230 protein-coding genes, 8 tRNA genes and 1 pseudogene (2 of these 239 running past the window's edge) are annotated in these 219,887 nt (G+C 72.5%); 160 read left to right on the forward strand and 79 right to left on the reverse strand.

The genetic code is table 11. The annotated features are described in order from the left end of the window. Both ABD976_RS03245 and ABD976_RS03250 read right to left on the reverse strand, forming a co-directional pair. A protein-coding gene (locus ABD976_RS03245) for an LmeA family phospholipid-binding protein (RefSeq protein ID WP_345356850.1) crosses the window boundary here: on the reverse strand, positions 1 to 291 show its 5' end (the start). Its footprint begins 498 nt before the window's first position; the window shows 291 of its 789 coding nt (coding positions 1–291); the start codon lies at positions 289 to 291; its stop codon lies off the left edge, out of view. Beyond that, entirely contained in the window at positions 288 to 1,091 is an 804-nt protein-coding gene (locus tag ABD976_RS03250) for an alpha/beta hydrolase (RefSeq protein ID WP_345356853.1), read from the reverse strand. The genes ABD976_RS03245 and ABD976_RS03250 overlap by 4 nt, the downstream gene beginning before the upstream one ends. A gap of 183 nt (positions 1,092 to 1,274) precedes the next feature. Here ABD976_RS03250 and ABD976_RS03255 point away from each other — a divergent pair, with 183 nt between their 5' ends. The 6 genes from ABD976_RS03255 (at position 1,275) to pstB (ending at position 7,673) form a co-directional block, all read left to right on the forward strand. Continuing rightward, a complete protein-coding gene (locus ABD976_RS03255) occupies positions 1,275 to 2,009 on the forward strand; it encodes a winged helix-turn-helix transcriptional regulator (RefSeq protein ID WP_345356856.1) in 735 nt (244 codons plus the stop codon). A 505-nt stretch (positions 2,010 to 2,514) separates the two neighbouring features. Then, a complete protein-coding gene (mshD, locus tag ABD976_RS03260) occupies positions 2,515 to 3,471 on the forward strand; it encodes a mycothiol synthase (RefSeq protein WP_345356859.1) in 957 nt (318 codons plus the stop codon). A gap of 216 nt (positions 3,472 to 3,687) precedes the next feature. Next, the gene (gene pstS, locus ABD976_RS03265; protein ID WP_345356862.1) at positions 3,688 to 4,803 is read left to right on the forward strand and encodes a phosphate ABC transporter substrate-binding protein PstS; all 1,116 of its coding nucleotides are present in this window, start codon (positions 3,688 to 3,690) and stop codon (positions 4,801 to 4,803) included. A gap of 131 nt (positions 4,804 to 4,934) precedes the next feature. Further along, a complete protein-coding gene (gene pstC, locus ABD976_RS03270; protein WP_369775420.1) occupies positions 4,935 to 5,975 on the forward strand; it encodes a phosphate ABC transporter permease subunit PstC in 1,041 nt (346 codons plus the stop codon). Next, entirely contained in the window at positions 5,972 to 6,886 is a 915-nt protein-coding gene (pstA, locus tag ABD976_RS03275) for a phosphate ABC transporter permease PstA (protein WP_345356865.1), read from the forward strand. Before pstC ends, pstA begins: the two co-directional genes overlap by 4 nt. Positions 6,887 to 6,896: 10 nt before the next feature. Continuing rightward, positions 6,897 to 7,673, forward strand: coding sequence for a phosphate ABC transporter ATP-binding protein PstB (gene pstB, locus ABD976_RS03280; RefSeq protein ID WP_345356868.1), 777 nt, complete (start codon positions 6,897 to 6,899; stop codon positions 7,671 to 7,673). A gap of 306 nt (positions 7,674 to 7,979) precedes the next feature. Here the strand turns inward: pstB and ABD976_RS03285 are convergent, their stop codons facing one another. From ABD976_RS03285 to ABD976_RS03315, 7 genes are all read right to left on the reverse strand, one after another. Further along, positions 7,980 to 8,837, reverse strand: coding sequence for a helix-turn-helix domain-containing protein (locus tag ABD976_RS03285; RefSeq protein WP_345356871.1), 858 nt, complete (start codon positions 8,835 to 8,837; stop codon positions 7,980 to 7,982). Between the two features lie 185 nt (positions 8,838 to 9,022). Further along, the gene (gene phoU, locus ABD976_RS03290; protein WP_345356874.1) at positions 9,023 to 9,670 is read right to left on the reverse strand and encodes a phosphate signaling complex protein PhoU; all 648 of its coding nucleotides are present in this window, start codon (positions 9,668 to 9,670) and stop codon (positions 9,023 to 9,025) included. A gap of 92 nt (positions 9,671 to 9,762) precedes the next feature. Further along, positions 9,763 to 12,498 carry an LCP family protein gene (locus ABD976_RS03295; RefSeq protein WP_345356877.1) on the reverse strand — a complete coding sequence of 912 codons (2,736 nt, stop codon included), beginning with the start codon at positions 12,496 to 12,498 and terminating at the stop codon, positions 9,763 to 9,765. A gap of 250 nt (positions 12,499 to 12,748) precedes the next feature. Continuing rightward, positions 12,749 to 13,609: a GGDEF domain-containing protein gene (locus ABD976_RS03300; RefSeq protein ID WP_345356880.1), complete on the reverse strand. Its 861-nt coding sequence runs from the start codon at positions 13,607 to 13,609 to the stop codon at positions 12,749 to 12,751. A 314-nt stretch (positions 13,610 to 13,923) separates the two neighbouring features. After that, the gene (locus ABD976_RS03305; protein ID WP_345356883.1) at positions 13,924 to 14,346 is read right to left on the reverse strand and encodes a hypothetical protein; all 423 of its coding nucleotides are present in this window, start codon (positions 14,344 to 14,346) and stop codon (positions 13,924 to 13,926) included. Then, positions 14,343 to 15,491, reverse strand: coding sequence for a tRNA dihydrouridine synthase DusB (dusB, locus tag ABD976_RS03310; protein ID WP_345356886.1), 1,149 nt, complete (start codon positions 15,489 to 15,491; stop codon positions 14,343 to 14,345). Before dusB ends, ABD976_RS03305 begins: the two co-directional genes overlap by 4 nt. Further along, positions 15,479 to 16,291 (reverse strand): helix-turn-helix transcriptional regulator, encoded by an 813-nt coding sequence (locus tag ABD976_RS03315; RefSeq protein WP_345356889.1) that lies wholly within the window; start codon positions 16,289 to 16,291, stop codon positions 15,479 to 15,481. Before ABD976_RS03315 ends, dusB begins: the two co-directional genes overlap by 13 nt. A gap of 103 nt (positions 16,292 to 16,394) precedes the next feature. Here ABD976_RS03315 and ABD976_RS03320 point away from each other — a divergent pair, with 103 nt between their 5' ends. Beyond that, positions 16,395 to 16,841, forward strand: coding sequence for a nuclear transport factor 2 family protein (locus ABD976_RS03320; protein WP_345356892.1), 447 nt, complete (start codon positions 16,395 to 16,397; stop codon positions 16,839 to 16,841). Continuing rightward, positions 16,838 to 17,668 (forward strand): NAD(P)H-binding protein, encoded by an 831-nt coding sequence (locus tag ABD976_RS03325; protein ID WP_345356895.1) that lies wholly within the window; start codon positions 16,838 to 16,840, stop codon positions 17,666 to 17,668. Before ABD976_RS03320 ends, ABD976_RS03325 begins: the two co-directional genes overlap by 4 nt. Before the next feature lie 11 nt (positions 17,669 to 17,679). On the opposite strand, the gene ABD976_RS03330 is transcribed toward ABD976_RS03325, so the two are convergent. Next, a complete protein-coding gene (locus ABD976_RS03330; protein ID WP_345356898.1) occupies positions 17,680 to 18,360 on the reverse strand; it encodes a superoxide dismutase family protein in 681 nt (226 codons plus the stop codon). Between the two features lie 174 nt (positions 18,361 to 18,534). Here ABD976_RS03330 and ABD976_RS03335 point away from each other — a divergent pair, with 174 nt between their 5' ends. Beyond that, positions 18,535 to 19,461: a DMT family transporter gene (locus ABD976_RS03335; protein ID WP_345356901.1), complete on the forward strand. Its 927-nt coding sequence runs from the start codon at positions 18,535 to 18,537 to the stop codon at positions 19,459 to 19,461. Between the two features lie 89 nt (positions 19,462 to 19,550). Then, positions 19,551 to 19,623 (forward strand) — tRNA-Lys (locus ABD976_RS03340). 71 nt (positions 19,624 to 19,694) lie between these two features. On the opposite strand, the gene ABD976_RS03345 is transcribed toward ABD976_RS03340, so the two are convergent. The 4 genes and pseudogenes from ABD976_RS03345 to ABD976_RS03360 all read right to left on the reverse strand — a co-directional run bounded on the left by ABD976_RS03345 (position 19,695) and on the right by ABD976_RS03360 (position 21,817). Beyond that, positions 19,695 to 20,699, reverse strand: coding sequence for a site-specific integrase (locus ABD976_RS03345; protein ID WP_345356904.1), 1,005 nt, complete (start codon positions 20,697 to 20,699; stop codon positions 19,695 to 19,697). Beyond that, positions 20,680 to 20,820, reverse strand: coding sequence for a hypothetical protein (locus ABD976_RS03350; protein WP_345356907.1), 141 nt, complete (start codon positions 20,818 to 20,820; stop codon positions 20,680 to 20,682). The genes ABD976_RS03345 and ABD976_RS03350 overlap by 20 nt, the downstream gene beginning before the upstream one ends. 9 nt (positions 20,821 to 20,829) lie before the next feature. Then, a pseudogene (locus tag ABD976_RS03355) lies at positions 20,830 to 21,575 on the reverse strand (XRE family transcriptional regulator). Between the two features lie 53 nt (positions 21,576 to 21,628). Beyond that, positions 21,629 to 21,817, reverse strand: a complete 189-nt coding sequence (locus ABD976_RS03360) for a MerR family transcriptional regulator (RefSeq protein ID WP_345356910.1) — start codon at positions 21,815 to 21,817, stop codon at positions 21,629 to 21,631. Positions 21,818 to 22,376: 559 nt separating this feature from the next. Here ABD976_RS03360 and ABD976_RS03365 point away from each other — a divergent pair. The 3 genes from ABD976_RS03365 (at position 22,377) to ABD976_RS03375 (ending at position 23,716) form a co-directional block, all read left to right on the forward strand. Then, the gene (locus tag ABD976_RS03365; RefSeq protein WP_345356913.1) at positions 22,377 to 22,484 is read left to right on the forward strand and encodes a lasso RiPP family leader peptide-containing protein; all 108 of its coding nucleotides are present in this window, start codon (positions 22,377 to 22,379) and stop codon (positions 22,482 to 22,484) included. Between the two features lie 490 nt (positions 22,485 to 22,974). Next, positions 22,975 to 23,397, forward strand: a complete 423-nt coding sequence (locus ABD976_RS03370; RefSeq protein ID WP_345356916.1) for a heavy metal-responsive transcriptional regulator — start codon at positions 22,975 to 22,977, stop codon at positions 23,395 to 23,397. Between the two features lie 49 nt (positions 23,398 to 23,446). Continuing rightward, positions 23,447 to 23,716 carry a thioredoxin family protein gene (locus ABD976_RS03375; protein WP_345356919.1) on the forward strand — a complete coding sequence of 90 codons (270 nt, stop codon included), beginning with the start codon at positions 23,447 to 23,449 and terminating at the stop codon, positions 23,714 to 23,716. Positions 23,717 to 24,420: 704 nt separating this feature from the next. On the opposite strand, the gene ABD976_RS03380 is transcribed toward ABD976_RS03375, so the two are convergent. Then, on the reverse strand, positions 24,421 to 24,969 hold the full coding sequence (locus ABD976_RS03380) for an RICIN domain-containing protein (protein ID WP_345356922.1): 549 nt from the start codon (positions 24,967 to 24,969) through the stop codon (positions 24,421 to 24,423). 805 nt (positions 24,970 to 25,774) lie between these two features. Between ABD976_RS03380 and ABD976_RS03385 the strand changes: the two genes are divergently transcribed. Next, entirely contained in the window at positions 25,775 to 26,539 is a 765-nt protein-coding gene (locus tag ABD976_RS03385; protein ID WP_345356925.1) for a class I SAM-dependent DNA methyltransferase, read from the forward strand. Between the two features lie 14 nt (positions 26,540 to 26,553). Here the strand turns inward: ABD976_RS03385 and ABD976_RS29580 are convergent, their stop codons facing one another. Next, positions 26,554 to 26,775, reverse strand: a complete 222-nt coding sequence (locus ABD976_RS29580; RefSeq protein WP_369775679.1) for a maleylpyruvate isomerase N-terminal domain-containing protein — start codon at positions 26,773 to 26,775, stop codon at positions 26,554 to 26,556. Between the two features lie 103 nt (positions 26,776 to 26,878). Between ABD976_RS29580 and ABD976_RS03390 the strand changes: the two genes are divergently transcribed. Then, positions 26,879 to 27,352: a VOC family protein gene (locus ABD976_RS03390; protein ID WP_345356928.1), complete on the forward strand. Its 474-nt coding sequence runs from the start codon at positions 26,879 to 26,881 to the stop codon at positions 27,350 to 27,352. Positions 27,353 to 27,397: 45 nt separating this feature from the next. Here ABD976_RS03390 and ABD976_RS03395 read toward each other — a convergent pair whose 3' ends face one another. After that, positions 27,398 to 27,835 (reverse strand): pyridoxamine 5'-phosphate oxidase family protein, encoded by a 438-nt coding sequence (locus ABD976_RS03395; protein WP_345356931.1) that lies wholly within the window; start codon positions 27,833 to 27,835, stop codon positions 27,398 to 27,400. Between the two features lie 261 nt (positions 27,836 to 28,096). Between ABD976_RS03395 and ABD976_RS03400 the strand changes: the two genes are divergently transcribed. Further along, on the forward strand, positions 28,097 to 28,408 hold the full coding sequence (locus ABD976_RS03400; protein WP_345356934.1) for a hypothetical protein: 312 nt from the start codon (positions 28,097 to 28,099) through the stop codon (positions 28,406 to 28,408). Between the two features lie 18 nt (positions 28,409 to 28,426). On the opposite strand, the gene ABD976_RS03405 is transcribed toward ABD976_RS03400, so the two are convergent. Continuing rightward, on the reverse strand, positions 28,427 to 28,915 hold the full coding sequence (locus ABD976_RS03405) for an SRPBCC family protein (RefSeq protein ID WP_345356937.1): 489 nt from the start codon (positions 28,913 to 28,915) through the stop codon (positions 28,427 to 28,429). A 154-nt stretch (positions 28,916 to 29,069) separates the two neighbouring features. Here ABD976_RS03405 and ABD976_RS03410 point away from each other — a divergent pair, with 154 nt between their 5' ends. Continuing rightward, a complete protein-coding gene (locus ABD976_RS03410; RefSeq protein WP_345356940.1) occupies positions 29,070 to 29,381 on the forward strand; it encodes a DUF6506 family protein in 312 nt (103 codons plus the stop codon). Positions 29,382 to 29,423: 42 nt separating this feature from the next. Here the strand turns inward: ABD976_RS03410 and ABD976_RS03415 are convergent, their stop codons facing one another. Next, positions 29,424 to 30,584 (reverse strand): esterase-like activity of phytase family protein, encoded by a 1,161-nt coding sequence (locus ABD976_RS03415; RefSeq protein WP_345356943.1) that lies wholly within the window; start codon positions 30,582 to 30,584, stop codon positions 29,424 to 29,426. A gap of 117 nt (positions 30,585 to 30,701) precedes the next feature. Further along, entirely contained in the window at positions 30,702 to 31,373 is a 672-nt protein-coding gene (locus ABD976_RS03420) for a helix-turn-helix domain-containing protein (protein ID WP_345356946.1), read from the reverse strand. Positions 31,374 to 31,393: 20 nt separating this feature from the next. Here ABD976_RS03420 and ABD976_RS03425 point away from each other — a divergent pair, with 20 nt between their 5' ends. The 3 genes from ABD976_RS03425 to ABD976_RS03435 are packed head-to-tail and all read left to right on the forward strand — an operon-like array spanning position 31,394 to position 32,701. Further along, positions 31,394 to 31,825, forward strand: a complete 432-nt coding sequence (locus ABD976_RS03425; RefSeq protein WP_345356949.1) for a VOC family protein — start codon at positions 31,394 to 31,396, stop codon at positions 31,823 to 31,825. A gap of 20 nt (positions 31,826 to 31,845) precedes the next feature. Beyond that, a complete protein-coding gene (locus tag ABD976_RS03430; RefSeq protein WP_369775428.1) occupies positions 31,846 to 32,280 on the forward strand; it encodes a helix-turn-helix transcriptional regulator in 435 nt (144 codons plus the stop codon). A gap of 10 nt (positions 32,281 to 32,290) precedes the next feature. Then, positions 32,291 to 32,701, forward strand: a complete 411-nt coding sequence (locus tag ABD976_RS03435) for a VOC family protein (RefSeq protein WP_345356952.1) — start codon at positions 32,291 to 32,293, stop codon at positions 32,699 to 32,701. 4 nt (positions 32,702 to 32,705) lie between these two features. On the opposite strand, the gene ABD976_RS03440 is transcribed toward ABD976_RS03435, so the two are convergent. From ABD976_RS03440 to ABD976_RS03455, 4 genes are all read right to left on the reverse strand, one after another. Next, positions 32,706 to 33,239: a GAF domain-containing protein gene (locus ABD976_RS03440; RefSeq protein WP_345356955.1), complete on the reverse strand. Its 534-nt coding sequence runs from the start codon at positions 33,237 to 33,239 to the stop codon at positions 32,706 to 32,708. 109 nt (positions 33,240 to 33,348) lie between these two features. Then, positions 33,349 to 34,152, reverse strand: a complete 804-nt coding sequence (locus tag ABD976_RS03445) for an ABC transporter permease subunit (protein WP_345356958.1) — start codon at positions 34,150 to 34,152, stop codon at positions 33,349 to 33,351. Next, complete coding sequence (locus ABD976_RS03450) at positions 34,145 to 35,056, reverse strand: ABC transporter ATP-binding protein (RefSeq protein WP_345356961.1); 912 nt, start codon at positions 35,054 to 35,056, stop codon at positions 34,145 to 34,147. Before ABD976_RS03450 ends, ABD976_RS03445 begins: the two co-directional genes overlap by 8 nt. 221 nt (positions 35,057 to 35,277) lie before the next feature. After that, positions 35,278 to 36,123 carry a methylenetetrahydrofolate reductase gene (locus tag ABD976_RS03455; RefSeq protein WP_345356964.1) on the reverse strand — a complete coding sequence of 282 codons (846 nt, stop codon included), beginning with the start codon at positions 36,121 to 36,123 and terminating at the stop codon, positions 35,278 to 35,280. A 137-nt stretch (positions 36,124 to 36,260) separates the two neighbouring features. On the opposite strand from ABD976_RS03455, the gene ABD976_RS03460 reads away from it, so the two are divergent. Next, positions 36,261 to 37,010 (forward strand): maleylpyruvate isomerase family mycothiol-dependent enzyme, encoded by a 750-nt coding sequence (locus ABD976_RS03460; RefSeq protein WP_345356966.1) that lies wholly within the window; start codon positions 36,261 to 36,263, stop codon positions 37,008 to 37,010. Here the strand turns inward: ABD976_RS03460 and ABD976_RS03465 are convergent, their stop codons facing one another. Together ABD976_RS03465 and ABD976_RS03470 are read right to left on the reverse strand one after the other, a co-directional pair. After that, entirely contained in the window at positions 37,011 to 37,655 is a 645-nt protein-coding gene (locus ABD976_RS03465) for a DUF6518 family protein (RefSeq protein ID WP_345356969.1), read from the reverse strand. 28 nt (positions 37,656 to 37,683) lie between these two features. After that, positions 37,684 to 38,151: a nitroreductase family deazaflavin-dependent oxidoreductase gene (locus ABD976_RS03470; protein WP_345356972.1), complete on the reverse strand. Its 468-nt coding sequence runs from the start codon at positions 38,149 to 38,151 to the stop codon at positions 37,684 to 37,686. A 161-nt stretch (positions 38,152 to 38,312) separates the two neighbouring features. Here ABD976_RS03470 and ABD976_RS03475 point away from each other — a divergent pair, with 161 nt between their 5' ends. Continuing rightward, positions 38,313 to 39,539, forward strand: coding sequence for an NRAMP family divalent metal transporter (locus tag ABD976_RS03475; protein WP_345356975.1), 1,227 nt, complete (start codon positions 38,313 to 38,315; stop codon positions 39,537 to 39,539). A 165-nt stretch (positions 39,540 to 39,704) separates the two neighbouring features. Here the strand turns inward: ABD976_RS03475 and aroQ are convergent, their stop codons facing one another. Beyond that, positions 39,705 to 40,244 (reverse strand): gamma subclass chorismate mutase AroQ, encoded by a 540-nt coding sequence (gene aroQ, locus ABD976_RS03480; protein WP_345356978.1) that lies wholly within the window; start codon positions 40,242 to 40,244, stop codon positions 39,705 to 39,707. Positions 40,245 to 40,371: 127 nt separating this feature from the next. On the opposite strand from aroQ, the gene ABD976_RS03485 reads away from it, so the two are divergent. Then, entirely contained in the window at positions 40,372 to 40,986 is a 615-nt protein-coding gene (locus ABD976_RS03485; RefSeq protein ID WP_345356981.1) for a phosphatase PAP2 family protein, read from the forward strand. Here ABD976_RS03485 and ABD976_RS03490 read toward each other — a convergent pair. Then, a complete protein-coding gene (locus tag ABD976_RS03490; protein WP_345358679.1) occupies positions 40,950 to 41,606 on the reverse strand; it encodes a response regulator in 657 nt (218 codons plus the stop codon). The genes ABD976_RS03485 and ABD976_RS03490 overlap by 37 nt on opposite strands. An 11-nt stretch (positions 41,607 to 41,617) precedes the next feature. Beyond that, on the reverse strand, positions 41,618 to 43,129 hold the full coding sequence (locus tag ABD976_RS03495; RefSeq protein WP_345356984.1) for a sensor histidine kinase: 1,512 nt from the start codon (positions 43,127 to 43,129) through the stop codon (positions 41,618 to 41,620). Between the two features lie 340 nt (positions 43,130 to 43,469). Between ABD976_RS03495 and ABD976_RS03500 the strand changes: the two genes are divergently transcribed. Beyond that, positions 43,470 to 44,048 carry a phosphatase PAP2 family protein gene (locus tag ABD976_RS03500; RefSeq protein WP_345356987.1) on the forward strand — a complete coding sequence of 193 codons (579 nt, stop codon included), beginning with the start codon at positions 43,470 to 43,472 and terminating at the stop codon, positions 44,046 to 44,048. Here the strand turns inward: ABD976_RS03500 and ABD976_RS03505 are convergent. Next, the gene (locus ABD976_RS03505; RefSeq protein WP_345356990.1) at positions 44,018 to 45,160 is read right to left on the reverse strand and encodes a DUF418 domain-containing protein; all 1,143 of its coding nucleotides are present in this window, start codon (positions 45,158 to 45,160) and stop codon (positions 44,018 to 44,020) included. The two genes, ABD976_RS03500 and ABD976_RS03505, sit on opposite strands and share 31 nt — an antisense overlap. Before the next feature lie 96 nt (positions 45,161 to 45,256). Between ABD976_RS03505 and ABD976_RS03510 the strand changes: the two genes are divergently transcribed. Further along, on the forward strand, positions 45,257 to 45,853 hold the full coding sequence (locus ABD976_RS03510; RefSeq protein ID WP_345356993.1) for a TetR/AcrR family transcriptional regulator: 597 nt from the start codon (positions 45,257 to 45,259) through the stop codon (positions 45,851 to 45,853). Positions 45,854 to 45,955: 102 nt separating this feature from the next. On the opposite strand, the gene ABD976_RS03515 is transcribed toward ABD976_RS03510, so the two are convergent. Next, positions 45,956 to 46,570: a YigZ family protein gene (locus ABD976_RS03515; protein ID WP_345356996.1), complete on the reverse strand. Its 615-nt coding sequence runs from the start codon at positions 46,568 to 46,570 to the stop codon at positions 45,956 to 45,958. Between the two features lie 162 nt (positions 46,571 to 46,732). On the opposite strand from ABD976_RS03515, the gene ABD976_RS03520 reads away from it, so the two are divergent. Then, positions 46,733 to 46,933 (forward strand): hypothetical protein, encoded by a 201-nt coding sequence (locus tag ABD976_RS03520; protein WP_345356999.1) that lies wholly within the window; start codon positions 46,733 to 46,735, stop codon positions 46,931 to 46,933. 56 nt (positions 46,934 to 46,989) lie between these two features. On the opposite strand, the gene ABD976_RS03525 is transcribed toward ABD976_RS03520, so the two are convergent. Beyond that, positions 46,990 to 48,108 (reverse strand): 5-methyltetrahydropteroyltriglutamate--homocysteine S-methyltransferase, encoded by a 1,119-nt coding sequence (locus ABD976_RS03525; protein ID WP_345357002.1) that lies wholly within the window; start codon positions 48,106 to 48,108, stop codon positions 46,990 to 46,992. Positions 48,109 to 48,296: 188 nt separating this feature from the next. On the opposite strand from ABD976_RS03525, the gene ABD976_RS03530 reads away from it, so the two are divergent. Then, the gene (locus tag ABD976_RS03530) at positions 48,297 to 49,451 is read left to right on the forward strand and encodes an FAD-dependent monooxygenase (protein ID WP_345357005.1); all 1,155 of its coding nucleotides are present in this window, start codon (positions 48,297 to 48,299) and stop codon (positions 49,449 to 49,451) included. A gap of 217 nt (positions 49,452 to 49,668) precedes the next feature. Here ABD976_RS03530 and ABD976_RS03535 read toward each other — a convergent pair whose 3' ends face one another. Both ABD976_RS03535 and ABD976_RS03540 read right to left on the reverse strand, forming a co-directional pair. Then, on the reverse strand, positions 49,669 to 49,863 hold the full coding sequence (locus ABD976_RS03535; protein ID WP_345357008.1) for a DUF397 domain-containing protein: 195 nt from the start codon (positions 49,861 to 49,863) through the stop codon (positions 49,669 to 49,671). Then, complete coding sequence (locus ABD976_RS03540; protein ID WP_345357011.1) at positions 49,860 to 50,711, reverse strand: helix-turn-helix domain-containing protein; 852 nt, start codon at positions 50,709 to 50,711, stop codon at positions 49,860 to 49,862. Before ABD976_RS03540 ends, ABD976_RS03535 begins: the two co-directional genes overlap by 4 nt. A 167-nt stretch (positions 50,712 to 50,878) precedes the next feature. Between ABD976_RS03540 and ABD976_RS03545 the strand changes: the two genes are divergently transcribed. Both ABD976_RS03545 and ABD976_RS03550 read left to right on the forward strand, forming a co-directional pair. After that, on the forward strand, positions 50,879 to 51,112 hold the full coding sequence (locus ABD976_RS03545) for an HC3 family zinc finger protein (RefSeq protein ID WP_345357014.1): 234 nt from the start codon (positions 50,879 to 50,881) through the stop codon (positions 51,110 to 51,112). Continuing rightward, a complete protein-coding gene (locus tag ABD976_RS03550; RefSeq protein WP_345357017.1) occupies positions 51,109 to 51,618 on the forward strand; it encodes a hypothetical protein in 510 nt (169 codons plus the stop codon). Before ABD976_RS03545 ends, ABD976_RS03550 begins: the two co-directional genes overlap by 4 nt. A 1-nt stretch (position 51,619) precedes the next feature. Here the strand turns inward: ABD976_RS03550 and ABD976_RS03555 are convergent, their stop codons facing one another. The 4 genes from ABD976_RS03555 to ABD976_RS03570 all read right to left on the reverse strand — a co-directional run bounded on the left by ABD976_RS03555 (position 51,620) and on the right by ABD976_RS03570 (position 56,585). Then, entirely contained in the window at positions 51,620 to 52,450 is an 831-nt protein-coding gene (locus ABD976_RS03555) for an aldo/keto reductase (RefSeq protein ID WP_345357020.1), read from the reverse strand. A 129-nt stretch (positions 52,451 to 52,579) separates the two neighbouring features. Beyond that, a complete protein-coding gene (locus ABD976_RS03560; RefSeq protein ID WP_345357023.1) occupies positions 52,580 to 53,788 on the reverse strand; it encodes an MFS transporter in 1,209 nt (402 codons plus the stop codon). Between the two features lie 199 nt (positions 53,789 to 53,987). Beyond that, entirely contained in the window at positions 53,988 to 55,730 is a 1,743-nt protein-coding gene (gene ctaD, locus ABD976_RS03565; RefSeq protein ID WP_345357026.1) for an aa3-type cytochrome oxidase subunit I, read from the reverse strand. 282 nt (positions 55,731 to 56,012) lie between these two features. Continuing rightward, positions 56,013 to 56,585: an SACE_7040 family transcriptional regulator gene (locus tag ABD976_RS03570; RefSeq protein WP_345357029.1), complete on the reverse strand. Its 573-nt coding sequence runs from the start codon at positions 56,583 to 56,585 to the stop codon at positions 56,013 to 56,015. Positions 56,586 to 56,665: 80 nt separating this feature from the next. On the opposite strand from ABD976_RS03570, the gene ABD976_RS03575 reads away from it, so the two are divergent. From ABD976_RS03575 to ABD976_RS03585, 3 genes are all read left to right on the forward strand, one after another. Continuing rightward, positions 56,666 to 58,279 carry a carboxyl transferase domain-containing protein gene (locus ABD976_RS03575; protein ID WP_345357032.1) on the forward strand — a complete coding sequence of 538 codons (1,614 nt, stop codon included), beginning with the start codon at positions 56,666 to 56,668 and terminating at the stop codon, positions 58,277 to 58,279. 11 nt (positions 58,280 to 58,290) lie between these two features. Then, positions 58,291 to 60,273: an acetyl/propionyl/methylcrotonyl-CoA carboxylase subunit alpha gene (locus tag ABD976_RS03580; RefSeq protein ID WP_345357035.1), complete on the forward strand. Its 1,983-nt coding sequence runs from the start codon at positions 58,291 to 58,293 to the stop codon at positions 60,271 to 60,273. 88 nt (positions 60,274 to 60,361) lie between these two features. Further along, positions 60,362 to 61,513: an acyl-CoA dehydrogenase family protein gene (locus ABD976_RS03585; RefSeq protein WP_345357038.1), complete on the forward strand. Its 1,152-nt coding sequence runs from the start codon at positions 60,362 to 60,364 to the stop codon at positions 61,511 to 61,513. A 42-nt stretch (positions 61,514 to 61,555) separates the two neighbouring features. Here the strand turns inward: ABD976_RS03585 and ABD976_RS03590 are convergent, their stop codons facing one another. After that, positions 61,556 to 62,158 carry a hypothetical protein gene (locus ABD976_RS03590; RefSeq protein ID WP_345357041.1) on the reverse strand — a complete coding sequence of 201 codons (603 nt, stop codon included), beginning with the start codon at positions 62,156 to 62,158 and terminating at the stop codon, positions 61,556 to 61,558. A 253-nt stretch (positions 62,159 to 62,411) separates the two neighbouring features. Further along, a complete protein-coding gene (locus ABD976_RS03595; RefSeq protein WP_345357044.1) occupies positions 62,412 to 62,633 on the reverse strand; it encodes a heavy-metal-associated domain-containing protein in 222 nt (73 codons plus the stop codon). A gap of 202 nt (positions 62,634 to 62,835) precedes the next feature. Here ABD976_RS03595 and ABD976_RS03600 point away from each other — a divergent pair, with 202 nt between their 5' ends. The 6 genes from ABD976_RS03600 to ABD976_RS03625 all read left to right on the forward strand — a co-directional run bounded on the left by ABD976_RS03600 (position 62,836) and on the right by ABD976_RS03625 (position 66,072). Continuing rightward, complete coding sequence (locus ABD976_RS03600) at positions 62,836 to 63,078, forward strand: hypothetical protein (protein WP_345357047.1); 243 nt, start codon at positions 62,836 to 62,838, stop codon at positions 63,076 to 63,078. A 501-nt stretch (positions 63,079 to 63,579) separates the two neighbouring features. Then, positions 63,580 to 63,652, forward strand: a tRNA-Glu gene (locus ABD976_RS03605). Between the two features lie 25 nt (positions 63,653 to 63,677). Next, positions 63,678 to 63,754: transfer RNA gene (locus ABD976_RS03610), tRNA-Asp, on the forward strand. A 27-nt stretch (positions 63,755 to 63,781) separates the two neighbouring features. Beyond that, positions 63,782 to 63,855, forward strand: a tRNA-Phe gene (locus tag ABD976_RS03615). Between the two features lie 164 nt (positions 63,856 to 64,019). Further along, positions 64,020 to 64,685: a class I SAM-dependent methyltransferase gene (locus ABD976_RS03620; RefSeq protein WP_345357050.1), complete on the forward strand. Its 666-nt coding sequence runs from the start codon at positions 64,020 to 64,022 to the stop codon at positions 64,683 to 64,685. A 514-nt stretch (positions 64,686 to 65,199) separates the two neighbouring features. Next, entirely contained in the window at positions 65,200 to 66,072 is an 873-nt protein-coding gene (locus ABD976_RS03625) for a hypothetical protein (protein WP_345357053.1), read from the forward strand. Here the strand turns inward: ABD976_RS03625 and ABD976_RS03630 are convergent. From ABD976_RS03630 to yczE, 5 genes are all read right to left on the reverse strand, one after another. Beyond that, positions 66,069 to 66,203 (reverse strand): hypothetical protein, encoded by a 135-nt coding sequence (locus tag ABD976_RS03630; RefSeq protein ID WP_345357056.1) that lies wholly within the window; start codon positions 66,201 to 66,203, stop codon positions 66,069 to 66,071. The two genes, ABD976_RS03625 and ABD976_RS03630, sit on opposite strands and share 4 nt — an antisense overlap. Continuing rightward, positions 66,200 to 67,096, reverse strand: coding sequence for a phage minor capsid protein (locus tag ABD976_RS03635; protein ID WP_345357058.1), 897 nt, complete (start codon positions 67,094 to 67,096; stop codon positions 66,200 to 66,202). The genes ABD976_RS03630 and ABD976_RS03635 overlap by 4 nt, the downstream gene beginning before the upstream one ends. Beyond that, a complete protein-coding gene (locus tag ABD976_RS03640; protein ID WP_345357061.1) occupies positions 67,068 to 68,129 on the reverse strand; it encodes a phage portal protein in 1,062 nt (353 codons plus the stop codon). The genes ABD976_RS03635 and ABD976_RS03640 overlap by 29 nt, the downstream gene beginning before the upstream one ends. A gap of 220 nt (positions 68,130 to 68,349) precedes the next feature. Continuing rightward, positions 68,350 to 69,081: a hypothetical protein gene (locus ABD976_RS03645; RefSeq protein WP_345357064.1), complete on the reverse strand. Its 732-nt coding sequence runs from the start codon at positions 69,079 to 69,081 to the stop codon at positions 68,350 to 68,352. A gap of 447 nt (positions 69,082 to 69,528) precedes the next feature. Continuing rightward, complete coding sequence (yczE, locus tag ABD976_RS03650; protein WP_345357067.1) at positions 69,529 to 70,185, reverse strand: membrane protein YczE; 657 nt, start codon at positions 70,183 to 70,185, stop codon at positions 69,529 to 69,531. Positions 70,186 to 70,237: 52 nt separating this feature from the next. Here yczE and yczR point away from each other — a divergent pair, with 52 nt between their 5' ends. Then, complete coding sequence (gene yczR / locus ABD976_RS03655; RefSeq protein WP_345357070.1) at positions 70,238 to 71,665, forward strand: MocR-like transcription factor YczR; 1,428 nt, start codon at positions 70,238 to 70,240, stop codon at positions 71,663 to 71,665. A gap of 257 nt (positions 71,666 to 71,922) precedes the next feature. On the opposite strand, the gene ABD976_RS03660 is transcribed toward yczR, so the two are convergent. Then, positions 71,923 to 72,600: a hypothetical protein gene (locus ABD976_RS03660; protein WP_345357073.1), complete on the reverse strand. Its 678-nt coding sequence runs from the start codon at positions 72,598 to 72,600 to the stop codon at positions 71,923 to 71,925. A 191-nt stretch (positions 72,601 to 72,791) separates the two neighbouring features. Between ABD976_RS03660 and ABD976_RS03665 the strand changes: the two genes are divergently transcribed. From ABD976_RS03665 to hypE, 18 genes are all read left to right on the forward strand, one after another. Next, positions 72,792 to 73,934, forward strand: a complete 1,143-nt coding sequence (locus ABD976_RS03665; RefSeq protein ID WP_345357078.1) for a S8 family peptidase — start codon at positions 72,792 to 72,794, stop codon at positions 73,932 to 73,934. 111 nt (positions 73,935 to 74,045) lie between these two features. Then, entirely contained in the window at positions 74,046 to 74,630 is a 585-nt protein-coding gene (locus ABD976_RS03670; protein WP_345357081.1) for an RNA polymerase sigma factor, read from the forward strand. Next, complete coding sequence (locus ABD976_RS03675) at positions 74,627 to 75,094, forward strand: hypothetical protein (RefSeq protein WP_345357084.1); 468 nt, start codon at positions 74,627 to 74,629, stop codon at positions 75,092 to 75,094. The genes ABD976_RS03670 and ABD976_RS03675 overlap by 4 nt, the downstream gene beginning before the upstream one ends. Continuing rightward, positions 75,091 to 77,718, forward strand: coding sequence for a CHAT domain-containing protein (locus ABD976_RS03680; protein ID WP_345357087.1), 2,628 nt, complete (start codon positions 75,091 to 75,093; stop codon positions 77,716 to 77,718). Before ABD976_RS03675 ends, ABD976_RS03680 begins: the two co-directional genes overlap by 4 nt. 376 nt (positions 77,719 to 78,094) lie before the next feature. Then, positions 78,095 to 78,427 (forward strand): hydrogenase maturation nickel metallochaperone HypA/HybF, encoded by a 333-nt coding sequence (locus tag ABD976_RS03685; RefSeq protein ID WP_345357090.1) that lies wholly within the window; start codon positions 78,095 to 78,097, stop codon positions 78,425 to 78,427. Further along, positions 78,428 to 79,645, forward strand: coding sequence for a hydrogenase nickel incorporation protein HypB (gene hypB, locus ABD976_RS29585; protein ID WP_369775097.1), 1,218 nt, complete (start codon positions 78,428 to 78,430; stop codon positions 79,643 to 79,645). A gap of 46 nt (positions 79,646 to 79,691) precedes the next feature. Next, positions 79,692 to 81,083, forward strand: coding sequence for a hypothetical protein (locus tag ABD976_RS03695; protein WP_345357093.1), 1,392 nt, complete (start codon positions 79,692 to 79,694; stop codon positions 81,081 to 81,083). Continuing rightward, positions 81,080 to 81,586: a hydrogenase maturation protease gene (locus ABD976_RS03700; protein ID WP_345357095.1), complete on the forward strand. Its 507-nt coding sequence runs from the start codon at positions 81,080 to 81,082 to the stop codon at positions 81,584 to 81,586. Before ABD976_RS03695 ends, ABD976_RS03700 begins: the two co-directional genes overlap by 4 nt. Further along, entirely contained in the window at positions 81,583 to 82,623 is a 1,041-nt protein-coding gene (locus ABD976_RS03705) for an NADH-quinone oxidoreductase subunit B family protein (RefSeq protein WP_345357098.1), read from the forward strand. Before ABD976_RS03700 ends, ABD976_RS03705 begins: the two co-directional genes overlap by 4 nt. 19 nt (positions 82,624 to 82,642) lie before the next feature. Next, positions 82,643 to 84,421: a nickel-dependent hydrogenase large subunit gene (locus ABD976_RS03710; RefSeq protein ID WP_345357101.1), complete on the forward strand. Its 1,779-nt coding sequence runs from the start codon at positions 82,643 to 82,645 to the stop codon at positions 84,419 to 84,421. Next, complete coding sequence (locus ABD976_RS03715; protein ID WP_345357104.1) at positions 84,414 to 84,932, forward strand: NifU family protein; 519 nt, start codon at positions 84,414 to 84,416, stop codon at positions 84,930 to 84,932. The genes ABD976_RS03710 and ABD976_RS03715 overlap by 8 nt, the downstream gene beginning before the upstream one ends. Continuing rightward, positions 84,929 to 85,540 (forward strand): DUF5947 family protein, encoded by a 612-nt coding sequence (locus ABD976_RS03720; RefSeq protein ID WP_345357107.1) that lies wholly within the window; start codon positions 84,929 to 84,931, stop codon positions 85,538 to 85,540. Before ABD976_RS03715 ends, ABD976_RS03720 begins: the two co-directional genes overlap by 4 nt. Positions 85,541 to 85,553: 13 nt before the next feature. Beyond that, on the forward strand, positions 85,554 to 85,763 hold the full coding sequence (locus tag ABD976_RS03725) for a hypothetical protein (protein ID WP_345357110.1): 210 nt from the start codon (positions 85,554 to 85,556) through the stop codon (positions 85,761 to 85,763). Between the two features lie 341 nt (positions 85,764 to 86,104). Further along, positions 86,105 to 86,215: a DUF6893 family small protein gene (locus tag ABD976_RS29590; RefSeq protein ID WP_425570069.1), complete on the forward strand. Its 111-nt coding sequence runs from the start codon at positions 86,105 to 86,107 to the stop codon at positions 86,213 to 86,215. Continuing rightward, positions 86,215 to 88,563, forward strand: coding sequence for a carbamoyltransferase HypF (gene hypF, locus ABD976_RS03730; RefSeq protein WP_345357113.1), 2,349 nt, complete (start codon positions 86,215 to 86,217; stop codon positions 88,561 to 88,563). Before ABD976_RS29590 ends, hypF begins: the two co-directional genes overlap by 1 nt. Continuing rightward, the gene (locus ABD976_RS03735; protein WP_345357116.1) at positions 88,560 to 88,883 is read left to right on the forward strand and encodes a HypC/HybG/HupF family hydrogenase formation chaperone; all 324 of its coding nucleotides are present in this window, start codon (positions 88,560 to 88,562) and stop codon (positions 88,881 to 88,883) included. Before hypF ends, ABD976_RS03735 begins: the two co-directional genes overlap by 4 nt. After that, on the forward strand, positions 88,880 to 89,989 hold the full coding sequence (gene hypD / locus ABD976_RS03740; protein WP_345357119.1) for a hydrogenase formation protein HypD: 1,110 nt from the start codon (positions 88,880 to 88,882) through the stop codon (positions 89,987 to 89,989). Before ABD976_RS03735 ends, hypD begins: the two co-directional genes overlap by 4 nt. Next, complete coding sequence (hypE, locus tag ABD976_RS03745; protein WP_345357122.1) at positions 89,982 to 91,040, forward strand: hydrogenase expression/formation protein HypE; 1,059 nt, start codon at positions 89,982 to 89,984, stop codon at positions 91,038 to 91,040. The genes hypD and hypE overlap by 8 nt, the downstream gene beginning before the upstream one ends. 403 nt (positions 91,041 to 91,443) lie before the next feature. On the opposite strand, the gene ABD976_RS03750 is transcribed toward hypE, so the two are convergent. Beyond that, the gene (locus tag ABD976_RS03750; RefSeq protein WP_345357125.1) at positions 91,444 to 91,818 is read right to left on the reverse strand and encodes a VOC family protein; all 375 of its coding nucleotides are present in this window, start codon (positions 91,816 to 91,818) and stop codon (positions 91,444 to 91,446) included. A gap of 140 nt (positions 91,819 to 91,958) precedes the next feature. Between ABD976_RS03750 and ABD976_RS03755 the strand changes: the two genes are divergently transcribed. Next, positions 91,959 to 92,516, forward strand: a complete 558-nt coding sequence (locus ABD976_RS03755; protein ID WP_369775099.1) for a CGNR zinc finger domain-containing protein — start codon at positions 91,959 to 91,961, stop codon at positions 92,514 to 92,516. A gap of 199 nt (positions 92,517 to 92,715) precedes the next feature. On the opposite strand, the gene ABD976_RS03760 is transcribed toward ABD976_RS03755, so the two are convergent. Next, positions 92,716 to 93,924, reverse strand: coding sequence for a DUF445 domain-containing protein (locus ABD976_RS03760; RefSeq protein WP_345358685.1), 1,209 nt, complete (start codon positions 93,922 to 93,924; stop codon positions 92,716 to 92,718). Positions 93,925 to 94,054: 130 nt separating this feature from the next. Between ABD976_RS03760 and ABD976_RS03765 the strand changes: the two genes are divergently transcribed. The 7 genes from ABD976_RS03765 (at position 94,055) to ABD976_RS03795 (ending at position 99,625) form a co-directional block, all read left to right on the forward strand. Continuing rightward, positions 94,055 to 95,224 (forward strand): pyridoxal phosphate-dependent aminotransferase, encoded by a 1,170-nt coding sequence (locus ABD976_RS03765; RefSeq protein ID WP_345357131.1) that lies wholly within the window; start codon positions 94,055 to 94,057, stop codon positions 95,222 to 95,224. A 441-nt stretch (positions 95,225 to 95,665) separates the two neighbouring features. Further along, the gene (locus ABD976_RS03770; protein ID WP_345357134.1) at positions 95,666 to 96,055 is read left to right on the forward strand and encodes a helix-turn-helix domain-containing protein; all 390 of its coding nucleotides are present in this window, start codon (positions 95,666 to 95,668) and stop codon (positions 96,053 to 96,055) included. A 5-nt stretch (positions 96,056 to 96,060) separates the two neighbouring features. Next, entirely contained in the window at positions 96,061 to 96,666 is a 606-nt protein-coding gene (locus ABD976_RS03775) for a hypothetical protein (protein WP_345357137.1), read from the forward strand. 61 nt (positions 96,667 to 96,727) lie between these two features. After that, complete coding sequence (locus tag ABD976_RS03780) at positions 96,728 to 96,991, forward strand: DUF2516 family protein (RefSeq protein WP_345357140.1); 264 nt, start codon at positions 96,728 to 96,730, stop codon at positions 96,989 to 96,991. 38 nt (positions 96,992 to 97,029) lie between these two features. Then, positions 97,030 to 97,737 (forward strand): alpha/beta fold hydrolase, encoded by a 708-nt coding sequence (locus ABD976_RS03785; RefSeq protein ID WP_345357143.1) that lies wholly within the window; start codon positions 97,030 to 97,032, stop codon positions 97,735 to 97,737. Between the two features lie 10 nt (positions 97,738 to 97,747). After that, positions 97,748 to 98,296 carry a YbaK/EbsC family protein gene (locus tag ABD976_RS03790; RefSeq protein WP_345357146.1) on the forward strand — a complete coding sequence of 183 codons (549 nt, stop codon included), beginning with the start codon at positions 97,748 to 97,750 and terminating at the stop codon, positions 98,294 to 98,296. 153 nt (positions 98,297 to 98,449) lie between these two features. After that, positions 98,450 to 99,625 (forward strand): TerC/Alx family metal homeostasis membrane protein, encoded by a 1,176-nt coding sequence (locus ABD976_RS03795; RefSeq protein WP_345357149.1) that lies wholly within the window; start codon positions 98,450 to 98,452, stop codon positions 99,623 to 99,625. 240 nt (positions 99,626 to 99,865) lie between these two features. On the opposite strand, the gene purU is transcribed toward ABD976_RS03795, so the two are convergent. From purU to ABD976_RS03815, 4 genes are all read right to left on the reverse strand, one after another. Then, the gene (purU, locus tag ABD976_RS03800; RefSeq protein WP_345357152.1) at positions 99,866 to 100,732 is read right to left on the reverse strand and encodes a formyltetrahydrofolate deformylase; all 867 of its coding nucleotides are present in this window, start codon (positions 100,730 to 100,732) and stop codon (positions 99,866 to 99,868) included. 64 nt (positions 100,733 to 100,796) lie between these two features. Then, on the reverse strand, positions 100,797 to 101,519 hold the full coding sequence (locus tag ABD976_RS03805; protein WP_345357155.1) for a maleylpyruvate isomerase family mycothiol-dependent enzyme: 723 nt from the start codon (positions 101,517 to 101,519) through the stop codon (positions 100,797 to 100,799). Positions 101,520 to 101,578: 59 nt separating this feature from the next. Further along, complete coding sequence (locus ABD976_RS03810; RefSeq protein WP_345357158.1) at positions 101,579 to 102,430, reverse strand: class I SAM-dependent methyltransferase; 852 nt, start codon at positions 102,428 to 102,430, stop codon at positions 101,579 to 101,581. Next, entirely contained in the window at positions 102,427 to 102,948 is a 522-nt protein-coding gene (locus ABD976_RS03815; protein WP_345357161.1) for a DUF2505 domain-containing protein, read from the reverse strand. Before ABD976_RS03815 ends, ABD976_RS03810 begins: the two co-directional genes overlap by 4 nt. Here ABD976_RS03815 and ABD976_RS03820 point away from each other — a divergent pair. Then, positions 102,935 to 104,101: a UDP-N-acetylmuramate dehydrogenase gene (locus ABD976_RS03820; RefSeq protein ID WP_369775101.1), complete on the forward strand. Its 1,167-nt coding sequence runs from the start codon at positions 102,935 to 102,937 to the stop codon at positions 104,099 to 104,101. The two genes, ABD976_RS03815 and ABD976_RS03820, sit on opposite strands and share 14 nt — an antisense overlap. A 91-nt stretch (positions 104,102 to 104,192) precedes the next feature. After that, the gene (locus tag ABD976_RS03825; RefSeq protein ID WP_345357167.1) at positions 104,193 to 105,197 is read left to right on the forward strand and encodes a chymotrypsin family serine protease; all 1,005 of its coding nucleotides are present in this window, start codon (positions 104,193 to 104,195) and stop codon (positions 105,195 to 105,197) included. Positions 105,198 to 105,522: 325 nt separating this feature from the next. Here the strand turns inward: ABD976_RS03825 and ABD976_RS03830 are convergent, their stop codons facing one another. Beyond that, a complete protein-coding gene (locus tag ABD976_RS03830) occupies positions 105,523 to 106,263 on the reverse strand; it encodes an SDR family NAD(P)-dependent oxidoreductase (protein WP_345357170.1) in 741 nt (246 codons plus the stop codon). Positions 106,264 to 106,438: 175 nt separating this feature from the next. Between ABD976_RS03830 and ABD976_RS03835 the strand changes: the two genes are divergently transcribed. Continuing rightward, a complete protein-coding gene (locus ABD976_RS03835) occupies positions 106,439 to 107,575 on the forward strand; it encodes a L,D-transpeptidase (RefSeq protein ID WP_345357174.1) in 1,137 nt (378 codons plus the stop codon). A gap of 256 nt (positions 107,576 to 107,831) precedes the next feature. Here ABD976_RS03835 and ABD976_RS03840 read toward each other — a convergent pair whose 3' ends face one another. After that, positions 107,832 to 108,155, reverse strand: coding sequence for an ArsR/SmtB family transcription factor (locus ABD976_RS03840; protein WP_345357177.1), 324 nt, complete (start codon positions 108,153 to 108,155; stop codon positions 107,832 to 107,834). Further along, positions 108,152 to 108,679: an SRPBCC family protein gene (locus tag ABD976_RS03845; RefSeq protein WP_345357180.1), complete on the reverse strand. Its 528-nt coding sequence runs from the start codon at positions 108,677 to 108,679 to the stop codon at positions 108,152 to 108,154. Before ABD976_RS03845 ends, ABD976_RS03840 begins: the two co-directional genes overlap by 4 nt. 214 nt (positions 108,680 to 108,893) lie before the next feature. Here ABD976_RS03845 and mshA point away from each other — a divergent pair, with 214 nt between their 5' ends. The 10 genes from mshA (at position 108,894) to ABD976_RS03895 (ending at position 119,656) form a co-directional block, all read left to right on the forward strand. Further along, positions 108,894 to 110,183 carry a D-inositol-3-phosphate glycosyltransferase gene (gene mshA, locus ABD976_RS03850; RefSeq protein ID WP_345357183.1) on the forward strand — a complete coding sequence of 430 codons (1,290 nt, stop codon included), beginning with the start codon at positions 108,894 to 108,896 and terminating at the stop codon, positions 110,181 to 110,183. Next, entirely contained in the window at positions 110,180 to 110,686 is a 507-nt protein-coding gene (locus ABD976_RS03855; RefSeq protein WP_345357186.1) for a type III secretion system chaperone family protein, read from the forward strand. The genes mshA and ABD976_RS03855 overlap by 4 nt, the downstream gene beginning before the upstream one ends. A 210-nt stretch (positions 110,687 to 110,896) precedes the next feature. Continuing rightward, complete coding sequence (locus tag ABD976_RS03860) at positions 110,897 to 111,682, forward strand: DUF4349 domain-containing protein (RefSeq protein ID WP_345357189.1); 786 nt, start codon at positions 110,897 to 110,899, stop codon at positions 111,680 to 111,682. A gap of 790 nt (positions 111,683 to 112,472) precedes the next feature. Further along, positions 112,473 to 113,216 (forward strand): phosphoglyceromutase, encoded by a 744-nt coding sequence (locus ABD976_RS03865; protein ID WP_345357192.1) that lies wholly within the window; start codon positions 112,473 to 112,475, stop codon positions 113,214 to 113,216. A 159-nt stretch (positions 113,217 to 113,375) separates the two neighbouring features. Further along, positions 113,376 to 114,608 carry a sensor histidine kinase gene (locus ABD976_RS03870; protein ID WP_369775104.1) on the forward strand — a complete coding sequence of 411 codons (1,233 nt, stop codon included), beginning with the start codon at positions 113,376 to 113,378 and terminating at the stop codon, positions 114,606 to 114,608. Next, positions 114,605 to 115,288: a response regulator gene (locus tag ABD976_RS03875; protein ID WP_345357195.1), complete on the forward strand. Its 684-nt coding sequence runs from the start codon at positions 114,605 to 114,607 to the stop codon at positions 115,286 to 115,288. Before ABD976_RS03870 ends, ABD976_RS03875 begins: the two co-directional genes overlap by 4 nt. 229 nt (positions 115,289 to 115,517) lie before the next feature. Continuing rightward, positions 115,518 to 116,561 (forward strand): Ppx/GppA family phosphatase, encoded by a 1,044-nt coding sequence (locus tag ABD976_RS03880; RefSeq protein WP_345357198.1) that lies wholly within the window; start codon positions 115,518 to 115,520, stop codon positions 116,559 to 116,561. Next, on the forward strand, positions 116,558 to 117,838 hold the full coding sequence (locus tag ABD976_RS03885) for a hypothetical protein (protein WP_345357201.1): 1,281 nt from the start codon (positions 116,558 to 116,560) through the stop codon (positions 117,836 to 117,838). Before ABD976_RS03880 ends, ABD976_RS03885 begins: the two co-directional genes overlap by 4 nt. 75 nt (positions 117,839 to 117,913) lie before the next feature. Further along, the gene (locus ABD976_RS03890) at positions 117,914 to 118,795 is read left to right on the forward strand and encodes a sugar phosphate isomerase/epimerase family protein (RefSeq protein ID WP_345357204.1); all 882 of its coding nucleotides are present in this window, start codon (positions 117,914 to 117,916) and stop codon (positions 118,793 to 118,795) included. Between the two features lie 69 nt (positions 118,796 to 118,864). After that, on the forward strand, positions 118,865 to 119,656 hold the full coding sequence (locus ABD976_RS03895) for a thioesterase family protein (protein WP_345357207.1): 792 nt from the start codon (positions 118,865 to 118,867) through the stop codon (positions 119,654 to 119,656). 193 nt (positions 119,657 to 119,849) lie between these two features. On the opposite strand, the gene ABD976_RS03900 is transcribed toward ABD976_RS03895, so the two are convergent. Further along, positions 119,850 to 121,475, reverse strand: a complete 1,626-nt coding sequence (locus tag ABD976_RS03900) for a long-chain fatty acid--CoA ligase (protein ID WP_345357210.1) — start codon at positions 121,473 to 121,475, stop codon at positions 119,850 to 119,852. Positions 121,476 to 121,625: 150 nt separating this feature from the next. Between ABD976_RS03900 and proC the strand changes: the two genes are divergently transcribed. From proC to ABD976_RS03930, 6 genes are all read left to right on the forward strand, one after another. Beyond that, on the forward strand, positions 121,626 to 122,438 hold the full coding sequence (proC, locus tag ABD976_RS03905) for a pyrroline-5-carboxylate reductase (RefSeq protein WP_345357213.1): 813 nt from the start codon (positions 121,626 to 121,628) through the stop codon (positions 122,436 to 122,438). A 242-nt stretch (positions 122,439 to 122,680) separates the two neighbouring features. Next, positions 122,681 to 122,899 (forward strand): helix-turn-helix domain-containing protein, encoded by a 219-nt coding sequence (locus tag ABD976_RS03910; protein WP_345357216.1) that lies wholly within the window; start codon positions 122,681 to 122,683, stop codon positions 122,897 to 122,899. 135 nt (positions 122,900 to 123,034) lie between these two features. Next, a complete protein-coding gene (locus ABD976_RS03915; RefSeq protein WP_003402602.1) occupies positions 123,035 to 123,136 on the forward strand; it encodes a 30S ribosomal protein bS22 in 102 nt (33 codons plus the stop codon). Between the two features lie 152 nt (positions 123,137 to 123,288). Next, complete coding sequence (locus ABD976_RS03920; RefSeq protein ID WP_345357219.1) at positions 123,289 to 124,323, forward strand: NAD-dependent epimerase/dehydratase family protein; 1,035 nt, start codon at positions 123,289 to 123,291, stop codon at positions 124,321 to 124,323. A 58-nt stretch (positions 124,324 to 124,381) separates the two neighbouring features. Continuing rightward, complete coding sequence (locus tag ABD976_RS03925) at positions 124,382 to 125,281, forward strand: lysophospholipid acyltransferase family protein (RefSeq protein WP_345357222.1); 900 nt, start codon at positions 124,382 to 124,384, stop codon at positions 125,279 to 125,281. A 189-nt stretch (positions 125,282 to 125,470) separates the two neighbouring features. Beyond that, positions 125,471 to 125,977: a hypothetical protein gene (locus tag ABD976_RS03930; protein WP_345357225.1), complete on the forward strand. Its 507-nt coding sequence runs from the start codon at positions 125,471 to 125,473 to the stop codon at positions 125,975 to 125,977. Between the two features lie 162 nt (positions 125,978 to 126,139). On the opposite strand, the gene ABD976_RS03935 is transcribed toward ABD976_RS03930, so the two are convergent. Continuing rightward, positions 126,140 to 127,078, reverse strand: a complete 939-nt coding sequence (locus ABD976_RS03935) for an HAD family hydrolase (protein ID WP_345357228.1) — start codon at positions 127,076 to 127,078, stop codon at positions 126,140 to 126,142. A 165-nt stretch (positions 127,079 to 127,243) separates the two neighbouring features. Next, positions 127,244 to 127,867: an RNA polymerase sigma factor gene (locus ABD976_RS03940; RefSeq protein ID WP_345357231.1), complete on the reverse strand. Its 624-nt coding sequence runs from the start codon at positions 127,865 to 127,867 to the stop codon at positions 127,244 to 127,246. Positions 127,868 to 128,183: 316 nt separating this feature from the next. Here ABD976_RS03940 and ABD976_RS03945 point away from each other — a divergent pair, with 316 nt between their 5' ends. From ABD976_RS03945 to ABD976_RS04035, 19 genes are all read left to right on the forward strand, one after another. Next, entirely contained in the window at positions 128,184 to 128,426 is a 243-nt protein-coding gene (locus ABD976_RS03945; protein ID WP_345357234.1) for a glutaredoxin family protein, read from the forward strand. A gap of 404 nt (positions 128,427 to 128,830) precedes the next feature. Next, positions 128,831 to 129,667 (forward strand): redox-sensing transcriptional repressor Rex, encoded by an 837-nt coding sequence (locus ABD976_RS03950; RefSeq protein WP_345357237.1) that lies wholly within the window; start codon positions 128,831 to 128,833, stop codon positions 129,665 to 129,667. Beyond that, entirely contained in the window at positions 129,664 to 131,076 is a 1,413-nt protein-coding gene (locus ABD976_RS03955; protein ID WP_345357240.1) for a glutamyl-tRNA reductase, read from the forward strand. Before ABD976_RS03950 ends, ABD976_RS03955 begins: the two co-directional genes overlap by 4 nt. Continuing rightward, entirely contained in the window at positions 131,073 to 132,008 is a 936-nt protein-coding gene (gene hemC / locus ABD976_RS03960) for a hydroxymethylbilane synthase (protein ID WP_345357243.1), read from the forward strand. The genes ABD976_RS03955 and hemC overlap by 4 nt, the downstream gene beginning before the upstream one ends. An 18-nt stretch (positions 132,009 to 132,026) precedes the next feature. After that, positions 132,027 to 133,559, forward strand: a complete 1,533-nt coding sequence (locus tag ABD976_RS03965) for a bifunctional uroporphyrinogen-III C-methyltransferase/uroporphyrinogen-III synthase (protein WP_345357246.1) — start codon at positions 132,027 to 132,029, stop codon at positions 133,557 to 133,559. A gap of 290 nt (positions 133,560 to 133,849) precedes the next feature. Further along, positions 133,850 to 134,824 carry a porphobilinogen synthase gene (gene hemB, locus ABD976_RS03970; protein ID WP_345357249.1) on the forward strand — a complete coding sequence of 325 codons (975 nt, stop codon included), beginning with the start codon at positions 133,850 to 133,852 and terminating at the stop codon, positions 134,822 to 134,824. Beyond that, positions 134,821 to 135,351, forward strand: coding sequence for a hypothetical protein (locus ABD976_RS03975; RefSeq protein ID WP_345357252.1), 531 nt, complete (start codon positions 134,821 to 134,823; stop codon positions 135,349 to 135,351). The genes hemB and ABD976_RS03975 overlap by 4 nt, the downstream gene beginning before the upstream one ends. Before the next feature lie 61 nt (positions 135,352 to 135,412). Then, positions 135,413 to 136,309, forward strand: coding sequence for a hypothetical protein (locus ABD976_RS03980; protein WP_345357255.1), 897 nt, complete (start codon positions 135,413 to 135,415; stop codon positions 136,307 to 136,309). Between the two features lie 62 nt (positions 136,310 to 136,371). Beyond that, entirely contained in the window at positions 136,372 to 137,049 is a 678-nt protein-coding gene (locus tag ABD976_RS03985; protein ID WP_345358691.1) for a hypothetical protein, read from the forward strand. A 5-nt stretch (positions 137,050 to 137,054) separates the two neighbouring features. Then, the gene (locus ABD976_RS03990) at positions 137,055 to 137,480 is read left to right on the forward strand and encodes a hypothetical protein (protein ID WP_345357258.1); all 426 of its coding nucleotides are present in this window, start codon (positions 137,055 to 137,057) and stop codon (positions 137,478 to 137,480) included. Continuing rightward, entirely contained in the window at positions 137,473 to 137,913 is a 441-nt protein-coding gene (locus ABD976_RS03995; RefSeq protein ID WP_345357261.1) for a hypothetical protein, read from the forward strand. Before ABD976_RS03990 ends, ABD976_RS03995 begins: the two co-directional genes overlap by 8 nt. 221 nt (positions 137,914 to 138,134) lie before the next feature. Then, complete coding sequence (locus tag ABD976_RS04000) at positions 138,135 to 138,452, forward strand: hypothetical protein (RefSeq protein WP_345357264.1); 318 nt, start codon at positions 138,135 to 138,137, stop codon at positions 138,450 to 138,452. Positions 138,453 to 138,504: 52 nt separating this feature from the next. Then, on the forward strand, positions 138,505 to 139,830 hold the full coding sequence (gene hemL / locus ABD976_RS04005; RefSeq protein ID WP_345357267.1) for a glutamate-1-semialdehyde 2,1-aminomutase: 1,326 nt from the start codon (positions 138,505 to 138,507) through the stop codon (positions 139,828 to 139,830). Beyond that, entirely contained in the window at positions 139,827 to 140,456 is a 630-nt protein-coding gene (locus ABD976_RS04010; RefSeq protein ID WP_345357270.1) for a histidine phosphatase family protein, read from the forward strand. Before hemL ends, ABD976_RS04010 begins: the two co-directional genes overlap by 4 nt. A gap of 11 nt (positions 140,457 to 140,467) precedes the next feature. Then, positions 140,468 to 141,064 (forward strand): TlpA disulfide reductase family protein, encoded by a 597-nt coding sequence (locus ABD976_RS04015; RefSeq protein WP_345357273.1) that lies wholly within the window; start codon positions 140,468 to 140,470, stop codon positions 141,062 to 141,064. A gap of 897 nt (positions 141,065 to 141,961) precedes the next feature. Next, a complete protein-coding gene (locus tag ABD976_RS04020; protein ID WP_345357276.1) occupies positions 141,962 to 142,744 on the forward strand; it encodes a cytochrome c biogenesis CcdA family protein in 783 nt (260 codons plus the stop codon). Next, a complete protein-coding gene (gene resB / locus ABD976_RS04025) occupies positions 142,744 to 144,366 on the forward strand; it encodes a cytochrome c biogenesis protein ResB (protein WP_345357279.1) in 1,623 nt (540 codons plus the stop codon). Before ABD976_RS04020 ends, resB begins: the two co-directional genes overlap by 1 nt. Next, the gene (gene ccsB, locus ABD976_RS04030; protein WP_345357282.1) at positions 144,366 to 145,367 is read left to right on the forward strand and encodes a c-type cytochrome biogenesis protein CcsB; all 1,002 of its coding nucleotides are present in this window, start codon (positions 144,366 to 144,368) and stop codon (positions 145,365 to 145,367) included. The genes resB and ccsB overlap by 1 nt, the downstream gene beginning before the upstream one ends. 224 nt (positions 145,368 to 145,591) lie before the next feature. Next, entirely contained in the window at positions 145,592 to 147,127 is a 1,536-nt protein-coding gene (locus ABD976_RS04035) for an AAA family ATPase (protein ID WP_345357285.1), read from the forward strand. A gap of 33 nt (positions 147,128 to 147,160) precedes the next feature. Here ABD976_RS04035 and ABD976_RS04040 read toward each other — a convergent pair whose 3' ends face one another. After that, entirely contained in the window at positions 147,161 to 147,340 is a 180-nt protein-coding gene (locus tag ABD976_RS04040; RefSeq protein ID WP_345358694.1) for a hypothetical protein, read from the reverse strand. A 266-nt stretch (positions 147,341 to 147,606) separates the two neighbouring features. After that, on the reverse strand, positions 147,607 to 147,831 hold the full coding sequence (locus tag ABD976_RS04045) for a BldC family transcriptional regulator (protein ID WP_345357288.1): 225 nt from the start codon (positions 147,829 to 147,831) through the stop codon (positions 147,607 to 147,609). A 184-nt stretch (positions 147,832 to 148,015) separates the two neighbouring features. Here ABD976_RS04045 and ABD976_RS04050 point away from each other — a divergent pair, with 184 nt between their 5' ends. The 3 genes from ABD976_RS04050 to ABD976_RS04060 are packed head-to-tail and all read left to right on the forward strand — an operon-like array spanning position 148,016 to position 150,005. Then, complete coding sequence (locus tag ABD976_RS04050) at positions 148,016 to 148,330, forward strand: DUF4229 domain-containing protein (RefSeq protein WP_345357291.1); 315 nt, start codon at positions 148,016 to 148,018, stop codon at positions 148,328 to 148,330. Then, positions 148,327 to 149,424, forward strand: a complete 1,098-nt coding sequence (gene cds1, locus ABD976_RS04055; RefSeq protein WP_345357294.1) for an L-cysteine desulfhydrase Cds1 — start codon at positions 148,327 to 148,329, stop codon at positions 149,422 to 149,424. The genes ABD976_RS04050 and cds1 overlap by 4 nt, the downstream gene beginning before the upstream one ends. 26 nt (positions 149,425 to 149,450) lie before the next feature. Continuing rightward, positions 149,451 to 150,005, forward strand: a complete 555-nt coding sequence (locus ABD976_RS04060; protein ID WP_345357297.1) for a DUF3558 family protein — start codon at positions 149,451 to 149,453, stop codon at positions 150,003 to 150,005. Positions 150,006 to 150,087: 82 nt separating this feature from the next. Here ABD976_RS04060 and ABD976_RS04065 read toward each other — a convergent pair whose 3' ends face one another. Together ABD976_RS04065 and ABD976_RS04070 are read right to left on the reverse strand one after the other, a co-directional pair. Beyond that, positions 150,088 to 151,434: a zinc-binding dehydrogenase gene (locus ABD976_RS04065; protein ID WP_345357300.1), complete on the reverse strand. Its 1,347-nt coding sequence runs from the start codon at positions 151,432 to 151,434 to the stop codon at positions 150,088 to 150,090. Between the two features lie 124 nt (positions 151,435 to 151,558). After that, a complete protein-coding gene (locus ABD976_RS04070) occupies positions 151,559 to 151,996 on the reverse strand; it encodes a DUF3224 domain-containing protein (protein WP_345357303.1) in 438 nt (145 codons plus the stop codon). An 84-nt stretch (positions 151,997 to 152,080) separates the two neighbouring features. On the opposite strand from ABD976_RS04070, the gene ABD976_RS04075 reads away from it, so the two are divergent. After that, complete coding sequence (locus ABD976_RS04075; RefSeq protein ID WP_345357306.1) at positions 152,081 to 152,917, forward strand: DUF6597 domain-containing transcriptional factor; 837 nt, start codon at positions 152,081 to 152,083, stop codon at positions 152,915 to 152,917. Positions 152,918 to 152,942: 25 nt separating this feature from the next. On the opposite strand, the gene ABD976_RS04080 is transcribed toward ABD976_RS04075, so the two are convergent. From ABD976_RS04080 to ABD976_RS04090, 3 genes are all read right to left on the reverse strand, one after another. After that, positions 152,943 to 153,815, reverse strand: coding sequence for a 1,4-dihydroxy-2-naphthoate polyprenyltransferase (locus tag ABD976_RS04080; protein ID WP_345357309.1), 873 nt, complete (start codon positions 153,813 to 153,815; stop codon positions 152,943 to 152,945). A 51-nt stretch (positions 153,816 to 153,866) separates the two neighbouring features. Continuing rightward, complete coding sequence (menE, locus tag ABD976_RS04085) at positions 153,867 to 155,045, reverse strand: o-succinylbenzoate--CoA ligase (protein WP_345357312.1); 1,179 nt, start codon at positions 155,043 to 155,045, stop codon at positions 153,867 to 153,869. Positions 155,046 to 155,380: 335 nt separating this feature from the next. Further along, complete coding sequence (locus ABD976_RS04090) at positions 155,381 to 156,304, reverse strand: 1,4-dihydroxy-2-naphthoyl-CoA synthase (protein WP_345357315.1); 924 nt, start codon at positions 156,302 to 156,304, stop codon at positions 155,381 to 155,383. A gap of 139 nt (positions 156,305 to 156,443) precedes the next feature. Here ABD976_RS04090 and menD point away from each other — a divergent pair, with 139 nt between their 5' ends. Together menD and ABD976_RS04100 are read left to right on the forward strand one after the other, a co-directional pair. After that, the gene (gene menD, locus ABD976_RS04095; RefSeq protein WP_345357318.1) at positions 156,444 to 158,114 is read left to right on the forward strand and encodes a 2-succinyl-5-enolpyruvyl-6-hydroxy-3-cyclohexene-1-carboxylic-acid synthase; all 1,671 of its coding nucleotides are present in this window, start codon (positions 156,444 to 156,446) and stop codon (positions 158,112 to 158,114) included. Positions 158,115 to 158,412: 298 nt separating this feature from the next. Beyond that, positions 158,413 to 159,912, forward strand: coding sequence for a M1 family metallopeptidase (locus ABD976_RS04100; RefSeq protein WP_345357321.1), 1,500 nt, complete (start codon positions 158,413 to 158,415; stop codon positions 159,910 to 159,912). A 79-nt stretch (positions 159,913 to 159,991) separates the two neighbouring features. Here ABD976_RS04100 and ABD976_RS04105 read toward each other — a convergent pair whose 3' ends face one another. Next, positions 159,992 to 161,239, reverse strand: coding sequence for an isochorismate synthase (locus tag ABD976_RS04105; RefSeq protein ID WP_345357324.1), 1,248 nt, complete (start codon positions 161,237 to 161,239; stop codon positions 159,992 to 159,994). A 154-nt stretch (positions 161,240 to 161,393) separates the two neighbouring features. Between ABD976_RS04105 and ABD976_RS04110 the strand changes: the two genes are divergently transcribed. From ABD976_RS04110 to ABD976_RS04125, 4 genes are all read left to right on the forward strand, one after another. Further along, positions 161,394 to 161,816, forward strand: coding sequence for a DUF3592 domain-containing protein (locus ABD976_RS04110; protein ID WP_345357327.1), 423 nt, complete (start codon positions 161,394 to 161,396; stop codon positions 161,814 to 161,816). A 174-nt stretch (positions 161,817 to 161,990) separates the two neighbouring features. Then, a complete protein-coding gene (locus tag ABD976_RS04115; RefSeq protein WP_345357330.1) occupies positions 161,991 to 162,578 on the forward strand; it encodes a hypothetical protein in 588 nt (195 codons plus the stop codon). Positions 162,579 to 162,598: 20 nt separating this feature from the next. Next, positions 162,599 to 162,757: a hypothetical protein gene (locus ABD976_RS04120; protein ID WP_345357333.1), complete on the forward strand. Its 159-nt coding sequence runs from the start codon at positions 162,599 to 162,601 to the stop codon at positions 162,755 to 162,757. Continuing rightward, positions 162,754 to 162,915 (forward strand): hypothetical protein, encoded by a 162-nt coding sequence (locus ABD976_RS04125; protein WP_345357336.1) that lies wholly within the window; start codon positions 162,754 to 162,756, stop codon positions 162,913 to 162,915. Before ABD976_RS04120 ends, ABD976_RS04125 begins: the two co-directional genes overlap by 4 nt. 78 nt (positions 162,916 to 162,993) lie before the next feature. Here the strand turns inward: ABD976_RS04125 and ABD976_RS04130 are convergent, their stop codons facing one another. Continuing rightward, positions 162,994 to 163,827 (reverse strand): inositol monophosphatase family protein, encoded by an 834-nt coding sequence (locus ABD976_RS04130; RefSeq protein WP_345357339.1) that lies wholly within the window; start codon positions 163,825 to 163,827, stop codon positions 162,994 to 162,996. A 234-nt stretch (positions 163,828 to 164,061) separates the two neighbouring features. Here ABD976_RS04130 and ABD976_RS04135 point away from each other — a divergent pair, with 234 nt between their 5' ends. Then, positions 164,062 to 165,180 (forward strand): glycosyltransferase family 4 protein, encoded by a 1,119-nt coding sequence (locus tag ABD976_RS04135; RefSeq protein ID WP_345357342.1) that lies wholly within the window; start codon positions 164,062 to 164,064, stop codon positions 165,178 to 165,180. 26 nt (positions 165,181 to 165,206) lie between these two features. Further along, positions 165,207 to 165,893 carry a demethylmenaquinone methyltransferase gene (locus ABD976_RS04140; RefSeq protein ID WP_345357345.1) on the forward strand — a complete coding sequence of 229 codons (687 nt, stop codon included), beginning with the start codon at positions 165,207 to 165,209 and terminating at the stop codon, positions 165,891 to 165,893. Between the two features lie 312 nt (positions 165,894 to 166,205). On the opposite strand, the gene ABD976_RS04145 is transcribed toward ABD976_RS04140, so the two are convergent. Beyond that, complete coding sequence (locus ABD976_RS04145) at positions 166,206 to 167,135, reverse strand: LysR family transcriptional regulator (RefSeq protein WP_425570070.1); 930 nt, start codon at positions 167,133 to 167,135, stop codon at positions 166,206 to 166,208. 83 nt (positions 167,136 to 167,218) lie between these two features. Here ABD976_RS04145 and ABD976_RS04150 point away from each other — a divergent pair, with 83 nt between their 5' ends. From ABD976_RS04150 to ABD976_RS04245, 20 genes are all read left to right on the forward strand, one after another. Beyond that, entirely contained in the window at positions 167,219 to 168,490 is a 1,272-nt protein-coding gene (locus tag ABD976_RS04150) for a CitMHS family transporter (RefSeq protein ID WP_345357348.1), read from the forward strand. Beyond that, complete coding sequence (locus tag ABD976_RS04155) at positions 168,490 to 169,776, forward strand: acyclic terpene utilization AtuA family protein (protein ID WP_345357351.1); 1,287 nt, start codon at positions 168,490 to 168,492, stop codon at positions 169,774 to 169,776. Before ABD976_RS04150 ends, ABD976_RS04155 begins: the two co-directional genes overlap by 1 nt. Continuing rightward, the gene (locus tag ABD976_RS04160) at positions 169,763 to 170,065 is read left to right on the forward strand and encodes an AtuA-related protein (protein WP_345357354.1); all 303 of its coding nucleotides are present in this window, start codon (positions 169,763 to 169,765) and stop codon (positions 170,063 to 170,065) included. Before ABD976_RS04155 ends, ABD976_RS04160 begins: the two co-directional genes overlap by 14 nt. A 511-nt stretch (positions 170,066 to 170,576) precedes the next feature. Then, on the forward strand, positions 170,577 to 171,875 hold the full coding sequence (locus tag ABD976_RS04165; RefSeq protein ID WP_345357357.1) for a geranylgeranyl reductase family protein: 1,299 nt from the start codon (positions 170,577 to 170,579) through the stop codon (positions 171,873 to 171,875). Between the two features lie 161 nt (positions 171,876 to 172,036). Next, on the forward strand, positions 172,037 to 172,402 hold the full coding sequence (locus tag ABD976_RS04170) for an NADH-quinone oxidoreductase subunit A (protein WP_345357360.1): 366 nt from the start codon (positions 172,037 to 172,039) through the stop codon (positions 172,400 to 172,402). 107 nt (positions 172,403 to 172,509) lie between these two features. After that, a complete protein-coding gene (locus ABD976_RS04175; RefSeq protein ID WP_345357363.1) occupies positions 172,510 to 173,199 on the forward strand; it encodes a NuoB/complex I 20 kDa subunit family protein in 690 nt (229 codons plus the stop codon). Between the two features lie 6 nt (positions 173,200 to 173,205). Continuing rightward, positions 173,206 to 173,982, forward strand: a complete 777-nt coding sequence (locus tag ABD976_RS04180) for an NADH-quinone oxidoreductase subunit C (RefSeq protein WP_369775603.1) — start codon at positions 173,206 to 173,208, stop codon at positions 173,980 to 173,982. 22 nt (positions 173,983 to 174,004) lie between these two features. Then, positions 174,005 to 175,345, forward strand: coding sequence for an NADH-quinone oxidoreductase subunit D (locus ABD976_RS04185; protein ID WP_345357366.1), 1,341 nt, complete (start codon positions 174,005 to 174,007; stop codon positions 175,343 to 175,345). Continuing rightward, the gene (nuoE, locus tag ABD976_RS04190) at positions 175,342 to 176,091 is read left to right on the forward strand and encodes an NADH-quinone oxidoreductase subunit NuoE (protein ID WP_345357369.1); all 750 of its coding nucleotides are present in this window, start codon (positions 175,342 to 175,344) and stop codon (positions 176,089 to 176,091) included. The genes ABD976_RS04185 and nuoE overlap by 4 nt, the downstream gene beginning before the upstream one ends. Before the next feature lie 8 nt (positions 176,092 to 176,099). Next, on the forward strand, positions 176,100 to 177,407 hold the full coding sequence (gene nuoF / locus ABD976_RS04195; protein WP_345357372.1) for an NADH-quinone oxidoreductase subunit NuoF: 1,308 nt from the start codon (positions 176,100 to 176,102) through the stop codon (positions 177,405 to 177,407). After that, positions 177,404 to 179,959: an NADH-quinone oxidoreductase subunit G gene (locus ABD976_RS04200; protein ID WP_345357375.1), complete on the forward strand. Its 2,556-nt coding sequence runs from the start codon at positions 177,404 to 177,406 to the stop codon at positions 179,957 to 179,959. The genes nuoF and ABD976_RS04200 overlap by 4 nt, the downstream gene beginning before the upstream one ends. After that, a complete protein-coding gene (gene nuoH / locus ABD976_RS04205; RefSeq protein WP_345357378.1) occupies positions 179,956 to 181,266 on the forward strand; it encodes an NADH-quinone oxidoreductase subunit NuoH in 1,311 nt (436 codons plus the stop codon). The genes ABD976_RS04200 and nuoH overlap by 4 nt, the downstream gene beginning before the upstream one ends. Beyond that, positions 181,253 to 181,819 carry an NADH-quinone oxidoreductase subunit NuoI gene (gene nuoI, locus ABD976_RS04210; RefSeq protein WP_345357381.1) on the forward strand — a complete coding sequence of 189 codons (567 nt, stop codon included), beginning with the start codon at positions 181,253 to 181,255 and terminating at the stop codon, positions 181,817 to 181,819. The genes nuoH and nuoI overlap by 14 nt, the downstream gene beginning before the upstream one ends. Continuing rightward, positions 181,819 to 182,721: an NADH-quinone oxidoreductase subunit J gene (locus tag ABD976_RS04215; protein WP_345358703.1), complete on the forward strand. Its 903-nt coding sequence runs from the start codon at positions 181,819 to 181,821 to the stop codon at positions 182,719 to 182,721. The genes nuoI and ABD976_RS04215 overlap by 1 nt, the downstream gene beginning before the upstream one ends. Beyond that, complete coding sequence (gene nuoK / locus ABD976_RS04220; protein ID WP_093155324.1) at positions 182,718 to 183,017, forward strand: NADH-quinone oxidoreductase subunit NuoK; 300 nt, start codon at positions 182,718 to 182,720, stop codon at positions 183,015 to 183,017. The genes ABD976_RS04215 and nuoK overlap by 4 nt, the downstream gene beginning before the upstream one ends. 19 nt (positions 183,018 to 183,036) lie before the next feature. Next, positions 183,037 to 185,040, forward strand: a complete 2,004-nt coding sequence (gene nuoL, locus ABD976_RS04225; protein WP_369775606.1) for an NADH-quinone oxidoreductase subunit L — start codon at positions 183,037 to 183,039, stop codon at positions 185,038 to 185,040. Positions 185,041 to 185,086: 46 nt separating this feature from the next. Further along, entirely contained in the window at positions 185,087 to 186,664 is a 1,578-nt protein-coding gene (locus tag ABD976_RS04230) for a complex I subunit 4 family protein (protein ID WP_345357394.1), read from the forward strand. A gap of 17 nt (positions 186,665 to 186,681) precedes the next feature. Then, entirely contained in the window at positions 186,682 to 188,238 is a 1,557-nt protein-coding gene (gene nuoN, locus ABD976_RS04235; RefSeq protein WP_345358709.1) for an NADH-quinone oxidoreductase subunit NuoN, read from the forward strand. Positions 188,239 to 188,287: 49 nt separating this feature from the next. After that, positions 188,288 to 189,313, forward strand: coding sequence for a polyprenyl synthetase family protein (locus ABD976_RS04240; RefSeq protein ID WP_369775608.1), 1,026 nt, complete (start codon positions 188,288 to 188,290; stop codon positions 189,311 to 189,313). Between the two features lie 136 nt (positions 189,314 to 189,449). Then, positions 189,450 to 190,991, forward strand: coding sequence for a sunset domain-containing protein (locus tag ABD976_RS04245; protein WP_345357397.1), 1,542 nt, complete (start codon positions 189,450 to 189,452; stop codon positions 190,989 to 190,991). 201 nt (positions 190,992 to 191,192) lie between these two features. Here the strand turns inward: ABD976_RS04245 and ABD976_RS04250 are convergent, their stop codons facing one another. After that, complete coding sequence (locus ABD976_RS04250) at positions 191,193 to 191,645, reverse strand: Lrp/AsnC family transcriptional regulator (protein ID WP_345357400.1); 453 nt, start codon at positions 191,643 to 191,645, stop codon at positions 191,193 to 191,195. A gap of 74 nt (positions 191,646 to 191,719) precedes the next feature. Between ABD976_RS04250 and ddaH the strand changes: the two genes are divergently transcribed. Next, positions 191,720 to 192,574, forward strand: coding sequence for a dimethylargininase (ddaH, locus tag ABD976_RS04255; protein WP_345357403.1), 855 nt, complete (start codon positions 191,720 to 191,722; stop codon positions 192,572 to 192,574). Between the two features lie 61 nt (positions 192,575 to 192,635). On the opposite strand, the gene ABD976_RS04260 is transcribed toward ddaH, so the two are convergent. After that, complete coding sequence (locus ABD976_RS04260; RefSeq protein WP_345357406.1) at positions 192,636 to 193,550, reverse strand: YceI family protein; 915 nt, start codon at positions 193,548 to 193,550, stop codon at positions 192,636 to 192,638. 238 nt (positions 193,551 to 193,788) lie between these two features. Between ABD976_RS04260 and htpX the strand changes: the two genes are divergently transcribed. Continuing rightward, a complete protein-coding gene (htpX, locus tag ABD976_RS04265) occupies positions 193,789 to 194,661 on the forward strand; it encodes a zinc metalloprotease HtpX (protein ID WP_345357409.1) in 873 nt (290 codons plus the stop codon). Positions 194,662 to 194,951: 290 nt separating this feature from the next. On the opposite strand, the gene rfbA is transcribed toward htpX, so the two are convergent. Together rfbA and ABD976_RS04275 are read right to left on the reverse strand one after the other, a co-directional pair. Further along, complete coding sequence (gene rfbA / locus ABD976_RS04270; protein ID WP_345357412.1) at positions 194,952 to 195,833, reverse strand: glucose-1-phosphate thymidylyltransferase RfbA; 882 nt, start codon at positions 195,831 to 195,833, stop codon at positions 194,952 to 194,954. 8 nt (positions 195,834 to 195,841) lie between these two features. Then, the gene (locus tag ABD976_RS04275) at positions 195,842 to 196,333 is read right to left on the reverse strand and encodes a YajQ family cyclic di-GMP-binding protein (protein ID WP_345357415.1); all 492 of its coding nucleotides are present in this window, start codon (positions 196,331 to 196,333) and stop codon (positions 195,842 to 195,844) included. A gap of 129 nt (positions 196,334 to 196,462) precedes the next feature. On the opposite strand from ABD976_RS04275, the gene ABD976_RS04280 reads away from it, so the two are divergent. Both ABD976_RS04280 and ABD976_RS04285 read left to right on the forward strand, forming a co-directional pair. Next, positions 196,463 to 196,544 (forward strand) — tRNA-Tyr (locus tag ABD976_RS04280). A gap of 250 nt (positions 196,545 to 196,794) precedes the next feature. Beyond that, positions 196,795 to 196,938 carry a hypothetical protein gene (locus ABD976_RS04285; RefSeq protein WP_345357418.1) on the forward strand — a complete coding sequence of 48 codons (144 nt, stop codon included), beginning with the start codon at positions 196,795 to 196,797 and terminating at the stop codon, positions 196,936 to 196,938. Positions 196,939 to 197,058: 120 nt separating this feature from the next. On the opposite strand, the gene ABD976_RS04290 is transcribed toward ABD976_RS04285, so the two are convergent. Further along, complete coding sequence (locus ABD976_RS04290; RefSeq protein WP_345357421.1) at positions 197,059 to 197,169, reverse strand: lasso RiPP family leader peptide-containing protein; 111 nt, start codon at positions 197,167 to 197,169, stop codon at positions 197,059 to 197,061. A gap of 329 nt (positions 197,170 to 197,498) precedes the next feature. Between ABD976_RS04290 and ABD976_RS04295 the strand changes: the two genes are divergently transcribed. Then, a complete protein-coding gene (locus tag ABD976_RS04295) occupies positions 197,499 to 199,703 on the forward strand; it encodes a putative bifunctional diguanylate cyclase/phosphodiesterase (RefSeq protein WP_345357424.1) in 2,205 nt (734 codons plus the stop codon). Between the two features lie 99 nt (positions 199,704 to 199,802). On the opposite strand, the gene ABD976_RS04300 is transcribed toward ABD976_RS04295, so the two are convergent. The 3 genes from ABD976_RS04300 to ABD976_RS04310 form a co-directional block, all read right to left on the reverse strand. Beyond that, positions 199,803 to 200,183 carry a beta/gamma crystallin domain-containing protein gene (locus ABD976_RS04300; protein WP_345357427.1) on the reverse strand — a complete coding sequence of 127 codons (381 nt, stop codon included), beginning with the start codon at positions 200,181 to 200,183 and terminating at the stop codon, positions 199,803 to 199,805. A gap of 335 nt (positions 200,184 to 200,518) precedes the next feature. Further along, positions 200,519 to 200,893 carry a GNAT family N-acetyltransferase gene (locus tag ABD976_RS04305; protein ID WP_345357430.1) on the reverse strand — a complete coding sequence of 125 codons (375 nt, stop codon included), beginning with the start codon at positions 200,891 to 200,893 and terminating at the stop codon, positions 200,519 to 200,521. Positions 200,894 to 200,953: 60 nt separating this feature from the next. Beyond that, the gene (locus tag ABD976_RS04310) at positions 200,954 to 201,262 is read right to left on the reverse strand and encodes a hypothetical protein (RefSeq protein WP_345357433.1); all 309 of its coding nucleotides are present in this window, start codon (positions 201,260 to 201,262) and stop codon (positions 200,954 to 200,956) included. Between the two features lie 287 nt (positions 201,263 to 201,549). Here ABD976_RS04310 and ABD976_RS04315 point away from each other — a divergent pair, with 287 nt between their 5' ends. Next, positions 201,550 to 201,801 carry a hypothetical protein gene (locus ABD976_RS04315; protein WP_345357436.1) on the forward strand — a complete coding sequence of 84 codons (252 nt, stop codon included), beginning with the start codon at positions 201,550 to 201,552 and terminating at the stop codon, positions 201,799 to 201,801. A 3-nt stretch (positions 201,802 to 201,804) separates the two neighbouring features. Here the strand turns inward: ABD976_RS04315 and ABD976_RS04320 are convergent, their stop codons facing one another. Next, positions 201,805 to 202,218 carry a TIGR03668 family PPOX class F420-dependent oxidoreductase gene (locus tag ABD976_RS04320; RefSeq protein WP_345357439.1) on the reverse strand — a complete coding sequence of 138 codons (414 nt, stop codon included), beginning with the start codon at positions 202,216 to 202,218 and terminating at the stop codon, positions 201,805 to 201,807. A gap of 28 nt (positions 202,219 to 202,246) precedes the next feature. On the opposite strand from ABD976_RS04320, the gene ABD976_RS04325 reads away from it, so the two are divergent. The 7 genes from ABD976_RS04325 (at position 202,247) to ABD976_RS04355 (ending at position 207,731) form a co-directional block, all read left to right on the forward strand. Continuing rightward, entirely contained in the window at positions 202,247 to 203,224 is a 978-nt protein-coding gene (locus tag ABD976_RS04325) for an alpha/beta hydrolase (RefSeq protein ID WP_345357442.1), read from the forward strand. 285 nt (positions 203,225 to 203,509) lie between these two features. Next, complete coding sequence (locus tag ABD976_RS04330) at positions 203,510 to 206,125, forward strand: putative bifunctional diguanylate cyclase/phosphodiesterase (RefSeq protein ID WP_345357445.1); 2,616 nt, start codon at positions 203,510 to 203,512, stop codon at positions 206,123 to 206,125. Between the two features lie 121 nt (positions 206,126 to 206,246). Further along, positions 206,247 to 206,319: transfer RNA gene (locus ABD976_RS04335), tRNA-Thr, on the forward strand. Positions 206,320 to 206,419: 100 nt separating this feature from the next. Further along, positions 206,420 to 206,492, forward strand: a tRNA-Met gene (locus ABD976_RS04340). Between the two features lie 62 nt (positions 206,493 to 206,554). Next, entirely contained in the window at positions 206,555 to 206,719 is a 165-nt protein-coding gene (rpmG, locus tag ABD976_RS04345; RefSeq protein ID WP_345357448.1) for a 50S ribosomal protein L33, read from the forward strand. 101 nt (positions 206,720 to 206,820) lie between these two features. Next, on the forward strand, positions 206,821 to 207,279 hold the full coding sequence (locus ABD976_RS04350; protein ID WP_345357451.1) for a MaoC family dehydratase N-terminal domain-containing protein: 459 nt from the start codon (positions 206,821 to 206,823) through the stop codon (positions 207,277 to 207,279). After that, the gene (locus ABD976_RS04355) at positions 207,276 to 207,731 is read left to right on the forward strand and encodes a MaoC family dehydratase (protein ID WP_345357454.1); all 456 of its coding nucleotides are present in this window, start codon (positions 207,276 to 207,278) and stop codon (positions 207,729 to 207,731) included. The genes ABD976_RS04350 and ABD976_RS04355 overlap by 4 nt, the downstream gene beginning before the upstream one ends. Positions 207,732 to 207,869: 138 nt before the next feature. Here the strand turns inward: ABD976_RS04355 and ABD976_RS04360 are convergent, their stop codons facing one another. Continuing rightward, positions 207,870 to 209,096, reverse strand: a complete 1,227-nt coding sequence (locus tag ABD976_RS04360) for a pyridoxal phosphate-dependent aminotransferase (RefSeq protein ID WP_345357458.1) — start codon at positions 209,094 to 209,096, stop codon at positions 207,870 to 207,872. Positions 209,097 to 209,436: 340 nt separating this feature from the next. Between ABD976_RS04360 and ABD976_RS04365 the strand changes: the two genes are divergently transcribed. The 5 genes from ABD976_RS04365 (at position 209,437) to rplA (ending at position 212,328) form a co-directional block, all read left to right on the forward strand. Then, positions 209,437 to 209,509: transfer RNA gene (locus ABD976_RS04365), tRNA-Trp, on the forward strand. 30 nt (positions 209,510 to 209,539) lie between these two features. Further along, positions 209,540 to 209,929: a preprotein translocase subunit SecE gene (gene secE, locus ABD976_RS04370; RefSeq protein WP_345357461.1), complete on the forward strand. Its 390-nt coding sequence runs from the start codon at positions 209,540 to 209,542 to the stop codon at positions 209,927 to 209,929. Positions 209,930 to 210,008: 79 nt separating this feature from the next. After that, positions 210,009 to 210,986: a transcription termination/antitermination protein NusG gene (nusG, locus tag ABD976_RS04375; protein ID WP_345357464.1), complete on the forward strand. Its 978-nt coding sequence runs from the start codon at positions 210,009 to 210,011 to the stop codon at positions 210,984 to 210,986. Positions 210,987 to 211,127: 141 nt separating this feature from the next. Then, positions 211,128 to 211,562 (forward strand): 50S ribosomal protein L11, encoded by a 435-nt coding sequence (gene rplK / locus ABD976_RS04380; RefSeq protein ID WP_345357467.1) that lies wholly within the window; start codon positions 211,128 to 211,130, stop codon positions 211,560 to 211,562. 73 nt (positions 211,563 to 211,635) lie between these two features. Continuing rightward, positions 211,636 to 212,328, forward strand: coding sequence for a 50S ribosomal protein L1 (gene rplA, locus ABD976_RS04385; protein WP_345357470.1), 693 nt, complete (start codon positions 211,636 to 211,638; stop codon positions 212,326 to 212,328). Between the two features lie 105 nt (positions 212,329 to 212,433). Here rplA and ABD976_RS04390 read toward each other — a convergent pair whose 3' ends face one another. Beyond that, positions 212,434 to 213,165, reverse strand: a complete 732-nt coding sequence (locus tag ABD976_RS04390) for a hypothetical protein (protein WP_345357473.1) — start codon at positions 213,163 to 213,165, stop codon at positions 212,434 to 212,436. 295 nt (positions 213,166 to 213,460) lie between these two features. On the opposite strand from ABD976_RS04390, the gene rplJ reads away from it, so the two are divergent. The 7 genes from rplJ to ABD976_RS04425 all read left to right on the forward strand — a co-directional run. Next, positions 213,461 to 213,988: a 50S ribosomal protein L10 gene (rplJ, locus tag ABD976_RS04395; RefSeq protein WP_345357476.1), complete on the forward strand. Its 528-nt coding sequence runs from the start codon at positions 213,461 to 213,463 to the stop codon at positions 213,986 to 213,988. A 66-nt stretch (positions 213,989 to 214,054) separates the two neighbouring features. Then, positions 214,055 to 214,438, forward strand: a complete 384-nt coding sequence (gene rplL / locus ABD976_RS04400) for a 50S ribosomal protein L7/L12 (RefSeq protein WP_345357479.1) — start codon at positions 214,055 to 214,057, stop codon at positions 214,436 to 214,438. Between the two features lie 504 nt (positions 214,439 to 214,942). Further along, positions 214,943 to 216,106, forward strand: a complete 1,164-nt coding sequence (locus ABD976_RS04405) for an ABC transporter ATP-binding protein (protein WP_345358715.1) — start codon at positions 214,943 to 214,945, stop codon at positions 216,104 to 216,106. After that, positions 216,103 to 216,885, forward strand: coding sequence for an MlaE family ABC transporter permease (locus ABD976_RS04410; protein ID WP_345357482.1), 783 nt, complete (start codon positions 216,103 to 216,105; stop codon positions 216,883 to 216,885). The genes ABD976_RS04405 and ABD976_RS04410 overlap by 4 nt, the downstream gene beginning before the upstream one ends. Continuing rightward, entirely contained in the window at positions 216,885 to 217,724 is an 840-nt protein-coding gene (locus tag ABD976_RS04415; RefSeq protein ID WP_345357485.1) for an MlaE family ABC transporter permease, read from the forward strand. Before ABD976_RS04410 ends, ABD976_RS04415 begins: the two co-directional genes overlap by 1 nt. Beyond that, on the forward strand, positions 217,721 to 219,082 hold the full coding sequence (locus ABD976_RS04420) for an MCE family protein (RefSeq protein ID WP_345357488.1): 1,362 nt from the start codon (positions 217,721 to 217,723) through the stop codon (positions 219,080 to 219,082). Before ABD976_RS04415 ends, ABD976_RS04420 begins: the two co-directional genes overlap by 4 nt. Then, positions 219,079 to 219,887, forward strand: partial view of an MCE family protein gene (locus ABD976_RS04425; RefSeq protein ID WP_345357491.1) — the 5' portion only. 217 nt of this gene lie beyond the right edge of the window; only the first 809 of its 1,026 coding nucleotides appear in the window; the start codon lies at positions 219,079 to 219,081; its stop codon lies off the right edge, out of view. Before ABD976_RS04420 ends, ABD976_RS04425 begins: the two co-directional genes overlap by 4 nt.

Genomic DNA, 219,887 nt, shown 5'->3' on the forward strand with positions numbered 1-219,887 from the left:
GAACAGGTCCGAGGGCGCCAGCCGGGCGTGGTGCAGGTTCGCCTCGATGCCCAGCTCGCGGAACTCGCCCACCGGCACCGCCTCGGCGGAGAGCTCCACGTCCCGGTAGTCGCCCGCGGCGACCTGCGTCAGGAACGGGAACCCGTTGATCCGCACGTCGGGATCGCGGGGGAGCGCGAGCTGGGAGCGGACCTGCTTGGCCACCTGGTGCTCGGCCACCGCGGCGGCGCCGAAGTCGGCGGCGACCAGCAGGCCGAAGAGGATGACGACAGTGATGGCGAGCTTCTTCACCGCGTGCGGTCCGTTCTGTCGGGGCCGGGCCGGGGCCCGTCAGCGGGCCCACGATCGGGTGGGGCCACTGTATCGGCCGCCCAACGAGCGATGCGGTCCACCAATTCGGGGGTGGTCGCGCTCTCCGCGTGCCGCATGGTCGGCTCCACCCACAGCTCGCCGTCCCCGGCCTCGGCCAGCGCCACCGCGTCGGACAGCGGGAAGTAGTGGTCCTGGTCGCCGTGCACCAGCAGCAGCGGGACGGTGACCCGCGACACCAGCTCGATCGGCGAGACCGGCACCTCCGGCCACGGCGGGGCCAGCCGGACGCCGAGCAGCCGCGCGCTGAACCGGCCGTGCGGCTGCTCCAGCAGCCAGTGCACCCGGCGCATCGCGGAGGTCTCGCGCACCCACCAGCGGGCCGGGCTGCTCACCGCGACCACCGCGTCCGGCGGCCGCTCGGCCAGCGCCGCATCGCGCAGCACCACCGAGCCGCCCAGCGAGAAGCCGATCGTGACCACCCGGCGGCAACCGCGTTCCCGCAGGTGAGCCACCCCGGCGGCGATGTCCAGCGCCTCGTCGGGGCCCACCGAGGTGCGCCCGCCGGACCGGCCGTGCCCCCGGAAGTCCAGGGCCAGCACCGGGGCGCGCCCGGCCAGCCGGCGCAGCACCCGGGCCACGTGCGGCTTGCGGGTGTGGTTGGTGAACCCGTGCCCGACCACGAACCCCAGGTCGGCGGGCAGGCCCGGACCGGGCAGCAGCTCGCCGCGCAGGCGGGTCCCGTCGGCCGCCCGCAGCACCACCCGGTGCGCCGGACACACGCCCGCAACATCCGCGCCACCGCTGTTCACAAATGTGACGCCGGTGGCCGGACCTGGGTTTTTCCGCCGCATCTCGGTTATTCTCCTTGCCATCCGCAGGCAACGACGCCGGGTCGGGCGGTTGCGGCTGGTCGCGCGCCGCCGGCTGTCGATTCTTGCCGCCTTGGGACGGAGGTCCTGCCCATGAGCTCAGAGCTGCTGCTGCTCACCAGCGAATCCGATGCCGAAACCGTGCTGCCCTCGCTCCCCCTGCTGCCGCACCGCGTGCGGACGCTACCCGCCGACCCCGGCGCGCTGCTGTCCGGCGGCCCGCACGACGCGGTGCTGGTCGACGCCCGCACCGACCTCGCCGGGGCCCGCGACCTGTGCCGCCTGCTCGCCGCCGGGGACGCCCCGGTCGTCGCGGTGGTCAACGAGGGCGGACTGGTGACGATCAACGCCGAGTGGGGTGTCGACGACATCCTGCTGCCGACCACCGGTCCGGCCGAGATCGACGCCCGCCTGCGCTTGTTGCTCTCCCGGCGCAGCTCCGGCCCGACCGACGACGGCTCGCTCACCGTGGGCGAGCTGGTCATCGAGGAAGCCACCTACACCGCGCGGGTCAAGGGCCGGGCGCTGGAGCTGACCTACAAGGAGTTCGAGCTGCTGAAGTACCTGGCCCAGCACGCGGGCCGGGTGTTCACCCGCGCGCAGCTCCTCCAGGAGGTGTGGGGCTACGACTTCTTCGGCGGCACCCGCACCGTCGACGTGCACGTCCGGCGGCTGCGCGCCAAGCTCGGCCCCGAGCACGACTCGATGATCGGCACCGTGCGCAACGTCGGGTACAAGTTCGTCCGCCCCCGGCAGCGGGACGTGCCCCCGGAGCCCACCGCCGCCCCGGCACCCGCCCCCCAGCAGCGGCGCCCGTCGCTGCGCTGACGGCGTGCGGAACCCCGTTCCGCGTGGTCCACTGGTGCTCGGGTGATGCGGAGCCCCGGCTCCGCGCTGCTTGAGTTCTCCCAGGTGAAGGGCATCCCGGCCACGGGATGCCCTTCTTCATGGCTGTTCCGTGGTCACTTTGCTTGGGGGTGCCGGTGGCGGAACCTCAGCGGCCTGCTCGCTCCGGGCGCCCTTCTTGATGTATGCCCATACACGGCATCAGGGCGTCCTCGCGAGAAGGCCGCTGAGAACCCGCGGCGGTGCAAGCTGCGAGGGTGGGGTACTGCGGAAGCGGCTTTCGCCGCTTGCCTGACGGTGGTTGCTGGTGGCGCGTGCGTGGGCGCTTCGGCTTCGCCGCTTGCCTGAGGTGCTTCGGGTGTGGTTCCGGGCACTTCGGGCAGGGGTGGTGGAACGGGGCGAAAACGGGCGCTGACCTGCTGATCCGAAGGATTTTCGGGGTTGATCCGCTACGTTGTGGGCCGTGATCGCGGGTAGCGTTTCGGGTGTGCAGCTCACTTGGCGCAACGGTGTGGACGGCGACGAGACGGCCGAGGTGATGGGCCTGCTCGCCGAGGCGGAACGGGCCGACGGCGTGGCGCCGGTCGGCGAGCACGTGGTGCTGCGGTTGCGGGCGCGGCGCGACGTGGTGGAGCAGATCGAGCCGGTGCAGGCCGACGTGCGCTCGGAGCACTTCCTGGTGCGCGACCCCGACGGCGCGCTGGTCGGGTACGCGCACCTCGACGTCGAGCAGGACGGGGCGGACGGTCCGCTGGTCGCGGAGCTGGCGGTGCGCCCGGAGCAGCGCGGCCGGGGCGCCGGGGCCCGGCTGGTGACCGCCCTGCTGGAGCGCGCCGAGCTGCCGCTGGCGGGCGGCGCGGGCGATGCGGGCGCGCTGCGCGTCTGGTCGCACGGCGAGCACCCGGCGGCGCTGCGGCTCGCCGAGCGGTTCGGCCTGGTCCGGGCCCGGGAGCTGTGGCGGATGGGGCGCGAGCTGGCCGGGGCGGAACTGCCGGAACCGGAGCTGCCGGAGGGCGTCCGGCTGCGCACCTTCCAGCCCGGGGTGGACGAGGCCGAGGTGGTGCGGGTGAACCGCAAGGCCTTCGCCTGGCACCCGGAGCAGGGCGGGATGACCGAGTCCGACCTGCGGACGAAGGAGGGTGAGGACTGGTTCGACCCGGCCGGGTTCCTCCTCGCGGTGGACGCGGAGGACCGGCTGCTCGGCTTCCACTGGACCAAGGTGCACCCGGGCGAGCTCGGCGAGGTCTACGTCGTGGGCGTGGACCCGGACGCCCAGGGCGGCGGGCTGGGCCGCTCGCTGACGGTCGCCGGACTTCGCCACCTGCGTGACACTGGGTGCGGCCGGGCGATGCTGTACGTCGAGGCCGACAACGCCCCGGCCATCGCGGTGTACCGGCGGTTGGGGTTCGAGAGGTGGGACGTGGACGTGCAGTTCGGTCGCTGACCCCAGGCGGTGCTCTGAGTCACCGGACTGGCATAGTTGATCTTGAACATCCCCCGTTGGAAGGTGGGGATGCTTACTGAGCGTGCCTTGTTCACCGAGCGTTCATCTGAACGGCGGTACCTGTCCACCCCTACTGCTTACCGTTTCGAGGTAGAGCGCGCGAAGCATCTCGCTCGCCCGCCGGTTGGGCAGATCCCCTTGAGTGGAGGAACCTTCGTGAAGATCAAGCGGCACAGCGCTGCGGCCGGCTTCCTGGCGGCGGGCACCCTCGTGCTCTCCGCCTGCGGGACCGACCAGAACGTGTCCTCGGGTGGGAACAACCCGGCCCTGGAGGGTCTCCAGGTCGAGTGCGGCACCGTCCCGATCTCCGGTGAGGGGTCGTCCGCGCAGAAGAACGCCATGGACGTGTTCATGCGCGACTACCAGCAGGTCTGCCCCGGGCAGAACGTCAACTACACCCGCTCCGGCTCCGGCAAGGGCGTCGCGAACTTCACCGCGGGCCAGGTCGACTTCGGCGGCTCGGACTCGCCGCTGGACGCCGAGGCCGGTGAGGTCGCCGCCGCCGCGGAGCGCTGCCAGGGCAACCCCGCCTGGCACCTGCCGATGGTGTTCGGCCCGATCGCCATGGCCTACAACGTCCCGGGCGTCACCGACCTCACCCTGACCCCCGAGCTGATCGCCAAGATCTACCAGGGCCAGATCACCAAGTGGAACGACCCGGCGATCCAGGCGGCGAACCCGAACGCGCAGCTCCCGGACCTCGACATCGTGCCGTTCTTCCGCTCCGACGAGTCCGGCACCTCGGACAACTTCCAGAAGTACCTGAGCACCGCCACCAACGGCATGTGGACCGGTGAGGGCAAGCAGTTCCGCCCCGGCCCGGGCGTCGGCCAGGGCCGCGACGGCAGCGACCAGGTCGCCCAGTCCGTCCAGTCCACCGAGGGCGGCATCACCTACGCCGAGTGGTCCTTCCCGAAGAACCTCGGCCTGAGCATCGCCAAGATCGACAGCGGGGCCGGCCCGGTCGAGCTGAACAGCCAGACCGTCGGTGCGGCCATCGAGGGCGCCGAGATCCAGGGCCAGGGCAACGACCTCGTGGTCAACCTCGACTCGATCTACGGCAACGCGGCCCCCGGCGTCTACCCGGTGGTCCTCAACACCTACGAGATCGTCTGCTCCAAGGGCTACAACCCGGAGCAGGCCAAGGCCGTCAAGGCGTTCATGACGGTCGCGGCCAACGCCGACCCGGCCCAGCTGGAGAAGGCGGGCTACGTCCCGCTGCCGCAGGGCTTCAAGACCCGGGTGCTGGACGCGGTCAACGCCATCCAGTGACGCCGACCGGGGCCGGGAGGTGGCACGCGCCACCTCCCGGCCCCCGCGCTGGGCCATGAGTGTTGTTCACGTCGCAGATGGCCAGCAGGCGCAACATGATGAACGGACGAAGTGAGAGGCTGCACCCAGCAGTGACCGACTCGACGCACGCCGAGCCGCGCCGCGCGGGACCGCGTGGTGGCTCGGCGCCCAGCCCCGGACCGGAGGCTCCCATTTCCGCTCCAGACGGTGAGAAGAAGAAGGTCGTCCGCGTCGGCGACCAGGTCTTCCGCGCCCTAGCTTCCGGATCGGGCGCCTTCGTGGTCGCGCTGATCGCCGCGATCGGCATCTTCCTGCTGATCCGAGCAGTGCCCTCGTTGCAGGTCAACCAGGTCAGCTTCCTGTTCAGCCGGGTGTGGGACACCTCCGACCCGAGCGCCCTGGCCTTCGGCATCTTCGACCTGGCCTGGATCACGGTGGCCAGCTCGGTCTTCGCCCTGGTGCTGGCGATGCCGGTCGCCTGCGGCATCGCGCTGTTCCTCACCCAGTACGCGCCGCGCAGCCTGGCCCGGCCGTTCGCCTACCTGGTCGACCTGCTGGCCGCCGTGCCGTCGGTGATCTACGGCCTGTGGGGCGCGCTGGTGCTGGCGCCGGTGATCAACCCGGTCGCCTCGTGGCTGAACACCAACCTCGGCTGGATCCCGATCTTCGCCGACGGCAACATCCGCGCCGACAGCGGCGCGAACGTGTTCACCGCGGGCATCGTGCTGGCCGTGATGATCCTGCCGACCATCACCGGGGTGACCCGCGAGGTCTTCGCCCGCACGCCCACCGCGCACATCGAGGGCGCCCTGGCGCTGGGCGCGACCCGGTGGGAGGTCGTGCGCACGACGGTGTGGCCGTTCGGCCGCAACGGCTTCATCGGCGGGTCGATGCTCGGGCTCGGCCGGGCGCTGGGCGAGACGGTGGCGCTGACCATCATCCTCAGCTTCACCTTCCAGGCGCCGAACTACAGCATCTTCGACGCGGGGGCCACGTTCGCCTCCAAGATCGCGCTCGGCTCCGCGGAGTTCAACCACAACCTCCAGGTCGGTGCCTACATCTCCGCCGGGCTGGTGCTGTTCATCATCACCTTCGCCGTCAACGCGATCGCCCGCTGGATCGAAAGCGCCAGCGGTAAGGGGAAAGCATGAGGACCGACGCCGCGAACGTTGACCAGCCGGCCACGACACCGGCGTTCCAGCGGATCAGCTTCGGTCGCAAGGCCAAGAACCACCTGGCCACGACGCTGTTCGCGCTCGCCTTCCTGATCGCGGTCGTCCCGCTGCTGTGGGTGATCTACACCCTGCTGTCCCGCGGGCTCAAGCCGCTGCTGAGCACGAACTGGTGGAGCCACTCGTTCAGCGGGCTGCTGCCCACCGACTTCGGCGGTGGCATCAACCACGCGCTCGCCGGTACCTTGTTGCAAGGGCTGGTCACCGCGGTGATCTCGGTCCCGCTGGGCGTCATGGTCGCGATCTACCTGGTGGAATACGGCCAGGGCTCCCGGTTCGCCCGCGCGGCGACCTTCATGGTGGACATCCTCAGCGGCTTGCCGTCGATCGTGGCGGGCCTGTTCATCTACGCGCTGTGGATCACCACCTTCGGCCTCAACCGGAGCGCCTTCGCGGTCTCGTTGTCGCTGGTGCTGCTGATGCTGCCGATGGTGGTGCGCACCACCGAGACGATGTTGCGGATCGTCCCCGACGAGCTCCGGGAAGCCTCCTACGCGCTCGGCGTCCCCAAGTGGAAGACGATCGTGCGCGTGGTGCTGCCGACCGCGCTGTCCGGCATCCTCACCGGGGTGATGCTCGGACTGGCCAGGGTGCTGGGCGAAACGGCGCCGCTGCTGATCCTGGTGGGCTACACGAACTCGATCAGCTACAACATGTTCGGCGGCGAGATGGCCTCCCTCCCGCTGACCATCTACATGGAGCGCGGCACCGCGACCGAGGCCGGTGATTACCGGATGTGGGGCGCGGCGCTGACCCTGGTCCTCGTCATCATGCTGATCAACCTGGTGGCGACGGCGTTGTCCAAGCTGTTCGCCGTCAAGACCAAGTAGGGCAGGAATCATGGCCAAGCGACTCGACATCAAGGATCTGAACCTGCACTACGGCAAGTTCCACGCCGTGCAGGACGTGACGCTCCAGGTCCAGGCCCGCAGCGTGACCGCGTTCATCGGTCCGTCGGGCTGCGGCAAGTCCACCGTGCTGCGCGCGCTGAACCGGATGCACGAGGTGATCCCGGGCGCCCGCGTGGACGGCAAGGTGCTGCTCGACGGCGAGGACGTCTACGGCTCCGACGTCGACCCGGTGCAGGTCCGCAAGACCATCGGCATGGTGTTCCAGCGGGCGAACCCGTTCCCGACCATGTCGATCCGGGACAACGTGGTGGCCGGGCTGAAGCTGGCCGGCGCCCGGAACAAGAAGGAGCTCGACGAGATCGCCGAGCACGCGCTGCGCGGCGCGAACCTCTGGGAGGAGGTCAAGGACCGGCTGAACAAGCCGGGCGGCGGCCTCTCCGGTGGTCAGCAGCAGCGGCTGTGCATCGCCCGCGCCATCGCGGTGCGGCCGGACGTGCTGCTGATGGACGAGCCCTGCTCGGCGCTGGACCCGATCTCCACGCTGGCGATCGAGGACCTCATCGCGCAGCTCAAGCAGGACTACACGATCGTCATCGTGACCCACAACATGCAGCAGGCGGCGCGGGTCAGCGACCAGACGGCGTTCTTCAACCTGCGCGCGGTGGGCGAGCCGGGCCAGCTCGTCGAGATCGACGAGACCGGCAAGATCTTCTCCAACCCGGACCAGAAGGCCACCGAGGACTACATCTCCGGCCGCTTCGGCTGATCTTGCCGGTCGTGTGGTCCCGTTGCGGAGCGGTGCCGGTGGCGGAACCTCAGCGGCCTCCTCGCTGCGGGAGCCGCTCCTCATGTACCAGGCACGTACACAGCGTCGCGGCTGTCCTCGCGAGGAGGCCGCTGAGAACCCGCGGCGGTGCGAGCTGCGTGCGTGGTGGGGAAGCGGCTCCGCCGCTTGCCTGACGGTGGTCGCGGCGGTGCGTCCGGTCGACGCCGTCCGAGGAATTCGCGGGTGAGGGGCACCCTGTACCAAGTCATGGGGTACAGGGTGCCCCTCACCCGTTTCCCGAGCGGGTCAGGTCGCCCAGTCGTCGGCGACGGTGGAGATGAACGCGCTGGTGTCCTTCGGGCTCATCGCCCGGCGGCAGAGCTCGCCGAACGCGGTGAGGTAGGCGCCGGTGTCGGACGGCTTGTCCAGGAACCGGGCGTTCGCCGAGTCGCCGAGGTGCACCACCTGCGGGTCGCCGTCGTCGGGGAACGAGAACACCGAGATCCGGTCGCCCATCAGCGGATGCCCGCCCGCCCGGAACGGCAGCACCTGGATCGTCACGTTGCGGCGGTAGCCCAGCAGCACCAGGTGTTCGAGCTGCCTGCGCATCACCGCCGGGCCGCCGACGGCGCGGCGCAGCGCGGACTCGTCGAGCACCGCCCACAGCTCCAGCGGGTCGTCGCCGAAGAGCCGGTGCTGCCGGTTGGCCAGCACCTCGGTGCGCTCCTCGGCCTCCCCGCCGCCGTGCTGGCCCGCGTCGGCGGCCAGCAGCGCGCGCCCGTACTCGGCGGTCTGCAGCAGCTCCGGCAGCGGGTCGGCGCCGTAGCTGCTGACCGCGGCGGCGGCGGTCTCCAACCCGAGGTAGGTCTGCAGGCCCGGGCGCAGCGCGGTGCTCGGGTAGTCCTGCCACCAGCCGCGCTGCTTGGAGTCCTGGGCCAGGTCGATCAGCGCGTCGAGCTGCGCGGTGCCCGCGCCGAAGAACTCGGCCATCAGCCGGATGTCGGAGGTGCGGACCGGCACCCGGCCCAGCTCGATCTGGCTGATCTTGCCCTGGGAGCAGTCCAGGTGGGCGGCGACCTCGCGGTGGGTGCGCCCGGCGGATTCGCGGAGCCTGCGCAGTTCGCTGCCCAGTCGCCGCCGGTGCACTGTCGGGGACTTACGCACCGCTCGCACCTCGGGGGAAGGGGATCGGGACGTCACAGGGGGCAGCTTCGCACATCCTGATCGCACCAGCGAGAGATGAGAATCGCTAGTAATACTCCGGCGCCAGCGCGGCCGGAACGCCAGCGGGGCCGGAACGACAGCGCGGCCGGGCGGTGCTGGACCGCCCGGCCGCGCCGCGGGAATCGTCAGGCGCTGGGCATCTTGCCGGTGACGACGAAGACCACCCGGCGGGCCACCGCGACCGCGTGGTCGGCGAAGCGCTCGTAGAACCGGCCGAGCAGGGTCACGTCGACCGCCGCCGCCACGCCGTGCGTCCACTCCGGGCTCATCGTCACGGTGAACAGGTGCCGGTGCAGGTCGTCCATCTCGTCGTCGTCGCCTTCCAGCCCGCGCGCCGAGTCGACGTCCTGGGTCTGGATGACCGACCGGACCCGCCCGGCCAGCTTGACCGCGATCCGGCCCATCTCGGCGAAGTACTCCTGCACGTCCTCCGGGAGCACCTCGTTGGGGTGCCTGCGCCGCGCGGTCTTGGCCACGTGCAGCGCCAGGTCGCCCATCCGCTCGAGGTCCTCGGCGGCGTGGATGGTGGAGATCACCGTGCGCAGGTCACCCGCGACCGGGGCCTGCAACGCCAGCAGCCCGAAGGCGTGCTCCTCGGCGCGGGCCCGGGCCTCGTCGACCTGCGAGTCCTCCTCGATGACCTGCTCGGCCAGCGAGAGGTCGGCTTCCAGCAGCGCCTTGGTGGCGCGCTCCATCGCGGTGCCGACCATCGCCGACATCGACGCCAGTTCGTCGGCGAGCTTGCCGAGCTGTTCCTGGTAGACCTCACGCATGCCGACCACCCTACTGCCGTTGGGAAGACCGGGAGATTCGCCCGGGTGAACCAGCGGTGAACGGGCCATGAGGAGCACCCGGACGTGGCTGGTCAGCCGCAGAGGTCGGTCCCGGCGTTGACGGTGGACAGGTTCTCCGGGGCCTCGGGCGGCGGGGGTGGTGCGGTCGGCGGCTGGGCCGGTCGCCGGGCCGATCCGCCGCTGGGCTGGTTCTCCGGCGGCAGGTCGGTGGAACCGGCGACCTGCCGGGGGGTGGCGGTGGTCGGCTCGGCCGCGACCGGGGCGCCCTCGATGATCGCCCGGAACAGCGCCTCGGTGTCGCCCTCCCGCAGCACCTCCATGCCGTTGTCGTCGGCGTAGCCGGTGGTCGGCACGGTGATGAAGGTGACCTTGGAGGCGTCCAGGCCGCGCAGCGACTGGCCCAGCGACATCAGGTTGTCGGTGCGCACGTTCTCGCCGAAGGTGTTGGCCGCGACCGCGTTGACGAAGTCGGTGAGCTTGCCCGGGTCGAGCAGCACCTGGCCGGACATCGCCTTGCGCAGCAGCGCGGACAGGAACATCTGCTGGCGCTGCATCCGGCCGTAGTCCGAGGTCGGGTCGCCCTGGACGTGCCGCGCCCGCACGTAGTTCAGCGCCTGGTCGCCCTTGAGCACGTGGGTTCCCGCGGTGGGGATCACGGTGCCGAGGGTGTCGTCGATGATCGGCTTCTCGGTGCAGATCTCGACCCCGCCGACGGCCTCGACCATCGACTCGAAGCCCTGGAAGTCGATGCCGAGGAAGCTGTCCATCCGCAGCCCGGAGATCTGCTGGATCACCTTCGTCGTGCACAGCGGGCCCCCGGCCGCGTAGGCCTCGTTGAGCCGGACGTCCTCGCGGGGCGGCAACTCCGCGCCGTACTGCCCGGTCGCCGGGTCCCACGCCTGGCAGGCCGGCATGTCGACCTTGAGGTCGCGCGGGAACGACACCACCACGACGCGGCTCCGGTCGGCCGGGATGTGCGCGATCATCGTGGTGTCCGACCGCGCGCCGGGCGCCTCCTCGGCGGTGCCGACGCCGTCGGCGGCGGTGGCCCCCGCGCGGGTGTCCGAGCCGACCAGCAGGAAGTTCTGGTCGCCGGTCTGCTTCGGCGCGTCCTTGATCGACGCCGAGTTCGGGTCCAGCGCCAGGACTTCCTTGAACTTGCCGTCCACCCAGGACTTCGCGCTCCAGGCCATCCCGATGGTGACGAACACGGTCAGCGAGCACGCCACCGCGACCGCCATCACGATCAGGTTGGTGCGGCGCTTGCGCTGCTGCTTCTTCCACTCCATCCGGGACCGGCCGTCGCGCCCCTCGACGAAGTCGAAGGCCAGGTCGGTGCCGAGCTCGGGTTCCTTGCGCTTGCCGAGCAGCCACGAGTACTTCTTGCGGCGCTCCGCCTCCTCCTCGGCGATCTCGTCGTGCACCGCCGAGAAGCGGGCCAGCGTGGCGTCGATCTCGTCGACGTCGTTGTGCCGCTCCTCCCTCGGCTGGTCCTCGTCGTCGAGGTCGTCGAAGTCGTCGGCGTACTCGTCGAGCTCGGCGTACTCGTCGTCGGCGGGCACCGCCTCGACGATCGCGGTCTCCTCGGCGTCGGCGGGCGCCGGGCGCACCGGTCGGGCGACCTTGGTGCGCTCGGCCCCCGGCGCCGGGGCGGCGGCCTCGGGCGGGCGGACCGGGGAGTGCTGGGTGGTGGCCTCGGGATCACCGGTCCCCGCACCGGCGGCGGCTCCGGCCGCGGCGGCCCCCGCCGCAGCGGCACCGGCGGCGCCCGCCGCGGGACGGCCGGGCCGGGCCGGACGACGCGGGGCGTCCCCGTTGAGCGCCTGGGTGATCCGGGTCGGCTCGGCGGTCGGTTCGGCCGCCCCGCGCGCGGGCGCCGCAGCGCGACGGGCGCGGCGCCGGGTGGGTCCCTCGGCGGGCGGGTTCGGTGCGTCGGCAGGCCGGGCGGCGGCCTGGTCGCCCGTCGAGGGGCCGCCGGGTCGGGCGCGGCGCCGGGTTTCCTCGGCGGGTGGGGTGGGTGCGTCGGCGGGTCGGGCGGCGGCCTGGTCGCCCGTCGAGGGTCCGCCGGGACGACGTACGGGCGGGGCGGCCCAGGCCTGCGGCGGCCGGGGCGGCTGCTGGGCCTGCGGCGGCTGCGCGTTCGGGGCCTGCGGCGGCTGCGCCTGCGGGGGCTGCGCGTTCGGGGCTTGCTGGGCTTGCGGGGGCTGCGCCGACTGCGGCGGTCGGGGTGGCTGCTGCGCGGCGGGCTGCGGGCCGGTGCCGCGCGGCGGCTGGGCGCGGCGGGAGCGCCGACCGCCGCCCTCGGGACCCGGGGCCTCGGGCCGCGCGGGCGGCTCCGGGCGCGCGGCGTCCGGGCGCTGCGGTGCCTGGTCCGGCGTGCGCCAACCGCGCGGTTCGGCGGGGCGCTGCGGCGGCTGGGCCTGCGGGGGGTGCGCGTTCGGGGCTTGCTGGGCTTGCGGGGGCTGCGCCGACTGCGGCGGTTGGGGCGAGTGCGGGGGCGGTGCTACCGGTGGTTCGGCGGGCGGCTGCGGTGCGGCGCGGCGGCGCGGCGGGTTCGCCGGGGGCTGGTGGTTCGCGGGCGGGGCGGCCGGTGGCTGCTGCTCCTGCTCCTGCTCGGCGCGGCGGCGGTGCCCACCGTTGGCACCCGAGGATTTGCCGTGCTTGGACAGCAGGTCCATGACCCGCGTGCCGCCGGTGCCGTCATCGCCGAGCGCGCGCCGCCTGCGGTTGGAAGGGCTGGCCGCGCCGTCCTGCTCCGGGCGGGACCGACGGGGTCCGCCTTCGCCTTGCCGGGGGTCTTGCGGCACCCGTGTTCCCTCCCACCTGGACATGCCAACGCAACATCGGCCACGCCGACGTCCCTACCCCCCGACACGTAATCGTCGACGCCATTCGAAATAGTACGGCTGATCGCCCGAACTGACGACACTGCCGACAACTTCTTCACAATCAGTGCACGATCCTCTAGCGTAGCTCGCCCCGATCAGCGGCCTGTGCTAGGCCGGATGACCGGTAGCTGACCTAGCACCCGCACTCGCGGCGCGGGTGGGATCGCGGTCAGTAACCGACGGCGCGGCTCCCCATGACCAGCCGCCGCCCGGCGGCCATCCCGGCCAACCGGACCTCGTCGCCGACCCGGTAGGCCACGGCGTTGCGCCCGGCCTGCTTGCCCGCGTAGAGCAGCGCGTCGGCGCTGATGAGCTGCTGTTCCGCCGACGCGGGCGACTGCTCGGGCCCCCGCTCGTGCGCGAGCCCGATGGTCACCGTCACGCGCAGGCCCGGCGCCATCTGCTCCCACGAGTGGAGTTCGACGCGCGAGCGGGCCGCCTCGCACACGGTGACCGCCTCGCCCGGGTCGGCCCCGGGCAGCACCAGCACGAACTCCTCGCCGCCGTAGCGCGCGCAGAACGCCCCGGCGGGCAGGGCTTCCTGGAGCAGTTCCACGACGCGTTGCAGCACCCGGTCCCCGAGCAGGTGGCCGAAGTTGTCGTTGACCTGCTTGAACCAGTCCAGGTCGACCAGCGCGACCGCCAGCCCGGCGTCGGAGCCGGCGTGCTCGGCGAGCAGCGCGGCGAGCCGTTCGTCGAGGTAGCGGCGGTTGTAGCTGGCCGTGAGGCTGTCGCGCAGGCTCTGCTCGCGGGCCTCCGCGTGCTCCTTGCGCAACCGGTTGACCTCGTGCCGCAGCTGTTCCGGGACGCGGGGCGCCTCGGCCACCGACATCAGGTCCACCGCCGAGCGCAGGTGGTGGTAGGCCTGCCGCCACTGGCCGCGCGAGGCCAGCAGCCCGGCGATCGACTCGTGCAGCTCCGCCATGCCCGTGCCGGTCGGTCGATTGCGGCTGCCGACGGGAGGCAGCGCCGGGGCGTCGTCGTCGCGCAGGGGTTCCGGTCCGGCGAAGCCGTTGCGCAGTCCGGGCATCGCACTCACCTCCCGTCCGTGGTGTCGTCGGGTAGGACTCCCCGCTTGAGCAGGTAGGACACGAGAAGTGCTCAAATTCGCTCGACCGGTTGATCCTGTCGTGGTCCGAATAGGCGAACGATTCTCGAATCTCGCCTGCCTAGGATGTGTACCGCCCGGGCCCGGGATGGGGAAGTGAATCAGCTCGTCCCCACCCGCACGGACGATCCTTGCGCCCTGTGTTCTCCGCCACTTCATCGCAACGTCATCGGTCCGCGAGCGCGCGGTGTTAACAGGCCGTTGTGCGCGCAACCACCACCGACCGGACGGCCACCTCAGCCAGATGGGCAGGGCGCGAACCCGACGAGCCGGTCGCCGAGCACGACGACGTGCTGCGAGCCGATCTGGCGGCCGGTGATCCCGCCGGCGTCCCGGACGGTGACCTCGACGCCGACCGCCCAGACCTCCCCGCGCGGCGGCGAGCCGCCCGGGGCGAAGTGCGGGTCGGGGCGCAGCGTGGACATCGCCGGGTCGAACTCCACGGTCCGCGCGCCCAGCGAGCAGGCCCGGGAGGCGAAGTCCGGGTGCTGGGTGCGGTCCAGGAAGTCCTGCTGCTCCGCCGGTCCCCGGCGCGCGGCGGCGTTGTTGGCCGCGAAGTGCTCCTCGACCAACCGCCGCGGCGGTTCCTCGGCCGGTGCCGAGCAGCCCGCGACCAGCGCGGCCAGCGCCAGCCCGGCTCCCCGGAGGCCCGGGCTCATCCGCCGTTGTGGTCCAGCTCGGCCCCGCACGGCACGGTGGCGTCGTCCGGGTCGTCCAGCCAGCCCTCCGGCAGCACCACCTTGCCCGCCGAGCCCTGGCGCCCGCGCGGCCCCTCGGCGTCGGTCGGGAACGGCACGGTGGGGTCCAGCCCGGCCAGCAGCTCGTCGAGCTCGGCCAGCGTGGAGATCAGGCCGAAGCGGTGCCGCAGGTCCGAGCCGACCGGGAAGCCGCGCAGGTACTGCGTCATGTGCTTGCGCAGGTCGCGGACGCCCTTGGCCTCGCCCATGTGGTCGGCGAGCAGCTCGGCGTGCCTGCGCAGCACCCGGCACACCTCGCCGAGGTCCGGTCCGGCGGGCACCGGTTCCCCGGCGAACGCCGCTTGCAGGTCGCGGAACAGCCACGGCCTGCCGAGGCAGCCGCGACCCACCACGACCCCGTCGCAGCCGGTCTCGGCGCGCATCCGCAGCGCGTCCTCGGCGCTGAAGATGTCGCCGTTGCCCAGCACCGGGATGCCGGTCACGTGCTCCTTGAGCCGGGCGATCGCCGACCAGTCCGCCGTGCCGGAGTAGCGCTGGGCGGCGGTGCGGCCGTGCAGCGCGACGGCGGCGGCGCCGCTGTCCTCGGCGATCCGCCCGGCGTCGAGGTAGGTGGTGTGGTCGTCGTCGATGCCGATCCGGAACTTCACCGTCACCGGGATGCCCGCGGGCTCGGCCGCCTCGACCGCCGCGCGCACGATCTCGCCGAACAGCCGCCGCTTGTAGGGCAGCGCCGAGCCGCCGCCCTTGCGGGTCACCTTGGGCACCGGGCAGCCGAAGTTCATGTCCACGTGGTCGGCGAGGCCCTCGTCGGCGATCATCCGCACGGCCTGCCGCATGGTCTCCGGGTCGACGCCGTAGAGCTGGAGCGAGCGCGGGTGCTCGTCGGCGTCGAAGGTGACCATCTCCATGGTCTTGGGATGCCGTTCGACCAGCGCGCGGCTGGTGATCATCTCGCACACGTAGAACCCGGCGCCGTACTCGCGGCACAACCGCCGGAACGCGACGTTGGTGATCCCGGCCATCGGCGCGAGCACCACCGGCGTCGCGGACTCGTACGGGCCGATCCGCAGGGCCGAGCTGGTCAGGGTGGCAGTCACGGCCGCCATTCTCCCCGGTCGGGCGATCCCGTCCCAGCCAGGGCGTCCAGCGAGGAGCCGGGTGCGGCGCTGTGCAGCACCAGCTTCAGGCCGCCGGGCGCGTCGAGGATCTCGCAGTCCACCTCCACCGGACCGAGGTCCGGGTGCTCGACGCGTTTGCGCAGGCCGGTGCGGTAGCGCACGTCGTGGCGCGACCAGGCCGCCGCGAACGCGGGGTCGCGCCGGGCGGCCAGCTCGACGCGGCGGCGCAGCACCGGGTCGTCCGGGTACCGGGCGGTCGCCTCGCGGAGCTGGGCGGCGAGCTGTTCGGCGAACCCCCGGGACGCGCCGCAGCGGTCCGACCGCATCGCGATGCCCAGCACGTCGCGCTCGGCGGTCGGCACCGCGGCGAAGTCGCCGAGCAGCGCCGCGGCCAGCGGATTCCACGCCAGCACGTCACCGCGCGCGTTGATCGCGTACCCGGCGACCGGGCCGAGCCGGTCGAGGAGCCGCCGCACGCCGTCGGGCACCGCTTCGGGCGGGGCGGTCGGCGCCGGGGCGTGCCCGGCCAGCCGGTGCGCGTGCTCCCGCTCCTCGACGGCGAGCCGCAGCACGTCCCCGAGCGCGTCCAGCACCCGGGGCGACGGGCGCGGCGCCCTGGCCTGCTCCAGCCGCTCGTAGTAGTTCACCGACACCCCCGCCAGCCAGGCGACCTCCTCGCGGCGCAGGCCGGGCGTGCGGCGCCGCCCGGACGCGGGCAGCCCCACTTCGCCGGGGAGCACCGCCGCCCGGCGGTGCCGGAGGAACTCGGCCAGTTCACGTCTGCGCACCGCACCAGCATCCCGCAACCCCGGAGCGCCGAGCCACGGATCACCGGTCCGGGGCTGCGCCGGACCTGCCGCCGCACCCCGGCCGGGGCGCACGGTGGGAACCATGACGCAGAACAACGAGCCGGTCGACCTGCTGCACCGGTTGCTGGACGCGCTGCGGCGCTACGACTGGACCGAGGTCGAGGCGCTGTGGGGCGAGGACGGCGTGATCGAGTACCCGTTCGCCGGGCCGGGGATGCCGGAGCGGCTGGTCGGCGGCCGACGCATCGCCGAGCACATCGCGGCGATCTACCCGGTCCGCGCCGAGGTCACCGACGTCGGCCCGGTGGTCGTGCACCGCACCGAGGACCCGGCCACGATCGTCGCCGAGTTCACCGCGCGCGGCCGGGTGGTGCGCACCGGAGCGCCCTACGAGCTGAGCTACCTCGCCGTGCTCACCGCCTCCGGCGGCCGGATCGCCCGCTACCGCGACCACTTCAGCCCGGTGGCGGCGGCGGTGGCCACCGGATCGGTCGCCGAGCTGGCCGCGGCCCTGGCGGAGGCGGCATGACCGTCCTCGTCACCGGCGGGACCGGCAACACCGGGGCGGCGCTGGCCGCGCTGCTGACCGACCGGGGCGTGCCGGTGCGGATCGCGAGCAGGCGACCCGGTCCGGCCGGGGGCCGGTTCGCCGGGGCCCGATTCGACTGGGCCGATCCCGCCACCCACGGCCCCGCGCTGGACGGGGTCGACGCGGTCTACCTGCTGCCGCCCCCGGCCACCGTGGAACCGCTGGAGCAGGTGGGGCCGTTCCTCGACGTGGCGCGGGCCGCCGGGGTGCGGCGGGTGGTGCTGCTGGGCGCGCTCGCGGTGCTGCCCGGCGCACCGGGGATGGCGGAGCTGGTCGGCGCGGTCCGCGCGATGCCGGAGTGGGCGGTGCTGCGGCCCAGCGGGTTCATGCAGAACTTCACCGGCCAGTTCGCCGCCGACATCGCCCGCGGCGAGATCCGCAGCGCGGCCGGTCCCGGCCGGGTGGGCTGGATCGACACCGCCGACATCGCGGCGGTGGCCGCCCGGACCCTGCTGGACCCGGACCTGCCCTCCGCCGAGCACGTGCTCACCGGCCCGGAAGCCCTCGACCACGACGAGGTGGCGCGGACCATCGCCGAGGTCACCGGACGGCCGGTGCGCCACGTCCCCACCACCACCGGTGACGTCGCCGACCGCTACCGCGCCGCGGGCCTGCCCGACCCCTACGCCACCGCGCTGGCCGGGATGGACGACACCCGCCGCGCGGGCTCCGAGGACGTGGTCAGCCCCGCGGTCCGGGACCTGGCGGGCCGCCCGCCCCGCTCGTTCCGCGATTTCGTCCGCGCCCACCGCCGCGCCTGGGGGTGAGCCGCCGGTGCTCAGAAGTCGGCGTTGAAGCAGGCCAGCCGCGCCCCGGCTTCCCCGGCCTGGCCGGGCTGGGTGTGGGTGTGCTCCTCGTGGATGACGAAGGACTGCGCGTCGTCGCGCTCGCCGAAGGCCCAGTTGCCGGTGGTGCTCGAGGTGGCGTTGCCCTGGGCGTCGGTGCGGAAGTCCAGCCAGACCTCGTTCTGCGGGTTGGCGTAGGCCGGGTCGACGGAGGGCTGCACCGGGTCCGGGTTCTGCTGGAAGTGCGGTCCGGCGTCCTGGCCGGTCGGCCCGCACTCCCGGACGTGCACGTGCGCGCCGTAGTCGCGATCGGGCTGCAAGCCGGTGACCTCGGCGGTGACCGTGGTGCGGCCGTCCGGCGCGGGGGCGCTGGTGATCTTCGCGGTGGAGCCGGGCGGCACCGCCTGCGGGTCGTAGGTGATGGCGTCGCGGTCGGGTGCGAACTCCTCGAAGGTGCCCGTGCTGACCTCCTGACCACCGGGTTCCTGGCCTTCGGGTTGCTGCTGCTGGCCGGCGGGCGGGTTCTGGTCGGCGGGCGCGGGTTCGGTGCGCTCGTCGTCGCCACCGGCGCAACCGGAGAGCAGGAGCCCGGCGGTGCAGGCACCGGCGAGGGCGGTCACCAAGCGGGTCCGCTGGAAGTGCATGAGCTGTCCGTCCTTTCCGTCCCCGTTCACCTGATTCACTGACGACCGTAAGGGCCTGCCCGTGCGGCGTCATCTCGGGGAAATCCTGAGCTTAAAGCCGAAGTCGGTGACCAGTGCATCGCTGGAACGAGTGATCTTGTCCTACACGGTGGCCTGATCCACTGTCGGGGTGGCTCCGGAGGGTGTTCGGGTTAGCTTGCTCGCATGGGTGACGCGCGAGGCCGGGACCGGACGTGGCTGGTGGCGCTGGCGACGGCGATGTGGGGCACCGACGCGCTGTGGCGGATGCCGCTGGCCACCACGCTGCCCTCGGCCAGCGTGGTGTTCTGGGAGCACCTGATCATCGTGGCGCTGCTGTCGCCGCTGCTGCCGCGGGCGTGGCGGGCGCTGCGGGCCTGCGGGGTGCGGGAGCGGATCGCGCTGGTGGTGATCGGCGGCGGCTCCTCGGCGCTGGCGACCTCGCTGTTCACCGCCGCCTTCCAGGCCGGTGATCCGGTGACGCCGCTGGTGCTGCAGAAGTTGCAGCCGATCTTCGCGGCGCTGGCCGCCTTCGCGCTGCTGCGCGAGCGACCGCGCGGCCGCTACTTCGCCTTCGCGGTGCCCGCGCTGGTCGGGGCCTGGCTGCTGGCGTTCCCCGACCCGCTGGACGTCCGGGTCGCCCAGCTCGCGCCGGCCCTGCTCGCGCTCGGTGCCGCGGTGCTGTGGGCGGCGGGCACCGTGCTGGGGCGGATGGTCAGCCGCACCGTGCCGTCGCAGGACGTCACCACGCTGCGGTTCGCCATCGGACTGCCGACCGCGGCGGTGATCCTGCTGCTGCGCGGCGACCCGGTGGCCGTGGGCTGGGACAACGCCTTCGGGCTGGTGCTGCTGGCGCTCATCCCGGGCCTGATCGCGCTGCGCCTCTACTACCTCGGCCTGCGCACCACGCCCGCCGCCCGCGCCACCCTCGCCGAGCTGTCCTTCCCGGCGACGGCGGCGATCATCGGGGTGTTCGTGCTCGGCGCGGAGCTGACCGCGACCCAGTGGATCGGCTTCGCCGCCGTGATCACCATGGTCGCCGCCCTCGGCTGGCACGAACGCACGAGCCGCACCGCCCTCGTCGACGACCCCACCCCCGCAACCCGGACGTGAACGCGCGGCGGGTCGGCTGTGACCAGTGCGCCACTTGCCAGCACCAGCCCCCGCACGATCGCCATGACCTTGTAGCCTGAGGCACGGCAGGGGCGTTAGCTCAACTGGCAGAGCAGCGGACTTTTAATCCGCGGGTTCAGGGTTCGATCCCCTGGCGCCCCACTCTTCCCCCAGGTCAACCGGGGTGCGATGGGGTCCACGCGATCGACCGCCCATGGTTTACCCATGGAGAACTACGACGAGCCGTCGGTGAAGGCGCCTTCCAGGGCGGTCGCTGCGGCGCGGCTCATCGTCGTGCGTGCCATGTAGACGTCCTGGGTCATCGATGGCCGCGAGTGCCCGAGCTGATCGGCGATCAACCGAGCTGTCAGCCCCGCCTCATCGAGGATCGTCGCGGCGGTCTTGCGGAACACGTGCGAGGTCACCCAGGCGAAGCCCTCGCTGCCGCGCGTCTCCCGCAACACTCGACGCACGTTCGACGGGTCGCGGAGGCCGCCGAGGCTGTCCGGGAAGAGGGGGCCGTCCGGGTCGTCGGCGTCCTCCCGGCGCTGCCGCAGCATTTCGACGGCCCAGGACGGCAGGGGCAATGTGCGATCCCCGTGCTCGGACTTCGTCGACTTGCGGATCAGTCCCTTGCCCTTCACCCGCACCACGGTGTGATCCACCTCCACCGCGGAGTCGTCGAGATCGAGTTCAGGCCAGTACACCGCGAGGGCTTCACCGATGCGGACTCCGGTCGCCAGCATGAACCGCGACAGGTCCGGCAGGTCCCACCGCCGAGCCTTCTCGTCCGCCTCCAACTGCGCGAGCCACTGATCCCGTTCTTCCAAGGTCAACGCCCGTGGCTTCTTCCTGCGCCGCCGCTCCAGGCGCGCGGTGTCCCGGGTGGGGTTCTGAGCGAGCGCACCGTGTCGCACGGCCAACCCCATCACCCCGGAGACCACCGAGCGCGAGGTCTTCGCGACGGACACGCTCTTGGCCGTTCGAAGCGCCTGCAAGAACGCATCAACAGCGGGGACGGTCACCTCGTGACCGACGCGGAGTTCACCCAGCGCGGGCAGCACGTGACAGTCAAGGTTGCTCCGGTACTGTTCCAGCGTCGTCGGCGACCGGGTACCGGCGTCCACCGCGTTCTCCAGGGACGCGAGCCAACGGCCAGCAACTTCGCGGAACCTGGTCTCGGGTTTGATCTCCCGGCCCTGCCGAGCAGCGGTGCGCTCAGCGAGCGCCTTCTTCAACGTCGGTGCGCTCGATCATGAGCACGCGCCCGGAGTCGTCCCGCACGACGGTGGCCCCGGCGACCACGAGGCTGTTCGCCGGGGGCGCGGCCGGGTCGTCGTAGTAGTCCTTCTTGGGCATGACTCCTGCCTACCACTCGTGGAGCTGCGCGCCCGACCACACGGCCTCGAAGCTCTCGGCGTAGGTGGTGAACAGGTCGCCCGCGCCCAGGCGGCGCAGGTGCAGCGCCGGAGCGTGCGCGGCCAGCTTGCCGTACACGTGCGGGTTCACGATCATCTCGTCATCGAACCGGTAGACCGAGTTGTAGAGCACCGTGGCGTGGGTGCGGATCTCGACGCCGGGCGTGTCGGCCAGCGGCTTGAAGAACGCCAAGGCGTGATCGATCTTCGCCGAGATCGTGTGCTCGCCGATGCCTTCGTCCAGGCTCCGCTGGATCACCGCCGGGCAGTCCCGGTCACCGAAGGCCAGCCGCACCCGCGCACCGTTGGCGGCCTTCTCCCGCAACGCGCTGAGGAGGTTCGGCTTCTCGGTCATGAACATGCCGACGTAGACGAGCATGTCGACGTGTTCGGCCGCCTGGTCGAGGAGCCGGTCCCACAGGTCGTTGGGGACCGCGCTGCGGTGCGGGTACACGTGGACCACTTCGGACTCGCTGACCTGCTCGCGGCGCTCCTTCGGCACCGCCTCCGGCCACAAGTACCGCTCGCTCTCGCCGAGTTGGCCGCGATCGCGTGCCGGGTCTTCGCGTGCGGTGGGCGCCCGGTGGTAATCCACCGCTCGGCGGTCTTGGGGTCCACCTTCAGGTGCGCGGCCAGCGCGGCGGGCGTCACGCCCTGGCGGTGCAGCGCGTCGCGCAACCGTTCGTTGGGTGCCACTCAGTCGCTCCCAGGCGTACAGGAGCCCGAGCCCACCGCTTCGCGCACGGGGATCACTCGGCCTGATCGTCGCGCAGCGCGTGCAGGTCGGCCCGGAGCTTGTCCACGTCCCATCGGGCATGCCCGCCAGCGGTCACCACCGGCGGCGTGACCAGACCGCGCTGCCACCACCGCACGAGCGTCGCCCGGTCCACCCCGAGCTGCTTCGCGGCGACGCCAGTGGCGACGAGCTTGCTGGTCACACCGGCGACGATGCAGGACAAATGCAACGTCCACCCTTGGTGAGCGACGCTTGTGAACAACTGCAACGAATGCAACGATTGAGTTATGCAGCAACGGGCACGCGAACTCGTGGTGCTTCTGCGCAAGGCGCAGTGGCTCCTGGACGACATGGCCTACGAGCTAGGCGGAGGCAGGCTCACACCCGAACAGCAGGACAACACCACCGAAGCGCTGGGCGAGCTGGTCGAGGCACTGAAAGCCGAGACTTCTCAGCAATCGTCAGCGCGGAGCCGTATCCCTAGATCGCCGTCCGGCCGTGTTCGCCGAGAACACCCGTCACACCGAACGCCCCAACGATGAGGCCCGTATTGAGACCCGCCTAGCGGACGGCGCCGACCGTTCTCGCGCGGCCCCGGACGTGCCAGCGAAGCAGGTACGGGCGTTGATCACGATTGAGTGGCCATCGTGCGGAACCCGGGTGAATCCTGCGGCCGGTTCTTCAAAGCGGCCCGAAGCAGTGCCGATTACGGGGAAGGCACCCGCAGTGGGCGCCACGTCCAACACATGGAGGCGATCACCATGAACGAGACCTACACCGCCCCGGAGCTGACCGAGGTCGGCGAACTCACCGCCGATACCCTGGGAGATGTCGGGACTGAATGGGACTTCACCATGCTCTACCTGTGAGTGAGTCGCGGCGGCGGTTGGCTCCGGTGACGCAGGAGGTGCGTTGGCGGGCCAGGTTGCCGTAGCAGGTGACGTGGGGCTGGCGGGGCTACTGCGGCGGCTCCGTCAGAACCACACAACCTGTCGTGGTGCGCGTGTGTCCAAAGTTTCTTCTCTTCATGAACCACACAACCTGTCGTGGTGCGCGTGTGTCCAAAGTTTCTTCTCTTCATCAAGGGCGTCCCCGCAGGAGCCGCGTAGTGGGAACGGTGACGTCGACCCATGCCGGCATCGGGCTGGTCACCTGGGGAGAGCCTTCAAGGAAAGGGGTGGTCGCGCTGCCGGGTGGTCACTGAGCAGGCTCACGCTGCATCGTCTGCTCGGCTGGCGTAGTGGCTCACCGGCTTGTGGTCACTCTGCGTCAACGTGGCTGCGCTCTTGTGGACCTTCCATCTGACTGGAAGGTGCACGGTAGGGGAGTGACGACACTTCGAGCCATGCGGGAGCTGCCATGCGCATAGGAGAACTCGCCGGGACAGCCGGAGTGAACCCCAAGACGGTTCGCTACTACGAGAGCATCGGCTTACTGCCCCCGGTGCAGCGGACCAGCGCTGGTTATCGGGTGTATCACCAGGCCGACGTTGACCGCCTCAGCTTCATCAAGGCCGCGCAGCGGCTGGGCATGCGGCTGGACCAGATCGCCGAAGTTCTCGCACTGCGTGAGGCCGATCAGCAGCCGTGCGGCTATGTTCGAAGCGTGCTGCACCAGCACGTCACCGAAATCGACGACCGCATCGCTGAACTACAGCGCCTGCGTCGCCAACTGGTGGGACTGGACGCACGTGCTGACCAGCTGGCCGCCGACCCTGACGCAACATCTGCCTCGTGCCCGCTGATCGACCACGTCCGCCAGCACAGCGGGGCCCAGGCTTGACCTTGCACCCGACTGGAAACTCTACCGTGCGGAACCGGAGGTGATGACCATGACGAAGCGTCATGTCGAAGTGTTCACAACCGGCTGCCCGAGCTGCGAGCCGACGGTGAACCTGGTCCAGGAGATGGCAGGCCCTGGCTGCGAGGTGATCGTGCACGACCTGCGTAGCGACAGCGAAGCCGCTGCCAAGGCCAGCGAGTACGGGGTCACCCGCATCCCCGCAGTCGTGGTTGACGGTCAGCTGGCCGAGTGCTGCCAAGGCTCACACAGCCCTACCCGCGAGGGGTTGTCGGCGGCTGGCGTCGGCAACTGCGGCTGAGGCCCTGACCGACTGATACGGCTGGTCCCGCCGACCCGGCCTCAATCAATCGAAGCCTGGTTGGCGGGACGTAGGACCGACGGCGGGCTGCCAACTTATCGCCAGTAATCGACCCGCGACGATGCTGAACAACGGCAAAAGACCGAACGTGCCGATCCCTCGTCGTTGCAGGTCACGTGACCTGTTGGCAGACGACGGCAAACGTCGTTGATCATCGATCCCGTATCCGCGGGTCCAGGGGTCGATCCCCTGGCGCCCCACTCTTCCCCCAGGTCAACCGGGGTGCGGCGAGCGAGCGGCGAACCGGCGGTGCACTTTTGGTGCACGAAACGACCGCCTCAGTCATCCCAAGCCCGTTCGAGTGCTTCAGCTGTCCGCTCGCTGACCGCTTTCCTGCCAAGGTAGACGTCCTGGGGCATCGACGGCTGCGAGGGCCCGAGCCGATCGGCGATCAACCGAGCCGTCAGGTCTCCGCTCACCGAGAAATCCACCGCACGGGGTTGCTGAGTACGTGCTCGGAGCGGAGTTGACCTCGCGGGTACCAACGGGGCGCTACGTCTCTGACCACCCAGGGGCAGCAACGAGCGGTTCGGCTTGGACGCGCTTTCCGAGCCGAACCGCTCAATTGTCGAACTCTCGCCGCCCGGAGGATCAATCAATGAACTCCGGCGGGAAGAACGCTGGTGTAGTTCTCGCGCTCCGTCTTATCGGATTGTGTCCTGGACCTTGATCTGTCCGTTCTGGACCACCCACTTCTGGTTGCGGTTGTTGTCGCTGCATCGCCAGAGGTGCGGATTGGTGCCCTTGGCGCGGCTGCCCGTGGTGTCCAGGCACATCTCGTTGCGCGTTCCCGCGGTGTCCTTGACGACGAGCTGGCCGTTCCGCACGACCCATTTCTGGTTCGTGTGGTTGAGGCATTGCCACAAGCGCAATGTGGCGCCGTTGCGACGGCTGTTCGTGGCGTCCAGGCACACCTCGTTGCTCGTCCCCAGGGTGTCGGCCAGCTTGATCTGGGCGCTGTCGATCACGAACATCTGGTTGGCGTGGTTGTCGAGGCATGTCCAGAGGTGCGGATTGACGCCGTTGCTCCGGCCTCCCGTGGAATCCAGGCACATAACGGCCTGGGCAGGTGCGGCAGTGCTCGGCTCCGCGGGCGTTGCAGCAACGGCAGGCAGCGCAACCGTCGCGGCCAGCGAGACAGCGGCAGTTCCGACGAGTGCGAAACGGGAAATGAAAGGACGGAACGAACTCACTTCGCTTGATCCCCTTATCGAGTGATCGGGGCGGCAACATGGCACAACCAGTCGCCGACCGTGCGTCAATTGCCACCCTGCGTGGCGTCGGCAAGGCTATTCGGTCAAAATCTGCTTTGACAATGGCGGAGCAGTACGACGAACCGAGATTCACCCGGTAGAACACGCTGGGCCGCTTGCGGGAAGGCGGCGAGGAAATCGTGAATCTGTCTCGGCAACTTCCCAAACCTCGAAGTCAAGCCGCTGCGGCGACGCCGGGGCTGGATTCGCCAACCTGGCCTTGGCGCCCAAGTGATCCACAAGCACATGCACCCCGTCGCGGTGCGCGTGCGTCCAAGTTTTCTTCTCTTCACCAAGGGCGGGGCCGCCTGCCCGCTGCATGCGAGCCCGACCAAGCCGACGCCGGATGCTCCCTCCGGTCCGCTACGGCGCCGGCGGCTGGGCGGGAGCGGCTGGGCAGCCGCCCCACAGGAGTTGCGTAGGTGGGAACAGGGCTCCGTCCCATGCCGACATCGGCCATCAGCCCAGGTGATCGCGAGCGATGTCGACCAACGTCACACACCGTCGCCCCAGGATCCACGGGCGCGTTCAGCGTTCGATCCCCTGGCGCCCACTCCCCCGGTCGAAGGCCCGAGTGATGCGAGTCGGGCGGGGAGTCGCCAACTAATCGCCAACTTTCCCCGCCTCAGGTCGTGGTTGCGAGTGCGTCCGGCGCAACACCGTGGTGTCCGGTGGGTTCCGCATCGCGAGGTGGGGCCGGAAATGGGTTGGACTGGTCAGTCGTGGCTTCGGTTGAATGCCGCTCATGGTTTTTGACGCGATGTCGTTCGACCCTCGGACGAGCTTCGGCCCCCGGGTGGCGGCGGCTTATGACGACGTGCCGCGGGGGGACGAAGCCCCGGCTGTTGAACGGCTCGCGGAGCTGGCCGGGCAGGGGCCGGCTTTGGAGTTCGCGATCGGTACGGGTCGGCTCGCTCTGCCGCTGGCCGCAACCGGCGTGCGCGTCGACGGGATCGAGCTGTCAGCTGCGATGATCGAGAAGCTTCGGGCGAAGCCGGGCGGGGAATCGCTCACGGTGGTCTGCGGCGACATGGCAGCGGTCGAGATGCCCGAGCGGTACTCCCTGGTCTACATCGCGTTCAATTCGCTCATGAACCTGCTCACCCAGGACGAGCAGGTCCAGTGCGTCGCCAACGCCGCGCGACACCTGGACTCCGGCGGAAGGTTCGTGGTCGAGAACGTGGTGCCCGACGCGATGTACGTGCTGCGGCAGGACCGCGATGGCATCGATCAGTACGTCAACGCCGAGCAGATCGGCTCCGAGGGGGTCACCGTCGAGGTCGGGCGCTTCGACCGCGTCACGCAGCGGGTCGACAAGTGCCACCTCGGAGTCACCGCCTCGGGCATCGCACTCGATCCGCTCGCGTTGCGCTACGTCTGGCCCAGCGAGCTGGACCTCATGGCCCGTCTCGCCGGCCTGCGGCTGCTCACGCGGTGGAGCGGCTGGACCGGCGAACCGTTCGACAGCCGCAGCGTGCGGCACGTCTCGGTGTACGGCCGCGCGACCTGACTCGCAGCCACGGCTCACCGGGAGCCGCGTGCGGTTCTCGTCCGCTGGTGGCCCAGCGGTGTTGGGAGGTGCCGGGCGGTGGCCGGCCCACGGTGCGCGGTGCCGATGAGATGGCCCATCAGGCTCCGGACATCGAAGTCCTCGCAGGGCGTAGGAGCGTCGAAGTGCCCTGGCCGCACCGCCGTCATCAACCGCGTTACCCAGGCCAGAGCATCGAAGTAGTCCTGCTGCGCCACGGGATCACGATAATCACCAGGCGATCCACCCCTCGGTGCAGCTCTCCCACCGTTGGCGGCAGCCTTCGCGGGCGTCTGGTCGTCAGCGTGGTTGCCTGGCGGGATGCACTTCGAACAGTTCGCGCTGATCGTCGATGACTACGACGACGCGATCCGCTTCTTCGTCGATGTCCTCGAATTCGAGCTCGTCCAGGACTCGCCGTCCTTCACCAACGACGGCCGTCCGAAGCGCTGGGTCGTCGTGCGACCGCCGGGCGCCACGACGGGGTTGCTGCTCGCGCGAGCCGACGGTGACCGCCAGGAGCGCGCCGTGGGTGAGCAGTTCGCGGGCCGCGTGGGACTGTTCCTCCGCGTTGACGACTTCCAGGCGTCGTACGACCGGATGCGCGCAGCCGGAGTCGAGTTCGTCACCGAGCCACGCCTGGAGCCGTACGGGGAGGTCGCGGTCTTCGTCGACATCGCAGGCAACCGCTGGGACCTGCTGGGGCCGGCACCGTCTCAACAACCAGCCTGCTGCGAGTCCCGCAGACCCGGAAACGTTCGGAAGGCGACCTCAGAAGCCCAGAGCGCAACGTGATCGACGCCGTGGTCGCCCCGGAGCCGGCCGTCTCGACGTGGGGCCTCAGCGGCCGGTCGAGAACGACAGGTCGCTGGCGGACAGCCGCTCGGGGGCGAGGCGGACGAGCCGCGTCTCGGCATCGGGCCTGCTCAGGGAGTTGAGGCTGAACCGCTCGTCCCAGGTCGTCTCGTCCGGTCCGAGGTAGCGGATCAGCTTGCGGCGGGCGCGCTCGGGGTCGAACGCCACCACTTCGGCGGTCCCGCGGGCGATGACCTGGTGGACCGCACCGGTGTGCAGGTCGCAGGAGTCGATCACGAGCGCCACCCGCGGATCCTCGGCCAAGATCCTCGGCAGTCGCGCGTAGGCGCCGGTGATCCACCAGAAGGCACCGTCCTCCCAGAGGAACCAGACCGGGCGCACGGACGGGCCTGCTGCCGCCACCCGAGCGATCAACGGCCGCGCCAGGAACGCTTCGACGTCGAAGGCATGCTCGCTGGTCACGTGATCAGGCTACCGTTGCGGCGACCGCGATCGCCCTGTCCAGCCGTGACCGGCACGCCAGAGGCCTCGAAGAGGCTCTCCACAGCCACGGGACACGTCCGCAGGAAGCGCACCACCGCTGCGGCGGGGAGTGGTTCAGGCACTCCACTGGTCAGCGGAGGTGCCGGTTGCGCTGGCAGCCGCGGCGTTCGCCCCGCTCGGGGCAACGCGATCACCGGCTCGGCGGTGCCCGGGAGCCGGTGCGGCGGCGACGATGAGCACGTGTCCGCGCACGGTCAGGGGTCCGATCGAGCAGCGGCGGAGCGGCACCTCCGCCGGTTCGAAGGCCACAACCTGCGCATCGGTCCCGGCCGCAGGGTGCACCGCGTCAAGGTCGGTTTCGAGGACGGCCTGACGCAGCCGACGCCGGTGTGCGGTCAGAACGTCAGCCGGTACCCGGTGTTCAACTGCGAAGCGGTCGACCTGCCCGCTGACTGCCGCCGGTGCCGGGAACTGTGCGGCACGCCCGATCCCTGCGCGGAGTCGCGGTTCACCGAAACCAGCGGAGGTCAGCTCGCGCTGTTCGACGGGTGATCGGCCGGGACGCGGGGCTCACCTCGCGGCGGCGAGCTCGGCCAGGTGGTGCAGGGAGTTGGCGAGGTGTTCGGGGCCGAACGGGGGGAACCGGAGGTACTCCCGGACCGACTGCGGTGCCGCCGACCAGTCGTAGGTGAGCGTGACCTCGGCCTCGGAGGGGCCGGACGGCGCGAGGTCGTAGCGCCAGAACCAGCCGCCGAACTCCAGGTGGCCGTCTCCCTCCGGGTCGTGCCCGGTGTACCAGCCGATGGCGCGCGGCGGGTCGAGCACGTGGACCTCGTTGGCCACCTGGTAGTCGCCGCGCTCAGCGCCGCGGTGGTACATGTCCATCCGGAAGATCTGCCCGACCTCGGTCAGCCGCGCCCGGTCGACGGGTTGCCGGACCCAGCCGGTGCCGTCGATCGCGGGGTGCGTCGTCGGGTCCGCCAGCACCGCGAACACCGTCTCGACGGGCGCGGTGATGGTCCGGGTGGTGCTGACGTTCTCCTGGTCCACTGCGTGCACGCTCCTCACCTCGTCGATCCGGCCCCGCGCGGAGCCTCCCAGCATGCCGACCGCCCGGCGAGGCGGAACTCATCGCCGACGGGCCGCCCGGAATCACCGCGCACGCCCGGGAGTTCAGCTACCTGACGAGCCGGTTCTGCGGGAGGTGGGCGCGATGCCGTTCCACAACTGGGGTTTCCTCTACCTGGGCACCGGGTCGGAGGACCCGGCCACCGACCGGGCGGTGATCGACACCGGTGGGTTGACCACGACGGTGGTGGCCGTGCCGGACCACGGGTCGGCGGTGCGGGTGGCGCAGGAGCTGGTCGCCGCCGGAGCCCAGTCCATCGAGCTGTGCGGTGGTTTCGGGCCGAAGGTGGTGGCCGAGGTGGCCGCGGCCCTGGAGGGGAAGGTGCCGGTCGGCGGGGTCACCTACGGCGTGGAATCGGTCCACGCCCTCGCGGCCCTGTTCCCCCGGGACGAGTAGGGCGGCGTCCCGCGCGTGGTCGGCGCGGGACGCCGCGGCGGGTCAGCGGACGGCGAGGGCGACGAAGCGGTTGTTCTCGCCGGGCCAGAAGTTGTCGTCGCTGACCACGAGGAGCGTGCGCTCGCCCGTGGGCAGCCGCGGTCCCCACGCCATGCCTTCGAAGTTGTCCATCCGGGGGAGCGGGAACCGGTCGAAGTCGGCGAGCAGGCGTTTGCGGACGGGCACGACGTCGGTCCGGGCCAACGAGTCGACGTGCTGGACGTCGGTGGCGCCGCGGGTGCTCATCTCGAACAGCTTGACGTCGTAGCCGTGGCCGGTGGAGAAACCGCGTTCGAGCACCAGGTACCGGGCGGGATCGGTGGGGTGGGCCAGGATCTCGGAAATCCCGGAGTCGGCGAAGGACCCGGGCGGGTTCGGCGCGGCGAACAGGGGTTCCTGCGGGTAGGCGTACTGGGCGACGACGTGGCCGGTGCGGTCCTGCACGGTGATCCGCGACAGCTCCCCGGAGCCCGGTGACGGCAGCGGACCGTCCTGGAGCAGCGGGGACTCGACCGCGCTGGTCACCAGCGCGCCGCCGGCGGCGAAGGTGATGGCCTCCAGCGAGAGGTTGCGGCGCGGGCCGCGCGGCTCGGTGGTGATCCGGTAGTTCTCCGGCAGCGGCAGGGAGCCGGCGTAGGCGCCGGTGCGGTCGGCCCGCTGGATCGACGGCTGGATCACCGCGTCGGTGGGGGTGGGCGCGCCGTGGGGCCGGTTGCCCTCCTGGCTCCACCAGTACTGGCCGGTCCACGGGTCGACGCGGATGTCCTCGGGGTCGACGGTGGTCCCGTCCCCGGCCGACGCGGGCGGGTAGGGCGCGCCGTCGGGGCGCCGGAACGGGTGCGTGCCGGTGAAGCGCACGTCGTGGACGCCCGCGGCGTCGACGTCGATCCGCGCGGTGTAGAACCGGGCCGGCTGCCGGTCGGAGCGGTCGTCGCTGATCAGCACCCATTCGCCGGTGCGGCGGTCCCGGTCGATGCCGGAGAACCCGCCCAGTTCGGTGCCCTGGAACAGCTGCCCGGCCGCCACGGTGGTCTCGCCGAGGAACCGGACCTGGTCGCCGTTCGCGTGCGGGGAAGCGGCCACCACGGGTGCGGCCAGCCCGGAAGTGGCCAGCACGCAGGAAATCCCGACCGCGAGGGCGCGGGGGACGTGTCGAGTGCGCATGGGCTGGAACGTTGCCGTAGCCCGGTTGGGCCGGTCCAGCCACTTCCGTGGGAAACACCCTCCCGATCAGGTGAAATCGGTGGCCGTTTCGTTCAAGACCCCCGGAGCGGCGCGCGGCTACGTTGACCGGATGCTGGCGAGGCGTGCGGGGGGCAGACCCGCGAACCGGGTGAACTCGCGGGTCAGGTGCGGCTGGTCGGCGTACCCGGCCCGGGCGGCGGCGTCCGCGAGGTCCGCGCCCGCGCGCACCAGGTCCCACGCCCGCTGGAACCGCCGGATGCCGCTCAGGGTCTTCAGCCCGTACCCGAACAGCAGGTGGCTCGTCCGGCGCAGCGACCGCTCCGCGACCCCGGTCCGCTCGGCCACGGCCGCCACCGGGTCGCCGCGGTCGGCGGCCCGGTCCAGGGCGGCGGCCGCGCGGATCAGGTCCCGGTCCGGGTCCGCCGCCGCCCAGAGGTCCAGGTACACCTGCTCCAGCAGGGCCGCCGGGGCACCGGGCGGGACCGGCGTCGGGACGAGGTCGCGCAGTTCGACCCGCTCGTCGCGCAGGTCCGCCGCCGAGGTCCGCAGCAGCAGCGGGGCCACCCCGGGCGGGAAGCGCAGGCCGACGGTCTCCTGCCCGCCGCGCACCACCACCGCGGCGGTGTCGGGCCCGGCCACGACGAGGCGCCCGCCGGACCACATCCGGTCGAGCGCGCCGTCGGGCACCACGCGGTGCGCACCGGTCGGCCGCACGCGCCAGAGCAGGGCGCCGCTGCGGGCGCCGATCCGGGCCGAGTACGCATTCATCGAGACGGGAGAACGGTTCCGTGGAGCAGAACGTGCACTTCATCACCTTCGCCGTGGCGGACCTCGACGCCGCGCGGCGCTGCTACGTCGACGCCCTGGGCTGGCGGGCCTTGCTGGACGTGCCCGAGGAGATCATCTTCCTCCAGGTCGCCCCGGGCGTCGTGCTCGGCCTGTTCCGCGCGGACAAGTTCAACCAGGACATCGCCGACGGGGCGGACCGGGCCACCGTCTCCGGGGTGACGCTCTCGCACAACGTGCCCGGCCCGGCGGAGGTCGAGCGCACCGTCGAGGCCCTGCGCCGCGCCGGGGCGGTGGTGCTGAAGCCGCCGCAGCCCGGGGAGTTCGGCGGGATCTTCCACGCCCACGTCCAGGACCCGAACGGGATCGTCTGGGAGATCGCGCACAACCCCGGCTGGCGCGTCGAGCCGGACGGCACCGTGGTCCTCGGCTGACGTTGTGGCACGATCCCCTGGTGAGCCCCGATCCGGAGCGCCTGCGCGACCTCGCCCTGCTGCGCTGCGCCCGCGACCGGATCGACCGGGAGTACGCGCAGCCGCTGGACGTCGAGTCGATCGCCCGCGGGGTCGGCATGTCGGCCGGGCACTTCAGCCGCCAGTTCCGGCGCGCCTACGGCGAGTCGCCGTACGGGTACCTGATGACGCGGCGCATCGAGCGCGCGATGGCGCTGCTGCGCCGCGGCGACCTCAGCGTCACCGAGGTCTGCTTCGCGGTCGGCTGCTCGTCGCTGGGCACCTTCAGCACCCGGTTCGCCGAGCTGGTCGGGGTGCCGCCCAGCACCTACCGGCGGCGCGCGGCGCGCGCCACGGCCGGGATGCCGCCGTGCGTGGCGAAGCGGGTCACCAGGCCGATCAGGAATGGAGAAGCGCCGGTCGTCGACCGCGCCTAGCGTGGCGGCCATGGACATCACCATCCACCAGGCGTTCCTCCCGCACCGCGACCGGGACGCCTCGCTGGCCTTCTACCGCGACGCCCTCGGCTTCGAGGTCCGCGACGACGTCGGCTACGGCGGGATGCACTGGATCACGGTCGGCCCCGTCGGCCAGCCCGGCACGTCCCTCGTCCTGTCCCCGCCGGTCGCGGACCCCGGCGTCACCGACGAGGAACGCCGCACCATCGACGAGATGATGGCCAAGGGCACCTACGCGGGCATCAACCTGGCCACCGACGACCTCGACGGCACCTTCGAGCGGCTGCGCGGCAGCGGCGCCGAGGTCGTCCAGGAGCCGACCGAGCAGCCCTACGGCCTCCGCGACTGCGCCTTCCGCGATCCGGCGGGAAACCTGATCCGCATCCAGCAGCGGAGCTGAGCCTTCAACCCTCGATGCGCAGCTCGTCGCCGCCTCGGGAGCCGGCGATGGCCACGGCGGCGTGCGAGGCGAAGAGCCAGGCGAGCTGCTGGGACTTCGGGGTGAGGGTGTAGGGCTCCTCCGAGTACAGGTCCAGCGCGGCGAGGCTGTCGGGTTCGGCGAAGAGCTGGAAGCCCATCATGGCCCCGATGCCCAGCTCGCGGGCCGCGGGCGCGTAGCGGGGCCAGCGCGTCTCGGTGCGCATGTCGACCACGCGGTAGGACCGGCCCTCGCGGGCCGCGTCGAAGCAGGGACCTTCCCCCAGGTCGCCCTGGGCCTTGTCGGAGCCCTCGACGAGCTGGCTGGTCGAGGCCACGGCTTCGACCCGCCTGCCGGGGCGGACCAGCAGCACTCCCGCGTGGTCGCAGCCCGCCAGGGTGTCGACGGCCAGTTGGGTGATCCGGTTCAGGGTCTCGGACAACGAGCGCGGGGCGATGAGGTCGCGGGCGAGGTCGGTGACGGTGTCGGCGAACTTCTCGATGTCTTCTTCGAACCGCACGGCGCTCCTCCTGGTGTGGTCGACCCACCCAGGGTGGAGCATCGCGGCGGTCGCCGCCCGGTCCGCGCCTCAGCCCCCGCGTCCACGTCGGCCTCCACGCGGAGCACGGTCAGGGCCGCAGGTCGCGGCGGTCGAGCAGCCAGACCGCCGCGCCGACCAGCACCGCGCCCGTGCCCCACAGGGCGAGCAGCCCCGGCACGTCCCAGCCCGCTTCCAGCGGCGCGCCGCGCCACGCCCAGGCGTACGGCGAGAGCGCGTGGAGCCAGTCGAGGTCGGGTGACTGGTTGGCGACCGCGTTGGTTCCGTAACCGCCGAAGGCGATGATCGCCCCGGCGCTGGTGGCCCACCGGGACCGTCCCGTCGCGGCTCCGGCCGCGAGCGACGCGGCCCCGGTGAGGACGGCGAGCCCGGCGAGGGACACCCCGGCCGCCGCGACGTGGGCGGGGGCGAGCCCGAGCTGGGACGGGCCGTCGAGCGCGAGCACCAGCAGCACCGCGACCAGCGCGAGTCCCGCGACGCGGACCAGGACCGACAGGGCGGATTCGAGGACGTGCCGCGCGCGGCTCACGCCGTGGGCGAGGGTGAGCTCCAGCCGCCCGGACTCCTCGGCCCCGGCGATCGCGGCCGAGCCCCACGAGACCGCGGCGAACGCGGTCAGCGCGAAGGCCATCAGCCCGAAGAACGTGCTCTGCGCGTAGCCGGCACCGGACACGATGTCCTCGTACCCGAGCGTCTTGACCAGCGCGGGCGGGAGCGACCGGATCAGCTCGGCGAGCTGGCTGTCGCGTCCGCCGAAGGTCGGGAACAGCGGCAGGTACAGCCCGGCGAACACGGCCAGTCCGGACGCCCAGCCGACCAGCCCCCACCGGGACTCGGCGAGGTCGCGCCGGAGGAGCGGCAGGGCGCTACCCATCGCCGGTCCCCCGCCCGTACAAGGTCAGCACCGAGTGCTCCAGGTCCGGTTCCTCGATCACGACGTCCAGCACACCGAGCCCGGCGAGCGCGGTGAGCAGCGGCGCGGGTGGACCGTCCAGCACGGCCGAGAACCGGCCGGACTCGGCGACGTCGACCTCGCGGACCTCCGGCAGCGCCGCCAGCGCGGCGCGCGCCCCGGGGGCCGCGTCGGCCGGGACCTGCCCGCGGACGTGCCGGATCGCCGTCAGCCGCAGCTCGGACACGCTGCCGTCGGCGACGAGCTCTCCCCCGGACAGCACGGCGACCCGGTCGGCGGACTGCTGGATCTCGCTGAGCACGTGCGAGCTCAGCAGCACCGTCTGCCCGGCGTCGCGCGCTTCGCGCACCATCCGCAGGAACTCGCGCTGCACCAGCGGATCGAGCCCGCTCGTCGGTTCGTCGAGCACGAGCAGCTCGGGGCGGTGCAGGAACGCCTGCACCAGGCCCAGCTTCTGCTTGTTGCCCTTGGACAGGGTGCGGACCGGGCGCGCGAGGTCGAGGTCGAGGCGTTCCGCGAGGGAATCGACGGTCCCCGGCTCGACCTCTCCGCTGATCTCGGCGTAGTGGCGCAGCAGGGCTCGTCCGGTCGCCCGGCCGTCCAGCCGCAGCTCGCCGGGGACGTAGCCGATGCGGCGGCGCAGCGCCGGGCCGCCCTCGCGCGGAACGCTCCCGAGCACGCGGACCTCGCCCGAGGTGGGCCGGATGATGTCCAGCAGCATCCGCAGCGCCGTGGTCTTGCCCGCACCGTTCGGGCCGACGAGACCGTAGACGCAGCCCGGCTCGACGGTCAGGTCCATCCCGCGCAGCGCGGTGCGGCGGCCGTAGTCCTTGCGCAGCCCGCGGGTCTCGATCGCGGGCGTCATCCCGCCTCGCGGTCCGGTCGGAGGCGGCCGTCCGGTACATCCCGGTTCACGACGAGGCACCCTACGCCCGGACGGGCGACATGACCACGGTCCCGGGCAGACTCCCCGGCGGGTCCGCGCCCGGTCCGGTCGGCGGTCGGTCGCGCCCCCGACCAGCGCCCGCAGCCGGGCACCGGCAGGGGGCGGGCAGCGCGGTGGTGCCCGCCGCCGAGGCTGCCGCCTCAGCCTTCGGCGCGGGCGCGGGTGATCCAGTCGGCCGTGGCCCGGAGGCCGCCGAAGGTGTAGAAGTGCAGCGCGATCTCGCCGTGCCGCCGCGGGTCGTGGCGGGCGGCGAGGTCGCGGACGAAGCGGTCGGGGCCCGCGGTGCCCATCAGGTTGGTCAGCGACAGCCCGTACTTGCGCGCGATGCCCGCGCCGGTGCTCACGCCGAAGCGGGTGGCGTAGCGCAGCAGCCGCTTGACCCCGGCAGGACCGGGGACGCCGATGCGCACCGGCAGGTCGACACCGCGGTCGCGCAGCGCGGCCAGCCAGGACAGCACCGGGTCGACGTCGAAGCCGAACTGGGTGGTGATGCTGCCGCCGAGCCCCTGCTCGTCGAGGGCGGTGCACTTGCGCTTCAGCGCGGTCCGCAGCGCGGCGTCGTCGATGGCCGGGTGGCCCTCCGGGTAGCCGCCGATGCCGACGTGGCGCACGCCGTAGCGGGGGAGGAGCCCGGTTTCGAGGACGTCGGCGGCGTCCTCGTACGGTCCGAGCGGCTCGGCCGGATCACCGCCGACGACGAAGACCTCCGGGCCCGCGCCGGCGTCCCGGACCCCGGCCAGGAACTCCTCCAGCGCCGCCCGCGACTCCAGCCTGCGGGCCGCGAGGTGCGGCACCGGCACCAGTCCGGCCCGGGCGATCCGGCGCACCGCGTCGAACCGCTGCCCCGAGTCCTCGGTGCCCAGGAAGGTCACGTTCACCCGGGTGCCGGGCGGCAGCGCGCCGCGCGCCGCGTCGAACTCGGCGGCGTCCTTGCCGGTCATCTCCAGCGAGAAGTCCTGGAGCAGGGCGGCGACAGCGGTGTTCATGCTGCTCCTCGTCGGGAGGTTCGGGACGGGTCCTACCAGCGGTGGACCCCCGAAAGGATAGCTCCGGCCCGACAGCGGTGACGCTGCGTGCCGCGTCACCGCCCGCGGTGTCGGAGTGCTCACCTACCGTGTCGGCCGTGGACCACGACCGCTGCTGCGACGAGATCGTCGCGCAATCCGAGCTGCTGCGATCCCTCGTCGAGGGTGCTGACCCGACCGTGCCGGTGCCGTCCTGCCCGGGGTGGAACCTCGGGCAGCTGGTGCGGCACCTCGGCGGAGGGCACCGCTGGGCGGAGGAGATCGTGCGGACGCGGGCCGACGGGCCGCCGTCCGACGAGCACTTCCGCGACCTCTCCCGCTACGCCGACGAGGACCCCGCGGTGCTCGCCCCGTGGTTGGCCGAGGGCGCCGCGCGGTTGGCGGCGGCGTTGCGCTCGGCCGGGCCCGACCTGGACGTGTGGGCGCCGCTGCCCGGCGGCCGGACCGCGTTCCTCGCGCGTCGCTTCGCCCACGAGACCGCGATCCACCGGGCCGACGCGGCGCTCGCCCTGGACAGCGGCTTCGACCTCGACAGCGACGTCGCGACCGACTGCCTCGACGAGTGGCTGGAGCTCGGTTCGCTGCCGCAGCCCGGTCGGGAACCGCTGCTCGGTCCCGGGCGCGTGCTGCTCCTGGCGGCCACCGACGCCCCGGTGTCGCGGGTGGTCGACCTCACCGGCGAGGTCGTCACCTGGCGGCGCGGGACCGGGACGGCCGCCGCCACCGCGCGCGGGCCGCTGGCCGAACTGCTGCTCGTCTGCTATCGGCGGCGGTCACCGCGCGCCGTCGACGTGCGCGGCGACGCGGCGCTGCTGGACTCCTGGCTGGCGCACAACGGCTTCGGCTGATCAGAGCAGCTGCATGAGGGTGCCGCCGTTCGAGTAGGCCAGCACGAAGGCGGCGGCGACCGCGGCGGTGAGCAGCGCCGCCGTCGCGGTGGTGGACCAGCGGCGGAAGCGCCACGCGTGCGCGGCGAGCAGCAGCAGGACGCCGACGACGATCTCGCCCCACCAGTACGGCGGGTAGGTCGTGTCGGCGATGTGGAGCAGCCCGTAGGCGCCTTCGCCGACGAGCACGCCGCTGATCGCGCCGATGCCCCAGATCGCCGCGCGGCCCCGGGACCACCGCAGCAGGTGCGCCCCGGCGCCGAGCAGCGGTCCGGCGACCACCGCGGCGGCGGTCCAGAACAGCACCAGGCCGGTCGACGAGGGGTAGCCGCGCGCCTCGTTCACCAGCACGTAGCCGAGCAGCATGCAGGCCAGCGCGGCGAAACCGGACAGCGCCGCCCCGCCCCGGTGGCGCGCGACCAGCGCCAGCGCGAAGGCCAGCAGCGACCAGGACCCCGAGGAGTTGGCCAGCGATCGGAGGGCGTCCGGCAGCCACGCCTGCCCGAAGGCCGTCAGGCCCCCGGCGAGCAGGCCGGCCCCGATCGCGGTGGCGACGGCGGCCGGTCCGCCGAGGCCCGTCGGCTGCTGCGTCGTTCCCGTGTTCACGGGGCAGCACCCTCGCACACCCGGAACGTCAGCGGGGCGCGATCCGGACGATCGGGAGCCGGTCGGCGATGTCCGGGTCGGCGATGTCCTCGGGGAGCGGCGCCGGGTCGGCGAGCGCGGGCAGGTCCAGCGCCCGGCCGAGGGCCCGCGCGGCGGCGGGGTGGGCGTCCCGGTAGCGCTGGAGCCGGGCGCGGGCTTCGGCCGCGGGCAGGACCTCGGCGCGGCCGGGTGCGCCGCGCAGCGCGCCGGTCCAGATCCGCACCGCGGGATCGGCCAGCACGTTGCGGAACCACTGCGACCGCCGCCCGTACCCGGACACCAGGTAGAGCGCGCCGGGTTCGCGGGCGAGCACCTCCAGCGCCACCAGCCTCGGTTCGCCGCTGCGCCTGCCCCGGTGTTCGAGCACCATCAGGCGTCCGCCGAGCAGCGGACCCAGGCCGATGCGGAACAGCGGGATCGGCAGCCTCGCCAGCCACCTCGGGATGTGTCGCGGCACGGGGACCTCCGGTGGTTCGGGGACCGCACGCCCAGGTTCTCAGAGCCTCGGTGCGTCGGGAGCGGCGTTGAGCCGTCCGGGTGTTCTGCGGGGATGTTGTATTGCCGGATTGTTCAACAACTCTGTACCTTCGCTCGCACTCGATGTGATCGGAGACACAGATGACCGGAAATCTCGCCACGGCCCGCGGTGCGGGCGCGGGCAGCGTCGGGGGACCGTTGCTGGGTGCGATCTTCCTGATGGCCACCAGCGCCGTCGGTCCTGGCTTCATCACGCAGACCACGACGTTCACGGTGCGGCTGGGCGCGGCCTTCGCGTTCGCGATCCTGGTGTCGATCCTGGTCGACATCGCCGTGCAGCTCAACGTCTGGCGGGTCATCGGGGTGTCCGGACGGCGGGCCCAGGACCTCGGCAACGCGGTCCTGCCCGGCGCCGGGTACGCGATGGCGGCCCTGGTCGTGTTCGGCGGCCTGGTGTTCAACATCGGCAACGTCGCGGGCACCTCGCTGGGGCTCGACGCGCTGTTCGGGACGGAGGCCAAGATCGGCGGGGCGATCTCGGCGCTGGTCGCCATCGGCATCTTCCTGAGCAAGCGCGCCGGGATCGCGATGGACCGCATCGTGGTGGTGCTCGGCGTGCTCATGATCGGGCTGACCGGCTACGTCGCGCTCGTGGCGGGGCCGCCGGTCGGCGAGGTGCTGCGGCAGTCGGTGCTGCCCGACGACGTCGACTTCCTCGTCATCACCACGCTGATCGGTGGCACGGTCGGCGGCTACATCACCTACGCCGGGGCGCACCGGCTGGTCGACGCGGGGATCAGCGGGCCGGCGAAGGTCGCCGAGGTCAGCCGCGGTTCCGTGGTGGCGCTGCTGGTCACCGGGGCGATGCGGATCGTGCTGTTCCTGGCGGTCCTCGGCGTCGTGTCCGGGGGCGTGGTGCTGGCCGGGGAGAACGCGTCGGCCAGCGCGTTCCTGCACGCGGCGGGCGAGGTCGGGCTGCGGCTGTTCGGCTTGATCCTGTGGGGCGCGGCGATCACCTCCGTGATCGGCGCCTCCTACACCTCGGTGTCGTTCGTGGTGACGTTCTCCCCGGCGCTGGAGCGCAGGCGCAACTGGCTGGTCGTCGGGTTCATCGCGCTGTCGGCGGTGCTGTTCCTGGTCCTCGACCGGGCTCCGGCGACGCTGCTGGTGCTGGCCGGTGCGGTCAACGGGCTGATCCTGCCGATCGGCTTCGGGGTGCTGATGTGGGTGGCCGCGCGGCGGCGCGACCTGCTCGGCGGCTACCGCTACCCGAGGTGGCTGCTGGTGGCCGGGGTGCTCACCTGGCTGCTCACCCTCTACCTCGGCGTGAGCTCCTTCGGCGGCATCGCCGCCCTCTGGACCGGCTGATGCCCTGGTGAGGGGCACCCTGCACCCCGTTACGTGGTACAGGGTGCCCCTCACTCACCACCCGCCCGGGTGACGCGCGCCCCGGATTCGATCGAGGTGAGGGGCACCCTTGTCCGAGTTACTTGGGCAAGGGTGCCCCTCACTCACGGCCCGAACGGGTGGTGGTCAGCAGAGCGAGGTGGACGCTCGGGCGAGGCCGAGCCGGTGCAGCGGGATCAGGTCCTCGGCGGTGCGGTGGTAGGCGGCGGCCAGGGCGCTCGGGCAGGACGGGCCGGTGCGGACCTCGGCGGTGGCGCGCAGGCCGAGCAGGATCGCCTCGGTGGCCCGGTCGATCTCGGGCCGGACCTCGCCGAGATCGGGGCGCCGCTCGGGCCGCTGGTCGGGGTGGGCGGCCCAGTGGCCGTGCCAGGCGCGCTGGACGAGCTTGCTCGCCTCGATCTGGTCGCGCAGCACCCGCACCGCCACGTCGGGGTCGACGCCGAGTTCGGCGGCCCGCCGGCTCACCCGATCGAGGACCTGACGCTCCCGCGCCGGGTCCTCGATCGGCTTGCCGGTGCCCCACTTGGCGGCGGCGACCAGGTCGGCGGTGGCGATCCGGTCGGCGGCCGGGTCCAGCACCGGGTCCAGCGTCCCGCTCGCGGCGGCTGCCGGGGTGGTGACCAGGGCGAACGTTGCGGTGGCTGCGGCCAGCAGGAGTCGGCGCACGGTGCTCCTCCGGGAGAGGGGGACTGGACGAAAGTCAACCTAGCCGGTGCCGAAGGCCCACTGCGGGCGCTGCGCCCCGTTCCCTAATGTTGATCAACGATTCACTGGGACGAGGTAAGGAGTTTCGATGGCAACACCCGTGGCGGACGTGCCGGGCTTCAGCGTCGACTGGTACCGGACGATCACCGATCTCGCCCACGCCTCACCGGAGTGGGTGCGGACGCTCGCGGGTGTCGCCACCGAAGCCGTCGTGATCGTGCTGGGGCTGTTCGTGCTGGCCGACCTGTGGCGCAACCGGCGGGCGACGCCGCGGGCCAAGGCGTTCGCCGTCGCCGCCCCCGCGCTGACCGTGCTCGCCTACGGCATCAGCGAGTTCGCCAAGCTCGCCGCCGAGCAGGACCGGCCGTGCCGGGCGGTGCGCGGCATCGCGGCGACGATCTCGGAATGCCCGGCGCTGGGCGACTTCTCGCTGCCCAGCAACCACACGACGATCGCCACGGCGGCGGCCGTCGGGCTGGCGATCTCGTGGCGGCGGATCGCCGCGCTGGTGCTCCCGCTGGCCCCGCTCGAAGCGTTCCTGCGGGTCTACGTCGGCGTGCACTACCCGCACGACGTCCTCGTCGGGCTCGTGCTGGGCACCACGGTGGTCGTGTTCGGCACGGCGGTGCTGCACCTGCTGCTGGTCCGCCGGGACGCGCCGCTGCCTCACGCCGGTCCCGCGCCCACCAAGCCCGCCTCGTAGGCCAGGATCGCGGCCTGCACCCGGTTCTTCAGCTCCAACCGGCCGAGGATCGCGCTGACGTGGGCCTTCACCGTGCCCTCCACGACGTGCAGCCGACGCGCGATCTCGGCGTTGGACAGCCCCTCGCCGACCAGCCGGAGCACCTCGCGCTCCCGACCGCTGAGCCCGTCGACCCGCTGCCGGGCGGTGTCGGCGCGGCGCGCCCGGTCCCCGCCGAACTGGGCGATGACCCGGCGGGCGACGGGCGGCGAGAGGTAGGCGCCACCGTCGGCGGCGGCCCGCACGCCGAGCGCGAACTCCCGCGGATCACCGGTCTTGAGCAGGAAGCCGCTGGCCCCGGCGCGCAGCGCCCGCGCCACGTAGGCGTCCTCGTCGAAGGTCGTCATGATCAGCACGGCGGTGTCCGGGGCGACGGTGCGCAGCTCCTCGGTGGCGGCGAGCCCGTCGAGCACCGGCATCCGGATGTCCAGCAGCACCACGTCCGGGCGGTGCGCGCGGACCAGGTCCACCGCGTCGCGCCCGTTGGCGGCCTCGCCGACGACCTCGATGTCCTGGGACAGGATCGCGCGCACCCCCGCCCGGATCACGGCGTCGTCGTCGGCGAGCAGCACCCGCACCATCGGTTCTCCCCTCATCGCAGCAGGTCCTTGTCCACGAGCACGCCGTCCCGGAAGCACAGCCGGTGGAGCTGCCCGCGCTCGGCGTCGAACGGGTTGGCGTGGGTGCTGTAGAACTCGCAGCGGGACCCGGCGGGCCGCGGCGGGTCGCCCTCGGGCGCGTCGTCCATGCGGGTGCGGGCGGGCAGCAGCGGCGCGATGTCCGCGCGGGACTGGCCGATCCGCAGCTCGTCGAAGGTCCGCGCGGGCAGCACCGAGGTCACGGTGTCCATCGTGGTCAGCCCCACCGACAGCAGCGCCAACCCGACGGCGCTGGCCGCGGCGGTGGCCAGCGCGGTGTTGCGGCTGCTGCGCATCCGGCCCTCGGCCCGGGCCCAGCGGTGGGCGGAGTCGGTCTCCGGGACGCGCACCTGCTGCGGGAGTTCGGCGGTGACCGCGAACTCGCCGCCGTCGGCCCCGGCGTCGAACCCGCCCCCGGCCAGCCGGACCCGCTCGGCCAGCGCGACCAGTCCGAACCCGCCGCCGGGCGCCTCGACCGGTTCGGCGGGCAGCGGGTTGCGCACCGACACGGTGCTGCGCCGCTCGTCGTGCGCGAGGTGCACCGCCACCGGCTGGCCGGGCGCGTGCTTGGCCGCGTTGGTCAGGGCCTCCTGCACGATCCGGCAGGCGGCGCGGTGCCGGGTGGAGGACTCCGGTGCGGTGCCCGTCTCGTGCAGCGACACCTCCATCCCGGACCGCCGGGCGTGTTCGACGATCTCGGCCGCGCTGGTGCCGGGGGTCAGCGGCGGGCCGTCCTCGCGCAGCACCTCCACCACCTCGCGGAGCCGTTCGGCCGCCGCGGTCACCGCGCCGCGCGCCTGGCCCGCCGTGCGCTGGTGCTCCGGGGCGAGGTCCGGGGCCACTTCCAGCGCGCCGATCCGCAGCGCGACCAGGCTGAGCTGGTGCCCGAGCAGGTCGTGCATCTCCCCGGCGATGCGGGTGCGCTCCCGCAGCCGGGCCTGTTCGGAGATGATCCGCTGCTCGTGCTCCAGCCGTTCGGCGTGCTGCCACCCGGCCCGCACCAGCGCCCGGTACTGCTGGTGGTAGGCGCCGAGCAGCCACGGCACCAGTCCGAACAGGACCGCGCCGATCACGGTCACCAGCCACGCGCCCGGATCCTGCGACACGACCAGCACCAGCACCGACAGCACGGCGGCGACCAGCACGTAGCGGAACAGCGCGTCGCGCTGCCCGGTGATCCGCCTGCCCGCCGCGTAGCCGGCGCCGAGCAGCAGCGCGCAGAACGCCACCGACGCCGACGCGGGCGACTCGGGCCGGGAGACCATCGCCGCGGCCCACGCGGTGAGCGCGACCACGACGGCGGTGAACGGGTGCCGGACGCGCAGCAGCACGGCGGCACCGACCACGACCACGCCGAGCGCGATCTCCCACCACGCGAACGGCGCGTCGGCGGTGATCTGGTTCACCAGCAGCACCGGCAGCGCGAGCACCAGCCACAGCAGCAGATCCCGCACCGACGGCCTCACCCGCTCGACGGTACCGGGCGCCGGGGCAGCACCCGGACAGCACCGACGATCCGCCCGTTTCGCCCGGGAGGGTGGGGCAGCTTTCACGATGGTCTGCGTGGCGGTGCGGGTGGCGGAACCGCAGCGGCCCTCCCGCTCCGGGAGCCGCTCCTGATGTACCAACGACGACACGGCGTCACGGCTGTCCTCGCGAGAAGGCCGCTGAGAACCCGCGGGGGTGCCGGTTGCGTGCCCCACCGCATGCGGCTCCGCCGCATTCCGAAAGAACCCCTTGCTCGGACGAAGGTGCCCCTCACCTCGAAAAGATCACTCGGTCGGGGTGGCAGTAGGGTGCGGCTCCGTGTGGACGGGGGACCTCAGCGCGGCCTGGTACCGGAGCATCGCGGAGTGGGCGGTGGGTCTGCCGGGGGCGGTGCACCACCTGGCGCTGCTGGGCACCCAGGGGTTGCTGGTGCTGCTCGGCCTGCTGCCGCTGGTGCTGTTCGCCCGCACCCGGGACCTCCGGGCGCTGGTCCCGGTGGTCGCCGGGGTGGCGGGGTGGTTCCTCAGCCAGGCGGCGAAGGGACTGTTCCGGCAGGAGCGGCCCTGCGCGGCGACGGACGTCGCGGCCACCATCGCCGAGTGCCCGCCGCCGGGCGACTGGTCCTTCCCGAGCAGCCACGCCACCGCCGCCGCGGCCTTCGCGATCGGGTGGGCGCTGCTGCGGCGGCGCGGCACCGGCCTCGTCGTGGCGCTCGCGGTGCTCGTCGCGGCCTCCCGCGTGCTGATCGGCGTGCACTACCCGCACGACGTGCTCGTCGGGTTCGCCTTCGGCGCCGCGCTGGCCACCGCCCTGGTGCGGCTCAGCGCGCTCGGTGCCCGGCGGCGCGCCGGAGCCCCGGGACCGGCTCAGGAGCGGCCCCGGAACGGACGCTGGTAGGCCCAGTTCCAGGCGGCTTCCAGCGGGCCGCGCTCGAAGTGCCGCAGCCACCACGTCGCCAGCACCATGAACGTCGCGCAGATGGCCGCCCACAGCCCGAACACCCACCAGGGCCGGAACTCGTCGAACCGCGCGGCCAGGCCGAATCCCCAGCCGTAGCACACGATCGACGCCACCAGGTTCTGGAAGACGTAGCAGGACAACGCCGTTCGGCCGACCGAGGTCAGACCGCGGTGCAGCGGACCGGGATCACCGCGCAGTCCGAACAGGATCGTCGGCACCAGGCCGAGCAGTCCGATCGCGACGACCGGCGGCACCAGGTAGCGGTCCACCAGCGCCCAGTCCGGACCGGCCGCGGTGGTCAGCGCGTTCAGCGGCAGGCCGAGGCCGAACCCCCACGCCATCAACCGGTTCCGCAGCGGTTGCCCGTCGGCGGCGAACGCCCCGGCGCGCAGCAGCCGCGCGCCCGCGAGGAACAGCAGCACCGACATCGGCAGGATGAACATCGCCTCCGCGCGGAACTGCGCCCAGTCGGTGAGCCGGGCGTGGACCTGGTCGAGCCAGCTCCCGGAGGTGTAGAGCGCGGTGCTCGGGTTGGTCTGCGGCCACGAGTCGGTGAGCTGCCCGGCGGTGCCCGCGGCGACCAGCAGCACGTGCAGCGCCCCCGCCGCGACCATCCAGCTCCGCTGCGCCCGGTCGCTGCGGCCGATCAGGTAGGCGACCAGCATCGAGGTCACCGCGTAGCTCATCAGCACGTCGTACTCGAAGACCAGCACGTAGTGCAGCAGCCCCTCGACGAACAGCAGCGCCGCCCGCCAGAGGTAGCGGCCGGGCCAGCGCATCCCGCGCCGCACCGCCGACCGGTACTGGAGCTCCAGGCCGACGCCGAACAGCAGTGTGAGCAGGGCCAGGAACTTCCCGTTGGCCACCGCGCGCAGCCCGGTCTCCACCGCGCCCGCGACACCGGTGGTGTCCGGGAACAGCGAGAACGGGCCGGAGGGGTGGGTGAAGATCCAGATGTTGGTGCCGAGCGTGCCGAGGATCGCCACGCCCCGGACCACGTCGATCGCCGCGATGCGGCGGGTGGGGCGCTCGGTGCGCACGGCGCTCATGGGTTCCTCCCGGAACCGATCGGGTTTACGATGCACTCGCATGGTAAAAGCTCGACCGCCCGGTTGGCAATGCGGGTGCATCGGAAAGGCGGGGGAATGCCGAAGAAGGTCGATCACGCCCAGCGGCGGGTGCTCATCGCCGAGGCGCTGCTGCGGCTGGCCAGCACCGGCGGGCTCGAAGCGGTGAGCCTGCGCGACGTCGCGGCCGAGGCGGGCATCTCGATGGGCGCGGTGCAGCACTACTTCGCGACGAAGGAGGAGATGCTCGCGCACGCGATGGACTACGCGGTCCAGCGCGCCGGGGAGCGGATCGAGGCCCGGCTGGCCGAGAACCCCGAGCAGGTCACCACCCGCGACGTGCTGCGGGCCCTGATGCTGGAGATGCTCGCCACCACCGACGACAGCCGCCGCGAGTTCCTCGTCTCGATCGCGTTCTTCCAGCGCGCCGTCGCGGCCCCCGAGCTCGCCGCCCACTACCGGGAGTTCTGGCCCCGGCTGGAGAAGTGGATCACCGAGGAGCTCCGCGAGGCCCAGACCGCCGGTGAGCTGACCGAGGAGGTCGACCCGGCCCGCGAGGCGGAGCTGATCGTGCTGCTGCCGGACGCGCTGTCCCAGGGACTGCTGCTCGGCCACCGCACCGAGCAGGACGCCGCCGCGGCCATCGACTACCACCTCGACCAGCTCTTCGACTGATCACCCCGGCCGGTCCTCACCCGAACGTGAAGTGAGTGAGGGGCACCCTTGCCCAAGTAACTTGGACAAGGGTGCCCCTCACCTACGTCCCGAACGGGTGGTTCAGTCCTCGACGTGGGTGCGGTCGCCGACCTCGGCCGTGGCGGTGCCGCCGGTGGCCTCGGCGAGCCAGGTGCGGAAGTCCGCCACGCCGTCCTCGGCGACCAGGACGCGCAGCCGCGCCCGCTCCGCGTAGTCGGTGCCGATCACCTGGTAACCGGCGCTGCGCAGGTCGTTGTCCAGCCGCCCGGCCAGCGCGTGGTCCACCGTGGTCGACACCACCCGCACCGGACGCCGGTCGACCAGGCCGACCTCCTCCAGCGCCGCCGACACCGCGCCGCCGTAGGCGCGGACCAGGCCGCCCGCGCCGAGCAGCACCCCGCCGAAGTAGCGGATCACCACCGCGACGGTGTTGGTGATGTCGTTGCGGCGCAGCACTTCCAGCATCGGGGTGCCCGCGGTGCCCGCCGGTTCGCCGTCGTCGTTGGACTTCTGGGTGCGGCCGTCGTCGCCGAGCACGAAGGCCGAGCAGTGGTGCCGCGCCTCGTGGTGCCGCCTGCGCTGCAGCGCGATGAACTCGCGCGCCTCCTCCTCGGTGCGCACGACCTCCAGCGCGCAGCGGAAGCGCGACCGCTTGATCTCGATCTCGTGCTCGCCCGGCCGCTTGATCGTCCGCATCCCGCTCCCCGTGAACCCGATCACGCCGCTTCGCCCCGACACCTGCCGAAACGGCCTTCCGACATCCTCGCACCGGGGCGATCTCGCAGGTCACGGGACCATGAACGGAACTTGACGGGCGCGATTTCCGTTGAGTCCCGCGGGCACGTACCGTCCCTCTCCATGGAGCAGTCATCGAGCCCGTTGGAACCAGGCGTGCGGGTGCGCGCCACGTTCGGCCGGTTCCGTGATCAGACCGGTGTCGTGGTGGAGGCCGCCACGGGACTGCCGGAGGTCTTCGAGGGTCCAGTGCTGTGGGTCCGGTTCGACGGTGACGAGGAGCCCGGCCTGGTGGCGGGCCAGTTCCTGGAGCGCGCGGCGTGATCCGGTGACGAGCGGCACCTCCGCGCGGGAGGTGCCGTCGCGCACGTCCGCCGTGGTCAGCCCCAGACCTCGGCGGCTGTTTCGACGACCAGGCGCAGCTTGGCGACCTCCTGGTCGTAGCTCAACGCGTTGCCTTCCTTGGTGGACGCGAAGCCGCACTGCGGCGACAGGCAGAGCTGGTCGAGGTCGATGTACTCGGTCGCCTCGTCGATGCGGCGCTTGAGGGCGTCCTTGGACTCCAGCTCGCCGCTCTTGGTGGTGACCAGGCCGAGCACCACGGTCTTGCCCTTCGGGACGAAGCGCAGCGGCGCGAAGCCGCCGGAGCGCGCGTCGTCGAACTCCAGGAAGAAGCCGTCCACGTCCAGCTCGCTGAACAGGGCCTCGGCCACGTAGTCGTAGCCGCCCTCGGCGACCCAGGACGAGCGGTAGTTGCCCCGGCACATGTGCGTGGTCACGGCCATCGTGTCCGGCCGGTCCCGGATCGAATCGTTGATCAATTCGATGGTCCGCAGGTGGCCGTCCGGGTCGTCGCCGCGGGCGGCGAGCTGCTCGCGCTGCCTCGGGTCGTTGTAGTAGGCGAGGCTGGTGTCGTCGAGCTGCAGGTAGTGGCAGCCCATCCCGGCCAGCGCGTGCACTTCGGCGCGGTAGGCGGCGGCCAGGTCGGCGCGGAACTCGGCGAGGTCGGGGTAGACGGTCTCGTCGATGGCGGCGCGCCCGCCCCGGTAGTGCACCATGCCCGGCGAGGGGATGGTCAGCTTGGGCGTGGCGGTGGTGGTCCGCCGCGACAGGTAGTCGAAGGCGTCGGCGAAGATCGTGGAGCTCAGCCCGATCCGGCCGTCGACCTTCATGTCCGGCGTGGTGAACTCCAGGTCGCCCTCGGCGTTGGTGAACTTCACCGTGAGGCGCTCGTCGTCGACCCGGTTGATGCCGTCGAGCTGGTACAGGAAGTCCATGTGCCAGGAGGTGCGGCGGAACTCCCCGTCGGTGGCGCTGTGCAGGCCGACCTCTTCCTGCATCGCGACGACCTCGGCGATCGCCTCGTCCTCGATGCGGCGCAGCTCGGCGTCGTCGATGCGTCCGGCGGCGTGCTCGTCCCGGGCGTCCAGCAGGCGGCCCGGGCGGAGCAGGCTGCCGACGTGGTCGGCGCGGAAGGGGGGTGTGACGCGTGGACTCATTCCTGCAAACTAGTTTGCGTTCGCGACGATGGGTAGGGCATTCCGCCGGTGACCCTGGCCGCACCGGCGTGTCCGGTTCGGGGTCTTCGTCACGTTAGCTCACGGAGTGTGAGCAACGACAATCCGGTACCACCCGTCAAGTGGATAAAATCGCACGAGCGAGGGCGTCGGGTGGACGGATGGAGACGATGCGGGTTCTGGTCATCGGAGCCGGAGTCGGGGGACTCGCCGCGGCCAACGGCTTGGCCGGTCGGGGTCACGAGGTGGAGGTCTTCGAGCACGCCGATTCGCTGCGCACCAGCGGCGCCGGGATCACCGTGTGGAGCAACGGCACGGCCGCGCTGCGCGGGCTGGGCGTGGACATCGAGCCGCTGGGACGGCCGCTGCGCAGCCTCCGGTCCATCACCGACACCGGCCGGCTGCTCTGGGAGGCCGACCTCGGCGAGGTCACCGAACGGCTCGGCTCGCCGACCGTGCAGATCCCGCGCCGGGTGCTGATCGCCGCCCTGGCCGGGGCGCTGCCACCCGGGATGGTCCACTTCGGCCGCCGCTGCACCCGCGTCGTCGAGAACCCCGACCACGTCGTCGTCGAGTTCGCCGACGGCACCTCCGCCACCGGTGACCTGCTGATCGGCGCCGACGGCCAGCGCTCGGTGATCCGCCGCGAACTGCTCGGCGGCCGGGACGCGCGGCCGACCGGCTGGGCGAGCTGGCAAGGTCTCACCACCAGCGACCTGCCCATCGCGCGGGGTCACCAGACCCTCAACATCGCCGGCCGCGCCGGGCACGCCGGGCTGATCCCCAGCGGCGACGGGCTGCTGCACTGGTGGTTCGACACCCCGTGGCGCGAGGGCGACCCGGTGCTGTCGGTGGCCGACCTGCGCGAGGTGTTCCGCGGCTGGCCGGAGCCGGTGGAGGCGCTGCTGGCCTCGGTCACCGACGACGACCTCGGGTTCTTCCCGCACATCCGGCACAAGGTCCCCGAGGTCTGGGGCGGGGCGCGCAGCACGCTGCTCGGCGACGCGGTGCACGCGATGCCGCCCGCGGTCGCCCAAGCGGCCAACCAGACGTTGGAGGACGCCTGGATGCTCACCCAGTTCCTGTCCGAGGTCGACCGGCCGCCCGCCGAGCTGCTGCGCGCCTACGAGCAGGAGCGCCGACCCCGGGTGCTCAAGGTGTCGCGGACCGCGGCGCTGACCTCCGCGCAGCGCAGCACCCCGCTGCAACGCCTCGGCCGGTTCCCCAAGTGGGCGGCCACCCGCAGCCAGCTCGTCACGCTGCGCTCCGGCAGCAACGTCCTGCGCACGCCCGCCCCGGTCCCAGCAGGCGCCCACGCTGCCTGACACGCCGACCGCCCACCCGTTCGCGTTCCGAGTGAGGGGCACCCTGTACCGCGTCACGTGGTACAGGGTGCCCCTCACTCAGCACCTGTCCGAGTGGCGCTCACCCGTTCGTGAGCTGAGTGAGGGGCCCCCTTGTCCAAGTAACTGGGGCAAGGGTGCCCCTCACCTGGTGTTCCACCGGGTGAACGGGTGGCGCGATGCGCTCGTCGGTGGGTGTTCAGCCGTCGTAGCGGCCGTGCTTGATCGCTGCGACGAAGCTCGTCCACTGGTCGGTGGTGGTGGTGAAGTACCCGGCGGTGCGGTCCTTGGTGTCCCGTACGGCGGCGCCGTCACCGATGCGGCCGACCTCGACGCACGCGGTTTGCTGCGACGACCGGGAGGACTTGCGCCATCCCGTAACCTGCTGCGTCATGAGTTCTCCTCTGCGCTGTTGATGCGGGCGGCGATGAACTCGGCTGTCGCATCTTCGCTCATCGCCGCCTCCCGGAGAGTACCGACCGCTTGCCGGTAGACCTCGATCGTTGCGGCGCTCGACAAGAACACACCCGATGCCAGCGTTTCCAGATGGACGATCGGCGAAGCCTGCGGGAATTCGAAGAACATGAAATGCCCGCTGTGCACCGGCAACCATCGGTGTCGCCCTGCGGGAAGGACGCGGATCGTCACGTTCGGCTGTTCGATCATCTTGGCGAGGTGCCGGAGCTGATCTGCTTGGGCTTCAGGCGGACATACCTGGTCCGCGAGCACGTGTTCGGCGATGATCGCTTCGAACCGGGGTCCGTTCCGCTTGTCGAGCAGGTCCCGTCGCCCTGCACGCATGCCGATCTTCGCTTCTCGTTCGGGCCCTGGTAGGTCTCGCATCACGGCGCGGGCGTAGTCCGCAGTTTGCAGCAAGCCGGGAATGAGCAGTGGTGCGGCTTCGGTGATCTGCGTGGCGGTGCGCTCGTACTCGATCAGCGTCACCAGTTCGTCGCGCACTCCGGGGATGCCGGGACGGATCCAATCCGGTTCGTCGGCTTCGCGTGCCATCTCGACGAGCCGTTCGCGGTCTGCGCTCGACATCCCGAGCGCAGACAGGATCGCGCTCACATCATCGACGGTGATCGGACGAGATCCGGCTTCGGTCCGCGTTACCCAGCCGTGGGAAACGTCCATGAGGCGAGCCAGCTGTCGTACTCCCACACCGGCCTCTTCGCGCAGTCTGCGCAGCTCGGCGGCGAGTGCTCGGGCTTTCGGGCTGCCAGCCCTGGATCGCGACATGAACCAGATCCTAGGCACGAGGGTTCGTCGCACGTGTTCATCCGTCCAGGGCATTGCCCAGTTGTAACGAGATCCAGCAAAGTGGATTGCGTTACAACAGTCGGACAGCGATACGACTCGGCGAGTCTCGGGATCTCCCGCCGGGTTCGGGAAAGGCAGGCAGGCCCATGAACTACCGGCCGTATCCGTTCAGCTGGGCGCCGGGGGCGGCGTTGCGGCACGCGACCGCCGTGGCGGAGTGGCGGCTCCGGGAGCACGTCACCACCTTGTGCGGTGAGGTGGTCGAGCCGGTGAACACCACGCTCGCCTGGTTGTGGCCGACGTGCGCGCCCTGCGACGTCGAAGCCCACCGCATCGCGGGGGCGCCGATGCCGCGCCGCCGCGCGGCCGGTGCGCGATGAGCGCGGTGGAGTGGCTGGTCGTCGGCGGCTTCGTGCTCCTCGCCGCGATCGTCGTGCGGCTGATCCCCGAGCCCGCCGAACCCGCCGAGCCCGCCGAACCGGAGCCGCCGGAGCCCGCGCCGGAGCCCGCGCCGCGACGGCCGGTGGTGCTCTGGGTGATCTCGCCCGACCAGACGCGGTTCCACCTGAGCACCGGGCCCGAGCGGGCGCTCTGCGGGCATCCGCTGCGCGGCACCTGGTTCCCGGCCGACGGGCTCGACGGGCTGCGCCCCGGCGCGCACTCGGCCTGCGACGGCTGCCTCACCTCGTCGCTGGCCACGCCGCGCCGGTCCGGGCAGGCGCTGCTCGCCTGGAGGCCGCGCACGCCCGCCGCCATGCCCGAACCGGCGACTTGGGAGACCGACGAGTTCCCCGCCCTGATCGCCGCCTACCTCGACGCCCGGACGCGAACGGCCCCCGGCAGGTCGTCGTGCCTGCCGGGGGCCGCCGTGCTCCAGCGCGCCTAGCTCAGCCGCCGAAGGTGTCGGGGTCCGGACCGATCCGCTCGCCGGTCTCCAGGGCCTCGATGCCCTTCACGTCATCGTCGGCCAGCTCGAAGTCGAACACCTCGATGTTCTTGGCGATCCGCTCCGGGGTCGCCGACTTCGGGATCGCGACGTTGCCGAGCTGCACGTGCCAGCGCAGCATGATCTGCGCCGGGGTCTTGTCGTACTTCTCGGCCAGCGAGGTCAGCAGCGGGTCGTCGAACAGCCCGCTGTTGCGGCCGAGCGGGCTCCACGCCTCGGTCACGATGTCGTGCTCGGCGTGGAAGGCGCGCAGGTCCCGCTGCTGGAAGCGCGGGTGCAGCTCGACCTGGTTCAGCGCGGGGACCACGTCGGTCTCCTCGAACAACCGCCGCAGGTGCGGGATCTGGAAGTTCGACACGCCGATCGACTTGATCCGGCCGTCGGCGTGCAGGCGTTCGAACGCCTTCCAGGTCTCGACGAACTTGTCCGCGGCGGGCGTCGGCCAGTGGATGAGGTAGAGGTCGACGTAGTCGAGCCCGAGCTTGCCGATGCTGGTGTCGAACGCGCGCAGGGTGCTGTCGTACCCCTGGTCGTCGTTCCACAGCTTGGTGGTGATGAACAGCTCGTCGCGCGGGATGCCCGACTCGGCGATGGCCCGCCCCACGCCTTCCTCGTTGCCGTAGGCCGAGGCCGTGTCGATGCTGCGGTAACCCGCCCGCAGCGCCGCCGCCACCGGCTCGACGACCTCCTCGGCCGGGATCAGGAACACCCCGTAGCCGATCTGCGGAATCTTCGCACCGGTGTTCAGCGTGACGTTGGGTACCTGGGTCATCTTGGGTGTCGTCCTCCGCGGATCTCGGATGGTGCGGGCCGCGATCACGACCCACCAGGTGCAACACGTGCGACCGGCGCGGGATTCCGGCCCGCGCGGTCCCATCTCACCACGCGGGCCGGAGCCGGGCTAGCGGATCTCGACCGACCCGGTCTGGTGCTCGGTGACCTCCTCGGACGGCCCGGTCGGGGCGCCCGTCCTGCGGTCCAGCACCACCGAGGCCAGCGCGAAGCCGAGGCCCACGATCGCCAGCAGCGCACCGACCCAGCTCGGCGAGAGCAGCCCGAAGCCGGCCGCGATGACCAGTCCGCCCAGGTAGGCGCCGAGGGAGTTGGCGATGTTGAAGGTGGACTGGATGCTCGCCGAGCCCAGCGCCGGGGCGTCCCGCGCCGAGTCCAGGATGCGCGCCTGGACGCTGGGGATGGCCGCGAAGCCGGTGGCGCCGATGAAGAACACGTTGGCCGCCGCCAGCCACATGTTGTGCGCGGTGAACAGGAACAGGAACAGCGTCACGGCCAGCGCGGCGAGCCCGATGCACAGCGTGCGCATCGGCGAGCGGTCGGCGAGCCGGCCGCCGACCGCGGTCCCGACCGTCATGCCCAGGCCGAACAGCGCCAGCAGCCCCGTCACCGCCGTCGGCGTGTAGCCGGTGATGTCGGTGAGCACCGGCTTGATGTAGCTGTAGAACGAGAACGTCGCGGCGAAGCCGAACACCACCACGCCGAAGGCCAGCCACACCTGCGGGCTGGTGAACGCGCGCAGCTCACCGCGCAGGCTCACGTTCTCCGGCTTCGGCTGGCGCGGCACCAGCACCAGCACCGCCAGCAGCGCCACCACACCGATGAAGGCGACGAGGCCGAACGCCCAGCGCCACCCGAGCGCCTGCCCGAGCAGCGTCCCCGCCGGCACGCCGACGATGTTGGCCACGGTCAGGCCGATGAACATCATGGAGATGGCGCTGGCCCGCTTGTCGTGGCTGACCAGGCTCGCGGCCACCACCGCGCCGACCCCGAAGAACGTCCCGTGCGGCAATCCGGCGAGGAACCGGGCGCCGAGCAGCAGTTCGTGGGTGGGCGCGAAGGCCGAGCACAGGTTCCCGACGGTGAACAGCACCATCATGGACAGCAGCATCGTCTTGCGCCGCGTGCGCAACCCGGCGATCGTGAGCAGCGGTGCGCCGACCACGACGCCCAAGGCGTACAGCGAGATGTAGCCCCCGGCGTCCGGGATGGACACGCCCAGGTCCGCGGCCACCTCGGGCAGCAACCCCATCATGACGAACTCGGTCGTGCCGATCCCGAACCCTGCGATGGCCAGTGCCAGCAGTGCGATGGGCATGGAAGGTCTCTCCCCAGAACACGTGTACCTCGGACGGTGTACCTCGCCGCCTCGGCGCGGCACCGCGCGGCACGGGGCACCGGAACGGCCGAGGGGAACGATTCAGGAAGCCGGTGCGGTCCGGCGCTTCCCTGCCGTCAACACTAGGCGGAGACCTGCTTGTTCCCGCAATGATCGTGAAGCGGGCCACGCACGAACTTCATCCATCCGAACTACCGCTTGAGGACTCCTTTCGGGTCTTCAGCTTGGTGTCGGGACGGCTCATCGTACGCACGTGCGCCTCCCGTTCGAGGCGTTCGACCATGTGCGGGTAGTGCAGTTCGAACGCAGGTCGCACGGACCGGATCCGGGGCAGCTCGTGGAAGTTGTGCCGGGGCGGCGGCGAGGTGGTGGCCCACTCCAGGGAGTTGCCGTGGCCCCACGGGTCGTCGACCTGCGCGGGGGTACCCATCCGGTAGCTGACGAACACGTTGTAGAGGAACGGCAGCATCGAGGCGCCGAGGATGAACGCGCCGATCGTCGACACCACGTTCAGCGCGGTGAACCCGTCGGTCTCCAGGTAGTCGGCGTAGCGGCGGGGCATCCCCTCGTTGCCGACCCAGTGCTGCACCAGGAACGTGGTGTGGAAACCGATGAACGTGAGCCAGAAGTGCAGCTTGGCCAGCCGCTCGTCCATCATCCGGCCGGTGATCTTCGGGAACCAGAAGTACAGCCCGCCGAACACGGCGAACACGATGGTCCCGAACAGGACGTAGTGGAAGTGCGCGACCACGAAGTACGTGTCGGTCACGTGGAAGTCCACCGGGGGCATCGCCAGCAGCACCCCGGTCAGCCCGCCGAGCAGGAAGGTCACCAGGAAGCCGATCGAGAACAGCATCGGCGACTCGAAGGTGATCTGGCCCTTCCACATGGTGCCGATCCAGTTGAAGAACTTGATCCCGGTCGGCACCGCGATGAGGAACGTCGCGAACGAGAAGAACGGCAGCAGCACCGCGCCGGTGGCGAACATGTGGTGCGCCCACACCACCGCCGAGAGCACCCCGATCACCAGGGTGGCGAACACCAGACCGGTGTAGCCGAACAGCGGCTTGCGGCTGAACACCGGGATGATCTCCGTGATGATGCCGAAGAACGGCAGCGCCACGATGTAGACCTCCGGGTGGCCGAAGAACCAGAACAGGTGCTGGTACAGGATCGCGCCGCCGTTGGCCGGGTCGAACACGTGCGCGCCGAGCTGCCGGTCGGCCAGCAGGCCCATCAGCGCGGCGGTCAGGATCGGGAACGCCAGCAGGATCAGGAAGCTGGTGACCAGGATGTTCCAGCAGAAGATCGGCATCCGCCACATGGTCATCCCGGGCGCCCGCAGGCAGACCGTCGTGGTGATCATGTTGACCGCGCCGAGGATGGTGCCCAGACCGCTGACCACCAGCCCGGTGATCCACAGGTCGCCGCCGACGTTCGGCGAGTGGGCATCGCGGGACAGCGGCGGGTAGGCCGTCCAGCCGAAGTCCGGCGCGCCCGCCGGGGTGAGGAACCCCGAGATCACGATCAGCCCGCCGAGCAGGAACAACCAGTACGAGAAGGCGTTGAGCCGGGGGAACGCGACGTCCGGCGCGCCGATCTGCAGCGGCAGGATGATGTTCGAGAAGCCGAACACGATCGGGGTGGCGAACAGCAGCAGCATGATCGTGCCGTGCATGGTGAACAGCTGGTTGTACTGCTCCTGGGACAGGAATTGCAGCCCCGGCACCGCGAGCTCGCCGCGCATCAGCAGCGCCATCGCCCCGCCGATCAGGAAGAACGCGAACGCGGTGGCCAGGTAGAGCACGCCGATCTGCTTCGGGTCCGTGGTCCGCAGCCACGGGATGAACTTGCCGCCCTTGCGTCCGCGCTGCACCGAGTACGCCCGCGTCGGGAACGGTCGGCGCTCCGTCGTGGTCATGCTGCCTCCAGCGTCGGCGGCCGGTCCTGATCAGCGATACCCGGATCGCGGCCATCGCAATCCCCCCACACCGGAGCGGCGTCGGCAACCGGAAACGCCGGAGCCTGCACCGAAGGGCTGGCGGGGGAGGGCTGGCCTCGGGCGCGTTCAACCCGGGCGCGATCAGCGCGCGGTGCCCGAAGGGCCCCGGAGATGCGCGGAGCCAGGGGCCCGGTCTGCCCCAGGTGCACCTGGCTCCACGACTCGCCCGGCGCCCACGACGCCGGACTGCTGCCGGTGGGCCTAGCCCGTCACCTCGGCGAGGGCGGCTCGCGCCATCCGGTGCAGCAGGTCGGTCATGGCGCCGCTGCTCAGGCGGGTGCTGTGCGGGGTGGAGTTGATCAGGCCGAAGGCGGCGTGCGCGGCGGCGCGGGCGGTCGAGCGGGCCAGGCCCGGGTGCAGGCGGCACAGCACGTCGACCCACACCTCCACGTAGGCGCGCTGCCGCTCGCGCACCCGGTTCCGGTCCGGCGACCCGAGGCTGTCGAGGTCGCGGGCCTGCACGGTGATCAGGTCCGGGTTGCCCAGCGCGAACCCGACGTGCCAGGCGACCAGCCGGTCGAGGTCGGCGGCGGGGTCCTCGCCCCCGACCCGTTCCCGGCCGCCGGCCAGCAGGGTGTCGCTGATCCCGGTGAGCATCTCGGCGAGCACCGCCTCCTTGCCCCGGAAGTGCCGGTACAGCGCGGGTCCGGAGATGCCGACGGCGGCGCCGATGTCGTCGATCCCGACGCCGTGGAAGCCGTAGCGCGCGAACTTCGCCGCCGCGGCGGCGAGGATCTGCTCGCGGCGGTTCGGTTCGCGCGTCGGGGTGGCCATCGGATCCGATGCTAGACGAGTGGCGTGAGCCGCCGTTAACATCCTCGGTTAACGACGACTAACCGGTTCGAGGGGGACACATGGACCCGTCCGTCCTGGGCACCACCGCCGACCCCGGGTCGGCGGCGTTCGCCCGGAACGCGCAGGAGCACGCCCGGCTGGTCGCCGACCTCACCGCCCGGCTCGACGCCGCCCGCCTCGGCGGTCCGGCGAAGGCCCGCGACCGGCACGTCGCGCGCGGCAAGCTGCTGCCCCGGGACCGGGTCGACGCGCTGCTGGACCGGGGCTCGCCGTTCCTGGAGCTCTCCCCGCTGGCCGCCACCGGCCTCTACGACGACGAGGCGCCCGCCGCGGGCATCATCACCGGCATCGGCCGGGTCGAGGGCCGCGAGTGCGTGATCGTGGCCAACGACGCCACCGTCAAGGGCGGCACCTACTACCCGATGACGGTGAAGAAGCACCTGCGCGCCCAGGAGGTCGCGCTGGACAACGAGCTGCCGTGCCTCTACCTGGTCGACTCCGGAGGCGCGTTCCTGCCCCGGCAGGACGAGGTGTTCCCGGACCGCGAGCACTTCGGCCGGATCTTCTACAACCAGGCGACCATGTCCGCCCGCGGCATCCCGCAGCTCGCCGCCGTCCTCGGCTCCTGCACCGCGGGCGGCGCCTACGTCCCGGCGATGAGCGACGAGGCGATCATCGTCCGCGAGCAGGGCACCATCTTCCTCGGCGGTCCGCCGCTGGTGAAGGCCGCGACCGGCGAGGAGGTCACCGCCGAGGAGCTCGGCGGCGGCGAGCTGCACTCCCGCACCTCCGGCGTCACCGACCACCTCGCCGTGGACGACGCCGACGCGCTGCGCCGGATGCGCGCCATCGTCGCCACCCTCGGCCCCCGCGCGCCCCGGCCCTGGGACGTCGCGCCGGTGCGCGAACCCGCCGTCGACCCCGGCGAGCTCTACGGCGCGGTCCCCACCGACAGCCGCACCCCCTACGACGTGCGCGAGGTGATCGCCCGCGTCGTCGACGGCAGCGAGTTCGCCGAGTTCAAGCAGGAGTACGGGCCGACGCTGGTCACCGGGTTCGCCCGGATCCACGGTCACCCGGTCGGCGTGATCGCCAACAACGGCATCCTGTTCGGCGAATCGGCGCAGAAGGGCGCGCACTTCATCCAGCTCTGCGACAAGCGCTCGGTGCCGCTGGTGTTCCTGCAGAACATCTCCGGGTTCATGGTCGGCCGCGACTACGAGGCGGGCGGCATCGCCAAGCACGGCGCCAAGATGGTCACCGCCGTGGCCTGCGCCCGGGTGCCGAAGTTCACCGTGGTCATCGGCGGCTCCTTCGGCGCGGGCAACTACTCGATGTGCGGGCGGGCGTACTCGCCCCGGTTCCTGTGGATGTGGCCGAACGCCCGGATCTCGGTGATGGGCGGCGAGCAGGCCGCCTCGGTGCTGGCCACCGTGCGCCGCGACCAGCACGACGCGCGCGGCGAGGAGTGGTCCGCGGCGGCCGAGGAGGAGTTCAAGCAGCCCGTCCGGGACCAGTACGAGCAGCAGGGACACCCCTACTACGCGACCGCGCGGTTGTGGGACGACGGCGTCATCGACCCGGGGCAGACCCGCACCGTGCTCGGCCTCGCCCTGTCGGCGGCGGCCCACGCGCCGCTGGAGCCGGTCTCCTACGGCGTCTTCCGGATGTGATGGAGGTGCGGATGCAGCAGTTCGACGCGGTCCTGGTGGCCAACCGGGGTGAGATCGCGGTGCGGGTGGTCCGGACCCTACGGCGGCTGGGCCTCCGCTCCGTCGCCGTGCACAGCGACGCCGACCGGGCCGCCCGGCACGTCGCCGAGGCCGACGAGGCGGTGCACCTGCCCGGCGGCTACCTCGACGCCGGCGGGGTGGTCGAGGCCGCCCGCCGCACCGGCGCGCAGGCGGTCCACCCCGGCTACGGCTTCCTCGCCGAGAACGCCCGGTTCGCCACCGCCTGCGCCGAGGCGGGCCTGGTGTTCATCGGCCCGCCCGCCGCCGCGATCGACTCGATGGGCGACAAGATCCGGGCCAAGGCCACCGTCTCGGCCGCGGGCGTCCCGGTGGTGCCCGGCCGCAGCGACCCGGGCATGTCCGACGAGGAGCTGCGCGAGGCCGCGCTGGACGTCGGCCTGCCGGTGCTGCTCAAGCCCTCCGCGGGCGGCGGCGGCAAGGGGATGCGACTGGTCCACGACCCGGCGGCGCTGCCCGAGCAGATCGCCTCCGCCCGGCGCGAGGCCCGCTCCTCCTTCGGCGACGACGCGCTGTTCGTGGAGCGCTTCGTGGCCACCCCCCGGCACGTCGAGGTGCAGGTGCTCGCCGACGCGCGGGGCGGGGTGGTGCACCTCGGCGAGCGGGAGTGCAGCCTCCAGCGCAGGCACCAGAAGATCGTCGAGGAAGCGCCGTCCCCGCTGCTCGACGACGCCACCCGGGAGCGGATCGGCGCCGCGGCGGTGGAGGCCGCGCGCTCGGTCGGCTACGTCGGCGCGGGCACCGTGGAGTTCATCGTCTCCGCCGACCGGCCCGACGAGTTCTTCTTCATGGAGATGAACACCCGCCTCCAGGTGGAGCACCCGGTGACCGAGCTGGTGATCAGCGCGGGCGGGCGGCGCGGGGTGGACCTCGTCGAGCAGCAGGTCCGGATCGCCGAGGGCGCGCCGCTGCCGTGGACCCAGGACGAGCTGCGGCTCGACGGGCACGCCGTGGAGGCCCGCGTCTACGCCGAGGACCCGGCGCGCGGCTTCCTGCCCACCGGCGGGCGGGTGCTCGCGCTGCGCGAACCGGCGGACGTGCGGGTGGACTCCGGCATCCGGGACGGCGACGAGATCGGCTCGGACTACGACCCGATGCTGGCCAAGGTGATCGCCTGGGCGCCGACCCGCGACGACGCGCTGCGCCGGCTCGACGCCGCGCTCGGCGACACCGCGATCCTCGGCCTGCACACCAACGTCGGCTTCCTGCGGGCGCTGCTCGGCCACCCCGACGTGCGCGCCGGGCGGCTGGACACCGGGCTCGTCGAGCGGGAGCTGGACGCGCTGCTCGACGGCCCCGCCGACGAGGACGTGCCCGTGGCCGCCGCGCTGGAACGGCTGCTCGCCGCCGAACCGGCCGGACCGGTCGTCGACCCGTGGGAGCGGCCGACCGGCTGGCGGCTCGGCGAACCCGCGTGGAGCCGCTGGCGCTTCGCCACCCCGGACGGGGAGACCGCCGTGCTGCTGCGCGGGACCGCCGCCGACGCCGAGGTCCGGATCGGCGAGGACACCACCCGCGCCGCCGCCGAATCCGACGGCGAGGTGCTCACCGTGACCCACCGGGGCCGGCGCCGCCGCTACCGGTACGCCCACCGCGACGGCACCACCTGGCTCTCCGCCGGCGGCCGGACCTGGGCGCTGCGGGAGCACCGGATGCTCGCCGAGGCCGCCGACCGGGCCGCCTCCTCCGGCGGGGTGCTCACCAGCCCGATGCCGGGAACCGTGCTGGTCGCCGACGCCGCCGTCGGGCAGCCGGTGCGCTCCGGGCAGATCCTGTTCGTGGTCGAGGCGATGAAGATGGAGCACGCGGTCACCGCGCCCTCCGACGGCGTCGTCACCGCAGTGCACGTCCGCAAGGGGCAGTCCGTCGGGCTGGAGCAGCCGCTGGCCGCCCTCGGCACCGACGAGGCGGGGTAGCGGCCCCGCGCAGCGCCCGGGCGTCCTCACGAGGTGACGCCCGAGACCCCGCGGCGATCCCGCCGCTTCCTGGAGAGGAGTCCGAGCGATGGTGGACAACCGGCTCAGCGAGGAGCACGAACTGCTCCGCGACAGCGTGCGGACGTTCGCGCGCAAGGACGTGGCCCCGGTGATCGGCGACTACTACGAACGGGCGGAGTTCCCGACGCCGCTGGTGCGCGCGATGGGCCGGATGGGCCTGTTCGGGCTGCCCGTCCCGGAGCAGGACGGCGGCATGGGCGGCGACTACTTCGCCCTGTGCCTGGCCCTGGAGGAGCTCGCCCGGGTCGACTCCTCGGTGGCCATCACGCTCGAAGCGGGCGTCTCGCTGGGCGCCATGCCGATCCAGCGGTTCGGCAGCGCCGAGCAGAAGGCGACCTGGCTGCCGAAGCTGGCCACCGGCGAGGTCCTCGGCGCGTTCGGCCTCACCGAACCCGACGGCGGCTCCGACGCGGGCGCCACCCGCACCACCGCGGTGCTCGACGGCGACGAGTGGGTGATCAACGGCGCCAAGGCGTTCATCACCAACTCCGGCACCGAGCTCACCGGGTTCGTCGTGGTCACCGCCGTCACCGGGACCAGGCCCGACGGCGGCAAGGAGATCTCGACGATCATCGTGCCCAGCGGCACGCCCGGCTTCACCGTCGCCCCGAAGTACTCCAAGGTCGGCTGGGAGGCCTCGGACACCCACGCGCTGTCGTTCGACGACTGCCGCGTCCCGGCCGCCAACCTGCTCGGCGAGCGCGGGCGCGGCTACGCCCAGTTCCTGTCGATCCTCACCGAGGGCCGGATCGCGATCGCCGCGCTCGGCGTCGGGCTCGCCCAGGGCTGCGTCGACGAGTGCCTGCGCTACGTCGGCGAGCGGGAGGCGTTCGGCCGCAAGATCGGCGAGTACCAGGCGATCCAGTTCAAGCTCGCCGACATGGAGCTGCGCGCGCACACCGCCCGGCTGGCCTACTACGAGGCCGCGGCCCGGATGCTGCGCGGCGAGCCCTACAAGAAGGAGGCCGCCATCGCCAAGCTGGCCTCCTCGAACGCCGCGATGGACAACGCGCGGGAGGCCACCCAGATCTTCGGCGGCTACGGGTTCATGAACGAGACGCCGGTCGGCCGGTTCTACCGGGACGCCAAGATCCTGGAGATCGGCGAGGGGACCAGCGAGGTGCAGCGGATGCTCATCGCCCGCGAACTCGGGCTGTGAGCCGGCCGGTGCCGACCGGAGGCGGTCGGCACCGGCCGCGGGTCAGCGCCGCAGGCGGCGGTGCGGAACGGTGATCTCGTCGGTCCGCTCCACGTCGGCGGCGTGCGGTGCGTAGAGGTCACCGGCGTACGGGTCGTACTGGTCGAGGTCGTACTGCCCCGGGCCGTAGCCGTAGGGGTCCGCGGCGTGCGGGTCGAGGCCGTACGGGTCGGGGTGCGGGTCGGGCCGCTCGGGTTCGGCCTGCACCTGCTGAGCTTGGCCGTGCGCGGGGTGCGGGGCGACCGCCGTGGGTTCCTCGGAGCCCGGCCACACCGGTCCACCGCCGCTCGGCGGCTGCGGGGCCTCCCGCAGGTCGGCTTCGGAGAGGTGCTGGAGCACCCAGTCGCGGGCCAGCGCCGCGGGCGAGGTGCCCTGCTTGAACGCCAGCTCCTTGAGCCGTTCGTTGGCCATCAGCGGCAGCCGGAGCTGGTGGACTTCCGAGGCGCCGAACCTGCGTCCGGAGCCGGTGCTCTCCACGTCCTCCTCGGGAGCGAGCGCCGCCAGGTACGAATCCAGTTCGGGATCCGGTTCGGCGACCGCTGCCGCATCGGCGGGGGCGGAGTCCGGCTTCTGCCGCCGGCCGATCTTCGTTCGTCCTAGAGCCACGCGCCCACGATAACGGTTCGGTTGCGGGAAGCGCATCGCTGTGATCGCCGACACCGGCCGGTGGGCGCGGAGGGCCCCCGCGTCAGGGGGAGTAACGCGGGGGCCCGGAGGGGATCTCCACTTGTGCTGGCCGGGGGAGTGCCAGCGGTCATGATTGTGGCACGCGAGGTGGCCTTTGGGGAGGCTTCCGAGCAGGATTCGTGTCGTCGGCCGGACCGGCCGCGGTCCTCCGCCGGTCATCTCCGGGGAACGCTCAGTTGGTGCTGGGCCACTCGGCGATCACGTACCCGGCCTCGCCGATGGCCGCGGTGGCGGCCTGCTCGGTCAGCCCGTGGTCGCTGAGCACCGTGACCCGGCCGCTCTCCACGGCGACCTCGACCTGCGTCACGCCCGGGAGGACCGAAAGCTCCTCGCTGACCGATTCGGCGCAGTGTCCGCACGTCATCCCGCTCACGGTGAAGGTCTGGGCTGGCATCGCGCTCCTCTCTCCGCACGGCCCGGCGCCGTCCGCTGTGGACGATCATGCCAGCGGTGCGGGCCGCGGCGGTTGATTCCGAAGTGGATCGACGGTTCCCACTCGATTACGCAGAGTCGGTGCCAAATCACTCTCTGGGGGGCTGCGGGTGTCGCGGCGGTCTGGCTAGCCTGCGGGCGACACCCGAGGCCGGGGAGGCGCCATGTACGGGTCGCTCGACGTACGGAAGTTCTTGTGGCAGCAGGACGAAGACGCCGCGCGCGGGGCACCGTCGGTGCCCGTGCAGCGGGGCGGGGAGCCCGCGCGGCTCTCACCTGAGGAGATCCACCGCGCGCGGATCGCGGTCGCGCGGAGCGCGGCGGACGCGGAGGACTGCCGCCTGCTGCTCGACATGCTCGGACTCGTCCCGGACGAGGACGACGGGGAACCGCCGGTGAACCGCTGACGCGGGCTCCGCCGACCCGGACGGGCGGGTGGACCTCACCGGTGCGGACGGGCCACCGGTGATCACGTGCCGTGATCGCCCAGGCGGGACCAAGATCAACCGACCGGGCGCCGACTCCGCCGAACGAGTGGATGTGCTCAGCCGCCCAGGCGGGGCGCCGCGCTCCGACGAGGCCCCGCGAGGAGTGTCGTGGATCACAAAACCGGCGGATGTCCGAAAAGTCCGCCCCGGCGGTCCGTCGGCCGGTCCGCCGACCCCGCGCCGAGGCTCGCCAATGCGGTCCCCGCGGTGCCGAGATCAATTGTCGTTGCTGGTCAGAGTGGCGCGCTGGTATCGTGGCCACCTGATCGCGGAGGTCGGCCGACCCCGTCCCCCGCGATGGGCACCCCCCCGTGCACGGCCGCAGGAGGGCATGTCGTAAGCTTTCATTGCTCCCAACGGGGCGCTCCCGAAAGGGAAAGCCGGTTGGAGGCAAGGCCGGGTCGGTGACGAATCGGCCGGGCCCCCATCGTCTAGCGGCCTAGGACGCCGCCCTTTCAAGGCGGTAGCGCGGGTTCGAATCCCGTTGGGGGTACGCTACAACTGAAGACAGCAAGCAAGGCCCAGTGGCGCAGTTGGTTAGCGCGCCGCCCTGTCACGGCGGAGGTCGCGGGTTCGAGTCCCGTCTGGGTCGCCACGGCGAACGGCACTGCCGGACGCTCCTGGCCAGGTAGCTCAGTTGGTACGAGCGTCCGCCTGAAAAGCGGAAGGTCGGCGGTTCGACCCCGCCCCTGGCCACCGCTTTCGACCAGCCACAACAGGCCCCGCCGGAGTCCGGCGGGGCCTGTTGGGTCTCAGTTGGGGGTCTCAGTTGTCGCCCCAGAAGAAGGCGTCGAGTCTGCTGGCGACGTCTCTCCGGTAGCGTGCCCCGGTCGTATCCCCGGAGCGCGTGAGGCGACCACATGCCGATGCCGATCATCACCGACCGAGCCGCCTACTGGGACCACTACGCCGGCGGTGTGGCTGACCAGGAACGCGAGGCGGAGCTCAAGTACGCCTTCGGCTGGACCCAGTACGAGGGGCACGGCCCCGGCGACGAACTCCTCGGCGACCCGCTGACCACGCTGGAACTGGGCAGCGGACGCGGCAACGCCGTCGCCGCGCTGGCGATCAAGGGCATCGACGCCACCGGCATCGATCTGTCCACCGAGCAGTGCCAGCGTGCCCGGCAACGCTGGGACACCATCCCCGGAGCCCACTTCGTCGCGGGCGACGTCGTCGAGTTCCTCGCCTCCACCCAACGGCGGTGGGACGCGATGTATTCGATCTGGGGAGCGGCCTGGTTCACCGACCCGGAGATCCTGCTGCCCCTGATCCACGCCCGACTGTCGCCAGGCGGAAAACTCGTCTTCAGCCATGCCCCGGCGGTGCCGAACTCCTACGGCATTCAGGGCATGTACGGCAACGGATTCAAGGGCCGCCAAGTGTGGATCTACCGATGGGCCTACGAACCTGACACGTGGGCGGAACTGCTTCGACAGCACGGCTTCCACGACGTCAAACCTCGGGTGGAAGACGCGCCCGAGCCCGGCAACGTCGGAACCCTGATCGTCGAAGCCCGCGCCTGATCACTCGCCGAACCTGCTTGACCGGCATCGACTGTGACGGAGTGATCACGCCGGGTGAGCAGCGCGTGTTTTCGCTGGATAGATACGCTGTCCGCCGTGACTGACGCGCCCGACGACAACGCGGCGCGGGTGCGGCGCCGCTACGGCGACCTGATCGTCGACAACGCCCACCCGGGGCGACCGTCAGCGGTGGTGTAGGTAGCGAGGATGTCCCCGCCACCCTGCCGCCGAAACCGGATGATCTGTCGCCCGTCCGGACCGGGACCGAGATAGACGAGCTCGGTGCCATCGACGTCGACCATCCGCAGACTCCCGGCATGTTGGATCATCAGCGACCCGTCGGAGATCGCCCCGCCCCCGTTGCCGCCAGTTCGGCGGACAGTCGAGACTTCGCGACGAAGTGCGGTGATCTGATCGAGTAGTGATCCGGGCCTATTAACCTGTCCCAAGACGAACGTCTCCTAAGATCTAGCCAGAGGCAACTAGTCTGACTGAAGGGGTGAGGGCGCTGACCTTGAAGGACTATGTGTCGATTGCGTCGCCAGTGATTGCGCTGGTTGCGTTGTTATATTCTCGATACTCCACCCGGATCGCGCGTCAGTCCCTTGGCCTGTCCCGTAAGACAGCGCAGGTTTCTTATGAGGAAGTTGCATCGTCGCGTAAGCCGGCGGCGAGCCTCTTTCTGGATGAGATTGAATATCGGCGAAGCGACTTGGAGACTATGCGAAAGGTCGAGGCGCGCCGGCATCAAGCTGAGTTCGACGTCGACGGCTTAGAAGTAGTGATTCGCGGGCGACTTGTGAATAACCTTGACCAGGAAATACTTTTAACTTGTCGAGATCACCCGCATTCCGGTCGCAGCATTTGGTTTTCTCTCAAGAACGAATCTGTCTTTTATGTCGAGGGGGAAGAGGTTAGGTTGGCTGACGCCGTCCTTCCTGCCGGAAAGGAGGCAACTTTCATGTGGGTTGATCGGCGACCGAAACAAGACTGGATTAACATATACAAGCTTCAAAATAGGAACACATGGGGAGATCGGGAGCTTGAAATACCTCGGCTCTCTTGGTATGAAGTTATGCGCACACTAGTTCGCCGCGAACGGTTGCACCAGGCACGGCAGGGCAAGATCGACCGTAGCGGATTCGACCTAATCTGCGAGCCGCGAACGACCGAACGTGTAGCAACTGTCTGGTTTGCGGAAGTGGTTAGCGTTCCAGTCGAAATAACTGGACGCGACGAGAACGAGCGTATCACTTTTGGTGAGCGTATCGAAACCGTATCCGGACCACTTGATGACAAAACTGTCTATTATAGGGCTCGCTTTGATTCAACCTTGGCGCTCGTCGATGTGCCCAAGATGCGCTACCTGATCGGCCGACAAATCTAGGCAACGTCGTCGAGCAGCCCGGCGACAGTGAGCGTGACCTTCTCGGTGTCCTCACCCGGTTCGAGCGCGAGGTCGATCAACCGCACCCGGGTGTCGACACCACGCCGGTGGAACTCATCCGGCGGGATCACGACGCGGGCGTCGTCGCCGACGTCGAACGAGCCGACGACCGGAGGATGCCCGTGAACTGGCTGTCGCCGCGGTCGAACAGGTCTTGCATGGCGGTCTGGAACAGCTCCCACGGATCGCGCGCCGGATGGCCGCTCACGGTGGTGCGCTCGAAGGTGTGCCGGCAGTTCGGGTGCATCAGCCCGGCGGCGCGGGCCTCCTCGACGGTGGCGGCGACCTCGACGGTCATCGGCTCGCCGGTGAGCTCGTTGTCGACGACCCGCTCGCCGGGCTCATCGTCGCGCGCCAAGATGCGGCCTTCCCACCATGCGCATAGGGCGCATCCGTCGGTGGTGCGGGAGATGGTGACCAGGTCGACGCCGAGCTGGTCCATGCTCGCGAGGTTCCACGAGCGGCCCGCCTTGTCGACGAACCGGGTCACGCCGTCGGCCGCGAGCCGGTCCCACGCCGCCCGTTGCGCGGTGTGGGTGGTGGCGGTGCCGAGCAACTGCCCGGGCGCCGCGGCGGCGATGGCGGTCTGGAAGGCGTCTTGTGCCCAGCGGAGAATCCGCAGGTGCAGCGCGTCGAGCTGGTCGGCATCGAGCGCGCCGAGGTCATAAAGCTGGGCCAGCGCGTGAGCAGCGCCGGCCTGATGGGCGGCGAGCACCGCCTCGGCCGCCGCCCGCCCCTCTTCGCCGGACAGCCCGGCGAGGATGCGCGCGGCAGCAAGCCGCATCTCCCGAGCTGCGGCGGCCTTCTCGCTGGCCCACGTCGGCGTGTCCTGCCCGGCTCGGGCGCGGCGTGCGATGTCGGCGAGCAGCCGGGCTTCGGCCTGGGTGAAACAGGCGAGGATGTCGCGGGCGAGCTGCTCGACGACCTCGGCCGGATCAGCGTCCTCGGGCGGGCTCCAGGCCATCGACGGTGTCCCCGCTTTCTGCGAATCCGCGGAAGGCGGCGGGGTCGGGGACGCTGCGGCCGGTCTCGTCGAGGATGCGTTGCACCTCGGCGGCGACCTCGGGCTCGCCCCAATCGGGATGCACCATCCGCACTCGCACCTCGGCCGAGGCGGACTCGCCGGCGTGCAGCAGTTGCGCCGTACGCGCCAGGGCTTCGGGGTCCGGTTGGGTGCGGTCGGGGAACTTGACGACCGGCGGCGCGGTCACGGTGGCGCCGGTGCCGAACACGGTGCGATCGACGTCGAGCAACGCCGCGCTGATCGACGACAACCCGGCGGCCCAGTAGAGGGATTTCTTCGCCCGGGTCCGCTCGCTGCTGCGTTCGCGGGCGGTGATCTCGGTAGCAGTCACCGGCGCCCCGTCGTCGTGGTCACCGAAGGTCGGCGGCGAGTATCCAGCGGTGCGCAGGATCGCCCGCACGATCTCCTCGACCGTCTCGCGGTGTTCCTGCACCCGGATCGCGAACTGCGTCGCGGTGATCGGTGCGCCGGCATCGCCGCGGGTGAGCATGTTCAACTCCGTGAACACCTCTTGATCGTCATCCCAGCTCGCACTCTGCCCCGGCCCCTGGCTTTGGAGGTAGCCGACCGGCACGAGGAGGCGAGCTTTGGCGAGGCGGACGTCGCGCATCCACGACGAGTACGTCTCGTCGAGCGCGTCGAGCAGCGGCTCGACCCCGTCGAGATCCGACCGGCCGAGCGGGGCGAGGTCGGGCACGCCGCGCCAGTGCCGGGCCGGGCATCGGCGGTCGACCGGGTCGAGCATCGCGTGCGCTTCGAGCTCGGCGTCCCAGACCACCCGCAGGTAGACCGGGTAGACCCCGCCGAGCGCGGCGGCGACCTCCGCACCCTCCAGCAACCCGCTGTGGATAGTCGGGGTGTTGAGGATGTCGTCGAGCCGGGCCTGCGCGCGCGGGTTGTCCACGGTGAGCCGGGGTGGCTCTGAGAACAGCAGGTCAGCGCTTGCGGCGGCGATATCGGCCGCGAGCGGCACATGCAGCCGGGTCCGCCGCTGATCCGGCGGGCTCGGCCGGCCCCAGAAGAATCGGGAGGCCGCTCCGACGAGCCCGCCACGGTACTGGCTCGGCCGGGTCCGCGCCGCCGGTGCGCTGGAGTAGTGGCGGGCGAGCCGGTCGGGGTCGCCGACGTACCAGGCGTCATGCTCGCGCATCCGTGCGGCGGCGAGGTCGAATGGTGCGGGGGCCACGAACCGATCATCTCGTCGTCTCCGTGTTTGTGGGAACATCATTCGATGAGGATTGGCGCGGTCCGAATTGCTTGGTTTCTTTACGTAGCGGTGAATAACCGCACTCCTCGCAAGTACGTCTCTGCCGTGCTTGTCGCGGTGGGTACTGGCGCGCAAGTAGTAGCCGGGCTGAACGACGGGCTCGCGTGGTCGTTGCCCTGGTGTCTCGCCGCGATGTTCGGTGTCGGTGCGGGGACCGTGCTCGCCTCCACGGCCGACCGAGAATGCGAGCTACCTTGGTCTCTTGACGGCTCTGTACCCAAGGTGAACTGGCTTTGCGCCACAGGTTCTCGGTTGTGACGATGGCGTAGCGGCCGGCGTCGAGGCTGTGATCGGCGATCTTGATCGGCTTGTCCTCGCCCTTCGAGGTGGCCTCGTCATCCCACGAGTAACCCGGCGCTTCGGCGATCCACCCGCGGCAGCGGTCCGAGACCTTGAGCCGGTTCGCGCCGAGCAAGCTGGAGACGTCCCGGACGCCGTCGGAGCCGTCGTTGTCGGCGGCCTGGGTCACGGTGCCGTCCTGGTGAAGCTGCACCCGCAGCGACGCCGCGGCCGGGTCGACAACGACCCACGGCGCCCGCGCCCCGCGCTGGCGGGGGTGGTGGTCGCGGTCGAGCCAGTCGCGCAGAGCGGCGGAGAGCTGCGCGTCGGTGAGCCCGGTCTGCAAGTGGGCGCGGTCATGACGCCACTCGTCGACCACGGCGCCACCCCAACCGCTTCGGCCATGACCCCGCCAGCAGCGGCGATCACCGCACCCGCGTGCGGACCGAAATCATCATCAGCCCAGCCCCACGGGCTCCCCGCCAGGCCACGTCAGGCCGGTTCCAAGCCGGTCAAGGTTCGTCATCGCTCGGTACACCTCGGTACTCCTCAGCACTGTTGGTGCTGGTCAGAACACATACCCGAGCGTTCCCGCACGTCCCGTACAGGCCCCGCCTCAAGGGCACCTTCATCCGACTATGCCGGATGAAGGTGCCCCTCACTCATGACGCGATCGGGTGCGCGGACGTCGCGCCGGCGCACGGGAAGTAAGACGCCCCCGCGCTCAACCAGCCTGGGGGTTGCCGGGAGTGCGGGGGCGTCGGGGTCCACCCCTGGGGGTCGGGTGGACGGCGACCATGTTACTTCGTGGTACCCCGAGATGTCTCTAGGGGCAGAGATCTTTTTTCTCCCGCACGACGGCGAAGCGGAGGAACAACTGGGTCAGCGGCCCGATGCCCAGCGCGAAGATCACCGTCGCCACCCCGATCGTCCCGCCGAGCAGCGCTCCGGTCGCCACCACGGCGACCTCCAGCGTGGTGCGGACCGCGCGCACCGAGTGCCCGGTCCGCGCGTGCAACCCGGTCATCAGCCCGTCGCGCGGTCCGGGGCCGAAGCGGGCGCCGACGTAGACCGCAGTGGCCACCGCGTTGAGCACCACCGCGCCGAGCATCACCGGCACCTGCGCGGCGAGCGGAGCCAGCGGCGGGACCAGCGCCAGGGTGGCGTCCACCGACACGCCGATGACCAGGATGTTCGCCACCGTCCCCAGCCCCGGGCGCTGCCGCAGCGGGAGCCAGGCGAGCAGCACGAGCACCCCGGTCAGCACCGTCACCGACCCGAAGGTCCAGCCGAGCCGTTCCGCCAGCCCCTCGTGCAGCACGTCCCACGGCATCAGCCCGAGCTGGGCGCGGACCAGCAGGCCCATGCTGGCGCCGTAGAGCACCAGCCCGCCGAACAACTGGGTGAACCGGAGTGCCGGGCGGGTGCGGATCGGCAGCGCGGAGAGATCCAATCCGGAAGTCGTGGTAGCCACGGACACCATTGCAGTCCGACTGGGCAGCACCGACAAGGTCCAATCCCGCTAGGGTGGACCGGTGAACGGCACGTCGCTCTCCGCCCGGAAGCTGGCGGACCTGCTCGGTGCCTGGACCGGCACCGGGCGACCCTCCTCGCGGGCGCTGGCCGCCGAGGTCCGGCAGCTCGTCCTCGACGGGAGGTTGCCCCCGGACACCCGGCTGCCCGCCGAACGGGAGCTCGCCGACGCCCTCGGGGTCAGCCGCACGCTCGTCGTGCGCACCTTGGAGCTGCTCCGCGAGGACGGGTTCGCGTCGAGCAGGCGCGGCGCCGGATCGTGGGTGCGGCTGCCCGGGGGCGAGCGCACCGGGGCCGCACCCGCGGGTTGGGTGCCGGGCGAGGACCCCGAGGTCATCAACCTCGCGCAGGCCACCCCCGCCGCGCCCGCCGAGCTCCTCGGTGCCGCCCGGCGCGCCCAGGAGCGGTTGCCGGAGCACCTCGGCGAGCACGGCTACCTGCCGCACGGGCTGCTCGCGCTGCGCGCGCGGATCGCCGAGGGCTACACCCGCCGCGGCCTGCCCACCGGTCCGGAGCAGGTGCTGGTCACCCACGGCGCGCAGCACGCGTTCGCGCTGGTGCTGCGGACGCTCGTCGCGCCGGGCGACCGCGTGCTGGTGGAGCACCCGACCTACCCGAACGCGCTGACCGCGATCCACGGCGTCCACGCGCGCCCGGTTGCGGTGCCGATGGCCGAGGACGGCTGGGACCTGGAGCAGCTCGCCGCCACCCTGCGGCAGACCTCCCCCCGGCTGGCCTACCTGATCCCGGACTTCCACAACCCGACCGGTTTCCGGCTCGACGCCGGGGGACGCGCCCGCCTCGGTCAGGCGTTGCGGCGCACCTGCACCACGGCGGTCGTCGACGAGACGCTGGTGGACCTCGACCTCACCGGGCAGCCGCCTCCGCCGCCGATGGCCGCCTTCAGCAACCGGGTGATCACCGTCGGCTCGGCGAGCAAGGCGTTCTGGGGCGGGTTGCGCCTCGGCTGGATCCGCGCGCCGGAGGCCCTGGTGCGGCGGATGGTGCTCGGGCGGGCGGCCGTCGACCTGGGCGGACCGCTGCTGGAACAGCTCGTGCTGGACGAACTGCTCGCCGCGTCGGACGAGGTGCTGGCGCGTCGGCGCCAGGAGATCGCCGACCGGCGCGGCGATCTGGTGGCCGCGCTGGGCGCGCACCTGCCGCACTGGCGCTACCGGTTGCCCGACGGCGGGTTGTCGCTGTGGTGCGACATCGGGGCGCCGGTGAGCAGCCGGTTGTCGGTGGCCGCCGAGCAGCGCGGGGTCCGGCTGGCGCCGGGGGCGCGGTTCTCGGTGCACGGCTCGTTGGAGCGCTGGGTGCGGGTGCCCTGCACGTTGCCGGGGGAGCAGTCGGCCGAGGCGGTGCGGCGGCTCGCGCGCGCGGCCGGATCGCTCCGGGAGATCGGTGGCCAGGACGACCCGATCGTGTGATGGAGTCGTCCGCCGGCACGGCCCCTCGTCGTGCCGGCGGACGACCTCCGCTGCGCCGGGCCCCGGTGCCGCAGGGGCATTGCGGCACCGGGGCGGGCACCGAGCTCGGCGTTCCGGCAGGTCATGATCGGACCGGAAACTGGCTGGTGGTGCCCTTTCCCGAGCAGGCCGGGCGCAGTCGGCCGACTCGGAGCCGGGATGCGTGCGCGACCCCGTGCAGACACCAGGGTCGGGCCAACCGGACGAACGCGCAGGTTTCAGTCGGGTGACGTCGACGGCGCCGCGGCGCTCACGTCGCGCAGGCGCACCGGGGCCGGGCGGACGGCGTCGCCCGCACCCGACCGGATGAGCTCCGGGGCGGGGGTGACGATCGCGACGGCGCCGCGCACCCCACCGGGCGCGCCGCACGCACTGCTGGACGACAGGCTGCTCACCGGGCACGGCGGGCTCACCGGCGCGGGCGGCGGTTCGACGGGGCCCCGGTCCGGTTCCTCCGGCGCGATCGGCGGCTCGACGGTGTCCGGCTCGGCCGGCGCGGTGGGCGGCGCCGGTTCGGGCGCGGTGGTCCCGGTGCGCCGCGGTGCCTCCGCGACCGGAGCCGGGTCGGGCTCGGCGACGTGCCGCCGCTGCGGTGCGGCGGGGGGCTCCGGTTCGACGGCGGCGAGCTCGCCGATCACCTCGACCGGCGCCTCGGTGGGTTCCGCCGCGTCGACGGGTTCCGGCGGTGCGGCGACGTCCGGTGGCTCGAAGGGCGGCTCGACCTCGGGGATCTCCGGAGCGTCGACCCGGACGGCGATGTCCGGAGCGCTGATCTCGGGGACCGCCACGTCCGGTGGTTCCAGGTCCGCCGAGGCGACGCCGACCCCGGCGAACCCGCCGCCGAGCAGGAAGCCGCCGACGACCAGCGCGCGGCGCAGCGCGCGAGAACCCGTCACCGCCACCACCACCTGTCGTCGGACATCGCGCCGGTGCCCGCCGCGGTGATCATCCGCGACCGACGTCCGCGATTCTGCACGGCGGCGGGGTGCGAGGAAAGGGGCCGAACGTCGTCAGATCGGTGGGAACCACGTCCGCGGGACGGCGTGTCCGCAATGGACTGATCGACCGATCGGCAGAGTTCGGCGCCGTGAACGCTGAGCAGACGTGGGGTCTGGACATCGCCGAACTCCAGCGGGCCTGGTCGTCCTACGGGCACGACTTCCTGCTGCACGATCCGGGCGGTCCGGCCGAATCCTTGGTGCGGCGCGGCGAACTCCTCGCCGCGGTGGACGTGTTCGAGCCGGTGCTGGCGCGCTGCCGCCGGTGGGTCGACGAGGTCCGGCACGACGCGGCGGCGGGCGTGTCCCGCGTGCTGCTGCGCCCCGCCGAACGCGACCGGTGCGTGGAGATGGCGCAGGAATCCGGAGGCGCGGCGCACCACGTGCACCTCGGTTCGCCGGTCATGTTCGGCACGCCGGTGATGTTCGGGACACCGGTGATGTTCGGGACCGGCGCGGAGCCCGGGGATGCGGCGCCGCCGTCGCCGCCCGCGCCCGGCACCTGGTCGCCCCGCGTGGTGGTCGACGTGCTCGACACCGGCTGCGACCCGCACCCGTGGTTCCGCGACGAGGCGTGGTTCGAGCCGGTGCCCGAGGTGCTCGACGCCGACGACGATTCCGGGCAGGACCGGCAGGCCGGGCACGGCACCTTCGTCAGCGGTGTGGTGCGCCGCCACGCGCCGGGAGCGGTGGTGCGGGCGCACCGGGTGCTGTCCTCGCTGGGGTTCACCGACGACCTGCGGGTGGTCGCCGGGCTGCGGCGGGCGCGCGAGCTCGCGGCGCGGCGCGGGGAGCGGATCGGTGCGCTGGTGCTGACCTCGGGGTGCCGCACCGCCGACGACCGCTGCCCACCGGTGTTGCGCGCGGAACTGGCGCGCTGGGCCGGGACGGTGGTCGTGGCCGCGGCGGGCAACCACGGCGGGAGCAGGCCGTTCTGGCCCGCCGCGCTGGACTCGGTGGTGGCGGTCGCGGCCACCGGCCCGGACGGCGCGGTCGCCGGGTTCTCCGGCGCGGGCGACTGGGTGGACGCCGCCGCGCCCGGGGTCGACGTGGTCAGCAGCTACGTGCGGATGTCCGGTCCGGACGGCCGGGTCTACGGCTACGCGCGGTGGAGCGGGACGTCGTTCGCGGCGCCCCGGGTGGCCGCCGCCGCGGTGACCGCGCTGCACGAGGGCCGCGGTCCGGCCGAGGCGCGCGCCATCGCCTGCCGGGATTACCCGTTCGGGCGGTAATCGAGCCGGGGCGAATCCACGGGCCCGCCCCGGTCCTCTTAATCCCGCGAAGGGACCCGGAAGGCCGGGTGTCCCACGAACCGCGGTCGGGGACCGGGGAAGGGGGCCGTGATGCGGGAGGTCGGAAAGCGCTGCGCGACAGCGGTTCTGCTCCGCCGCGCGGCGGCAGGGGAGCAGTGGGCGTGGCGCGAGCTGGTGGACCGCCACGAACCCGTGGTGTGGAGCACCGCGCGGGCGTTCACCCACTGCGCCGCCGACGCGGAGGACGTGTCGCAGGCGACGTGGTTGTTGCTCGCCGAGAACCTGGGCCGCCTGCGGTCACCGGAGGCGCTGCCGGGGTGGCTGGCCACCACGGCCCGCCGGGAAGCGGCGCGGCTCACCAAGGCGCGGCGGCGGGAGGCCCCGTTCGGGCTGGACAGCGCGCTGCTCGCGCCGTCTGGTGCGGCGGAGGGTCCGGAGCAGACCGTGCTCCGGTCGATGACCCACACCCGCCTGTGGCGCGCGTTCGCCGAACTGCCGCAGCGCTGCCAGCAGCTGCTGCGGGTGCTCGCCGCGAGCCCCGAGGCCAGCTACGCGCAGATCAGCGCCGCGCTCGGGATGCCGAAGGGCACGATCGGGCCGAAGCGCGGCCGGTGCCTGGCCGAACTGCGCAGGCGCATGGTGGGCGCCGATCTCGCCGGCGAGGTGGCGGGATGAGCGGGCCGCCGGAGGAGCTGCGCGCGCTCCGCGAGATCTTCCAGAGCTGCGACCCGGTGCCGCAGCGCGCGGTCGACGCCGCCTACGCGGCGGTGCGGTTCCGGTCGGGCACGTCGACGTCGGCGCTCGAACTGGTCGCGGACTCGGCCGACGAGCCGGCGCCGGTCCGGTCCTGGGGCCCCGCGTCCCGGGTGCTGACCTTCCTGATGCCCGGGCGCATCGTGGAGCTGGAGCTGGTCCCGACCGTGCCGGGGCTCTACCGGGCGTCCGGGCTGGTGATCAACCGGGCCGGGCAGTCCCGGCCGGGCGGACGCCTCGCGGTGCGGCATCCCGCCGGGGAACGCGCGGCCGAGCTCGACGAGCACGGTGCCTTCGCGGTGCCGGACGTGCCGCGGGGACCGATCAGCGTGGTGTTCCAGGCGCCCCGCTCGGCCCCCGCCATCGCGGATTGGCTGGTCTGTTGAGCACCGGGGCCGCGGTGGAACCGACCACCGAGGCGGTGCTCGCGACGGCGCAGCGCTGGCTCGACAAGGTCAGCACCGCACCGGAGGCGGCGGCCCGCCGGGCGCACGAGTGGTTGTCCTGCGGGACCCGCGATCCCGAGGTGCGCGTGGTCGCCCGGCACCTCGCGGCGCTCGCGGCGGTGGAGCGGGGCCGGGTGCGCGACGCCCGGCGGCACGTGCGGTTGGGCCTGAGCGCGGCGCGGCGGGCCGGGCTGGCCGAGCGCGCGGCGCAGTTGCGGCTGACCTCCGCGTGGATCGAGTTCGAACGCGGTGCCGTCGAGGAGAGCACCCGGCAGCTCGCCGCCGCCGCGGACGCGCTGCCCGCGGCCGAGGTGTTCCGGTTCCGCTGCCTGCGCGGTCTGCTCGCCTGCCGCGCGGACCGGTACGACGAGGCCGTGGCGGAGCTGACCGCCGCGATGCGGCGCCCCGAGTTCCGCAGGCAGCACCGGTGGGCGGCCAACGCGCTCGTCGGGCGCGGCACGGCGCACCTCTACACCGGCCGGTGGGAGCAGGCGGAAGCGGACTTCTTCACCGCGGAGCGGCTGCTGCTGGCCGACGGCAGCACCGCGCGGGCGGCGGCGTGCCGGCACAACCAGGGCTGCGTCGCGCTGCGCTCCGGTGACCTGCCGCGGGCGTTGCGGCTGTTCGAGCAGGCGGCGCCCGAACTGGACCTCGACGCGGTGCCCGAAACGCTGGTGGACCGCGCGGAGGCGTTCGCCGCCGCCGGGCTCGACGCCGAGGCGCGTTCCGCGATGGAACGGGCCGCGACCCGGCTGGAGCGGCACGGCCGGGCGGCCAAGCTCGCCGAGACCCGGCTCGGGCTGGCCGGCTGCGCGTTGCGCTCCGGCGACGTCGAGGCCGCCGCCGAGTCCGCCGCGCTGGCCCGGCGGCTCTTCCGGCAGCAGCGGCGCCCGGCGTGGGTGGCGCTGGCCGCGGCGGTGGAGTGGCGGGCCAAGCTGCTCCGCGAGCGGCCGTCCCGGCACGCGCTGGCCGCCGCTCGGCGGGCCGGTGCGGCGTGCGCCGGGCACGGGTGGCCGGAGGCCGCCGCCGAGCTGTGGCTGACCGCGGCGCACCGCGCGCGGCAGGCGGGTGCGCCCGGGACCGCGCGCACCCTGCTGCGGCTGGTCACCGGCGCGGCGGACCGGACCGGCTCGGCGCGGCTGCGGCTGCTCGGTCGCGTCGCCGCGGCGCGGCTCGCCGAGCAGGCCGGCGACCTGCCCGGGCTGTTCCGCACGTGCTGGTCGGGGTTGCGGGAGGTCGAAGCCCACGCCGCGGCGCTGGGCGCCTTCGAGCTCCGGGTCCACGTGCTCGGGCTGGCCGAGGAACTCGGCGAGCTGCTGGTGGGCGCCGCGCTGCGAACCGGCGACCCGCAGTGGGTGCTGCGCTGCGTCGAACGGGCCCGCACGGGTGTGCTGCACCGGCGGTCCCCGGCGCCCGCGGCCGACGCCGGGTTGACCGCCGCGCTGGCCGACCTGCGCGCGGCCGTGGTCGGCACCCGCACCGCCCCGGACCGGCACGCGGAGCACGAGGCGGTCGCGGCGCTGGAGGGGCGGGTCCGCCGCCGCGCGCTCCTGGCCGACGGCGGTGCGCCGGGGTCCGGCGGCCGGTGGTGCCTGGACGAGGTGGTGGACCGGCTCGGTGGCGCGGTGCTGCTGAACCTGTTCGCGCACGGCGACGCGCTGCACGCGCTCGTCGTGGCCGACGGGGAGGTGGCGCTGCACCGGCTCGGTTCGGAGTCGGGCGCGGAGCAGCGGTCCCGGCGGCTGCGGTACTTCCTCGCCCGCCGGGCCGAGCTCGGGGCGCTGCGGTTCAACGACGCGTACCGGGCCGGTGCCAAGCGGATGGCCGCCGAGCTCCAGGACCAGCTCCTCGGCCCGGTGCTGCCCGCGCTGGTGCGCGGTCGGCCGCTCGTCGTGGTGCCCACCGGACGGCTGCACGCGCTGCCGTGGGCGGCGCTGCCCGACTGCCGGGGCCGCCCGGTCACGGTCACCCCGTCGCTGCCGGTGTGGCTCCGGGCCGCCCGGGACGCGCGGGCGGCCGATCCCGATGGGGACCAGGTCTGGATCGCCGGCCCCGGGTTGGAGCACGCGGCGCAGGAGGTGGGGTCGTTGCACCGGGCGTCCGGCGGGACGCTGCTCGTCGGACCGGACGCCACCGCGGCGCGAGCGATGTCCACTGCGGACGGTGCGGCCACCGTGCACATCGCCGCGCACGGCCGGTTCCGCGACGACCGGCCGCTGCTGTCCTGCGTGGACCTCGCCGACGGACCGCTCTACGCCTACGACTTGGACCGGTTGCCGCGCGGTCCGGCCACGGTGGTGCTGTCGGCGTGCGAAGTGGGGCAGTCGGCGGTGCGCCCCGGCGACCAGATCAGCGGGCTGGCCGCCACCCTGCTCGGTCGCGGGACCGCGACGGTCATCGCGAGCGTCGTTCCGGTCCCGGACGAGCGCACCGCGGCGATGATGGAGACGCTGCACTCCGCCCTGCGCCGCGGGACGACGCCCGCCACGGCGTTGGCCGCGGCGCAGGCGGAGCACGGCGAATCCGGCTTCCTCTGCATCGGGTACGGAGGTGAGCGCCGCTGAGACGAGGCGATCGCGGACCGCCGCTCGGCGGGCCGTCGGGGGAGCGCCCGCGGAAGGCCCGGCCCGGAACCTGTTCCCCCGGTGCGCCGGGGCGGCGGCAGCCGTGCGCGGCCACTTGCTGCGCACCTCGCACCGAGGTCACCGCAACCCTTTCGCGCGGTGAGTGCCGCCACGGTCCGGCGGGGACGATGAACCGCCGCTCCTCCCGGTGGGCCGGGGCGCGGAAACGTTCATCAATCCGCGTGGTCGATGACCATCCGGCCCGACGCCGAGTCGCGGACCCATCAGCGCGGACCTACGGTCGGGTTCCTCGGTTGGCCGGAGCGCGAACGGAATTCGCGGTTCCGGGCCAAGGACCTCGGTACCGGGAGCGCGGATGCACGAGCTCGCCATCACCCAGAACATCGTCGACACCATCGTGGAGCGCACGGACAGCGCGGAGATCCTCGCCGTCCACATGCGCATCGGCAAGGTCGCCGGCGTCGTTCCGGACGCGGTGCGCTTCTGCTTCGACCTCGTGGCCCAGGGGTCACCGGTGGCCGGTGCGCGGCTGGAGATCGACGAGCCACCGGGCCGCGCCCGGTGCCGGACGTGCGGGGACGAGTTCGCGGTCGAGGACCTGGCGCTGCTCTGCTCCTGCGGCAGCACCGAGGTCGCGGTGATCGGCGGCGACGAACTGTCGGTCACGGCCGTGGAGGTGGCGGCGTAGATGTGCGCGACGTGCGGATGCGACGAGGACGCCCAGGTGCGGATCAGCATCCCCGCCGGTCCCCGGCACGCCACCGGCCACCCCGGTCGGCACGACCACGAGCACGCGCAGGACGGCGTGCTCGGGTCCGACCACGCGCACCGGCCGGACCACGCGCCCGCGCCTGACCACGCGCACGATCACGGACATGCTCGCGCGCACGAGCACAGGCACGACCACGCGCACGGCTCACGAGCGCACGGACACGGCGAGTGCGATCACGCGCACTCCGACCACGCGCACTCCGACCACGCGCACCCCGAGCATGGGCGCGGCGAGCATGGGCGCGACGGGCACGGCGAAGGGAACCACGTCCACCGCGGGCACGAGGACGACTCCCGCGATACCGCTGCTCGCGCCCACGCCGACACCGACGCCCGTGCCGACACCGCCGCCCGCGCCGATGGCGCGGCGCGCGACGGTGCGGCGTTGCGCGTCGAGGGGCGTGCGGGGATGCCGCCTGCGCGGCACCGCAGGCCCCGGGCGTCGCGCAAGGTGAGCATCGAGCAGGACGTGCTGGCGAAGAACGACGCGCTCGCCGCGGCGAACCGGCGCGACCTCGCCGAGCGCGGTGTGGTGGCGGTGAACCTGATGAGCTCGCCCGGCGCGGGCAAGACCACCCTGCTGGAGCGCACCATCCGCGAGCTCGGCGGGACCGCGCCGATCGCCGTCGTCGAAGGCGACCAGGAGACGCAGGTCGACGCCGAGCGCATCCGCGCCGCCGGTTGCCCGGTCGTCCAGGTCAACACCGGGTCCGGGTGCCACCTCGACGCCGAGATGCTGGCTCGCGCGGTGGTCGCGCTCGATCCCGGGCCGGGTTCGCTGCTGTTCGTCGAGAACGTCGGCAACCTGGTCTGCCCGGCGCTGTTCGACCTCGGCGAGACCCGCCGGGTGGTGGTGATGTCGGTGCCCGAGGGCGCGGACAAGCCGATCAAGTACCCGCACATGTTCCGCGAGGCGGACCTGGTGCTGATCAACAAGGCCGACCTGCTGCCGCACGTCGACTTCGACCCGGTTCGGTGCGCCGAGCAGGTCAGGCGGCTCAACCCCGGTGCGGAGGTGCTGCTGGTGTCGGCCACCACCGGCGAAGGACTGCCGGAGTGGTTCGGCTGGTTGCGCTCCGGACCGGGCCGTCCGGTCGCGGCGCCGCGCGGTGCCGCCGGGCCGGCGGACGGGTGATCACTGTGGACCAGCGGTGCTGGAGGAGGCGGGAGTTGTGGTGAGGATGGCCAGCCCCGAGCCGGTCGAGGACGTCCCGGACGGATTCGCCGCGGCGCAGTCCGTCGCCGACGCGGTGCTCTACGAGGGCTACCTGCTCTACCCGTACCGGCGGTCGTCCGGCAAGAACAAGGTGCGCTGGCAGTTCGGCGTGCTCGCGCCGCCCGCGTGGGTCCGGGCGCAGGGCCCCGAGCGGCCGAGCGTGTCCGGGTCGGCCGATTCCTGGCGGCAGCGGACCGAGTGCCTGCTCGAAGCCGCCCCGGGTGCCCGGGTCCGGGTGCGGGTCCGGTACCTGCAACCGCAGCACCGGTCGGTGCAGGTGCGCGGGCCCCGCGGCGGGTTCACCGAGGTCGACGCCGCGGACGTCGGCGGCGAGCGGTACCTGACCTTCGACGAGGCCGTCCCCCGGGAATGCGACGTCGAGGTGGACGTCGACGCCCTCGCGGCGCAGCCGCACGTCGAGGTGGTCGAGCAGGCGGGCGGCGAGTCCGTCGAAGCCCTCGACGACGACACCCGGATCGTCCGGCGGAGCCTGCCGCTGTCGGCCGTGGTGCGCGTGTCGGTCGCCGACGCGGAGGCCCCGTTCCGGCTGCGGCTGCTGCGCGTGGAGGTCGAGAACGCCGCCGAGGACGTGCCCGCCGGGGTGCCGCGGCCCGAAGCGCTGCGCCGCTCGCTGGTCGCCGCGCACACCCTGATCGGCGTCCGGGGCGGGTCGTTCCTGTCGCTGCTCGACCCGCCGGCCTGGGCGTCGGTGGCGGCGCGGCGCTGCGCGAACCTGCACACCTTCCCGGTGCTGGCGGGCGAAGGCGATTCCCGCTCGGTGGTGCTGTCCTCGCCGATCATCCTCTACGACCACCCGGAGGTCGCGCCGGAGAGCCCCGGCGACCTGTTCGACGCCACCGAGATCGACGAGATCCTGTCGCTGCGCACGCTGACCCTCACCGAGGAGGAGAAGCGGGAGGCCCGGGCCACCGATCCCCGGGCCGCGGCGATCCTGGACCGGGTCGAGGTGATCCCGAAGGAGGTCTTCTCCCGGCTGCACGGCGCGGTGCGCTCGGTGCGGCCGGTCGAAGACGGCACCGACGAGCCGCCCTGGTGGTCCCCGGAGGGCGAGGCGGCGGTGTCGCCGGAGTGCGACGCCGTGCTGGTCGACGGCACCCCGGTGGCCCGTGGGTCGCGGGTGCGGCTGCGGCCCCGGCGCAGCGGCGGCGACGTGCACGACATGTTCCTGGCGGGCCGCACCGCGCGGGTCGAGGCGGTGTTCCTCGACGTCGACGACGCCCGGCACCTCGCGGTGGTGCTGGAGGACGACCCGGGCGCCGACCTGCACCGCTGGTACGGCCGCTACCACTACTTCGCGCCGGAGGAGATCGAGCCGCTCGACGGGGCGCCGTCGTGACCGGGCGGACCCTGATCGCGGGCATCGGCAACGTGTTCCTCGGCGACGACGGCTTCGGTGTCGAGGTCGTGCGGCGGATCGACCCGGCGCTGCTGCCCGGTGGCGTGGACGTCGCCGACTTCGGCATCCGCGGGCTGCACTTGGCCTACGAACTGCTCGGCGACCGCTACGCGACGGTCGTGCTGGTCGACGCGGTGCCGCTGGACGGTCCACCCGGGACGCTCGCGGTGCTGGAGGTCGATCCCGGCGAGGACCGCGCCGCGGCCGCCGTCGACGCCCACGGCATGACGCCGGACGCGGTGCTGGCGCTGCTGCGCGGGCTCGGCGGCTCGCTGGACCGGGTGGTGGTCGTGGGCTGCAGGCCCGCCGAGCTCGGCGAGGGGATGCGGCTGTCCGGACCGGTCGCCGCCGCGGTCGACGACGCGGTGCGCCTGGTCCTCGACGTCGTGGGCGGGGCGGCGGCCCTGCAGACCACCGGGGGAGAGCGGGGGGACGCGACATGACCGAGCGGGACCGGGGCCTCGACGAGGTCCACGTGCTGTGGATCTCGGAAGGCATGAGCTGCGACGGCGACACCGTCTCGGTGACCGCCGCGGCCCAGCCGCCGATCGAGGACGTGGTGGCCGGGCTGGTGCCCGGGCTGCCGACCGTCCACCTGCACAACAAGGTGCTGTCGCCGACCGTCGGCGGCGAGGAGTTCCTGGCCCCGTTCCGCGCCGCCGCGCGCGGCGAGCTGGGGCCGTTCATCCTGGTGATCGAGGGTTCGATCCCCAACGAGAAGATCAACGGCGAGGGCTACTGGACCTCGTTCGGCAACGATCCCGAGACCGGCCAGCCGCTGACCCTGAACTGGTGGATCGACCGGCTGGCGCCGCGGTCGTGGGCGGCGGTGGCCATCGGCACCTGCGCCACCAACGGCGGGATCCACGCCATGGCGGGCAATCCGACCGGCTGCATGGGCCTGGCCGACTACCTCGGCTGGGACTTCACCTCCAGCGGTGGCCTGCCGATCGTCAACGTCCCGGGCTGCCCGGTGCAGCCGGACAACTTCATGGAGACGCTGACCTGGCTGCTCCACCACGCGGCCGGCTCCGCGCCCCCGCCGCCGCTGGACGAGCTGCTGCGCCCGCAGTGGCTGTTCGGCAAGACCGTGCACGAGGGCTGCGACCGCGCCGGGTACTACGAGCAGGGCGACTTCGCCGGGGACTACAACTCGCCCAAGTGCCAGGTCAAGATCGGCTGCTGGGGACCGGTGGTCAACTGCAACGTCCCCAAGCGCGGCTGGATGGGCGGTATCGGCGGCTGCCCCAACGTCGGCGGCATCTGCATCGGCTGCACGATGCCCGGTTTCCCGGACAAGTTCATGCCGTTCATGGACATGCCGCCGGGCGGCAGCCTCTCGTCGATGATGGTCAAGCCCTACGGGGCGTTCATCCGGCGGATGCGGGGCATCACCAACAGGACCGTCAACACCGAACCGAAGTGGCGGCACAACCGGGAAGCCCTGACCAGCGGCTTCGACCCGGCCTGGCGTCCCTGACCCCGAGAGGCGACCTCAGATGACGGCCAAGGAGCAGCAGACCGGCAAGCTCGTGGAGATGTCGTGGGACCCGATCACCCGCATCATCGGCAACCTCGGCATCTACACCAAGATCGATTTCGCGAACCGGCGCGTGGCCGAGTGCCACAGCACGTCCTCGCTGTTCCGCGGCTACTCGATGTTCATGAAGGGCAAGGACCCGCGGGACGCCGGGTTCATCACCAGCCGGATCTGCGGCATCTGCGGGGACAACCACACGACCTGCTCGGTGTACGCGCAGAACATGGCCTACGGCCTCAAACCGCCGCCGATGGCGGAGTGGATCGTCAACCTCGGCGAGGCGGCCGAGTACATGTTCGACCACACGATCTTCCAGGACAACCTGGTGTTCGTGGACTTCTCCGAGGCGATGGTCAAGCAGACCAACCCCTCGGTGCTGGCGCGGGCGGAGAACACCGAGGCGCCCGGTGCGGCGGTGCACGGCAAGCGGACCATCGCCGACATCATGCGCTCGTTCAACCCGTTCGAGGGCGACTTCTACAAGGAGGCGCTGCAGGTCTCGCGGGTGACGCGGGAGATGTTCTGCCTGATGGAGGGCAGGCACGTGCACCCGTCGACGGTGTACCCGGGCGGCGTGGGCACGATGCCGGAGCCGAACCTGGTCACCGACTACCTCACCCGCCTGCTGGGCATCCTGGACTTCGTCAAGAAGTCGGTGGCGATGAACGACGACATCTTCGACTTCTTCTACGAGGCGCTGCCCGGCTACGAGGAGGTCGGCAGGCGCCGGGTGCTGCTCGGCTGCTGGGGCGCCTGGCAGGACCCGTCGGTTTGCGACTACCGCTACGACACGATGACCGACTGGGGCCGGGCGATGTACGTGACGCCGGGCATCGTGGTGGACGGCGAGCTGATCACCACCGACCTGGTGGACATCAACCTCGGGATGCGCATCCTGCTCGGCAGCTCCTTCTACCAGGACTGGGTGACCGAGGACCCGTTCGTCACCCACGACCCGCTGGGCAACCCGGTCGACATGCGGCACCCGTGGAACCAGACGACGTTCCCGGACCCGCAGAAGCGCGACTTCGGCGACAAGTACAGCTGGGTGATGAGCCCGCGCTGGTACGACCGGCGCACCGGCGACCACCTCGCGCTGGACACCGGCGGCGGCCCGTTCGCCCGGCTCTACACCACGGCGCTGGCCGGGATCGTGGACACGCCGTACGTGCGCTCCACCGGCCGCAGCGTGGAGATCTCCTTGCCGAAGAGCGAGAAGCTGCCGGAGATGACGCTGGAGTGGCGCATCCCGCCGTGGTCCAACGCGCTGGAGCGCGACCGCGCCCGGGTCTACTTCGTGGCCTACTCGGCGGCGATGGCGGTGTTCTTCCTGAAACGGGCGATGGAGGGCATCCGCTCCGGCGACACCAAGGTGTTCACCGACTTCGAGGTCCCCGACGAGGCGATCGGCTGCGGGTTCCACGAGGCGGTGCGCGGGGTGCTGTCGCACCACATGGTCATCAAGGACGGCAAGATCGCGAACTACCACCCGTACCCGCCGACGCCGTGGAACGGCAGCCCCCGCGACAGCTTCGGCACGCCGGGCCCCTACGAGGACGCGGTGCAGGACATGCCGATCTTCGAGGAGAACGGCCCGGACGACTTCAAGGGCGTCGACATCATGCGCGCGGTGCGCAGCTTCGACCCCTGCCTGCCCTGCGGCGTGCACATGTACCTGGGCAACGGCCGCAACATCACCCAGCAGCACTCGCCGATGCTGGGCGGCCAGCATGGCTGAGCGGGTCGACGACGCCGGGGTCCGGGAGCGGCTGGCCCGGATCGACGAGCTGCTCGGCCAGGTCGAGCAGGCGCCCGGCCCGGCCGCGCGGATCGCGCTGGACGCGGTGTCGGCGCTGGCCGAGGTCTACGGCGAGGCGCTGGCCCGGGCCGTCGAGCAGGCCGGTGCCGCGCGGGAACCGCTGCTGGCCGACGAACTCGTGGGTCACCTGCTGGTGCTGCACGACCTGCACCCGGATCCGCCGGAGCGGCGGGTCGCCCGGGCGCTGGACGCGCTGCGGCCGGAGCTCGCGGCGCGCGGCGTCGAGGTGGCGCTGCTCGGCGCCGCGGACGGCGTCGCCTCGGTGCGGCTCTCCGGCGGCGGCTGCGGCTGCTCCTCGGCGGAGGCGGAGGAACCGGTGCGCGCGGCGGTGCTGGCCGCGGCACCGGAGCTGGCGGAGGTCCGCTTCGACGGCGCGGCCGAGGCGGCGTTCGTGCCGCTGGACGCGCTGCGGCCCGGGGCGGCCGGGTGAGCGCGGGGGCGCTGCGCCGCGCGCTGCGCCGACCCTCCTCGGTCCGGGCCGCGACCGAGCAGCGGTGCGACCTGTGCGCGGCGGACGTCCTGGCGCGGCACCGGCACGTGCTCGACGAGCGGCGCGACGAGCTGCTGTGCGTCTGCCAGGCGTGCGCGCTGCTGTTCCACCGGGACGCCGCCGGGCGCGGTCACTACCGGCTGGTGCCGGACCGGCACCGCCGGGTGCCGGAGCTCACCGACCTCGGCATCCCGGTGGGCCTGGCCTACTTCGTCGGCCACGACGACGGCACCGCCACCGCGCACTACCCGAGCCCGGCGGGCGCGACCCGGTGGGAGGTCGACCCCGCGACGTGGGAGGGGGTGCGGCAGCGGTGCCCGGAGGTCGCCGGGCTCGCGCCCCGCGTCGAAGCGCTGCTGGTCAACACCGCGCGCGGCGCCCGGGAGCACTGGATCGTGCCGATCGACACCTGCTACCGGCTGGTGGCGCTGGTGCGGGCGGAGTGGCGCGGGCTCTCCGGCGGCAGCCGGGTGTGGCCCGCGATCGACCGGTTCTTCGCCGACCTCGCCGACGGGCGGGACAGCCCGCTGCGCGGCATCGGCGGCTGAGAGGAGAGCAGGGATGGGCGAGATCAAGCGGGGCAGGCCCGACGTGCGGATCGACGCCTCGGCCCACGTCGAGGGCGTGGCGCAGGGCAACGCGGAGGGCTCCTACGACGAGCAGCCGGGCCACCACGAGGACGGCACCGCGGACGCCAGGAGGTCGACCGGGGTGAACCCGTCGAAGCACGACGCGGCAAGCCCGGAAATGCCGAACATTTCTCCTGGTTGAGGGTTCTTCTCGTCGGGACGGTGTTGGTGGTCCGGTTGCGTGGCGGTGCCGGTGGCGGAACCTCAGCGGCCTCCTCGCTGCGGGATCGCCTCCTGATGTACCCACTTCGTACACGGTGTCGGCGCTGTCCTCGCGAGAAGGCCGCTGAGAACCCGCGGCGGTGCCGGTTGCGTGCGTGGGGCAAGGCGGAAGCGGCTTTGCCGCTTGCCTGACGGCGTGTCGGTGGTGGTGAACCGGCAGGCCCTCCTTTTTACTTCAGGTAATAGTTTTCAGTCTGTTCTTGAATTTTCTTTTGGTTTTACAACGGTTTTCGCGTCTTGGCTTTGTGAAGGAGCGGTGTGGTGCGGAAGTTCGGGGTTGTGGTGCTGGTGGTGGCCGCGGCGGGGGCGGCGGTGCTGCTGAAGAAGGAGCTGCCCGCGATGCGGCGGTACCTCCGGATCGAGCGGATGTGATGGCGGGACCGGATGGTCCCGGGACCGGTACCGCGGCGACGCCGGTGCGGTACCGGTACTCGGTGCGCGGCGTGGTCCAGGGCGTCGGCTTCCGGCCCTTCGTGCACGCGGTCGCGACCGCGCTCGGGCTGTCCGGCTCGGTGCGCAACACCTCCGGCGGCGTGGTCGTCGAGGTGGAGGGCGGCCGGGCCGAGGTGGCGGAGTTCGGCCGCCGGCTGCGCGCGGAACCGCCGCCGCTGGCCTCGGTGGAGGAGGTGGAATCCGCCGAGCTGGCGCCGACCGGCGCCACCGGCTTCGCGATCGCGGCCTCGCACCGGGACGCCACCGCCCGCACCCCGGCCGCCCCGGACACCGCGATCTGCGCCGACTGCCTGCGGGAGATGTCCGACCCCGCCGACCGCCGGTACCGGCACCCGTTCATCACCTGCACGAACTGCGGTCCCCGGTTCACCATCATCACCGGCCTGCCCTACGACCGGCCCGCGACGACGATGGCCGGGTTCGAGCTGTGCGCCGCGTGCGCCCGCGAGTACGCGGACCCGACCGACCGGCGCTTCCACGCCCAGCCCGTCTCCTGCCGCGACTGCGGTCCCCGGCTGGAGTTCGTGGCCGCCGACGGCGGCCGGGTGGTGGGCGACGACGCGGCGGTGGAGGCGGCGCGGCGGCTGCTCGTGGCGGGCGGCGTGCTGGCGGTGAAGGGGATCGGCGGCTACCACCTGGCCTGCGTCGCCACCGACGAGCGCGCGGTGACCGCGCTGCGGGAGCGCAAGCGCCGCGGCGCCAAGCCCTTCGCGGTCATGGTCGCCGACCTCGCGACCGCGCGCGCCGTCGCCGAGCTCGACGATCGGGAGACCGCGCTGCTCACCGGTCCCGCGCGGCCGATCGTGCTGGCCCGCCGCCGCCCGGACCCGCCGCTGCCGATCGCGGACGCGGTCGCCCCCGGCAACCCGGACCTGGGGCTGCTGCTGCCCTACGCGCCGGTGCACCACCTGCTGCACGGGCTGCCCGGCGACCGCCCGATCGAGGCGCTGGTGATGACCTCGGGCAACACCAGCGGCGAACCGCTGGCCGCCGACGACGCCGACGCGCTGCACCGGCTGGCCCCGCTGGTCGACGGCTGGCTGCGGCACGACCGCCCGATCCACGTGCCCTGCGACGATTCGGTGGTCCGGGTGGTCGACGGCGAGGAGCTGGTGCTGCGCCGCTCCCGCGGGTACGCGCCGCTGCCGCTGCGGCTGCCGTTCGAGGTGCCCCCGACGCTCGCCGTCGGCGCCGACCTGAAGAACACCTGCTGCCTGGGTTCCGGCCGGTCGGCCTGGTTCAGCGGGCACATCGGCGACATGGACGACGTCGCCACGCTCACCGCCTTCGGCGCCGCCGAGCGCCACCTCGAACACCTCACCGGGGTGGCGCCGCAGCGGCTGGCCGCCGACGCGCACCCCGAGTACCGCTCGCGGGCGTGGGCGGTGCGCCACGCCGCCGGTCGTCCGGTGCGCTCGGTGCAGCACCACCACGCGCACCTCGCCTCGGTGCTGGCCGACCACGGGCTCGACGGGAGCAGCCCGGTGGTCGGCATCGCCTTCGACGGCACCGGCTACGGCACCGACGGCGCGGTCTGGGGCGGCGAGGTGCTCGTCGGCGACTACCTCGGGTTCCGGCGCTTCGCCCAGCTCGGCTACGTGCCGCTGCCCGGCGGCGACGCGGCGGTGCGGCGGCCGTACCGGATGGCGCTGGCGCACCTGCACGCCGCCGGGATCGCCTGGGACGCCGACCTGCCGCCGGTCGCCGCCTGCCCCGACGCCGAGCGCGGCGCGCTGGCCCACCAGCTCGGCACCGGGCTCGGCTGCGCGCCGACGTCCAGCATGGGCCGGTTGTTCGACGCGGTCAGCGCCCTGCTCGGCGTCCGGCAGGAGGTGGACTTCGAGGCGCAGGCGGCGATCGAGCTGGAAGCGCGGGCGCGGGAGGCGGGCCCCGGCACGCCGACCGGCACCTTCGCGGTGCGCGAGTCCGGCGATCGGCTCGTCGCCGACCCCGCGCCGGTGCTGCGCTCGCTGATCGCCCAGCGGCGCGCGGGAACCCCGGTCGCGGTGTCGGCCCGGCGGTTCCACGACGCGGTGGCCGTGCTGGTCGTGGAGCTGGCGCTGCGGGCCCGCGCCGAGCTCGACCTGGACACCGTCGCGCTCACCGGCGGGGTCTTCCAGAACGCGCTGCTGCTCGGCACCACCGGCCGGGCCCTGCGCGCGGCGGGTTTCACCGTCCTGCGGCACCGCGGGACACCACCTGGTGATGGCGGGCTGGCGCTGGGCCAGCTCCTGGTCGCGGCAGCGACGGACAACGGAAGGGGATGAGGCCGGTGTGCCTCGCGGTACCGGGCAAGGTCGTCCAGCTCTGGGAGCGGGACGGCACCCTGATGGCCGATGTGGACTTCGGCGGGGTGCGCAAGCAGGTGTGCCTGCAATACCTGCCGGAAGTGGTGGTCGGTGACTACGTGATCGTCCACGTCGGATTCGCGATCCAGCACCTCGACGAGAAGTCCGCGCTGGAGACGCTGGCGGCCTTCCAGGAGCTCGGGCTGCTGGAGGAGGAGTTCGCCGATCCCTTCGCCGACGGCGGCGGCGCCCAGGACCTCCCGCCACCCCGAACGACGACCGAGGAGATGGGATCGTGAAGTACCTCGACGAATTCAGCGACCCCGAGCTGGCGGGCCGCCTGTTCGACCGCATCCGCGCCATCACCACGCGCCCGTGGGCGCTGATGGAGGTCTGCGGCGGCCAGACGCACTCGATCATCCGCCACGGCATCGACCAACTGCTGCCCGAGGGCATCGAGATGATCCACGGGCCCGGCTGCCCGGTGTGCGTGACGCCGCTGGAGGTCATCGACAAGGCGCTGGAGATCGCCTCCCGCCCGGAGGTCATCTTCTGCTCCTTCGGCGACATGCTGCGGGTGCCGGGCAGCGACCGGGACCTGTTCCGGGTCAAGGGCGACGGCGGTGACGTCCGCGTCGTCTACTCCCCGCTGGACGCGCTGGCCCTGGCCCAGCAGCACCCCGACCGCGAGGTCGTGTTCTTCGGCATCGGCTTCGAGACCACCGCGCCGGCCAACGCGATGGCCGTGCACCAGGCGAAGAAGCTCGGGGTGCGGAACTTCTCGCTGCTGGTCTCGCACGTGCTGGTGCCCCCGGCGATCGCGGCCATCATGGAGTCGCCGAGCTGCCGGGTGCAGGGCTTCCTCGCCGCCGGGCACGTGTGCAGCGTGATGGGCACCGAGGAGTACCCCGAGCTGGCCCGCCGCTACCGGGTGCCGATCGTGGTCACCGGGTTCGAGCCGCTGGACATCCTCGAAGGCGTTCGCCGGACCGTCGAGCAGCTCGAAGCCGGGCGGCACGAGGTCGACAACGCCTACACCCGCGCGGTGCCGCCGGAGGGCAACCCCGCCGCCAAGGCCATGCTGCGGGACGTCTTCGAGGTGACCGACCGGGCCTGGCGCGGCATCGGCGAGATCCCGCGCAGCGGGTGGCGGTTGGCCGCCGACTACCGGGAGTTCGACGCCGAGTTCCGGTTCGACGTCGCCGACCTGCGCACCGCCGAATCGGCGCTGTGCCGCTCCGGCGAGGTGCTGCAAGGGCTGATCAAACCGCACGAGTGCGCGGCCTTCGGCGTCGAGTGCCACCCGCGCAACCCGCTGGGCGCCACCATGGTCTCCTCGGAAGGCGCCTGCGCGGCCTACTACCAGTACCGGCGGCTGGAGCTGCAGGAGGTGGCGCGTGGCTGAGACGACCGACCTCGCGGCCTGGACCTGCCCGCTGCCGCTGCGGGACTCCCCGACGATCGTGATGGGCCACGGCGGCGGTGGCGCGATGTCCGCCGAACTCGTCGAGCACCTGTTCCTGCCCGCCTACTCCGACGCGGCCACCGGCGAGCTCACCGACTCCGCGGTGCTGCCCGCCGGACCCGCCCGGATCGCCTTCAGCACCGACTCCTACGTGGTGAAACCGCTGTTCTTCCCCGGCGGGTCGATCGGCGACCTCGCCGTCAACGGCACGGTCAACGACCTCGCCATGTCCGGCGCGGTGCCGCTCTACCTGTCCACCGCGTTCATCCTGGAGGAGGGCACCGCGCTGGACGAGCTCGGCATGGTCGCCACCGCGCTCGGCGACGCCGCCCGCGCCGCGGGCGTGCGGCTGGTCACCGGCGACACCAAGGTCGTCGACGCCGGGCACGGCGACGGCATCTTCGTCAACACCGCGGGCGTCGGGCTCGTCGCCGACGGCGTCGACATCCGGCCCTCCCGCGCCCGCCCCGGGGACGCGGTGCTGGTCAGCGGCGACATCGGGGTGCACGGCGTGGCGGTGCTGAGCTGCCGGGAAGGGCTGGAGTTCGGCACCGCGGTGGAAAGCGACACCGCACCGCTGCACGACCTCGTCGCCACCGCCCTGGCCACCGGCGCCGACCTGCACGTGCTGCGCGACCCCACCCGGGGCGGGCTCGCCGCCTCGCTCAACGAGATCGCCGCGGCCGCCGGGGTCGGCGTCGAGATCGCCGAGCGCGACGTGCCGGTCCCGCCCGAGGTGGCCGACGCGTGCAGCATCCTCGGCCTCGACCCGCTCTACAGCGCCAACGAGGGCAAGCTCGTCGCCGTCGTGCCGCCCGACGACGCCGACCGGGTGCTCGACGCCATGCGCGCCCACCCGCGCGGCACCCGGGCCGCCCGCATCGGCACCGTCGTGGCCGACCACGCGGGCATGGTGGTGGCCAGGACCGGTCTCGGCGCCAGCAGGGTGGTGGACCTACCACCAGGAGAACAACTCCCCCGGATTTGTTGAGTCGGTGTGGTGGTCCTTTTGGGGAGCGGTGCGGGTGGCGGAACCTCAGCGGCCTTCTCGCTCCGGGCGCCCCTTCTCATGTATTCCAATACACAGCGGCGGGGCGTCCTCGCGAGAAGACCGCTGAGAACCCGCGGCGGTGCCAGTGGCGAGGGTGGGGCAAAGCGGAAGCGGCGTCCGCCGCTTGCCTGACGGTGGTTGGACGAGCTCGCGGGTTCGGCTGGAAGCGGCTTCGCCGCTTGCCTGGCGGTGGTTCCGTTCGGCGCGTGCGGTGCGTTGCGTTCCGGGGTTCTGGTGGGTGTGCTTCAGCCGTTTCAGGTGGGGTTGACGAGGTGAGGGGCACCCTTGTCCCAGTTACTTGGGCAAGGGTGCCCCTCACCTGGTGTCCGAACGGGTGACGGGTTCAGGCGCAGAGGCAGAACGGGTGGCCGTCGGGGTCGGCGTAGACGCGGAAGGAGGCGTCGGCCTGGTCCGGGGGCTGGGGGAGCTGGGTCGCTCCGGCGGCGAGGGCGCGCTCGTGGCCGGTGTCGAGGTCGTCGACCCGGACGTCCACGTGCGCCTTCTGCGGGACCTCGGGGCTCGGCCAGGTGGTCGGGCGGTAGTGCGGGTCGCGCTGGAAGGCCAGCCGGACGCCGCCCTCCGGGTGGGCGAGCTCGACCCAGTCGGCGGCGGACTCCGCCTCGTCGATCTCCCAGCCCAGCAGGCGGCCGTAGAACCCGGCGAGCCGGTGCGGATCGGGGCAGTCGAGGGCGAAGGCGATCACGTTCAGCGCGGACATGGAGTCCTCCTGTCGTCGGCCGGAGCGCTGTCCGGCCCTCCGGTAACCACTGAATGGTGATGACGAGTTACTAACTAGTGATCGGAGTATGCCGGTTACCGCACTCGGGGGCAACCCCCCGGGGGCTTACGATGGGGTGCGTGAACAGCAGAGCTGTCGCTCCGCAAGTCGACGGGCCCGGCGTCCTCGGACTCGACGTCGAACGCGATGTCGAACTCGTCCTGGCCTTCCTGAACACCCGCGACGTGGACCGGGGCACCGACGTCCTGTCGGACCCCGAGCAGTGGCGCCGGTGGTGCGCGAACCGGCGGATCGGCGAGGCCCCCGAGGTCCGCACTGTCCACGCGTACCGGGACGCGATGCGGGCCGCGGTCGCCGACGGGGCGCTGTCCGAGGTGGTCGTCGACCGGCCGTGGGCCGTCGAGGTCGAGCTGCGCCACGGCGTGCCCGTGCTGGTGGGCACCGACGCGCTCGGCGAGGTGCTGGCCGCCGCCACCGGGCTCGTCCGCACCGGGCACTGGAGCCGGATCAAGATCTGCCCCGCCGACGACTGCTTGTGGGCGTTCTACGACCGCTCCCGGAACCGCTCCCGCACCTGGTGCTCGATGCGCATCTGCGGGAACCGGGAGAAGGCGCGCTCCTGGCGCGAACGCCACACCGCCGAGACCCCCGCGGTCCAGGTCGCCCCCGGGAGCTGACCCGAAGTTCACCCGGAAGGGCCCTGAGTGAGGGGCACCTTCAGCCGACCATGCCGGATGAAGGTGCCCCTCACCTGGCAAAGTTCACCCGAACGGGAGCTGAGTGAGGGGCACCCTTGCCCGAGTAACTGGGACAAGGGTGCCCCTCACCTGGCAACGTTCACCCGGTTGTGCGGCCCGGTCGTGCAGCGGTGCGGGGTCACAGGAGGACGTGGGAGATGGTGTGGATGGTCAGCCCGGCCAACGCGCCGACGACGGTGCCGTTGATCCGGATGAACTGGAGGTCCCGGCCCACCTGGAGCTCGATCTTGCGCGAGGTCTCCTCGGCGTCCCAGCGCTCCACCGTGTCGCTGATCAGCCCGGTCAGCTCGCCGCGGTAGTTGTTCACCACGTAGACCACGGCGCCCTCCACCCAGCCGTCGACCTTGGCGCGCAGCTCCGGTTCGTCGACCAGGCGGCGGCCCAGCGAGCGCAGCCCGTCGCGGACCCGCACGCGCAGCTCGCTGGAGGGGTCCTCCGCGGCGTCGAGCAGCATCTTCTTCGCGGTGCCCCAGGCCGCGGCGACGAGGTTCTGCACCTCGGGGTGGGCCAGCACCTGCTGCTGGATCTGGTCGGCCTTGGCCATCGTCTTCGGGTCGTGCTGGAGGTCGTCCGCGAACTCGACCAGGAACCGATCGACGGCCTGGCGCATCGGGTGCTCGGGGTCGGTCTTGACCGCCCACGCGAACGACAGCACCTCGGCGTAGATCTTGTCCGCCACCAGCGAGTCGAAGAACCTCGGCGACCAGGTCGGGGCGCGCTGGCTCACCACCCGCAGCACGGTGTCGTGGTTGTCCCGCACCCAGTCGTAGGCGCGGTCGCAGACCAGGTCGACGAGCTTGTGGTGCGAGCCGTCGGCGAACACCTGCGCGAGGATGCGCCCCAGCGGCGGGCCCCACGGCCGGTCCAGCACCTTCCGGACGAGCGCCTGCTCCAGCACCGCCTGCACGTCGTCGTCGCGCAGCACCCGCACCGCGCCCCGGGTGGCGGCGGCGAGCTCGGAGGTGACCCGCTCGGCGTGCTCCGGCACCGCGATCCAGGACCCGACCCGCTTGCCGACCTCGGCGTTGCCCAGCTTGTCCCGGATGACCTGCTCGGACAGGAAGTTGGTGCCGACGAAATCACCCAGCGTGCGCCCGATCGCGTCCTTGCGGGTCGGGATGATCGCGGTGTGCGGGATGGGCAGGCCCAGCGGGCGGCGGAACAGCGCGGTGACCGCGAACCAGTCCGCCAGCGCACCCACCATCCCCGCCTCGGCCGCGGCCCGGACGAAACCCACCCACGCCGGGGCGCCCGCGTTCTCGTACCAGCGGGTGACCGCGTAGATCGCGGTGGCGGCCAGCAGGAGCCCGCCGGCCACCCCCTTCATCCGCCGCAGCGCGCGACGCTTGTCCCGGTCGGGATCCGCAGTGGAGTGCACGTCGACGATTGTGCCAACGCCGCGGATGATCAGGTCGGGCCTCGCCGTCCGGCCAGGTCGTCGGCTACCCTCGCCGATCGTGCGAACACCTGCCCTCACCACCCGGCTGCGCCCGTTCACCTCGACGATCTTCGCCGAGATCACCGAACTCGCCCGGCGCACCGGGGCGGTGAACCTCGGGCAGGGCTTCCCGGACACCGACGGGCCCGCCGGGATGCTGCGGGTCGCCCAGGACGCCATCGGCCGCGGCGTCAACCAGTACCCGCCCGGCGCGGGTGAGCCGGACCTGCGCGCCACCATCGCCGAGCACCGCCGCGACCGCTACGGCATCGAGCACGATCCCGAGGGGGAAGTGCTGGTCACGGTGGGTGCCACCGAGGCGCTGACCGCCGCGATGCTCGCCCTGGTGGAGCCGGGCGACGAGGTCCTGCTCGTCGAGCCCTACTACGACTCCTACCCGGTGGCCGTGGCGATGGCCGGGGGCGTGCGGCGCACCGCGGCCCTGCGGCAGGGGCCGGACCACCGCTTCGAGCTCGACCTCGACTCGCTGCGCGCGGCCGTGGGCCCGCGGACCCGCGCGCTGGTGCTCAACTCGCCGCACAACCCGACCGGCACCGTCTTCACCGACGCCGAGCTGGCCGCCATCGCGGAGGTCTGCCGCGAGCACGACGTGATCGCCATCACCGACGAGGTCTACGAGCACCTCCTCTACGACGGCCGCGAGCACCACCCGCTCGCCGCGCTGCCCGGCATGGCCGAGCGGACCCTGTCGATCTCCAGCGTCGGCAAGAGCTTCAGCGCCACCGGCTGGAAGATCGGCTGGGTCTGCGGTCCGGCCGAGCTGGTGGCGGCCGTGCGCGCGGCCAAGCAGTTCCTCACCTTCGTCGGCGGAGCGCCGTTCCAGCCCGCCGTCGCGCACGCGCTGCGCCACGAGCGGCCCTGGGTCGAGGAGCTGCGCACCGACCTCCAGCGCAAGCGCGACCACCTCGCCGCCGGGCTCGCCGACGCCGGGTTCGACGTGCTGGCCAGCGAGGGCACCTACTTCATCTGCACCGACGTCCGGCCGCTCGGCTTCGACGACGGCGCCGAGTTCTGCCGCGCGCTGCCCGAGCGCGTCGGCGTCGCCGCCATCCCGGTGCAGGTCTTCTGCGACGACCCGGCGGGCACCCGCCACCTGGTGCGCTTCGCCTTCTGCAAGCGGGACGAGGTCCTCGACGAGGCCGTCCAGCGCCTCCGCAAGCTCCGCTGAGCCCGGCCCGCAGCGGCTCCCGACTGGCACGAGGGCCGCGTTCCGCGCACCGGTGTGCGTGAAGGTCGCTTTTCTCTCGCGAATGCGATGAGGGCCGCGTTCCTCGCACAGGTGCGATGAAGGTCGTCTTCCTCGCGCCGGTGTGCATGAGGGCCACCTTCCGCGCACAGGTGCGATGAGGGCCGCCTTCCTCTCATGGGTGCGATGAAGGTCGCCTTCCTCCCACCGAGTGCGAGGAAGGCGACCCGCTCGCCGGGGGTGGACGGCGGTGGTCGCCGCCGGGCGCGTCCGCACCCGCGGGTGTACTGAGTGAGGGGCACCTTCATCCGGGTATGCCGGGTGAAGGTGCCCCTCACCTGCGACCCGGGGTGCAAGCTGTGTGCTTGCAAGAGCTAGCACTCGGGGTTACCGTGGTGGGGGGAACCGGAGAGGTGAACGTCGATGGGGCGCGTGGACGAGTCCGTCAACAAGGCCGTGAACCAGGCGGTCAGCGACCTCGGCGGGTACATCCGGCAACAACGGAACAACGCCCAGATCTCGCTGCGGCAGCTGGCCAAGCTCGCCGGCGTGTCGAACCCGTACCTGAGCCAGGTGGAGCGGGGCCTGCGCAAGCCGAGCGCGGAGATCCTGCAGCAGATCGCCAAGGGGCTCCGGATCTCCGCCGAGGCGCTCTACGTGCAGGCCGGGATTCTGGAGAGCCGCGAGGCCGGTCCGGTGGTGGAGGCCATCCGCGCCGACGCGGACCTCAGCGAGCGGCAGAAACAAGTGCTTCTGGACATCTACGCCTCGTTCCGTCGCGAACGCGACGCCGACGGGGAGACCGAGGAGTGATCGCGATGCCGGGATTCAAGACCGAGGACGCCACCAAGGTCCGCGAGCAGGCCCAGCAGGCCGTCGGCGGGGCCGTCGAGCAGGCGCGCACGCCGCTGCTCGCCGCGCTGGGCGCCGGTGACCTCGCCGCCCAGACGCTGCTGGACGCGGTGCAGAAGGTCCGCACCCAGCTCAACGAGCGGGCCGAGGCGGCGCAGCGGGACCTGCCCACCGACCTGGGCGAGCTGCGCGGCAAGCTCGACCCCGCCGAGCTGCGCAAGCGGGTCGACAGCTACACCCGGTCGGCGCGGGAGCTCTACGACTACCTGGCCGAGCGCGGCGGCGAGACGCTGGACCGCATCCAGGCGCAGCCGCAGGTCAAGGTCGCGCAGGACAAGGTGCAGGACACCGCCGAGGACGTCCGCGACGTGGCCGACGACGTGCTGGGCAAGGTCACCCGCAACACCCGCTCGGCCGGGGAGAAGGCGGCGCGGCAGACGGAGGAGGCCGCCGCGGAGGCCGCGGAGAAGGTGCAGGAGGCGGGCGCCAAGGCGGCGTCGAGCACCCGCAGCACCGCGCGCAAGGCGGCGAACAAGACCGAGTCGGCGCGCGGCTCCGCGTCGGAGGGCTGACGGGTGCCCCTCCGTTCGGCGACCACGTAGGCTGGGCGCCGTGGAGCTGGCGAATTGGATCATGCTGATTCTCTGGGCCGCTGGCTGGCCGGTCGGGGCGTTCGCGTTCGTGCACGCGGCGATGCAGCGCGCCGACGCGTACACCGCGGCCGACAAGATGTCCAAGCCCGCGTGGCTGGGCATCACCGGTGGCGGCCTGCTGGTGCTGATCGTGTTCCAGGGGCCGGGCACGCTGTTCTGGATCGCCGGGCTGGTCGCCGCGCTCGTCTACATCGTCGACGTCCGGCCCAAGGTCAAGGAGGTCCAGCGCGGGGGCTCCTGGTAGTGGGCGCGCGCTGGGTGGCCCGCGGGCGGGGCGCGCCGGTGACCCTGGTCGTCCCCGGGCTGGGCGCGACGGAGGGCGAGGCCCGCATCCCCGCGTCCGGGCTGCCCGGCACCCGCGTGGTGGTCACCCTGCCGGGGCACGGCAGCGCCCAGGACGCGCCGGAGGGCTACTGGGACTACGGCACCATCGCCGCCGACGTCCGCGCCGTCGCCGACGAGGTGGGGGCGACCCGGGCGGTCGGCGTCTCGCTCGGCGCCGGGGCGTTGACCAGGATCGCCGCCGAGGAACCGGACCGCTTCGAGCGGCTCGCCCTGCTGCTGCCCGCCGCCCTGGACCGGCCGCGCGGTGCGACGGCCACCGCGGCTTACGCGCGGCTGGCGGAGGCCGTGGACCGCGCCGGGACCGACGGCGGGCGGCGGCTGCGCGAGGTGCTGGCCGCCGAGGTGCCGGACGGCGTGTCCGTCGGCGACCACGTGGAGCGCCGGGCCGAGGCGCTGCTGCGGCTCGGCGCCGCGCTGCGCGAACTCCCCGGCCGGGCGCCGCTGGCCGACGCCGCCGCGCTCGCCGGGGTCGACGCGGAGGTGCTGGTCGTCGGTGCGACGGAGGACCCGCTGCACCCCGCCGAGGTCGCCGAGGCGGTGGCCGGGGCGTTCCCCCGGGCCGGGCTGGAGCTGCTGCCCTCGATGGCGCCGATGCTGACCCACCGCGCCCGGATGCGCGCCCTGCTGACCGGCTGGGCTGAGTAGGGTTCGGCGCATGGCTGTTGACTGGTCCGCCGCGGCGGGGACCCTCGCGGTCGCCCCGGCGCTGGAACACCCGGAACTGCTCGCCGATCCGGTCGCCGACGCGGTGCGCGCGCTCGACGACGACCGGATCGGGGTCGTCGCGATCGATCCCGGGCTCGCCGACACCGCCGCGTTCTGCGCCGAGTACGGCTCGCCGCTGGAGCTGTCGGCGAACTGCGTGGTGGTCGCGGGCAAGCGCGGCGGCGAGGTGCGCTACGCGGCGTGCCTCGTGCTGGCCACCACCCGCGTCGACGTCAACGGCGTGGTGAAGCGGCGGCTCGACGTCCGCAAGGCCTCGTTCGCGCCGATGGACGACGCGGTGCGGCTGACCGGCATGGAGTACGGCGGCATCACCCCGTTCGGGCTGCCCGGGGACTGGCCGCTGCTGGTCGACCCCGCCGTGGTCGCCGCCCCCGCCGTGGTGGTGGGCAGCGGACTGCGGCGCGGCAAGCTCATCACCGCCGGGTCGGTGCTGGCCGACCTCCCCGGCGCGGAGGTCGCCGACTCCCTGGGCCGCTGAGCGGCCGCTGATCCGCTGAGGACGCTGATCCACCCGGGACGCTGACCGTCCACACCCGACGTGCGTCCGTTTCCCGGGGCTCCGTCGAACTCGCCGGACGAGGGTCCTACCAGGACACTCGTGGGTGCTGCGTCGTCGACGGGGGGAAGCGCGATGGGCGTGCCTGGGCCGGTCTGGGCGGTGACGGTCGCCGGAATCGCCGCCCTGCTGCTGTTCGACTACTTCTTCCACGTGCGCAAGGCGCACACCCCCGCGCTGCGTGAGGCCGCCGTGTGGTCGGCCGGTTACGTGGGGGTCGCGCTCCTGTTCGGCGTCGGGGTGTGGTTCTTCGGCGGCACGGTGATGGGGACCGAGTACTTCGCCGGTTACGTCACGGAGAAGGCGCTGTCCGTCGACAACCTGTTCGTGTTCCTCATCATCATCGGCAGCTTCCACGTCCCGCGCCCGGACCAGCAGAAGGTGCTGCTGTTCGGCATCACGTTCTCGCTGCTGGCGCGCACGGCGTTCATCTTCCTGGGCGCCACCCTGATCAACGCCTTCGCCTGGGTGTTCTACCTCTTCGGCCTGATCCTGCTGCTCACCGCCGGGAACCTGCTCAAGCCCGAGGAGACCGAGGGACGTCCGGGTGACAACACCGTGGTCCGGATCGTCAAGCGGGTGTTCCCCGCCTCGGGCACCTTCGACGGGGACAAGCTGTTCACCACCGTGGACGGCAAGCGGGTGATGACCCCGATGCTGCTGGTGATGGTCGCGATCGGCGGCACCGACATCCTCTTCGCCCTGGACTCGATCCCGGCGATCTTCGGCCTGACCCAGAACGTGTACCTGGTGTTCACCGCCACCGCGTTCTCCCTGCTGGGGTTGCGGCAGCTCTACTTCCTCATCGACGGCCTGCTGGACCGGCTCGTCTACCTCTCCTACGGCTTGGCCGCGATCCTCGCCTTCATCGGCGTCAAGCTGATCCTGCACGCGCTGCACGAGAACAACGTGCCGTTCATCAACGGCGGCGAACCCGTCCACGTCATCGAGATCAGCACCGGCCTTTCGCTGGCGGTGATCATCGGCGTGCTGGTCATCACCGTCCTCGCCTCGCTGTTCAGCGCGAAGGGCAAGGCCCAGAACGTCGTGGCGGCGGCGCGGCGGCACGCCGCCGAGTACCTCGACGAGAGCGGCGAGGCCGACGCCGCCGCCCAGGAGCGGACCTTCCGCAAGATGCTCGCCGAGGAGCAGCAGATGCGGGAGCTCCCGGAGAAGTACCGCGCCCGGATCCGGGAGCAGCGGCAGCTGATGGACCTGCTCCGCGCCGCCCACGACAAGCACGAGCGGTGACCGCCGCGCTAGAAGGTCTTATCCGAAAATGCGGCGGAGCCGCATGCGGTGCGGCCGTCAACCGGCACCGCGGCCCGTGCTCGGACGTGACCGCTCAGCGGTCTTCTCGCGAGGACAGCGCCGACGCCGTGTACGTGCCTGGTACATCAGGAGGCGATCGGCGCAGCGAGAAGGCCGCTGAGGTTCCGCCACCGGCACCGCCACGCAAAGCGACCACCACACCTTCCGCTGCGAGAAGGCTCAGAAGACGACGGTGCGTCCGCCGTGGACGAGCACGCGGTGCTCCAAGTGGTAGCGCAGGCCGCGGGCCAGGACGATCTTCTCGATGTCGCGTCCCTTGCGGACCATGTCGGCCACCGCGTCGCCGTGGTCGACGCGGGTCACGTCCTGCTCGATGATCGGTCCGGCGTCGAGTTCGGCGGTGACGTAGTGGCAGGTCGCGCCGACCAGCTTGACGCCGCGCTCGTGGGCCTGGTGGTAGGGGCGGGCACCGGCGAACGAGGGCAGGAAGCTGTGGTGGATGTTGATCGCCCGCCCGGACCACGCCGCGCACAGCTCCGGCGGCAGGACCTGCATGAACCGGGCGAGCACGATCGCGTCCGGGTCGTGCTCGTCGACCAGGCCGCGGACCTGCTCGAAGGCCGCCGCCTTGGACTCCGGGTCGGTGCCGAACGGCACGTGGTGGAACGGCACGCCGTGCGCCTCGGTGATCGGGCCGAGGCGCGGGTGGTTGCCGATCACCGCGCGCAGGTCGAGGTCGAGCTCCCCGGAGGAGACGCGGCCGAGCAGGTCGTGCAGGCAGTGACCGTCCTTGGACACCAGGAACACCGCGCGCGGCGACTCGCCGGTGTCGGACACCCGCCAGGAGCCGCCGAGCTCGTCGGCGACCGCGCCGAAGCGCTCCCGCAGCTCCTCGACGCCGAACGGCAGCGAGTCCGCCCGCACCACCTGGCGGGTGAAGAACCAGCCGGTGTCCGGGTCGGTGTGGTAGCCCGCCTCGACGATCCAGCCGCCGTGCTCGGCGAGGAAACCCGCGATGCGGGCGACGATGCCGGTGCGGTCCGGGCAGCCCAGGGTGAGGACGAAGCGGCGGTCGGGGTTGGTCACGACCCGGCATCCTCCCAGGTCGCGAGGGGCGCGCGCGGCCCGGGGCCGATGCTTGAGGTGTGGCTCACCGACCGGCGGCCAGGCCGGCGAGGGCGCGATCACCGGTGATCACCGCGCCGCTGGGCCGTCCCCACACCTGCCGGTAGAGCGCGTCGGCGGTGCCCGCGACGGTGGCGTCGACGTCCAGCGCCGCGTCGGTGACCTCGCCGACGGTCGGCCGCAACCCGGGCTGGTAGGCCACCGACCAGGTCCGACCAGCGTCGGCGGCGTGGTAGACGACCCGGCCCGAGCCGGTGCCCGCGGACCAGTCGCCCAGCGGCAGCAGCAGCGCGAGCATCTCGTCGATGCCGTCGGCGGCCAGGTCCGGCGTGAAGATCAGCTCGGGCGCGCTGGTGCGCGCGGCCTCGACGTCGAGCCGGTGCACGGCCGTCTCGTGCGCCATCCGCCGGGCCCAGCTCGTCGCCGAACCGTCCGGGAAGAACGCCCACACCGGGTCGCCCGCCGCGGTCGACAGCGCCTCGACGAGGTGGCGGAGCCGCTCGTCCTGCCAGGTCAGCGCCTCGTCGAAGTCCTCGGGCGGGCGCGGGGGGCTGGGCCGTTCGGCGGCCGGGTCGAGTTCGAGGGCCAGCCCGGCCATCGCGTACACCCGGCCCAGGTGCCGGACCAGCTTCCGCACGTCCCAGCCCGGGCAGGTCGGCACCGCGGCGTCCGGACCGGCCGCGACCGCGGCGGTGCGCAGCGCGGCGGCCTGCTCCCGCACGGCGTTGAGGTGGAATTCGCTCGCCATGCCCGGAGTCTAGGAGGCGCCGGCAAGGGGGCGCGGCTGATCGGCCTCGCGGATCGACATCAGGGGGCCACCGCGGACCAGTCCACGGTGAGCTCGCCGAGCCGCCAGCGCCGGTGCCGGTCGCGGACCGGCCAGCCCAGCGCGGCGAACCGGCGCACCGCCTCGGCCCACCGCGCGCGGGGGCCGAACGGGGCCAGCGGCGCCGCCTTCGCCCAGCAGTCGTCGAGCGCGGCGAGCAGCTCGTGCACCGGCTGGCCGTCGACGTTGCGGTGGATCAGCGTCTTGGGCAGCCGCTCCGCGAGGTCCGACGGGCGTTCCAGGTCGGCGGGCAGGCAGGACAGCGTGAAGGTGCGCGGGCCCTCCCGGTCGAGGGTCACCCAGCAGCAGCGCCTGCCGATCTCGTCGCAGGTGCCCTCCACGAGCAGGCCGTCCGGGGCGAGCCGCGCGCGCAGCTCGTCCCAGGTCCGCCACGCCTCCGGCTCGGTGTACTGGCGCAGCACGTTGAACGCCCGCACCAGCACCGGGCCGCGCGCCCCGGCGACCCCGGCGGCCAGCCCGGCCAGCTCGAAACCGCCGCGCCGGAACTCCAGCGCGGGCGGCTCGGCGACCCGCTTGCCCGCCGCCACCCGGTCCGGGTCGATCTCCAGGCCCACCACGCGCAGGTCCGGGCGGACCCGGCGCAGCCGCGACGCGAACTCCACCGTGGTCACCGGGGTGGCGCCGTAGCCGAGGTCGACCACCACCGGTTCCGCGGCGCGGCGCAGCGCGCCGGCCACCCACGGGGTGCCGGTGATCCAGCGGTCGACGCGGCGCAACCGGTTCGGGTTCGTCGTCCCACGGGTGGGCATCCCCAGCGCGCGGGCGCGACCGGCGGCCAGCCGGGGCGCCCGCTTCTTCGGCGCGGAGCTCATCCGCGGCGGGCGAGCCATTCGCCGGTGAACTGCTCCTCGGCCGCGAGCAGCTTCTGCACCTGGTCGGCGACGAGGTCTTCCAGCTTGCCGCCGACCAGCGGCACGCCCACCCGGACGGTTCCGGACACGACGAACTCGCTGACCTCGGTGCCCACCGGCTCGTCCAGGTCGCGCAGCCACATCGAACCCGCGATGGTGCACGGCGCCCCGGCGATCTCGGCGGCCACCTCGCCGGTGTAGTGCTCGTCGTCCTGCCGCCGCCACGACTCGCTGCGGTCGATGACCAGGTCGCCGCCGACCACCGAGCGGGCGAGCTGCGGCAGCGCGTCGGAGCGCACGCCGTGCCGGATCTGGTACCGCACCCCGCCGTCCGGAGTGGAGACGTGCTCCACCAGTTCGGCGTGCGCGCCGCCGAGGGTGCGCAGCCGGTCGGTGAGGTAGTCGACGTCGATCAACGCCTGGTGCACCGCGGACGCGCTCCATTCGGAGGTGCTGCGGTGCTCGATGCGGCGGGCCATGCCCGGGAGGTTACCGTTGGCCACTGTGAACCCCTCGACGTCCGGTGCTCGGGCCCAGCGCGGTGCCGCGCCGCTGCCCGGTGAGCACCCCGCCGCCGACGTGCCGCTGGCCGGTTGCACCACGCTGCGGCTGGGCGGTCCGGCGACGGGCCTGGTGGTCGCCGAGCGGCCCGACGAGCTCACCGCCGCGGTCTCGGCCGCGGACGCGGGCGGGCACCGGTTGCTCGTGCTCGGCGGCGGGTCGAACGTCGTCGTCTCCGACGCGGGATTCGCCGGGCACGTGGTGCGCATCGCCACCCGGGGGCGGCAGTACGACAGCGTCGGCGACGGCCTGGTGCAGCTCACCGCCGAGGCGGGCGAGGACTGGGACGAGGTGGTCGCCGACACCGTCCGGCAGGGGCTCGGCGGGCTGGAGTGCCTGTCCGGCATCCCGGGGCTGACCGGGGCGACGCCGGTGCAGAACGTCGGCGCCTACGGCGTGGAGGTCTCCGAGCTGCTGGTGTCGGTGGACCTGCTGGACCGGGCGACCGGCCGGGTGCGCACCGTCGCCGCCGCGGACCTGGGGCTGGTGTACCGGGGCAGCGTGCTCAAGGGCAGCGAGGCGGCCGTGGTGCTGCGGGCGCGGTTCCTGCTGCGCGACGGCGGGGAGTCGCACCCGATCCGCTACGCCGAGCTGGCCCGCGCGCTGGGCGTGGAACCGGGGGAGCGGGTCGGCGTGGCCGAGGCGCGGGAGGCGGTGCTCGCCCTGCGCCGGGGCAAGGGCATGGTGCTCGACCCGGCCGATCACGACACCTGGAGCGCGGGGTCGTTCTTCACCAACCCGCTGGTCCCGGCCGAGGACCTGCCCGGCGTGCTGACCCGGATCGAGGAGCGCGTCGGCGCCGACGTGCGCATCCCGCGCTACCCGGCGGAGGACGGCGCGACCAAGCTGTCCGCGGCGTGGCTGATCGAGCGGGCCGGGTTCGGCAAGGGCCACCCGGGGCCGGGCGGCCGGGTCGGACTGTCCACCAAGCACACCCTGGCGCTCACCAACCGGGGGACCGGCACGACGCGTGACCTGCTCCTTCTCGCGCGTGAAGTCCGCGACGGGGTGCGCGCGGCCTTCGGCGTGTCGCTGGCCCCGGAACCGGTTCTCGTGGACTGTGCCCTGTAGGAGCTGAGCCCGCCCCACCGGCCGTTGGGGTGACGCTTAGTGACGAACACATCACCCTGAGTGTTAAATGGTGTAGGTGGAGGGGGCCACCATGCTGAGCATCAGGGAACTTCGCGACCGCGCAGTCATCCGCCCCGTCAAGCGGGCGGTGGAGGACCAACTGCTCGACCTCCCCGGCGTCACCATCGTCGACATCGGGGAGAAGCTCCGCGCCGGACGCCGCACCGGTGAACAGGTCATCGTGGTGTCGGTCATGCGCAAGAAGCCCGCCGACGAGCTGCGCCCCGGCACCCGGATCCCGCACCACGTCCTCGGCATCCCGACCGACGTGGTCGAGGAGCAGCCCGTGCTGGAGCACATCCACCGCGGCTCGCAGGAGAACCTCGCGCCGCGGCTGCGCCGGCTGCGCGGGGGCGCGGTCGCCGGGGGCGCCGGGATCGCGCCGTACCGGGCCGCCTACCTCGTGCCGCCGGTGGTGCCGGTGCCCGGCAGCTACCGGCGGATCGGCACGCTCGGCGTGCTGGTCACGGCGAACGAACCGAGCGCGACCACGATGGGTCTGACCACGTTCGACGTCGCCTGCCTCGACGACGCCTGGGCGGTCGGGGACCGGATGGTCGATCCCGCGGGCGGCCGGGTGCACGCCGACCTGGCCCGCGCGGCGCTGTCCGGCCGGGTCGACGCCGCGGCGGTGACCATCGCGAGCAGGTTGGACACCTCGCACGTGGTCGGCGGGATCGGGCCGGTGACCGGGCACGCGGGCACCTACCCGGGCGAGCGGGTGCGCAAGTGCGGCTTCGGCACCGGGCTGACCCTCGGCGTGGTGACCTCGGTGGACGCCACGCTGCGCTTGGACCACGGCGACAGCCTGGGCATCCGGGTGCTGCGCGAGCAGATCAGGGTGGACACCTCGGGGCGGCGCTACTGCGGGCCGGGCGACTCCGGCGCGGCGGTGATCGACCCCGGCGGGCGGGTGATCGGGCTGCACGTCGCGGGCGGGCGGCGCGGTCGCGTCGGGTTCGCCTGCCCGATCGGCGGGGTGCTGGACGAACTCGACGTCGCCCTGCGCACCGCCGCCGAACTCGTCGGTCCCTGACCCGCCCACGTCACCCTTTCGGGAGCGGAGTGAGGGGCACCCTGTACCACGTCACGTGGTGCAGGGTGCCCCTCACTCACTTCACGATCGGGTGGAGCCCCTATGAGGTCCTTTCAGAATGCGGCGGAGCCGCATGCGGTGAGGCCGTCAACCGGCACCGCCGCGGGTTCTCCGCGGTCTGCTCGCGAGGACAGCGCCGACGCCGTGTACGTCGTTGGTACATCAGGAGGCGATCCCGCAGCGAGAAGGCCGCTGAGGTTCCGCCACCGGCACCGCCACGCAAGCCATTCTGAGAGCCCTCGGGCCAGGGTGCCCCTCCCCTGGTTCACCTGCGGTGGGCCCGGGTGGCGGAGTGCTGGTCGCGCGGCTTGACGACGATCCGGTCCAGGTTGACGTGCGCCGGGCGGGTCACCGCGAAGCCGATCACGTCGGCGACGTCCTCCCCGGTCAGCGGGGTTAGTCCCTGGTAGACCGCCGCGGCGCGCTCCTTGTCGCCGCCGAAGCGGACCTCGGAGAACTCCGTCTCGACCAGCCCCGGCACGACCTCGGTGAACCGCACCGGCTCGCCGAGGTGCTCGCCGCGCAGCGTCCGGTGCAGCGCCGACTGGGCGTGCTTGGCCGAGGTGTAGCCCGACCCGTTGTCGTAGACCTCGTCGGCCGCCACCGAGGTCACCGTCACCACGTGCCCGTCGCCGGACTCCACGAGCTTCGGCAGCAGTGCCCGGGTGAGGCGCAGGGTGCCGAGCACGTTGGTCTCCCACATCCAGCGCCAGTCGTCCTCGTCGGCCTCGACGACCTTCGCCAGCCCCTTCGCGCCACCGGCGTTGTTGACCAGCACGTCGCAGCGCGGCACCCGCTCGGCGAACGCGGTCACCGACTCCTGGTCGGTGACGTCCAGCGGCAGCGCGGTGCCGCCGACCTCCTCCGCCAGCGCGCTCAGCCGGTCGGTGCGGCGGGCGCCCAGCACCACGTGGAATCCCGCGTCGGCCAGCGTGCGCGCGGTCGCCGCGCCGATCCCCGCGCTCGCTCCGGTCACCACTGCCCATCGTTGCGTCTCGGTGCTCATGCCCCCGATCCTGCCGCAATCCGTGTGGGTGCATCGGCGTGGCTCGTCGGCTGCGGAACGCGCCGGTTCGGGACACGATCCGAGGAGGCGGTCGCGCCGAACCGGTCCCCGGAGATCGAGGCGCACCGCCGATCAGCGCTCATGGGGGTGGGCGCGGCGTTGCGGAGGGGGTCCGATGCGTGGCGCGAAGGTGTTCTGGGGGGCGCTGGCCGCTGGGCTGGCGATGGTCGCCGGGTGCGCGGCACCCGAGGCGGAGGTGCCGAGAGGCCCGGTCGCGCAGGTGCGGGCCGGACCGTCGGCAGGCGGTGCCGCGGAGGTCAGTCCCTCCGCGCCGATCACCGCCGAGGTGGTGCGGGGCCGCTTCGACCTGGTGACGCTGATGGGCTCGGACGGCAGCGCCGTCACCGGTCAGATCGCGCCCGACGGCCGGAGCTGGCAGGCGACCGAGCCGCTGGCCTACGACACGTCCTACACGTGGTCCGGCCAGGCGATCGGCTCCGACGGGAAGCTGGTGCCGGTCGGCGGCGCGTTCAGCACCGTCGCGCCGAAGCGGACGACGGGGGCCACGGTGAGCCCGACCGACGGCCAGCAGGTCGGCATCGCGATGCCGATCAGCGTGAAGTTCGACGAGCCGGTCCAGGACAAGGCCGCGGTGCAGCGCGCTCTGTCGGTGGAGACCTCGGTGCCGGTCGAAGGGGCGTGGGCCTGGCTGGCCGACGACGAGGCCCACTGGCGGCCCCGCGAGTACTGGCCCGCCGGGACGCAGGTGCAGGTGCACGCCCGGCTGTTCGGCGCGCACTTCGGCGGCGGCGTCTACGGCGAGGGCGACCTGCGGACGGAGTTCGAGATCGGCCGCGCGCAGATCGTCAAGGCCGACGTGGACAGCCACCAGCTCGTCGTGGAACGCGACGGGGAGCAGGTCGCCAGCTACCCGGCGAGCTACGGGCTGGCGTCCGACCCGGGCAGGCACACCGGAAACGGCACCTACGTCGTGATGGCGCGCGTCCCGCTGCAGCTCATGACCAACCCGAAGTACGGCTACTTCGACCTGCCGAAGAAGTGGGCGGTGCGGATCTCCAACCACGGCGAGTTCATCCACGAGAACCAGGCCAACGCCGCCGCGCTGGGCAGCTACAACAACTCGCACGGCTGCATCAACCTCAGCGCCGCCAACGCCAAGGAGTACTACGACAGCGCGCTGATCGGCGATCCGGTCGAGGTCACCGGCTCCGGGACGGACATGGAACCCGGGTACGCGATGTACGACTGGCTGCTCAGCTGGGAAGAGTGGACCGCCAAGTCGGCTGTGTGAGTTTTGGGTGTTGTGGTCCCGTTGCGTAGGGGTGCGGGTGGCGGAACCTCAGCGGCCTTCTCGCTCCGGGAGCCGCTTCTCATGTACAAGCGCGTACACAGCGTCGCGGCTGTCCTCGCGAGAAGACCGCTGAGAACCCGCGGCGGTGCCGGTTGATCAGGTGGGGCAAAGCGGAAGCGGCTCGCGCCGCTTGTCTGACGGTGGTTGCTGGTGGCGCCACCCGCACCGCCACGCAGGCCATTGGCGAAAGCAGGCCTCAGTTGTCAGGCATGGTGTTGAGGTGGTCTTCCAGGGCGTCCAGTCTGGTCGCCCACAGGCGGCGGTAGGGGTGCAGCCAGTCGTCGAGCGGACGTAGCGGGGTCGGCTCCAGGCGGTACCAGCGTTGCTGGGCCTGTCCGCGCACGGTGACCAGGCCGGAGCGCCGGAGCACGCCGAGGTGCTTCGACACCGTGGGTTGGGACAGCTCGAACCGGGCGCCGATGGCGCCGGCGGGCTGGTCGGCTTCCAGGAGCAGGTCGAGGATCCGGCGGCGGTGCTGTTCGGCGAGGACGCCGAACAGCTCTTGCTGCGCGTCGCTCACCCGAAGGCCTCCTCGTAGTGGTGCAGCAGCGCGCCCGCCGCGGCCTCATCGGCTTCGAGGCGGATGGCGGCGGGGTCGTCGCCGTCGAGCAGCGCGGTGAGCCGGTCGAGCCCGGAATGCCACCCGAGGGCGTTGAACGGCGCGAAGGACGGGTCGGGGAACAGGTTGGTGAAGGTGAGCAGGCACCCGCCGTCGCCGTCGGGCGCGAGCTCCCAGCGCAGCGTCTCGGCGCCCCAGGTGTACTCCAGCAGCCCAGGTGGGGCGGACCGGACGACCCGGCCCTTCTCGACGGGGGGCTGCTCGGGGCCGGGAGCCGGGACGAACTCGAGCTCGGCGCCTTCGCCCCGCAGGTCGAGCCGCGATCGCTCGTAGTCGAGGTACTGCGCGAACCAGCCGCGGAGGTGTTCCGGCTCGGTGAGGGCCCGCCAGACCTTCTCGGGCGGGTGGGCGAAGGAGCGCTCGAAGGTCAGCGCGCGGCGTCCGTCGGGGGCGTCGCCGAGGGTGCCGGTGTCCGGTGCGTGCATGCACGGCAATATAGCCGCTGGGAAATATGCGCACCAGCATTGGTGTGTGATGCGTGCCACGTGGTAGGGCGGGAGTCGCAGGTCGGAGGTGTGGCGGGGAGTAGCGTCGGGCCGTTGCCCGGCCGCGGTGCGGGAATGTTCGCGGGGCGCCGGGTGTAGGGACTTGTGGTGCGATCCGGGACCGGGTCGCCGACGGTCTGGCGATGGGCAGTAGATGACGACCTTGCGCTTGCGGCCGCGTCGTGCCGCGGTCTTCTCGTTGCACACCTCTCCGCTGGAGCAGCCCGGCACCGGCGACGCCGGCGGCATGAACGTCTACATCGCGCAGACCGCCCGGCGGCTCGCGGCGTTCGGCACCGAGGTCGAGATCTTCACCCGCAGCACCTCCTCGGACATCCCGCCGGTGGTCGAGCTGGCGCCCGGCGTGCTGGTCCGCAACGTCGTGGCCGGTCCCTTCGAAGGGCTGGACAAGCACGAACTGCCGTCGCAGCTCTGCGCGTTCGCGGCAGGTGCCCTGCGCGTCGAGGCCCGGCACGAACCCGGCTACTACGACGTCGTGCACTCGCACTACTGGCTGTCCGGCCAGGTCGGCTGGCTGGCGCGGGAACGCTGGGGCGTGCCGCTGGTGCACACCGCGCACACCCTGGCCAAGGTCAAGAACGCCGCGCTGGCCGAAGGCGACGAACCCGAACCGCGCAGCCGGGTCCTCGGCGAGGAGCAGGTCGTGGCCCAAGCCGACCGGCTGGTCGCCAACACCGCCGTCGAGGCGGCGGACCTGGTCGAGCGCTACGGGGCGGCCACCGACCAGGTCGTGACCATCCCGCCCGGCGTGGACCTGGAGCGCTTCACCCCCGGCGACCAGCTCGCCGCGCGGGCCGGGCTGGGGCTGCGCCCGGACGCGGTGGTGCTCGCGTTCGTCGGCCGCATCCAGCCGCTCAAGGCCCCGGACGTGCTGCTGCGGGCCACCGCCGCGCTGCTGGAACGGCACCCCGAGCTCCGCCGCGACCTGGTGGTGCTGATCGTCGGCGGCCCCTCCGGCAGCGGGCTGGAACGACCGGAGGCGCTGCACGAGCTCGCCGCCCGGCTCGGCATCACCGACGTGGTCCGCTTCCTGCCGCCGCAGGGCGGCGACGACCTCGCGCGGGTCTACCGGGCCGCCGACGTCGTCGCGGTGCCCAGCTACAACGAATCCTTCGGCCTGGTCGCGCTGGAAGCCCAGGCGTGCGGCACGCCGGTGGTCGCGGCCTCGGTCGGCGGGCTGCCCGTCGCCGTCGCCGACGGGGTGTCCGGCCTGCTGGTCCCCGGGCACGGCACCGAGCAGTGGGCCGAAGCGCTCGCCTCGGTCGCCACCCGGCCCCGGTGGCGCGCCGAACTGGCCGCGCACGCCACCGAGCACGCCGCGACGTTCTCGTGGGAGCGCACCACCGAAGCGTTGCTGGACACCTACGCCGAGGCCAAGCGCGCGTTCCACTCCCGGCTGCGGATCGAGGAGGCCACCGCATGACCGACCCCGCCGAGGTCATCGCGGCGGCGCTGGACGCCGCCGAACTGGACTACCAGGCCAAGGGCGACGGGCGCTTCTTCGTCACCCTGCCCGGCACCAAGAAGCTCCAGACGAACTGCTGGCTGATCGTCTCCGACCACGCCCTGCTGGTGGAGGCCTTCGTGTGCCGCCGCCCCGACGAGGCGCACGAAGAGGTCTACCGCTACCTGCTGCGCCGCAACGCCAAGCTCTACGGCGTCCACTACACCCTCGACGAGCAGGGCGACATCCACCTCGTCGGCCGGGTCTCGCGGGAGGCGGTGACCGCCGACGAGCTCGACACGCTGCTCGGGCAGGTCTTGGAGGCCGCCGACGGGGACTTCAACACGTTGCTGGAACTGGGCTTCCGGACGGCCATCAGGCGGGAGTGGGGCTGGCGGGAAGCCCGCGGGGAGTCGTTGGCCAACCTGCGCCCCTTCCGGAAGCTGGTCGAGGCCGAAGGCCCCCTCTTCCCGGAGAACTGACCCCGACCGCGCACCACCTCGACGCCGTGACGAGGCTGCGCACCGAGCTGCTCGTTCGGGTGAGGGTTTCAGGTGAGGGGCACCCTTGTCCCAGTTACTTGGGCAAGGGTGCCCCTCACTCATCTCCCCATCGGGTGAACGTGCTCGTGTGCAACCGGGGGCGGGGGTCGCGCCGTCGTCGTCGTTGATCGCGATGACGAGGAGTGGGGCATGGGTGCAGGCCGGGTCGCCGGGTTGGTGCTGGCGGGGGCGTTGTTGGTCGGGTGCTCCTCCGGTGGGGTGGTGGACACCGTGGGGCGGGCCGGGTCGGCGCCCGACGGGGTGGCGCCCGCCGAGGTGGCCGACGCGGAGCGGCGGGTGGTCCGCAGCGCCGAGCTGGAGCTGGCGGTGGACGATCCGGCCGGGACCGCCGGGGCGGTGCGCCGCGCCGGGGAGCGGTCCGGCGGGCACCTCGCGCGGGAGCGCGGGGACGCCGACCGCGTGCGGTTGTCGCTGCGGGTCCCGGCCGAGCGGCTGGACGCGGTGCTGGCGGAGCTGTCCGGGCTGGGACGGGTGCTCTCGCGCTCCACCAGCGCCGAGGACGTCACCGAGCAGGTGGTCGACACCGGCAGCCGGATCGAATCGCAGCGGGCCAGCGTGCGCCGGCTGCGCGAGCTGCTGGACCGGGCGACGACGGTGGCCGAGGTGGTCCAGGTCGAGGCCGAGCTGACCGAGCGGGAGACCGAGCTGGAGGCGCTGGAGCGGCGGCGGGCGGCGTTGGCGGACCGGGTGGCGATGGCGGAGGTCGACGTGGTGCTGGAGCGGTCGGCGGCGCGCGGCGCCGGATTCCTGGCGGGGGTCACCACCGGGCTGCACTCGCTGGGCGGAGCGGGGTCGCTGCTGCTCACCTGGTTCGGCGTGGCGCTGCCCTACGTCGCGCTGCTCGCGCTGCCCGCGGCCGCGGGCGTGCTCCTGGTGCGGCGCAGGCGCCGGGCCAGCACACCCCCGCTCGGATGACCGCCGTTCCCAGGTGAGGGCACCCCGGTACTGCTTTCGCCGATGATCTGCGTGGCGGTGCGGGTGGCGGAACCTCAGCGGTCCCCTCGCTGCGCCGATCGCCTCCTGATGCACCCACGACGTACCCGGCGTCGGCGCTGTCCTCGCGAGAAGCCCGCTGAGCGGTCACGTCCGAGCACGGGCCGCGGTGCCGGTTGACGGCCACCCCCGCATGCGGCTCCGCCGCATCCTGAAATGACCCCTCGCTCGGGCAAGGGTGCCCCTCACTCAGCACGCTTCCGGGTGAGGCGACGGGGCCTGAGCGGCGGCGGGGCGGGGGTCCGGGTGGACCCGCGCGGGGCGGCTCGGGAGAGAGGGGGAGTCGCGAATCGAGCCGCCCCGCGTGGGGTTCCGCCTGCTGGGCTGTCGGGCGGGGGGCACCCGGCGGCCCGGCGGGGGCGCGGTCCCTATGGGGGATGTGGACCGCGCCGGTGCCCTCGTCCCGATCGGGGAGTGCGTGGGAGCCGATCAAGATGAGAGCTCCGACAACTTCGCAGAGTCGCGAAGCGGCCACAAGGCCGCCACATTGGTCCATCAGTGTGATGTTGGCCTCAAAAGGTAACTCGCGGGAACCTAGCTCTGCGTGTTCGCCTCGGAACGGTGACGCCCGCCACTTCCGTGTCACGGTGGCGCGGTGATCAGGTAACTCTCGGATGACGGTGCCAACGGGACGGCCGTGCCGCCGCCGCGGTCCTGCGCTCCCCGTCACCTCGCGCCGCGCCGGGAACGGCTCGATCTATAGCCTGGAACGATGACTGCGACGCTGGTGCTGCTGCGGCACGGAGAGAGCACGTGGAACGCCGAGAACCTGTTCACCGGCTGGGTGGACGTCCCGCTGTCCGAGAAGGGCGAGCTGGAGGCCAAGCGCGGCGGTGAGCTGCTGCGCGAGTCCGGGGTGCTCCCGGACGTGCTGCACACCTCGCTGCTGCGCCGCGCCATCGCCACCGCGAACATCGCCCTGGACGCCGCCGACCGGCACTGGATCGCGGTGCGGCGGGACTGGCGCCTCAACGAGCGCCACTACGGCGCCCTCCAGGGCAAGAACAAGAAGCAGACCCTGGAGACCTACGGCGAGGAGCAGTACATGCTCTGGCGCCGCTCCTACGACACCCCGCCGCCGCGGATCGAGCCGGGCTCCGAGTTCAGCCAGGACGCCGACGTGCGCTACGCCGGGCTGGGCGCGGAGATGCCGCTGACCGAGTGCCTGAAGGACGTCGTGGTCCGGCTGCTGCCGTACTGGGAGTCGGCGATCGTGCCGGACCTGCGCGCCGGGAAGGTGGTGGCCGTCGCCGCGCACGGCAACTCGCTGCGCGCCCTGGTCAAGCACCTGGACGGGATCTCCGACGCCGACATCGCCGGGCTCAACATCCCCACCGGCATCCCGCTGCGCTACGACCTCGACGCGGACCTCAAGCCGGTGAACCCGGGCGGGACCTACCTGGACCCGGACGCGGCGGAGGCCGCGGCCGCCGCGGTGGCCAACCAGGGCCGCTGAGCACGCCGGGTCGCCCGCCGCGCGGCGGGCGACCCGGATGAACCGACCGCCAGCGCGGGGTGTCGCGGAGGTGAATCGGCACCGGATTCATGTCGCGGGCATCACGGAACGGCCGCGCGGACTGGCATACCCCCACGGGGCCCTGCTTACGATGCGAACGTGACCGCATTGGGCTACACCGCCCTGATCTTCGTCGCGCTGCTCGTCGGCGCGACCGGCGGCATCGTCGGCACTCGCGCGACCCAGCGCTACCGCCGCGCCCAGGTGACCGGGCCCACCGTGGCGGAGCTGCTCCAGCGGCTCGTCCACACCGGTCGGGGCGGCATCGTCGTGCTCAACCGCTTCGGCGACGTCGTGCTGCACAACCCCCGGGCCGACGAGCTCGGGCTGATCCGCGACCACCGGGCCGATCCCCGGGCGCGGCACGCCGCCGACGAGGTGCTGACCACCGGCGAACCGGTGCCGGTGGACCTCTCGCCGCTGGAGCGCACGCTGCGCGGCCGGGGCCCGGCGGCGGTGCTCGGCGAGGTCCGCCCGCTGGGTGACGGCTTCACCGTGATCGACGCGGGCGACGAGTCCGACGCCGTGCGGTTGGAGGCCACCCGGCGCGACTTCGTGGCCAACGTCAGCCACGAGCTCAAGACCCCGGTCGGCGCGCTGGCGCTGCTGGCCGAGGCGGTGCTCGACGCGGCCGAGGACCCCGAGGAGGTCCGCCGCTTCTCCACCAAGATCCTGCACGAGTCCACCCGGCTGGGCACCCTGGTCTCGGAGCTGATCGCGCTGTCCCGGTTGCAGGGCGCCGAGCGGATGCCGGACCTGACCACCCTGGAGGTGGACGAGGTGGTGGACGAGGCGCTGGGCCGCAGCCAGCTCGCCGCCGAGTCCGCCGAGACCGAGATCGCCGTCGACGGCCCCTCCGGCTACTTGCTCGACGGGGACCGGACGCTGCTGGTCACCGCGCTGAGCAACCTCATCGACAACGCCCTGTCCTACTCGCCGCCCGGCAGCCCGGTGTCCATCAGCAGGCGGCTGGCGGGCGACCACGTCGAGATCGCGGTCACCGACCGGGGCATCGGCATCGAACCGGAGCACCACGAGCGCGTCTTCGAGCGCTTCTTCCGGGTCGATCCGGCGCGCTCCCGGGCGACCGGGGGAACCGGGCTGGGGCTGGCCATCGTCAAGCACGTCGCCGCCAACCACGGCGGCGAGGTGAAGCTGTGGAGCAGTCCGGGGACCGGCTCCACCTTCACCCTCCGGATCCCGAAGCACGGGGCCGGAGCGGTCGAGGAGGCCGAGGCCGAGGGGCCGGGGCCGGACGCCCCGGCGGCGGCCCGACCGATGACCGAGGATGCCGACGGGAAGACCACCGTCGAAACGGGAGGAGTCCGGTGACCAGGGTGCTGATCGTCGAGGACGAGGAGTCCTTCGCCGACCCGCTTGCCTTCCTGCTCCGCAAGGAGGGGTTCACCGCGGCCGTCGCCGCCGACGGCCAGGAGGCGCTGGAGGAGTTCGACCGCAACGGCGCGGACATCGTGCTGCTCGACCTGATGCTGCCGGGGATGAGCGGCACCGACGTGTGCAAGCAGCTCCGCCAGCGCTCCGCGGTGCCGGTGATCATGGTGACCGCGCGGGACAGCGAGATCGACAAGGTGGTGGGCCTGGAGCTCGGCGCCGACGACTACGTCACCAAGCCGTACTCGGCGCGGGAGCTGATCGCCCGGGTGCGCGCGGTGCTGCGCCGGCGCGGCGAGTCCGAGGAAGTGCAGCCGCAGGTGCTCGAAGCCGGGCCGGTGCGGATGGACGTGGAGCGGCACGTGGTGACGGTCTCCGGCGCGGAGATCGGGCTGCCGCTCAAGGAGTTTGACCTGCTGGAGTACCTGCTGCGCAACGTGGGCCGGGTGCTGACCAGGGCGCAGCTCATCGACCGGGTGTGGGGCGCGGACTACGTCGGCGACACCAAGACCCTCGACGTGCACGTCAAGCGGCTGCGCTCCAAGATCGAGCCCGACCCGGCGGACCCGAAGTTCCTGCTCACGGTCCGTGGCCTCGGGTACAAGCTCGAAGCGTCGTGAGATTCCCCGCGTAACGCTGTTTCGGCCAGCTCGCCCCCGGTCGTGGTGCGAGTGGCCCGGGTGGCGTCCCGCTGCCGGAAACGCCTGCTCCGGGCGGCGTCGAGCGCCGGGCGCCCGCGGCGGGGACGGGGCCGAACCGGACGTACCGGGCGGGGCCCGATGAGGTGGGCGCCACGCCGCCGCCCCCACCGGGCCCCGGCGGTCACTCGCAGCCGGTAATTTGTCGGTCATGCGCCTAGGGGTGCTCGACGTCGGCTCCAACACCGTCCACCTCCTCGTGGTGGACGCGCACCGCGGTGCCCACCCGACGCCGATGACGTCAGACAAGACCGTCCTGCGGTTGGCCGAGCGGATCAGCTCCCACCGCGGCCGGTTGGCGCCCGACGACGCCGAGGAGCTGGTCGGGGCGGTCGCCGCCGCCCGCGAGGCGGCGGTCGAGGCCGGGTGCGAGGAGCTGATGGCCTTCGCGACCTCGGCGATCCGGGAGGCCGACAACGCCGCCGAGGTGCTCGCGCTGGTCGCCGACCGGACTGGTGTGGAGCTGCGGGTGCTCACCGGCGAGGACGAGGCGCGCTGGACCTTCCTGGCCGCGCGCCGCTGGTACGGCTGGTCGGCCGGTGACCTGCTGCTGCTCGACATCGGCGGCGGCTCCCTGGAGATGGCCGTCGGCGTGGACGAGCAGCCCGACCTCGCGGCGTCGGTGCCGCTGGGCGCCGGACGCGTCGCCCGTACGATGCTGCACGACCCGCCGAAGCGGGACGAGGTGAAGCGGCTGCGCGAGCGGCTCGCCGACGAGCTCGCCGGGACCGCCCAGCGGTTCCGCGAGCGGGGTGCGCCGGACCGCGCCGTGGCCACGTCGAAGACCTTCCGGACGCTGGCCCGGTTGACCGGCTCCGCGCCCGCGTCGGCAGGTCTCCGCGTGCGGCGGACCCTCACCGACACCGGGCTGCGCCAACTGCTGGCGTTCATCACCCGGATGTCGGCGAAGGACCTGGCCCAGCTCGACGGCGTCAGCTCGGCCCGGGCGCACCAGCTCGTCGGGGGCGCGCTGGTGGCCGAGGCGGCGATGGCGGCGCTCGGGGTGAGCGAACTCGACATCTGCCCGTGGGCACTGCGCGAGGGCGTCATCCTGCGCCGGCTGGACCGCACCAACGGAGACACTCACACCGCCCTCCGCGCCGCGGCCGGGCTCGGGCTCGGCGCACCGGCCGCCGCAGCAGGGCAGGCCGGTACTGGACGGAAGGCCGACCACGGGGCACGGTGGAAGCGATGAGTCGGGACAGCGGGGGCGACCAGCCCACCCAGCGCACCGTTGCGGAGTTGCTGGCCGAGTACGGCAACAGCAACAAGGGGGGCAGCCGTCGACGCCGCAGGCGGGCGGAGGACCCCACCGAAACGGCTCCGCAGGCGATCATCGACCGGGTGCTGTCGGACAGCGGCCAGATGCGCGCGGTGGACGCCGAGGCCGAGCCGCCGCAGCGGCGCAGCCACCGGCCCGGCGCCGCGCCGACGCCGCCGGTGCCGCCCACCCCGAAGAACACCGCGGGGGCCCCGGCGCCCGCCGAGCCCGGCGCGCCCCAGCCCGCCGGTCCCCAGCCCGGCGCGCCGGAGGCCGGTGGACCGCAGCAGTCGGCCCCCGCCCAGCCGTCCGGTGCGCCCCCGGCGGGCGGACCCCAGGCTGGTGGACCCCAGTCCGGCGGGGAGCAGCCGCCCACGCAGCAGACCCCGGTCCCGCCGACCGCCGAACCGGCCCAGGCCGAGGACGACGAGGCGGCGCCGGGATCGGCGAACTACTGGGCCCAGCGCTTCGCCGCGGCGGGCCAGGGCCCCGCCGCTCCGGCCGCGCAGTCGGCCCCGGCCCCGCAGTCGGCCCCGGCGGAGAGCGACGCCGAGGCGACCCTCCAGCAGCCCGCGCTGCCCCGGCGGCCCTCGCCGCACCCGGCCCCGCCCGCGCCGCCGAAGCCGGCGCCGCCGGTGGAAGGCGCCACCGAGCAGCTGCCGAAGGTCCAGGCCGAGGAGGTGGCCGCCGCCGACGAGGAGGGCACCGCGGTCCTCGCCTACCCGCCGCCGCCCGCGCCCGCCGAGGAGCAGGAGAAGGACCCGTACGACTTCGACTCCTACGACGAGGACTTCGACCCGTACGACGAGGCCGACGACGAGTACGAGTCCTACGGCACCCGCCGCGAGTCCGAGGGCGAGCGCTACGACGACTACGACGACGAGCTGCCCGCCGGGCTCGACTCCGAGGACTACCGCGCCGGGGACGACGAGCCGGAGGAGGAGCCGTCCGCGGGCAAGGAGTGGGCCACCCTGGCCGTCCAGTGCGTCGCGGGCCTGCTCGGCGGTGGTCTGGTGTGGCTGGGCTTCCGCTGGCTGTGGATCAACGTGGCGCTGGCCGCGCTGGTCGCCGCGCTGGTGATCACCGGCTGCCTGGTGTTCATCGCCCGGAAGTTCCTGCGCAGCGACGACCTGCAGACGATCCTGCTGGCGGTGCTGGTGGGGCTGGTGTGCACGGTCTCGCCCGCCGCCCTGCTGCTGATCGGGCACTAGCCACGTCGCCGACGGACCGCTGGATCGGTACCGCATCGCGACCTCGCGTGAGCCCTCCGTCATGCTGGGCGGGTCATGACCGCGCAACAGCCTGAACCGCACCGCCAGTCCGCCGAGCGCATCCCGGTCGGCCTGTCCAGCGCATCGGTGTGGCCCCAACCTGCCTCCGCGGCCTTCGAGATGGCCGCCGAACTCGGCTTCGACGGGGTCGAGGTGATGGTCTGGGCGGACGCCGTCAGCCAGGACGTCGCGGCGCTGGAGCGGCTCTCCGAGCAGTACGACGTGCCGATCCTCGCGGTGCACGCGCCGTGCCTGCTGATCACCCAGCGGGTGTGGTCGCCGGAACCCGAGGAGCGGCTGCGGCGTGCGGTGGTCGCCGCGAGCGAGCTCGGCGCCCGCACCGTCGTGGTGCACCCGCCGTTCCGCTGGCAGCGCCGCTACGCCGAGATGTTCTCCGAGCTGGTCACCGAGCTGGAGGAGACCAGCGGGATCGACGTCGCGGTGGAGAACATGTTCCCGCTGCGCCCGCCCAACAGCTGGAACCGCATCCGGGGCGGCGGGCGCTCCGGCGGCGCGCCGACGTTCAACGGGCTCTCGGCGTTCAAGCCCTCGCCCGACCCGACCGAGGTCGGCCACGCCCACTACACCCTGGACGTCTCGCACGCGGCGGCGGCGCACGTCGACGCGCTGGCGCTGCTCAAGCGGATGAACAGCGGGCTCGCCCACGTCCACCTCGCCGACGGCACCGGGGCGTCCCGGGACGAGCACCTGGTGCCGGGGCAGGGCAAGCAACCGTGCGCCGAGGTGTGCGAGGCGCTGGCCGCCGACGACTACCGGGGCTCGGTGGTGCTGGAGGTCAACACCCGCAAGGCCCGCGGGCCCCAGCAGCGCGCCGAGATGCTCGCGGAATCGTTGCTGTTCGCCCGGCTGCACCTGGAACGGCCGCGGGGAGGATGATCAACTTCTGCGGGGGTTCACTAGAATAGGTGAAATGAACCCGGTGCACCTCGAACTGCGGGACCCGCGGTGAGCGAGGCCCCCGACCACTTCTCCGCGGCCAGCGCGGTCCGGCCGCTCGGCGACGGCAGCTACGTCGCCCACCTGCATCCCCACTGGGCGATCGGGGACAAGCCGCACGGCGGCTACCTGCTCGCGGTGCTGGCCAGAGCGGCCGCCGAGCGCGCCGGGCGGGCACCGCTGACGATCAGCGCGCACTTCCTCAGCGCGCCCCGGGTCGGACCGGTGCTGATCCGCACCGAACTCCTCAAGTCCGGACGCACCGTCACCGCGCTGCGCGCCGTCCTGGAGCAGAGCGGGCGAACCTGCGTCGACGCCACCGTCGCCCTCGGCGACCTGCCCACCGACGAACCCGCCTGGTCGGACGTGCCGGACATGCCGGTCAACCCCCCGTCCGGTGCCCTCGACCTCGGCACCAGCGAAGCCCGCAAGTTCTTCTCGCTGTCCCGCGTCTGCGATGTCCGGCTGGACCCCGCCGACGCCCACTTCGTGCACGGCGGCACCGGAGCGCCCCGGCTGCGGCTGTGGGTCAAGCCCCGCGCCGAGCAGCCCGACCTCTTCTTCGGCCTCACCGCGGGCGACATCACCGTGCCGGTCACCTTCAACCTGGGCCGCCGCGGCTGGGCGCCGACCGTGCAGCTCACCGCGCTGATGCGGGCCGAACCCGCGAACGGGTGGCTGCGGCTGGTGGTGAACTGCGCCGCCGTGCACGGGGCGTGGTTCGACGAGGACGTCACGGTGGTGGACTCGGTGGGACGGCTGATCTGCCAGTCCCGCCAGCTCGCCCTCTCCGCAGGGTGACCCTGATCCAGGTGAGGGGCACCCTTGCCCAAGTAACTTGGACAAGGGGGCCCCTCACCTGGCTCCCCAACGGGTGAACGACTCCAGCGCACCCGGGTGATCTCGTGGTGAGTGAGGGGCACCCTGTACCTCGTCACGTGGTACAGGGTGCCCCTCACTCGGTACGACACGCCGGGTGCGTCCCCCGGGCGGCTCAGGTGAGGTGGGTGATGTCGAGTTCGCCCTGGGAGTGCTGCTGGCGGAGGCGCTTCTTGTCGAACTTGCCGACGCTGGTCTTCGGCGCTTCGGCGACGAAGGTCCAGTACTCCGGAAGCTGCCACTTGGCGACCTTGGCGCTGAGGAACTCGCGCAGCTCGTCGGGGGTGGCGGTGGCGCCGTCCTCCAGGACGACCGCGACCAGCGGGCGCTCGCTCCACCGCTCGTCCGGCACCCCGATGACCATCGCCTCGGCCACCGCCGGGTGCCCCATCACCTCGTTCTCCAGCTCGACCGAGGAGATCCACTCGCCGCCGGACTTGATGACGTCCTTGGCCCGGTCGGTGAGGACCAGGTAGCCGTCCGGGGTGAGGTAGCCGACGTCGCCGGTGCGCAGCCAGCCGTCGTGGAACTTCTCCGGGTCCTCCTCGCCGTAGTAGGAGGCGGTGACCCACGGCCCGCGCACCTGCAGCTCCCCGACGCTGGCGCCGTCGCGCGGCAGCACGGTGCCGTCGTCGGCGACCACCCGCGCCTGCACGCTCGCGGGCGTGCGGCCCTGGCTGACCCGGTAGGCCCACCGCTGGTCGCCGGTCGCGGCCGCGGGCGGGCGCGCCACGCTGCCCAGCGGGGAGGTCTCGGTCATGCCCCAGGCCTGGACCACCGGGATGCCGAACTCCTCCTCGAAGTCGCGCATCAGCGACGGCGGGCAGGCGGCACCGCCGACCACGACCTCGCGCAGCGACGAGACGTCCGGGCGCTTCGCCTGGAGCTCGGCGAGCACGCCCTGCCAGATCGTCGGCACCGCCTCCGCCGTGGTGGGCCGCTCGGCGACCATCATCTCCACCAGCGGGGCCGGCTGGAGGAAGCGGTCGGGCATGATCAGCGAGGCGCCGACCAGGAACGCGGCGTAGGGCAGGCCCCAGGACATCGCGTGGAACATCGGCACCACGGCCAGCGACCGGTCCCCCTGGGACAGCCCCATCCCGTCGGACATGCACACCTGCATCGAGTGCAGGTAGATCGAGCGGTGCGAGTACACCACGCCCTTGGGGTTGCCGGTGGTGCCGGAGGTGTAGCACATCGCGGCGGCGGTCCGCTCGTCCAGCTCGGGCCAGTCGAACTCGTCGGGCTGGGCGGCCAGCAGCGCCTCGTAGTCGTGCACCTCGACGCCGCCCGGGGCGGGCACCGCCGAGGGGTCGCCGCCGACGACCACCACGTGCCGCACGGTGGACAGCTCCGGCAGCACCTGCTGGAACAGCGGCAGCAGCGTCGCGTCGACCAGCACGACGTGGTCCTCGGCGTGGTCGGCGACGTAGACGAGCTGCTCCGGGAACAGCCGGACGTTGAGGGTGTGCAGCACGGCGCCCATCGACGGCACCGCCAGGTAGGCCTCCAGGTGCTCGGCGTTGTTCCACATGAAGGTGCCGACCCGCTGGTCGCCGGTGACGCCGAGGCCGCGCAGCGCGTGCGCGAGCCGGGCGGCGCGGCGCCCGACCTCGGCGAAGGTGGTGCGGCGCGCTCCCTCGCCGGTCCACGTGACCACCTCGGCGCCACCGTGCGGCCCGGTGCCCTGCTGGAGGATCCGCGAGATCGTCAGCGGGGCGTCCTGCATCGTGCTCAACATGGTCAGGGCTCCTTCACCGGTGAAGACAGCTCGGCCTGCGCTGTGGTGGCAGCCACACTAACGGGTCAATCCGCTGCTCGGGAGGGTGCGACGCGGGGTGACCCGTCGGCGCGTGCCGCCTGCGCTGCGTGGTCTGGCACCCTGATCCGCATGACGACGATCGCCGTGCTGGGAGCTGGGAAGATCGGCGAGGCGCTGCTGTCCGGGCTGTGCTCCGCCGGACGCGCGCGGGAGGACCTGCTGTTCACCGAGCGGCACCCGGAACGCGCCGCGGAGCTGACCGAGCGGTACGGCGTCGGGCACGTCGGGCTGGCCGAGGCGGTGCGCCGGGCGGAGGTCCTGATCGTCGCGGTCAAGCCGCAGGACATCGACGCGGTGCTGGCCGAGCTCGCCGAGCACATCACCGAGCGCAAGCTGGTGGTGTCGCTGTGCGCCGGGCTGCCCACGGCGCTGTTCGAGCGCACCCTGCCGCGGGGCACCGCGGTGGTCCGGGTGATGCCGAACACGCCGATGCTGGTCGGCGAGGCGATGGCGGCGGTCTCCGGCGGCGCGCACGCCGCGGAGTCCGACCTGGCGCTGGTGGAGGAGCTGCTGGCCAGCGTCGGCAAGGTGGTGCGGGTCCCGGAGGGCCAGCAGGACGCGGTCACCGCGCTGTCCGGCTCCGGTCCGGCGTACTTCTTCTACCTGGTCGAGGCGATGATCGACGCGGGCATCCTGCTGGGCATCCCGCGCGCCACCGCCGCCGAGCTGATCGTGCAGTCCGCGGTCGGCGCGGCGGCGATGCTGCGCGACGGCGACGGGCACCCGGTGATGCTGCGGGAGGCCGTGACCTCCCCGGCGGGCACCACCATCGCGGGCATCCGGGAGCTGGAGAAGCACGGCGTGCGGGCCGCGCTGATCGACGCCATCGAGGCGGCGCGCAACCGTTCGGTGGAACTCGGAGCGGCGCACGAGGGCGACTGAGCGCGGCGCCGCCCCCGCCGGGTCGATCTCCGTTCCCGGGAACGCGCTGTTCACCCCAGGCGGGGCCGGGTGCGGTGGGAGCCGGGTCGCACAGGTGGTCGGGCGGCTGCCGGGGACCGGGTGGGTTAATCCGGACATCGCAGCCTTCCCACCCATCCCGTTACTCTCGACGGAGCACGTGCGTGAGCCTCCGTCGGAGGGGAAGCCGGCGGCACGGTGCGTGCTGAAGGGCACGGTGCAGCATGTCTGCGAACTCCGATCCCGGCGCACCTCCGGGGATGGGTCAGGTCCGGTTCCTCACCGTCGCCGAGGTGGCCAAGCTGATGCGCGTTTCGAAGATGACCGTCTACCGGCTCGTGCACGCGGGCGAGCTGCCCGCCGCGCGCGTCGGGCGATCGTTCCGGGTGGCCGAGAAGGACGTCCACGCCTACCTGGACAACGCCTACTACAACGCGGGCTGACGACGGCGGACCCGTGCTGACGGGGGGACGTGGCCCGACCGGTAAGGTGTCGGGTTGGTAGTGCCTGGTGCGCGTGCTCGCCGCACCGGTACGCGAGCACGTCGAACCGCCGTCAACAGCGAAGGAGTCCGCCGCATGGGCTCGGTCATCAAGAAGCGCCGCAAGCGCATGTCCAAGAAGAAGCACCGCAAGCTGCTGCGGAGGACGCGCGTTCAGCGTCGCAAGTTGGGCAAGTGATCCGCACCGCCGTCGACCGTTCGGTCGGCGGCGGTCGTGTCCGGGCCGCCCCGCGACGTTCACCGGGGCGTTGCACCGCGCAGCCGGAAGACCCGGATCACCGGCGGTAGCATGGCGTGCGGTGCAACGCCGGTGAGCGCAGGGAGCCCCCATTGGGACCGAACGTCGTGCTGGTGACCGGGGTCAGCCGCTTCCTCGGCGGCCACCTCGCGGCCCGGCTGGCGGCCGACCCCGGCATCGAGCGGGTCCTCGCGGTCGACACCGAGCGGCCCGGTCGCGACCTGCTGCGCCGGATGGGCCGCGCCGAGTTCGTGCGGGCCGACATCCGCAACCCGCTCATCGCCAAGGTCATCTCCCGCGCCGGGGTGGACACCGTGGTGCACGCCGCGGTGAACTCCCGGACCGCGCCCGGCGGCCGGTCCGCGGTCAAGGAGATGAACGTCATCGGCACGATGCAGCTCCTGGCCGCCTGCCAGAAGGCGCCGTCGGTGCGCCGGGTGGTGGTCCGCTCCACCAGCGCGGTGTACGGGGCGAGCTCCCGGGACCCCGCGGTGTTCACCGAGTCGATGATGCCGAAGGACCTGCCGTCCTCGGGCTACGCCAAGGACGCCGTGGAGATCGAGGGCTACGTGCGCGCCTTCGGCCGCAGGCGGCCCGACGTCGCGGTCACCACGCTGCGCTTCAGCGATCTGATCGGCCCGCGCATCGACGCGATGCTGACCCGCTACTTCGCCATGCCGGTGGTGCCGGTGGTGCTGGGCTTCGACGCCCGGCTCCAGCTGCTGCACGCCGAGGACGCGCTGGCGGTGCTGGAACGCGCCGCGCTGGCGGAGCTGCCCGGCGTGTTCAACGTCGGCGGCGACGGCGTGCTGATGCTGTCCCAGGCGATCCGCCGGGCGGGCCGGCTGCCGATGCCCGTCCCGGGACCGGCGATGTCGCCGCTGAGCCGGTTCTTCCGCGGCGCGCGGCTGGTCGACTTCTCCCCGGAGCAGATGCGCTACCTCAACTACGGTCGGGTGCTCGACACCGCGAAGCTGCGCACCGAGTTCGGCTACACCCCGAAGTGGACCACCCGGGAGGCGTTCGACGACTACGTCCGCGGCCGGGGGTTGCGGCCGGTGGTCGACCCGGAGCAGGTGCTGGCGGCGGAACGCGGCGTCGGCGACGTGCTGACCAGGCTGCGCTAGGGCGCGCGGACCGGCGGCTCCGCCGCTTCCCGGAACACGACCCAGGCGAGGAGGAGCGATGGCGGACGCCGAGGTGATCCCGCTGCACGGACGCCGGTCCGCGCCCGAACCGGAGGCCGTGCGGGAGGACGCGCTGATCGACGCGCTGGCCTTCCTGCGGCGCAGGCTGCTCGGCGACTACCGGGTCGACGAGTTCGGTTTCGACGCCGAGCTCAACGAGCAGGTGTTCCTGCGCGCGCTGCGGCCGTTCTACGAGAAGTGGTTCCGGGTCGAGGCGATCGGGACGCACCACGTCCCCGGCGACCGGGGCGCGCTGGTGGTCGCCAACCACTCGGGCACCCTGCCGTGGGACGCGCTGATGACCACCGTCGCGCTGCACGACCAGCACCCGGCCCGGCGGAACCTGCGGATGCTGGGCGCCGACCTGGTGTTCCGCACCCCGGTGGTCGGGGCGCTGGCCCGCAAGGCGGGGCACACCCTGGCGTGCAACCCGGACGCCGAGCGGCTGCTGTCCGGCGGCGAGCTGGTCGGGGTGTGGCCGGAGGGCTTCAAGGGCATCGGCAAGCCGTACAAGGACCGCTACAAGCTCCAGCGGTTCGGCCGGGGCGGGTTCGTCTCGGCCGCGATCCGCTCCGGGGTGCCGATCGTGCCGTGCGCCATCGTCGGCGCCGAGGAGATCTACCCGAAGCTCGCCGACCTGACCCCGCTGGCGCGGCTGCTGGGGCTGCCGTACTTCCCGGTGACGCCGACGTTCCCGCACCTCGGGCCGCTGGGCGCCGTGCCGCTGCCGTCGAAGTGGTACATCGAGTTCGGCGAGCCGATCGAGACCGCGGACTACCCGGAGGGCTCGGCGGAGGACCCGATGCTGGTGTTCAGCGCGGCCGACCAGGTGCGGGAGATCATCCAGCAGACCCTCTACCGGCTGCTGTCCCAGCGCACCAACGTCTTCCTGGGCTGAGGGTTCGGCGGGCAGGACCGAGCCGGCTCCGGTCCGGGCGAGTTCCGGGAGCGGTGTGCCATGGAACCCCAGCGCTCCGGGTGGTCCGTGCGAGGGTCCGGTGCGCGCTGAACCGGTGCAACGCAAACCGGTTCACCATGGACCGGTTCGCCATGGATCGGTTCATGGTGAACTGGTACATTGTGAACCATGACGACGGATGATCGTGGTGACGAACTGGAAGCGGTCAAGCGCCAGGCGGCGCTGATCGCCGAGACCCGCGCGCTGGTGGAGAGCCAGGTCGAGGACCTGAAGGCGCTGCTCCCCGCCGCCAAGGCCACCGGCCGGTGGTCGTCGAACGAGATCGCCCGCGCCGCCTCCGGCGGGATGGCGCGCATCCGGGTGCTCAAGGAGATCGGCGACGACGAGGTGCTGGGCAAGGCGCAGAAGGCGCTCCAGTCCTGGCCCACCAACCTGTTCGAGCTCCGGTTCCGCAACCCGAACCTGTTCATCTCCTTCTGCCGACCGGACCTGGAGAAGGGATCCGCCGAGGCGCACGAGCTCGCCGCCGAACTGCTCGACCAGCTCAAGAAGCACGATCTGTGGATCGTCTGCGAGCAGGACGGGAAGAACCCCGCGCGGGGACTGGCCGAAGGCCGGACGTGCGCCGTGGTGACCAAGGAAACGATGACCGCGCGCCGCTACCTCACCCCGTGACGGAACCCCACCGCCGAACTCCACCGCCGAGCCGCACGGGGCTTCACCCGTTGGGGGCCTGAGTGAGGGGCACCCTTGCCCAAGTAACTGGGGCAAGGGTGCCCCTCACCTACTTCCCGAACGGGTGACGACGTCGTGCGTGCCCCTCACCGGGTTCGGGGGTCACGAGCGGTCGCGGCGGCGGTAGGCGAGGCCGGCGGCGAAGGCGCCCGCCACGGCGCCCGCTCCGGCGATGGAGTTGAGGCCGATGCGGGCGGCCCGGCGGCCGGTGCGGAAGTCGCGGATGGGCCAGCCCCGGGAGCGGGCGATCTCGCGCAGCCGGGTGTCCGGGTTGACCGCCACGGCGGTGCCGACCGCGCTGAGCATCGGGATGTCGTTGGACGAGTCCGAGTAGGCCGTGCAGCGCCGCAGGTCCAGGCCCTCGCTGGCGGCCAGCGCGCGGACCGCGTGCGCCTTGGCCCGGCCGTGCAGCATCTCGCCGACCAGCCTGCCGGTGTAGACGCCGTCGGTGTTCTCCGCGACGGTGCCCAGCGCACCGGTGAGGCCGAGCCGGCGCGCCATGATCTGCGCCAGCTCCACCGGGGTCGCGGTGACCAGCCAGACCCGCTGCCCGGCGTCCAGGTGCTGCTGGGCCAGCGCCCGGGTGCCCGCCCAGATGCGGTCGGCCATCAGCTCGTCGTAGATCTGCTCGCTGAGCTCCACCAGTTCGGAGACCTGGCGCCCGGCCACGAACGACAGCGCCTGCTCGCGGCTGGCCTGGATGTCCTCCGGGTTCTCCCGGCCGCCGACCCGGAACTTGAGCTGCTGCCAGGCGAACCCGGCGAGGTCGGAGGCGGTGAGGAACTTGCGGGCGGCCATCCCGCGCGCGAAGTGGAACAGCGAGGCGCCGACCATCATGGTGTTGTCCACGTCGAAGAACGCCGCGGCGGTGAGGTCCGGGGCGGTCGGCCCGCCCCCGCCGCCCCCGGTGGGGGCCGCCGCGACGGCCGCCTCGGCCGACGCCCGACCGGCCAGCTTGGCGCTGTCGACCGGCACCCCGCCCGCGTCCGCGCGCACGCCGTCCTGGTTCGCGCCATCGGCTGAGCCCTGACGTGTCGGCACCGCCGCGCCTCCCCGGGTTCTCCGGTGTGTCCGTGTCGGTCGTATCCAGGTCTGCCGACGGATCAGCAGGCGTCCAGCTTAAGACCTGCGCTCAACCGGATCGGGACGGCTGCCGCGGCGGTGTCGGGGAACCACCGGAACCGGTGCGACCGGCGGCGATGGCGGTCAGCGGAGATCGTCGGGCAGGAGCTGGGCGAGCCTGCGCACCGCGCGGTGTTGCAGAGCTTTCACCGCACCTTCGCCGCGGCGCATCGCACTCGCCGTTTCCGCGACCGACAGGCCCTGGAGGAACCGCAGCCGGATGCACTCGCGCTGGTCGGGGTTGAGCCGCCGCACGCAGTCCAGCAGCTCGCGCTGGGTGAACTCGGCGAGCACGTGGGCTTCCGGCCCGAGCTGGGTGCGGCCGGGGGCGGTGCTCTCCACCAGCTCGGAGGTGGGGATCTCCAGCCGGTTGCGGCTGGACTTGACGTGGTCGAGCACCAGGTTCTTGGCGATGGTGATGAACCACGCGGCGACGTCGCGGCCCTGGTAGCTCACCGAGGCGATCCGGCGCAGCGCGCGCAGGAAGGTCTCGCTGGTGAGGTCCTCGGCCAGCGCCGGGTCGCCGACCCGGAACAGCACGTACCGGTGCACCACCGGCGCGTACTCGTCGTAGAGGCGGCCGAAGGCGGCGATGTCGCCGCGCTGCGCGGCGCGGACGTTGGCCCAGCACGCGGGAGCCGGGACGGGTCGGTGGCGCGGTGCGGCGCGGACCGCGGGGGCGGGGGGTGCGAGCGCGGTGCTGCTCATGTCTGCCGACCTCCTGCCGTCGGTGGCGGACGGGTCCGCGGTGCGCCGGGACGCGGTCGCGGGCCTGGTCGTCGCCCGGGCGTGGCGTTGGGAGCAGCAGCATACGTGGAGTTACTGGGAAGTAGGTAGGGCTCGCGGCGGACTCGTGCCGTCCGGCCGGGCGCCCGCCGGAGCCGTTCGGCGGGTGATGTTCGCCACCGGACCGCATCCTGACCTGTGCCCTTGCCGGTGCGTCCGGGCGCTCGACCCGGGGCCGAGCACCCCCGTGGTGCGGGTAAGTTGGAAGTGTTCCAGTTTCAGTGCCAGCGGGAGAGCCATGCACGAGGTGACGGTGATGACCCGGCGGGACTGCCACGCCTGCGACGAGGCGCTCGCCGACGTCCGGCGCATCTGCGCTGACCTGGGGGTTCCCTGGACGGCGTCGGACGTCGACGCCGATCCCGAGCTGCGCGCCGAGTACGGCGACCGGGTGCCGGTGATCCTGGTCGACGGGGACGAGCACGGCTTCTGGAAGGTGGAGGAGTCCCGGCTCCGCGCCGCGCTGACCGGTCGGTGGTGATCGTGACCCGCCCCGGTGCCGCGGAAGCGCCGCGCCCACGCCCCCGAAAGTGCCCCGGACCACGCGTTTTGGCACGTAGAGGGGCCATGGGCGATGATGTCGGGGCAGGCGTGCGAACGCGCTGCCCGGCGACTCCGGCGACTTTGTGCCTGTGTTCACAAGCGGTTACCGTGTACGGGGCCGTGCCGCCGGGTGGGCGACTCCGGTCGGACGTCGCACCGGAGGCGCCCGCGGAACCCGAACGCCGGGGCCGCGGTGCCGCACCGCGACCGTCGCGGGCAGGGCTCGTCGGAACCGAGGTCCGCTCCCGGCCGCCGCGGGCGGCGGTGCGGGTGCCCGCGGCCGGCGGGCGACGGGGCGCGGGGGCAGGTGCAGGCAGTGAGCAGGGCGAGGGAGAAGTCAGCGTGACGTCCCACGGAGACGACGTGCAGGGCGGTGAGGACCGGTCCGGGACCGGCGACCGCGCTGCGGCCAAGGAGTCACCCGACGTCGAGGTGCCCGCGGCGCGCGAACGGGCCCGAGCCATCCCGGAAGCGGCGGTCGCGCGGCTGGCGGTGTACCTGCGGGTGCTGTCCGGCTTCGACGAGGAGTCCGTGACCACCGTCTCCAGCGAGGAGCTCGCCGCCGCCGCCGGGGTCAATTCGGCCAAGCTGCGCAAGGACCTGTCCTACATCGGGTCCTACGGCACCCGCGGCGTGGGCTACGAGGTCTCGGTGCTCATCGGGCAGATCGAGCGCACCCTCGGGCTCACCCGCAAGCACAGCGTCGCGGTGGTCGGCATCGGCAACCTCGGGCACGCGCTGGCCAACTACGGCGGCTTCCCGAGCCGGGGCTTCCCGGTCTCCGCGCTGTTCGACCTCGATCCGGACCTCGACGGCGTGCCGGTCGGCGGTATCCCGGTCCGGCACGTCGACGACATCGTCGAGGTGTGCCAGGAGCGCGAGGTCACCATCGGCGTCATCGCCACCCCGGCCCAGGGCGCGCAGGAGGTCTGCGACCGGCTGGTGGCCGGTGGGGTGAGCTGCATCCTCAACTTCGCCCCCGTCGTGCTCCAGGTGCCCGACGACGTCGAGGTCCGCAAGGTCGACCTCGCGGTGGAGATGCAGATCCTGTCGTTCCACGTGGCCCGGCGCCAGCAGGACGCCGCCACCGCGAACGGCGCGGACCTCGGTCCGCTGGACGGTGCGGGACCGGTGCCCGCCGAGATGGACTCCGTGAACGGGATGGTGGTTCGGCCGTGAACCTGCTCACCGTGGGCATGTCCCACCGCAGCGCCCCGGTGCGGGTGCTGGAGCGCGTCGCGATCAGCCCGGAGCAGATCGGCAAGGTGCTCGACGAGCTGCTGCACCGCGACCACCTCACCGAGGCCTTCGTGGTCTCCACCTGCAACCGGGTCGAGGTCTACGCCGTGGCCGCGACCTTCCACGGCGGCCTGGACGACGTGACCTCGGTGCTGGCCCGGCACGCCGGGGCCGAGGTGGGCGAACTGGCCGACCACCTGTACGTCTACTACGCGGGCGCCGCCGTCGAGCACCTGTTCTCGGTGGCCGCCGGGCTGGACTCGATGGTCGTCGGCGAGGCCCAGATCCTCGGCCAGCTCCGCACCGCCTACGGCGCCGCCGACGAGAACGGCACCGTGGGCAAGGCGCTGCACGAGCTGGCCCAGCAGGCGCTGCGGGTCGGCAAGCGGGTGCACGCCGAGACCGAGATCGACGACGAGGGCGCCTCGGTGGTCTCCGAGGCGCTGGCCGACGGGGACGCCGTGCTCGGCGGTCTGGCCGGGCGCAGCGCGCTGCTGGTCGGCGCCGGCTCGATGGGCGGCCTGGCCGCGGCGCAGCTGCGCCGGGCGGGCATCGGCGAGGTCGTCATCGCCAACCGCACCGCCGCCAACGGCGAGCGGCTGGCCGCCTCGCTGCGCGCCGACGGGGTCACCGCCCGCACCGTCGCGCTGTCCGGCCTGCACGACGCCATCGCCGCCGCCGACCTGGTCGTGACCTGCACCGGAGCCGTGGGCGCGGTGGTCACCGAGGACGTGGTGAGCGCGGCGATCGACGGGCGCGGCGAGCGCCCCCTGGTGTTCTGCGACCTCGGCCTGCCCCGCGACACCGCGCCCGAGGTGGCGCTGCTGCCCGGGGTCACCGTGGTCGACCTGGCCAGCCTGCAGCAGCGGCTCACCGAGCAGCGCGGCGCGGGCGAGTCGGAACGGGCCGCCGCGATCGTCGCCGAGGAGCTGCGCGGCTACCTCGCGGCGCAGCGCTCGGCCGAGGTGACGCCCACCGTGACGGCGCTGCGCAAGCGCGCCGCCGAGGTGGTCGACGCCGAACTCCTGCGGCTGGATTCCCGGCTGCCCGAGCTGGAGGGCAAGGTCCGCGACGAGCTGACCCGCACCGTCCGGCGGGTGGTCGACAAGCTCCTGCACGCCCCGACCGTCCGGGTCAAGCAGCTCGCCTCGGTGCCCGGCGGCGCCGGGTACGCCGACGCGCTGCGCGAGCTGTTCGAGCTCGACCCGCAGACCACCGCGCTGATCGGTTCGCCGCAGGCCGACGAGGTGCTCGACGGTGGGGCGAACGTCGCGCGCACCCAGCGGGCCAAGTCCGCCGGGCGCGCCGACCTGCGCGACAGCACCCGACAGGACGGTGAGGACCGTTGATGAAGACCCTGCGCATCGGCACCCGGAGCAGCGCGCTGGCCATGGCGCAGAGCGCCTGGGTCGCCGAGCAGCTCGAACAGGCCGGTTACCAGACCCAGCTCGTCACGGTGAGCACGCCGGGCGACCGCTCGATGGCGCCCATCGCCGAGATCGGCGTCGGCGTGTTCACCTCCGCGCTGCGCGAGGCGCTCGCCGGCGGTGAGGTCGACGTCGCGGTGCACTCCTTCAAGGACCTGCCGACCGAACCCGACCCCCGGCTGTCGGAGGCCGCCGTGCCGGTCCGCGAGGACCCGCGCGACGCGCTCATCGCCCGGGACGGTCTGACGCTCGGCGAATTGCCCCCGGGCTCCGTCGTGGGCACCGGTTCGCCGCGCCGCGCCAGCCAGCTCCAGGCCCTCGGCCTGGGCTTGGAGGTGCGCGGCATCCGCGGCAACGTGGACACCCGGATGCGGAAGGTGACCGACGGCGAAGTCGACGCCGTCGTGCTCGCCCGAGCCGGGCTGGCCCGGGTGGGCCGGCTCGAGGTGATCACGGAAACGCTCGATCCACTGCAGATGCTGCCCGCGCCCGCCCAGGGCGCGCTCGCCGTGGAATGCCGCGTCGACGACGTGGACACCGAGCACTTGCTGCAGTCCGTTCTGGACGATCCGGCCAGCCGCGCCGCGGTGGCCGCCGAGCGCGCCATGCTGGCCGCGCTCGAAGCAGGCTGTAGCGCGCCGATCGGCGCGCTGGCCGAAGTGGTGGAGGACCTCGACGAGGACGGCCGCGTGGCGCAGCGGCTGTCCATCCGCGGGGTGGTGGCCACCGACGACCACCAGTTGGTCCGTGCCTCCGCCACTGGTGAGACGACCGCCGCTGAGCAGCTCGGCCGCGACCTGGCCGCCGAACTGCTCGATGCCAGGGCCGCTCTGCTCAGCGGCCCCGGGCAGTAGTTGATGGGGAGTGCCCTGATGACCCGAGCACGCAAGACCCCCGGACGAATCGCCTTCGTGGGCTCCGGTCCCGGCGACGCGGGACTGCTCACCGTCCGGGGCCGGGAGACGATCACCCGCGCCTCGCTGGTGGTGACCGACCCGGACGTTCCGGCCGACGTCGTCGGATTCGCCTCCGACGGCGCCGAGGTGCGCCCGGCCGTGGGCGACCCGGCCGACGTGGCCAAGGACCTGGCGAACGAGGCGGCCACCGGCCGTCCCGTGGTGCGCCTGGTCGCCGCCGACCCGCTGACCGCCGACGCGGTGGTCCGCGAGGTGCGGGAGGTGGCCAGGACCGGCGCCGCCTTCGACGTCATCCCCGGCGTCGCCGCGGGCAGCGCGGTCCCGGCCTACGCGGGCATCGCGCTGGGCGCGACGCACACCGAGGTCGACGTCCGCGGGGACGTGGACTGGCCCGCGCTGGCCGGGGTCCCGGGCGCGCTGGTGCTGCACACCACCGGCAGCCACCTCGCCGAGGCGGCCTCGGCGCTGGTCGAGCACGGCAAGCCCGCGCAGACCCCGGTCGCGGTGACCGCGTTCGGCACCACGGTGCAGCAGCGCACCATCGACACCACGCTGGCCTCGCTGCCCGCCGACGCCGGCGAGCTGCAGGGACCGCTGGTGGTGACGATCGGCGAGCTGGCCGCGGACCGGTCCGGGCTGTCCTGGTGGGAGTCCCGCGCGCTGTACGGCTGGAAGGTGCTGGTGCCGCGCACCAAGGAGCAGGCGGGCGTGATGAGCGACCGGCTGTGGTCGCACGGCGCCGTGTCGCACGAGGTGCCGACCATCTCGGTGGAGCCGCCGCGCAGCCCCGCGCAGATGGAGCGCGCGGTCAAGGGCCTGGTCGACGGCCGCTACCAGTGGGTCGTGTTCACCTCGGCCAACGCGGTGCGCGCGGTGTGGGAGAAGTTCGCCGAGTTCGGCCTCGACGCCCGCGCGTTCTCCGGCGTGAAGATCGCCTGCGTCGGGGAGGCCACCGCGGAGAAGGTGCGCTCCTTCGGCATCATGCCGGAGCTGCTGCCCTCCGGGGACCAGACCAGCGAGGGCCTGCTGCAGGACTTCCCGCCGCACGACGACATCCTCGACCCGGTGGACCGGGTGCTGCTGCCGCGCGCCGACATCGCCACCGAGACGCTGTCGGCCGGGCTGCGCGAGCGCGGTTGGGAGGTCGACGACGTCACGGCCTACCGGACCGTGCGCGCCGCGCCGCCGCCGGCCGACACCCGCGAGATGATCAAGACCGGCGGGTTCGACGCGGTGTGCTTCACCTCCTCGTCCACCGTCCGGAACCTGGTCGGCATCGCGGGCAAGCCGCACGCCCGGACGCTGGTCGCCTGCATCGGCCCGAACACCGCCGAGACGGCCAAGGAGTTCGGCTTGCGGGTGGACGTGCAGCCGGAGGTCGCGCAGGTCCCCGCGCTGGTCGACGCCCTGGCCGAGCACGCGGCCCGGCTGCGCGCGGAAGGCGCGCTGCCGCCGCCGCGCAAGGCCAAGCGCGCGCGCCGGAGCTGAGCTGACGCGGCCGGGCGGGGCGGCAAGGCCACCCCGCCCGGCCGCTTCAGGGGTGTTTCGCCAATGGCCTGCGTGGCGGTGCGGGTGGCGGAACCTCAGCGGCCTTCTCGCTGCGGGAGCCGTTCCTGATGTACCAACGACGTACACGGCGTCACGGCTGTCCTCGCGAGAAGACCGCTGAGAACCCGCGGCGGTGCGAGCTGACGGCCGCACCGCAAAGCGGCTCCGCCGCTTTCTGAAGAGCAGTCCGTCGGCCTCTCCCAGTCCTAGAACCCGCGAATGGAGTCCGCATGTACCCGTCGCACCGGCCCCGGCGGCTCCGCCGCAACGGCGCCGTCCGCCGCCTGGTGTCGGAGACCTCGGTCGAGCCCCGCCACCTGGTGCTGCCGATGTTCGTCCGCGAGGGCGCCGCCGAACCCGTGCCGATCGCGTCGATGCCCGGCGTCGTCCAGCACACCCGCGACTCGCTGCGGCAGGCCGCGGCCGACGCGGTGGCCGCCGGGGTCGGCGGGCTGATGCTGTTCGGGGTGCCCGCGGCGCGGGACGCGACCGGCTCCGGCGCGGTCGACCCCGAGGGCGTGCTCAACGTGGCGCTGCGCGACGTGCGCGCCGAGGTCGGCGACGACACCGTGGTGATGGCCGACCTGTGCCTCGACGAGTTCACCGACCACGGCCACTGCGGCGTGCTCGACGAGCGCGGCGTGGTCGACAACGACCGCACCCTCCAGCTCTACGGCGAGATGGCGGTCGCGCAGGCCGACGCCGGGGCGCACGTGGTCGCCCCCAGCGGCATGATGGACGGCCAGGTCGGCGTGATCCGGGACTCGCTCGACGCCACCGGCTTCGAGGACACCGGCATCCTGGCGTACTCGGCGAAGTACGCCTCGGCGTTCTACGGCCCGTTCCGCGACGCGGTGGACTCGCAGCTCACCGGCGACCGCAACACCTACCAGCAGGACCCCGCCAACGGGCGGGAAGCGCTGCGCGAGGTCGACCTGGACCTCGCCGAGGGCGCCGACATGGTGATGGTCAAGCCCGCGCTGTCCTACCTGGACGTGCTGCGCGACGTCGCCGGGGTGGCCGACGTGCCCGTCGCCGCCTACCAGGTCTCCGGCGAGTACTCGATGATCGAGGCCGCCGTCGCGCAGGGCTGGCTGGACCGGGAGCGCACCGTGCTGGAGTCGCTGACCTCGATCCGCCGGGCCGGGGCCGACGTGGTGCTCACCTACTGGGCGACCGAGGCCGCGAGGTGGCTGCGACGATGAGCGTCGAATCCGAGCAGCGGCCGACCAAGCCCGGGGACGCGGCGCCGGTGTGGCTGCACCGGGCGCGCTGGGTGTGGATCGCCGCGGTGCTGGTCGGCTTCCTCCGCTCCTTCGTGCAGCTCGCCGACCGGGAAGCGCTGGTCACCCAGCTCCGGGAGGAGGCGCCGGAGCTGCGGCAGGACCAGATCGACGCCGCCGCCAGCAGCGGCATCCTGTTCGCGGTGCTGCTGTCGGCGCTGTCGCTGATGGTCTACCTGCTGCTGTCCCGGCGGATGCTCGAAGGCCGCAACTGGGCGCGGATCGTGCTCACCGTCTTCGGCGGCTTCAACGCCTTCAGCACGGCGGTCACCCTGCTCACCGTGATCACCGTGGACCGGGCGGTGCTGGTCGAGCTGACCGGCATCGAGGTGCCCACCAGCAACCTGGTCTTCTCGGCCGTCGTGATGGTGCTGCAGGTGGTGGCCATCGCGTTCATGTTCCACCCCGGGTCCAACCGCTACTTCCGCGAGGTGCGGCGGGCGCGCTGACGGAGCGTCACCGGACGGTCACGGCTGGTCGTGACCGCAGGTCCGGGGCTACCGTGAGGACGTGACCCCGCCGCAGGAACCCGGGCGACCGCAGCCCGACGACGATCGTCGCGCGGACGACGGCTCCGCGGGCGGCCAGGGCCCGTCCGGTCCGGAGGAGCAGACGCCGCACGGCGACCAGCCGTCCGGCCCCTACGGCGCGCCCGGCGAGCAGTGGCCCGCCCAGGGCCCGGGGCCCTACGGCACGCCCGAGCAGGGCGGCTCCGGCCGACCCCCGCCGAACGCGGCGGGCGGTCACCCGCCGCCGGGGCAGCCCTACGGCCAACCGGGATACGGCCAACCGCAGTACGGCCAGCCCTACGGCCACCCGCAGTACGGCCAGCCGGGGCAGCCCTACGGCCAGCCCTACGGGACGCAACCGCCGCCGTACGGGCAGCCCCCGCCCTACGCCCAGCAGCACGGCGCACCGCCCGCGCCCGACGACGGGCCGGTCGAGCGGCCGGGCACGGTCGACGCGTCGTTCTGGGCGGGCATCGCCAGCGTCGTGGTCGGCTTCGCGATGCTGGCCGCGGCCTACTTCATGGTCTCGCCCGCGCAGCTGCAAGCCGTGGTGGCGGAGGCGCGTGCCCTCGGCCAGCCGCTCACCCTGGAGCAGGCCCGCGCGCTGTACTCGGTGACGCTGGGGATGCTCGTGCTGGTCACCGTCGTCCTCGCGGCGCTGTGGATCATGTTCCTGGTGTTCATGCGGCGCGGGCGCGGCTGGGCGCGGGTGGTGATCACCGTGGTGGGCGTGGTCTGGATCCTGTTCACCGTCCCGTCGGTGTCCGAGGGCGCGGGCGGCGGTGCGGTCACCGTCCTGCTGTCGGTGCTGCAGGTGCTGGCCATCGGGGCGACGCTGGTGCTCGCCTTCCTGGCGCCGTCCAACGACTACTTCCAGGCCGTCCGCCGCAGCCGGTAGACGAGTTCACCCGAAGCGAGTGGACAGCGCCGATGTCCCGTTCATACTGTTCAGCCGTGACGATGCCTCAAGACCCCTCGCAGTACGGCGGTCAGCCGCAGTACCCGCAGCAGACCCCGTACCCGCAGTCGGGCCCGATGCCGCAGTACCCGCAGCAGCCCGGCTACAACCCCTACGCGGCGCCGCAGGTGCCCGCGCACGAGATGCACGGACCGCGCCGCCCGGCGACCGTGGAGACCGCGTTCTGGATCAGCGTGGTCGTCCCGCTGGTGGTCACGGTGCTCACCGTGGTGTCGTTCGTGCTCGTCCAGGGCTTCACGGAGGACATGATCAACGCGACCGCGCGCGACTCCGGCATCCAGGACGGCCAGATGATGTCGGACATCGCCTCGGCCACCAGGGCGGCGATGATGGTGGTCTACATCATCGTCACGGTGTTCTACCTGGTCCTGACCGGGCTGTGGATCCTGTTCGGCTTCAAGCTCCGCGCCGGGCGCGGCTGGGCGCGGGTGACGCTCACCGTCTTCGCCGCGCTGTGGGTGCTCAACGCGCTGACCGGGCTGATCAACGGCGGGATGACCGCAGGCACCATGCCGGAGGGCGTCGAGGTGCCCGGTTCGATGCTGGCCCTGAGCTACGCCGCCAACGGCATCGGCCTGGTGGCGATGGCGGCGTTCATCGTGCTGGTGTTCCTCAAGCCGTCGAACCACTACTTCCAGGCCGCGGCCTACCGGAGGTGAGCCAGGTGGCGAGCGGTCCACCGCGCCAGTTGCGGCTGTCCATCGTCGGGTGGTGGGTGGTCGCCCTCCTCCTGCTGCTGCAGACCGCGGTGATGTGGGCCGGTCGCGACGCGTTGCCGGACCAGGTCGCCGGCGGCGGTCTCGCCCCGCTCGGGGAGGCCGCCGGGCACGCCCGGCACCTCCTCGTGGTCAACACCGCCTTCGGGATCGGGCTCGCCGCGGCGTACCTGGTGCTCGGCGCGCTGCTGTTCCGGCGGCGGCCGTGGGCCCGGTTGCTGCTGACCGGCTTCGCGGTGGTGCACCTGCTGATGCTGCTGGGCACCGGCGCGGTGCTCAGCGTGAACGGGGTGCTGGTGCTGTTCGGGGCGGTCGCCGGGCTGCTGCTGTGGTGGCCGACCAGCACGGAGTGGGTGACCGGCGAACATGACTGACCACGTCCTCTACGCCGAACCGGGCAGCACCTGGTGGCCGGTGGCCTGGGGACCGGCGTTCGCGCTGTTCGGGTTGGCCGTCGAAGGGCTCACCCCGGGTCCGGTGAACCTCGTGCCGTGGACCCTGATCGGGATGGCGCTGGCCGGGGCGGCGGCGCTGTGGGTCCACGGCAGGCGTCGGCTCTGCTCGCTGCGGCTGACCCCCGACGAGCTCGTGCAGGGCCGGGAGCGGGTGGAGGTGTCCCGGATCGCCGAGGTCGGCGACGTCGGCGCCCCGATCGGCGCCCGGGTGCTCGGCGGCGGCTGGACGGCGCCGAAGGGCACCGGCGAAGTGCCGATCCGGCTGACCGGCGGCGACGTCGTGCTGGGCTGGGCCAAGGAACCGGCGGCGCTCACCGAGCACCTGACCCCGCTGGTGCACCGCGAGCCCTAGCGGAGCTGAGAACCCGCGACGGTGCCGGTTGCGTGCCGCACCACATGCGCTCCGCCGCATGCTGAAGCTGGAGTGAGGGGCACCCTTGCCCAAGTAACTGGGGCAAGGGTGCCCCTCACTCCGTTCTCGAACGGGTGGACGTCCCGTCGGTGCTGACGTCGCGGGGCGTGGCGGTGGGGAGCGGGTCCGGCGCGTCGAGCGGACGTGAGAGGCTTTGCACCGTGACGGAATCGTGGCCCGTCGACGGGACGGAGCAGGGCACCCAGGAGCGGTCCGGCGTGCACCAGCCGTGGCGGACGGCGATCGCGGCCGTGGAACTGCTCATCGCGCTCGGCCTCGCCGTCACCGCCTGGTGGGCCTGGGGGCGCGGGATCGTGCCGATCTACCTGCCCGGACCGGGTGGCGCGACCGACGTGGTGACCCGCTCCATCGGGAGCTGGCTGGCCACCGCCATCGCGGCGGGCGGCGTCGGTGCGCTGCTCGTGCTCGACGCGATCCGGCAACTCGTGCTGGCCATCCGGGTGCGCGATCGCGGCTGAGCGCCGCCGGGGTGTGCCCGGACACGCCGCGCCGCCTGTCAGACTGGGGGTCGTGACTCCTGCGAATCCCGCCAGCGACGAATCCGTCCCGCGGTCGCGCGAGCTGTTCGAGCGCGCCCGGTCCGTGACTCCCGGAGGCGTCAACTCGCCGGTCCGGGCGTTCCACTCGGTCGGCGGCTCGCCCCGCTTCATGGTGCGCGGGGAGGGTCCCCACCTCTGGGACGCCGACGGCAACCGCTACGTGGACCTGGTGTCCTCCTGGGGCCCGATGATCAACGGGCACGCCCACCCCGACGTGGTGCGGGCGGTCCGGGACGCGGCGTCCGAGGGGCTGTCGTTCGGCACCCCCGGCGTCGGGGAGATCGACCTGGCGCAGGAGATCATCGACCGGGTGCTGCCCGTCGAGCAGGTCCGGCTGGTTAACTCCGGGACCGAGGCGACGATGAGCGCGGTCCGGCTGGCGCGCGGCTTCACCGAGCGGCGCAAGGTCGTCAAGTTCGCCGGCTGCTACCACGGGCACGTCGACGCGCTGCTGGCCAGCGCCGGGTCCGGGGTCGCCACCCTGGGGCTGCCGACGACGCCCGGGGTCACCGGCGCGCAGGCCGCCGACACCCTCGTGCTGCCCTACAACGACCTCGACGCGGTGCGGCAGGTGTTCGCCGAGCAGGGCGACGAGATCGCGTGCGTGATCACCGAGGCCGCCGCGGGCAACATGGGCGCGGTCGCGCCCGCCCCGGGCTTCAACGCCGGGCTCAAGGAGCTGACCAGCGCGCACGGTGCGCTGCTCATCATGGACGAGGTGATGACCGGCTTCCGGGTGTCCCGGGCGGGCTGGTTCGGGATCGACGGCGTGGCCGGCGACCTCTACACCTTCGGCAAGGTGATGTCCGGCGGGCTGCCCGCCGCCGCGTTCGGCGGTCGCGCCGACGTGATGTCGAAGCTGGCGCCCTCCGGACCCGTCTACCAGGCGGGCACCCTGGCCGGGAACCCGATCGCGGTCGCGGCCGGACTGGCGAACCTGCGCGCCGCCGACGACGCGGTGTACGAGGCGCTGGACCGCAACGCCCGGCGGCTCGGCGAGCTGCTCGGCGAGGCGCTGACCGCCGCGGGCGTGCCGCACCAGGTCGCCGTCGCGGGCAACCTGACCAGCGTGTTCTTCACCGAGGAGCCGGTGCACGACTACGCGGGCGCGCAGCGGCAGCAGACCTGGCGGTTCCCGCCGTTCTTCCACGAGCTGCTCCGGCGCGGCGTCTACCCGCCGCCGAGCGCCTTCGAGTCCTGGTTCGTCAACGCCGCGATGGACGACGCCGCGTTCGAGACCATCGCCGAGGCCGCGCCGCACGCGGCGCAGGCCGCGGCCCGGGCGGAAGCACCATGACCGGGACCGTCGTGCACTTCCTGCGCCACGGCGAGGTGCACAACCCGGAGGGCGTGCTCTACGGCCGGCTGCCCGGGTACCGATTGTCGGACCGGGGCGAGCAGCAGGCCAAGGGCGTCGCCGAGTTCCTGGTGGGACGCGACATCGCCCACGTCGTCGCCTCGCCGCTGGAACGCGCCCAGCAGACCGCCGCGCCGATCGGGGCGGCGTTCGAGCTCGACGTGGCCGTGGACGAGCGGCTGATCGAGGCGGACAACCAGTTCGAGGGGCTCAAGGTCTCGGTCGGCGACGGGGCGCTGCGCTCGCCCGCGCACTGGTCGAAGCTGTGGAACCCGCTGCGCCCGTCGTGGGGCGAGCCGTACCTGGAGATCGCGCGCCGGATGCTCGGCGCCGCCTACCGCGCGCGGACGGCCGCGGAAGGCCGCGAAGCCGTCTGCGTCTCGCACCAGTTGCCGATCTGGACGTTGCGCCGGTTCCTGGAGGGCAAGCCCATGTGGCACGACCCGCGGCGGCGGCAGTGCTCGCTCGCGTCGCTGACCTCCCTGGTGTTCCGGGGCGAGGAGCTGGTCCGCGTCGCCTACGTCGAACCCGCCGGGGGCACGGACCCGAAGTTGACCGGGGCATGAGGGAGTCGGGCATGAAGAAGCTGCTCACGCGCATCGGGATGGCCGTCGCGGTGCTGGCGCTCGTCGGCGGTTGCGCCGGGGCCGGCGGGAGCGAACCCCCGGGCGGCGAGTTCACCTTCGTCTCGCCGGGCGGCCAGACGCGGCTGTTCTACGAGCCGGAGGAGCGCGGCAAGGTCACCGGCCTGTCCGGGGAGTCGCTGCTCCAGGAGGGCAAGCAGATCTCGCTCAACGACTTCAAGGGCGAGGTCGTGGTGCTCAACATCTGGGGCTCCTGGTGCGGGCCGTGCCGCGCGGAGGCCGACGACCTCCAGGCGGTGCAGGACAAGACCGCTGATCAGGGCGTCCAGCTGCTCGGCATCAACGTCCGGGACAGCCGGTCCGCCGCCGCGGACTTCCACCGCGACCGGGGGCTGACCTACCCGTCGCTGTTCGACCCGTCCGGGCGGAGCCTCCTCGCGCTCAAGCAGTTCCCGCGCAGCACGGTGCCCGCCACGATCGTGCTGGACCGCCAGCACCGCGTCGCGGCCATCTTCCTGACCGAGCTGCTGGAGAGCGAATTGCTCCCCGAGGTCCAGAAGGTCGCCGCCGAACCCACGCCGACGGCCTGATCCGCACGCTCCGTCCCGGCCCGGACCTCCGGGCCGGGACGGGTGTGCGCGACGTCCCGCCCGCCGTGCGCCTGCGCCGGTGATCCCGCCGGGGCGCACCGCCCGGAGGCGCCGAGCGCGAAGCTGCCGCAGCTCGCGCGGCCCCGCCCGCCACCCGCGCGACCAGGGCGAGGCGATTTCCGGGCGGCAGGATCGTCCCCCCGGAAGTCCTCGGCGGGAACCACCGGCAGCGGCGCGGACGCGCGCTCGCCTGGACCCGCGCGCGAGCGGCCGTCGCGCCTCCGTGACAGGAAGGTTCCCCCGTTGGCACTGGTGGGAGGAAGGTTCCCCTCCTGGCGCTGGTGGGAGGAAGGTTCCCCGGCGGGCGGCTGGTGGGAGGAAGGTTCCCCTCCTGGCGCTGGTGGGAGGAAGGTTCCCCGGCGGGCGGCTGGTGGGAGGAAGGTTCCCCTCCTGGCACTGGTGGCAGGAAGGTGCCCCCGCTCTGGTGGCAGGAAGGTTCCCCGCTTGGCGGCGCTGGCAGGAAGGTTCCCGTGTTCGCCTTGCTCGGGCGGGGCGGTCGCGTCGGTGGGCGGACCGTTCGGGGCAGCCGCCGCGCACCGGTGGGCGGCTCGGATGCGTGCTCGCCGCGTGGGTCGCGCACCGGGGCGCGGTCGATGCGGCGGGTGGGCGCGGCGCGGAGGTGCCGACCTTCGCGTCCGGCGGCGTGCGCCGGTGGTGCGCACCGGGAACGGGCGAACGGGGCGAAAAGTCCGGTCGTCCACAGGGACCTGATTTTCGGGACCTATGGCCCTGGCGAGGTGGCCGTCCGGTGCGAACCTGGCGTTCACCAGCGCGGATGTGGTCGCCGTTACCAGGGCCGGTGCACGTCGGTGCTCCTGACTTTCCTACCCTCGACGTGTGAACCCCACCGAGCTCGCCATGTCCGGCCCGCTGCTGTTCGCGGCCGCCATCGCCGTGCTCGCCGGGGCGATCAGCTTCGCGTCTCCGTGCGTCGTCCCGCTCGTCCCCGGATACCTGGCCTACCTGGCCGGGGTGGTCGGCGCCGAATCGCCGCCGGTGGACGAGGAGGAGGCCAAGCAGGCGCGTCGCGGCCGGTGGCGGGTCGCCGGTGCGGCGATGCTGTTCGTGGCGGGGTTCAGTGCGGTGTTCGCCGCCGGGATGCTGCTCCTGCTGGGCCTGTCCGATGTGCTGGCGGCCAACGAGATCATCCTGCAACGGGTCGGTGGGGTCGTCACGGTGGCGATGGGACTGGTCTTCATCGGACTGGTCCCGGCGCTGCAACGCGACGTGCGCATCCACCGCGCGCCGCGGGCGGGTCTGTGGGGCGCGCCGGTGCTGGGCGCCGTGTTCGGGCTCGGCTGGACGCCCTGCCTGAGCCCGACCCTCGTCGGGGTGACGGCGGTGGCCGTCGGCACCGAGCCCGGTTCGAGCACGGTGCTGCGCGGCGTCCTGCTGGTGATCGCCTACTGCGCGGGGCTGGGACTGCCCTTCGTGCTGCTCGCCCTGGGTGCGCGCTGGGCGGTGCGCAGCACGGGGTGGCTGCGGCGCCGGGCCCGCGCGATCCAGATCTTCGGCGGGGTGCTGCTGATTGTGGTGGGCTTGCTGCTCGTCACCGGTCTGTGGGGAGAGCTGATCGCGGTGCTGAGAGGTCCGATCGCCGGGTTTGAGTTGCCGATCTGATGCCTGATTTCCTGAGAAGCGCGCTGGCGTTCCTGCGCAACACCTGGCGCGGCCTGACATCGATGCGCACCGCGCTGGTGCTGCTGTTCCTGCTCGCGCTGGCCTCGCTGCCGGGCGCGCTCATCCCGCAGCGGTCGCTGAGCCCGACCGGGGTGGAGGACTACTACCGGCAGCACCCGACGCTGGCGCCCATCCTGGAGAAGCTCGGCGTCTTCGAGGTCTTCAGCTCGGTCTGGTTCGCCTCCATCTACGTCCTGCTGTTCATCTCGCTGATCGGCTGCCTGCTGCCGCGCTGCCTGGAGTACTACCGGCAGTTGCGCGGCAGGCCGGTGCGCACCCCGCGCAACCTCAGCCGGATGCCGCACTACGAGGACACCACTGTGGACACCTCGGTGGACGAGGTGATGACGGCGGCCCGCAAGCGGCTGCGCGGCTGGCGCAAGGTCGAGCAGGAGGAGGCCGACGGCACCAAGTCGATCTCCGCCGAGCGCGGTTACCTGCGCGAGGCGGGCAACCTGGTGTTCCACTTCGCACTGGTCGGGCTGCTCATCGGCGTCGCTGGCGGCAAGCTCTACGGCTACGAGGGCCAGGTCATCGTGATGGCCGACGGCTCCGAGTTCTGCAATTCGGGCACCTACAACTACGACTCCTTCAACCCGGGCCTGACCCGGGACGGGACCGATCTGACGCCGTTCTGCGTGCGGGTCAACGACCTCAAGGTGGACTACCTCAACACCGGACAGGTGGAGAACTACCACGTCGACCTCCAGTACCAGTCCGGAGAGGACCTGGAGAACGGCACCTGGCGTTCCCACGACCTGCAGGTCAACCACCCGCTGCGCACCGCGGGCGACCGGGTGTACCTGACCGGCAACGGCTACGCGCCGCAGTTCACGGTGACGTGGCCGGACGGGCAGCAGCGGACCGGTGAGGTCCAGTGGCAGCCGAACGACCTCGCCACGATGCTGTCGCAGGGCGCGACGAAGTTCGACCCGCCCGGCATCGAGGACCCGGTGCAGCGCCGCGAGAACCAGATCGCCGTGACCGGGTTGTTCGCGCCGACCGCGGCCTATGACGGCGCGATCCTGAGCTCGCGGTTCCCCGACCTGGTCGACCCGGCCGTGGCCGTCGACGTGCTGCGCGGTGACCTCGGTCTCGACTCCGGTCGCGGCCAGTCCATCTTCGGCGTGGACCAGAAGATGGTGGAGCAGGGTCGGCTCAACCGGGTGGCGCGGGAGAACCTGAGCGTCGGCGAGGAGATCCGCCTCGACGACGGCACCACGGTCCGCTTCGACGGCGTCGAGCGCTGGGTCAACCTGCAGGTCTCGCACGATCCGTTCCAGCCGTTCGTGCTGGGCTTCGCGATCGCGATGATCTTCGGTATCGGGACCTCCCTGATGATCAAGCGGCGCCGCGTCTGGGTGCGGGCGGTGCCGCGGCCGGATCCGGACGATGCCGGGAGCACGCGTACGTTGGTCGAAGTCGGCGGGCTGGCCCGCACCGATCACGCCGGTTACGGCGAAGAGTTCACCGTTCTCGCCGCGGACCTGCTCGCGATGGTGGGCGAGCAGAAGCCGACACCGGGTGCGGTCACAGGCCCCGCTCGCGGAAGGAAGAGCTGATGCCGGTTAACGAGACCCTGTCGACCTACAGCGACATGGCGTACGCGACCTCCGTGGTCATCTACGCGTTCGCCATGCTGCTGTACTTCGCCGAATTCGCCTCCAGCCGGGCCGTCGCGAAGACGGCCGCGCAGCGCGAACCCGCGATGGTGGGCTCGGGCTCCGGTCCGGACGAGACCCCCGAGGTCGGGCACATCAAGACCGAGCCGAAGCGGCCGATGTCCGAACGCTGGGGCGGCATGGCCGTGGCCATGACCGTGCTCGGCGGGCTGGTCCACCTCGCGTCGCTGGTGCTGCGCGGCGTGGCCACCGGGCGGGCCCCGTGGGGCAACATGTACGAGTTCGGTTCGGCGATCTGCCTCGCCGCCGTGATCGCCTGGGTCGTCGTGCTGTACCAGCAGATGCGCAAGGCGCGTCGCGAAGCGACCCCGGCGCAGCTCCGCTCGCTCGGCGGTTTCCTCATGCTGCCGGTGATCCTGCTGCTGTTCCTGTCCGGCACCGTGCTCTACGCGCAGGCCGCGCCGCTGCAGCCCGCCCTGCAGTCCTACTGGATCGTGATCCACGTCTCGGCCGCGATCGTGGCCAGCGGCGTGCTGCTGTTCTCCGGTGTCGCCAGCCTCCTGTACCTGGTGCGGGTCCGCTACGAGCGCGACGAGACGAAGATGGCGGCGTTCGCCTCCCGGCTGCCGAGCAGCCAGACCCTCGACCGCCTCGCCTACCGGACCACCGTGGTGATCTTCCCGGTGTGGACGTTCGCGATCGTCGCCGGCGCGATCTGGGCCGAGGCCGCGTGGGGCCGGTTCTGGGGCTGGGACCCCAAGGAGACCACCTCCTTCATCGCGTGGGTCGTCTACGCCGCCTACCTGCACGCGCGGGCGACCGCGGGCTGGCGCGGGGTGCGGGCCGCGTGGATCAACATCCTCGGCCTGGCCGTGATGATCTTCAACCTGTTCTTCATCAACATCGTCGTGTCGGGGCTGCACTCCTACGCCGGTCTGTGATCGGGTGGGCGGTGTCGGCTTCCCGGCCGGGGCCGCCGCGCCGCCGCCCGCGTTCGGGTCGCGACCCGTGCACACCCCTGGCGGGGAGTGCGGATCGTGACCTGGTAGACGCGGCCACCCCCGGTGACGACCCCGTGCATCTGGGACTACCGTGCTGTGCGGAGACGGGGAGATCGCGATTCGGTCCGGCAGGGCTCGACTCGAACGTTGGAGGGACGGCGACGGTGACCGGACGGTACGAAGAGCCTGAGACGCAGCGGCAGGCGAGCGGTGCCGACGGCGCCGCGCAGCAGCAAGGGCCCTACACCGAACCGGAGACCAGGCCGGCGGCTCCGAACCCGCTCGCCGAGCACCCCACGCCGTCGTACGTGGATCCGGACCAGCCGCCCGCGTTCCCGCCGGAGGCGTACCCGGGCGACGCCGCCCGGTACCCCGGTGGCGCGCCTGCGCAGCAGCAGTTCCCGCCGGGCTACTACGAGGCGACCCCGTCCGGCCCGCAGCAGGCGGCCGCGTCGGGTCCGCACCAGGTCCCGGGCGCGCAGTCCGGTCCGCACCCGGTCTCCGGAGGCCCGTCCGGGCCGCACCCGCAGGCCGGTCAGTCCGGGCCGTACCCGGTGCAGGGCGGGCCGTCGGGTCCTTACCCGGTTCCGGGCGGCCAGTCGGGTCCCTACCCGGTGCAGGGCGGGCCGTCGGGTCCGTACCCGGTTCCGGGCGGCCAGCCGTACCCGGGGCAGCAGGGGCAGCAGTTCCAGCAAGGCGGTCAGCAGCAGTTCGGTCCATATGGCCAGGGTGCTCCGTCCGGCCCCGCCCCGGATCAGCCATTCGGCCAGGACCTCTCGTCCTCCCAGCTGCTCAAGCAGACCAAACGGCCTCCCCAATCCGGGTGGCGCAAGGCCCTCTACGTGGCCAGCGGGAAGACGGTCAACCTCGGCGAGAGCCCGGCCGACCTGCGGCGACGCCAGTTGATCGCGCGGATCAACCAGCCGCTGCAGGGTTGCTACAAGATCGCGATGCTCAGCCTCAAGGGCGGGGTCGGCAAGACGACGACCACCACCACGCTCGGCTCGACGTTCTCGTCGCTGCGCGGTGACCGGGTGATCGCCGTCGACGCCAACCCGGACCGCGGCACGCTCAGCCAGAAGATCCCGCTGGAGACCACGGCCACCGTGCGGCACCTGCTGCGCGACGCCCACCGGATCACCAAGTACAGCGACGTGCGGTCCTACACCTCGCAGGGCCCGAGCCGGCTGGAGATCCTCGCCAGCGAGCAGGACCCGGCGGTGTCCGAGGCGTTCAGCGAGGACGACTACCGGCGCACCGTGACGCTGCTGGAGCACTTCTACAACGTGGTGCTCACCGACTGCGGCACCGGGCTGATGCACTCGGCGATGAAGGGCGTGCTGGACGAGGCCGACTCGCTGGTCATCGTGTCGTCCAGCTCGATCGACGGGGCGCGCAGCGCCTCGGCCACGCTGGACTGGCTGGACGCGCACGGCTACGGCGAACTGGTGTCGCGCTCCGTCGCGGTGATCAACTCGGCGCGGCCGACGGCGGGCAAGGTCGACGTCGACAAGCTCGCCGCGCACTTCGCGTCGCGCTGCCGCGCGGTGTCGAAGATCCCGTTCGACCCGCACCTGGAGGAAGGCGCGGAGGTCGAGCTGGACCAGCTGGCCGCCCCGACGCGCCTGGCGCTGCTGGAGCTCGCCGCGATCGTGGCCGACGACTTCCCGCACGCGCTCGGGCGCAAGCGCCAGTCCTGAGCAGGGCGGTTCCTGAGCAGGCGGCGCCGGAGGTCACTCCTCGTCGTGGCGCTGCCTGCGCTGCTCCTCGTCGATCCGGCGCAGGAAGTCCGGGTCGTCGTCCGGCGCGATCGGGGCCTGCCCGCGTCGGCGGAACCCCATCTCGGGGCCGAAGGCCTTCCACATCAGCACGGCTACCGTGAGCGCGCCGATCGCTGCCAGGACGTAGATCATCGCGGCCACCTCCAGTCTCTCCACCCGAGGTTAGCCGGTGGTGGCCGCGGTTGTCGTCGCCCCGAGGTGGCGGTTGGTGTGACGAACCCAGGTGGCGCCTCGCTGCGCTACGAGGCGCCACCTGGATCAGCGGTCGTCGGCGTGCCGTCGGCCGACCGCCGGGGCGTCGTTCGGGGTTCTCGCCGATCGTCGAGGCGTTCCGCCGGGAGCGTGGGGGCCCGGCGGCGGGGGGCCGTCGCGGCGATCGGTCGCGCCCTGGAGTCCGGTCAGGCCGGTCGGCCGACGTCGTTGGTCAGCTCGGCGAGCAGCGTCCGGACCTCCGACTCGCGGAACCGGCGGTGCCCGCCCGGCGTCCGGATGGAGCCGATGCGCCCGGCGGTGGCCCACCGGGTGACGGTCTTCGGATCGACCCGGAACAGCGCGGCGACCTCACCGGGGGTGAGGAGCTGCTCCTGGCCGTGCTGGCGGGACTGCTGGGTCGTCGCGGTCACGGCTGACCTCCTGAGTGCTGCGGATTCAATCGGGCATTCCGGTCGCATCCTGGCAGTTCGATGGTCAGGTACTCGAACATTTGGGTTTAGGTAAAGGGAAGGTAAGGGACGAAAGCGGCGAGGCGGCACGGTCCGCCCGCGCCCCCGGCCGGGTCGCGGCCCCGCTTGCTCTACCCTGGATGACGTGCTGGAACAGCAGGAGGCCGAATCCCCGGAGCGGACCCGGAGCTCCAGTCTCGTCACCGACGTCGTGCTGTACACGCTGGCCAGGTTCGGCATGCTCGCGGTCGCGATCGCGGCGCTGATGCTGTTCGGCGTGCCGCTGCTGGTCGCCGCCGCCGTCGCCGTGGTGCTGGTGATGCCGCTGTCGATGCTGGTGTTCGGCACGCTGCGCCGCCGCGTCGCGTCCGGGATGGCCGAACGCGCCGCCGAGCGACGGGCCCGCCGCGACGAGCTGCGCGCCCAGCTCCGCGGGGACCGGGACGCGGACGAGTCGTGACGCGGATCCTCGACCGCTCCTGCGACCGCACCAGGGGCTGGACCAGCGAGGCCGTCCGCAAGATCGAGGCCGACGCCAACCGCAGCGCCGACACGCACCTGCTGACCTACCCGCTGCCCGCCGAGTGGGAGATCGACCTCTACCTCAAGGACGAGTCAACCCATCCGACCGGTTCTCTCAAGCACCGCTTGGCCCGATCGCTGTTCCTGTACGCGATCTGCAACGGCTGGGTGACGGAGAACACTCCGGTGATCGAGGCGTCGTCGGGTTCGACGGCGGTGTCCGAGGCCTATTTCGCGCGGATGCTCGGGCTGCCGTTCATCGCCGTGATGCCGCGCTCGACGAGCCGCGAGAAGGTCTCCCTGATCGAGTGGCACGGCGGGCGTTGCCACTTCGTCGACGAGCCGAGCGCGATCTACGCCGAATCCCGGCGGCTGGCCGCCGAGCTCGGCGGCCACTTCATGGACCAGTTCACCCACGCCGAGCGGGCGACCGACTGGCGGGGCAACAACAACATCGCCGAGTCGATCTTCCAGCAGCTCGCGCGGGAGCGCCACGCCGAGCCCCGGTGGATCGTGGTCGGCGCCGGGACCGGCGGCACCAGCGCCACCATCGGCCGCTACCTGCGCTACCGGATGCACCGGACGTCGCTGGCGGTGGTCGACCCGGAGCACTCGGTGTTCTTCGAGGCGTGGCGGGACGGCGATCCCGCCCGCACCGGGGACCGGGGTTCGATGATCGAGGGGATCGGCAGGCCGCGGGTCGAGCCGTCGTTCGTCGGCGAGTCGATCGACCGCATGATCAAGGTGCCGGACGCCGCCTCGATCGCCACCTCGCGCTACGTCGAGCACGTGCTCGGCCGCCGGGTCGGCGGCTCCACCGGCACGAACCTGTGGGGCGTGTTCGCGCTGATCGCCGAGATGCTCCGGGAAGGGCACCGGGGCAGCATCGTCACCCTGCTCTGCGATGGCGGCGAGCGGTACGCGAACACCTACTACGACGACGACTGGGTGGCGGCGCAGGGCCTCGACCTGGCGCCCGCGCACGCCGTGGTGGACCGCTTCCACGCCACCGGTGAGTTCCAGGCATGCTGAGCGCGGACGGCTCGGGGAGGTTCGGCGTGCGGCGCCAGGGATGGCTGTGGTTGGCGGCGGTGGCGGTCGCGGCGACCGGGTGCACCTCGGGCGAGGAGACCGCCCCGGTGCCGCCCAGCGCGCAGACGACCACCGAGGAGTCCGCGGCCGAGTCCGTGACCCCGCCGATCAGCCGTGAGGTGCCCCCGGACCAGCGCCGCGAGCTCGCCGCCGTCGCGGACCTGTGCTCGCTGGTGTCCCCGGACGAGCTCGCGGAGCTGGCGTTCCCGGTGCAGGCCGGGCACCCCCGCCAGCTCGGTGCCGAACCGGTGGCGCGCGGCTGCCAGTTCGACCACGGCGGCAGCCCCCGCTCGGTGCTGGTCGCCGCGCAGCCGGCGGGCTACGCCGGGCTCGGCCGCGAGGAGGTGGACCTCGGTGCGGTGCCCGGGACGCAGACCCTGCACGTCAACGACTGCACGGTCCTCGCACCGGTCCGGGGGGCGACGTTGCAGGTCGCGGTCACCGCGCGGGAGGCGGGGACGACGCACTGCGAGACCGCCCAGTCCGTCGCCCAGTACGTCCTGGCCGCGCTGGTGCGCTGACCCCGGGCTGGACGCGGGCGCTACCCGGGCAGTTCCGCGCCCCTCCCAGCGGGAAGGTCGCTGAGCGTGGTGCGAGCGGTGCTCAGACGGGCCCGGGCGAGGACTCGTGGTAGTGGACCAGCCCCCACCGGTCGTCGCGTCGCCGGGCGATGGCCGTGATCCGGACGTCCACGTCGAAACGCTCGTCGCCGGGGGCTTCTCGCCCCGCGAAGCGGAACCGGAAGAAGGCGCGTCCGCGGTCTCCCGCGGCCTCGACCGACAGATCGGTGACCTCCGCGGTGTCCACGCTGCTGACGGGGCCGAGCGCCTCCCGGTAGTAGCGCGCGATCTCGGCGCGGGTCCGCAGCGGGTGGGCGCGTTCCCCGGCGACGTGGACGAGGTCGTCCTCGTCGGCTGCCCACAACCCGGTGAGGAGCTCGGCGTCGGCAGCGGCGAACCCCTGGCCGAACCGCTCCACCAGCCCGATCAAGCCCGCCGTGGCCTCGACCGCGATGAGCGCCCGGCCCACGAGACCACCGCGTTCGAAGGCCGCATGGGCTTCGGCCGCCCCTTCGAGGGGGAAGACCGGGCCGATGACCGGTCGGATCCGGCCGGCCGCGGCCTCGTCGAGGACCCGTTCGGTGAGCCCGCGAGTCGCTCCGCTGCTCCCGAGGTGGACGACCTCGGTGCCGAACGGGGTCACGCCACGCCGCCGGGCCTCGTCGGGGTCCGGGCCGGGCTCGCCGCTGTAGCCGAGGTGGCGCCCACCGCTGGCGACGGCCTCGAACGCGGCGCGCCCGGTGGCCCCGCCGACCCCGTCGAGGACCACGTCCACGGGTCCACCGAGCTGGTCCGTCCAGTCGCTGCTCGCGGCGTCGACGACCCGGGTGGCCCCGGCCGCGGTCGCCGCCGCGAGCTGCTCGGCGCCCCGCGCTGCCGCGATGACGGTGCCACCGGCGAGGCGGGCGAGCTGCACCAGGACCAGGCCGAGGCCGCTACCGGCCGGCACGACGAGCACCCGCTCCCCGGGCCGGACCGCGGCGGCCTCGATGAGGGCGAGCGCCGTGCGCCCGTCGTGGACCAGCGCGGCGGCCGCGGTGAGGTCGAGGCCGTCGGGCACCGCGACGAGGTCCTCGGCGGGGACGGCGACCCGTTCGGCGCACGCGCCGCGCGCACCCGTCGTCGAGACGACGCGGCGCCCGATCCACCGCCGGTCGACGCCGTCCCCGGCGGCCACCACCGTGCCCGCGACGCCGTCGCCGGGCACGTACGGGGGGACGACCCCGAACAGCTCGGCGGCCGCACCGCGGCGGATGGCGACGTCGAGGCCGAGCACGTCGGCAGCGTGGACCGCGACCACCGCCGTCCCGGCCGCCGGCTCCGGTGGAGCCAGCTCGACCGGCTTCAGCACTTCCGGCCCACCGAACTCCTGCGCCTGGATCGCCCGCATTCGCCACACCTCCGCGGTGTCGTCGTCGCCACTGCGGACTCACCGTGAAACATCGACCATGCTCGAAGTCAAGGCGCGCGACCGCATCGCGTCCGGGCAGCGCTCGGAAGACTCGTCCTGGCGCCTACCCCTGGTAGGACAGCACCAGTTCGTAGCCGTCCTCGGAGTGGCCGACGACCGCCAGGTCGGCCTCGCCGCGCAACTCGGCCAGCTCCCCGGTACCCAGCCCGGGAACCACCTCGACGTGCTCGAACACGCCGGTCTCGTCCTGGGTGCCGGTGTGCCGGAGGACGCAGCTCCCGGTGCGCCCGTCGATCGACCCCTCGAAGTGCTCGAACCCGAGGACCGGAGCACCGCCCGGCCGGTAGGTGATCAGGTACGTGAGGGTGCTGGTGCCCTCGATGGCGCCGGAGTAGGTGTAGGACACCTCGGCGCGGGTGATGCCCCGGGTGGGATAGCGGACGCCGCCGCGTTCCTGCCCCTCGCCGTCGATGTCGGTGACGACCTGCTCGGTCCAGGAGGTGACCGAGAACCGGCCGGTGGCCTTCTTCGCGAAACTCATGCGCGGACGGTAGGTCCGCACGCCGCGCGGGGTATTGGAGAAACGCGACCCGCTCGTGTCGGGGCGGACTCCTACCCTGGCGCGGTGCGCGCTCCGCAGGGTTGTCCGCAGGCGATCGTGTTCCCGGAGCCGGGTCGGCGGGCCTTCGACGTCGAACGCCTGGCTCCGGCGGCGGATCTGGCCGAGTTCGTGGACTACCACTGGGTGGTCCGCTGGCGGGTCGAGGGCGTGCACCGGCAGCAGGTCGTGCCCCAGCCCAGGGTGCACCTCGCGGTGGAGGACGGCCGGGTGCTCGTCCACGGTGTCACCCGCGAGCCCTTCCACCGGGAGCTGCGCGGTGCCGGGCACGTCCTCGGGGTGGCCTTCCACCCGGCGGGGTTCCGGCCCGTGCTGCACCGCGCGGTGGCGGACGTCGCCGGGCGGTACCGCCCCGGTGCGGAGGTGCTCGGGGTGGACGACCGGGAGGTCGCGGCGCGGGTGCTGGCGACCGGGAGCACCCGGCGCATGGTGGCGGCGGTCGAGGAGTACCTCCGCGCGTGCCGACCGCGGCCCGATCCGGTCGCGGCGCGGGTCTCGGAGCTGGTCCGCACCGCTGAGCGCGACCCCTCGCTGGTCCGCGCCGATCAGCTCGCCGAGCGGGCCGGGATGGGGTTGCGCCGGTTGCAGCGGCTGTTCGCCGAGTACGTTGGGATCGGGCCGAAGTGGGTGATCCGGCGCTTCCGGATCCTCGACGCGCTCGGCCGCGCCGGTGCTCCCGCCGCCGGTGCGCCCCTGGCCGGTGCGCCCCTGGCCGGTGCGCCCGTGGACTGGGCGGCGTTGGCCGACGAGCTCGGCTTCGCCGACCAGGCGCACCTGATCCGGGTGTTCACGCAGGTCGTCGGCACCCCACCGGCCACCTACCGGCGCACCGCGGCCCGGTGATCGACCAGCCGACGGGCCCGGTCGATCAGCCGATGGCCAGCGCCACGGCCGTGATGGCCGCCCACGCCAGCATCGCGAAGCCGGTGTCGCGCACCGCGGGGATCAGCTTGCGCCCCTGCGCGCCGCCGAGCACCGCGCGCAGCGGCACGATGAGCAGCGGCAGGGCCAGGAAGCCCAGCAGCGCCCAGGAGTTGCGCACCCCGATCAGCACGGTGATCAGGAACGGGATCAGCGCCAGCGCGACGTAGAGGGTCCGGGTGTCGCGGTCGCCGAGCAGCACGGCCAACGTCCGCTTGCCGCTGACCCGGTCCGACGGGATGTCCCGCAGGTTGTTGGCGACCAGCACGGCGCTGGAGATCGAGCCGATCGCGACCGCCGCGCCGATCGAGAACCCGGTGATGGTGTCCGCCTGGACGTACACCGTGCCGAGCACCGCGACCAGCCCGAAGAAGACGAACACCGCGATCTCGCCCAGCCCGGCGTAGCCGTACGGCTTGCGGCCCCCGGTGTAGAACCAGCCGCCCGCGATGCACAGGGCGCCGACGGCCAGCATCCACCAGTGCCCGCTGAGCACCACCACGGCCAGGCCCGCCACGGCGGCCAGGCCGAAGCACGTCCACGCCGCCGCGCGCACCGCCGCCGGGCGCGCCGCCCCCGAACCGGTCAGCCGGAACGGGCCGACCCGGTCGTCGTCGGTGCCCCGGACGCCGTCGGAGTAGTCGTTGGCGAAGTTCACCCCGATGATCAGCAGCATCGCCACGACCAGCGCCAGCACCGCGAGGAGCGGGTCGAACCCGTCGATCCCGATCGCGGCTCCGCCACCGACCAGCACCGGCGCGATCGCGTTCGGGAAGGTCCGGAGCCGGGCGCCTTCGATCCACTGCGAGACAGTCGCCATGGGTGCATCTTCGCGCACCGCCCTCACCCGGCGGAGGGAGCCTCCCGCACGTCAGGGCACGCCGAGCCGCGCGGCCAGCCCCCGCCGGTCCGGTTTGCCCGGACCGCGCAGCGGCAGTTCGGGGAGGAAGACGATCCGCTTCGGGGTCGCCGCGGCGCCGCTGCGTTCGCGCACCGCGCCGCGCAGCGCCTCGGAATCCGGTGGTGCGGCGGGGTCGGCGGGCACCACGGCGGCGACCACCGCCTGCCCCCACTCCGGGTCCGGCACGCCCACCACGCAGACCTCGCGCACCCCGGTCTGCTCGGTGAGGACCCGCTCCACCGGCGCCGGGGCCACGTTCACCCCGCCGGTGATGATCAGGTCGTCGACCCGGCCGAGCACCTCCAGCCGGTCCTGGCGCCAGCGCCCGAGATCGCCGGTGCGGAACCAGCCGCCGGCGAACTCGGCCGCGCCGGGGCGGCCGAGGTACCCGGAGGCGAGCATCGGTCCGGACAGCGCGATCGGCCCTTCGCCGCCCTCGACGCGGACCCGCGCGATGTCCAGCGGCAGGCCGTCGTAGACGCACCCGCCCGCGGTCTCGCTCATCCCGTAGGTGGTGGTGACCCGGACCCCTTCGTCGGCGGCCCGGGCCAGCAGCGCGGGCGCGGCGGCGGCGCCGCCGACCAGCACGGCGTCGAAGTCCCGGAGCGCGGCCAGGCCCTCGCCCCCGGCGTCGAGCAGGCGGCGCAGCTGGGTCGGCACCAGCGAGGTGTAGCGGGGGTCGCCGGTCGCCGGCATCGCGCGGGCGGCGTCGGCGAAGCGCTCGGGCCGGAACCCGCCGGTGGTGTCCACGGCGTGCGGCTCGACCCCGGCGACCAGGGAGCGGATCAGCACCTGCATCCCGGCGACGTGGTGCGCGGGCATCGCCAGCAGCCAGCGGCCGGGGCCGGCCAGCCCGCGGTGCGTCGCTTCGGCGGAGGCGCGCAGCGCGGTGGCGCTGAGCAGGACGCCCTTGGGCGTCCCGGTGGAGCCCGACGTGGCGATGACCAGGGCGATCGGCTCGCCGTCCGCGCCGACGGGCTGCTCGCCGAGCGCCTCCGCGGTGCGCCGGGCCTCGTCGGGCTGGTCGGCGGGCACCGGGAGCAGCGCCGGTCCGCCGCCGTCCAGGGCGGTGCGCAGGGCGGGCAGCACGTCCAGGGCGGCCGGTCCGGCCGGTACGGGGAGCGGCTGCGGGACGCGGGGGTGGGGCATGGGCCCATTGTCGTCCCGGCTCGGGCGCGGCGGTGCTGACGTCCTCCGAATACATCAATTCGACCACCAGTTCGAGCGATCAAGTGTTCGATCCGCGCGGTCGATGGTGATGTCAGTGGCGAAACGAAGGAGGCACCATGCGCGTCATCGACACCGCGATCAGCCCCGTGCGAACGGCCGCCGTGCGAACGGCCGTGCGGCGGGCAGTGCGATCGGCCGTGCGGCGGGTCGCGCGGCGGGCCGTGCGAGAGGTCCGGGTCGGCCTGCGGGCGGCGCTGCACCGGCTGCGCGGCCCCGAGGGCCGGTCCCGCGCGCCCGGGACCGGCCGGAGCGGCTCAGTAGTACCAGGGGAACGACGACCAGTCCGGCTCGCGCTTCTGCAGGAACGCGTCGCGGCCCTCGACCGCCTCGTCGGTCATGTACGCCAGCCGCGTCGTCTCACCGGCGAAGATCTGCTGGCCGACCAGGCCGTCGTCGATCGCGTTGAACGCGTACTTGAGCATCCGCTGGGCGGTCGGCGACTTCCCGTTGATCTCGCGGGCCCACTGCAGCGCGGTGGACTCCAGCTCGGCGTGCGGCACGGCCTCGTTGACCATGCCCATCCGGTGCGCCTGCTCGGCGGTGTACGGGCGGCCGAGGAAGAAGATCTCCCGGGCGAACTTCTGCCCGACCTGGCGGGCCAGGTACGCCGAGCCGTAGCCGCCGTCGAAGCTGCCCACGTCGGCGTCGGTCTGCTTGAACCGGGCGTGCTCGGCGCTGGCCAGCGTGAGATCGCACACCGCGTGCAGGCTGTGCCCGCCACCCGCGGCCCAGCCCGGCACCACCGCGATGACCACCTTCGGCATGAACCGGATCAGCCGCTGCACCTCCAGGACGTGCAGCCGCCCGGCCCGCGCCGGGTCCACCGATTCGGCCGTGTCGCCCGAGGCGTACTGGTACCCGGACCGGCCGCGGATGCGCTGGTCGCCGCCGGAGCAGAAGGCCCAGCCGCCGTCGCGCTCCGACGGCCCGTTGCCGGTCAGGAGCACGCAGCCGACGTCGCCGCTCATCCTGGCGTGGTCGAGAGCCCGGTACAGCTCGTCGACGGTGTGCGGGCGGAAGGCGTTGCGGACCTCGGGTCGGTCGAACGCGATGCGCACGGTGCCGCGACCGGGGCCGTCCTCGGTGCAGCGGTGGTAGGTGATGTCGGTGAAGTCGAAGCCCGCCACGGGCTCCCACACGTCCGGATCGAACAGCTCAGAGACACGGGGATTCTGCACACCTGGGACAATAGGTCCCGCGGGCACCGGGTGTCGGGACCTCCCCGCGGTATCCCGGTGCTCCGCGGCGAGACGTCGGAGCGCACCATGGGGGAGGCGACGGGCCGGGGTCCGCCGGGAGACGTGCAGGGGTGATCGGTTGAATCCGTCCACGGCGCAGGCCGAGGTCATCGTCGATGAGCTCGTCCGCAACGGTGTTCGGCACGTGGTGCTGTCCCCGGGCTCCCGCAACGCCCCGCTGTCCTTCGCGCTGCACCGCGCGGTGCGGGCGCGGCGCCTCGAACTGCACGTCCGGATCGACGAGCGCAGCGCCGGCTTCCTCGCCCTCGGGCTCGCCGCCCGCACGGGTCGACCGGTGCCCGTGGTCTGCACCTCGGGTACCGCGGCGACCAACCTGCACCCGGCGGTCAGCGAGGCGTACCACTCCGGTGTGCCGCTGGTCGTGCTCACCGCGGACCGCCCTCCCGAGCTCCGGGCGGCGGGCGCGAACCAGACGATCGACCAGTACCGCATGTTCGGCACCGAGGTGCGGCTGTTCGACGAGCTGGGCGTGGCGGAGGACCGGCCGGGGCAGAACGCCTACTGGCGCAGCCAGGTGTGCCGCGCGTGGCAGGCGGCGGTGGGCGGCTCGCGCGGCGGTCCGGTGCAGCTCAACATCCCGTTCCGGGAGCCGTTGGTGCCCGACGGGACGGAGCGGTGGTCGGAGCCGCTGGTCGGGCGGCCCGACGGCGGCCGGTGGACGGAGGCCTCCGAGCACGGCTGGGAGCCGAGCACCCTGTCGAAGGTCGACGCCCGCCGGGGGCTGGTCCTGGTCTCGGGCTGGGGAGCCGAAGGCGCCAGCGACTGGGGCGAGCGCTACGGGTGGCCGGTGCTCTCCGAGGTCGGCGCCGTCGGCCTGTCCGGCACCGCGGCGATCGGCACCGGCATGTGGTTGCTGAACCTGCCGGAGTTCATGCGGTCGCACCGGCCCGAACAGGTGGTCTGCGTGGGACGGCCGACCGTGTTCCGGCAAGTGCAGCGCTTGCTCGCCGACGAAGGAGTGGAGGTGTTGCTCGCCCACGGCGGAGCGGAGTGGCCCGCGCCCGCGCACAACGTGCGCGAGGTCGCCGAGACCTTCGGCGCCGCGCCCGGACGCGCGGCAGCGGACTGGCTCACCGGCTGGCAGCAGGCCGACCAGAAGGCCTGCGCGGCGCTGCACCACGCCCTCGACCTGGAACGGTGGCCGAGCGGTCCGGCGGTGGCCCGCGACGTCGTCGACGCGCTGCCGGAGCGGGCGCTGCTCGTGCTGGGCTCGTCGAACCCGACGCGGGACGTCGCGCTCGCGGCGCGGCAACGGCCCGACGTCCTGGTGCACCGCAATCGGGGTGTGGCCGGGATCGACGGCACCGTGTCGACCGCGATCGGCGCGGCGCTGGGGCACGACCGCCCCGGGTACGCGCTGCTCGGCGACCTGACCTTCCTGCACGACGCCAACGGGCTGGTGCTCGGGCCGCAGGAACCGCGACCGGACCTGACCCTGGTGGTGCTCAACGACGACGGTGGCGGCATCTTCTCCCTGCTGGAGCAGGGCAGCCCCGAGCACGAGGACAGCTTCGAGCGGATCTTCGGCACCCCGCACGGCACCGACCTCGGTGCGCTCTGCGCGGCGCACGGCGTGGAGCACCAGGTGGTCCGCGAGCGGTCCGAGCTGGCCAAGGCGCTCCAGTTCCAGCCGGGTCTGCGGGTGGTCGAGGTCCGGGCCGAGCGCGATCGGCTGCGCGACGTGCACGATCGGCTCCGCACCGCCGTCCGCTCCGCGGTCCTCGGCTGATCGTTCGCGCACCGGCCGCAGCTCGCGGCCCCGGCACGACGTGCGACCCGCGATGCGCGGGTGGGGCGGACGTCGCCCCGTTCCGAGCGCCGCGCGGCGGCGGGACGCCCGCGTCCGGTGCCTCGGCGCTGCGTCGGTCCCGTGCCGGGACGTGGGGTCCGGTCGGTGATGTCACCCGTTGGGCGGTCGTTCGCGTTCCCCGCCCAATTCTGGGAAAAGTCCGCCGCGTGAAATGCCGCGCTCGCGCCGCCGCCTTCCCTAGGCTCCAGGCGGAATCCGTTCGTCGAGGAGGTGGCGGGTGTTTCGAGTGCAGGGCTTGCGGGTGGCGGTCGCCGCGTGCTGCGCGGGGACCTTCCTCGCCGCGCCGGCCTTCGCCGGTGCGGCTGGACCGGGTGCCCCGGGGGTGGGGGACGACTACTTCCCGGGCTACGGGAACGGTGGCTACGACGTCGCGCACTACGACGTCCAGCTCCGGTACGACCCGGCGCAGGACCACCTGCGGGGGACCACGACGGTCGTCGCCACCCCCACCCAGGACCTGACCTCCTTCCACCTGGACTTCGCGCTCCCGGTGGAGTCGGTGCTGGTCAACGGGCGTCCGGCCGCGGTGGACCACCGCGGTCTCGAACTCGCCGTGACACCGTCGCAGCCGCTCGCCGAGGGCGAGCTGGCGACGTTCGTGGTGCGCTACGCGGGCGTGCCGTCGTCGGTGGAGGTCGACGGGAAGAACCCGTGGATCCGGACCTCCGACGGTGCGCTGGCGGTCGGCCAGCCGGCGATCTCGTCGTGGTGGTTCCCCGGCAACGACCACCCGACCGACAAGGCCACCTTCGACGTCGCGGTCGCCGTCCCGGACGGCACCGAGGTCGTCTCCAACGGGGTGAACACCGACACCTCCAGCATGGCCGGGTGGACCACGTGGAAGTGGCGCACGACCACGCCGACGGCCACCTACCTCGCGTTCGTCGGCATCGGCCAGTACGAGCTGCACTCCGGCACGGGCGCCTTCGGCCAGCCGTTGCTCACCGCCTACTCCGACGACCTGGGCCACTTCGAGGGCCCGGCGAAGGCCAGCGTCGAGCGGACCCCGGAGGTCGTCGAGTTCCTCACCCAGCTCGTCGGCGAGTACCCGGTGGAGGCGCAGGGCGGGCTGGTCGCGTCCGAGGGCCTGAACTTCGCGCTGGAGAACCAGACCCGGCCCACCTACAGCCACCTGTTCTTCCGCGACGGGGCGAACACCTCGGTCGTCGTGCACGAGATCGCGCACCAGTGGTTCGGCGACTCGGTGTCGGTGGACGAGTGGAGCGAGATCTGGCTGAACGAGGGCTTCGCCACCTACGCCGAGTGGCTCTGGTCGGAGCACCAGGGCACCGGCACCGCGCAGCAGCTCTTCGACCACTACTACGCCTCGCACCCGGCCGACGACCCGTTCTGGCAGGTCACGCCCGGCGACCCGGGAGCGGAGAACGTCTTCGACGCAGCCGTCTACGACCGCGGCGCGATGACGCTGCACGCGTTGCGCACCGTGATCGGCGACGCGGCGCTGCTCGACGTGATCCGCACCTGGGTGGCGGAGAAGCGGCATTCCAACGGGAGGATCGACGAGTTCATCGCGCTGGCCGAGGAGCGCTCCGGGCGGCAGCTCGACGAGTTCTTCACCACCTGGCTGTTCACCCCGGGGCGTCCTCCGGCCGGGCCGGAGAACGGGGTGGCGCCCGGCGCCCGGACGCTGTCGACACCGCCTCCTGCCGTGGCGCAGCTCGACGCGACCCACGAGCTGGTCCACCGGCACGACTGACCGGCGGCACGCCTGCCCACCGGCACGGGCTGACCACCGGCACGGGCTGCGCACGGCGACCCCGACCGCCGTGCGCAGCTCATCCTTCGGGGGCGAGCGCCTCGCGGATCGGCCGCAGCTTGGCCTGCGCCTCGGCGACCTCCAGGTCCGGATCGGAATCGGCGACGATGCCGCACCCGGCGAACAGCCGGACCTCCCGGTCCCGCACCTGCGCGCAGCGCAGCGCCACGCCGAACTGGCCGTTGCCGCGCCCGTCCAGCCAGCCGACCGGCCCGGCGTAGCGGTCGCGGTCCATCCGCTCCAGCTCGTCGATCAGGCGCACCGCGGCGTCCGTCGGCGTGCCGCCGACCGCGGCCGTCGGGTGCACCGCGCCCACCATCCGCAGCAGCGAGGCGCCGGCGCGCTCGTCGAGCCGCCCCGCGAGGTCCGTGGCCAGGTGCAGGACGTTGCGCAGCGCCAGCACCTCGGGTCCGCGCACCGCCAGCTCCGCGCAGAACGGCCGCAGCCGCCGCGCCAGCGACTCGGCGGCGTAGTCGTGCTCGTGCCGGTCCTTCTCCGAAGCCCGGAGCTCGGCGGCGAGCTCCTCGGTGGTGCGACCCGGGCGCGGCCACGCGGTTCCCGCCAGGACCTGCGAGCGGATCTCGCTCCCGGTGCGTTCCAGGAGCAGTTCGGGGGTGGCGCCGACCAGGCCGTCGACCGCGAACGTCCAGCAGCTCGGGTAGCGGGCGGCGAGATCGCGCAAGAGGTAGCGCTGGTCGAGCGGCTGCGCGGTCTCCGCGATCAGGTCGTGCGCGAGCACCACCTTGGCGACCTCGGCACCGCCCCGCATCCGGTCCACGGCTTCGGCGACGGCCTCGCGGTAGTGCGCGGCGGGCGCGCTGCCCTCCCGGAAAGCGACCGCGCCGGGTGAACGCGGCGCGGCGGGCAGCACCGGGTCGGCGGTCGCTCCACCGATGGTGGTGATCCAGCGCACCCCGTCGCGCTGGCCGATCAGCACTTCGGGCACCACCAGCGCCGAACCCCCGGGGTGGTCGGCGAAGGCCAGGCTGCCGAAGGCGACTGGACCGCAGCCGGGCAGCCCGACCTCGTCGTCGACCTCGAACCGCTGGGTGAGCCGCTGCCACCACTCGTCGGCCTCGGCGAACCGGTTCGGCCCCGCGGCGTCGAACCGCGCCGCTTCGCCCCACCCGACCAGGCCGTCGCCGTCGCGCACCCAGCTCAGCGCCGGTCCTCCGGGCAGCAGCTCCACCAGGCGGGCGGCGTGCCGCGGGTCACCGGGATCGAGCCTGCGGGTGCGCGCGGTCAGCAGCCGGGAGGAAGTCGCCACACCGAAGAGGGTAGGCCGACTGGCGCGGAACGCACCGAAGCCCGAGCGGGCGCTGACGCGGCGCTGCCTACACTTGGTCGATGATGTGGCGAGCGATGCGGCGAGGCAGCACGCGGACGGCTCGGCGTCCGGAGCCCGCACCGGCGGTGCGCCCGTGAGCCGGCCGCCCGCCGACCGCGCGCGCCGGTACGGGGCGCGCGGCGTGCTCGTGCTCGGCGCACTGCTCACGATCATGGCGCTCTCGCTGATCGGCGCCTGCTTCATCAACGACCGGACCATCACCGAGTCCCGCGGGCACGCCGTGGCCGAGGTCCTCGACACCTCGCTGACCAGGACCGTGGTGCGCTTCAACACCGAAGAGGGGCGCGTCTACATCCCGCCGAACGGCGTGCTGTACCCGATGGACCTGCAGGACGGACAGCTCGTCCGCGTCGAGTACGACACCCGCAACCCCGACCTGGTGCGGGTCACCGGGCGCACCGCCGTCCTCTCGCTGCTGCCGGTGTTCAGCGCGCTCGCCGTGAGCTGGGCCGTGCTGCTGCCGGTGTACTGGCTGCTCCGCAGGTCGCGCCGCTAGCTCGTGCGGTTCGGGCGAAACGCCCGGTCCGGCCGCCGAAGTTGAGTACTTTCCCGCACGCGTCCGGGGGCGGGACCGGCGCAGACTCGATCGGAGATCCCGGGGTACCGCCCTCGTGCCGGTCACGTCGGACCGGCGGCGGCCGGGAACGGCCGAGGGGAGGGCACGGCGGACATGGGCGCACTCTGGATGCAGGTGCTCACCGCGCTGTCCGCGGGCGCCGTGTGCGCCGGGATGGTGGCGGTGGTGCTGCGGACCCGATCGGCTCCGGCTCCGGTGCCCGACGATCCCGGTCCGGCGTTCGGCGACCCGGCCGCTCCCGCGCTGCCCGACCCGTGGTCCGTCCAGGTCCAGCGCTGCGAGCAGGCCGTCCACCGCGCGCGGTGCGCGGTCGAGGCGATCTCCTCGACCTCGGCGCGGCACGCGTTGCAGGCGGTGGTGCGCCGGATGGACGCCGAACTGCCCAGCGCCCGCGCCCTCGCCGAGCTCGGCAGGGGGCTGGACCGCGGCGGACGGGCCGGGGACACCGCCGTCCTCGACCGCGTGGTGCGGCAGCTCGACGACGCCGTCGAGCGGTTCGGGGCGATCACCGGCGAGGTGCTCGACGCGGTCGTGGACCTCGTCGCCGACCGCGACCTCGACCGCTTGCACGAGCGCGTGCTCGTGCTGCGCGAGCAGTTCCCGCTGCTGCGCCCGATGTCGTCCCTCGTCGGCCCGGACCCGAGCCCCGCTGCGCCGAAGGCCCTCGTCCCGCTGGCCTGACCCACCGCGAGCACCAGACGGTGACCCCGCACGACCTGCCCGGACGGCTGCGGCCGATCGTGGGGATCGACATCGACGAGGCCGCTGGGAGCATGGAGCCGATCCACCGCGGACCGAGCTGGCCGGTCAGTCCCGCGCTCAGCTGCTCGGTGGGGTGGGAGTGGGAGCTGGGCCGATGATCGCGTTGATCCTCCGCGTCATCGCCGGTGCCGCGCTGGTGGCGGTCGCGTCGTCCCCCGAGACGCCGCCTCCGTGGCGTGCCGCCGCCGCTCTGACCGTGCTCTGCGGCGTGCTCTTCGTCCTGGGGCGGTCCCTGCTGCGCAGGTGCCGCCGGTGAGCGAAGACCCGGTGAGCCGATGTGCCACAGCTGAGCCAGCGACCCAGGGCGGTGTGCGCTCGGGCTGCGCGAGCGGCGTCAGGGTTGGGCGGTGTGCCACCAGTCGAGGACTTCGGTGGTGACGCCGGGGGCCGCGACGAGGACGCCGTCCTCGGGCAGCGACGCGGTGCGGCCCTGGCGGTCGACGACCTCGGCCCCGGCCTCGATGGCCAGCGCGAGGGCGCCCGCCACGTCCCACTCCTGGTAGGAGTCGAGCACGGCGGCCATCGCGTGCCCGAGGGCGACCTGGGCGATGGCCAGCGACGGGGAGCCGAGCAGCCGGACGCCGACCTGGGCCCGCGCGGCGCCGCTGATGAACCGGTTCATGCCCGCCCAGGGGCCGTCCTTGGTCAGCTCGGTGCAGACGATCCCGGCGCGGGTCTCGCGCTGCGCCGAGAGCTGGACCGGGACGCCGTTGGCGCGCATCCCGCGCCCCCGCGCGGCGGCGTAGATCTGCGCCCGGTACGGGTCGGCGACCACGCCGACGACGGGCCCGTGGTCGTCGATCATGGCGAGGCTGTAGGCGCACCAGGGCAACCCCGCGACGTAGTTCGCGGTGCCGTCGACGGGGTCCACCGACCAGCGGAACCCGTGGCTGCGGGCGTCGGTGGGCAGGTCGTCGAACTCCTCGCCGAAGACGGGGGTGCCGGGGAACTCCTCGGAGAGCACGCGGCGGGTGTGCCGTTCGAGGGTGCGCCCCGTGTCGGTCACCCAGTCGAACGGCGATTCGGTCGGTGCCGGGCGGGCTCCCCGGCCGGCGGTCGCGGTGATCACGTCGGCGGCGTCGTTGGCGAGCCGCCCGGCCACCTCGAAGGCGCGGGACACCAGTGCGGCGTCGATCTGCCGCGCGGGTTCGGAAGGCAGGGCCGTCATACCGCCCCAGCATGGGCGCGGTCGGTGACGGCAGCGCTACGACGAGGTGGACGACGGCGGAGATCGAGGTCACGATCACGCGCCGGTTCGGGCCTTGTTCCGGGACGCGTCGTGTGTTTCCATGCCGGGCCGCGGCGCGGAACCGCTGATCACGTGCGCACCGGAAAGGACTTCTTCGGTGGGCGTTCACGCGGCCGTCCGCTGCGCGCCGGGCTGGCTCGGGACGCTGCCCGGGTGCGCATCGCGATCGTGACGGAGAGCTTCCTGCCGCAGGTCAACGGCGTGACGAATTCGGTGCTGCGGGTGCTGGCGCACCTGCGCGAGCGCGGGGACGAGGCGCTGGTGGTCGCGCCGGGGGACGGCCCGGAGCGGTCCGAGGGGTTCCCGGTGGTCCGGCTGCCGGCGCTGGACCTGCCGGTGGTGTCGTCGCTGCCGGTGGGCCTGCCGACCGGGCGGTTGCAGCGGGCGCTGGCCGACTTCGACCCGGACGTCGTCCACCTGGCCTCGCCGTTCCTGGTGGGCGCGCGGGGGCTGGCGGCGGCGCACCGGATCGGGGCCCCGGTGGTGGCGGTGTACCAGACCGACGTCGCCGGGTTCGCCGCCTCCTACGGGCTGGGCCTGACCTCGCGGGCCGCGTGGCGGTGGCTGCGCCGGGTGCACCGCGCCGCCGACCGGACGCTGGCGCCGTCGAGCTGGGCGGTGGAGGAGCTGCGCCGCCGCGGCGTGCCCCGGGTGCACCGGTGGGGCCGCGGGGTGGACACCGCGCGCTTCGCGCCGGGGCACCGCGACGAGGCGGTGCGGGCCGAGCTGGCACCGGGCGGTGAACTGCTCGTGGGCTACGTCGGCCGGCTGGCCCCGGAGAAGCGGATCGACCGGTTGTCCGCGCTGGCCGGGATGCCGGGGGTGAAGGTGGTGGTCGTCGGCGACGGCCCGGAGCGCGCCCGGCTGGCCGGGTTGGACGCGGAGTTCCTCGGCCAGCGCACCGGCGACGAGCTGGCCCGGATCTGCGCGAGCTTCGACGTGTTCGTCCACCCGGGTCCGCACGAGACGTTCTGCCAGGCGGTGCAGGAGGCGATGGCGGCGGGCGTGCCGGTGCTGGCCCCGGACGCCGGGGGACCGCGCGACCTGGTGCGGCACGGGCGCACCGGCTACCTGCTCCCGCCGCACGACGACGCGGCGTTCGGCCGGGAGCTGCGCGCCTCGGTGTCGGCGTTGCGGGACCCGGGCCTGCGCGCCCGGCTCGGCGCGGCCGGGCGCGCGGCGGTGGCGCACCGCACCTGGCCGGCGATCTGCGACGAGCTGGTCGGCCACTACGCGGCGGTCGCCGACCCGTCGTGGCCGTTGGCCGCCTGATCCCGCGCGGCACGTACGCTGCGGGGGTGTCTCGGGCGGGATTGGACAAGGACCCACGTGCTGTCGCGACCATGTTCGACGCCGTGGCGCGCAGGTACGACCTGACCAACACGGTGCTGTCCTTCGGGCAGGACCGGGGCTGGCGCGAGCAGACCCGGCGGGCGCTGGCCCCGGCGCCGGGCGAGAAGGTGCTGGACCTGGCCGCGGGCAGCGGTGTCTCGACCGTCGAGTTCGCCCGGTCCGGCGCGTACTGCGTGGCCGCCGACTTCTCGCTGGGGATGCTGTCGGTCGGCCGCGACCGGGGCGTGCCGATGGTGGCCGCCGACGCGCTGCGGCTCCCGTTCGCCGACGGCGCCTTCGACGCCGCGACGATCTCCTTCGGGCTGCGCAACCTGGTGGACACCCGCGCCGGTCTGCGCGAACTGCTGCGCGTGGTGCGGCCGGGCGGTCGGCTGGTGGTGTGCGAGTTCTCCACGCCCACCTGGGCGCCGTTCCGCGCGGTCTACCTGAACTACCTGATGCGGGCGCTGCCGCCGATCGCCCGCGCCGTGTCGTCGAACCCGGACGCCTACGTCTACCTGGCCGAATCCATCCGCGAATGGCCCGACCAGCGCGGTCTCGCCGAGCTCATCGGCGAAGTCGGCTGGACGAAGGTGGCCTGGCGGGATCTCACCGGAGGCGTAGTAGCCCTGCACCGGGCGGTCAAGCCGTAGTTCTGTTTGTGGTCTTTTTGCGTGGCGGTGCGGGCGGCGGAACCTCGACGCGAAAAGCCCTGCCACATCACGGTGCGAAGCCGCGGCGCCGAACCCGCCAGCTCACCCGGCCACCGTCAGGCAAGCGGCGTCAGCCGCTTCCGCTTCACCCCACCCTCGCCACTGGCACCGCCGCGGGTTCTCAGCGGTCTTCTCGCGAGGACGCCCTGACGCTGTGTACGTGTTTGGTACATGAGGAAGGGCGCCCGGAGCGAGAAGCCCGCTGAGGTTCCGCCACCGGCACCGCCAAGCAAAGGGACCACGACAGGTCGATCAAGTCCAGTGGGTTTCCGGGGCTAGGGGTACTGCGCTTCGCCTGGTGTGCTCGATGGTGTCGAGGAAGGCCCGGGTCGCGGCGCTGACCGGGCGGTGCGGGTCGCGGACCACGCAGATCCGGCGGGTGACCACCGGGGAGTCCAGCGCGCGGTGGGCGAGCCCGGCGAAGCCGACCAGGGGCAGCACCAGGCCGGGCACCACGGCGACGCCGAGCCCGGCTCCGACGAGCCCCGCCACGGTCGAGATGTTGCGCGCCTCCATCGCCACCTCGGGTGCGGTCCGGGCCGCCGCGAACGCGCGGTCGGCGTGCTGCCGGATGCTGGTGGCCGGTTCGAAGGCGACGTGCGGCTCGTCGGCCAGGTCCGCCCACGCCAGCCGATCCCGGTCGGCGAAGCGGTGGTCCGCCGGGTGGACGCAGCAGAACCGGTCGGCGGCGATCGGCTGCACCAGCAGGTCGGGCAGCGGTTCGGCGGCGACCGTGACGGCGAGGTCGACCTCCCCGGAGCGCACCCGGCGCAGCACCTCGTCGGACAACCCGTCCTCGATGGACAGTTCCACGTCGGGCCGGGCGGCGCGGTGGTCGGAGATCACCGGTGGCAGCAGGATCGCCGCCAGCGAGGGCAGCGCCGCCACCCGGACCTGTCCGCGAGTGCCGGACAGGAAGCCCTCGAAGTGGTTGATCCCGGCGTCCACGGCGTCGACCATCCGCCGCGCGATGCGGCAGAACTCGGCGCCCGCGGCGGTCACCACGACGTGCCGGGTGGTGCGCTCGAACAGCGCGACGCCGACCTTGCGCTCCACCTCCCGGACGGTGCGGCTCAGCGAGGACTGGGCCAGGTGCAGCCGCTGGGCGGCGGTGGTGAAGCTGCCGCTGTCGTGCACCGCGAGCACCAGCCTGAGCTGCTGCAACGTCAGATCCATGCGCACGACGCATCAATGTATCAGCAATTCTTGCTTGACCCGCATGAGCGACCTGGATCACGGTGACCTCCGACCACGAGGAGGTGCCGATGCTGGCCGTGACGGGATTCGCGACCGTGGGCCTGTTCCTCGCGCTGGTGCTGTCGCGCCGCGTCTCGGTGCTGCTCGCGCTGACCCTGGTGCCGATCGCGGCGGCGCTGGTCGCCGGTTACGGCGACCGGCTCGGCGAGCTGATCGCCGAGGGCCTGAGCACGGTGGCGCCGGTCGCGATCATGATCACGTTCGCGGTGCTGTACTTCAGCACGATGATCGACGCCGGGCTGTTCGACCCGGCGGTGGCGCGCATCCTGCGCTGGGCCGGGGGCGACCCGCTGAAGATCACCGTGGGCACGGCGGTGCTCACCCTGCTGGTCGCGCTGGACGGCGACGGCGCGTCCACCTTCCTCATCACCGTCTCGGCGCTGCTGCCGATCTACCGGCGGCTCGGGATGCGCCGGATCGTGCTCGCCGGGGTGATCTGCCTGGCGGCCGGGGTGATGAACATGGTGCCGTGGGGCGGTCCGACGGCTCGCGCGATGGCCGCGCTGGACCTCGGCAGCGCCGAGCTGTTCCTGCCGCTGCTGCCCGCGATGGCCGCCGGGGTCGCCTGGGTGCTGGTCGCGGCGTACCTGATCGGCCGCGCCGAGCGCAGGCGGCTGGGCGTGATCACCCTGGAGGTCGCCGAGCGGCCCCGGCTCACCGGTGCGGCCCGGGTGCGGTTCTGGCTGAACCTGCTGCTGACCCTGCTGCTGGTGGCGGCGCTGCTGGCCCAGCTCGCCGAGCTGGAAGTGCTGTTCGTGCTGGGCTTCCTGGTGGCGCTGCTGATCAACCGGCCGAGCTGGCGGGCCCAGCAGGAGCTGCTCACCGAGCACGGGCACAACGTGGTGCTGGTGATCACCATGATCTTCGCCGCCGGCGTGTTCACCGGCATCCTCACCGGCACCGGGATGATCCAGGCGATGGCGGAGTCGCTGGTGGCGCTGATCCCCGCCTCGGCGGCCGGGCTGCTGCCGGTGGCCACGGCGCTCACCAGCATGCCGATGAGCCTGGTGTTCACCCCGGACGCCTACTACTTCGGCATCGTGCCGGTGCTGGCCGAGACCACCGCCGCGCTCGGCGGCGACCCGGCGGCCATCGGGCGGGCCGCGATCCTCGGCCAGATGACCACGGGTTTCCCGCTGAGCCCGCTGACCGCCTCGACGTTCATCCTGGTCGGGATGAGCGGCGTGGACCTCGGCGAGCACCAGCGGTTCATCTTCGGGTGGGCGTTCGGCACCACCCTGGTGATGACCGCCGTCGCCCTGCTGACGGGAGTGCTGTGATGCGCATCGGGTGCGGAGCCGGGTTCGCCGGGGACCGGATCGAACCGGCGGTGCGGCTCGCCGAGCGGGCCGGGCTCGACGACCTCGTGCTGGAATGCCTCGCCGAGCGGACCATCGCGCTCGGCCAGCAGCGCAGGCTGCGCGATCCGGCGGCGGGGTACGACCCGCGGCTGCGCGCCCGGTTCACCCCGTTGCTGCCGGTCGCGCTGGCCCGCGGCGTCCGGGTGGTGACGAACATGGGCGCGGCGAACCCGCTCGCCGCCGGTGCGGCCACCCGCGACCTGCTCGGCGAACTCGGCCTCGGCGGCCGGGTCGCGGTGCTCACCGGCGACGACGTGCTGGACCGGATCGACCCGCGCGCGCCCGCCCTGGAGGACGGCGTACCGCTGGCCGACCACGGCGAGCTGGTGTCGGCCAACGCCTACCTCGGCGCCGAGGAACTGCTGCCCGCGCTGGACACCGGCGCCGACGTGGTGCTCACCGGGCGGGTCGCCGACCCGGCGCTGTTCGTCGCCCCGCTGGCGCACCGGTTGGGCTGGGCGCTGGACGACTGGTCGCGGCTGGCGGCGGGCACCCTGGTCGGGCACCTGCTGGAGTGCGCCGGTCAGGTCACCGGCGGCTACTTCGCCGATCCGGGGCGCAAGGACGTGCCGGGGCTGGCCGACCTCGGCTTCCCGTTCGCCGACGTCGCCGCCGACGGCACCGCCACCATCGGCAAGCCCGAGGGCACCGGCGGCGCCGTCACCACCGCGACCGTCCGGGAGCAGCTCCTCTACGAGGTCACCGATCCGACCGGCTACCGCACGCCGGACGTGGTGCTCGACTTCCGGCAGGTGCGGGCCGAGCAGACCGGCGCCGACCGGGTGCGCATCGGCGGGGCCGTCGGCGGGCCGCGTCCCGACGAGCTCAAGGTCAGCGTCGGCTACCGCGCCGGGCACCGGGCCGAGGCGGGGATCAGCTACGCCGGACCCGGTGCGGCGGAGCGGGCGCGGCTGGCCGCCGACGTGGTGCTGGCCCGGCTCGGCGGGGCCGGGGCGCGGCTGCGCGCCGACGTGCTCGGCGGGCCGGACGAGGCGCGGCTGCGGGTCGCGGCGATGGCCCCGGACCCGGACGCCGCCGAGGTGGTCTGCCACGAGGTCGAGGCGCTCTACACCAACGGGCCCGCCGGGGGCGGCGGGGTGCGCACCGACGTCCGGGAGGTCGTCGGCGTCGTCTCCGCGATGCTGCCCCGGTCCGAGGTCGAACCCGCCGTCGAGGTGCTGGAGGTGGACCGTGCTGCTCCATGAGATCGCGCACTGCCGCGCCGGGGACAAGGGCGACACCTCGACGCTGTCGCTGTTCCCGCTGCGCGACGAGGACTACCCGCTCCTGGTCCGCGAGGTCACCGCGCGGCGGGTCCGGGAGCACCTCGCCGCCGACGTCCGGGGCGAGGTGCTGCGCTTCGAGCTCCCCGGGCTGCGCGGCCTCCAGTTCGTCTGCCGCGCGGCCCTGCACGGCGGCGTGACCACCTCGCTCGCGCTGGACACCCACGGGAAGACCCTGGGCTCCCGCCTACTCTCCCTCCCTCTTGATTGAGGTGTTGTGGTCCATTTGGCGCGCGGTGCGGGTGGCGGAACCTCAGCGGCCTTCTCGCTCCGGGCGCCCTTCCTCATGTACAAGCGCGTACACAGCGTCAGGGCGTCCTCGCGAGAAGGCCGCTGAGAACCCGCGGCGGTGCCGGTTGATCAGGTGGGGTAGTGCGGAAGCGGCTTCGCCGCTTGTCTGACGGTGGTCGGGTTCGGCGCGTGCGTGGGGCGGAAGCGGCTTCGCCGCTTGCCTGACGGTGGTTCCGTTCGCGCGTGCGTTCGGCGCGGGTGTTCCGTCCGGTTTCCGGGTGGCCGCGCAGGGTTGGTGGGGCGTCACCCGAAGTGCCCATCGGGCTGCTCCTACCTGCGACAACAGTCACCCGGGTGGCGCATTTCGCGGACTCGATCGCGTGTCGTGCGGCGCTTAGACTCAGGATTTAGTGAACTCGTTCACAAGCGGGTTCGCAAGACCGGGTCGGCACGACGGCCCGGCTCGGCAATGCACCGAACCGAGGAGTGTCATGACCAGCGCCACCAGCCGCCGCCGACCGGACGACGACGCCGACGTGATCGTCGTCGGAGCCGGTCCGGCCGGGTCGACGGCTGCGACGTACCTGGCCCGCGCGGGCCTGGACGTCCTGCTACTGGAGAAGAGCGAGTTCCCGCGCGAGAAGGTGTGCGGTGACGGCATCACCCCGCGCGGCGTCAAGCAGCTGATCGATCTGGGGATCGACACCCGCGAGGAGGCCGGGTGGCTGCAGAACCGGGGGCTGCGCGTGGTCGGCGGCGGGGTGACCCTCGAACTCGACTGGCCGTCGCTGGCGGACTTCCCGCCCTACGGCTTGGTCCGCCCGCGCAACGACTTCGACGACCTGCTCGCCGGCGCGGCGAAGTCGGCGGGCGCCCGGATGCACGAGCGCACCACCGTCACCGGCGCGATCACCGACGAGCGCACCGGGCGGATCACCGGCGTCGAGGCCAAGTCCGGGCCGGACCGCACCCCGGTCAGCTACCGGGCGCCGCTGGTGCTCGGCTGCGACGGGGTGTCGGCCCGGCTGGCGCTGTCGATGGGCATCGAGAAGCGCGAGGACCGGCCGATGGGCGTGGCGGTCCGCCGCTACTACACCAGCCCGCGGACCAAGGACGACTACCTGGAGTCGCACCTGGAGCTGTGGGACCGCTCCAACCCGGCGGACCCGAAGCTGCTGCCCGGTTACGGCTGGCTGTTCGGGATGGGCGACGGGACGGTCAACGCGGGCCTGGGCATCCTGTCCACCTCGAAGGCCTACGGCAAGACCGACTACCGGGCGCTGCTGCGCTCCTGGCTCGACGGCACGCCGGAGGAGTGGGGCTACCGGGAGGAGAACGCCGTCGGCAAGATCGGCGGCGCCGCGCTGCCGATGGGCTTCAACCGGGTGCCGCACTACCGCGACGGCCTGCTGCTGGTCGGCGACGCGGGCGGGATGGTCAACCCGTTCAACGGCGAGGGCATCGCCTACGCGATGGAGTCGGCGCGGCTGGCGGCCGAGTGCGTGGTGCACGCGCTGGCCCGCCCGGACGGCCCGTCGCGGGAGCAGGCGCTGGCCCGCTACCCGCGCGCGGTGTCCGAGGCGATGGGCGGCTACTTCCGGATGGGCAACTTGTTCAGCAAGTTGATTGGCAATCCGGTGGTCATGCGGACCGCCACCAAGCACGGTCTGCCGCGCCGCACGTTGATGCGTTTCGTGTTGAAGCTGCTGGCGAATCTCTACGACGCCAAGGACGGGGACACCATGGACCGTGTGATCAGCACCACTACTCGGCTCACCCCTAGCGCCTGAAGGCGGCGAAATGGTCAGATGACGCCGTAGTCGTGTGTGGCAACTCATAAAGTTAGGTTCGCCTCACTACTGAGCCGTCACGGTTGACCGCATAGAGTGCGCCCCGAGACCGCAGACGTGTTCCCCGTCTCGGTGGGGGCCGCTGAAGGAGGGCAGCGAGAGTGCTCGACCCGTACATCCCGTTGGTGCTGATGTTCGCGTTGGCCTTCGCCTTCGCGTTGTTCTCGGTGACCATCGCCCCTTTGGTCGGCCCCCGCCGGTACAACCGCGCCAAGCTCGACGCCTACGAGTGCGGCATCGAGCCGTCGCCGCAGCCGGTGATCGGCGGCGGCCGGATGCCGGTCGCCTACTACCTGACCGCGATGATGTTCATCCTCTTCGACATCGAGATGGTCTTCCTCTACCCGTACGCGGTGTCGGCCGACGCCCTCGGCCTGTACGGCGCCGTCGCGGTGGTCCTGTTCATCGTCACCTTCGGCATCGCCGACCTCTACATCTGGCGGCGCGGTGGCTTCGACTGGAACTAGGCGGTGCCCGCCCTGCGCGCGAATCCCCCGCGAACCCCCGGGCCCGCGGGCCCGACGAGACCCGAATCCGTCCCAGAAGCCGCACCGACGCGGGAAGGAGTGCCGAGATGGGGCTTGAGGCAAGCCTGCCGAACGGCATCCTGTTGGCCAACGTGGAGAAGCTCGTCAACTGGACCCGGAAGACGTCGATGTGGCCGGCCACCTTCGGGCTGGCCTGCTGCGCCATCGAGATGATGACCGTCGGCGGGTCCCGGTACGACTTCGCGCGCTTCGGCATGGAGCGGTTCTCCGCCACGCCCCGGCAGGCCGATCTGATGATCGTGGCCGGCCGGGTGACCAACAAGATGGCGCCGGTGCTGCGGCAGATCTACGACCAGATGCCCGAACCGCGGTGGGTGCTGGCGATGGGCGTCTGCGCCTCCACCGGCGGCATGTTCAACAACTACGCGGTGGTGCAGGGCGTGGACCACGTCGTGCCGGTGGACATGTACCTGCCGGGCTGCCCGCCCCGGCCGGAGATGCTGCTCGACGCCGTCCTCAAGCTGCACGCCAAGATCATGGACGAGCCGATCAACCCGACCCGCGCCGCGGCGAAGCTGGAAGCCGGCGAGCGGACGCCGATGATCCCGTCCTCCGAGCGCCACGCCCCGAAGAACCGGGCGCAGCGCAAGCGGGCCGAACGGCAGCAGGCCGCGCAGCGCAGGGAAATGGGTTCCACCGCGTCGCTGGGCGCCCTGGAGAGCACGCCGCGGCGCCCGGAACTCGGTTCGGCGCAGGAAACTCGGTCGGGTAGGTGAGTTCGGTTGGCACAGGACGAAACGCGGAACCAGACCACGCCGGACCCGGGTGAGCCGGGGTCCAGCGCCGAGCGGCCCCCGGGCCTGGAACCGACCGCGGCCGGTGCGCAGCCGGTGGCGGGCCGGTCCCGGCGGGGCATGTTCGGGGTCACCGGCACCGGCGACACCTCCGGGTACGGCGGGCTGCGGCTCCCCCCGCACGTCCCGGCCCGCGCCGAGCGGCCCTTCGGGGGCTGGTTCGACGACGTGGCCGACGCGCTGTTCGCCGCGCTGCACGACGCCGGGGTGCCCGACGACGCGGTGCAGCAGGTGACCATCGACCGCGGCGAGATCACCTTCTACGTCCGCGCGGAGCACCTGGTGGCGACCTGCCGCGCCTTCCGGGACGATCCGGCGCTGCGCTTCGAGCTGTGCAGCTCGGTGTCCGGTGTGGACTACGGGCCGGAGGTGCCGCAGCGGCTGCACGCGGTCTACCACCTCACCTCGATGACCTACCGCAGGCGGGTGCGGGTCGAAGTGGCGATCGACTGGCCGAACGAGGCGGGCGGGCCGCCGACGGTGCCCTCCGTCGTCGCCGTCTACCCGACGGCCGACTTCCAGGAGCGGGAGTCCTGGGACATGTTCGGCATCGTCCACGAAGGACACCCGGCGCTGACCCGGATCCTGATGCCCGACGACTGGGAGGGCCACCCGCAGCGCAAGGACTACCCGCTCGGCGGCATCCCGGTCGAGTACGAGGGCGCCGAGATCCCGCCGCCGGACCAGCGCAGGTCCTACACGTGATCGCCGCGGAGAGGTGCTGGAGATGACGACGGAAACACCGGCCGGGAGCACCGGCTTCGACCCGTACGCGACGTCCCGGGAGACCACCGAGGGCCGCGTCTACACCGTCACCGGCGGCGACTGGGACGAGTTCGTCGACGAGACCGGCGGCGAGGAGCGGGTCGTCATCAACCTGGGCCCGCAGCACCCGTCCACGCACGGCGTGCTGCGGCTGGTCCTGGAGCTGGAGGGGGAGACGGTCACCAACCTGCGGTCGGTGATCGGCTACCTGCACACCGGGATCGAGAAGAACTGCGAGTACCGCACCTGGACCCAGGGCACCACCTTCGTGACGCGGATGGACTACCTCTCGCCGCTGCACAACGAGGCGGCGTACTGCCTGGCGGTGGAGAAGCTGCTCGGCATCGAGGTGCCGAAGCGGGCCGAGGTGTCCCGGGTGCTGCTGATGGAGCTGAACCGGATCTCCTCGCACTTCGTCTTCCTGGCGACCGGGGCGATGGAGCTGGGCTCCACCACCGGCATGACCTTCGGCTTCCGCGAGCGCGAAGAGGTGCTGCACCTGCTGGAGTTCCTCACCGGGCTGCGGATGAACCACGCGTTCATCCGGCCGGGCGGCCTCGCCCAGGACCTCCCGGAGAACTTCCGGGAGCGGGTGCTGGACTTCATCAAGGTGATCGACGAACGGCTGCCGTCCTACGACAAGCTGTTCACCGGCCAGCCGATCTGGCGGCAGCGGCTCCAGGGCGTCGGCTACCTGCCGGTGGACGGGTGCCTCCAGCTCGGCATCACCGGACCGGTGCTGCGCTCGGCCGGGCTGGCCTGGGACCTGCGCAAGATCGACCCGTACTGCGGCTACGACGAGTACGAGTTCGAGGTGCCGACCAGCACCGACGCCGACTGCTTCGCCCGGTTCCTGCTGCGCGTGGAGGAGATCCGGCAGTCGCTGCGGATCATCCGGCAGTGCGTGGACCGGCTGGAGCCGGGCCCGGTGATGGTCGAGGACGCGAAGATCGCCTGGCCCGCGAAGCTGTCCATCGGCCCGGACGGCATGGGCAACTCGCTGCGGCACGTGCAGAAGATCATGGGTCAGTCCATGGAGTCGCTGATCCACCACTTCAAGCTGGTGACCGAGGGCTTCGACGTGCCGCCCGGCCAGGTGTACGTGCCGATCGAGTCGCCGCGCGGCGAGCTCGGCTACCACGTGGTCTCCGACGGCGGCACCCGCCCGATGCGGGTGCACGTGCGCGACCCCAGCTTCGTGAACCTCCAAGCGATGCCAGCGATGGCCGAAGGCGGTCTGGTGGCCGACGTGATCGCCGCGGTGGCCTCCATCGATCCGGTGATGGGCGGAGTGGACCGATGACCGAGCAGTTCGACTACACCTCGACCGAGGACGTGGTGCACCCCACCGCGGACACCGGCGCGTTCGACGAGCGGGTCCGCGCGGACGCCGACGCGATCGTCGCGCGGTACCCGGAGTCCCGGTCCGCGCTGCTGCCGCTGCTGCACCTGGTGCAGTCGGTGCAGGGCCACGTGAGCACCGAGGGCATCCAGTTCTGCGCCGACCGGCTCGCGCTGTCCACCGCCGAGGTCAGCGCGGTCGCCACGTTCTACACGATGTACAAGCGCAAGCCCTGCGGGCAGCACCTGGTCAGCGTGTGCACCAACACGATGTGCGCGCTGCTCGGCGGCGACGAGATCTACCGGCGGCTCGGCGAGCACCTCGGCGTCGGCCACGACGAGACCGCCGGGACGCCGGGCGAGCCGGGCTCGCTCACCCTGGAGCACGCCGAGTGCCTCGCCGCCTGCGACCTGGGGCCGGTGCTCCAGGTCAACTACGAGTACTACGACAACCAGACCCCGGAGCAGGCGCTGGAGCTGGTGAAGTCGTTGCAGCGCGGCGAGAAGCCGAAGCCGACCCGGGGTCCGGCGCTGACCGACTTCCGCACCGCCGAACGGCAGCTCGCCGGCTTCTTCGACGACCTGGACGCCGGCGCGGCGGGCTCGTCGGAGGCGACCGAGACCCTGCGCGGCGCGCACCTCGCCCAGCAGCGCGGCTGGACCGCGCCGGTGATGCCCGAGGACGCCCCGCTGCCGGAGACGAAGTGAGGGTGGCCATGACCGACGCGAACACCAGCCCGCTGACCCCGGTGCTCACCAAGCGGTGGCTGTCGCCGAACGCCTGGACGCTGCGGACCTACGAGCAGCTGGAGGGCTACACCGCGCTGCGCAAGGCGCTCGGCGCCGCGCCGGACCAGCTCGTCGAGCTGGTCAAGGCGGCCGGGTTGCGCGGTCGCGGCGGCGCCGGGTTCCCGACCGGCGTGAAGTGGGGCTTCATGCCCAAGGACCCGGTCAAGCCGCACTACCTGGTGATCAACGCCGACGAGGGCGAACCGGGCACGTGCAAGGACATCCCGCTGATGATGGCCGACCCGCACTCGCTGATCGAGGGCTGCGTCATCGCCTCCTACGCGATGCGGGCGAACCACTGCATGATCTACGTGCGGGGCGAGGCGCTGCACCCGATCCGGCGGCTCAACCACGCGGTCCGCGAGGCCTACCAGGCCGGTTACCTGGGCGAGGACATCCTCGGCTCGGGCTTCGACCTGGACATCGTGGTGCACGCCGGGGCCGGGGCCTACATCTGCGGCGAGGAGACCGCGCTGCTGGACTCGCTGGAGGGCAAGCGCGGCCAGCCCCGGCTCAAGCCGCCGTTCCCCGCCGCCGCCGGGCTCTACGCCTGCCCGACCACGGTGAACAACGTCGAGACCATCGCCTCGGTGCCCTACATCGTCAACGGCGGGTCCGACTGGTTCCGGTCCATGGGGCGGGAGAAGTCGCCCGGGCCGAAGATCTTCTCGCTGTCCGGGCACGTCGAGCGCCCCGGCCAGTACGAGGCCCCGCTGGGCACCACGCTGCGCGAGCTGCTGGACCTGGCCGGGGGCATGAAGGACGGCATCCCGCTGAAGTTCTGGACGCCGGGCGGCTCGTCCACCCCGCTGTTCACCGCCGACCACCTGGACACCCCGCTGGACTTCGAAGGCGCCGCCGAGGCCGGGTCGATGCTCGGCACCACCGCGCTGATGATCTTCAACGAGACCGTCTCGGTGCCGTGGGCGGTGATGAAGTGGACCCAGTTCTACGAGCACGAGTCCTGCGGCAAGTGCACCCCCTGCCGGGAGGGCACCTACTGGCTCGCGCAGGTGCTGGAGCGGATGGTCGACGGCCGCGGCACCGAGGAGGACATCGACACCCTCCTCGACGTCTGCGACAACATCTTCGGCCGCTCCTTCTGCGCGCTCGGTGACGGCGCGGTCAGCCCGATCACCAGCGGCATTCAGTACTTCCGCGAGGAATTCCTCGCGCTGTGCCGGAAAGAACAGCACGACGACACGGCATCCGCACTGGTAGGAGCGGCCCGATGACAGTGGTACCCGAAGCGCCCGACGAGGCCCGCCCGGTGCCGGAGGGCTACGTCCGGCTCACCATCGACGGCATCGAGGTGGACGCCCCGAAGGGCGAGCTGCTGATCCGCACCGCCGAGCGGATGGGCATCGTCATCCCCCGGTTCTGCGACCACCCGCTGCTCGACCCGGCCGGGGCCTGCCGGCAGTGCCTGGTCGAGGTCGAGATGGGCGGGCGGCCGATGCCCAAGCCGCAGGCCTCCTGCACCATGACCGTCGCCGACGGCATGGTGGTCAAGACCCAGAAGACCTCGCAGGTGGCGGACAAGGCGCAGCAGGGCATGATGGAGCTGCTGCTGATCAACCACCCGCTCGACTGCCCGGTCTGCGACAAGGGTGGCGAGTGCCCGCTGCAGAACCAGGCGCTCAAGCACGGCCGCGCCGACTCCCGCTTCCACGAGACCAAGCGGACCTTCGCCAAGCCGGTGCCGATCTCCACCCAGGTGCTGCTGGACCGGGAGCGCTGCGTGCTGTGCCAGCGCTGCACCCGGTTCTCCAAGCAGATCGCCGGTGACCCGTTCATCGAGCTGCTGGAGCGCGGCGCGGTGCAGCAGATCGGCATCGGCGAGCAGCAGCCGTTCCAGTCCTACTTCTCGGGCAACACCATCCAGATCTGCCCGGTGGGGGCGCTGACCAGCAGCGCGTACCGGTTCCGCTCCCGGCCGTTCGACCTGATGTCCACGCCCGGCCAGTGCGAGCACTGCGCGTCCGGCTGCGAGGTCCGCACCGACTGGCGGCGCGGCAAGGTGATGCGGCGGCTGGCCGGGGACGTCCCCGAGGTCAACGAGGAGTGGATCTGCGACAAGGGCCGGTTCGCCTTCCGCTACGCCACCGCGCAGGACCGGATCACCCGGCCGCTGGTGCGCGAGGGCGGCGAGCTGCGCCCGGCGTCCTGGACCGAGGCGCTGCGGGTGGCCGCCGACGGGCTGCTCCGGGTCCGCGACGGCGGGGTCGGGGTGCTGCCGGGCGGCCGGGTCACCGAGGAGGACGCCTACGCCTACGCCAAGTTCGCCCGGATCGCGTTGCGCAGCAACGACATCGACCACCGGGCGCGGGCGCACTCGGACGAGGAGCTGCGGTTCCTGGAGTCCACGGTGGTCGGTACCGCGCCGGGTCGCGGCGCGGTGACCTACCAGCACCTGGAGGACGCCCCGGCGGTGCTCTGCGCGGCCTTCGAGCCCGAGGAGGAATCGCCGATCGTCTTCCTGCGGCTGCGCAAGGCCGCCCGCGCCGGCCGGACGCAGGTGTTCCACCTCGGCCAGTGGAGCTCGCCCGGCGTGGAGAAGACCACCGTCATCGCGCAGGCGGGCGGGCCGCAGCGCACCGGTGAGCTGATCGGGTGCGCACCCGGAGGTGAGGCGGCGGCGCTCGAAGCACTACCGCCCGAGGCCCTCGACGCGCTGTCCCGGCCGGGTTCGGTGCTGCTGGTCGGCGAGCGCGCCGCGCAGGTCCCGGGCCTGCACTCGGCGCTGCTGCGGTGCGCCGAGCGGACCGGCGCGCGGCTGGCGTGGGTGCCGCGGCGGGCCGGGGAGCGCGGTGCGGTGCAGGCCGGGACGCTGCCGACGCTGCTGCCGGGCGGGCGCCCGGTGGTCGATCCGGCGGCGCGGGCCGAGCTGGAGCAGGCGTGGGGCCTGGCCGGCGGGACGCTGCCCCCCGCCGCGGGCCGCGACCTCACCGGCATCCTGCGCGCCGCCGCCGACGGGGAGCTGCCCGGACTGCTGGTCGGCGGCGTGGAGGTCGCCGACCTGCCGGACCCGGAGCTGGCCGAGCGGGCGCTGGCCCGCGCGGAGTTCGTGGTGAGCCTGGAACTGCGGCCGAGCGCGGTCACCGACCACGCCGACGTGGTGCTGCCGGTCGCGCCCAGCGTGGAGAAGTCCGGCACCTACCTGAACTGGGAGGGCCGGCGCCGCGAATTCCGCACCACGATCGAGGAGACCGGCGCGGTGCCGGACTGCCGGGTCCTCGACACCCTCGCCGTCGAGATGGACCACGACCTGTTCACCCAGACGCCCGCCGCCGCGGCGGCCGAGCTGGACCGGATCGGCGACTACCTCGGCACCCGGCTGCCCGCCCCGGACGTCCCGGCCGCCGCGCCGCCGACGCCCGGACCCGGGCAGGCGGTGCTGGCGACCTGGCGGCAACTGCTCGACGACGGGGCGCTGCAGGTCGAGGAGCCGGCGCTGGCCGGGACCGCGCGGGAGGCGGTCGCGGTGCTCTCGCCCGGCACGGCCCGGCGCGTCGGCGCCACCGAGGGCCGCCCGCTGGTGGTGCGCACCGACCGGGGCTCGATCACGTTGCCGCTGCGGCTGGCCGAGCTGCCCGACGACGTGGTGTGGCTGCCCACCCGCTCCGGCCCGTCGCAGGTCAACCGGGAGCTCGGCGTGGGGCACGGCGGGCTGGTGGAGATCGGCGCGATCGGCCCGATGCCCGCGGCGTCCACCAACGGCCACGGCCGCCACCACGACGCCGTCGGGAACTCCGACCACGAGAACGGCAAGGGGGGCCGGGCATGACCCGCACCGCGGAACTGCTCGCCGACGACCCGCTGTGGCTCATCCTGATCAAGGTCGTGCTCATCTTCGGCTTCCTGGTCGTGATGACGCTGCTGACCATCTGGGCGGAGCGGCGGGTCATCGGCCGGATGCAGAACCGGCCCGGCCCCAACCGCGCGGGACCGTTCGGCATCCTCCAGTCGCTCGCCGACGGGCTGAAGCTGGCCTTCAAGGAGGACATCCGCCCGGTCCTGGCCGACAAGTGGGTGTACTTCCTGGCGCCGGTCATCTCGGCGACCCCGGCGATGGTGTCGTTCTCGGTGATCCCGATCGCGCCCGAGGTGACGATCTTCGGCGAGACCACCGCGTTGCAGCTCGTGGACCTGCCGGTCGGCCTGCTGGTGGTGCTGGCCTGCGCCTCGATCGGCGTCTACGGCATCGTGCTGGCCGGCTGGGCCTCCGGTTCGCCGTACCCGCTGCTGGGTTCGCTGCGCTCGGCGGCGCAGGTGATCTCCTACGAGATCGCGATGGGCCTGTCCTTCGTCGCGGTGATCATGTACGCGGGGACGCTGTCCACCTCGGGGATCGTCGCGGCGCAGGCCAACGGCTGGTTCGCGCTGCTGCTGCCGTTCAGCTTCGCGGTGTACCTGGTGTCGATGGTCGGGGAGACCAACCGCGCCCCGTTCGACCTCCCGGAGGCCGAGTCGGAGCTCGTCGGCGGATTCCACACCGAGTACTCCTCGCTGAAGTTCGCGCTGTTCTTCCTCGCCGAGTACATCAACATGGTGACCGTCTCGGCGCTGGCGACCACGCTGTTCCTCGGCGGCTGGCACGCCCCGTGGCCGCTGTCGATGATCGGCGACGGGGTGCTCAACACCGGGTGGTGGCCGGTGCTGTGGTTCCTCGGCAAGACCCTGCTGTTCCTGTTCGTGTTCGTGTGGCTGCGCGGCACGCTGCCCCGGCTGCGCTACGACCAGTTCATGCACCTGGGCTGGAAGGTGCTGGTCCCGCTCAGCTTCGTGTGGATCATCGCGGTGGTCATCATCCGCGCGGTCCGCAACGAGGACGCCATCACCACCCAGCAGTTCCTCATCGGCGGCGGGATCGTCGTGGTCGTCCTGCTGGCGGCGACGTTCCTGATCCCGGACAAGAAACCACCGCAGGACCACGAGGTCCCGCACTCCGGCAGCGATTTCCCGGTGCCCCCGCTGGACCTCCAGGTCCCGCCCGCGCCGCCGAAGCGCACCCCGGTGCGCAGCGGCGCTCCGGACGCCGGCGACAGCGGTGCCCCGGACGAAGGAAAGGAGGCGCCCCGTGGGGATGTTTGATCCGATCAAGGGGTTCGGCGTCACCTTCTCGACGATGTTCCGGAAGGTCGTCACCGAGGAGTACCCGGAGGTCAAGAAGGTCCCGGCGCCCCGGTTCCACGGCCGCCACCAGCTCAACCGGCACCCGGACGGGCTGGAGAAGTGCGTCGGCTGCGAGCTGTGCGCCTGGGCCTGCCCGGCGGACGCGATCTTCGTCGAGGGCGGGGACAACACCGAGGAGGAGCGGTACTCGCCGGGTGAGCGCTACGGCATGGACTACCAGATCAACTACCTGCGCTGCATCGGCTGCGGGTTGTGCATCGAGGCCTGCCCGACCCGGGCGCTGACCATGACCAACGAGTACGAGACCGCCGACGACAACCGGCGGGACCTCATCTACACCAAGGAGGACCTGCTCGCCCCGCTGCTGCCCGGCATGGAGCAGCCGCCGCACCCGATGCGGCTCGGCGACGACGAGCAGGAGTACTACGCGCGCGGACCCGAACTGGCCCGCCACCGCGGTGTTCCCGAAGACGAGACGGTCGAGTCCGGACCCGAGGAGGCCAGGCGGTGATGGTTCTCGCGGCGACGACCCACGTGCTGGCCCAGTCCGGCGCGGCGGTGGGCACCGGTGAGGCGGTGGCGTTCTGGGTGCTGGGACCGCTGGCCCTGCTCGGCGGGCTCGGCATGGTGTTCGCCCGCAACGCGGTGCACTCCGCGCTGTGGCTGGTGCTGACCATGCTCTCGCTCGGCGTGCTCTACATGGCGCAGAGCGCGCAGTTCCTCGGCTTCACCCAGATCATCGTCTACACCGGCGCGATCATGATGCTGTTCCTGTTCGTGCTCATGATGGTCGGCCGGGACTCCTCGGACTCGGTGGTGGAGGTGCTGCGCGGGCAGCGGCTGTGGGCCGGGCTCGGCGGCATCGGCTTCGGCGTGCTGCTGGTCAGCGGCCTGGCCCGGGCGCTGACCGAGGTGCCGGTGGCCGCCCCGCTGGACCCGTGGTCGCCCGCGGGCGGCGGTGCGGGCGGGCTCGGCCGGTTGATCTTCACCGACTACCTGTTCCCGTTCGAGCTGACCTCGGCGCTGCTGATCACCGCGGCGCTGGGCGCGATGGTGCTGGCCTACGGCGGCAAGGGCCGCGGTCCCCGGATCAGCCAGCGGGAGCGGGCCAACCGCCGGTTCCGCAGCGACCGCCCGTCCCCGCAGCCCGGTCCGGGCGTGTACGCGACCGCCAACTCGGTGGCCGTGCCCGCGCTGCTGCCGGACGGCTCGGTGGCGCCGGAATCGCTGTCCCGGCTGCTGGAGAACCTGCCCGTCGACGAGGTCGGCGACCACCGGTCGGTGGCGAGCCGGGACCGCGCCCCCGATCCGCGCACGCTCACCGGTTCCGGCGCCGAACCGGCTCCCGAACCGCCGGAGGGCGGGGCGGGCCACGCGTCCGAGGATTCCCCCGTCGAGGAGGTCCGGCAGTGACCCCCACGTACTACCTGCTGCTGTCGGCGCTGCTGTTCACCATCGGCGCGGTCGGCGTCCTGGTGCGCCGCAACGCGATCGTCGTGTTCATGTGCATCGAGCTGATGCTCAACGCGGTGAACCTGACCCTGGTGACCTTCGCCCGGATCGAGGGATCGGTGCACGGGCAAGTCATGGCGTTCTTCGTGATGGTCGTCGCCGCCGCCGAGGTCGTCGTCGGGCTGGCCATCATCATGTCGATCTTCCGGACGCGTCGCTCGGCCTCGGTCGACGACGCCAACCTGCTGAAGTACTGAGAGGCGCGTGGTGACGGCAATGATGACGCTCAGCGCCGCCGCGGAGGCCGGGGCCGTGGACGTGACCTCGGCGGCCGGGGCAGTGCAGCAGAACGCCTGGCTGCTGATCGCGCTGCCCGCGCTGGGCGCGCTGGTGCTGCTGGTCGCCGGGCGCCGGGCCAACGGGTGGGGCCACTACCTCGGCACCGCGACCGTGCTCGGCTCCTTCGGCTACGCCCTGGCGCTGTTCACCTCGGTGCTCGCCACCGGCGACGAGCAGCGGGTCCGCGAGCTGCCCCTGTTCTCCTGGATCCCGGTCAACGCCCTCCAGGTCGACTTCGGGCTCCGGATGGACCCGCTGTCGCTGGTGTTCGTGCTGCTGATCACCGGTGTCGGATCGCTGATCCACATCTACTCGATCGGTTACATGGCGCACGACCAGCAGGGCCGCAGCGGCGGGCGCAACACCGAGCGGCGGCGGTTCTTCGCCTACCTGAACCTGTTCGTCGCGGCGATGCTGGTCCTGGTGCTGGGCAACAGCTTCCTCACCCTCTACCTCGGGTGGGAGGGCGTCGGCCTGGCCTCCTACCTGCTGATCGGCTTCTGGCAGCACCGGCCCAGCGCGGCGGGCGCGGCGACCAAGGCGTTCGTGATGAACCGGGTCGGCGACATCGGGCTGGCGCTGGCGATCTTCCTGCTGTTCGCCAACCTCGGCACCACGCAGTACTCCGAGGTGTTCGCCCGCGCTGGGGAACTGTCCTCCGGGGTGCTGCTGGCGATCACCCTGCTGCTGCTGCTCGGCGCCTGCGGCAAGTCCGGCCAGGTGCCGCTGCAGGCGTGGTTGCCGGACGCGATGGAGGGCCCGACCCCGGTCTCGGCGCTGATCCACGCCGCGACGATGGTCACCGCCGGCGTCTACCTGATCGCCCGCGCCAACCCGCTGTACTCGCTGTCGCCGGGCGGCCAGCTCGCGGTCGTCATCGTCGGCGCGGTGACGCTGCTGGTCGGCTGCATCATCGGCTGCGCCTACGACGACATCAAGAAGGTGCTGGCCTACTCCACGGTGAGCCAGATCGGTTACATGATGCTGGCCGTCGGCCTCGGCCCGGCCGGCTACGCGCTGGGCATCATGCACCTGCTGACCCACGGGTTCTTCAAGGCCGGGCTGTTCCTCGGCGCGGGCTCGGTGATGCACGGCATGAACGACGAGGTCGACATGCGCAAGTACGGCGGGCTCGCCCGGTACATGCCGGTCACCTTCGCCACCTTCGCGCTCGGCTACCTCGCGCTGATCGGGTTCCCGTTCCTGTCCGGCTACTACTCCAAGGACGCCATCATCGCCGCCGCCTTCGGCCAGGAGGGCTGGCGCGCCTGGGTGTTCGGCGGGGTGGCGCTGCTGGGCGCCGCGCTCACCGCGTTCTACATGACCCGCCTGGTGCTCATGACGTTCTTCGGCGAGAAGCGGTGGAAGGAGCTGAAGTCCAGCGACGGCAGGGACTTCCACCCGCACGAGTCGCCCGCGGTGATGACCGCGCCGATGGTGGTGCTCGCCGTCGGTTCGGTGGCGGCCGGGCTGTTCTTCACCGCCGGGGACCGGCTGGTGACGTTCCTGGTGCCCTCGCTGGGCTCGCTCGCGCACGCCGAGACGCCCGCGCTGCCGCACGCGGTGATCCCGGTGCTCACCGTCGGGTTCTCCGCGCTCGGCGCGCTGGTCGCGTGGCTGGTGGTGGGGCGCGGGCCGGTGCCGGTGCAGCGCCCGCAGCGGGTCTCGCCGGTGGTCCGGGCCGCCCGCGCCGACCTCGGCGGCAACGCGCTCAACGACCTCGTCGCGGTGCGGCCGACCTACGCCCTCAGCCGCGGCCTGGTCGAGGTGGACCGCCGCGGGGTGGACGGCGCGGTCCACGGCGTCGGCTCGGTGCTGACCCTGGCCTCGCAGGGGCTGCGCCGGTGGCAGACCGGGTTCGTGCGCTCCTACGCGCTGTCCATGCTCTTCGGCGGGATCTTCGTGATCGCCGCCCTGATGGTGGTGGGGATGCCGGTATGACGTGCTCCGCTGACCGACCGACCGGAGCGTTGCGGGAGGAGAACCGATGACCCCGCTCCTTGCCCTGATCCTGCTGCCGATCGCCGGGTCGGTGGTGGTGGCGCTGCTGCGCGGCAACGCTCCCGCCGCGAAGTGGACCGCGCTCGGCTTCTCGCTGGTGGAGCTGGGGATCGCCGCCGCCGCGTGGCTGGCCTACGACCCGGCGGGCCCGCGCCTGCAGCTGTCCAGCTCGGTGCCGTGGATCCCCGCGTTCGACATCTCGGTGTCGTTCGGGGTGGACGGCATCGCGCTGGTGATGATCGCGGTGATCACCGTGCTCACCCCGCTGGTGCTGGGCTTCAGCTGGGGCGAGCGGCTGCCCGCGGGCCGCACCCACGGCGGGTTCTTCTCGCTGCTGCTGCTGGAGCAGGCGCTGACCATCGCGGTGTTCGCCGCGACGGACCTGTTCCTGTTCTACGTGCTGTTCGAGATCATGCTGGTGCCGATGTACTTCCTCATCGGCGGCTACGGCGGTCCGGAGCGGGTCCGCGCGGCGGTGAAGTTCTTCCTGTACTCGTTCCTCGGCGGCCTGATCATGCTGGCCTCGGCGATCGGCGCCTACGCCTACTCGGCGCAGGCCACCGGCAGCGGGACGTTCGACTGGGAGCGGCTGGTGCCGGTGCTGTCCCAGGCGCCGACCGAGGTCCAGGTGTGGCTGTTCCTCGGCTTCTTCGCCGCCTTCGCGATCAAGGCGCCGCTGGTGCCGTTCCACACCTGGCTGCCCGACGCCACGCAGCAGGCGCCGATCGGCGTCGCGGTGGTCGTGGTCGGCGTGCTGGACAAGGTCGGCACCTTCGGCTTCCTGCGCTACAGCCTGCCGCTGACCCCGGAGGCGTCCACCCTGCTGGCCCCGGTGGTGCTGGTGCTGGCGGTGGCCGGGGTGCTCTACGGGTCGCTGCAGGCGTTCGGGCAGACCGACCTCAAGCGGTTCATCGCCTACGTCTCGATCGCCCACTTCGGGTTCATCGCGCTGGGCATCTTCGCGTTCACCACGCAGGCGCAGGCCGGTTCGGTGACCTACATGGTCAACCACAGCTTCGCCACCGGGATGCTGGTCCTGGTGATCGGCATGGTGATCGCGCGCGGCGGCTCCACCCGGATCGCCGACTACGGCGGGATGGCCCGGGTGACGCCGCTGCTGGCGGGGATGTTGCTCATCGCCGGGCTGAGCACCCTGTCGCTGCCCGGCACCAGCTCGTTCATCAGCGAGATCCTGGTGCTCATCGGCTCGTTCCCGACCCGACCGGTGTTCACGGTGCTGGCCACGCTCGGCATGGTGCTGGCCGCCGCCTACGTGCTGCGGCTCTACCAGCGGACGATGCAGGGCCCGGTGCGCGGGGACGCGCTGCTGGGCGCGCTGCCCGGACCGGGCGCGCTGGCCGATCCGAACGCCCCGGCGGAACCGCGCAGCGCCATCAAGGACCTCGGCGGCCGGGAGATCGCGGTGCTCGCCCCGCTGGTCGTGCTGGTGCTGGCGCTGGGGATCTACCCGAAGCCGGTGCTGGACGTGGTCAACCCGTCGGTCGCGGCAACCATGAGCGAGGTCGGCGCCACCGACCCCGTGACCTCGCAGGGAGGTAATTGACAGTGCGTGCAGGGGTTCTGGCGCAGCAGCCGGTCGAAGTACCACCGATCGACTACGCGGCGATCGCACCGATCCTGGTGATCCTCGGCGCCGCCTGCCTCGGGGTGCTGGTGGAGGCGTTCATGCCCCGCCACCAGCGCTGGTCGGCGCAGGTGGGGCTGAGCCTGCTGGCGATCGTGGTCGCCGGGATGGCGGTGGCGTTCTACGCGCGGCAGGGCGGTACCGGGGCGACCACGCTGTCCGACACGTTGGCGGTCGACCCGCCCGCGCTGTTCCTGTGGGGCACCCTGCTGGCGCTCGGGTTCGCCTCGATCCTGCTCATCGCGGACCGCTCGGTGGAGACCGGCGGGGCGTTCGTCTCCGAGGGGCAGATCACCCGCGTCGCGGAGGGCCCCGGCACGATGAGCCGGGCCGCCGCGGCGGCGTCCGGGATGCGCACCGAGGTCTTCCCGCTCGCCCTGTTCTCGCTCGGCGGCATGATGGTGTTCTGCGCCGCCAACGACCTGCTGACGATGTTCATCGCGCTGGAGGTGCTGAGCCTCCCGCTGTACCTGATGTGCGGGCTGGCCAAGCGGCGGCGGCTGCTGTCCCAGGAAGCGGCGGTGAAGTACTTCCTGCTCGGCGCGTTCGCCTCGGCGTTCTTCCTGTACGGGCTGGCGCTGCTCTACGGCTACGCGGGATCGGTGCGGCTGGCCGCGATCGCCGACGCCACCGCCGGGACCGACCGCTCCGACACGCTGCTGTTCGCCGGGCTCGGCCTGCTGCTGATCGGCCTGCTGTTCAAGGCCTCCATCGGCCCGTTCCACGCCTGGACCCCGGACGTCTACCAGGGCGCGCCGACCGCGGTGACCGGCTTCATGGCCGCCTGCACCAAGGTCGCCGCGTTCGGCGGCATCCTGCGGGTGCTCCAGGTGGCGTTCGAGGCGTCGAGCTGGGAGTGGCGCGGGGTGCTGTGGGCGATCGCCATCGCCTCGATGGTGATCGGCGTGGTGCTCGGCCTCACCCAGCGCGACCTCAAGCGGATGATCGCCTACTCCTCGGTCGCGCACGCGGGCTTCATGCTGATCGGGGCGATCGCGCTCACCGACCGCGGCCTGTCCGGCACCCTGTTCTACCTGCTCGCCTACGGGTTCAGCACGGTCGCGGTGTTCGGCGTGATCAGCCTGGTCCGGCGGTCCGATGGTGAGGCAACTCACCTGTCGGACTGGGCGGGGTTGGCCAAGCGCTCACCGCTGGTCGCCGCGGTGTTCACCTTCCTCATGTTCGCCCTGGCCGGAATCCCGTTCACGAGCGGTTTTGTCGGGAAGTTCGTGGTTTTCGAGGCGGCGCTGCGGGACGGGATGGCCCCGCTGGTGGTCGTGGCCCTGGTGGCCAGTGCGGTCGCGGCCTTCTTCTACCTTCGTGTCATCGTGCTGATGTACTTCAGCGAACCGGCCGACGACGGCCCCACCGTCAGCGTGCCGGGCGCCTTCACGACGGCGGCGATCACGCTGGGCGTGGTCGTCACGTTGCTGCTGGGCGTGCTGCCGACGTTGGCTCTGGACTGGGCGAACGTGGGGGGCTTCGTGTCGTAGAGTGCTCGCCGGTAGGGCGACTCGATGGGGGAACGAAGGCGACGGTGACGTGAGCAGGGCAGCGGGTGACCCGATCAGAGAGCTGACCGGCATGGCGGTCGGGTTCGACATCGCCGACGAGGCGCTGGCCGAGTCGGTCCAGCAGGGCATGGATGCGGTGGAGCGGCTGCTGCACGAGTCGGTGCGCAGCGACTTCGAGTTCGCCACCCGCACCTCGCTGCACCTGGTGGACGCGGGCGGCAAGCGCTTCCGGCCGCTGTTCGTGCTCATCGCCGCGCAGTTCGGCGAGGAGGTCACCGAGGACGTCCTCAAGTCCGCCGCGATCATCGAGCTGGTCCACCTCGCGACGCTCTACCACGACGACGTGATGGACGAGGCCACCATGCGGCGCGGCGCGACCAGCGCCAACGCCCGCTGGGACAACTCGGTGGCGATCCTCACCGGTGACTTCCTGTTCGCCCAGGCGTCGCGGCTGGTCGCCGACCTCGGCGCCGAGGCCGTCCGGCGGATGGCCCGCACCTTCGAGGCGCTGGTCACCGGGCAGATGCGGGAGACCATCGGCCCGGGTCCGGACGAGGACGCCGTCGAGCACTACCTGACGGTGATCTACGAGAAGACCGGGTCGCTGATCGCCACGGCGGGCCGCTTCGGTTCCTGGTTCGCCGACGCCGCCGCCCCCCACGTCGCGTCGCTGGAGCGGATCGGCCGGCTGATCGGCACCGGGTTCCAGATCTCCGACGACATCATCGACATCGCCTCGCCGGCCCTGGAATCGGGCAAGACCCCCGGCACCGACCTGCGGGAGGGCGTCCGGACGCTGCCGATGCTCTACGCGCTGGCCGACGCCGACCTGGAACCGCGACTGGCCGAGCTGCTGTCCGGGCCGATCACCGAGGACGCCGAGGTGGAGGAGGCGCTGGCGCTGCTGCGGGACTCCAACGGCCTGGCCCAGGCCCGCGCCACCCTGGACGACTTCGCCGACGACGCCCGCGCCGAGCTGGCGACGCTGCCCGCCGGTCCGGCGCGCGACGCGCTGTCCTCGCTGGTCGACTACGTGGTCGCCCGCACGAACTAGCGGAAACGGAGCAGGACGTGCGGGGCAGCGGCGGTGCGTTTCCGACAACGTTGCGCAGCCACCGGACCGTGCCGGGAGTCGGCCGGGCCGGTGCGCCGACCGCCGGGGCCGGCGGTTTCGAGGAGGGACGACGCACGTGACGACCTGGCTGTTCACCCAGGTGTGGTTGTGGAGCCTGGCGGCCTTCCTGCTGGGCTCGGCGTGCACCTGGCTGCTGTTCGTCCGCCCGCTGAAGCGGCGGCTGGCCGAGCAGTACGACGACCCGTACTACGACGACGAGCCCGCCTACGACGTCGAGCAGCCGACGCTGGTGCCGGAGCGCCCGCTGGACCTGCTCGACGACGAGCGCGACAACGAGCCGCCGATCGGCCCGTGGGACCGCTCGCCACGCCCGTGGGTCGACCCGGAGACCCGGCAGTTCCCGGCCGTCGACGACCGGCCCGAGCCCGCCCCGGTCGCCACCCCCGCGCCGGAGCCGGAACCCGAGCCGAGGCCGGAACCGGAGCCGCTTCCGGAGCGCGACGCGGGCAACACCTGGTTCCGCAAGCCGACGACCGGGCCCGGTACCGAGTTCCTCCCGGTGGGCGCCGAGCCGGAGCCGCTGCCCGAGCGCCCCGGTCCGCCGGTCGAGCCGGTGCCGACCGCCTGGCCGGGAGCCGCCCCCGCGTCCGCCGCCGAGGCCCCGACGCGCCAGGAGCCCGAGCCCGACCTCCGGCACCACGACGCGCCGTTCACCCCGCTGCGCCCGGCCGAGCCCGCCCGCAACGGCCAGGCGCCCGCCCCGGACCAGGACCGTCCCGCCGAGCTCCCGCAACCCCCGGCGCCCCAGCCGCCCGCTGTCCAGCCTCCGGCGGCCCAGGCTCCGGAGGTCCGGGCTCCCGCGCCCCAGGCTCCCCGGGAACCCGACCAGGGGATGCGCCGCGAAACCCGGCTCACCGGCCAGTTGCGGTCGCTGTTCGAGCCGGTGGAGTCCGGCGACGCCGCCTACACCCCGCCGGTCGGCGCGGAGGCCACCCAGGTCTTCCCGGCGGTCGACGACACCGCGAACGAGCCGCGGACCGACATCCACCCGGCCCCCGAACTCGACCGAGCCACCACCCCGACCGGGACGGACCTGGACCAGGCCGACCCGCCCCAGGCCGACGGGACCAAGGCGGACCTCGACGAGGCGCCCGAGGCCACCCCGGAGCACCCCGAGCCAGACCCGGGGAAGGCGAACCCGCGCCAAGCGGCCCAGCCCACGCCAGGACAAGCCGAGGCCGCCCCGGCCGAGGTCGACCCCGACGAGAACGACCCGGGCACCCAGGCCGCCGAGGGGCAACCCGAGCCCAAGGCCAACCCGGACCAGGCGGACGAGGCGGACCAGGCCACACCAGGCCGAGCCCCGGCCGACCCCGCCCCAGCGGGGCGAGGCGCCGACGCATCCGCCGAGCCGGGGGGAACCGCCGCCGAGGGCGGAGCCGAGAGCGGCCCACCGCCGCTGCCGCGCCGCACCCCGGGAGCGGGTCCGCGTCCGGGTCGCCCGGAGGAGCGCCCCGGCCCGATGATCAAGGGCCACTCGGCATCCCGCCAGTACCACGCGCCGGAGTCGCCGCACTACGAGTCGATCGTCGCCGACGTCTGGTTCCGCACCCCGGCCGACGCCGAGACCGCGGGCTTCACCGCCTGGAACTCCTGACCCGCTCCGCTGAGTGAGGGGCACCCTTGCCCAAGTAACCGGGGCAAGGGTGCCCCTCACTCAGCTCACGAACGGGTGCGGACGGTCCGCAGCGGCGCACCGGCGCGGGCCCGTCACCTGAACGGGACACAGGTGAGGGGCCCCCTTGCCCAAGTAACTCGGACAAGGGTGCCCCTCACTCACGACTCGAACGGGTGAGGGTCAGTTCCGGTGGTGGGGCGGGGGTTGGCGTTCGAGGAGGCGGGAGAGGACGACCGTCGACACCGTGCGCCGGACGAACTCCACGGCCCGCAGCCGTTCCATCGCCTGTTCGAGGTGGTGGATGTCGGCCGCGCGCAGGTGCACGATGGCGTCGGCGTTGCCGGAGACGGTGTAGGCGGCCACGACCTCGGGCAGCGGGTCCAGCCCGGCGCGCAGCCGCCCGGTGGGGACGTTGCCGTGGCAGTGCACCTCGACGAACGCCTCGGTCCCCCAGCCCAGCGCCTCGGGGTCGACCACCGCGGTGAAGCCGCGCAACACCCCGCTGTCCAGCAGCTTGTCCACCCGCCGCTTCACGGCGGGCGCGGACAGCCCCACCCCGGCGCCGATCTCGGCGTAGCTGGCGCGCGCATCGGCCACCAGGTGCGAAACGATTCGCTGATCCAAAGCGTCCACGCGCAACATAGTGCCGCATCCGACGCAATGCAGCGGCATTGATGATCGGTCGAACCGCCGGTTAGATTTCGGATATGTCGGTCACCGCTGGTCTTCCCGCCGGGCCGGTCGCGGCCCGCCCGCGCGCCACCGCCCGGCACTACGTGATGTGCCCGCCGGAGCACTTCGCCGTCGAGTACTCGATCAACCCGTGGATGGATCCCGCCGCGCCGGTGGACGCCGCGCGGGCGATGCGGCAGTGGACCGAGCTGAAGGGCGTCTACGAGCGCCTCGGCCACACCGTCGAGGTGGTGCCGGCCGAGCCGGGGCTGCCGGACATGGTGTTCGCGGCGAACTCGGCGACGGTGCTGGGCGGGACGGTGCTCGGCGCCCGGTTCCGGGCGCCGCAGCGGGCCGCGGAGGCCGAGCACTTCCGCCGCTGGTTCGCCGCCCGCGGCCACCGGGAGCTGGTGATGGCCTCGCGGACCAACGAGGCGGAGGGGGACTTCGCGTGGACCGGCGAGGTGCTGCTGGCCGGGACCGGCTTCCGCACCGACCCGGCGGCGCACGCCGAGGCGCAGGAGGTGCTCGGGGTGCCGGTGGTGTCGCTGACGCTGACCGATCCGCGCTACTACCACCTGGACACGGCGCTGTTCGTGCTGGAACGGGGTCCGGGGGCGCGGATCGCGTACTTCCCGGACGCGTTCTCGCCGGGTTCGCGGCGGGTGCTGCGGCGGATGTTCCCGGACGCGGTGCTGGCCACCGAGGCGGACGCGTCCTGCCTCGGGCTCAACGGGGTGTCCGACGGGCTCAACGTGGTGCTGCCCGCGGAAGCGTCGGGGCTGGTGACCCGGCTGACCGACCTCGGCTACCGGCCGATCCCGGTGGACATCTCGGAACTGCGCAAATCCGGCGGCGGACCGAAGTGCTGCACGCTGGAACTGCACTGACGGCGCAGCAGGTGGGGGCGCAGCAGGTGGGGCGCCGTGCCCGGACGCCCCACCGCACCGATCAGCCTTCGTGGACCGCCTGCACGCCCAACTGGATGTCGATGGTCGGTCCGACCACGGCGATGCCCTTGGCGAGCGTCGCCTGCCAGTTCACCGAGTAGTCCTCGCGGCGCAGCGTCGTGGTGGCCAGCGCCGCCACCCGCAGGTCGCCGTCGAAGCCCGGGCCCTGCCACTTGCGCTGGCCCAGGTAGGTGGTGTCGAGCTGCACGTTGGTGCTGTGCCCGCGCAGCGTGAGGTTCCCGCTGATCGTCCAGCGGTCACCGCGGAGCTGGGTGAGCCGTTCGCTGCGGAAGTACAGCTTCGGGTAGTTCTCGACGTCGAAGAAGTCCGCCGAGCGCAGGTGCGTGTCCCGCATCTCGACGCCGGTGTCGACGCTCGCGGCCTCGATCACCACCTCGACCCGGGAGTCGGCGAAGTTCGGCGCGACGTGGATCAGCCCGTCGAAGTTCTTGAACATCCCGTGGATCTTGGACATGCCGACGTGCTGGGCCACGAACCGGATCTCGGTGTGGTACGGGTCGAAGCGGTAGACGCCGGGCTGCGGGAGCTCCAGCGAGTCGTCTGCCTTGAGCTCGACGCCGCCGATCGAGGTGTGCTGGTTGACCCGCACCTCGGTGCGGGTGCTGAAGCGGCGGTAACCGCCCGCGACGACCGAGACCTTGTGGGTCCCGGGCGGCAGCGCCGCGACGAAGTAGCCGTAGGTGTCGGTGTCGCCTTGTGCGATCTCCTTGTTGAAGCGGTCCACCACCGTGACGGTGGCGCCCGGGACGAGGGTGCCCCGTTCGTCGTGGACCTGGCAGCTCAGCACGCCGCTGTCCAGCGGTGTCGGAGGGAGGAACGCGCCGGAGCCGTTGCGCTCCGGCCGGTGCGTGCCCTCGCCGGTCGAACGACGTCGACGCAGCTTGGCGAAGATCATCCGAATCCCTTCCGCTTGCCCGCCGCGTGCGCGGACAAGATCGTTGATTCACTACTCGCGCGTAGATGCTAGAGACCTCGATCATCCGATCGGCGACGTGGTGCCCACGACGGGGTAGCGAACGGCACACCGCGTCACCGGAACTCCGATTCGCCCGGAGTCGTTTTCCGGGTGACCGTCGACGTGTCGGGGTGTGGCCTCCCCGCGTGCCGGACGAGAGTGTGATGCGGAGGCTGATGTGCACGGTCGTTCCAACGGGTTGAAGACCGCTCTGCTGCTCGGCGGCATGAGCGCGCTGGTGCTGCTGGTCGGGGCGCTGTTCGGGCGGGCCGGCCTGGTCATCGCGCTCGTGGTGGCGCTGGGCATGAACGGCTACGCCTACTTCAACTCGGCGAAGCTCGCGCTCAAGGCGATGCACGCCCGTCCCGTCTCCGAAGCCGAGCAGCCCCGGATGTACCGGATCGTGCGCGAGCTGGCCACCTCGGCCCGGCAGCCGATGCCCGCCCTCCACATCAGCCCGACGCGGGCGCCGAACGCCTTCGCCACCGGCCGCAACCCGAGGAACGCGGCGGTGTGCTGCACGGCGGGCATCCTGGAGCTGCTCGACGAGCGGGAGCTGCGGGCGGTGCTGGGCCACGAGCTCTCGCACGTCTACAACCGGGACATTCTGATCTCCAGCGTGGCCGGTGCGCTGGCCAGCGTGGTCACCTTCCTGGCCAACTTCGGCATGTTGTTCGGGATGGCCGGGGGCAACGGCGAGAACCGGCCGAACCCGCTGGCGATGCTGCTGGTGGCGCTGCTCGGGCCGATCGCGGCCGGGGTGGTGCAGATGGCCGTCAGCCGGTCCCGCGAGTACCAGGCCGACGCTTCGGGCGCGGAGCTCACCGGCGACCCGCTGGCGCTGGCCTCCGCGCTGCGCAAGCTGGAGCGCGGCACCCGGGAGGCGCCGCTGGCCCCGGAGCCGAAGGTGGTGTCCCAGTCCCACCTGATGATCGCCAACCCGTTCCGCCCCGGCGAGCGGATGGCGAAGCTGTTCTCCACCCACCCGCCGATCGAGGAGCGGGTGGCCAAACTAGAAGGAATGGCAGGCCGCCGGTTGCCGCCGTTGTGAGTGGTCTTTTTGCGTGGCGGTGCCGGTGGCGGAACCTCAGCGGCCTTCTCGTCGGGAAGGTGTGGTGGTCGGGTTGAGTGGCGGTGCGGGTGGCGGAACCTCAGCGGCCTTCTCGCTCCGGGCGCCCTTCCTCATGTACAAGCGCGTACACAGCGTCAGGGCGTCCTCGCGAGAAGGCCGCTGAGAACCCGCGGCGGTGCCAGTGGCGAGGGTGGGGCAAGGCGGAAGCGGCTTTCGCCGCTTGCCTGACGGTGGTTCCGTTCTGCGTGGGCGTGAGCGGGCGTGGGTGGTCAGCCCTGCGCTCCGGCGTTGCGGGCTACCTCCATGACGTACTGGCCGTAGCCGGACTTGGCCAGGTCCGCGCCCAGCGCGAAGCACTCGTCGGGGGAGATGTAGCCCATCTGCAGCGCTATCTCCTCCAGGCACGCGATCCGGACCCCTTGCCGGTGCTCCAGGACCTGCACGAACTGCGACGCCTCCACCAGCGAGTCGTGCGTGCCGGTGTCCAGCCACGCGAAGCCGCGGCCGAGCGGGGTCAGCCGGGCACGACCGCGTTCGAGGTAGGTGAGGTTGATGTCGGTGATCTCCAGCTCGCCGCGGGCCGAGGGGGTCAGCCCCTTGGCGATGTCGACCACGTCGTTGTCGTAGAAGTACAGCCCGGTGATGGCCGTGTTCGAGGCGGGGCGTTGCGGCTTCTCGACGATGGACAGCAGGTTGCCCTCGTCGTCGACCTCGCCGACGCCGTAGCGCTCGGGATCCCGCACCGGGTAGCCGAACAGCGTGCAGCCGTGCAGCTCCCGCGCGCTGTTCCGCAGGACGCGGGAGAAGCCCTGGCCGTAGAAGATGTTGTCGCCCAGCACGAGGGCCACCGGGTCGTCACCGATGAAGTCCGCGCCGATCACGAAGGCCTCGGCCAGCCCGCGCGGCTCGTCCTGCACGGCGTAGTCGATCCGGATGCCGAACCGCGAGCCGTCGCCCAGCAGCCGCTGGAACAGGGGCAGGTCCGCCGGGGTGGAGATGAGCAGGACGTCCCGGATGCCGGAGAGCATGAGCACCGACAGCGGGTAGTAGATCATCGGCTTGTCGTAGACCGGTAAGAGCTGCTTGGAGACGGCCTGGGTCAACGGGTGCAGGCGCGTCCCGTTGCCCCCGGCCAGCACGATCCCCTTCACCGGCGTCCTTACCGGTAGTTCTCGAACTGCAGCGGCACCTCGAAGTCCGCCGACTTCAGGAGCTGGATGATCTCCTGCAGGTCGTCCTTCTTCTTGCCGGACACGCGCAGCGACTCGCCCTGGATCTGCGCCTGGACGCCCTTGGGGCCCTCGTCGCGGATCTTCTTGGAGATCTTCTTCGCGACCTCCTGCGAGATGCCCTGCACGAGCTTGCCGGTGACCCGGTAGACCTTCCCGGAGCTGGCCGGCTCGCCCATGTCGAGCGCCTTCAGCGAGACGCCGCGCTTGATCAGCTTCTCCTTGAAGACGTCGATGGCGGCCTCCAACCGCTTCTCGGTCTCCGACTCCAGCATGACCGCCTCGTCGCCGGACCACTCGATCTTCGTCCCGGTGCCGCGGAAGTCGAACCGGTTGGCCAGTTCCTTGGCCGCCTGGTTCAGCGCGTTGTCGACTTCCTGGCGGTCCACCTTGCTCACCACGTCGAAGGACGGGTTGGCCACCTTGCCTACCTCCGTTGTACTCAGCAGCGTCGTCGACGACCACGCTACCGCTCACCCCCGCTGCGCAAGGGGCGGACGCGGGTATGTATGCTTTCAAGTGCACGCCAGCGGGAGCTGGTGAGCACCCGCGCCGGGTTGCCCGAGCGGCCAAAGGGAGCTGACTGTAAATCAGCCGGCATTGCCTTCAGAGGTTCGAATCCTCTACCCGGCACGCACCCACGACGGCCCCTCGACCTGCACAGACAGGCCGAGGGGCCGTTCTCTTGCGGTCCGGCTGGCTACGGCCGTTGGCGGTCATCCGTGCCACATTCGTGCGTTTGCTGAAATGTCCGCGAGGACAGCTCGCGCAACGCGCGGACCAGGATGTCGGCGAGGGCACCGGGCTGCGCGGCCGGATCGAGTCGGCGGTGGCCACGGCATGAGGGTCGCGACGGTGGAAGTGCTCGGGCAGGCCTGCGAACATGTCGAGCTGGACCACGGGGGCGGCCGAGCTGATCCGGGACGGCGAGAACACCCTCTACCGTCTGCCCGGTGAGGTCGTCGCCCGCATCACCCGCATCCGCTGTGGGAATGGCGCGCTCTGCTTACGGCTGATGAGTTCCTGAGCTGCTGCGCCTGCATCGACGAACGCAGTAGGGCCGCAGGAGGTTCCCGCAGTCGGTGATCCCGGCGTGCTCCCGCTGTCTCCGCAGTTCCAGCGAGAGCACGCCGACGAGACCGGCGGCTCAGGCGAAGTAGACCACTGCGTCCCAGAAACCCCCATAGATGTCGCCGTGGGTGTCGGTGCCGAACTCGCCGACTTCGGTCAGCTGGGGCGCGGTGTAGTTCGTGTCCACGATGTTCCTCCTCCGTTGTGCCGCCGCTGGTCGGCGGCCGTACCCGGAATGCAACGCGGCCCGAGCGAGCTGATCAACCGTGCCGCCCCTGCATCACACGTAGGTCACGGCTAAATCACCTGTTGCAGGTACATCCCTGGAGCCCATGTTGACGAAGAACGTCGTGGTGTAGAGCACGGCGAAGGCAGTGGAAAGGCTGCTGGGGAGCATCGCGGATGGACTTGGCAGGTCCCCCACAACGCGATCGCGCCGCTGGCGCGCGGAGCCGTCGGCACCCCCTTCGGCGGTTCGCAGTTTCGCCTGGTCATTGCGCTGGGAAGCCAGTGAGGATGACGGGGAGCGAAGGGCTGGACGAGCTGACCGAGGCGCTGGGCGACATGGCCCGCGACCTGCTCGCGCAGGGTTCCGTGCAGCGGACCCTGGACCGGATCGTGCAGCACGCGGTGCGCATCGTCGACGGGTGCGAGCACGCCGGGATCATGGCGGTGCCCCAGCAGCAGGGCGTGCGGACCCTGGCCGCGACCAGCGAGCTGGCCCGGCGGTCGGACCTGCTCCAAGGTGAGCTGGGCGAGGGGCCGTGCTTCGACGCCCTGCACGATCGGCGGGCGGTGTACCGGATCGCCGATCTCGGCGTCCACAGCGATCGGTGGCCGCGCTACACCCCGCAGGCGCGCGAGCTGGGCATCGGCAGCATGATGGGGTTCTTGTTGTTCACCGAGTCGGACAACCTCGGTGCGCTGAACTTCTACTCGTCCCGCCCCAACGCGTTCACCGAGCGCTCCGAGCACGTGGGTCTGGTCTTCGCCGCGCACGCCGCGGTGGCGTTCTCCAGCGCCAGCAACGCCGCCCGGTTGGGTGAGGCGATCGAAACGGGGCGGCAGCGGTTCTCCGAGCTGCTCAGCCTCGCCCCCGTCGGGGTGGCGCTGTTCGACGAGGACGACCGGGTCCGGGACGCCAACGAGGCGCTGGGGCGGCTGACCGGATACGCGCACGCGCAGCTCCTGGGCATGCGGGGCGTCGAGCTGCTGCATCCCCGCGATCGCGGGGCGGGCGTCAGCACCGAAGCAGGCCGCGAGCACGGCACCGCCGGGCCGTCGGGGGTCCGCCAGCGCACGCTGGTGCGCCATGACGGCGAGCCGGTGATCTGCGAGGTGCGCTACGCCGCCTCCCCGCAGGACGGGGACGAGCGGTTCTGGTTGGTGAGCTTCCAGGACGTCACCGCGCGCTCGCACCAGGCCGCGTCGTTGCAGCACCAGGCTACCCACGACGTGCTGACCGGGCTGCCCAACCGGCGCGGCGTCGAGGAACTGCTGCGACGCCCCACCGAGGACACGGCGGTGCTGTTCGCGGACATCGACAACTTCAAGCGGGTCAACGACTCCCTGGGCCACGCCGCCGGTGACGAGCTGATCGTGCAGGTGGCGCAGCGCCTGCGCCAGACCGAACTGCCGGGCTGCACCGTCGCGCGCCTGTCCGGTGACGAGTTCCTGATCATCTGCACCGAGCTCGGGCGCGTCGGCGGGTTGCAGTCCTTGGCCGAACGCGTGTCCGGCATCCTGCGGATGACCGTGGCCGTGCGGGGGCACTCCATCCGCGTCTCCGCCTCCGTGGGCGCGGCGAAGGTACCGGCGGAGCCCGTCAGCGGTGAGGACCTGCTGCGGTACGCCGATACGGCCATGTTCACCGCCAAGCGCCAGGGCCCCGGCCAGTTGAAGCTGGCCGAGGAGGACATGCTCGCCCACGTCAGCGGGCAGGTGCAGGCCGAAGGCGACCTGACCCGGGCGCTGCGGGACGACGCCCTCGAACTGCACTACCAGCCGATCGTCGACGGCGACCGCGTCCCCGTCGCGGTCGAAGCCCTGGTGCGCTGGCCGCATCCGGAGCGGGGGATGCTGTCCCCGGCGGTCGTCCTGCCCACCGCCGAACAAGCCGGCCTGCTCCACGACCTCGACCGGTGGATCGTGCGCCGAGCCCTGCAGGACGCGGCCGGCTGGCCCGCGACCCCGGCGGGCCCGGTGCAGGTGTGGGTCAACCTCACCAACCAGACCGCCAGCGACTGCGACTTCCTCACCGGCCTCGGCGACACCCTCGCCCGCTCCGGCGTCGAACCGCACCGGCTGGTCCTGGAGATCACCGAGATGTCCCTGCTCGACCCGTCCGAGGCCACCCGGGACGCCATGCAGGGGCTGATCGACCAGGGCGTGTCCTTCGCCGTGGACGACTTCGGCACCGGCTACTCGTCCCTGGGCCGCCTCAAGGACCTCCCGATCGGCAGCATCAAGCTCGACCGCCAGTTCGCCGCCGGCATCGAGGACCACGAATTCGACCGCGCCATCGTGCGCTCGACCGTGGACATGGCCCACGCCGCCGGACTCGGCTGCGTGGCCGAAGGCGTGGAGACCACCACCCAGTTCCGCCTGCTCATCGCGCTGGGCATCGACGCGTACCAGGGGTTCCTGTTCTCCCACCCGCTGCCCGACGACGACCTCCGCGCCCTGCTCGGGGAGCGGACCCAGCTCCCGCGGCAGCGGTGAGGGCCCGGCCCCGCAGCCGGGCGGCCCCGAGACCTGCGCTGGTCCCGGGGCCGCCCTCGTGCTGCCCGGCGCGGGAGCGGTCCCGCGCCGCCTGCTCGCCTACCGGATCCTGATGGCCTGGAGGTTCACCCCGCCGGGGTGGTTCGGGAAGTGGAAGTAGGTGTACTTCCCGACCGGGTTGTTGGGCTGCCACCTGCCGTCCGCCTTGTACTGCACGCGGTTGTTCCCCGTCGAGAAATTGTCGAGCCAGCTGTCGGCGGGGAACGAGTATTCCCCGGCGTTGGCGAAGCAGGTCGTGTGCGCGCGATTCCCGCGGTGCCAGGTGACCCGCAGGAAATCGTTGCTGTTGCACGGGACCGTGTTGATCCGCGGCGTGGTGGATTCCGTCGACGCGACTCCGGCGGGGGCGATCGTGAACAGTCCGGCGGTCACCAGCGCGGTGCCGAGGACGGACGCGATCTTGCGATTCAGGCGGGCCACAGGGGCTCCTTTCCGATTCGGGGCGATTGCCGAGGCCGGGGGTTCCGTCGCCGTGCGGCCGGACCAGCACCGGTCGCACGAGCGCCGACCCGACGGGGTCGAATTCCGCCCGGCCGAGATCCACTATGCCGCCGCGGAACATCCCCGTCTATTTCCCCGAAGGGGGGAAATTAGCGGGTGGGGGCTGACGTCGTACCATTTTTCACCCGGCGCTCCAGCCGGGTGAGGCAATTTCGGAGAGGTCGAGAATTCGCGGATTCCCGGATTTCCGCGCGGGCGGAACAATGTAGTCGCCGGGGCGGCGCCCGGGAATTACCCGGACGAGTTGACGAGGTTCAGGGCCAGTCCGCCGAGCCCGGCCGTCCCGGTTCCGCGCCGCCGAGGTGGGCGCACCCGTCGGGGCGGCCGAGCGGTCCCGGCCAGTCCAGCGAGCGCCAGAACGCCATCGCCTCCGGCGTGTCGTCGATCGGCGCGGTGCTCCACCGGTGCTCCGGCCAGGTCGCCAGCACGGCGTCCAGCGCGCGGGTGGCCAGGCCGCGGCGGCGGCAGCGCGGGTCGATCCGGATGTGGTCGACGACGGCCAGCCGGCACGGGTCGCACATCAGCAGGTCGACGTCGCCGACGATGAGCCCGCCCAGCAGGATCTCGATCGCCGTGTGCCCGGCCGGGGGATCGGCGGGGGTGACGAGCAGTTCCAGGTCCGCGACCACCTGATCACTATGCGCCGAATCGGGCGACTTGCCCAGTCCGGACGATCACGGCCCGGGCGATCACGGCCCGGGTGATTGCGGCGGGGTGTCGTGGACCAGCACGTCGGCCTGGTCCAGCCCGGCGCGCAGGTCGCGCGCCGCGTCGGCGGGCAGCTCGCCCGCGAAGTCCGGACCGGCGGCCTTGACCAGCACGAGCAGCCGCTTGGCGATGCCGCGGGCCTGCGTGGTCCGGACGCGTTCGGCGCCCAGCTCCGCCCGGGACGCGTCGATCAGCTTCCGGTAGCGGTGGTTGAGCCCGGCATGCTCCGCCACGACGTCCAACGCGGCGGACAACGCCCTCAGCTCGGAGGTAGGCCAACTCTCAGTCACCGGCGCGACTCTAAGAGGTGTGGTGGTCTTCTTGGCGCGCGGTGCCGGTGGCGGAACCCCCGCAACCACCGTCAGGCAAGCGGCGAAGCCGCTTCCGCCTTGCCCCACCTGAGCAACTTGCACCGCCGCGGGTTCTCAGCGGTCTTCTCGCGAGGACGCCCTGACGCCGTGTACGTGGTTGGTACATGAGGAAGGGCGCCCGGAGCGAGAAGGCCGCTGAGGTTCCGCCACTTGCACCGCCACGCAAGGCGAGCCCAACACGGAAAACTCCGGCTAGCCTGGGTGGCATGGCCATTGACCGCCCCGCCCGCGCCGCCCGCCGTCGCGCGCTGCGCGCCGCCCACCAGGCCGCCGTGGCGCGGGAGCACCGGGGCGGTGGCGCCACCGCGCTGGGCGTCGAGGGCCTGTTCACCGCGGCGGCCCGGCACCAGCAGGAGCACCTGGCCTGGGTCGAGGTGGTCAAGGAGGACGAGCGCGAGTCGGCGGGCGGTCGGCTGGACCTGGACACCGGGGTGGTCCGGCTGCGGCGGCACCGCTGAGGGCTATGCCGCGGCCCAGCCCCGCCAGGTGCGCACGTCGACCACCAGCAGCCCGCTGTCCGGGCGCCGCTGCCGGTACTGCGGGTACTTCGCGACCAGCGCGTCGATGAGGTCCGGTCGGTCGGCGGCGGCGCGCACGGCGCCGATCCCGTCGGCGCGCACCCACCACAGCCGCGACCAGTCGTCCTCGTAGTGGTCGGCGAGCAGCGACACCGCCGGGTTCTCCTCGACGTTGCGCAGCCGCTTGAGCGCGGTGCTCCGCTTCGGCTTGTGGTCCACCGCGATGCCCACCTCGTCGCCGAGGACCGCGAACACCACCGGCACCAGGTGCGGGGCCCCGGCGGCGTCGGCGGTGGCCAACCGGGCGACCCGCGCTGCCCCGAACCGGTCACGTGCCTGCGCCTGGCTGATGCGCACCGCCACCTCCGCTACGTATGTTCGGGTTGTGCCTTCGAGCGCTCCCTCCACCCCAGGGGCCGCCGCCGCTGTCGGCCCCGGCTACCGCGACCAGCGGCATTGGCGTCACTACCAGGACTTCTTCCCCGGTGCGCTGCGCACCACCGACGGCAACGCGCCGGTCGAGCAGTGGTGGTCCTGGCGCGGGATGTCGGTGCACCTCGACCGGTTGCCCCGGCCCGACGCCCCGGCGACGCTGATCGCCCTGCACGGCGTCGGCACCTACGGCCGGATGCTGGCCCCCTTCGGCCGCCTGCCCGGCACCTCGGATCTGGAGTTCGTCGCTCCCGACCTACCCGGCTTCGGCCTCACCGACACCGGTCGGCGCGGCGTCACCTACCGGACGTGGGTGGACTGCGTGGTGGACCTGGTCGCCGCCGAACGCGCCCGGGGACGGCCGGTGGTGCTGCTCGGGCTCAGCGCGGGGGGCCGCCTGGCCTACGACGTCGCGGCGCGCGCCGGGGACGACGTGGCCGCGGTGATCGTCACCTGCCTGGCCGATCCCCGGCTCGCCGCGGTCCGGCGGCGGCTGGCCACCCGCCCGGAGCTGGCCCACTGGGCCGGGGTGCTGAGCGTGCTGCCGCCGCCGCTGCGGGCGCCCCGGCTGCCGGTGCACCTGCTGGCCAACATCGCCGCGGTGGCCAACCACGCCCAGTTCGCGAACCTGGTGTGGAACGATCCGCTCGGCGGCGGGAACTGGATCTCGCTGGGGTTCCTGCGGAGCTGCCTGGCCGCGCCGCCCACCGTCGCCCCGGAGGACTTCGGCGGCCCGCCGCTGCTGCTGGCCCACCCGGACGACGACCGGTGGACGCCGCTGCGCCCCTCGCGGGAGTTCTTCGACCGGATCGCCGCGCCGACCCGGTTCGCCACGCTCAGCGGGACCGGGCACTTCCCGGTGGAGGAGTCCGGGCTGGCCGACCTGGACCGCGCGGTGCGGGACTTCCTGGACGAGTTCGCGATCCAGTGACCACGCGTGTCGGACCGCGCTCGTACCGTGAGCGGGGAAATCGGTTGCTGCGGTGATGCTCACACAGTCCACCGCTCGCGGCGCCGACCACCAGCCCTGCTGCGGCTCACCGCGCCGCGGGCCGAAGTGGCAGGTCACGCCCGTGGGATGGGCCTGATCGGCGGTCGCGGGCGGGCCGGACCGGGTGCCGCGGGTGCGACGGTCACCATTCGCCCCTGGCCAAGCCGTGCGGCGGTGCGTCACGATCAGCGGCGGCGATCCGGCGTGCCGCGAGGAGGAGCGTGGATGATCGAGCGTCACCGCTCCCTCGAGTCCCAGGGCCCGCGCCCACCGGTGCGCGCCGAAGTCGATCCGGTGCGCCGCCGCCGGTTCACCGCCTTCTCGCTGATCGTGCTCGTCGCCGGGCTGCTGGCCAGCGGCGCGACCTCGGCGCTGGTGCCGTTCCACTACAGCACCGACCTGCTGTTCATCGGCCCGCTGCTGGCGATGGGCTTCCTGCTCGCCGAGCAGCTCACCATCGACGTCGACGTGCGGCGGGTCGGCTGGACGATCTCGTTCACCGAGATCCCGCTGATCCTCGGGCTGCTCACCGCGCCGTTCGAGGTGGTGCTCGCGGCGAACCTGCTGGCCGGGCTCGGCGCCCAGGTGGGCCGCCGCGCGGCCAGCCACGTCCTCTACAACGCGGGCGTGATGTGCCTGGAGATCGCGGTGCCCTTCGCGGTGGCGCACGCGGTCAACGCGGCGCTGGCCGGGATCGCCCCGGTCTGGTTCGGCCCGGTCGTCGGCACCCTGACCTCGTCCCTGCTGAGCTGCGGGTTCGCCTTGGCGGCGCTGCTGGTGCTGGGCGGGGCGATGCGGGTCTCGGCGGGCGGTCGGCTGGCGGTGCGGACGCTGGCCGTCGGGCTGCTCAACACCTCGGTCGGCCTGGTCGGCTTCGAGGTCGCGAGCACGACGCCGTGGGGCTGGCTGCTGGTGGGCCTGGTCGCCGCGGCGGTGATCGGGCTGTACCGGGCGTACTCGGGGCTGCTGCGCGAGCAGCGCGACCTCGAAGCGCTCAGCGACGTGAGCCTCAGCGTGGCGCGGTCCGGGCAGAGCCCCGGCCACGGCGCGGCCGATCCGGACGAGCAGACCTCGCCGGTGGCCGAGTGGGAACCGGTGGCCGAGCGGATCCGGGAGCAGCTCAACGCGACGCGGGTGGTGCTGCGGCTGCGCCTCGATCCGGCCGCCGACGTGAGCACCCTGGTGGCGGGGGAGCCGTTGCCAGCCGAGGCCGAGGAGGCCGCCCCGGCCGCGCTGCGCGACGATCCGCTGCTCCAGCTCCCGGGCAGCCACGTGCGCTCGTTCCGGACCCTGGATTCCCCGGAGGAGGTCCGGCGCGCGCTGCGGCTGCGCGGGGCCTACGAGGCGCTGGCGGTGCCGCTGCGCGGGGCGAGCCAACTGCTCGGCGCGGTGGAGGTGCACGACCGGGTCAGCCGGTGGCGCGGGTTCGGCCGCGCCGACGTGCGCCTGCTGCACACCCTGGCCAGCCACCTGGCGACCGCGATGGACAACCGCAGGCTGCTCGGCAGGCTGCGCCACGACGCCTACCACGACCCGCTGACCGGTCTGCTCAACCGGACCGGGTTCCGGGAGCGGGCCGCCGAGGAGCTGCGCGCCGGGCGGGTGGCGGTGGTGCTGCGGGTCGACCTGGACGTGCTCACCACGGTCAGCGAGGCGCTCGGCCACACCTGGAGCGACCGGATGATCGCCGCGGCGGGGCGGCGGATGCGCGAGGAGGTCGGCCAGGCCCCGCTGGCGCGGCTGGAGGCGAGCTCCTTCGCGGTGCTGCTGCCGGACCGCACCGAGGAGCAGGCGCACGAGGTGGCCCAGCACCTGCGCGCGGTGATCGCCGCGCCGTACCCGCTGGACCGGATCGTGGTGGAGGCCGCGGGCGTGGCCGGCTACTCCTCGTCGGCGCCCGCGGTGGGCGAGCCGGAGAACGACGTGGACGTGCTGCTCCAGCACGCCGACGTGGCGGTGCGCGCGGCGCGCAACGGCGAGGACGGGGTGCGCGGCTACGCCCCGGCGATGGGGCAGGTGTTCCTCCGGCGGTTCCAGCTCGTCACCCAGTTCCGGCAGGCGCTGGACAGCGGTCAGGTCGAGGTGCACTACCAGCCGAAGGTGGCGCTGCCGGGCCGCCAGGTCGTCGGGGCCGAGGCGCTGGTCCGCTGGTCGCACCCCGAGTACGGGCGGCTGGACCCGGACGAGTTCGTGCCGGTGGTGGAGGCCACCGGGCTGGTCGACGCGCTCACCTCGTTCGTGCTGGAGCGCTCGCTGGTCAAGATCCGGGAGTGGCTGGACCGGGGGCTGCGGATGTCGGTCGCGGTGAACCTCTCGGTGCGCAACCTCGCCGACGAGGCGTTCCCGGACCGGGTGGCCGAGGCGCTGCGCCGGCACGACATCGCTCCGGAGCTGCTGACCTTCGAGCTCACCGAGTCCAGCGTGATGGCCGATCCGGAGCGCGCGCTGCCGGTGCTGCGCCGGCTGCACGCGATGGGCGTGGTGCTCGCGGTGGACGACTTCGGCACCGGGTACTCCTCGCTGGCCTACCTGCGGCAGCTCCCGGTGGACGAGGTGAAGATCGACAAGAGCTTCGTGCTGGGCATGGGCACCGCGCTGGGCGACATGGCGGTGGTGCGCACCATCGTCGAGCTGGGGCACTCGCTGGACCTCGTGGTGGTCGCCGAGGGCGTGGAGGACGACGCCGCGCGGGAGCAGCTCGTCGCCATGGGCTGCGACGTCGCGCAGGGCTACCTGATTTCCCGGCCGCTGTCCGAGGAGCGGCTGGAGGCCTGGCTGCGGGCCCGCACCAAGAAGGTCCGCGGCACCCGTTCGGAGACCGTGCTCACACTGCTGCACTGAGCTGGCCGCCCCGCGGCCCGGAAACGCGATCTGACCTGCGTTGATCCGTTGGGGACCCCCCGGTGTGGAGGGGCTCGGGGAGGGTGTGTAGAGTTCTAATCGCTCCGCAAGAAGAGGGCACGCCCCAATAGCTCAGTCGGCAGAGCGTCTCCATGGTAAGGAGAAGGTCTACGGTTCGATTCCGTATTGGGGCTCGGAGAACAGCCGCGGTGCTCGGGAACCTGGGTGCTGTGGCTGTTTCGCATGGGATATCCTGGCCAGCACCGGGTGCTCGGCACGTGGAGGCCCAGGTATGGCGGTGTAGCTCAGTCGGTAGAGCAAGCGGCTCATAATCGCTGTGTCGCCGGTTCAAGTCCGGCCACCGCTACAATGGAAGGTCCGCGCACCTGAGTGGTGCCGTCGACGAACCGCGAGAGGAAGGGCACGCCCGTGGCCGCCACCGATGTCCGCCCCAAGATCACGCTGGCGTGCGAGGAGTGCAAGAACCGCAACTACATCACCAACAAGAACCGGCGCAACAACCCGGACCGGTTGGAGATGAAGAAGTTCTGCTCGACCTGCGGCACGCACCGCAAGCACAAGGAGACCCGCTGATCTCCTGATCGTCTTCGCAGGGACCCGCTCCGGCACCGGCCGGGGCGGGTTTTTCACGTCCGGGGCGAGTTCGCCCGCCACCGCCCCGGTAACCTGCGGTGGTGCCGCTCGACCAGTCATTCATCGGACGTCAGTACCCACCCGGCGAGACCTACGAGGTGGGCCGGGAGAAGATCCGCGAGTTCGCCGAGGCGATCGGCGCCGATTCGCCGGTGCACCGCGACGCGGCGGCCGCGCAGGCCGCCGGTCACCCGGACGTGATCGCCCCGCCGACCTTCGCGGTGCTGCTGTCGATGCGCGCGCACGACGTCCTGGTGCACGACCCGCAGCTCGGCCTCGACTACGCCCGGATGGTCCACGGGCAGCAGGAGTTCACCCACCACCGGCCGATCGTCGCCGGGGACCGGCTGGTCACGGCCGTGGCGGTGGACGACGTCAAGGAGCGCGCGGGCAACGACTTCCTCACCGTCCGCGCGGAGATCGCCACCGAGGCCGGGGCGCCGGTGTGCACGGCCACCTCGCTGCTGGTGGTCCGGGGAGCGGAAGGGGATGCCGCATGACGCTGCGCAGGGCCGAGATCGCGGTGGGCGACCAGTTGCCGCCGCTGGAGGTGCCGGTGACCCGCGAGGACCTGGTCCGGTACGCGGGGGCCTCGGGGGACTTCAACCCGATCCACTGGAACGAGCGGTTCGCGACCGAGGTCGGGCTGCCCGGCGTGATCGCGCACGGCATGTTCACGATGGCGCTGGCCGGGCGCCTGGTGTCGGAGTGGACCGGTGATCCCGCGGACGTGCTGCGGTTCTCGGTGCGCTTCACCCGCCCCGTCGTGGTGGCCGACGACGGCGTCGGCGCGACCGTGGAGCTGGGCGGCAAGGTCGCCGCGATCAACGAGGACGGCACGGCGAAGATCACCATCACCGCCCGCAGCGCCGGCCAGGGCGTCCTGGGCGGGGCCAACGCCCTGGTCCGCCTCGCCGAATCTCACCCGGCCGAATCTCACTCGGAAGTGTGATGAGTGAGGGGCACCCTGTACCAAGTCACGGGGTACAGGGTGCCCCTCACCTGGCCCCTGCTCACCTGGACGGGTGAGGTGGGGGTGCACGAAGGCCCGCCCGTCGCGGACGACGGGCGGGCCTCCTGCCGGGTGCGGTTACTTCGCCTCGCGCAGCAGCTCGCCCATCCGGCGGACGCCGGTCGCCAGGTCCTCGTCGCCGAGGGCGTAGGACATCCGGAAGTAGCCGGGGGTGCCGAAGGCCTCGCCCGGGACGACGGCGACCTCGGCCTGCTCCAGCACCAGCTCGGCCAGCTCGACGCTGGTCTGCGGCCGGACGCCGCGGATCTCCTTGCCCAGCAGCCCCTTCACCGAGGGGTACGCGTAGAACGCGCCCTCCGGCTCCGGGCAGCTCACGCCGGGGATGTCCGAGAGCAGGTCGACGATGGTGCGGCGGCGCCGGTCGAAGGCGTCGCGCATCTCGCGCACCGCCTCCAGGGAGCCGCTGACCGCCTCCAGCGCCGCGCGCTGGGCGACGTTGGTGACGTTCGACGACAGGTGCGACTGGAGGTTGGTCGCGGCCTTGACGACGTCGGTCGGGCCGATCATCCAGCCGACCCGCCAGCCGGTCATCGCGTAGGTCTTGGCGACGCCGTTGAGCACCACGCAGGTGTCGGCCAGCTCCGGCACCACGGCGGGCATCGAGACGTTCCGGGCCTCGCCGTAGACGAGGTGCTCGTAGATCTCGTCGGTGATCACCCAGATGCCGTGCTCGACGGCCCAGCGGCCGATGGCCTCGACCTGCTCCGGCGGGTACACCGCGCCGGTGGGGTTGGACGGCGAGTTGAACAGCAGGACCTTGGTCCGCGGGGTGCGGGCGGCCTCCAACTGCTCGACGGAGACCCGGTAGCCGGTGGACTCGTCAGCGGTCACCACGACCGGGACACCACCGGGCAGGGCGATCGCCTCGGGGTAGGTGGTCCAGTAGGGGGCGGGCAGCAGCACCTCGTCGCCCGGGTCCAGCAGGGTCTGGAACGCCTGGTAGACGGCCTGCTTGCCGCCGTTGGTGACCAGCACCTGATCGGGCTGGACCTGGTGGGCCGAGTCGCGCAGGGTCTTGGCGGCGATCGCCTCGCGCAGTTCGGGCAGGCCGGCCGCCGGGCTGTAGCGGTGGTTCTTCGGGTCGGAGCAGGCGGCGATCGCGGCGTCCACGATCGGCTGCGGGGTCGGGAAGTCCGGCTCGCCCGCGCCGAACCCGATCACCGGGCGCCCGGCCGCCTTGAGGGCCTTGGCCTTGGCGTCGACGGCGAGCGTCGCGGATTCGCTGATCCCGGCGATGCGGGCGGAGACCCGCGTCTTGGTCTGGTTGGTGTCAGGTGCGGCCATGGCTGCAATCCTGGCAGACGTCGAGCGCGCACAACGAGCTGGTGACGCGGCCCACCACCGCCGCCACCAGCGCCCGACCGGGTGAAGTTGATCGGAGTCGCCCCAGAACCGGCGCGACGGTCCGGGCGCCGCGGGCGCCGTGGTGCTCATCACTGCCGCGACCTGCGGTGGAGTTGATCTCGGCCGGTTCCCGCGGCGGGTGGTGGGGGTGCCTGTTCCGGGTACCCGGGGGGCTTCTGTAGACTTCGGTAATTGGGATACCCGCGGACCGTGCAAACCCCGGATGCCGGGGATGGTCTAGGGTGTCCTTGCCATTGCGGTCGAGCTCCAGGGCCGCAAAAGGGGTGTAGCTCAATTGGCAGAGCAGCGGTCTCCAAAACCGCAGGTTGCAGGTTCAAGTCCTGTCACCCCTGCGTCGATGCGACGGTGAGTGGAGGATGGGCGTGAGCGAGGACCGCGACCACGAGCGGGACGAGGCGCGTGATGGCGCGACCGACCCGTCCGGTGCCGCGGCGCGGCGCGACCGTCGCGCCTCCGCCCGCCCGGTCGGCCGCAAGGGCCGATCCGGCGAGTCGGGCTCGGCTCGCACAACAGAGTCCAAGGGTCGGCCGACCCCTTCGCGGGACGGCCGGCAGGGTCGGGTTTCGCCGTTCCGGAAGATCGGGCGCTTCCTGCGCGAGGTCGTCGCCGAACTGCGCAAGGTCATCTGGCCGACGCGCAAGTCGCTGGTGACCTACACGTTCGTGGTGCTGGTGTTCGTCAGCGTCATGGTCGCGTTCATCTCCCTTGTGGACCTGGGCCTCGCCAAGGGCGTCCTCTGGCTGTTCGGCTGAACACCTCCGGGCCCGCGCGAGGAGCGGGACGGCGGATGCCAACCAGGCACGCAACGCACGAGAGGAAGCGAGACCGACTGTGACCTCCCACGAGGGCCAGGAACCGAACGGCCTCACCGATGAGCAGGTGAACGCCGGGGCCGACCAGGTCGCGGCGGGGTCGGTCGACGCCGCTGGTTCCGCGGACGCCGCCGGCTCCGGCGAGGACACCGGCTCCGCTCCGGAATCCACCACCGACGACGACCGGACCACCGAGGACCGCGCCACCGACGACGACCGGACCACCGAGGACCGCGCCGCCGAGGAACAGGGCACCGAGGACCAGGGCACCGAGGGCCGCGAAGCCGAGGACCAGGGTGCCGAGGAGCGGGCCATCGGCGAGGGCCCGACGACCGAGGACTCCGACGCCGAGGCGGCGGAGGCCGAGGGCGAGGAGGAGCCGGACCCGGTCGAGGAGCTGCGCGCCGCGCTGCGCCGCGCCCCCGGCGACTGGTACGTGATCCACTCCTACGCCGGGTACGAGAACAAGGTCAAGACCAACCTGGAGACCCGCGCCCAGACGCTGGACGTCGAGGACTACATCTTCCAGGTCGAGGTCCCGACCGAGGAAGTCACCGAGATCAAGAACGGCCAGCGCAAGCTGGTGCAGCGCAAGGTGCTGCCCGGCTACATCCTGGTCCGGATGGAGCTCAACGACGCCTCCTGGGGCGCGGTGCGCAACACCCCGGGCGTCACCGGGTTCGTCGGCGCCACCTCCAAGCCGTCGCCGCTGACCATCGACGACGTGCTGAAGTTCCTGGCGCCGCAGGTCGAGAAGGAAGCCAAGCCGGAGCCGGGCAAGAAGGCCGCGCAGCAGCCCGCCGCCGCCAAGCCGTCGTCGGTCGAGGTGGACTTCGAGGTCGGCGAGTCCGTCACGGTGATGGACGGCCCGTTCGCGACGCTTCCCGCGACCATCAACGAGGTCAACCCGGACGCCCAGAAGCTCAAGGTGCTGGTGTCGATCTTCGGTCGCGAGACCCCGGTCGAGCTGTCCTTCAGCCAGGTTTCCAAGATCTGACCGACTCCCCACGGGGAGTGCGTCGGCCGCGCGCGGACCCGGCAGGACCCGCGCGCGGTGCCGGTGGCCCACCTGGGCCGCCGGCGAACCCGTTCCGCCCTCGGAGCGGGAAAGGTGTCTACCAGAACACAGGAAGCAATCATGCCGCCCAAGAAGAAGAAGCTTGCCGGGATCATCAAGCTCCAGATCCAGGCCGGCCAGGCCAACCCGGCTCCGCCGGTCGGTCCGGCGCTGGGTCAGCACGGCGTCAACATCATGGAGTTCTGCAAGGCCTACAACGCCGCGACCGAGTCGCAGCGCGGCAACGTGGTGCCGGTCGAGATCTCCGTGTTCGAGGACCGCTCGTTCACCTTCCAGCTCAAGACCCCGCCGGCCGCGAAGCTGCTGCTGAAGGCTGCCAACGTGCAGAAGGGCAGCGGCGAGCCGCACAAGAGCAAGGTCGGCAAGGTCACCATGGAGCAGGTCCGCGAGATCGCGCAGACCAAGATGGAAGACCTCAACGCCAACGACATGGACCAGGCCTCGAAGATCATCGCCGGCACCGCCCGGTCGATGGGCCTGACCATCGAGGACTGAGCTCCTCTCGAGTGGGAGGGCTCCAGCGCAGCCCGACCAACCACACCTGATCCGCTTTTCGAATAGGACAGACATGGCACAGCGCAGCAAGGCCTACCAGCAGGCGGCGGAGCTCGTCGACCGCGCCCGGCTGTACACGCCTTCCGAGGCCGCCGACCTGGCGAAGAAGACCTCGAAGGCGAAGCTCGACGCCACCGTCGAGGTCGCGATGCGGCTCGGCGTCGACCCCCGCAAGGCAGACCAGATGGTCCGCGGCACCGTGAACCTGCCGCACGGCACCGGCAAGACTGCCCGCGTCATCGTGTTCGCCGTTGGTGACAAGGCCGCCGAGGCCGAGGAAGCCGGCGCGGACGCGGTTGGCTCCGACGACCTGATCGAGCGCATCCAGGGCGGCTGGCTCGATTTCGACGCGGCGATCGCCACCCCGGACCAGATGGCCAAGGTCGGCAAGATCGCGCGGGTCCTCGGCCCGCGCGGCCTGATGCCGAACCCGAAGACCGGCACCGTCACCCCGAACGTCAGCAAGGCGGTCGCGGACATCAAGGGCGGTAAGATCAACTTCCGGGTCGACAAGCAGGCCAACCTGCACATCATCATCGGCAAGGTGTCCTTCGGCACCGACAAGCTGGTGGAGAACTACACCGCCGCGCTGGACGAGATCCTGCGCGCGAAGCCGTCGGCCTCGAAGGGTCGGTACCTGAAGAAGGTCACCTTCACCACGACGATGGGCCCCGGCATCCCGGTGGACCCGGCGGGTCGCTCCTGAGCGATCGGCTTCGGCCTTCCCGGTAGGGGGCGGATCGGCTTCGGCCGGTCCGCCCCTTCCGCGTTCCAGGGGGTTTCAGCCCGCGGCGGGTCGGCCGCCCGGATCTCAGCGGCATTCGGCGGCGTTCATGTCGTAGGCCGAGATGAGCCAGCCGCCGTCGGGCTGGCGGGTCAGGCCGAAGCTGCCGAGCCGCGGTCCGCCGGTGGACCGGATGCGGCAGGCGTAGGCGGCGGCCTCGTCCCCGGCGACCTCCACGGCGTCGTGCGCGAAGTCGGGGTTGGCGAACGCCCCGGGTTCGGTGATCTGCGCGCGCACGGCGCGCGCGGCGCCGGGGCAGTCCGGGGCGTCGTGGGCGAGGGCGAACGCCTGCTTGCCGGAGTCGGCGAACAGCGCGCACGCGGCTCCCGGGTCGTCCCCGCGCAGCAGGTTGTAGGCACCGCGCACGGCCTGCTGCGGGCTGGTCGAGAGCACCGGGGCCGCGCCGGACGGCCCGCCGCCGTCGCTGCCGCTGTCGTCGTCCTCGCCGAAGAGGTAGCCGATCAGCATCCGCACGACGAGCAGGAACAGCAGCAGGTAGAGCAGCCGCCGGACGAACTTGTAGCGCAGCAGGCCCAGCGCGCGCCGCCACCAGGGCCGCTTCGGCGGCGGGGCGGCGGGTGGTGCCCCCGGCGGTTCCCCGGCCTGGCCGCGCTTCCACTCCTTGAACCGCTGGAACTCCAGGAACTCCTGGTAGTCGGCATCGGTCGAGCCCCGCGCGTCGTGCACCTCCTCGGAGACGACCTCCGCGTCGATGATCTCGCTGTCCGGGCGGGGTTCGGGGCGGTGAGGGTCGGCCACGATCACCATCATGCCGCGCCGCGCAACCGCCGCCGCGGGGGTGGTGACCGGGGCCGTCGCCGGATCGCGTACTCTGGGTGCAGTTCCACCCAAGACCGCTGGTCTGCTCCGGGTTCCGACGCGGAGCACGAAGGTCCCGTGAGATGCGGGCGGCCTGCGCAGGAGGGACGAGGCCGACCGGAGCGCGCTGCGTGCGCGCCCGCTTGCGACGCCCCGTGCTCTGCTGCGCCGGGGCGTTTCGTCGTCTCAGGGCCCGACTGGTGCGGATCTCAGTCGGCTACAGAGAGGAGGCGACATGGCGAAGCCCGACAAGGTCGACGCGGTCAACGAGATCGCGCAGCGGTTCGACACCGCTACCGCGGCGCTCGTGACGGAGTACCGCGGCCTGTCCATGGCGAAGCTCACCGAGCTGCGGCGCGCCCTCGGCCAGGGCGCGACCTACCGTGTCGCGAAGAACACGCTGGTCAAGCGTGCGGCCGAGCAGCAGGGCATCGAGGGCCTCGACGACCTGTTCATCGGCCCGACCGCGATCACCTTCATCGAGGGCGAGCCGGTCGACGCGGCCAAGGCGCTGCGCGAGTTCTCCAAGGACAACGACGCCCTGGTCATCAAGGGCGGCTACATGGACGGCCGCGCGCTGTCGGTGGCCGAGGTCGAGCGGATCGCCGACCTCGACTCCCGCGAGGTCACCCTGGGCAAGTTGGCCGGGGCCATGCAGGCCAAGATGAGCCAGGCCGCGGCGCTGTTCGCCGCTCCGGCCACCAAGGCCGCGCGGCTGGCTGCTGCTCTGGAGGAGAAGAAGGGCAGCGAGTCCGGCTCCTGAGCCGGGTCGCCCCGACGAAATCATTCCCGCCCGGTGGGCGGGCATCGAATGGAAAGGAACGCCGCCGTGGCGAAGCTGAGCAACGAAGAGCTGCTGGACGTCTTCAAGGAGATGACCCTCCTGGAGCTCTCCTCCTTCCTGAAGGAGTTCGAGGAGACCTTCGACGTGACCGCCGCCGCCCCGGTCGCCGCCGTGGCCGCCCCGGCCGCCGGTGCCGCCGAGGAGGTCGAGGAGCAGGACGAGTTCGACGTCGTCATCGAGGGCGCGGGCGACAAGAAGATCCAGGTCATCAAGGTCGTGCGCGAGATCGTCTCCGGCCTGGGCCTGAAGGAGGCCAAGGAGCTCGTCGAGGGCGCCCCGAAGGCCATCCTGGAGAAGGTCGACAAGGAGAAGGCCGAGGAGGCCAAGGGCAAGCTGGAAGAGGCCGGCGCCTCGGTCACCCTCAAGTGACCACGAGCTGACGCTCTGCCGAAAGGGCGGGCACCCCGCGCGGGTGCCCGCCCTTTCACATGTCCGGGGGCGGACGAACACGCCCACCCACCACCCGCCCGGGTGGGATCTCCCCGAGCGAGGGGCGCGCACGACGTCGCTCACCCGTTCGGGAAGTAGGTGAGGGGCCCCCTTGTCCGAGTTACTTGGGCAAGGGGGCCCCTCACTCCGTTCCCGAACGGGTGTTGGGGGTGGGGGAACGGGGTTCGGGCGGCCCGGGGGTGGCGGGTGGTGCGGGGTGGTGGTGTCGGGTTCGGGGTGGAAGTGGTTGGGGGTGCGGGGATTTCGGACATCCGGGTGGGTTCGGGCGGTGGCCGGGCGTGAAGTGAACTCGTGAGTAACCTCGCCGCGCCGTGCTCGTTGCACAGGTGTGACGCCGCTGACGTTCGTTAACCGCGTCACGTATGCCAAGCTGCCGAACCGGGGCGCGACCCCGAACGGGTGAATCTGCACGCGGAGGTGCCGATGGGCGTCGAGGTGGTCGTCGAGGGGCTGTCGAAGTCCTTCGGCCCGCAGACCATCTGGCGGGACGTCACGCTGACGCTGCCGCCCGGTGAGATCAGCGTGCTGCTCGGTCCGTCGGGCACCGGCAAGTCGGTGTTCCTGAAGTCCCTGGTCGGCCTGCTCAAGCCCGAGGAGGGCCGGGTGCTGATCGACGGCGTGGACGTCTGCACCTGCTCCGAGGGCGACCTGTACGAGGTGCGCAAGCTGTTCGGCGTGCTGTTCCAGGACGGCGCGCTGTTCGGGTCGATGAACCTGTTCGACAACATCGCCTTCCCGCTGCGCGAGCACACCCGCAAGAGCGAGTCCGACGTGCGCGCGGTGGTGCTGGAGAAGATGGAGATGGTCGGCCTGCTCGGGGCCGAGGACAAGCTCCCGGGCGAGATCTCCGGCGGGATGCGCAAGCGCGCCGGGCTGGCGCGGGCGCTGGTGCTGGACCCCGAGATCATCCTGTTCGACGAGCCGGACTCCGGCCTCGACCCGGTCCGCACCGCCTACCTCAACCAGCTCATCGTCGACCTCAACGCGCAGATCGACGCGACGTTCCTGATCGTCACCCACGACATCGGCACCGCCCGCACGGTGCCGGACAACATCGGGATGCTGTTCCGCCGCAACCTGGTGATGTTCGGGCCCCGCGAGGTGCTGCTGACCTCCACCGAGCCGGTGGTGGAGCAGTTCCTCAACGGCCGCAGGCAGGGCCCGATCGGGATGAGCGAGGAGAAGGACGCCGGGCAGGCCGCGGCGGAGCTGGCGGCGCTGCGCGACGGCGAGGCCGGGGTGCCGCACATCGTGCCGCAGCTCGACGTCACCGAGGGGATGCCGGAGCGCTCGGCGGTGCGCCGCCGCCAGGACCGGGTGATGCAGCGGTTCGGGACGCTGCCCGAGCAGGCGCAGCAGGAGATCGCCAAGGCGCTCAGCCCGCGGGAGCGCGCCCGCTACTTCGGCGACCCCACCGGGTCGTGGCCGACCGGGCCGGTGCTGGCGCCGCAGCAGGTGGCGCAGGTGACCGCGCCGACCCCGCGGCCGAGTCCCGAACCCCGCGCCGGGGCGCGGACCCCGGACGCGCCGCCGGAGGAGGGCGCGCGGCGCCGCTGGTTCGGGCGCAGGCGGGGTGGTGACCGGTGAGCGCGCCGACCTTCCCGGGAGCGGGTGGGCTGCGCGAGACCGGCCGGTTGTTCGCCCTGGCCCTCGACGTGCTGCGCGCGCTGCCCAAGCGCCCGTTCCAGATCCGCGAGTTCATCCAGCAGTGCTGGTTCATCGCCAGCGTGACGATCCTGCCGACCGCGCTGGTGGCGATCCCGTTCGGCGCGGTGATCGCGTTGCAGCTCGGGTCGCTGACCCGGCAGATCGGCGCGCAGTCGTTCACCGGGGCGGCCAGCGTGCTGGCGATCATCCAGCAGGCCAGCCCGATCGTGACCGCGCTGCTGATCGCGGGCGCGGGCGGTTCGGCGATCTGCGCCGACCTCGGGTCGCGCAAGATCCGCGACGAGATCGACGCGATGGAGGTGCTCGGCGTCTCGCCGATCCACCGCCTGGTGGTGCCGCGGGTGCTGGCCGCGATGCTGGTCGCGGTGCTGCTCAACGGCATGGTCAGCGTGGTCGGGGTGATCGGCGGCTACACCTTCAACGTGATCATGCAGGGCGGCACGCCCGGCGCCTACATGGCCAGCTTCAACGCGCTGGCCCAACTGCCCGACCTGTGGATCAGCGAGGTGAAGGCGCTGGTCTTCGGCTTCCTGGCCGGTGTGGTGGCGGCCTACCGGGGGCTGAACCCGCCGCCCGGCCCGAAGGGCGTGGGCGATGCGGTGAACCAGTCCGTGGTGATCACGTTCCTGCTGCTGTTCGCGGTGAACTTCATCCTCACCACGGTGTACCTCCAGGTCGTGCCGCCCAAGGGGATGTGATGGTGACCTTCTCCCAACGGGCCCGGCGCGCGGCCCGACGTCCGCTGGAGGTCCTCGACGACCTCGGCGACCAGATGTCGTTCTACCTGCGCGCGCTGGCCTGGATCCCGAAGGCGGTCACCCGCTACGCCAAGGAGACGCTGCGGCTGCTGGCCGAGGTGAGCTTCGGCAGCGGGGCGCTGGCGGTCATCGGCGGCACGGTCGGCGTGATGATCGGGCTGACCCTGTTCACCGGCACCGTGGTGGGCCTGCAGGGCTACGCGGCGCTGAACCAGCTCGGCACCTCGGCGTTCGCCGGGTTCATCTCGGCGTACTTCAACACCCGGGAGATCGCGCCGCTGGTGGCGGGGCTGGCGCTGTCGGCGACGGTGGGCTCCGGGTTCACCGCGCAGCTCGGCGCGATGCGGATCTCCGACGAGATCGACGCGCTGGAGACGATGGGCGTGCCGAGCCTGCCGTACCTGGTGACCACGCGGATCGTCGCCGGGTTCGTCGCGGTGATCCCGCTGTACGTGCTGGGGCTGCTCACCTCCTACCTGGCGGCCCGCGCGGTGACGGTCTACGTCTACGGCTTGTCGGCGGGCACCTACGACCACTACTTCAACCTGTTCCTGCCGCCCGAGGACGTGCTGTGGTCCTTCGGCAAGGTGCTGGTGTTCGCGGTGGTCGTGATCATGACGCACTGCTACTACGGCTACCGGGCCAGCGGCGGCCCGGCGGGGGTCGGCGTGGCGGTGGGGCGCGCGGTGCGCACCGCGATCGTCACCACGGCGCTGCTGGACTTCTTCCTGAGCCTCGCGATCTGGGGCACCACGACGACGGTTCGGATCACCGGATGAGCGCCCGAGGAGCCCTGACCGCGGTGCGGCGCCGACTGCTGGGCGTGGCGCTGCTGCTGGTCATCGCGCTGTTCCTGGCCACCACGATCGCCTTCTACCAGAAGGCGTTCACGCCGACCGTGGACGTGGTGCTGCGCGCGGAGTCGGCGGGCAACCAGCTGCTGCCCGACTCGGACGTCAAGGTGCGCGGCATGATCATCGGCCGGGTCACCGACATCGAGTCCACGGGAGACGGGGCCAGGATGGAGCTGGCGCTGGAACCGGACAAGGCCGAGCAGCTCCCGGCCAACGTCACGGCGCGGCTGCTGCCCCGGACGCTGTTCGGCGAGCGCTACGTGTCGCTGCAACTGCCGGAGCGGTCCGCGGGGACGCTGGCTTCCGGTGACGTGATCCAGCAGGACCGCTCGGCGGCGGGCATCGAGCTGGAGCAGGTGCTCTCCGACGTGATGCCGGTGCTGCGGGCGGTGCACCCGGCCGACCTGGCCAGCACCCTCAACGCGCTGGACCAGGCGCTCGAAGGCCGCGGCCGGGAGCTGGGCGAGACGCTGTCGCGGCTCAACACCTACCTGGACGGGCTGAACCCGGCGCTGCCGGACCTCCAGGCGAACCTGCGGGAGCTGGTCGGGGTCGCCGAGACCTACGAGCAGGCGGCGCCGGACGTGCTGGCGGCCCTGGAGAACTTCAGCACCACCTCGCGGACCCTGGTCGACCAGCGCGAGGAGCTCACCGCGCTCACCACCCAGCTCACCACCACCTCCGGTGACCTGACCGGATTCCTGCGCGCCAACCGGGAGAACCTGATCGGGCTGGGCGAGGGCGCGCGGCCGACGCTGGACGTGCTGGCCAAGTACTCCCCGCAGTTCCCGTGCTTCCTCGGCGAGATGGCGGAGTTCACGCCCAAGCTGCGGGAGGTCTTCGGCGAGGGCACCGACGAACCGGGCCTGCACATCACGCTGGAGGTCGTCGCGCACCGGGGCAAGTACGTGCCGAACCGGGACGAACCGGAGTTCGCCGACAAGCGCGGGCCCCGCTGCTACAACCTGATGCCGCTGCCCAACCCGATCCCGGAGTACCCGCCGGACGGGCCGTTCAAGGACGGGTCGGTGCCGCCGCCCGCGTCCCGGCCGATCGACGGGGGCCTGAACCCGCCGGCGATGGGGGAGCAGTACCTGCCGCAGGGCCCGGCGAGCACCTCGACGCAGTCGGCCGGGCTCGGCCTGGCGAACTCGCCCGCCGAGCAGGACCTCGTCTCGTCGCTGCTGGCCCCGGCCGTCGGCCGGTCGGCGCAGGACGTGCCGGACTGGTCGTCGCTGCTGGTCGGACCCCTGCTGCGCGGAGCGGAGGTGAGCTACCGGTGAACGGACGCGGCATCACCGGACCGCTGGTCAAGTTCCTGGTCTTCGTGCTGGTCACGGTGCTGGCGACCGGGCTGCTCGTGATGACCATCGCCAACCAGGACCTGCGCGCCTCGCAGAGCTACGCGGCGCGGTTCACCGACGTCACCGCGCTCAACGAGGGCGACGACGTGCGCATCGCCGGGGTGAAGGTCGGCGAGGTGGAGAGCATCGAGGTGGTGGACCGGCGCCTCGCCGAGGTCCGGTTCAACGTCGCCGACCGCACGCTGCCCGCCTCGGCCACCGCGTCGATCAAGTACCGGAACCTGATCGGCCAGCGCTACCTGTCGCTGGAGCAGGGGACCGGTGCGCAGCGCGGGACGCTGGACCCGGGCTCGACCATCCCGCTGGAGCGCACCCGGCCCGCGCTGGACCTGACGGTGCTGCTCGGCGGGTTCAAGCCGCTGTTCCAGGCGCTCTCGCCGAGCGACGTGAACAAGCTGTCGCACCAGATCATCCAGGTGCTCCAGGGCGAGGGCGGCACGGTGGAGAGCCTGCTCGCCCACACCGCCTCGCTGACCTCCACGATCGCCTCCCGCGACCAGGTGATCGGCGAGGTGGTCACCAACCTCAACGGGGTGCTGGACACCGTCAACGCGCGCGACGAGCAGCTCTCCGGGCTGATCGCGCAGTTGCAGCAGGTGGTTTCCGGGCTGGCCCAGGACCGGGAGTCGATCGGCTCGGCGATCACCGCGATGGACGGGCTGACGAACACCACCGCGGGGCTGCTGCACGAGGCCCGGCCGGGCCTGCGGCAGGACATCATCGG

The sequence above is a fragment of the Saccharopolyspora cebuensis genome, assembly GCF_039542665.1.
In the GTDB taxonomy this organism is placed as follows: domain Bacteria; phylum Actinomycetota; class Actinomycetes; order Mycobacteriales; family Pseudonocardiaceae; genus Saccharopolyspora; species Saccharopolyspora cebuensis.

What these genes read in the sequence shown, in the direction of transcription:
- ABD976_RS03255 (WP_345356856.1), top strand. Translation starts at nt 1,275, where the DNA reads ATGAGCTCAGAGCTGCTGCTGCTCACCAGCGAATCCGATGCCGAAACC.
- pstA (WP_345356865.1), top strand. Translation starts at nt 5,972, where the DNA reads ATGAGGACCGACGCCGCGAACGTTGACCAGCCGGCCACGACACCGGCG.
- pstB (WP_345356868.1), top strand. Translation starts at nt 6,897, where the DNA reads ATGGCCAAGCGACTCGACATCAAGGATCTGAACCTGCACTACGGCAAG.
- phoU (WP_345356874.1), bottom strand. Translation starts at nt 9,670, where the DNA reads ATGCGTGAGGTCTACCAGGAACAGCTCGGCAAGCTCGCCGACGAACTG.
- ABD976_RS03300 (WP_345356880.1), bottom strand. Translation starts at nt 13,609, where the DNA reads ATGCCCGGACTGCGCAACGGCTTCGCCGGACCGGAACCCCTGCGCGAC.
- ABD976_RS03305 (WP_345356883.1), bottom strand. Translation starts at nt 14,346, where the DNA reads ATGAGCCCGGGCCTCCGGGGAGCCGGGCTGGCGCTGGCCGCGCTGGTC.
- dusB (WP_345356886.1), bottom strand. Translation starts at nt 15,491, where the DNA reads ATGGCGGCCGTGACTGCCACCCTGACCAGCTCGGCCCTGCGGATCGGC.
- ABD976_RS03320 (WP_345356892.1), top strand. Translation starts at nt 16,395, where the DNA reads ATGACGCAGAACAACGAGCCGGTCGACCTGCTGCACCGGTTGCTGGAC.
- ABD976_RS03325 (WP_345356895.1), top strand. Translation starts at nt 16,838, where the DNA reads ATGACCGTCCTCGTCACCGGCGGGACCGGCAACACCGGGGCGGCGCTG.
- ABD976_RS03335 (WP_345356901.1), top strand. Translation starts at nt 18,535, where the DNA reads ATGGGTGACGCGCGAGGCCGGGACCGGACGTGGCTGGTGGCGCTGGCG.
- ABD976_RS03350 (WP_345356907.1), bottom strand. Translation starts at nt 20,820, where the DNA reads ATGCCCAAGAAGGACTACTACGACGACCCGGCCGCGCCCCCGGCGAAC.
- ABD976_RS03365 (WP_345356913.1), top strand. Translation starts at nt 22,377, where the DNA reads ATGAACGAGACCTACACCGCCCCGGAGCTGACCGAGGTCGGCGAACTC.
- ABD976_RS03370 (WP_345356916.1), top strand. Translation starts at nt 22,975, where the DNA reads ATGCGCATAGGAGAACTCGCCGGGACAGCCGGAGTGAACCCCAAGACG.
- ABD976_RS03375 (WP_345356919.1), top strand. Translation starts at nt 23,447, where the DNA reads ATGACGAAGCGTCATGTCGAAGTGTTCACAACCGGCTGCCCGAGCTGC.
- ABD976_RS03385 (WP_345356925.1), top strand. Translation starts at nt 25,775, where the DNA reads ATGGTTTTTGACGCGATGTCGTTCGACCCTCGGACGAGCTTCGGCCCC.
- ABD976_RS03390 (WP_345356928.1), top strand. Translation starts at nt 26,879, where the DNA reads ATGCACTTCGAACAGTTCGCGCTGATCGTCGATGACTACGACGACGCG.
- ABD976_RS03410 (WP_345356940.1), top strand. Translation starts at nt 29,070, where the DNA reads ATGCCGTTCCACAACTGGGGTTTCCTCTACCTGGGCACCGGGTCGGAG.
- ABD976_RS03415 (WP_345356943.1), bottom strand. Translation starts at nt 30,584, where the DNA reads ATGCGCACTCGACACGTCCCCCGCGCCCTCGCGGTCGGGATTTCCTGC.
- ABD976_RS03420 (WP_345356946.1), bottom strand. Translation starts at nt 31,373, where the DNA reads ATGAATGCGTACTCGGCCCGGATCGGCGCCCGCAGCGGCGCCCTGCTC.
- ABD976_RS03435 (WP_345356952.1), top strand. Translation starts at nt 32,291, where the DNA reads ATGGACATCACCATCCACCAGGCGTTCCTCCCGCACCGCGACCGGGAC.
- ABD976_RS03445 (WP_345356958.1), bottom strand. Translation starts at nt 34,152, where the DNA reads ATGGGTAGCGCCCTGCCGCTCCTCCGGCGCGACCTCGCCGAGTCCCGG.
- ABD976_RS03450 (WP_345356961.1), bottom strand. Translation starts at nt 35,056, where the DNA reads ATGACGCCCGCGATCGAGACCCGCGGGCTGCGCAAGGACTACGGCCGC.
- ABD976_RS03455 (WP_345356964.1), bottom strand. Translation starts at nt 36,123, where the DNA reads ATGAACACCGCTGTCGCCGCCCTGCTCCAGGACTTCTCGCTGGAGATG.
- ABD976_RS03475 (WP_345356975.1), top strand. Translation starts at nt 38,313, where the DNA reads ATGACCGGAAATCTCGCCACGGCCCGCGGTGCGGGCGCGGGCAGCGTC.
- ABD976_RS03485 (WP_345356981.1), top strand. Translation starts at nt 40,372, where the DNA reads ATGGCAACACCCGTGGCGGACGTGCCGGGCTTCAGCGTCGACTGGTAC.
- ABD976_RS03490 (WP_345358679.1), bottom strand. Translation starts at nt 41,606, where the DNA reads ATGGTGCGGGTGCTGCTCGCCGACGACGACGCCGTGATCCGGGCGGGG.
- ABD976_RS03505 (WP_345356990.1), bottom strand. Translation starts at nt 45,160, where the DNA reads ATGAGCGCCGTGCGCACCGAGCGCCCCACCCGCCGCATCGCGGCGATC.
- ABD976_RS03510 (WP_345356993.1), top strand. Translation starts at nt 45,257, where the DNA reads ATGCCGAAGAAGGTCGATCACGCCCAGCGGCGGGTGCTCATCGCCGAG.
- ABD976_RS03515 (WP_345356996.1), bottom strand. Translation starts at nt 46,570, where the DNA reads ATGCGGACGATCAAGCGGCCGGGCGAGCACGAGATCGAGATCAAGCGG.
- ABD976_RS03520 (WP_345356999.1), top strand. Translation starts at nt 46,733, where the DNA reads ATGGAGCAGTCATCGAGCCCGTTGGAACCAGGCGTGCGGGTGCGCGCC.
- ABD976_RS03525 (WP_345357002.1), bottom strand. Translation starts at nt 48,108, where the DNA reads ATGAGTCCACGCGTCACACCCCCCTTCCGCGCCGACCACGTCGGCAGC.
- ABD976_RS03530 (WP_345357005.1), top strand. Translation starts at nt 48,297, where the DNA reads ATGCGGGTTCTGGTCATCGGAGCCGGAGTCGGGGGACTCGCCGCGGCC.
- ABD976_RS03535 (WP_345357008.1), bottom strand. Translation starts at nt 49,863, where the DNA reads ATGACGCAGCAGGTTACGGGATGGCGCAAGTCCTCCCGGTCGTCGCAG.
- ABD976_RS03540 (WP_345357011.1), bottom strand. Translation starts at nt 50,711, where the DNA reads ATGTCGCGATCCAGGGCTGGCAGCCCGAAAGCCCGAGCACTCGCCGCC.
- ABD976_RS03545 (WP_345357014.1), top strand. Translation starts at nt 50,879, where the DNA reads ATGAACTACCGGCCGTATCCGTTCAGCTGGGCGCCGGGGGCGGCGTTG.
- ABD976_RS03550 (WP_345357017.1), top strand. Translation starts at nt 51,109, where the DNA reads ATGAGCGCGGTGGAGTGGCTGGTCGTCGGCGGCTTCGTGCTCCTCGCC.
- ABD976_RS03555 (WP_345357020.1), bottom strand. Translation starts at nt 52,450, where the DNA reads ATGACCCAGGTACCCAACGTCACGCTGAACACCGGTGCGAAGATTCCG.
- ABD976_RS03560 (WP_345357023.1), bottom strand. Translation starts at nt 53,788, where the DNA reads ATGCCCATCGCACTGCTGGCACTGGCCATCGCAGGGTTCGGGATCGGC.
- ctaD (WP_345357026.1), bottom strand. Translation starts at nt 55,730, where the DNA reads ATGACCACGACGGAGCGCCGACCGTTCCCGACGCGGGCGTACTCGGTG.
- ABD976_RS03570 (WP_345357029.1), bottom strand. Translation starts at nt 56,585, where the DNA reads ATGGCCACCCCGACGCGCGAACCGAACCGCCGCGAGCAGATCCTCGCC.
- ABD976_RS03575 (WP_345357032.1), top strand. Translation starts at nt 56,666, where the DNA reads ATGGACCCGTCCGTCCTGGGCACCACCGCCGACCCCGGGTCGGCGGCG.
- ABD976_RS03580 (WP_345357035.1), top strand. Translation starts at nt 58,291, where the DNA reads ATGCAGCAGTTCGACGCGGTCCTGGTGGCCAACCGGGGTGAGATCGCG.
- ABD976_RS03585 (WP_345357038.1), top strand. Translation starts at nt 60,362, where the DNA reads ATGGTGGACAACCGGCTCAGCGAGGAGCACGAACTGCTCCGCGACAGC.
- ABD976_RS03595 (WP_345357044.1), bottom strand. Translation starts at nt 62,633, where the DNA reads ATGCCAGCCCAGACCTTCACCGTGAGCGGGATGACGTGCGGACACTGC.
- ABD976_RS03600 (WP_345357047.1), top strand. Translation starts at nt 62,836, where the DNA reads ATGTACGGGTCGCTCGACGTACGGAAGTTCTTGTGGCAGCAGGACGAA.
- ABD976_RS03620 (WP_345357050.1), top strand. Translation starts at nt 64,020, where the DNA reads ATGCCGATGCCGATCATCACCGACCGAGCCGCCTACTGGGACCACTAC.
- ABD976_RS03635 (WP_345357058.1), bottom strand. Translation starts at nt 67,096, where the DNA reads ATGGCCTGGAGCCCGCCCGAGGACGCTGATCCGGCCGAGGTCGTCGAG.
- yczE (WP_345357067.1), bottom strand. Translation starts at nt 70,185, where the DNA reads ATGGTGTCCGTGGCTACCACGACTTCCGGATTGGATCTCTCCGCGCTG.
- ABD976_RS03670 (WP_345357081.1), top strand. Translation starts at nt 74,046, where the DNA reads ATGCGGGAGGTCGGAAAGCGCTGCGCGACAGCGGTTCTGCTCCGCCGC.
- ABD976_RS03675 (WP_345357084.1), top strand. Translation starts at nt 74,627, where the DNA reads ATGAGCGGGCCGCCGGAGGAGCTGCGCGCGCTCCGCGAGATCTTCCAG.
- ABD976_RS03685 (WP_345357090.1), top strand. Translation starts at nt 78,095, where the DNA reads ATGCACGAGCTCGCCATCACCCAGAACATCGTCGACACCATCGTGGAG.
- hypB (WP_369775097.1), top strand. Translation starts at nt 78,428, where the DNA reads ATGTGCGCGACGTGCGGATGCGACGAGGACGCCCAGGTGCGGATCAGC.
- ABD976_RS03695 (WP_345357093.1), top strand. Translation starts at nt 79,692, where the DNA reads ATGGCCAGCCCCGAGCCGGTCGAGGACGTCCCGGACGGATTCGCCGCG.
- ABD976_RS03705 (WP_345357098.1), top strand. Translation starts at nt 81,583, where the DNA reads ATGACCGAGCGGGACCGGGGCCTCGACGAGGTCCACGTGCTGTGGATC.
- ABD976_RS03710 (WP_345357101.1), top strand. Translation starts at nt 82,643, where the DNA reads ATGACGGCCAAGGAGCAGCAGACCGGCAAGCTCGTGGAGATGTCGTGG.
- ABD976_RS03715 (WP_345357104.1), top strand. Translation starts at nt 84,414, where the DNA reads ATGGCTGAGCGGGTCGACGACGCCGGGGTCCGGGAGCGGCTGGCCCGG.
- ABD976_RS03725 (WP_345357110.1), top strand. Translation starts at nt 85,554, where the DNA reads ATGGGCGAGATCAAGCGGGGCAGGCCCGACGTGCGGATCGACGCCTCG.
- hypF (WP_345357113.1), top strand. Translation starts at nt 86,215, where the DNA reads ATGGCGGGACCGGATGGTCCCGGGACCGGTACCGCGGCGACGCCGGTG.
- ABD976_RS03735 (WP_345357116.1), top strand. Translation starts at nt 88,560, where the DNA reads ATGAGGCCGGTGTGCCTCGCGGTACCGGGCAAGGTCGTCCAGCTCTGG.
- ABD976_RS03750 (WP_345357125.1), bottom strand. Translation starts at nt 91,818, where the DNA reads ATGTCCGCGCTGAACGTGATCGCCTTCGCCCTCGACTGCCCCGATCCG.
- ABD976_RS03760 (WP_345358685.1), bottom strand. Translation starts at nt 93,924, where the DNA reads ATGAAGGGGGTGGCCGGCGGGCTCCTGCTGGCCGCCACCGCGATCTAC.
- ABD976_RS03770 (WP_345357134.1), top strand. Translation starts at nt 95,666, where the DNA reads ATGGGGCGCGTGGACGAGTCCGTCAACAAGGCCGTGAACCAGGCGGTC.
- ABD976_RS03775 (WP_345357137.1), top strand. Translation starts at nt 96,061, where the DNA reads ATGCCGGGATTCAAGACCGAGGACGCCACCAAGGTCCGCGAGCAGGCC.
- ABD976_RS03780 (WP_345357140.1), top strand. Translation starts at nt 96,728, where the DNA reads ATGCTGATTCTCTGGGCCGCTGGCTGGCCGGTCGGGGCGTTCGCGTTC.
- ABD976_RS03790 (WP_345357146.1), top strand. Translation starts at nt 97,748, where the DNA reads ATGGCTGTTGACTGGTCCGCCGCGGCGGGGACCCTCGCGGTCGCCCCG.
- ABD976_RS03795 (WP_345357149.1), top strand. Translation starts at nt 98,450, where the DNA reads ATGGGCGTGCCTGGGCCGGTCTGGGCGGTGACGGTCGCCGGAATCGCC.
- ABD976_RS03805 (WP_345357155.1), bottom strand. Translation starts at nt 101,519, where the DNA reads ATGGCGAGCGAATTCCACCTCAACGCCGTGCGGGAGCAGGCCGCCGCG.
- ABD976_RS03810 (WP_345357158.1), bottom strand. Translation starts at nt 102,430, where the DNA reads ATGAGCTCCGCGCCGAAGAAGCGGGCGCCCCGGCTGGCCGCCGGTCGC.
- ABD976_RS03820 (WP_369775101.1), top strand. Translation starts at nt 102,935, where the DNA reads ATGCGGCGGGCCATGCCCGGGAGGTTACCGTTGGCCACTGTGAACCCC.
- ABD976_RS03815 (WP_345357161.1), bottom strand. Translation starts at nt 102,948, where the DNA reads ATGGCCCGCCGCATCGAGCACCGCAGCACCTCCGAATGGAGCGCGTCC.
- ABD976_RS03825 (WP_345357167.1), top strand. Translation starts at nt 104,193, where the DNA reads ATGCTGAGCATCAGGGAACTTCGCGACCGCGCAGTCATCCGCCCCGTC.
- ABD976_RS03830 (WP_345357170.1), bottom strand. Translation starts at nt 106,263, where the DNA reads ATGAGCACCGAGACGCAACGATGGGCAGTGGTGACCGGAGCGAGCGCG.
- ABD976_RS03835 (WP_345357174.1), top strand. Translation starts at nt 106,439, where the DNA reads ATGCGTGGCGCGAAGGTGTTCTGGGGGGCGCTGGCCGCTGGGCTGGCG.
- ABD976_RS03845 (WP_345357180.1), bottom strand. Translation starts at nt 108,679, where the DNA reads ATGCACGCACCGGACACCGGCACCCTCGGCGACGCCCCCGACGGACGC.
- mshA (WP_345357183.1), top strand. Translation starts at nt 108,894, where the DNA reads ATGACGACCTTGCGCTTGCGGCCGCGTCGTGCCGCGGTCTTCTCGTTG.
- ABD976_RS03855 (WP_345357186.1), top strand. Translation starts at nt 110,180, where the DNA reads ATGACCGACCCCGCCGAGGTCATCGCGGCGGCGCTGGACGCCGCCGAA.
- ABD976_RS03860 (WP_345357189.1), top strand. Translation starts at nt 110,897, where the DNA reads ATGGGTGCAGGCCGGGTCGCCGGGTTGGTGCTGGCGGGGGCGTTGTTG.
- ABD976_RS03865 (WP_345357192.1), top strand. Translation starts at nt 112,473, where the DNA reads ATGACTGCGACGCTGGTGCTGCTGCGGCACGGAGAGAGCACGTGGAAC.
- ABD976_RS03880 (WP_345357198.1), top strand. Translation starts at nt 115,518, where the DNA reads ATGCGCCTAGGGGTGCTCGACGTCGGCTCCAACACCGTCCACCTCCTC.
- ABD976_RS03885 (WP_345357201.1), top strand. Translation starts at nt 116,558, where the DNA reads ATGAGTCGGGACAGCGGGGGCGACCAGCCCACCCAGCGCACCGTTGCG.
- ABD976_RS03890 (WP_345357204.1), top strand. Translation starts at nt 117,914, where the DNA reads ATGACCGCGCAACAGCCTGAACCGCACCGCCAGTCCGCCGAGCGCATC.
- ABD976_RS03900 (WP_345357210.1), bottom strand. Translation starts at nt 121,475, where the DNA reads ATGTTGAGCACGATGCAGGACGCCCCGCTGACGATCTCGCGGATCCTC.
- proC (WP_345357213.1), top strand. Translation starts at nt 121,626, where the DNA reads ATGACGACGATCGCCGTGCTGGGAGCTGGGAAGATCGGCGAGGCGCTG.
- ABD976_RS03910 (WP_345357216.1), top strand. Translation starts at nt 122,681, where the DNA reads ATGTCTGCGAACTCCGATCCCGGCGCACCTCCGGGGATGGGTCAGGTC.
- ABD976_RS03915 (WP_003402602.1), top strand. Translation starts at nt 123,035, where the DNA reads ATGGGCTCGGTCATCAAGAAGCGCCGCAAGCGCATGTCCAAGAAGAAG.
- ABD976_RS03925 (WP_345357222.1), top strand. Translation starts at nt 124,382, where the DNA reads ATGGCGGACGCCGAGGTGATCCCGCTGCACGGACGCCGGTCCGCGCCC.
- ABD976_RS03930 (WP_345357225.1), top strand. Translation starts at nt 125,471, where the DNA reads ATGACGACGGATGATCGTGGTGACGAACTGGAAGCGGTCAAGCGCCAG.
- ABD976_RS03940 (WP_345357231.1), bottom strand. Translation starts at nt 127,867, where the DNA reads ATGAGCAGCACCGCGCTCGCACCCCCCGCCCCCGCGGTCCGCGCCGCA.
- ABD976_RS03945 (WP_345357234.1), top strand. Translation starts at nt 128,184, where the DNA reads ATGCACGAGGTGACGGTGATGACCCGGCGGGACTGCCACGCCTGCGAC.
- ABD976_RS03965 (WP_345357246.1), top strand. Translation starts at nt 132,027, where the DNA reads ATGACCCGAGCACGCAAGACCCCCGGACGAATCGCCTTCGTGGGCTCC.
- hemB (WP_345357249.1), top strand. Translation starts at nt 133,850, where the DNA reads ATGTACCCGTCGCACCGGCCCCGGCGGCTCCGCCGCAACGGCGCCGTC.
- ABD976_RS03975 (WP_345357252.1), top strand. Translation starts at nt 134,821, where the DNA reads ATGAGCGTCGAATCCGAGCAGCGGCCGACCAAGCCCGGGGACGCGGCG.
- ABD976_RS03985 (WP_345358691.1), top strand. Translation starts at nt 136,372, where the DNA reads ATGCCTCAAGACCCCTCGCAGTACGGCGGTCAGCCGCAGTACCCGCAG.
- ABD976_RS03995 (WP_345357261.1), top strand. Translation starts at nt 137,473, where the DNA reads ATGACTGACCACGTCCTCTACGCCGAACCGGGCAGCACCTGGTGGCCG.
- ABD976_RS04010 (WP_345357270.1), top strand. Translation starts at nt 139,827, where the DNA reads ATGACCGGGACCGTCGTGCACTTCCTGCGCCACGGCGAGGTGCACAAC.
- ABD976_RS04015 (WP_345357273.1), top strand. Translation starts at nt 140,468, where the DNA reads ATGAAGAAGCTGCTCACGCGCATCGGGATGGCCGTCGCGGTGCTGGCG.
- resB (WP_345357279.1), top strand. Translation starts at nt 142,744, where the DNA reads ATGCCTGATTTCCTGAGAAGCGCGCTGGCGTTCCTGCGCAACACCTGG.
- ccsB (WP_345357282.1), top strand. Translation starts at nt 144,366, where the DNA reads ATGCCGGTTAACGAGACCCTGTCGACCTACAGCGACATGGCGTACGCG.
- ABD976_RS04040 (WP_345358694.1), bottom strand. Translation starts at nt 147,340, where the DNA reads ATGATCTACGTCCTGGCAGCGATCGGCGCGCTCACGGTAGCCGTGCTG.
- ABD976_RS04065 (WP_345357300.1), bottom strand. Translation starts at nt 151,434, where the DNA reads ATGCGGGCGATCCAGGCGCAGGAGTTCGGTGGGCCGGAAGTGCTGAAG.
- ABD976_RS04070 (WP_345357303.1), bottom strand. Translation starts at nt 151,996, where the DNA reads ATGAGTTTCGCGAAGAAGGCCACCGGCCGGTTCTCGGTCACCTCCTGG.
- ABD976_RS04080 (WP_345357309.1), bottom strand. Translation starts at nt 153,815, where the DNA reads ATGGCGACTGTCTCGCAGTGGATCGAAGGCGCCCGGCTCCGGACCTTC.
- menE (WP_345357312.1), bottom strand. Translation starts at nt 155,045, where the DNA reads ATGCCCCACCCCCGCGTCCCGCAGCCGCTCCCCGTACCGGCCGGACCG.
- ABD976_RS04115 (WP_345357330.1), top strand. Translation starts at nt 161,991, where the DNA reads ATGGGCGCACTCTGGATGCAGGTGCTCACCGCGCTGTCCGCGGGCGCC.
- ABD976_RS04125 (WP_345357336.1), top strand. Translation starts at nt 162,754, where the DNA reads ATGATCGCGTTGATCCTCCGCGTCATCGCCGGTGCCGCGCTGGTGGCG.
- ABD976_RS04130 (WP_345357339.1), bottom strand. Translation starts at nt 163,827, where the DNA reads ATGACGGCCCTGCCTTCCGAACCCGCGCGGCAGATCGACGCCGCACTG.
- ABD976_RS04150 (WP_345357348.1), top strand. Translation starts at nt 167,219, where the DNA reads ATGCTGGCCGTGACGGGATTCGCGACCGTGGGCCTGTTCCTCGCGCTG.
- ABD976_RS04155 (WP_345357351.1), top strand. Translation starts at nt 168,490, where the DNA reads ATGCGCATCGGGTGCGGAGCCGGGTTCGCCGGGGACCGGATCGAACCG.
- ABD976_RS04165 (WP_345357357.1), top strand. Translation starts at nt 170,577, where the DNA reads ATGACCAGCGCCACCAGCCGCCGCCGACCGGACGACGACGCCGACGTG.
- ABD976_RS04175 (WP_345357363.1), top strand. Translation starts at nt 172,510, where the DNA reads ATGGGGCTTGAGGCAAGCCTGCCGAACGGCATCCTGTTGGCCAACGTG.
- ABD976_RS04185 (WP_345357366.1), top strand. Translation starts at nt 174,005, where the DNA reads ATGACGACGGAAACACCGGCCGGGAGCACCGGCTTCGACCCGTACGCG.
- nuoE (WP_345357369.1), top strand. Translation starts at nt 175,342, where the DNA reads ATGACCGAGCAGTTCGACTACACCTCGACCGAGGACGTGGTGCACCCC.
- nuoF (WP_345357372.1), top strand. Translation starts at nt 176,100, where the DNA reads ATGACCGACGCGAACACCAGCCCGCTGACCCCGGTGCTCACCAAGCGG.
- ABD976_RS04200 (WP_345357375.1), top strand. Translation starts at nt 177,404, where the DNA reads ATGACAGTGGTACCCGAAGCGCCCGACGAGGCCCGCCCGGTGCCGGAG.
- nuoH (WP_345357378.1), top strand. Translation starts at nt 179,956, where the DNA reads ATGACCCGCACCGCGGAACTGCTCGCCGACGACCCGCTGTGGCTCATC.
- ABD976_RS04215 (WP_345358703.1), top strand. Translation starts at nt 181,819, where the DNA reads ATGGTTCTCGCGGCGACGACCCACGTGCTGGCCCAGTCCGGCGCGGCG.
- nuoL (WP_369775606.1), top strand. Translation starts at nt 183,037, where the DNA reads ATGATGACGCTCAGCGCCGCCGCGGAGGCCGGGGCCGTGGACGTGACC.
- ABD976_RS04230 (WP_345357394.1), top strand. Translation starts at nt 185,087, where the DNA reads ATGACCCCGCTCCTTGCCCTGATCCTGCTGCCGATCGCCGGGTCGGTG.
- ddaH (WP_345357403.1), top strand. Translation starts at nt 191,720, where the DNA reads ATGTCGGTCACCGCTGGTCTTCCCGCCGGGCCGGTCGCGGCCCGCCCG.
- ABD976_RS04260 (WP_345357406.1), bottom strand. Translation starts at nt 193,550, where the DNA reads ATGATCTTCGCCAAGCTGCGTCGACGTCGTTCGACCGGCGAGGGCACG.
- ABD976_RS04285 (WP_345357418.1), top strand. Translation starts at nt 196,795, where the DNA reads ATGTCGAGCTGGACCACGGGGGCGGCCGAGCTGATCCGGGACGGCGAG.
- ABD976_RS04295 (WP_345357424.1), top strand. Translation starts at nt 197,499, where the DNA reads ATGACGGGGAGCGAAGGGCTGGACGAGCTGACCGAGGCGCTGGGCGAC.
- ABD976_RS04315 (WP_345357436.1), top strand. Translation starts at nt 201,550, where the DNA reads ATGGCCATTGACCGCCCCGCCCGCGCCGCCCGCCGTCGCGCGCTGCGC.
- ABD976_RS04330 (WP_345357445.1), top strand. Translation starts at nt 203,510, where the DNA reads ATGATCGAGCGTCACCGCTCCCTCGAGTCCCAGGGCCCGCGCCCACCG.
- ABD976_RS04355 (WP_345357454.1), top strand. Translation starts at nt 207,276, where the DNA reads ATGACGCTGCGCAGGGCCGAGATCGCGGTGGGCGACCAGTTGCCGCCG.
- ABD976_RS04360 (WP_345357458.1), bottom strand. Translation starts at nt 209,096, where the DNA reads ATGGCCGCACCTGACACCAACCAGACCAAGACGCGGGTCTCCGCCCGC.
- rplK (WP_345357467.1), top strand. Translation starts at nt 211,128, where the DNA reads ATGCCGCCCAAGAAGAAGAAGCTTGCCGGGATCATCAAGCTCCAGATC.
- rplA (WP_345357470.1), top strand. Translation starts at nt 211,636, where the DNA reads ATGGCACAGCGCAGCAAGGCCTACCAGCAGGCGGCGGAGCTCGTCGAC.
- rplJ (WP_345357476.1), top strand. Translation starts at nt 213,461, where the DNA reads ATGGCGAAGCCCGACAAGGTCGACGCGGTCAACGAGATCGCGCAGCGG.
- ABD976_RS04405 (WP_345358715.1), top strand. Translation starts at nt 214,943, where the DNA reads ATGGGCGTCGAGGTGGTCGTCGAGGGGCTGTCGAAGTCCTTCGGCCCG.
- ABD976_RS04415 (WP_345357485.1), top strand. Translation starts at nt 216,885, where the DNA reads ATGGTGACCTTCTCCCAACGGGCCCGGCGCGCGGCCCGACGTCCGCTG.
- ABD976_RS04420 (WP_345357488.1), top strand. Translation starts at nt 217,721, where the DNA reads ATGAGCGCCCGAGGAGCCCTGACCGCGGTGCGGCGCCGACTGCTGGGC.